Source organism: Acinetobacter nematophilus, assembly GCF_026344175.1.
GTDB classification, from domain to species: Bacteria; Pseudomonadota; Gammaproteobacteria; order Pseudomonadales; family Moraxellaceae; genus Acinetobacter; species Acinetobacter nematophilus.
Window position 1 is genome coordinate 57,092 of record NZ_JAPKMY010000005.1, and the last position, 230,686, is coordinate 287,777.

The 230,686-nt window shown below is 39.5% G+C and carries 216 protein-coding genes, 8 tRNA genes and 1 pseudogene (2 of these 225 cut by a window edge); 90 read left to right on the forward strand and 135 right to left on the reverse strand.

Annotation, left to right across the window (positions count from 1 at the left end):
* Positions 1–81, reverse strand: the 5' end (the start) of a protein-coding gene (locus tag OSH00_RS10930) for an O-acetyl-ADP-ribose deacetylase (protein WP_266130450.1). The gene continues 471 nt to the left of window position 1, outside the view; 81 of the gene's 552 nt are visible here — the first part of the coding sequence; it begins with the start codon at positions 79–81; the stop codon falls past the left edge of the window.
* Between the two features lie 115 nt (positions 82–196).
* On the opposite strand from OSH00_RS10930, the gene OSH00_RS10935 reads away from it, so the two are divergent.
* Complete coding sequence (locus OSH00_RS10935) at positions 197–1,132, forward strand: LpxL/LpxP family acyltransferase (protein ID WP_266130451.1); 936 nt, start codon at positions 197–199, stop codon at positions 1,130–1,132.
* 96 nt (positions 1,133–1,228) lie between these two features.
* Here OSH00_RS10935 and OSH00_RS10940 read toward each other — a convergent pair whose 3' ends face one another.
* The 3 genes from OSH00_RS10940 to OSH00_RS10950 form a co-directional block, all read right to left on the reverse strand.
* A complete protein-coding gene (locus OSH00_RS10940) occupies positions 1,229–1,651 on the reverse strand; it encodes a hypothetical protein (protein ID WP_266130452.1) in 423 nt (140 codons plus the stop codon).
* A gap of 103 nt (positions 1,652–1,754) precedes the next feature.
* Positions 1,755–2,072, reverse strand: a complete 318-nt coding sequence (locus OSH00_RS10945; RefSeq protein WP_266130453.1) for a hypothetical protein — start codon at positions 2,070–2,072, stop codon at positions 1,755–1,757.
* A 313-nt stretch (positions 2,073–2,385) separates the two neighbouring features.
* Positions 2,386–3,525 (reverse strand): endonuclease/exonuclease/phosphatase family protein, encoded by a 1,140-nt coding sequence (locus OSH00_RS10950; RefSeq protein ID WP_266130454.1) that lies wholly within the window; start codon positions 3,523–3,525, stop codon positions 2,386–2,388.
* A gap of 185 nt (positions 3,526–3,710) precedes the next feature.
* Between OSH00_RS10950 and asd the strand changes: the two genes are divergently transcribed.
* The 5 genes from asd (at position 3,711) to truA (ending at position 9,673) form a co-directional block, all read left to right on the forward strand.
* Entirely contained in the window at positions 3,711–4,829 is a 1,119-nt protein-coding gene (gene asd, locus OSH00_RS10955) for an aspartate-semialdehyde dehydrogenase (RefSeq protein ID WP_196076588.1), read from the forward strand.
* Between the two features lie 162 nt (positions 4,830–4,991).
* Positions 4,992–6,449 (forward strand): type IV pilus assembly protein FimV, encoded by a 1,458-nt coding sequence (locus tag OSH00_RS10960; RefSeq protein WP_266130455.1) that lies wholly within the window; start codon positions 4,992–4,994, stop codon positions 6,447–6,449.
* Between the two features lie 48 nt (positions 6,450–6,497).
* On the forward strand, positions 6,498–7,802 hold the full coding sequence (locus OSH00_RS10965; protein ID WP_266130456.1) for a hypothetical protein: 1,305 nt from the start codon (positions 6,498–6,500) through the stop codon (positions 7,800–7,802).
* 90 nt (positions 7,803–7,892) lie between these two features.
* Positions 7,893–8,867 carry an asparaginase domain-containing protein gene (locus tag OSH00_RS10970; protein ID WP_266130457.1) on the forward strand — a complete coding sequence of 325 codons (975 nt, stop codon included), beginning with the start codon at positions 7,893–7,895 and terminating at the stop codon, positions 8,865–8,867.
* A gap of 8 nt (positions 8,868–8,875) precedes the next feature.
* Positions 8,876–9,673 carry a tRNA pseudouridine(38-40) synthase TruA gene (truA, locus tag OSH00_RS10975; protein ID WP_266130458.1) on the forward strand — a complete coding sequence of 266 codons (798 nt, stop codon included), beginning with the start codon at positions 8,876–8,878 and terminating at the stop codon, positions 9,671–9,673.
* A 93-nt stretch (positions 9,674–9,766) separates the two neighbouring features.
* Here the strand turns inward: truA and OSH00_RS10980 are convergent, their stop codons facing one another.
* Positions 9,767–10,777: an AraC family transcriptional regulator gene (locus OSH00_RS10980; protein ID WP_266130459.1), complete on the reverse strand. Its 1,011-nt coding sequence runs from the start codon at positions 10,775–10,777 to the stop codon at positions 9,767–9,769.
* A 228-nt stretch (positions 10,778–11,005) separates the two neighbouring features.
* On the opposite strand from OSH00_RS10980, the gene infA reads away from it, so the two are divergent.
* On the forward strand, positions 11,006–11,227 hold the full coding sequence (gene infA, locus OSH00_RS10985) for a translation initiation factor IF-1 (RefSeq protein ID WP_004718087.1): 222 nt from the start codon (positions 11,006–11,008) through the stop codon (positions 11,225–11,227).
* A 378-nt stretch (positions 11,228–11,605) separates the two neighbouring features.
* On the forward strand, positions 11,606–12,013 hold the full coding sequence (locus OSH00_RS10990) for a hypothetical protein (RefSeq protein ID WP_266130460.1): 408 nt from the start codon (positions 11,606–11,608) through the stop codon (positions 12,011–12,013).
* A 72-nt stretch (positions 12,014–12,085) separates the two neighbouring features.
* On the opposite strand, the gene leuB is transcribed toward OSH00_RS10990, so the two are convergent.
* The 4 genes from leuB to leuC form a co-directional block, all read right to left on the reverse strand.
* A complete protein-coding gene (leuB, locus tag OSH00_RS10995) occupies positions 12,086–13,165 on the reverse strand; it encodes a 3-isopropylmalate dehydrogenase (protein ID WP_266130461.1) in 1,080 nt (359 codons plus the stop codon).
* Positions 13,166–13,206: 41 nt separating this feature from the next.
* A complete protein-coding gene (locus OSH00_RS11000) occupies positions 13,207–13,776 on the reverse strand; it encodes a hypothetical protein (protein WP_266130462.1) in 570 nt (189 codons plus the stop codon).
* A gap of 106 nt (positions 13,777–13,882) precedes the next feature.
* Positions 13,883–14,533 carry a 3-isopropylmalate dehydratase small subunit gene (leuD, locus tag OSH00_RS11005; RefSeq protein WP_196076597.1) on the reverse strand — a complete coding sequence of 217 codons (651 nt, stop codon included), beginning with the start codon at positions 14,531–14,533 and terminating at the stop codon, positions 13,883–13,885.
* A 20-nt stretch (positions 14,534–14,553) separates the two neighbouring features.
* On the reverse strand, positions 14,554–15,987 hold the full coding sequence (gene leuC, locus OSH00_RS11010) for a 3-isopropylmalate dehydratase large subunit (RefSeq protein WP_266130463.1): 1,434 nt from the start codon (positions 15,985–15,987) through the stop codon (positions 14,554–14,556).
* Between the two features lie 531 nt (positions 15,988–16,518).
* Between leuC and OSH00_RS11015 the strand changes: the two genes are divergently transcribed.
* Positions 16,519–16,761, forward strand: a complete 243-nt coding sequence (locus OSH00_RS11015) for a DUF2061 domain-containing protein (RefSeq protein ID WP_196076599.1) — start codon at positions 16,519–16,521, stop codon at positions 16,759–16,761.
* 24 nt (positions 16,762–16,785) lie between these two features.
* On the opposite strand, the gene OSH00_RS11020 is transcribed toward OSH00_RS11015, so the two are convergent.
* Entirely contained in the window at positions 16,786–17,658 is an 873-nt protein-coding gene (locus OSH00_RS11020; RefSeq protein ID WP_266130464.1) for a glycine-rich domain-containing protein, read from the reverse strand.
* A gap of 208 nt (positions 17,659–17,866) precedes the next feature.
* Between OSH00_RS11020 and OSH00_RS11025 the strand changes: the two genes are divergently transcribed.
* Positions 17,867–18,724 (forward strand): LysR family transcriptional regulator, encoded by an 858-nt coding sequence (locus tag OSH00_RS11025; RefSeq protein WP_266130465.1) that lies wholly within the window; start codon positions 17,867–17,869, stop codon positions 18,722–18,724.
* Between the two features lie 64 nt (positions 18,725–18,788).
* Here the strand turns inward: OSH00_RS11025 and OSH00_RS11030 are convergent, their stop codons facing one another.
* Together OSH00_RS11030 and OSH00_RS11035 are read right to left on the reverse strand one after the other, a co-directional pair.
* Positions 18,789–19,031, reverse strand: a complete 243-nt coding sequence (locus OSH00_RS11030) for a DUF2789 family protein (protein WP_196076602.1) — start codon at positions 19,029–19,031, stop codon at positions 18,789–18,791.
* A 367-nt stretch (positions 19,032–19,398) separates the two neighbouring features.
* The gene (locus tag OSH00_RS11035; RefSeq protein ID WP_266130466.1) at positions 19,399–20,049 is read right to left on the reverse strand and encodes an HAD family hydrolase; all 651 of its coding nucleotides are present in this window, start codon (positions 20,047–20,049) and stop codon (positions 19,399–19,401) included.
* Positions 20,050–20,233: 184 nt separating this feature from the next.
* On the opposite strand from OSH00_RS11035, the gene OSH00_RS11040 reads away from it, so the two are divergent.
* Both OSH00_RS11040 and ptsP read left to right on the forward strand, forming a co-directional pair.
* Positions 20,234–20,734, forward strand: a complete 501-nt coding sequence (locus OSH00_RS11040) for an RNA pyrophosphohydrolase (RefSeq protein ID WP_266130467.1) — start codon at positions 20,234–20,236, stop codon at positions 20,732–20,734.
* 81 nt (positions 20,735–20,815) lie between these two features.
* A complete protein-coding gene (gene ptsP / locus OSH00_RS11045; protein ID WP_196076605.1) occupies positions 20,816–23,110 on the forward strand; it encodes a phosphoenolpyruvate--protein phosphotransferase in 2,295 nt (764 codons plus the stop codon).
* A 22-nt stretch (positions 23,111–23,132) separates the two neighbouring features.
* On the opposite strand, the gene OSH00_RS11050 is transcribed toward ptsP, so the two are convergent.
* Entirely contained in the window at positions 23,133–23,321 is a 189-nt protein-coding gene (locus tag OSH00_RS11050) for a DUF7230 family protein (protein WP_266130468.1), read from the reverse strand.
* 327 nt (positions 23,322–23,648) lie between these two features.
* On the opposite strand from OSH00_RS11050, the gene OSH00_RS11055 reads away from it, so the two are divergent.
* Both OSH00_RS11055 and OSH00_RS11060 read left to right on the forward strand, forming a co-directional pair.
* The gene (locus OSH00_RS11055) at positions 23,649–24,683 is read left to right on the forward strand and encodes an OmpA family protein (protein ID WP_266130469.1); all 1,035 of its coding nucleotides are present in this window, start codon (positions 23,649–23,651) and stop codon (positions 24,681–24,683) included.
* A 378-nt stretch (positions 24,684–25,061) separates the two neighbouring features.
* Positions 25,062–25,256: a hypothetical protein gene (locus tag OSH00_RS11060; protein WP_004718119.1), complete on the forward strand. Its 195-nt coding sequence runs from the start codon at positions 25,062–25,064 to the stop codon at positions 25,254–25,256.
* 212 nt (positions 25,257–25,468) lie between these two features.
* On the opposite strand, the gene OSH00_RS11065 is transcribed toward OSH00_RS11060, so the two are convergent.
* Positions 25,469–27,127: an acyl-CoA dehydrogenase family protein gene (locus OSH00_RS11065; RefSeq protein WP_266130470.1), complete on the reverse strand. Its 1,659-nt coding sequence runs from the start codon at positions 27,125–27,127 to the stop codon at positions 25,469–25,471.
* Between the two features lie 81 nt (positions 27,128–27,208).
* Here OSH00_RS11065 and OSH00_RS11070 point away from each other — a divergent pair, with 81 nt between their 5' ends.
* The 4 genes from OSH00_RS11070 to OSH00_RS11085 all read left to right on the forward strand — a co-directional run bounded on the left by OSH00_RS11070 (position 27,209) and on the right by OSH00_RS11085 (position 30,711).
* Positions 27,209–27,838 (forward strand): TetR/AcrR family transcriptional regulator, encoded by a 630-nt coding sequence (locus OSH00_RS11070; protein ID WP_266130471.1) that lies wholly within the window; start codon positions 27,209–27,211, stop codon positions 27,836–27,838.
* A gap of 429 nt (positions 27,839–28,267) precedes the next feature.
* The gene (locus OSH00_RS11075; protein ID WP_266130472.1) at positions 28,268–29,788 is read left to right on the forward strand and encodes a catalase; all 1,521 of its coding nucleotides are present in this window, start codon (positions 28,268–28,270) and stop codon (positions 29,786–29,788) included.
* A 91-nt stretch (positions 29,789–29,879) separates the two neighbouring features.
* The gene (locus OSH00_RS11080; RefSeq protein WP_266130473.1) at positions 29,880–30,335 is read left to right on the forward strand and encodes a thiol-disulfide oxidoreductase DCC family protein; all 456 of its coding nucleotides are present in this window, start codon (positions 29,880–29,882) and stop codon (positions 30,333–30,335) included.
* On the forward strand, positions 30,313–30,711 hold the full coding sequence (locus OSH00_RS11085; protein WP_266130474.1) for a DoxX-like family protein: 399 nt from the start codon (positions 30,313–30,315) through the stop codon (positions 30,709–30,711). Before OSH00_RS11080 ends, OSH00_RS11085 begins: the two co-directional genes overlap by 23 nt.
* Positions 30,712–30,713: 2 nt before the next feature.
* Here the strand turns inward: OSH00_RS11085 and OSH00_RS11090 are convergent, their stop codons facing one another.
* The 4 genes from OSH00_RS11090 to OSH00_RS11105 are packed head-to-tail and all read right to left on the reverse strand — an operon-like array spanning position 30,714 to position 34,030.
* Complete coding sequence (locus OSH00_RS11090) at positions 30,714–31,367, reverse strand: hypothetical protein (RefSeq protein ID WP_266130475.1); 654 nt, start codon at positions 31,365–31,367, stop codon at positions 30,714–30,716.
* A 45-nt stretch (positions 31,368–31,412) separates the two neighbouring features.
* Positions 31,413–31,934, reverse strand: coding sequence for a hypothetical protein (locus OSH00_RS11095; RefSeq protein WP_266130476.1), 522 nt, complete (start codon positions 31,932–31,934; stop codon positions 31,413–31,415).
* A 24-nt stretch (positions 31,935–31,958) separates the two neighbouring features.
* A complete protein-coding gene (locus OSH00_RS11100) occupies positions 31,959–33,089 on the reverse strand; it encodes an MBL fold metallo-hydrolase (protein WP_266130477.1) in 1,131 nt (376 codons plus the stop codon).
* A gap of 2 nt (positions 33,090–33,091) precedes the next feature.
* A complete protein-coding gene (locus OSH00_RS11105) occupies positions 33,092–34,030 on the reverse strand; it encodes a cation diffusion facilitator family transporter (RefSeq protein ID WP_196076616.1) in 939 nt (312 codons plus the stop codon).
* Positions 34,031–34,158: 128 nt separating this feature from the next.
* On the opposite strand from OSH00_RS11105, the gene OSH00_RS11110 reads away from it, so the two are divergent.
* Positions 34,159–34,608, forward strand: coding sequence for a GNAT family N-acetyltransferase (locus tag OSH00_RS11110; protein ID WP_266130478.1), 450 nt, complete (start codon positions 34,159–34,161; stop codon positions 34,606–34,608).
* A 100-nt stretch (positions 34,609–34,708) separates the two neighbouring features.
* Here OSH00_RS11110 and hcaD read toward each other — a convergent pair whose 3' ends face one another.
* Genes hcaD through hcaE form a run of 6 tightly spaced genes read right to left on the reverse strand, consistent with a single transcriptional unit; the run spans position 34,709 to position 40,021 of the window.
* Entirely contained in the window at positions 34,709–35,956 is a 1,248-nt protein-coding gene (gene hcaD, locus OSH00_RS11115) for a 3-phenylpropionate/cinnamic acid dioxygenase ferredoxin--NAD(+) reductase subunit (protein WP_266130479.1), read from the reverse strand.
* A 13-nt stretch (positions 35,957–35,969) separates the two neighbouring features.
* Positions 35,970–36,935, reverse strand: a complete 966-nt coding sequence (locus tag OSH00_RS11120) for a 3-carboxyethylcatechol 2,3-dioxygenase (RefSeq protein ID WP_266130480.1) — start codon at positions 36,933–36,935, stop codon at positions 35,970–35,972.
* Positions 36,936–36,994: 59 nt separating this feature from the next.
* A complete protein-coding gene (gene hcaB, locus OSH00_RS11125) occupies positions 36,995–37,810 on the reverse strand; it encodes a 3-phenylpropionate-dihydrodiol/cinnamic acid-dihydrodiol dehydrogenase (protein WP_266130481.1) in 816 nt (271 codons plus the stop codon).
* Positions 37,811–37,812: 2 nt separating this feature from the next.
* Positions 37,813–38,139, reverse strand: coding sequence for a 3-phenylpropionate/cinnamic acid dioxygenase ferredoxin subunit (gene hcaC / locus OSH00_RS11130; protein WP_196076621.1), 327 nt, complete (start codon positions 38,137–38,139; stop codon positions 37,813–37,815).
* The gene (hcaF, locus tag OSH00_RS11135) at positions 38,139–38,657 is read right to left on the reverse strand and encodes a 3-phenylpropionate/cinnamic acid dioxygenase subunit beta (RefSeq protein WP_266130482.1); all 519 of its coding nucleotides are present in this window, start codon (positions 38,655–38,657) and stop codon (positions 38,139–38,141) included. The genes hcaC and hcaF overlap by 1 nt, the downstream gene beginning before the upstream one ends.
* Positions 38,654–40,021, reverse strand: a complete 1,368-nt coding sequence (hcaE, locus tag OSH00_RS11140) for a 3-phenylpropionate/cinnamic acid dioxygenase subunit alpha (protein ID WP_196076623.1) — start codon at positions 40,019–40,021, stop codon at positions 38,654–38,656. The genes hcaF and hcaE overlap by 4 nt, the downstream gene beginning before the upstream one ends.
* A gap of 282 nt (positions 40,022–40,303) precedes the next feature.
* On the opposite strand from hcaE, the gene hcaR reads away from it, so the two are divergent.
* A complete protein-coding gene (hcaR, locus tag OSH00_RS11145; RefSeq protein WP_196076624.1) occupies positions 40,304–41,209 on the forward strand; it encodes a DNA-binding transcriptional regulator HcaR in 906 nt (301 codons plus the stop codon).
* Positions 41,210–41,499: 290 nt separating this feature from the next.
* Positions 41,500–42,171, forward strand: a complete 672-nt coding sequence (locus tag OSH00_RS11150) for a DUF1345 domain-containing protein (RefSeq protein ID WP_196076625.1) — start codon at positions 41,500–41,502, stop codon at positions 42,169–42,171.
* A 133-nt stretch (positions 42,172–42,304) separates the two neighbouring features.
* Here OSH00_RS11150 and OSH00_RS11155 read toward each other — a convergent pair whose 3' ends face one another.
* The 10 genes from OSH00_RS11155 to OSH00_RS11200 all read right to left on the reverse strand — a co-directional run bounded on the left by OSH00_RS11155 (position 42,305) and on the right by OSH00_RS11200 (position 52,213).
* Complete coding sequence (locus OSH00_RS11155) at positions 42,305–43,165, reverse strand: alpha/beta fold hydrolase (RefSeq protein WP_196076626.1); 861 nt, start codon at positions 43,163–43,165, stop codon at positions 42,305–42,307.
* Positions 43,166–43,405: 240 nt separating this feature from the next.
* On the reverse strand, positions 43,406–44,698 hold the full coding sequence (locus OSH00_RS11160; protein WP_266130483.1) for an OprD family outer membrane porin: 1,293 nt from the start codon (positions 44,696–44,698) through the stop codon (positions 43,406–43,408).
* A 481-nt stretch (positions 44,699–45,179) separates the two neighbouring features.
* Positions 45,180–46,199, reverse strand: coding sequence for a 4-hydroxy-2-oxovalerate aldolase (gene dmpG / locus OSH00_RS11165; protein ID WP_266130484.1), 1,020 nt, complete (start codon positions 46,197–46,199; stop codon positions 45,180–45,182).
* Between the two features lie 11 nt (positions 46,200–46,210).
* Positions 46,211–47,119 (reverse strand): acetaldehyde dehydrogenase (acetylating), encoded by a 909-nt coding sequence (locus OSH00_RS11170; protein WP_266130485.1) that lies wholly within the window; start codon positions 47,117–47,119, stop codon positions 46,211–46,213.
* 33 nt (positions 47,120–47,152) lie between these two features.
* Positions 47,153–47,956 (reverse strand): 2-keto-4-pentenoate hydratase, encoded by an 804-nt coding sequence (locus OSH00_RS11175; protein ID WP_266130486.1) that lies wholly within the window; start codon positions 47,954–47,956, stop codon positions 47,153–47,155.
* Between the two features lie 360 nt (positions 47,957–48,316).
* Positions 48,317–48,922 carry a glutathione S-transferase family protein gene (locus tag OSH00_RS11180; RefSeq protein WP_266130487.1) on the reverse strand — a complete coding sequence of 202 codons (606 nt, stop codon included), beginning with the start codon at positions 48,920–48,922 and terminating at the stop codon, positions 48,317–48,319.
* Positions 48,923–48,981: 59 nt separating this feature from the next.
* Positions 48,982–49,683: a helix-turn-helix transcriptional regulator gene (locus OSH00_RS11185; protein ID WP_266130488.1), complete on the reverse strand. Its 702-nt coding sequence runs from the start codon at positions 49,681–49,683 to the stop codon at positions 48,982–48,984.
* Between the two features lie 74 nt (positions 49,684–49,757).
* Complete coding sequence (locus OSH00_RS11190; RefSeq protein ID WP_266130489.1) at positions 49,758–50,426, reverse strand: HAD-IA family hydrolase; 669 nt, start codon at positions 50,424–50,426, stop codon at positions 49,758–49,760.
* Between the two features lie 194 nt (positions 50,427–50,620).
* Positions 50,621–51,559, reverse strand: a complete 939-nt coding sequence (locus OSH00_RS11195; RefSeq protein ID WP_196076634.1) for an RluA family pseudouridine synthase — start codon at positions 51,557–51,559, stop codon at positions 50,621–50,623.
* Between the two features lie 522 nt (positions 51,560–52,081).
* The gene (locus OSH00_RS11200; protein WP_265092640.1) at positions 52,082–52,213 is read right to left on the reverse strand and encodes a hypothetical protein; all 132 of its coding nucleotides are present in this window, start codon (positions 52,211–52,213) and stop codon (positions 52,082–52,084) included.
* A 115-nt stretch (positions 52,214–52,328) separates the two neighbouring features.
* Here OSH00_RS11200 and OSH00_RS11205 point away from each other — a divergent pair, with 115 nt between their 5' ends.
* From OSH00_RS11205 to OSH00_RS11230, 6 genes are all read left to right on the forward strand, one after another.
* Positions 52,329–55,739, forward strand: coding sequence for an Rne/Rng family ribonuclease (locus OSH00_RS11205; protein ID WP_266130490.1), 3,411 nt, complete (start codon positions 52,329–52,331; stop codon positions 55,737–55,739).
* A 331-nt stretch (positions 55,740–56,070) separates the two neighbouring features.
* The gene (locus OSH00_RS11210) at positions 56,071–57,912 is read left to right on the forward strand and encodes a long-chain-acyl-CoA synthetase (protein WP_266130491.1); all 1,842 of its coding nucleotides are present in this window, start codon (positions 56,071–56,073) and stop codon (positions 57,910–57,912) included.
* A 130-nt stretch (positions 57,913–58,042) separates the two neighbouring features.
* Positions 58,043–58,118, forward strand: a tRNA-Lys gene (locus tag OSH00_RS11215).
* A gap of 88 nt (positions 58,119–58,206) precedes the next feature.
* Positions 58,207–58,282 (forward strand) — tRNA-Lys (locus OSH00_RS11220).
* A gap of 90 nt (positions 58,283–58,372) precedes the next feature.
* Positions 58,373–58,448, forward strand: a tRNA-Lys gene (locus OSH00_RS11225).
* A 168-nt stretch (positions 58,449–58,616) separates the two neighbouring features.
* A tRNA-Lys gene (locus OSH00_RS11230) sits at positions 58,617–58,692 on the forward strand.
* Positions 58,693–58,715: 23 nt separating this feature from the next.
* On the opposite strand, the gene OSH00_RS11235 is transcribed toward OSH00_RS11230, so the two are convergent.
* Positions 58,716–59,378: a hypothetical protein gene (locus OSH00_RS11235; RefSeq protein ID WP_338150162.1), complete on the reverse strand. Its 663-nt coding sequence runs from the start codon at positions 59,376–59,378 to the stop codon at positions 58,716–58,718.
* Positions 59,379–59,722: 344 nt separating this feature from the next.
* Here OSH00_RS11235 and OSH00_RS11240 point away from each other — a divergent pair, with 344 nt between their 5' ends.
* Positions 59,723–59,983: a PspC domain-containing protein gene (locus tag OSH00_RS11240; RefSeq protein WP_266130493.1), complete on the forward strand. Its 261-nt coding sequence runs from the start codon at positions 59,723–59,725 to the stop codon at positions 59,981–59,983.
* An 80-nt stretch (positions 59,984–60,063) separates the two neighbouring features.
* On the opposite strand, the gene OSH00_RS11245 is transcribed toward OSH00_RS11240, so the two are convergent.
* Both OSH00_RS11245 and OSH00_RS11250 read right to left on the reverse strand, forming a co-directional pair.
* Entirely contained in the window at positions 60,064–61,164 is a 1,101-nt protein-coding gene (locus OSH00_RS11245) for an HPP family protein (RefSeq protein ID WP_266130494.1), read from the reverse strand.
* A 121-nt stretch (positions 61,165–61,285) separates the two neighbouring features.
* Positions 61,286–61,699, reverse strand: coding sequence for a lysozyme inhibitor LprI family protein (locus OSH00_RS11250; protein WP_266130495.1), 414 nt, complete (start codon positions 61,697–61,699; stop codon positions 61,286–61,288).
* A 27-nt stretch (positions 61,700–61,726) separates the two neighbouring features.
* Between OSH00_RS11250 and OSH00_RS11255 the strand changes: the two genes are divergently transcribed.
* Positions 61,727–62,179, forward strand: coding sequence for a hypothetical protein (locus OSH00_RS11255; RefSeq protein ID WP_266130496.1), 453 nt, complete (start codon positions 61,727–61,729; stop codon positions 62,177–62,179).
* A gap of 93 nt (positions 62,180–62,272) precedes the next feature.
* Here OSH00_RS11255 and OSH00_RS11260 read toward each other — a convergent pair whose 3' ends face one another.
* On the reverse strand, positions 62,273–63,577 hold the full coding sequence (locus OSH00_RS11260) for a tetratricopeptide repeat protein (RefSeq protein ID WP_266130497.1): 1,305 nt from the start codon (positions 63,575–63,577) through the stop codon (positions 62,273–62,275).
* 412 nt (positions 63,578–63,989) lie between these two features.
* On the opposite strand from OSH00_RS11260, the gene OSH00_RS11265 reads away from it, so the two are divergent.
* The 5 genes from OSH00_RS11265 (at position 63,990) to OSH00_RS11285 (ending at position 68,440) form a co-directional block, all read left to right on the forward strand.
* Entirely contained in the window at positions 63,990–64,385 is a 396-nt protein-coding gene (locus tag OSH00_RS11265; protein WP_338150160.1) for a hypothetical protein, read from the forward strand.
* 106 nt (positions 64,386–64,491) lie between these two features.
* Positions 64,492–65,469 carry a glycine--tRNA ligase subunit alpha gene (gene glyQ, locus OSH00_RS11270; RefSeq protein ID WP_004826512.1) on the forward strand — a complete coding sequence of 326 codons (978 nt, stop codon included), beginning with the start codon at positions 64,492–64,494 and terminating at the stop codon, positions 65,467–65,469.
* Positions 65,469–67,538 carry a glycine--tRNA ligase subunit beta gene (glyS, locus tag OSH00_RS11275; RefSeq protein WP_266130499.1) on the forward strand — a complete coding sequence of 690 codons (2,070 nt, stop codon included), beginning with the start codon at positions 65,469–65,471 and terminating at the stop codon, positions 67,536–67,538. Before glyQ ends, glyS begins: the two co-directional genes overlap by 1 nt.
* A 26-nt stretch (positions 67,539–67,564) precedes the next feature.
* On the forward strand, positions 67,565–67,768 hold the full coding sequence (locus tag OSH00_RS11280; protein ID WP_266130500.1) for a hypothetical protein: 204 nt from the start codon (positions 67,565–67,567) through the stop codon (positions 67,766–67,768).
* Positions 67,769–68,056: 288 nt separating this feature from the next.
* On the forward strand, positions 68,057–68,440 hold the full coding sequence (locus tag OSH00_RS11285) for a hypothetical protein (protein WP_266130501.1): 384 nt from the start codon (positions 68,057–68,059) through the stop codon (positions 68,438–68,440).
* Positions 68,441–68,484: 44 nt separating this feature from the next.
* On the opposite strand, the gene OSH00_RS11290 is transcribed toward OSH00_RS11285, so the two are convergent.
* A complete protein-coding gene (locus OSH00_RS11290) occupies positions 68,485–68,877 on the reverse strand; it encodes a hypothetical protein (protein WP_266130502.1) in 393 nt (130 codons plus the stop codon).
* 311 nt (positions 68,878–69,188) lie between these two features.
* Here OSH00_RS11290 and OSH00_RS11295 point away from each other — a divergent pair, with 311 nt between their 5' ends.
* Positions 69,189–69,911 carry a hypothetical protein gene (locus OSH00_RS11295; protein WP_266130503.1) on the forward strand — a complete coding sequence of 241 codons (723 nt, stop codon included), beginning with the start codon at positions 69,189–69,191 and terminating at the stop codon, positions 69,909–69,911.
* A 210-nt stretch (positions 69,912–70,121) separates the two neighbouring features.
* Positions 70,122–70,787 (forward strand): hypothetical protein, encoded by a 666-nt coding sequence (locus tag OSH00_RS11300; RefSeq protein ID WP_266130504.1) that lies wholly within the window; start codon positions 70,122–70,124, stop codon positions 70,785–70,787.
* A 102-nt stretch (positions 70,788–70,889) separates the two neighbouring features.
* Here the strand turns inward: OSH00_RS11300 and OSH00_RS11305 are convergent, their stop codons facing one another.
* Both OSH00_RS11305 and OSH00_RS11310 read right to left on the reverse strand, forming a co-directional pair.
* Positions 70,890–71,846: a 2-hydroxyacid dehydrogenase gene (locus OSH00_RS11305; RefSeq protein WP_266130505.1), complete on the reverse strand. Its 957-nt coding sequence runs from the start codon at positions 71,844–71,846 to the stop codon at positions 70,890–70,892.
* Positions 71,847–71,998: 152 nt separating this feature from the next.
* On the reverse strand, positions 71,999–72,700 hold the full coding sequence (locus OSH00_RS11310; protein ID WP_266130506.1) for a TetR/AcrR family transcriptional regulator: 702 nt from the start codon (positions 72,698–72,700) through the stop codon (positions 71,999–72,001).
* 81 nt (positions 72,701–72,781) lie between these two features.
* Between OSH00_RS11310 and OSH00_RS11315 the strand changes: the two genes are divergently transcribed.
* Both OSH00_RS11315 and OSH00_RS11320 read left to right on the forward strand, forming a co-directional pair.
* Entirely contained in the window at positions 72,782–73,885 is a 1,104-nt protein-coding gene (locus OSH00_RS11315) for a fatty acid desaturase (protein WP_266130507.1), read from the forward strand.
* Positions 73,886–74,018: 133 nt separating this feature from the next.
* Positions 74,019–74,450, forward strand: a complete 432-nt coding sequence (locus OSH00_RS11320; protein ID WP_266130508.1) for a hypothetical protein — start codon at positions 74,019–74,021, stop codon at positions 74,448–74,450.
* A 181-nt stretch (positions 74,451–74,631) separates the two neighbouring features.
* On the opposite strand, the gene OSH00_RS11325 is transcribed toward OSH00_RS11320, so the two are convergent.
* On the reverse strand, positions 74,632–75,894 hold the full coding sequence (locus tag OSH00_RS11325; RefSeq protein ID WP_266130509.1) for a hypothetical protein: 1,263 nt from the start codon (positions 75,892–75,894) through the stop codon (positions 74,632–74,634).
* 116 nt (positions 75,895–76,010) lie between these two features.
* On the opposite strand from OSH00_RS11325, the gene OSH00_RS11330 reads away from it, so the two are divergent.
* The gene (locus tag OSH00_RS11330; protein ID WP_266130510.1) at positions 76,011–76,787 is read left to right on the forward strand and encodes a class I SAM-dependent methyltransferase; all 777 of its coding nucleotides are present in this window, start codon (positions 76,011–76,013) and stop codon (positions 76,785–76,787) included.
* 29 nt (positions 76,788–76,816) lie between these two features.
* On the forward strand, positions 76,817–77,371 hold the full coding sequence (locus OSH00_RS11335) for a hypothetical protein (RefSeq protein ID WP_196075702.1): 555 nt from the start codon (positions 76,817–76,819) through the stop codon (positions 77,369–77,371).
* A gap of 168 nt (positions 77,372–77,539) precedes the next feature.
* Here OSH00_RS11335 and OSH00_RS11340 read toward each other — a convergent pair whose 3' ends face one another.
* Both OSH00_RS11340 and OSH00_RS11345 read right to left on the reverse strand, forming a co-directional pair.
* Positions 77,540–77,944: a protease inhibitor I42 family protein gene (locus OSH00_RS11340; RefSeq protein WP_266130511.1), complete on the reverse strand. Its 405-nt coding sequence runs from the start codon at positions 77,942–77,944 to the stop codon at positions 77,540–77,542.
* Between the two features lie 80 nt (positions 77,945–78,024).
* Positions 78,025–78,615, reverse strand: a complete 591-nt coding sequence (locus tag OSH00_RS11345; RefSeq protein WP_266130512.1) for a hypothetical protein — start codon at positions 78,613–78,615, stop codon at positions 78,025–78,027.
* Positions 78,616–78,795: 180 nt separating this feature from the next.
* Here OSH00_RS11345 and OSH00_RS11350 point away from each other — a divergent pair, with 180 nt between their 5' ends.
* Positions 78,796–79,419, forward strand: a complete 624-nt coding sequence (locus OSH00_RS11350; protein ID WP_266130513.1) for a class I SAM-dependent methyltransferase — start codon at positions 78,796–78,798, stop codon at positions 79,417–79,419.
* Here the strand turns inward: OSH00_RS11350 and OSH00_RS11355 are convergent.
* Positions 79,416–79,883 carry a Holliday junction resolvase-like protein gene (locus OSH00_RS11355; protein WP_009586148.1) on the reverse strand — a complete coding sequence of 156 codons (468 nt, stop codon included), beginning with the start codon at positions 79,881–79,883 and terminating at the stop codon, positions 79,416–79,418. The genes OSH00_RS11350 and OSH00_RS11355 overlap by 4 nt on opposite strands.
* 128 nt (positions 79,884–80,011) lie before the next feature.
* On the opposite strand from OSH00_RS11355, the gene OSH00_RS11360 reads away from it, so the two are divergent.
* From OSH00_RS11360 to sodC, 3 genes are all read left to right on the forward strand, one after another.
* On the forward strand, positions 80,012–80,656 hold the full coding sequence (locus OSH00_RS11360) for a ParA family protein (RefSeq protein ID WP_196075707.1): 645 nt from the start codon (positions 80,012–80,014) through the stop codon (positions 80,654–80,656).
* A gap of 101 nt (positions 80,657–80,757) precedes the next feature.
* Entirely contained in the window at positions 80,758–81,879 is a 1,122-nt protein-coding gene (locus tag OSH00_RS11365) for an AI-2E family transporter (RefSeq protein ID WP_266130514.1), read from the forward strand.
* Positions 81,880–82,082: 203 nt separating this feature from the next.
* Entirely contained in the window at positions 82,083–82,637 is a 555-nt protein-coding gene (gene sodC / locus OSH00_RS11370) for a superoxide dismutase [Cu-Zn] SodC (protein ID WP_266130515.1), read from the forward strand.
* Positions 82,638–82,700: 63 nt separating this feature from the next.
* Here the strand turns inward: sodC and OSH00_RS11375 are convergent, their stop codons facing one another.
* Positions 82,701–83,924, reverse strand: coding sequence for a DUF2252 family protein (locus OSH00_RS11375; RefSeq protein WP_266130516.1), 1,224 nt, complete (start codon positions 83,922–83,924; stop codon positions 82,701–82,703).
* 184 nt (positions 83,925–84,108) lie between these two features.
* Here OSH00_RS11375 and yccS point away from each other — a divergent pair, with 184 nt between their 5' ends.
* The 3 genes from yccS (at position 84,109) to OSH00_RS11390 (ending at position 87,379) form a co-directional block, all read left to right on the forward strand.
* Complete coding sequence (gene yccS, locus OSH00_RS11380; RefSeq protein ID WP_266130517.1) at positions 84,109–86,259, forward strand: YccS family putative transporter; 2,151 nt, start codon at positions 84,109–84,111, stop codon at positions 86,257–86,259.
* Positions 86,260–86,288: 29 nt separating this feature from the next.
* Positions 86,289–86,843, forward strand: a complete 555-nt coding sequence (locus OSH00_RS11385; protein ID WP_266130518.1) for a hypothetical protein — start codon at positions 86,289–86,291, stop codon at positions 86,841–86,843.
* Between the two features lie 248 nt (positions 86,844–87,091).
* Entirely contained in the window at positions 87,092–87,379 is a 288-nt protein-coding gene (locus tag OSH00_RS11390; RefSeq protein ID WP_266130519.1) for a DUF3817 domain-containing protein, read from the forward strand.
* 60 nt (positions 87,380–87,439) lie between these two features.
* On the opposite strand, the gene craA is transcribed toward OSH00_RS11390, so the two are convergent.
* Positions 87,440–88,681 (reverse strand): chloramphenicol efflux MFS transporter CraA, encoded by a 1,242-nt coding sequence (gene craA / locus OSH00_RS11395; protein WP_266130520.1) that lies wholly within the window; start codon positions 88,679–88,681, stop codon positions 87,440–87,442.
* Positions 88,682–89,026: 345 nt separating this feature from the next.
* Between craA and OSH00_RS11400 the strand changes: the two genes are divergently transcribed.
* Positions 89,027–89,419 (forward strand): hypothetical protein, encoded by a 393-nt coding sequence (locus OSH00_RS11400; protein ID WP_196075714.1) that lies wholly within the window; start codon positions 89,027–89,029, stop codon positions 89,417–89,419.
* A 33-nt stretch (positions 89,420–89,452) separates the two neighbouring features.
* Here the strand turns inward: OSH00_RS11400 and OSH00_RS11405 are convergent, their stop codons facing one another.
* The 6 genes from OSH00_RS11405 to OSH00_RS11430 form a co-directional block, all read right to left on the reverse strand.
* Complete coding sequence (locus tag OSH00_RS11405; RefSeq protein ID WP_266130521.1) at positions 89,453–90,334, reverse strand: pirin family protein; 882 nt, start codon at positions 90,332–90,334, stop codon at positions 89,453–89,455.
* Between the two features lie 30 nt (positions 90,335–90,364).
* Positions 90,365–91,129, reverse strand: coding sequence for a nucleotidyltransferase domain-containing protein (locus tag OSH00_RS11410; RefSeq protein WP_266130522.1), 765 nt, complete (start codon positions 91,127–91,129; stop codon positions 90,365–90,367).
* Positions 91,130–91,397: 268 nt separating this feature from the next.
* Complete coding sequence (gene ddlA, locus OSH00_RS11415) at positions 91,398–92,495, reverse strand: D-alanine--D-alanine ligase (RefSeq protein ID WP_266130523.1); 1,098 nt, start codon at positions 92,493–92,495, stop codon at positions 91,398–91,400.
* A 55-nt stretch (positions 92,496–92,550) separates the two neighbouring features.
* Positions 92,551–92,922, reverse strand: coding sequence for a hypothetical protein (locus tag OSH00_RS11420; RefSeq protein WP_266130524.1), 372 nt, complete (start codon positions 92,920–92,922; stop codon positions 92,551–92,553).
* A 78-nt stretch (positions 92,923–93,000) separates the two neighbouring features.
* Entirely contained in the window at positions 93,001–93,819 is an 819-nt protein-coding gene (locus OSH00_RS11425) for a DMP19 family protein (RefSeq protein WP_266130525.1), read from the reverse strand.
* A 132-nt stretch (positions 93,820–93,951) separates the two neighbouring features.
* A complete protein-coding gene (locus tag OSH00_RS11430; protein WP_266130526.1) occupies positions 93,952–95,361 on the reverse strand; it encodes an FAD-binding oxidoreductase in 1,410 nt (469 codons plus the stop codon).
* 372 nt (positions 95,362–95,733) lie between these two features.
* On the opposite strand from OSH00_RS11430, the gene serA reads away from it, so the two are divergent.
* Entirely contained in the window at positions 95,734–96,966 is a 1,233-nt protein-coding gene (gene serA, locus OSH00_RS11435) for a phosphoglycerate dehydrogenase (RefSeq protein ID WP_266130527.1), read from the forward strand.
* A gap of 151 nt (positions 96,967–97,117) precedes the next feature.
* Entirely contained in the window at positions 97,118–97,987 is an 870-nt protein-coding gene (locus OSH00_RS11440; protein ID WP_266130528.1) for an EamA family transporter, read from the forward strand.
* Between the two features lie 42 nt (positions 97,988–98,029).
* Here the strand turns inward: OSH00_RS11440 and OSH00_RS11445 are convergent, their stop codons facing one another.
* The 3 genes from OSH00_RS11445 to OSH00_RS11455 form a co-directional block, all read right to left on the reverse strand.
* Entirely contained in the window at positions 98,030–100,030 is a 2,001-nt protein-coding gene (locus OSH00_RS11445; protein ID WP_266130529.1) for a PKD domain-containing protein, read from the reverse strand.
* A gap of 234 nt (positions 100,031–100,264) precedes the next feature.
* Positions 100,265–100,984, reverse strand: a complete 720-nt coding sequence (locus OSH00_RS11450; protein ID WP_266130530.1) for a metallophosphoesterase — start codon at positions 100,982–100,984, stop codon at positions 100,265–100,267.
* Between the two features lie 15 nt (positions 100,985–100,999).
* Positions 101,000–102,436 (reverse strand): tetratricopeptide repeat protein, encoded by a 1,437-nt coding sequence (locus OSH00_RS11455; RefSeq protein ID WP_266130531.1) that lies wholly within the window; start codon positions 102,434–102,436, stop codon positions 101,000–101,002.
* A gap of 420 nt (positions 102,437–102,856) precedes the next feature.
* On the opposite strand from OSH00_RS11455, the gene OSH00_RS11460 reads away from it, so the two are divergent.
* On the forward strand, positions 102,857–103,735 hold the full coding sequence (locus OSH00_RS11460; protein WP_266130532.1) for an EamA family transporter: 879 nt from the start codon (positions 102,857–102,859) through the stop codon (positions 103,733–103,735).
* 239 nt (positions 103,736–103,974) lie between these two features.
* Here the strand turns inward: OSH00_RS11460 and OSH00_RS11465 are convergent, their stop codons facing one another.
* The 3 genes from OSH00_RS11465 to truB form a co-directional block, all read right to left on the reverse strand.
* Entirely contained in the window at positions 103,975–104,436 is a 462-nt protein-coding gene (locus tag OSH00_RS11465; RefSeq protein ID WP_196075727.1) for a hemerythrin domain-containing protein, read from the reverse strand.
* 176 nt (positions 104,437–104,612) lie between these two features.
* The gene (locus OSH00_RS11470) at positions 104,613–105,380 is read right to left on the reverse strand and encodes a sulfite exporter TauE/SafE family protein (RefSeq protein ID WP_196075728.1); all 768 of its coding nucleotides are present in this window, start codon (positions 105,378–105,380) and stop codon (positions 104,613–104,615) included.
* Positions 105,381–105,461: 81 nt separating this feature from the next.
* A complete protein-coding gene (gene truB, locus OSH00_RS11475; RefSeq protein ID WP_266130533.1) occupies positions 105,462–106,367 on the reverse strand; it encodes a tRNA pseudouridine(55) synthase TruB in 906 nt (301 codons plus the stop codon).
* Between the two features lie 135 nt (positions 106,368–106,502).
* On the opposite strand from truB, the gene OSH00_RS11480 reads away from it, so the two are divergent.
* The 4 genes and pseudogenes from OSH00_RS11480 to OSH00_RS11495 all read left to right on the forward strand — a co-directional run bounded on the left by OSH00_RS11480 (position 106,503) and on the right by OSH00_RS11495 (position 110,800).
* Complete coding sequence (locus tag OSH00_RS11480; protein WP_266130534.1) at positions 106,503–107,537, forward strand: lipase secretion chaperone; 1,035 nt, start codon at positions 106,503–106,505, stop codon at positions 107,535–107,537.
* Between the two features lie 36 nt (positions 107,538–107,573).
* Complete coding sequence (locus OSH00_RS11485; RefSeq protein ID WP_266130535.1) at positions 107,574–108,557, forward strand: esterase/lipase family protein; 984 nt, start codon at positions 107,574–107,576, stop codon at positions 108,555–108,557.
* A 69-nt stretch (positions 108,558–108,626) separates the two neighbouring features.
* Positions 108,627–109,598 (forward strand): annotated as a pseudogene (locus OSH00_RS11490) (esterase/lipase family protein).
* A gap of 236 nt (positions 109,599–109,834) precedes the next feature.
* Positions 109,835–110,800 (forward strand): lipase family alpha/beta hydrolase, encoded by a 966-nt coding sequence (locus OSH00_RS11495; protein WP_266130536.1) that lies wholly within the window; start codon positions 109,835–109,837, stop codon positions 110,798–110,800.
* 138 nt (positions 110,801–110,938) lie between these two features.
* Here the strand turns inward: OSH00_RS11495 and rplS are convergent, their stop codons facing one another.
* The 19 genes from rplS to ispH all read right to left on the reverse strand — a co-directional run bounded on the left by rplS (position 110,939) and on the right by ispH (position 130,690).
* Complete coding sequence (gene rplS / locus OSH00_RS11500; protein WP_004826442.1) at positions 110,939–111,310, reverse strand: 50S ribosomal protein L19; 372 nt, start codon at positions 111,308–111,310, stop codon at positions 110,939–110,941.
* Between the two features lie 204 nt (positions 111,311–111,514).
* A complete protein-coding gene (gene trmD / locus OSH00_RS11505) occupies positions 111,515–112,264 on the reverse strand; it encodes a tRNA (guanosine(37)-N1)-methyltransferase TrmD (RefSeq protein WP_266130537.1) in 750 nt (249 codons plus the stop codon).
* Positions 112,265–112,304: 40 nt separating this feature from the next.
* Complete coding sequence (gene rimM / locus OSH00_RS11510) at positions 112,305–112,853, reverse strand: ribosome maturation factor RimM (protein ID WP_266130538.1); 549 nt, start codon at positions 112,851–112,853, stop codon at positions 112,305–112,307.
* 22 nt (positions 112,854–112,875) lie between these two features.
* On the reverse strand, positions 112,876–113,133 hold the full coding sequence (gene rpsP, locus OSH00_RS11515) for a 30S ribosomal protein S16 (RefSeq protein WP_005018185.1): 258 nt from the start codon (positions 113,131–113,133) through the stop codon (positions 112,876–112,878).
* 145 nt (positions 113,134–113,278) lie between these two features.
* A complete protein-coding gene (locus OSH00_RS11520; protein WP_266130539.1) occupies positions 113,279–113,725 on the reverse strand; it encodes a type IV pilin protein in 447 nt (148 codons plus the stop codon).
* Positions 113,719–114,192: a type IV pilin protein gene (locus tag OSH00_RS11525; protein WP_266130540.1), complete on the reverse strand. Its 474-nt coding sequence runs from the start codon at positions 114,190–114,192 to the stop codon at positions 113,719–113,721. The genes OSH00_RS11520 and OSH00_RS11525 overlap by 7 nt, the downstream gene beginning before the upstream one ends.
* A gap of 10 nt (positions 114,193–114,202) precedes the next feature.
* A complete protein-coding gene (locus tag OSH00_RS11530) occupies positions 114,203–118,015 on the reverse strand; it encodes a PilC/PilY family type IV pilus protein (protein WP_266130541.1) in 3,813 nt (1,270 codons plus the stop codon).
* Positions 118,016–118,032: 17 nt separating this feature from the next.
* Entirely contained in the window at positions 118,033–118,803 is a 771-nt protein-coding gene (locus OSH00_RS11535; protein WP_266130542.1) for a pilus assembly PilX family protein, read from the reverse strand.
* A complete protein-coding gene (locus tag OSH00_RS11540; RefSeq protein WP_266130543.1) occupies positions 118,804–119,775 on the reverse strand; it encodes a PilW family protein in 972 nt (323 codons plus the stop codon).
* Entirely contained in the window at positions 119,775–120,332 is a 558-nt protein-coding gene (gene pilV, locus OSH00_RS11545) for a type IV pilus modification protein PilV (protein ID WP_266130544.1), read from the reverse strand. The genes OSH00_RS11540 and pilV (OSH00_RS11545) overlap by 1 nt, the downstream gene beginning before the upstream one ends.
* Positions 120,329–120,835 (reverse strand): pilus assembly FimT family protein, encoded by a 507-nt coding sequence (locus OSH00_RS11550; RefSeq protein ID WP_266130545.1) that lies wholly within the window; start codon positions 120,833–120,835, stop codon positions 120,329–120,331. The genes pilV (OSH00_RS11545) and OSH00_RS11550 overlap by 4 nt, the downstream gene beginning before the upstream one ends.
* A 535-nt stretch (positions 120,836–121,370) precedes the next feature.
* The gene (locus tag OSH00_RS11555) at positions 121,371–121,799 is read right to left on the reverse strand and encodes a type IV pilin protein (protein ID WP_266130546.1); all 429 of its coding nucleotides are present in this window, start codon (positions 121,797–121,799) and stop codon (positions 121,371–121,373) included.
* A gap of 5 nt (positions 121,800–121,804) precedes the next feature.
* A complete protein-coding gene (locus tag OSH00_RS11560; RefSeq protein WP_277613822.1) occupies positions 121,805–122,338 on the reverse strand; it encodes a type IV pilin protein in 534 nt (177 codons plus the stop codon).
* Positions 122,316–126,257, reverse strand: a complete 3,942-nt coding sequence (locus tag OSH00_RS11570; protein ID WP_266130547.1) for a pilus assembly protein — start codon at positions 126,255–126,257, stop codon at positions 122,316–122,318. Before OSH00_RS11570 ends, OSH00_RS11560 begins: the two co-directional genes overlap by 23 nt.
* 17 nt (positions 126,258–126,274) lie before the next feature.
* Positions 126,275–127,048, reverse strand: coding sequence for a pilus assembly PilX family protein (locus OSH00_RS11575; protein WP_266130548.1), 774 nt, complete (start codon positions 127,046–127,048; stop codon positions 126,275–126,277).
* Positions 127,038–127,937 carry a PilW family protein gene (locus OSH00_RS11580; RefSeq protein ID WP_266130549.1) on the reverse strand — a complete coding sequence of 300 codons (900 nt, stop codon included), beginning with the start codon at positions 127,935–127,937 and terminating at the stop codon, positions 127,038–127,040. The genes OSH00_RS11575 and OSH00_RS11580 overlap by 11 nt, the downstream gene beginning before the upstream one ends.
* On the reverse strand, positions 127,938–128,474 hold the full coding sequence (pilV, locus tag OSH00_RS11585) for a type IV pilus modification protein PilV (RefSeq protein WP_266130550.1): 537 nt from the start codon (positions 128,472–128,474) through the stop codon (positions 127,938–127,940).
* Entirely contained in the window at positions 128,471–128,980 is a 510-nt protein-coding gene (locus OSH00_RS11590; RefSeq protein ID WP_266130551.1) for a pilus assembly FimT family protein, read from the reverse strand. Before OSH00_RS11590 ends, pilV (OSH00_RS11585) begins: the two co-directional genes overlap by 4 nt.
* Before the next feature lie 759 nt (positions 128,981–129,739).
* Complete coding sequence (gene ispH / locus OSH00_RS11595; RefSeq protein ID WP_196075743.1) at positions 129,740–130,690, reverse strand: 4-hydroxy-3-methylbut-2-enyl diphosphate reductase; 951 nt, start codon at positions 130,688–130,690, stop codon at positions 129,740–129,742.
* A 134-nt stretch (positions 130,691–130,824) separates the two neighbouring features.
* Here ispH and gmk point away from each other — a divergent pair, with 134 nt between their 5' ends.
* The 6 genes from gmk to bfr all read left to right on the forward strand — a co-directional run bounded on the left by gmk (position 130,825) and on the right by bfr (position 135,808).
* Complete coding sequence (gene gmk, locus OSH00_RS11600) at positions 130,825–131,445, forward strand: guanylate kinase (RefSeq protein WP_196075744.1); 621 nt, start codon at positions 130,825–130,827, stop codon at positions 131,443–131,445.
* Positions 131,446–131,557: 112 nt separating this feature from the next.
* On the forward strand, positions 131,558–131,839 hold the full coding sequence (gene rpoZ, locus OSH00_RS11605; protein WP_196075745.1) for a DNA-directed RNA polymerase subunit omega: 282 nt from the start codon (positions 131,558–131,560) through the stop codon (positions 131,837–131,839).
* A 210-nt stretch (positions 131,840–132,049) separates the two neighbouring features.
* Entirely contained in the window at positions 132,050–134,161 is a 2,112-nt protein-coding gene (locus OSH00_RS11610) for a RelA/SpoT family protein (RefSeq protein WP_196075746.1), read from the forward strand.
* A gap of 92 nt (positions 134,162–134,253) precedes the next feature.
* On the forward strand, positions 134,254–134,637 hold the full coding sequence (locus OSH00_RS11615; RefSeq protein ID WP_100886076.1) for a RidA family protein: 384 nt from the start codon (positions 134,254–134,256) through the stop codon (positions 134,635–134,637).
* Between the two features lie 197 nt (positions 134,638–134,834).
* On the forward strand, positions 134,835–135,029 hold the full coding sequence (locus tag OSH00_RS11620) for a bacterioferritin-associated ferredoxin (RefSeq protein WP_130072231.1): 195 nt from the start codon (positions 134,835–134,837) through the stop codon (positions 135,027–135,029).
* 314 nt (positions 135,030–135,343) lie between these two features.
* Complete coding sequence (bfr, locus tag OSH00_RS11625; protein ID WP_196075747.1) at positions 135,344–135,808, forward strand: heteropolymeric bacterioferritin subunit Bfr; 465 nt, start codon at positions 135,344–135,346, stop codon at positions 135,806–135,808.
* Between the two features lie 137 nt (positions 135,809–135,945).
* Here the strand turns inward: bfr and OSH00_RS11630 are convergent, their stop codons facing one another.
* The 17 genes from OSH00_RS11630 to tpiA form a co-directional block, all read right to left on the reverse strand.
* Positions 135,946–137,595: a PglL family O-oligosaccharyltransferase gene (locus OSH00_RS11630; protein WP_266130552.1), complete on the reverse strand. Its 1,650-nt coding sequence runs from the start codon at positions 137,593–137,595 to the stop codon at positions 135,946–135,948.
* Between the two features lie 54 nt (positions 137,596–137,649).
* On the reverse strand, positions 137,650–138,006 hold the full coding sequence (locus OSH00_RS20495) for a pilin (RefSeq protein ID WP_277613823.1): 357 nt from the start codon (positions 138,004–138,006) through the stop codon (positions 137,650–137,652).
* A gap of 113 nt (positions 138,007–138,119) precedes the next feature.
* On the reverse strand, positions 138,120–139,811 hold the full coding sequence (locus OSH00_RS11640; protein WP_266130553.1) for an O-antigen ligase family protein: 1,692 nt from the start codon (positions 139,809–139,811) through the stop codon (positions 138,120–138,122).
* Positions 139,812–139,876: 65 nt separating this feature from the next.
* Complete coding sequence (locus tag OSH00_RS20500; protein ID WP_277613824.1) at positions 139,877–140,230, reverse strand: prepilin-type N-terminal cleavage/methylation domain-containing protein; 354 nt, start codon at positions 140,228–140,230, stop codon at positions 139,877–139,879.
* Between the two features lie 222 nt (positions 140,231–140,452).
* On the reverse strand, positions 140,453–141,013 hold the full coding sequence (locus OSH00_RS11650; RefSeq protein WP_266130554.1) for a TPM domain-containing protein: 561 nt from the start codon (positions 141,011–141,013) through the stop codon (positions 140,453–140,455).
* On the reverse strand, positions 141,007–142,131 hold the full coding sequence (locus OSH00_RS11655) for a TPM domain-containing protein (protein ID WP_266130555.1): 1,125 nt from the start codon (positions 142,129–142,131) through the stop codon (positions 141,007–141,009). The genes OSH00_RS11650 and OSH00_RS11655 overlap by 7 nt, the downstream gene beginning before the upstream one ends.
* Before the next feature lie 78 nt (positions 142,132–142,209).
* Positions 142,210–142,800, reverse strand: a complete 591-nt coding sequence (locus OSH00_RS11660; protein WP_151780907.1) for a LemA family protein — start codon at positions 142,798–142,800, stop codon at positions 142,210–142,212.
* 251 nt (positions 142,801–143,051) lie between these two features.
* The gene (locus OSH00_RS11665; protein WP_004826375.1) at positions 143,052–143,447 is read right to left on the reverse strand and encodes a ribosome-binding factor A; all 396 of its coding nucleotides are present in this window, start codon (positions 143,445–143,447) and stop codon (positions 143,052–143,054) included.
* Complete coding sequence (gene infB, locus OSH00_RS11670; RefSeq protein WP_196077184.1) at positions 143,447–146,155, reverse strand: translation initiation factor IF-2; 2,709 nt, start codon at positions 146,153–146,155, stop codon at positions 143,447–143,449. The genes OSH00_RS11665 and infB overlap by 1 nt, the downstream gene beginning before the upstream one ends.
* Positions 146,156–146,165: 10 nt before the next feature.
* Positions 146,166–147,650, reverse strand: coding sequence for a transcription termination factor NusA (gene nusA / locus OSH00_RS11675; RefSeq protein ID WP_196077183.1), 1,485 nt, complete (start codon positions 147,648–147,650; stop codon positions 146,166–146,168).
* Between the two features lie 34 nt (positions 147,651–147,684).
* Positions 147,685–148,209 (reverse strand): ribosome maturation factor RimP, encoded by a 525-nt coding sequence (gene rimP / locus OSH00_RS11680; RefSeq protein ID WP_196077182.1) that lies wholly within the window; start codon positions 148,207–148,209, stop codon positions 147,685–147,687.
* 200 nt (positions 148,210–148,409) lie between these two features.
* A tRNA-Met gene (locus OSH00_RS11685) sits at positions 148,410–148,486 on the reverse strand.
* Positions 148,487–148,589: 103 nt separating this feature from the next.
* Positions 148,590–148,666: transfer RNA gene (locus OSH00_RS11690), tRNA-Met, on the reverse strand.
* A gap of 75 nt (positions 148,667–148,741) precedes the next feature.
* Positions 148,742–148,818: transfer RNA gene (locus tag OSH00_RS11695), tRNA-Met, on the reverse strand.
* Positions 148,819–148,862: 44 nt separating this feature from the next.
* A tRNA-Leu gene (locus OSH00_RS11700) sits at positions 148,863–148,947 on the reverse strand.
* 53 nt (positions 148,948–149,000) lie between these two features.
* Complete coding sequence (secG, locus tag OSH00_RS11705; protein WP_196077181.1) at positions 149,001–149,342, reverse strand: preprotein translocase subunit SecG; 342 nt, start codon at positions 149,340–149,342, stop codon at positions 149,001–149,003.
* Positions 149,343–149,351: 9 nt separating this feature from the next.
* Positions 149,352–150,146, reverse strand: coding sequence for a triose-phosphate isomerase (gene tpiA, locus OSH00_RS11710; protein WP_266130556.1), 795 nt, complete (start codon positions 150,144–150,146; stop codon positions 149,352–149,354).
* 278 nt (positions 150,147–150,424) lie between these two features.
* Here tpiA and pilB point away from each other — a divergent pair, with 278 nt between their 5' ends.
* From pilB to coaE, 4 genes are read left to right on the forward strand one after another with little or no spacing between them, the layout of a single operon-like run.
* Positions 150,425–152,137 carry a type IV-A pilus assembly ATPase PilB gene (pilB, locus tag OSH00_RS11715; RefSeq protein ID WP_266130557.1) on the forward strand — a complete coding sequence of 571 codons (1,713 nt, stop codon included), beginning with the start codon at positions 150,425–150,427 and terminating at the stop codon, positions 152,135–152,137.
* Positions 152,138–152,164: 27 nt separating this feature from the next.
* Entirely contained in the window at positions 152,165–153,397 is a 1,233-nt protein-coding gene (locus OSH00_RS11720; protein WP_266130558.1) for a type II secretion system F family protein, read from the forward strand.
* A gap of 2 nt (positions 153,398–153,399) precedes the next feature.
* Positions 153,400–154,281, forward strand: a complete 882-nt coding sequence (locus OSH00_RS11725) for a prepilin peptidase (RefSeq protein ID WP_266130559.1) — start codon at positions 153,400–153,402, stop codon at positions 154,279–154,281.
* 25 nt (positions 154,282–154,306) lie between these two features.
* Entirely contained in the window at positions 154,307–154,906 is a 600-nt protein-coding gene (gene coaE, locus OSH00_RS11730; RefSeq protein WP_266130560.1) for a dephospho-CoA kinase, read from the forward strand.
* 44 nt (positions 154,907–154,950) lie between these two features.
* On the opposite strand, the gene OSH00_RS11735 is transcribed toward coaE, so the two are convergent.
* The 3 genes from OSH00_RS11735 to ppnP form a co-directional block, all read right to left on the reverse strand.
* Positions 154,951–155,871 carry a DMT family transporter gene (locus OSH00_RS11735; RefSeq protein ID WP_266130561.1) on the reverse strand — a complete coding sequence of 307 codons (921 nt, stop codon included), beginning with the start codon at positions 155,869–155,871 and terminating at the stop codon, positions 154,951–154,953.
* A gap of 40 nt (positions 155,872–155,911) precedes the next feature.
* Positions 155,912–156,664: a 23S rRNA (guanosine(2251)-2'-O)-methyltransferase RlmB gene (rlmB, locus tag OSH00_RS11740; RefSeq protein ID WP_266130562.1), complete on the reverse strand. Its 753-nt coding sequence runs from the start codon at positions 156,662–156,664 to the stop codon at positions 155,912–155,914.
* Positions 156,665–156,807: 143 nt separating this feature from the next.
* Positions 156,808–157,131 (reverse strand): pyrimidine/purine nucleoside phosphorylase, encoded by a 324-nt coding sequence (ppnP, locus tag OSH00_RS11745; RefSeq protein WP_004718357.1) that lies wholly within the window; start codon positions 157,129–157,131, stop codon positions 156,808–156,810.
* A gap of 835 nt (positions 157,132–157,966) precedes the next feature.
* Here ppnP and recN point away from each other — a divergent pair.
* The 4 genes from recN to OSH00_RS11765 all read left to right on the forward strand — a co-directional run bounded on the left by recN (position 157,967) and on the right by OSH00_RS11765 (position 161,672).
* A complete protein-coding gene (recN, locus tag OSH00_RS11750) occupies positions 157,967–159,625 on the forward strand; it encodes a DNA repair protein RecN (protein WP_266130563.1) in 1,659 nt (552 codons plus the stop codon).
* A 328-nt stretch (positions 159,626–159,953) separates the two neighbouring features.
* Positions 159,954–160,508 carry a YqgE/AlgH family protein gene (locus OSH00_RS11755; protein WP_196077030.1) on the forward strand — a complete coding sequence of 185 codons (555 nt, stop codon included), beginning with the start codon at positions 159,954–159,956 and terminating at the stop codon, positions 160,506–160,508.
* Positions 160,501–160,944 (forward strand): Holliday junction resolvase RuvX, encoded by a 444-nt coding sequence (ruvX, locus tag OSH00_RS11760; RefSeq protein WP_196077029.1) that lies wholly within the window; start codon positions 160,501–160,503, stop codon positions 160,942–160,944. The genes OSH00_RS11755 and ruvX overlap by 8 nt, the downstream gene beginning before the upstream one ends.
* Before the next feature lie 14 nt (positions 160,945–160,958).
* Entirely contained in the window at positions 160,959–161,672 is a 714-nt protein-coding gene (locus OSH00_RS11765; RefSeq protein WP_266130564.1) for an SDR family NAD(P)-dependent oxidoreductase, read from the forward strand.
* A gap of 53 nt (positions 161,673–161,725) precedes the next feature.
* Here OSH00_RS11765 and OSH00_RS11770 read toward each other — a convergent pair whose 3' ends face one another.
* The 3 genes from OSH00_RS11770 to OSH00_RS11780 form a co-directional block, all read right to left on the reverse strand.
* A complete protein-coding gene (locus OSH00_RS11770; protein WP_266130565.1) occupies positions 161,726–162,736 on the reverse strand; it encodes an HlyD family secretion protein in 1,011 nt (336 codons plus the stop codon).
* Between the two features lie 66 nt (positions 162,737–162,802).
* A complete protein-coding gene (locus OSH00_RS11775; RefSeq protein WP_266130566.1) occupies positions 162,803–163,009 on the reverse strand; it encodes a DUF1656 domain-containing protein in 207 nt (68 codons plus the stop codon).
* Positions 163,010–163,011: 2 nt separating this feature from the next.
* On the reverse strand, positions 163,012–165,096 hold the full coding sequence (locus tag OSH00_RS11780; protein WP_266130567.1) for an FUSC family protein: 2,085 nt from the start codon (positions 165,094–165,096) through the stop codon (positions 163,012–163,014).
* A gap of 488 nt (positions 165,097–165,584) precedes the next feature.
* Between OSH00_RS11780 and OSH00_RS11785 the strand changes: the two genes are divergently transcribed.
* Positions 165,585–166,388: an IclR family transcriptional regulator gene (locus OSH00_RS11785; RefSeq protein WP_266130568.1), complete on the forward strand. Its 804-nt coding sequence runs from the start codon at positions 165,585–165,587 to the stop codon at positions 166,386–166,388.
* Between the two features lie 312 nt (positions 166,389–166,700).
* Positions 166,701–167,399, forward strand: a complete 699-nt coding sequence (locus tag OSH00_RS11790) for an NAD(P)H-dependent oxidoreductase (RefSeq protein WP_196077023.1) — start codon at positions 166,701–166,703, stop codon at positions 167,397–167,399.
* A 50-nt stretch (positions 167,400–167,449) separates the two neighbouring features.
* Here the strand turns inward: OSH00_RS11790 and OSH00_RS11795 are convergent, their stop codons facing one another.
* Entirely contained in the window at positions 167,450–168,076 is a 627-nt protein-coding gene (locus tag OSH00_RS11795; RefSeq protein ID WP_266130569.1) for an alpha-ketoglutarate-dependent dioxygenase AlkB family protein, read from the reverse strand.
* 127 nt (positions 168,077–168,203) lie between these two features.
* Here OSH00_RS11795 and OSH00_RS11800 point away from each other — a divergent pair, with 127 nt between their 5' ends.
* Positions 168,204–170,006: an ABC transporter ATP-binding protein gene (locus tag OSH00_RS11800; protein ID WP_266130570.1), complete on the forward strand. Its 1,803-nt coding sequence runs from the start codon at positions 168,204–168,206 to the stop codon at positions 170,004–170,006.
* 244 nt (positions 170,007–170,250) lie between these two features.
* Here OSH00_RS11800 and OSH00_RS11805 read toward each other — a convergent pair whose 3' ends face one another.
* Genes OSH00_RS11805 through OSH00_RS11815 form a run of 3 tightly spaced genes read right to left on the reverse strand, consistent with a single transcriptional unit; the run spans position 170,251 to position 172,674 of the window.
* Positions 170,251–170,502, reverse strand: a complete 252-nt coding sequence (locus OSH00_RS11805) for a DUF6587 family protein (RefSeq protein WP_266130571.1) — start codon at positions 170,500–170,502, stop codon at positions 170,251–170,253.
* A 43-nt stretch (positions 170,503–170,545) separates the two neighbouring features.
* Positions 170,546–172,408: a ferrous iron transport protein B gene (gene feoB, locus OSH00_RS11810; RefSeq protein ID WP_266130572.1), complete on the reverse strand. Its 1,863-nt coding sequence runs from the start codon at positions 172,406–172,408 to the stop codon at positions 170,546–170,548.
* On the reverse strand, positions 172,405–172,674 hold the full coding sequence (locus OSH00_RS11815) for a FeoA family protein (protein ID WP_196077035.1): 270 nt from the start codon (positions 172,672–172,674) through the stop codon (positions 172,405–172,407). Before OSH00_RS11815 ends, feoB begins: the two co-directional genes overlap by 4 nt.
* A gap of 166 nt (positions 172,675–172,840) precedes the next feature.
* Here OSH00_RS11815 and xerD point away from each other — a divergent pair, with 166 nt between their 5' ends.
* The 4 genes from xerD (at position 172,841) to thrC (ending at position 177,420) form a co-directional block, all read left to right on the forward strand.
* Complete coding sequence (xerD, locus tag OSH00_RS11820) at positions 172,841–173,758, forward strand: site-specific tyrosine recombinase XerD (RefSeq protein WP_266130573.1); 918 nt, start codon at positions 172,841–172,843, stop codon at positions 173,756–173,758.
* A gap of 125 nt (positions 173,759–173,883) precedes the next feature.
* On the forward strand, positions 173,884–174,696 hold the full coding sequence (locus OSH00_RS11825; RefSeq protein WP_196077017.1) for a DsbC family protein: 813 nt from the start codon (positions 173,884–173,886) through the stop codon (positions 174,694–174,696).
* Between the two features lie 125 nt (positions 174,697–174,821).
* Complete coding sequence (locus OSH00_RS11830; RefSeq protein ID WP_266130574.1) at positions 174,822–176,126, forward strand: homoserine dehydrogenase; 1,305 nt, start codon at positions 174,822–174,824, stop codon at positions 176,124–176,126.
* Between the two features lie 154 nt (positions 176,127–176,280).
* The gene (thrC, locus tag OSH00_RS11835) at positions 176,281–177,420 is read left to right on the forward strand and encodes a threonine synthase (RefSeq protein WP_266130575.1); all 1,140 of its coding nucleotides are present in this window, start codon (positions 176,281–176,283) and stop codon (positions 177,418–177,420) included.
* Between the two features lie 226 nt (positions 177,421–177,646).
* Here the strand turns inward: thrC and pbpG are convergent, their stop codons facing one another.
* Complete coding sequence (gene pbpG, locus OSH00_RS11840) at positions 177,647–178,699, reverse strand: D-alanyl-D-alanine endopeptidase PBP7/8 (RefSeq protein ID WP_266130576.1); 1,053 nt, start codon at positions 178,697–178,699, stop codon at positions 177,647–177,649.
* Between the two features lie 232 nt (positions 178,700–178,931).
* Here pbpG and gacA point away from each other — a divergent pair, with 232 nt between their 5' ends.
* From gacA to OSH00_RS11855, 3 genes are read left to right on the forward strand one after another with little or no spacing between them, the layout of a single operon-like run.
* Positions 178,932–179,567 carry a response regulator transcription factor GacA gene (gene gacA, locus OSH00_RS11845; RefSeq protein WP_004718392.1) on the forward strand — a complete coding sequence of 212 codons (636 nt, stop codon included), beginning with the start codon at positions 178,932–178,934 and terminating at the stop codon, positions 179,565–179,567.
* Between the two features lie 36 nt (positions 179,568–179,603).
* Positions 179,604–181,172: a sensor histidine kinase gene (locus OSH00_RS11850; RefSeq protein WP_266130577.1), complete on the forward strand. Its 1,569-nt coding sequence runs from the start codon at positions 179,604–179,606 to the stop codon at positions 181,170–181,172.
* A 17-nt stretch (positions 181,173–181,189) separates the two neighbouring features.
* Complete coding sequence (locus OSH00_RS11855; protein WP_196077012.1) at positions 181,190–182,605, forward strand: sigma-54-dependent transcriptional regulator; 1,416 nt, start codon at positions 181,190–181,192, stop codon at positions 182,603–182,605.
* A gap of 162 nt (positions 182,606–182,767) precedes the next feature.
* On the opposite strand, the gene OSH00_RS11860 is transcribed toward OSH00_RS11855, so the two are convergent.
* From OSH00_RS11860 to lptF, 4 genes are all read right to left on the reverse strand, one after another.
* Positions 182,768–183,940, reverse strand: coding sequence for a S41 family peptidase (locus OSH00_RS11860; RefSeq protein ID WP_266130578.1), 1,173 nt, complete (start codon positions 183,938–183,940; stop codon positions 182,768–182,770).
* Positions 183,941–183,968: 28 nt separating this feature from the next.
* Positions 183,969–185,516, reverse strand: coding sequence for a 2,3-bisphosphoglycerate-independent phosphoglycerate mutase (gene gpmI, locus OSH00_RS11865; protein WP_266130579.1), 1,548 nt, complete (start codon positions 185,514–185,516; stop codon positions 183,969–183,971).
* 155 nt (positions 185,517–185,671) lie between these two features.
* Positions 185,672–186,742: an LPS export ABC transporter permease LptG gene (gene lptG / locus OSH00_RS11870; protein ID WP_266130580.1), complete on the reverse strand. Its 1,071-nt coding sequence runs from the start codon at positions 186,740–186,742 to the stop codon at positions 185,672–185,674.
* Complete coding sequence (gene lptF / locus OSH00_RS11875) at positions 186,742–187,842, reverse strand: LPS export ABC transporter permease LptF (protein ID WP_266130609.1); 1,101 nt, start codon at positions 187,840–187,842, stop codon at positions 186,742–186,744. Before lptF ends, lptG begins: the two co-directional genes overlap by 1 nt.
* A 144-nt stretch (positions 187,843–187,986) precedes the next feature.
* Between lptF and OSH00_RS11880 the strand changes: the two genes are divergently transcribed.
* The 4 genes from OSH00_RS11880 to OSH00_RS11895 all read left to right on the forward strand — a co-directional run bounded on the left by OSH00_RS11880 (position 187,987) and on the right by OSH00_RS11895 (position 190,899).
* The gene (locus OSH00_RS11880) at positions 187,987–189,435 is read left to right on the forward strand and encodes a leucyl aminopeptidase (RefSeq protein ID WP_266130581.1); all 1,449 of its coding nucleotides are present in this window, start codon (positions 187,987–187,989) and stop codon (positions 189,433–189,435) included.
* On the forward strand, positions 189,428–189,835 hold the full coding sequence (locus OSH00_RS11885) for a DNA polymerase III subunit chi (protein WP_266130582.1): 408 nt from the start codon (positions 189,428–189,430) through the stop codon (positions 189,833–189,835). The genes OSH00_RS11880 and OSH00_RS11885 overlap by 8 nt, the downstream gene beginning before the upstream one ends.
* A 30-nt stretch (positions 189,836–189,865) precedes the next feature.
* Positions 189,866–190,489 carry a cell division protein BlhA gene (gene blhA, locus OSH00_RS11890; RefSeq protein ID WP_266130583.1) on the forward strand — a complete coding sequence of 208 codons (624 nt, stop codon included), beginning with the start codon at positions 189,866–189,868 and terminating at the stop codon, positions 190,487–190,489.
* A gap of 191 nt (positions 190,490–190,680) precedes the next feature.
* Entirely contained in the window at positions 190,681–190,899 is a 219-nt protein-coding gene (locus OSH00_RS11895) for a hypothetical protein (RefSeq protein WP_266130584.1), read from the forward strand.
* A 254-nt stretch (positions 190,900–191,153) separates the two neighbouring features.
* Here OSH00_RS11895 and OSH00_RS11900 read toward each other — a convergent pair whose 3' ends face one another.
* The 8 genes from OSH00_RS11900 to OSH00_RS11935 all read right to left on the reverse strand — a co-directional run bounded on the left by OSH00_RS11900 (position 191,154) and on the right by OSH00_RS11935 (position 199,497).
* Positions 191,154–192,317 (reverse strand): hypothetical protein, encoded by a 1,164-nt coding sequence (locus OSH00_RS11900; protein ID WP_266130585.1) that lies wholly within the window; start codon positions 192,315–192,317, stop codon positions 191,154–191,156.
* Between the two features lie 291 nt (positions 192,318–192,608).
* The gene (pgsA, locus tag OSH00_RS11905; protein ID WP_004826293.1) at positions 192,609–193,196 is read right to left on the reverse strand and encodes a CDP-diacylglycerol--glycerol-3-phosphate 3-phosphatidyltransferase; all 588 of its coding nucleotides are present in this window, start codon (positions 193,194–193,196) and stop codon (positions 192,609–192,611) included.
* A 106-nt stretch (positions 193,197–193,302) separates the two neighbouring features.
* On the reverse strand, positions 193,303–194,097 hold the full coding sequence (locus OSH00_RS11910) for a thioesterase family protein (protein WP_196077001.1): 795 nt from the start codon (positions 194,095–194,097) through the stop codon (positions 193,303–193,305).
* A 122-nt stretch (positions 194,098–194,219) separates the two neighbouring features.
* Positions 194,220–196,019 carry an excinuclease ABC subunit UvrC gene (gene uvrC, locus OSH00_RS11915; RefSeq protein ID WP_266130586.1) on the reverse strand — a complete coding sequence of 600 codons (1,800 nt, stop codon included), beginning with the start codon at positions 196,017–196,019 and terminating at the stop codon, positions 194,220–194,222.
* A 129-nt stretch (positions 196,020–196,148) separates the two neighbouring features.
* Positions 196,149–196,703, reverse strand: a complete 555-nt coding sequence (locus OSH00_RS11920) for a hypothetical protein (protein WP_266130587.1) — start codon at positions 196,701–196,703, stop codon at positions 196,149–196,151.
* Between the two features lie 331 nt (positions 196,704–197,034).
* The gene (locus OSH00_RS11925) at positions 197,035–197,454 is read right to left on the reverse strand and encodes a PH domain-containing protein (protein ID WP_266130610.1); all 420 of its coding nucleotides are present in this window, start codon (positions 197,452–197,454) and stop codon (positions 197,035–197,037) included.
* 105 nt (positions 197,455–197,559) lie between these two features.
* On the reverse strand, positions 197,560–198,504 hold the full coding sequence (gene lpxO, locus OSH00_RS11930) for a lipid A hydroxylase LpxO (RefSeq protein ID WP_266130588.1): 945 nt from the start codon (positions 198,502–198,504) through the stop codon (positions 197,560–197,562).
* Positions 198,505–198,885: 381 nt separating this feature from the next.
* Complete coding sequence (locus OSH00_RS11935; protein ID WP_266130589.1) at positions 198,886–199,497, reverse strand: hypothetical protein; 612 nt, start codon at positions 199,495–199,497, stop codon at positions 198,886–198,888.
* A 615-nt stretch (positions 199,498–200,112) separates the two neighbouring features.
* Between OSH00_RS11935 and fadB the strand changes: the two genes are divergently transcribed.
* Both fadB and fadA read left to right on the forward strand, forming a co-directional pair.
* Positions 200,113–202,266, forward strand: coding sequence for a fatty acid oxidation complex subunit alpha FadB (gene fadB, locus OSH00_RS11940; RefSeq protein ID WP_266130590.1), 2,154 nt, complete (start codon positions 200,113–200,115; stop codon positions 202,264–202,266).
* A 12-nt stretch (positions 202,267–202,278) separates the two neighbouring features.
* Positions 202,279–203,451: an acetyl-CoA C-acyltransferase FadA gene (gene fadA, locus OSH00_RS11945; protein WP_266130591.1), complete on the forward strand. Its 1,173-nt coding sequence runs from the start codon at positions 202,279–202,281 to the stop codon at positions 203,449–203,451.
* Positions 203,452–203,589: 138 nt separating this feature from the next.
* Here the strand turns inward: fadA and OSH00_RS11950 are convergent, their stop codons facing one another.
* Both OSH00_RS11950 and OSH00_RS11955 read right to left on the reverse strand, forming a co-directional pair.
* Complete coding sequence (locus OSH00_RS11950; RefSeq protein WP_266130592.1) at positions 203,590–204,099, reverse strand: hypothetical protein; 510 nt, start codon at positions 204,097–204,099, stop codon at positions 203,590–203,592.
* 560 nt (positions 204,100–204,659) lie between these two features.
* Positions 204,660–204,947, reverse strand: a complete 288-nt coding sequence (locus OSH00_RS11955; protein ID WP_266130593.1) for a nuclear transport factor 2 family protein — start codon at positions 204,945–204,947, stop codon at positions 204,660–204,662.
* A gap of 73 nt (positions 204,948–205,020) precedes the next feature.
* Here OSH00_RS11955 and OSH00_RS11960 point away from each other — a divergent pair, with 73 nt between their 5' ends.
* A complete protein-coding gene (locus tag OSH00_RS11960) occupies positions 205,021–205,374 on the forward strand; it encodes a MerR family transcriptional regulator (protein WP_266130611.1) in 354 nt (117 codons plus the stop codon).
* Positions 205,375–205,492: 118 nt separating this feature from the next.
* Here OSH00_RS11960 and OSH00_RS11965 read toward each other — a convergent pair whose 3' ends face one another.
* Positions 205,493–206,344, reverse strand: a complete 852-nt coding sequence (locus tag OSH00_RS11965) for a DKNYY domain-containing protein (RefSeq protein ID WP_266130594.1) — start codon at positions 206,342–206,344, stop codon at positions 205,493–205,495.
* A gap of 23 nt (positions 206,345–206,367) precedes the next feature.
* A complete protein-coding gene (locus OSH00_RS11970) occupies positions 206,368–207,117 on the reverse strand; it encodes a hypothetical protein (RefSeq protein ID WP_266130595.1) in 750 nt (249 codons plus the stop codon).
* Positions 207,118–207,308: 191 nt separating this feature from the next.
* Here OSH00_RS11970 and OSH00_RS11975 point away from each other — a divergent pair, with 191 nt between their 5' ends.
* A complete protein-coding gene (locus tag OSH00_RS11975; RefSeq protein ID WP_266130596.1) occupies positions 207,309–208,010 on the forward strand; it encodes a DsbA family oxidoreductase in 702 nt (233 codons plus the stop codon).
* Positions 208,011–208,658: 648 nt separating this feature from the next.
* Positions 208,659–209,810 (forward strand): hypothetical protein, encoded by a 1,152-nt coding sequence (locus OSH00_RS11980; RefSeq protein ID WP_266130597.1) that lies wholly within the window; start codon positions 208,659–208,661, stop codon positions 209,808–209,810.
* A gap of 79 nt (positions 209,811–209,889) precedes the next feature.
* On the opposite strand, the gene OSH00_RS11985 is transcribed toward OSH00_RS11980, so the two are convergent.
* The 6 genes from OSH00_RS11985 to OSH00_RS12010 form a co-directional block, all read right to left on the reverse strand.
* Entirely contained in the window at positions 209,890–210,294 is a 405-nt protein-coding gene (locus OSH00_RS11985) for a hypothetical protein (RefSeq protein WP_266130598.1), read from the reverse strand.
* Positions 210,295–210,355: 61 nt separating this feature from the next.
* A complete protein-coding gene (gene htpG / locus OSH00_RS11990; protein WP_266130599.1) occupies positions 210,356–212,287 on the reverse strand; it encodes a molecular chaperone HtpG in 1,932 nt (643 codons plus the stop codon).
* A 93-nt stretch (positions 212,288–212,380) separates the two neighbouring features.
* Entirely contained in the window at positions 212,381–212,722 is a 342-nt protein-coding gene (locus OSH00_RS11995) for a lysozyme inhibitor LprI family protein (RefSeq protein WP_266130600.1), read from the reverse strand.
* 171 nt (positions 212,723–212,893) lie between these two features.
* Positions 212,894–213,505: an OmpW/AlkL family protein gene (locus tag OSH00_RS12000; RefSeq protein WP_266130601.1), complete on the reverse strand. Its 612-nt coding sequence runs from the start codon at positions 213,503–213,505 to the stop codon at positions 212,894–212,896.
* Between the two features lie 380 nt (positions 213,506–213,885).
* Positions 213,886–215,301: a Na+/H+ antiporter family protein gene (locus OSH00_RS12005; RefSeq protein ID WP_266130602.1), complete on the reverse strand. Its 1,416-nt coding sequence runs from the start codon at positions 215,299–215,301 to the stop codon at positions 213,886–213,888.
* 130 nt (positions 215,302–215,431) lie between these two features.
* Positions 215,432–216,301 carry an alpha/beta fold hydrolase gene (locus OSH00_RS12010; RefSeq protein WP_266130603.1) on the reverse strand — a complete coding sequence of 290 codons (870 nt, stop codon included), beginning with the start codon at positions 216,299–216,301 and terminating at the stop codon, positions 215,432–215,434.
* 120 nt (positions 216,302–216,421) lie between these two features.
* On the opposite strand from OSH00_RS12010, the gene OSH00_RS12015 reads away from it, so the two are divergent.
* Positions 216,422–216,910: a PaaI family thioesterase gene (locus OSH00_RS12015; RefSeq protein WP_004826250.1), complete on the forward strand. Its 489-nt coding sequence runs from the start codon at positions 216,422–216,424 to the stop codon at positions 216,908–216,910.
* A 450-nt stretch (positions 216,911–217,360) separates the two neighbouring features.
* Here the strand turns inward: OSH00_RS12015 and OSH00_RS12020 are convergent, their stop codons facing one another.
* The gene (locus OSH00_RS12020; RefSeq protein ID WP_009584442.1) at positions 217,361–217,717 is read right to left on the reverse strand and encodes a hypothetical protein; all 357 of its coding nucleotides are present in this window, start codon (positions 217,715–217,717) and stop codon (positions 217,361–217,363) included.
* Positions 217,718–217,984: 267 nt separating this feature from the next.
* Here OSH00_RS12020 and OSH00_RS12025 point away from each other — a divergent pair, with 267 nt between their 5' ends.
* A complete protein-coding gene (locus tag OSH00_RS12025) occupies positions 217,985–219,349 on the forward strand; it encodes an amino acid permease (RefSeq protein ID WP_266130604.1) in 1,365 nt (454 codons plus the stop codon).
* A gap of 96 nt (positions 219,350–219,445) precedes the next feature.
* Here the strand turns inward: OSH00_RS12025 and OSH00_RS12030 are convergent, their stop codons facing one another.
* From OSH00_RS12030 to rplA, 6 genes are all read right to left on the reverse strand, one after another.
* Positions 219,446–219,994, reverse strand: a complete 549-nt coding sequence (locus OSH00_RS12030) for a hypothetical protein (RefSeq protein WP_266130605.1) — start codon at positions 219,992–219,994, stop codon at positions 219,446–219,448.
* An 84-nt stretch (positions 219,995–220,078) separates the two neighbouring features.
* Positions 220,079–224,272: a DNA-directed RNA polymerase subunit beta' gene (rpoC, locus tag OSH00_RS12035; RefSeq protein WP_196074552.1), complete on the reverse strand. Its 4,194-nt coding sequence runs from the start codon at positions 224,270–224,272 to the stop codon at positions 220,079–220,081.
* A gap of 145 nt (positions 224,273–224,417) precedes the next feature.
* A complete protein-coding gene (gene rpoB, locus OSH00_RS12040) occupies positions 224,418–228,506 on the reverse strand; it encodes a DNA-directed RNA polymerase subunit beta (RefSeq protein ID WP_266130606.1) in 4,089 nt (1,362 codons plus the stop codon).
* Between the two features lie 307 nt (positions 228,507–228,813).
* A complete protein-coding gene (rplL, locus tag OSH00_RS12045) occupies positions 228,814–229,185 on the reverse strand; it encodes a 50S ribosomal protein L7/L12 (protein WP_004826239.1) in 372 nt (123 codons plus the stop codon).
* A gap of 48 nt (positions 229,186–229,233) precedes the next feature.
* Positions 229,234–229,740, reverse strand: coding sequence for a 50S ribosomal protein L10 (gene rplJ / locus OSH00_RS12050; RefSeq protein ID WP_196074554.1), 507 nt, complete (start codon positions 229,738–229,740; stop codon positions 229,234–229,236).
* A gap of 365 nt (positions 229,741–230,105) precedes the next feature.
* A protein-coding gene (gene rplA / locus OSH00_RS12055; RefSeq protein ID WP_004826236.1) for a 50S ribosomal protein L1 crosses the window boundary here: on the reverse strand, positions 230,106–230,686 show its 3' portion. Its footprint extends 115 nt past the window's final position; the window shows 581 of its 696 coding nt (coding positions 116–696); its start codon lies off the right edge, out of view; its stop codon occupies positions 230,106–230,108.

A 230,686-nucleotide genomic window follows, 5' to 3' on the forward strand; every position in this document is an offset into this window, starting at 1 on the left:
TAAAGAGGTATTTGCAGCATTTACAATCGCATCAACCTTTTGCAGTGTAATGTCACCTTGAACTAATCGAATAATTTTCATTTTACATCCTTGCTCATCCTTGTTGATGATGATTCACATCTCGAGTTTTCTTCTTTAAACGGCTTCATGCTACACTTCTTTCAGTTTTAACCACCCCCAAATTTACAAAATTGCTATGAGTAAAAAGCTTCAATACGAACCTGGAAAATTTTATTGGGCATTTTTACATCCAAAATATTGGGGAATATGGATTGCAATAGTTTTCTTGATGTTGCTTGCGATTCTGCCTTGGGCAATTCAGCATCGACTCGCTACGATCTTAGGAAATATTGCCTTTAATCGGCTTAAATCACGCCGTGAAACAACTGTGCGTAATTTGGAAGTCTGTTTTCCAGAATGGTCTTCAGAGCAAGTGATTGAAAATTCAAAACAAGTTTTTGTAGACCAAATGATAGGTGTTTTTGAAACGCTAAATGCATGGTATTCCCCTCAGTGGTTTAAAAATCGTGTCAGCATTGAAGGCTTAGAACATATTACAACTGCAAAACAACAAGGTCAGGGCATATTGCTTTTAGGTACGCACAGTACGATGCTGGATGCAGGCGGCTATTTATGTGCGCAATTTTTTGAACCTGATGTGGTGTATCGCCCACAAAACAATCCCTTGCTGGACATGTTGATTTATCGTTGCCGTGCGACCATTTATAAGACTCAGATTGATCATGATGATATGCGCGGATTGATTCGCCATCTCAAAGAAGGTGATGCGATTTGGTACAGCCCTGATCAAGATTTTGGACTAAAACAAGGCGTGATGGCGCCATTTTTTGGTACACCTGCGGCAACAGTAACTGCACATCGACGCCTATTAAAAATATCGAAAGCTGTGGCGATTCCTTTGTATTTTTATCGTCATGGTGATATTAAAAATCCCAAATATCATGTCTTGATTGAACCTGCTGTCGACCCCTTACCGAGTGAAGATGAATTGGATGACGCCATTCGTGTCAATAAAATCATCGAGAACCAGCTTCGGATCGCACCAACACAATATATGTGGTTCCATCGTCGCTTTAAAACACGTCCAAAAGGTTATGAGAAAATTTACTAAGTTCTGACTTTTATTTGACTCGAATTTTAAAATCAAAGAGCAAAGTTAAATATTCAGCAATATCATTTCAAACATGGGTTAACCAATATAGCCGATTCAATCATCATCAAATTTCACAAATTGATATGTATTGATATGGCTATATTGGTCTTTCATTTTGAGCTGTTGCTGATCCAGTGATATTATTTCTAAATCTTCATTTTTTGACTTGCCTGAACCATCATCCCATAGAATGCTCATTTGTATGCCATCTTGAGTTGAGTTCAATGCTTCGATAAATCCTGTTTGATCTTGAGTGATGAGCAAATAATTAGACGAAGCTTGAGAAAAACTGATTTCAGTTAAATCTTTGCGTGAACAAGGTTGCTCACAACGATAAATACGATGTTTGAGAAGCTCCCAAATCTCGCTGGATTGTAAATCATTTAAATTCTGATTGTCCTTTTGGCGCTGTTCAATCTCTTGAGGCTGTTTAACCTCAACACTCTGCTTTTCACAGCCTGTTAAAATTAAATTCAAGTAAAAAACTACCATTATTTTTTTCATTTGATTCTGTTTCAACATTCAGGTCAGGTATTTAAAAATTTGAAAATCAATACATATACTTTCTAGATCGAACTCATCAACCTTTCCATATTCTAAAGCGAGCCATTGCCCAAATCACATAGGGCCAAAAAATCATATTGACGATGTTATGAATACTGCTCCAAATTCGCCAATACCCCTTACCAAAAATATCTGCTCGTACATTAAAAATCTCAATGCTAAAAGCCAGGACAACTGTAATGATCATGGCGATATTGGATTTCAGCTGGCGTTTATGAATTGCAGCAACAACAAAGTAGAAGATTAAACCTGCATAGACAAACAAAGCATCACTACTTAAACCTGTAAAATGTTTAAGGCTCAGTGCAAATTCTTGGATTTTTGATAGCAACATAAGGACTCAATTTTTATTTTCGATCTTGTCTATCGCAAATTATATACCATAAATAAAGCATAACCCGAGCTCTGCATCCTGCAAAACTCGGGCTTATGAGGTTGTGCTTTCAAATCTTATTGTTATTTTACTGTGGTTATCCATTCCAACATCAAATCCTTGATGATTGCTCCATCGACTTCGTCTTCCTTAGTGAGATTTTCCGTTCTCATTCCCTGTGTCGATAAGTAAAGATTAAAACGAATCGTATTCAGATACTACCCGCTTAGAGACTAAATCCACGTAAGAAATTGCTTACAAAAAATCGCCATTTTCAAGATTTCTTGTTAGACAATGACATGTCCATTTTGTAGTCTTGAGCCAATTCATCAGTCACTTTTTTCTCTTCTTTTTCTGCTTTTTCAATACCTTCCTGAATAGCTTCTTGTGCTTCCTGCTCATCAGAGTCCGTTTGTTCCAACTCCTCTTGGCTTTGTTCAAAAATATGACTTGACTGTAACACCACATAGATTGGGAAATGATCTGAACCAATATGCGGCAACCGCTCCATATGTACTAAAGCAAAATCAGTACTGTGAAATAAGTGATCCAATGACCACCTTAAAAACTTATAGTCGGCATGAAAGGTATTGATATATCTACGCCCCACACGAGGATCAAGCAAACCACTGATGCGTTGAAACAAACGTGTTGTTCGAGACCAAGCCACATCATTTAAATCCCCCATCACGATACAGCTTTCATCTAAATCCTTGATTTGATCACCAACAATCAATAGTTCAGCATCTCGTAAAGTTGAGTCTTTGGCTTCTGTTGGGCTGGGTGGCTTTGGATGCAGACAATATAATTGTACAGCTTGCCCAGAAGGTAAAATGACTGTGGTATGGATTGAAGGAATTTCATTGCTCAGAATAAATTTAACTTCACTATCGACCAGTTTTAACTTGCTATAGAGATGCATTCCATACAAATTATCTAATGGAACAGGAACACGATAAGGATAGTCTTTTTCAATCTTCGCCAACTCATTTTGCCATGTCCGATCAGTCTCGAGCGTAAGGACAAGATCAGGCTGATGTTTTTCGATTTGGTCAATCAGCAGATGGTATTGCTGATTGGGTGTAAGTACATTTGAAACAATAACTGAAATTTGCTGCTCTGGATTCAATTGGTCTTGCTGTACCTGTTCAACCTGTTTTTTCCAGATAAAGGTATAGGGCAAAACCATTTTTAGTTGAAAAGCCAAAGCAGCAATCAATAATACTAAAATAATCTCACGCGTCAGATCCCAAGGTGCATTCCAAAATAGCAACAACACCAAAGCAGTCAAACCCACACATAGAATCTGTAGTCGTGGAAAATCAGCGCCTCTAAACCACCATTCATCACGTGGAATCAGTGACCAGAAGCTAAGCCAAATCACGGTCACAGCAAGGATTTCTATCCAAATCATATTTTGTCACTCTTATATTCTTAATTTTTGAATGATTCATAAATTAATATCAATTTTGCATGTATCATAAACAAGATATATTGCACAATATAGTTGTGTTTTCATTGTGTATGCTATTGCAGTTACACGTCCTTTTGATACACTCAAACCCCTTTTAATTTTTTAACGCACCGAGGCAAAGTGACATGAAAGTAGGTCTGGTCGGTTGGCGCGGGATGGTTGGTTCTGTCCTTATGCAACGTATGGTTGAAGAGAATGATTTTGCTCATTTTGAGCCGTTCTATTTCTCTACCAGTAATGCAGGTGGTGAAGCCCCTGCTTTTGGTGGTAAAACTGCTCCAGCACTTATGGAAGCGACGGACATTACCAGTCTGAAGCAAATGGATGTCATTATTACCTGCCAAGGTGGCGATTATACTTCTGAAGTTTTCCCAAAGCTTAAAGCTGAAGGTTGGTCAGGCTACTGGATTGATGCCGCATCTACATTACGTATGGATGATGAAGCAATCATTGTCCTTGACCCAGTGAACTTAAATGTCATTAAAGATGGTTTGGTCAATGGCATCAAAACCTTTGTCGGTGGGAATTGTACGGTTTCATTGATGTTGATGGGCATGGGTTCATTGTTCCAACACAACTTGGTGGAATGGATGACCGCGATGACCTATCAAGCAGCCTCTGGAGCTGGCGCGCAGAATATGCGTGAATTGATTACAGGCATGGGTTACTTATATAACAATACTCAAGACTTGTTGGATGACCCTCGTTCTGCAATTTTAGATATCGACAGTAAAATTGCTGAATTACAACGGGGTGAAGGCTTTCCCAAAGCCAACTTTGGCGTACCTTTAGCAGGCTCTTTGATTCCTTATATTGACAAACAGCTTGAAAGTGGCCAGTCAAAAGAAGAGTGGAAAGGTCAAGTTGAAACCAACAAAATCTTAGGCAATGCTCAAATTGTTCCAATTGATGGTCACTGTGTACGTATTGGTGCAATGCGTTGTCACTCTCAAGCATTGACCTTGAAATTGAAGAAAGATGTTCCACTTGATGAAATTGAAGATATGATTCGTCAGTCTAACCCATGGGCAAAAGTCGTACCCAATACACGTGAAGCATCAATGAACGATCTTACTCCTGTAGCAGTCACAGGAACGCTTTCTGTTCCTGTTGGTCGTCTGCGCAAGTTAAATATGGGTAAAGAATATTTAGGTGCATTTACCGTTGGTGACCAATTACTTTGGGGTGCAGCTGAACCTTTACGTCGTATGTTACGTATCCTAATTGACTATAAAAATGCTTAAAGTCACAAAAAAGCCTTAAACATTGAAAAAGCCGATCTATCTTGATCGGCTTTTTTATGTAACTATATTTGTGTAACTCTAATGTTAATAATTTACATATAGACTACAGCGAAATATTGTATCATTGAGATGCCTTGAACTTTGTCAGAGCAATGGATAGAGATGACTGTATATAACAAATTAAAAATTGCCATTTTAGCCATCATGACGTCGCAAACAATCAGTGCGATTACGATAGATCCGATTCAAGTTCAATCGGGGTCTGGGGATCTTCTGTACGCAGAAATGAAATTCAGCAATGCCAATCCTAATGAAAAAATAGAAGTGGGTCTGGCAGATGCAGACGATATCCAACATATTGGAATAACCACACAGGCGCCAGGGCATTTAAACTTTTATACGCGTCGTTCTGGCGACGGGACTGGGGTTATCGTCATTACTTCTTCTCGTCCCATCATTGAATCTGAACTGAATATCTTACTTAAGGTTAAAGAAGGCAGTGCTACACATATCCAGCAAGTAAGAACACCTTTAACACGTGGACGCAATAACATTCCTACACCGATGGTAAATGCAAATACCCAAGAAAAGCCGCTTAACCCTCAAATTATTGTGAGTGAAAAAGACATTGCATTGAACTTACCAACCAGCACTCAATATCAGGTCTCAACACCACAGACAGTAACGCCGCCAACAAACAAAAAATCCAATATAGCACCGGATAACCAACAAGCATTGGCAATCAGTGTGATTGCACCTCCCACATTGAACATAGAACAAAAAACTGCGGTGACCCATAGTGAGATTTCACAAACACCATCTATAGTGATCAATAAAGATGAAACTCACGCTACTGTTGTTTCAACCCCACAAGTCGTAATTCCATCCAAGCCTGTCGCACAATCTGAAAAACCACCCCAACAGACTCAAACAACGCAGCCCCAAACACCAAAAGCGCAACCCCAAAAAACAGCTGCTGAACATAAATCTGAAAAAGCCAATGCGGTCAAGCCTAAAACTGACACTCAAAAAGTACTCAAACAAAATAAACCGACAGCCAATAAGAATTTAGACAAAGCGCCAAGACATGTTGTGCGAGCCAACGAATCACTTTGGAAGATTGCATCGCGTATCGCAGCAGAAACGCACCAAAGTGTTCCGGAAGTGATGCGTCAAATCAAAGAAAATAATGCAGATGCCTTTATTCAAGGTGACATCAATCGTATCCGTCGAGGTGTTGCACTGAATTTAGCTGCAAGTTATCAACAAGTTCCGCAAACTCAATCTAAAGTTCCACCTGTGGCGCCTCAGATTGCCAAAAAGCAATCAGGTTCTGCCAAATACCGTTTAGATCAGGCGGAGATGAGTTTAGTGGCAGATAATGAACAGTCTTCTGCGCAAGGTTCTACAAAACAAAATACACAGGTGAATCAGACTACTGCTGAATTATCCACAAAAGTTATGACATCTCGTGAAAAAACAGTTAAATTACAGAAGAATGTGACCCAACTTGCATCGGCTTTACAAGAAAAGAATCAGCGAATTCAATTATTAAATGCTCGGCTTGCTCAATTGCAACAGCAATTACAACAGCAAAATGTAAAGAAGCCAAATAGTTAGGATATATTAAGGAAATTGATTCATTGTGCTCAATGAAGGGGAAATAAAATGTTGTTGTATGTGATTCCATTTGTTTTACTGTTGGTGGTTGCCATCGTTTTAAAGAAACGAGAAGATGCCAACAAAGAAAATACCAATACGGCGAGCAAAAAGACCAATAATAAAAAATCGTCAAAAAAGAATGTAGCACGTACTGCACGTACCTCACAAAAGCAACGTACTGCTGTTGTTGAAAATGAAGTGGTGGTGCAGCAAGCAACAAAACCATTAAGTCCTGAACTAAAAAATAGTATCGAAAAACTGATTGCTGCAAAAAACTATTTTTCGGCCGAAGCTAAAATCAATCAAGCACTCAATCAAGATAATGCGCAGCATGAGCTATATCTCTATCTTCTGGATGTGCATTTAGCACAAAAAGACGAATTTGCAGTGAATCAATTGATTAACCATATTCGCTCATTGGGTCTTGACGATATTGTTGCTCAGGCTGAAGAAAAGAAAAAAGCAACTCAAACTGAAAGCCCGATTGAGTCGATTGCTTTTGTTCCACCCACACCAGATCCAGTTGTTCCAGAAGTCAAAAATACTGCTGCATTTGATGCCTTGATTGGCAATATAGAAACAACTCCAACATCAACTGCTGCAAATTCAGAAACGCCTATTCGCAATGATGTTGAGGCACTTGAATTCAATGCATCAGTCGCTCAAGAAAAATCAGAAGAAAAACCAACAGAACAACCACTGGAATTTAATTTAGATTCAACCCCACAGGCACAGCCTACGGTAGAGTTTTCTTTCGAAACAGTTGAACCAACAACTGAGACTGCAAAAGAAACAATAACACCTTTGGAATTTAGCTTTACAGCTAATGAGCCTATTGTTGCGCCTGTTGAAAAACCAGTCGAAGTTGAAATTGCACCTGAATTCAAACTGGATTTTGCTGAACCTGTTGCAACGCCTGAAAAGGAACAGACTGTAGCGCCTCAGGCATTTGAATTTAAATTGACACCAACAGAAGCTGAAACGCCTGTTGCGACACAGCCTACTTTCCACTTTGATCTAGAAGCAGAATCACAAACGTCTGAACCTGAATCATTTGCTTCCCAACTGAATTTAGAAGTCCCAGATCAAGTTGAAGCAGTTACACCTGTTGAAACAACTGATCCTCTGTTGGCTTCATTTCCAGAACTTGCCCAAGTCAATGAAATTCAACTCAATTTGGATCTTGCCCAGCAATATATCCAACTCGGTGCTTATGCTTCAGCACGTGCACTACTGTCACAGGATGAGTCTATATATACGGCTGAGCAACGCCAACAATCGCAGAATTTACTGAGTCAAATTGCTTCATGAAGTTATGATCTGTTCTAATTTGATAATATGAATTGTCAGACATCGCTCAGCGATTTAAGATAAAGCAGTCATTCATGGCTGCTTTTTATTATGAACAAAAAAATTGCTTTAATTTACATGGGGGGAACTTTTGGATGCATTGGCGAGCCGTTAGCTCCCATGCCTGAACATGAATTCATTCCACAGCTCAAACGAATTCTCCCGCCTCAACTGAAAATTGAATGCTTTAAAGCAGCCAGTATTAAAGACAGTAGTGCATGTACTGCTCTTGATTGGTTAATGCTGGTTCAACAAATTCAAAGCTTGCAACAACAAAGTTTCGAACATTTTGTTGTGATTCATGGGACCGATACCCTCAGCTATGCTGCGGCGACTTTATCTCGTTTTCTAGCTCAATCATGTCATGTGATTATTACAGGGAGCCAATATCCCTTACTCAACCTTCAAGGCAATGACACACGTGAGTTTACCGATGCAATTGATAATTTAAATACAGCACTTGATACCGTCACCAAATTACCTGTAGGTGTTTATCTTGCATTCTTCCATCAAGTGATTCATGCCCGGACTGCGCTAAAAACCCATAGTACTGCTTTGGATGCATTCAGAGGCTTAAAAGCAGAAGAACCTATTCATCAGGACTCATCTATTCTTCAAATCCAACCATCATATATTGAAAAAGCCAGATTATTGAATATTGTAAATTGGATGATGGTGCCGACTGAATTATTACAGTTTAAAAACAATCTCAACACCCTCGCTCAACATCCACCACACTTTTTAATTATCCAAGCTTATGGAGTTGGAAATTTGGCTGTTGATCCAGGCATTATTCAAAGTTTTAAAAACTTACAGGCCAAAGGTTGCCAAATTATTTTATCCACTCAAGTTCCTCTAGGCGGCATGGATCAACGCTATGCAATTAGCCAATGGATTCAGGACTCAAAAATTTTAGTCAGTGATGCGCTCAGTCAAGCAGATCTTTATGCCAAAATTCTGAAAATTTATTTACAATACCCGACTTCGCAACAATGGCATGACCATTGGTATGATCAACCTGAATAGAGGTATTTATGCAACGCTTTGCAATTGGTATTGAGTTTTGTGGCATTCGATATAAAGGTTGGCAAACTCAACAGCCTGGCGTACGTAGTATTCAGGAGACAATGGAAAAAGTACTGAGCACCATCGCTGACGAACCGATTATCTTACATGGCGCCGGACGTACTGACGCAGGTGTTCATGCCACCAATATGGTTGCTCATTTTGATACCAATGCAATTCGTCCCATGCGTGGCTGGTTAATGGGATCTAATAGCCAATTACCCAAGGATATTTCCATCCAATGGATTAAAGAGATGGATATGGATTTCCATGCGCGCTTTAAAGCTCAAGCACGCCGCTATCGCTATGTAGTGTATCAGTCGGCAAATCGCCCTGCCTTATTACATAAACAAGTGACCCATGCTTATTACCCTCTTGATGTGGATAAAATGATTGCAGCGGCTGAAAAATTTGAAGGAACGCATAATTTCGAAAGTTTCCGTGCTGCAGCATGTCAGTCCAATCAGCCTGTACGCCATGTTAAGCACTGCCGTTTAATTCGCCATGGCAATTATCTGGTTTTGGATATTCAGGCTGACGGCTTCTTGCATCACATGGTTCGCAATATTATGGGCTGCCTGCTTGAAATTGGTCAGGGCATGTATGAAATTGATCACATTGACCAGATTTTTGCAGCACAGGACCGTAAAGCAGCTGGAATTACAGCTCCCCCTGATGGTCTGTATTTCATTCATGCAGATTATCCTGAACAATTTGAATTGCCCCGCCCCCCTCTAGGGCCTCATTGGTTAAATATGCCTGAATAATCTTTTTGTTTAGGCATAAAAAATCCTTCTCTAGTGAAGGATTTTTTTGAATATTAAACAGTACCAAGCCTTTCAGTCATTGAAAGCCCTCTCTTAACGTTGTTTACGCTTTCTATATTCAACAGGTGTTTCATTGGTCCAACGTTTAAACGCTCGATAGAAAGTACTTGGCTCAGAAAAACCTGTGAGATATACAATACGCTCAACACTTTCATTGGTATTGGCCAAGAGTTTTTTAGCCAAACGACAGCGGTAATCTGAAAGAATTTGCTGAAAACTGGTATTGGCTTCCGATAGTTGGGTACGCAAACGACGAGGAGTGATACTCAATTGAGCGGCCACTGTTTCTAAAGTTGTTTCACCGCTCTCTAAGGTTGAACCAATTGCTCGGCGAACCTCACCAACTAAATCATAACGCGCCAGTTCTTGAAGCTTTTCAATCGCCAACTGCTCATGCAACTGTAAAAGTTCGGGTTCAGCTTGCCACAACGGATAGTCTAAAATAGCAGGGTCAAAATACAAACGCGTTTCTTTCTGCCCTAAACTCACAGGACAGCCATAAACACGATAGTACTCTCCATCAGAGGCACCTTGAGAAAAGTTGAAATCGATATAGATCGGTTCAAAACGCCCTTCAGTAATGAATTTAAAGAAACGTAAAATGCCCGAAATGGCGCACTCAGAAAAATGACGATTGACAATATTTTCGCCCCAAGGTTGCTCACCATTGGTTAAATAACAACGTCCATTATCATCAACCACCAGCTTCGCATGGAAAGCGTCACTGATCAGACGCTGATATGCGAGTGCCCGTTTGAGTCCTTCACCAAAGTTTTCACTTGAAATGAATAAATGTTCAATCACCTGTCCACGGTAAAGGGGTAAATGCTCTCCGAGATGTAAACCAATATCTGGATCACTACTGACTTCCTCTGCAGCCACCCAAAATGCAAATTGTGCATTTAATGGTGTTCGTGCATTTTGATCAACCTGACCCAATGCCACGCCTGCCTTTGATAATATTTCTTCTGTCGGCAATCCTGCACGACGGATCGCTTGATAACCTAATCGTAAAACAACCGAAGCATCAGTTAGCTGGCTCACGCAGTGCCCTTCCTTGTATGTTATTCATTTATACTTAAAACCTTTGATTTAGATTACCGTCGATTGACCGAACTGACAATATTTATCCGCTATTTTTTGTAGAAATTGTTTAACAAGATGTTCGCTTATTTTCAAGTCATCTGCCACCTTCCCATGCCGAATAATCTTGTTTTTCTATAAAAAATTGCCTATAATTTGCGCCTTTCCAATTTGATCATCAGGTAGGCTATGGCCAATAAAGAGGAACTTATCGAGTTCGAAGGCGTTGTCACCGAAACGCTTCCTAATACTATGTTCCGTGTACGTTTAGAAAACGGTCACGAAGTGATTGCTCACATTTCTGGTAAAATGCGTAAACACTATATTCGTATTTTAACTGGCGATAATGTAAAAGTAGAAATGACACCTTATGACTTAACTAAGGGTCGTATTACTTATCGTGCACGCTAAGTTTTAGTGTAAGCAAAAGCCACTATGAGGTGGCTTTTTCAATATCTATAAAATATATCATCTGGCTTACGATACATTGTTATTGTCTAGTTATTGCGTCCCTGACGCTAAAATCTGTTCCTAAATATGCATCGCGACCAGCATACCTCACATGTAATCTACTTATAATCCTGCACAAGGCACGTATTTTTGCGCTCGTGTAATTTTTAGTGCTCTGTTTTCAATATCTTTGGCTTTTTTACTGGATACAATTACAAATTTAAGTTTTGGGGATTAAATCCGATTTCGCAATCTGTCTACAGACACTGATCTATAGATTGACTAAACTCATTGTATAGAGTCTATTAAATCAAACTCTCACTTGATTGGGTGAAGCTGATGAAAAACTATTTACACATCTATGCATGTGTGTCGATTACTTTCAGCATTGCAGGCTGTCAGAGTGTTGACACCCGACCTGAAAATTTAGATCAATATTTACAGCAGTTTATTGGTAAATCAAGCAGTGAAATACAAGCCGAGCTAAACTTTAAAGCTTTAGGTTATCAAGTCAGTGATCACATCCAAACCACCACTGACACATTAACGTATACCATCCTTCGTCCTATCAATATCCCTATGACAGGAAGCAATGCAACTGTGGGCTCAAATGCGATGGGAATGCCTGTCATTCGCTATGACACAGCAGGTACACCCAGTTATGACATCAACTTTAATTGCAAAGTCACCTTTAAATTAAACAATAATATTGCTGAGTCTGTTCAATATATGGGGCGAGCATGTTAATTTTACTGGGCAATTTTACGCATAAAAAACACAGCCTAGGCTGTGTTTTGGAAGAACATCGAGAATAAACAATTAACCTATTGCAGTGACTACTGCTGAACCCATCTCAGTTGTTCCAACTTTGGTCATTCCTTCAGACATAATGTCGCCAGTACGCAAGCCTTGATCTAAAACTTGTCCTACAGCATCTTCAATTGCTTTTGCAGCTGTTTCTTCACGGAAGGTATAGCGAAGCATCATGGCGACAGAAAGGATTGTTGCCAACGGATTGGCTACATTTTGTCCTGCAATATCAGGTGCAGAACCATGGCACGGTTCATACATTCCCTTGCCGTTTTCATCCAGAGATGCAGATGGAAGCATACCAATTGAACCTGTGAGCATTGCAGCTTCATCTGAAAGAATATCACCAAACAAATTGCCTGTAACAATCACATCAAATTGCTTTGGTGCACGTACCAATTGCATAGCCGCATTGTCTACATACATGTGTGAAAGATTGATATTTGGATATTGCGCTTCTTTTAATGCTGTAACCGTTTGTTTCCAAAGCTCAGTGACTTCAAGAACATTGGCTTTATCCACCGAGCAGACTTTACCCCCCCGTAAATTCGCCATTTCAAAAGCAACTTTAGCAATACGCTTGATTTCAGACTCTGCATAAACGTCGGTGTTAAACCCCTGCTTCTCACCATTTTCAAGCTCACGAATCCCTCGTGGCTGACCAAAATAGATGCCCCCTGTGAGTTCACGAACAATTAAAATATCCAGGCCAGCTACAATTTCAGGCTTAAGGCTTGAAGCATCCGCCAACTGTGGATAGAGAATTGCAGGACGTAAGTTTGCAAATAGGTTTAATTCACTACGAATTTTCAATAAACCACGTTCAGGGCGGATTGAGCGTTCAATCGTGTCCCATTTTGGACCACCCACTGCACCGAGTAAAATTGCATCTGCTTTTTTTGCTTGGTCTGCTGTTACTGCTGGATAAGGTTCGCCGTGAGCATCAATTGCAGCACCGCCCAATAAACCATGTTCCCATGTTAAACCTAAATTAAATTTTTCATTGACACGCGTAAGTACTTTTTCAGCAGCAGCAACGATCTCTGGACCGATACCATCACCTGCCAAAATCAAAATTTGTTTAGACATTTGCAGTTCCATTTGTATTCAGTATCTCTACTGATTTGAGATTAAATTTTTTGTTCAACAAATTCGCTTACACCTGTCACTGCATTATGAGGACGACAGAAACGGCGAATTGTTCGAGTTTCTTGAAGCATGTCAACACAGAGCGGTGTGGGTGAGGAAACATTCAATAAGCTTCCTGTACCCTGTGATCTTTGGCGATACATTTTAAATGTATATTTTTGATTTGCTTTAAAATCATGAATCACATGAAAAACTTCAGCATGGTCTTTGGTAATTGGATAGAACCTAACCACCATTTCATATTGCTGCGGTGGAATCGTTAAATACACACCAATTTGATCCAAAGGCTTACCTGTTAACCTTAGATAACCTTGATCAATGGCTTTACGATTCACACGCTGTGTATTTTCCTGCATGATAATCAAATCATTTAATCGCGCAAATTCACAATGCTCTGCGCCTGAGCAATAAACTGAAACTGTATTTTGGCTCATCTGATTTTTTTCAGCTTGTTTAATACGGACCAAATCAACCATTTGTGCTGATTGGCATGCACTCAAGATTAAACCTGTCAAACTGATTAAAACACCACGACCTAAAAACTTAGTCATCGCTCAACCCCAACCCTTGCATTCCCGAGCCAACATTCATTTTGTTATGCACTGCATGTTAGCAAGAGTTGGGGATTCACGCTACGTGTAAAATGTTCGCCGAAAATCAAGCTTGAATTTCAGCAAATACCCAAGGGCGCGATTGTTTAGTTTTTTCTTCATAGGCACGAATTTCATCGGCTGCCTGTAAAGTCAAGCCGATATCATCCAAACCATTCAATAAGCAATGTTTGCGGAATGGGTCTACCTCAAATTTGAATGCTTCACCACTTGGTGTGCGTACTTCCTGTGCTTCCAAATCTATTGTGAGCTGATAACCATCAGTAGCAGCACATTCTTTAAATAATTGATCGACAATCTCTTCAGACAAAATGACTGGCAACATGCCATTTTTAAAACTGTTGTTGAAAAAGATATCTGCATAACTTGGTGCGATCACGGTACGAAAACCAAACTCTTCCAACGCCCAAGGCGCATGCTCGCGACTTGAACCACAACCAAAGTTTGCGCGAGAAATTAAGACGGATGCCCCTTGATAACGTGGCTGGTTTAAAACAAAATCTGGATTCTTAGGACGCTTAGAATTATCCTGCCCCGGATAACCCTCATCCAAATAACGCAATTCATCAAATAAATTATCACCAAAACCCGTACGTTTAATCGATTTTAAAAACTGTTTTGGGATAATTAAATCTGTATCTACATTGGCACGGTCTAATGGTGCAACAATACCTTGTTCAACGGTATAAGTTTTCATAGTTTGCTCCTTAACCCAGCTTAGAATGAACGAACATCGACAAAGTGCCCTGCAATCGCTGCTGCTGCTGCCATTGCCGGACTCACAAGATGAGTGCGCCCCCCATTCCCCTGGCGACCTTCAAAGTTACGGTTTGAAGTCGATGCACAGTGTTCACCAGGCTGTAATTTATCAGCATTCATTGCCAAACACATTGAACAACCTGGTTCACGCCATTCAAATCCAGCCTCGATCAAGATTTTATCTAAACCTTCAGCTTCTGCTTGTTGTTTGACCAAACCCGAACCTGGCACTACCATTGCTTGCTTGATACTTGGAGCCACTTTTTTACCTTTGGCTACAGCAGCAGCTGCACGGATATCTTCTATACGAGAGTTGGTGCATGAACCAATGAAGACACGATCCAATTGAATATCTGCCAATGCCTGACCTGCATTTAAACCCATATATTGATAAGCACGAGTCCAGTCATTGCGTTGCACGTCATCTTTGGCCTGTTCTAACGTTGGAACCGCTTGAGAAACAGGAATCACCATTTCAGGCGAGGTTCCCCAAGATACTTGTGGCTCAATTTCTGCACCATTTAAAACGACAACCGTATCAAAGTGTGCATCATCATCAGAATGCAAAGTATTCCAATACGCTACCGCTGCATCCCATTGCTCACCCTGTGGTGCATAAGGTCGATCTTTTACGTACGCAATGGTTTTTTCATCAACGGCAACCATACCGACACGCGCACCACCTTCGATTGCCATATTGCAAACAGTCATACGACCTTCAATCGACATATCGCGGAAGACTTGGCCACCAAATTCGATGGCATGACCTGTACCACCAGCAGTCCCAATCTTACCAATAATGGCCAACACCACATCTTTCGGTGTCACACCTTGCCCCAATGTACCATCGACACGGACCAGCATATTTTTCATTTTCTTTTGCACTAAGCACTGGGTTGCCAAAACATGCTCAACTTCTGAAGTTCCGATTCCATGTGCCAAGCAGCCAAATGCGCCATGCGTAGCCGTATGCGAGTCGCCGCACACCACTGTCATTCCCGGTAAAGTTAAACCTTGTTCAGGTCCAACCACATGCGCAATCCCTTGGCGAACATCATTGATGTCAAATTGCACCACATTAAAGGTTTTGCAATTATCATCCAAAGTCTGCACTTGGATACGTGACGTATCATCTTCAATTCCAGCAATTCCTTCCGAACGCTCTTTGGTTGAAGTCGGTACATTATGGTCAGGTGTCGCAACATTGGCGCTTAAACGCCAAGGTTTACGGCCAGTAAGCTGCAAACCTTCAAATGCTTGAGGAGAGGTTACTTCATGTAATAAATGACGATCGATATAAAGCAATGCAGAGCCATCATCTCGTTGTTTTACTAGATGGTCATCCCATAATTTATCATATAAGGTTTTTGCTTTTTGGTTTTCGCCTGCCATGTCGATGTGCTCCACTGGACTGGGTAATTCTTTCATTAATGTCGATTATAACCACGTTTTTACATAAATCTAATTTATCATTTTTATCAGTTTAAAAACTTTTTGGAATCTTTCACAGCTATTTCCATACCATTTTTTGCCAGATAAATGACTTGAAATCATGCTCTATTCATACAGTTCAAAAAATCATATCTTGAAATGAAGAGCCTGACCAAAATTCAAGATTCATTTTAAATAACCGCAATGAAGTTAAAATTTTAGTGCTCGTCAGCCCCTGAATCTCTCATAAAATCAATCTACTTGATTATCGATGCTACAGTAACTCAGCTTTCAATTTTTCCAGAACATTTAGAAGCAATGATAAAAGTAATCACCGCTCTGTTACATATTAATCTAGGTTGTTGGTAAATTCTTTTCAATTATTCTTTATGTTTATTTATAAATCCAATCATCTTGAGTCAAAAAAACCTTTTTACATTGCAATTGATAATGATTATTATTTAAATAATGAATCAATAAGTGGTGAATCTAATGGCAAATATCCAAAACTTCTTACAAAACAATCAACGCGTTTTCAAGAAAACATTAAGCTACTACATTATGCATATCACTGTTGCCATGTTGGTGGCTTACGTGGTGACAGGTAACTTTTGGATGGCTGTGACATTAAGTTTACTCGAACCTACGGTTCAAGCCTTTGCATTCTTTTTCCATGAAAAGGTCTGGAATAAAAGAGATCAAAAAGTTGCTCAAAGAGCAGAAGTTAAAGTCTAGATAAATTGACTGTGGCGAGAGGTCTTAGTCACCACCACCTCCTCCACAGCTACTACAACTACTACAAGAAGATGAAGAATCCGAACCGCTGCCATGTGAATGCCCTGAATCATGTGAAGAACTCGAACCAGCGCAGGAACTTGAAGAACATGATGAGGTTGAGGATGAGCAGGACGATGTGGTTGTCGTAGAAGAAGCATCTGATGTTGAGCTCATCATTTGGCTATACATTCCAATCATAAAAGGCAAACTAAAAATCAGCCCTTTTTCCCAACGAATATGTCCATCTATCTGAAATAATCTCGGTAAAATTTGCGTTTTTTCTGGGTTTAAACCATGTAAATGGCACGTACTTTGCCATGTATTGAGCAGTTGCTGCTTCTGTGCTGTTCTTTGTTTTTCAGTTGGTAAGGGATCATGGGGTTGATGAATCAATTCATACCCTAAAAAGTTCATACACATTGTTTGATAAAATGCATCAAACTCTTCAATCAATATATGCCATAAAGCATCTACAGAATGAGAAGGCATAGCATAGGCATCTTTACGCAAAAGATGAATTGCTAAATAATCTTTAAAACCCTCTTCAATATAAGGATAAGATGATGTCGAAATATTGGGATGTCGCTGTCCAAATACCCGCCAAACTTCGGCAGGAATTTTAAAGTTATTCCATGCCCGGACTTTTCGCAGTCTTCTCAAACGCGCTCTCGACCAGAATATACCGATCATTCCCACAAGAATGACCAGAAAATAAATCTGGAAGAAGTATAAAAATAATACACTGATTGCTCCGAGAATCAGCATAATGACAAGAAATCTTATCCAAGATATTGGCAATGTGTCACGAGTGCGTTGTTGAAAGTCATCGAGGGTGATTCGAGGAGATGGATTCAAATAATATTTCCTTGGTTATTTTTATTGCCACACTATAAATCAGTCGACTCAGCTGTGTACAGCTTAAACCTGTATGAAAGTTTTATCATGGTAAGCAAGTGAAGACACAAATCACCCAAATTGAAAAAAAGTGAAAATTACTTTGATTAATTCTTAAAATTTCTCAATAATGAATTAAACATAAAAATTCTTTATGGATGGAAATATTATGAATCTCGCTGCTTTTGAAGCTTTTGTCAAAGTTATGGAAACTGGTTCTATTTCGATGGCAGCAGAACATCTGTTTATTACCCAGCCTGCCGTGACCAAACGAATACATAGTTTAGAGGAATATTTCGGCGTCAAATTATTTGAATCTGCAGGACGTGGTGTCCAAGCAACTCATGCCGCACATTCGCTATTGCCCAAGGTAAAAAACTGGTTGAATGAATTGGGTGATATTCACCATACTCTCAGCCATGAACAAGGTGAAGTACGAGGAAAACTCAAAATTGGAACCAGTCACCACATTGGTTTACATCATTTACCACAACATTTAAAAAAATATGTACAGCACTTTCCAGAAGTTAAACTGGACGTACATTTTGTCGACTCTGAACAAGCGCATGAACAAGTGCTGGCAGGTGACTTGGAACTTGCTTTTTTAACCCTACCACCGCAGGGGGATGAACGTTTAAGTTATATCACCATCTGGAATGATCCTTTAGTTTTCGTTGTGGCTCCTTTTCATCCGTTGGCACAAAAAAGAAATCTTAAACTTGAAGATTTAATTGAATACCCAAGTTTACTGCCTGCCGCACAGACCTATACCAGCCAGATCACCCTAGCTGAGTTTGAAAAGAAAGGCTTAAAACCTAAAATCACCATGAGCAATAACCCTTTAGAGTCTATTCGGATGCTGGTTTCAATCGGTTTAGGCTGGTCTGTTTTACCAAAAACTCTGCTCAATCAAGACTTGCAACAGTTAGACCTTCATTTCGAGATGAACCGTCAGTTGGGAATGGTTTGGCATCCTGCTCGTACTCAATCCAGAGCCGTTCAGGAATTAATTGAAATGATGAAATAAGCAAAAAATAAAGCGCTCATTATATGAGTAATGAGCGCTTGAATAAGCTGGAATGTCCTTAGCCTTATTTGACTGAATCTTCATGTAAAGACTCATTTAACTGGTCAACAATAGTCGCCCACTCCCCATCAGAACTCAATTTTTCATCTAAAAACTGGCGTTGTGCCTCAGTCCAGAAGTCAGCTTTAGTCAAAAATGTGTCTGCATCCAACTGATGATTTTCAATAAAATCTTGAATTGCTTCTTCGCTAGAGTCTAAGCCAAGTTGTTCAAATAAATTGGTCATTCTTGGACGTGTCTGGCTCATTATATAATCTCCATCAGTTTTGAAAAATTCTCAGATCAACATAGCATTTTTACACTGAAAATGAAGCACAAAATATTCATTTATAAAAATATTTACAATTAATGAACAGATCAAATTTAACACTCAATTCAGCATTTTCAATGCTTTGAATTGAGCATAATTTAAGCTAAAACACGGATTGAATCACTCCAGCATACACATGTATCTCTATCTATAAATAAAGGTGTCTTTTTATCCTGAACCATACTGTATTTTTATTATTGTTGTGGTTTTGAAGGACAGATCATTCTGTGGGTTGGTTTATATCAAAGTTTTAGAGAGTTATAAAAAACAGCACCGAAGTGCTGTTATCGACCGACAAACCCGATTAGATCGACCAATCCTGAATGTCCCAGCCTTGTTGTTTGGCTAAGGCTTCCAGACGTTCATCCGGATTTACGGCAATCGCATGATCTGCGTACTCCAGCAAAAAGCGATCATTGATCGAGTCTGAATATGCCCAAGATTCAGTCACATCACGTCCCTCAAGCCATTGCTCCAGACGTACCAATTTGCCTTTTTGATAACATGGAACATTGGTTACTTTACCCGTATATTGTCCATCTTTGATTTCTGCATTGGTGGCAATAATTTCAGTAATTCCAAATTCACGAAAAATAGGTGCAGTGATAAAATCAGAAGTAGCGGTAATCCCCACTAAGGCATGTCCTAAATCTTTGTGCTTTTGAATCGCAGCAAAGCCTTTCGGGCGCATCTGGGCACGAATGACTTTTTTCATAAACAACTGATGTAATTCAGTTAAATAGTCATTGTCATGTTGAGTTAAAAACTCAAAAACAAATTCATTGTAGGCAATCGGATCAAGTTGTCCAGCTTTATAATCTTCATAAAACTGATCATTCATCGCACGATGGTGAACAGGATCAACCAAGCCTTCATTGACCAAAAACTCTCCCCAAGAATGGTCCGAATCTGTATTTAATAAGGTGTGATCTAAGTCAAACAGCGCCAATTTCATGAAAATACTCGTTTAAACTGAAATTTAAGAAAAAAATTGTAAATCTATCACCGCTAGTCGATAGAAATTCGTTAAGATCATAGCAATTTTACAACATTATTACTTTGACTTTATCGAGTTGGACAAAAGAGTGTCAGTCCCCATATATAAAGTCAGATGAAATTAACAAATTTTAGGTAGCCAAATGATCGACTCAGAAGGTTTCCGACCCAACGTCGGGATCATTTTGGCAAATGATATTGGACAAGTTTTATGGGCAAAGCGCATTGGGCACAATGCATGGCAATTTCCTCAAGGAGGTATCCAATTTGGAGAGACTCCTGAGCAAGCTCTTTTTAGAGAACTACGTGAAGAAGTTGGGCTCTTACCCGAGCACGTCCAAATAATTGCCCAGACAGACGACTGGTTGCATTATCGTTTGCCACTTCGATACATTCGTTCGGACTCCGATCCGATTTGTATTGGACAAAAGCAAAAATGGTTTTTACTCAAACTCACAGCTTCAACGAAACATATTCAGTTGAATCTCTCTGATCCGCCAGAATTTGATCAATGGCAATGGGTCAGTTATTGGTATCCGCTTGGTCAAGTGGTGAATTTTAAACGAGATGTTTATCGAAAGGCGATGATGGAGTTATGTATGCAAATGCCACACTACGCCCCTGAAATTTCTTCAAAAATGTGAATGATTTTTCAAAGTAGTGCTGTTATAAATAATACTGATGAAAACGCTTTAAACCATAGCTTAGATTAGGAGCATACATCTATGTCGAACATGCAACTGGACACTTTAAGACGCATTGTACAAGAGATCAATGCATCGGTCAGTTTGCATGAATCTTTAGAAATCATGGTCAATCAAGTTTCTGAAGCAATGCATGTAGATGTTTGTTCCATTTATCTGTTAGATGAACGAAATCAACGCTATGTACTTATGGCGACCAAAGGCTTAAACCAGGAGTCTGTCGGCAATGTTTCCCTGCAATTAGGGGAAGGTCTTGTTGGCTTAGTGGGTCAACGTGAAGAAATTGTCAATTTGGACAATGCATTCAAACATGAGCGTTTTGCCTACTTCCCTGAAACCGGGGAAGAAATTTATAATTCGTTCCTGGGTGTACCCGTCATGTATCGCCGTAAAGTGATGGGGGTCATGGTGGTTCAAAATACTGAACCTCAAGACTTTAGCGAGGCGGCGGAATCTTTTTTAGTGACTTTGTGTGCACAGCTGTCAGGCGTTATTGCCCACGCTCATGCTGTTGGGAATATTGATGTATTCCGTAAGCCGAGCAACTCCTCTAATTATAAAACTTTCCAAGGGTCATCGGGTGCAGGTGGAATTGCACTGGGTCGTGCCATTATTCTCTATCCTCCTGCGGACCTTGCCGCTGTTCCAGATCGTGATGCCGATGACATCAGTGAAGAACTCAAGCTTTTAGATCATGCAATTGCTTCTGTACGTGAAGAAATTCAATCTCTTGATGACAAAATGCAAGACTCATTGATGGCTGAAGAACGGGCATTGTTTAGTGTGTTTTTACGCATGCTGGATGAGAATGCTTTGCCTGCAGAAATCAAAGAGATTATTCGCGATGGAAGTTGGGCACAAGGAGCAGTAAAGCATGTGATTGACCGGCATGTCGCGCTATTCGCCCAAATGGAAGATGATTATTTACGTGAACGTGTTTCTGATCTTAAAGATCTTGGGCGTCGAATTTTAGCTGCCTTACAAGAAGGTGATACCAGTCATAAGGAAATCACCTCTGAAAGTATTCTGATTGGAGATGAGATCAGCACGGCAGCATTGGTTGAGCTTCCTGTCGATAAGATTGCAGCAATCGTTACCTCTGAAGGTGCAGCCAACTCACATATGGTGATTGTCGCACGTGCACTCGGCATACCAACAGTAGTGGGTGTAACTGAATTACCTGTAAATACGCTTGATGATGTTGAAATGATTGTGGATGCATATCAAGGACGTGTTTTTGTTAATCCGCCACGCCGTTTACGTACACGATACAAAGAGATTCAAAAAGAAGAAGAACAAATTGCCAAAGATTTAAAGCAATACGAAACCAAAGATGCCATAACACCTGATGGTGTAGCTGTGAAGCTTTATGTCAATACAGGTTTGATGATTGACGTGGTTCGTGGTGTTCAACGTGGTGCCAAAGGCGTCGGGCTCTATCGTTCTGAAATTCCGTTTATGTTACGCGAGCGCTTTCCTGGCGAAGAAGAACAACGTGCTATTTATCGTCAGCAGTTGAGTCACTTTGCCAATAAGCCTGTAGTGATGCGTACGCTGGATATTGGCGCTGACAAAGACTTACCCTACTTCCAAATTGAAGAAGAAAACTCAGCTTTGGGTTGGCGAGGCATTCGCTTTACCCTTGACCACCCTGAAATTTTTTCTTCACAAATTCGTGCCATGCTTAAAGCCAGCATTGGCTTGAATAATCTTCATATTTTACTGCCGATGGTCACCAGTGTCAGTGAGGTTGAAGAAGCTCTCTATTTACTTGAGCGTGACTGGATAGCAGTTCAAGAAGAAGAACAGGTTAAGATTACCAAGCCTAAAATTGGCATCATGGTTGAAGTGCCAAGTGTACTTCTACAAATTGGTGAATTTGCTGAATTGGTGGATTTCTTCTCGGTGGGTTCAAACGATTTGATCCAATACTTGCTTGCAGTTGACCGGAATAACCCACGTGTATCAAGTGTTTACTCTCATTTTCACCCTTCTATCCTGCGTGCTTTAACACGCTTGGTTCAAGAGTGCCATAAATACGAAAAACCGATCAGTATCTGTGGAGAAATGGCCGGAGATCCATTGTCTGCAATTCTGCTGATGGCAATGGGCTTCAATACGTTATCAATGAGTTCAAGCAATATCTTGCGTGTGCGTAAAGCGATTTGTCACGTTTCAATGAGTGATGCGCAAAAGCTACTCGAAGAAGTCGTGGCGATGAATAATCCCTTGATGGTGAAAAGTTGGATGGAGTATTACTTTAAACATCATGGCTTAGCTGACATGGTAAAATCTAATCGTTTAGTGAATATTTAGTTTTTATTCTATTTTCTTGAGTTTAAGCAAAAATCATAGTCCATAAAAAAAGTCGATAATCATCAGAATATCGACCCTTTTTGTGTTTTTCATAACCACGTTTTGCATTTTTTTTACGATCTACAAACACTTGGCTCTTATTGACTTCATGCATGTGTTTTGCCACAAAGTTGTGAATCACAACCTCTGGCATGAGTTTTTTCTTTGCCATTTTATTTACCTATTTTATGGTTCACCACATCATCAGTGGGAGTGTGATATTACGCTTTTTTATGCAGAATACAAGTATTTAACTTAATCAACTTTGTCACTATATTTATAGCTGTTGCTTTTATAAATCCTATCGAAGTCATGTTTTGGATTGACCTGAAACATGATTTTAATCTTCAACAGATAACTTGAGCTTAATTAAAGTTTTACAAATCAAATTAAAAATCACGTACAACTCTTGAGCTCTGTTCTCTATAGTATGCAAATAAATTTGAATATAAACATACTCAATACAATATCGGCTCATAAGTTAAAAATGGAGAATAATGTGCTCAAGCAGAAAAAAATATCAAGCTTTCTACTGTTGTTGGTGTTTCCAACATTCGGCTTGATCGGATGTAGTAAACCTGAGAAAGCTGAAGTCATAACAGCCGAATCAAGTGCAAGTTCTGTCACTCCTGAAACAGTAAAAACTGAATCGATTGAGAATACTTTTGAGCTTTCACAGATTCCAATTTCAAATATTACACTTGGGCAGTTTCCATATATTTCTTTGCCAAATGGCTATCAGTTTCATGATGCAACTACGGTAAATTTTGAAAGAGTACCGTTTTGGACAGGTCAGCACATTGAAAACATTGAAGGGAAATTGTATAGCGCGGCCATTCAACAAAATGAGGATTACAAAGAAGGTAGCTTTTTAGAATTACAACGTAATCTGGAAAATGTAATTCAACAATTGGGGGGCAAGCAAATTACAGTGAGTAAAATTCCTCAACAAGAATTGGACAAGCTTCCACAAAAATTCCAAGTGGATTATGTTGCTGGTTTAGGTGATATTTTTAACAATCCAACGCAGACTTTCGTCGTCCGCCAAGCGAATAAGAATATTTGGTTTCAACTTACTCAAACAGGAAATGGAAATGCTGGTTTATTGGTGGCTGAAACAAAACCTGTTGAAATTACAGCAAAAGTATTAAATTCAGATCAATTAAAGACAGCTTTAGATAAAGACAGTAAGGTCAATATCGAGGTCAACTTTGCCACGGATCAAGCCAATATTCTGCCTCAATCTCAGCCTCAGATAAAACAAGTGATTCAACTGTTAAAAAATAATCCTGAACTCAAATTAAGTATTCACGGTCATACCGATGGTTCAGGTGATGCCAAACACAATCAAACCCTGTCGGAACAACGCGCAAATGCTGTTGTTAAAGCACTCACCGATAATACAGGGATTCAACAAAATCGCTTAACTGCAAAAGGTTTTGGTGATACTCAACCGGTTGCAGAAAACTCCACAGAAAACGGTAAAGCTTTAAATCGCCGAGTTGAGCTGATTAAATCTCATTCACCTTCTTGATGAAATGTTGAATTCCCTCAATTCACTAAACCCATTTTAAATCAATGGGTTTAGTCTAAAATCTATTCCTTGCATATACCATGCACTCAGCAAAGTGCCGTCTAAACCCACCAAATCACGGGTTAAATAACCTGCTGGAACTTTATGTCCATCCATTTGTAATCCACTGTTGATTTGTTCTTTTACACATTATTTTGAATTTAAAGATATCAACTGCGATAACAGTGACTTATTTACTGAAATAAAATTTCAATTACAACAACTTTCAATAAAAAACAAAATATTAAATATTTTCAACAATATAAATTTGCTTTATTCCTTAAAAGCATATACTTTGTATATACATTTTTGATTATCGCCTTTGGGGATGAATACGTCATGGCTGAATTACCCAAAAAGACAAAGGTGAATAAAAAAGATGGTCAACTCTTAATTCGCATAAACAGTGCTGAACGCGATCAGTTTTTACAGCTCTGTGAAACAATGGATACCAGCGCAGCACGTGAGTTAAGAAAATTTATCCGTAGTTTTATCAAAAAACATCAGCCAACGGATACTCAAACAAAGGAGTAACATGATGTCTAAGCAAGTTAAATCTTTAAAGAAGAAAATCAAAGCGCGTTTGGAAAAAATTTCTAAACACGAAGGTAAATTGAAAAAGCTCAAGAAAAAGCTGAAAAAACAGAAGTAATTCCAATGATTTATTTCAAGCTTGAACTTTAATGAAAGTTGTTTAAAAGAGAGGGCACTATGTAGATAATGCCCTCTTTACATGTCCAAATAAATTAAGCCAAAGCCCTATCCAACAATCTTTCCACATCTACTGATTTGGCATCAATCATGCCCACGACTCTTCCATAAAACGGACGATAACGCGTTGCTATAAAAGCATCAGTGACAAAATCAGGTGCATATTGCTTCAGCAGAATAGCCTGTGCCAAAATCGTCAATCTACTCACTAAACTTCGTGCCATAAATTGCTGTTCGTCTGCTTGTAATGTACTGAATAATTGAAATAAATCCTGCAACTCTGCCTGTAAAATAGAATTCAGGGATGTTATCTTTGCAAAAGATTGGAATAATATCTCAATTGATTCGCGATCACGTTGAATGGCACGCAACACATCTAAACACATCACATTACCTGAACCTTCCCAAATTGTATTTACAGGTGCTTCTTTAAAAATACGCGCCATAATTCCTGTATCGACATAACCATTGCCACCAAAAACCTCCATCATCTCGCCAGTCAACTCAACTGTACGCTTGCATATCCAGAATTTCGAAGCGGGGGTCATAATGCGTTTCCAAGCGACTGATAATTCATCATCACTTTCATAACAATGTGCAAGATGGAAACTCAGTTGCATAGCGGCTTCAGTTTCCAGGGCTAAATCGACCAACACCGCTTGCATCAAAGGTTGTTCTGCCAGATGCTTACCAAAAGCTTTACGTTGCCGTGTATAGGCGATGCATTGTACCAATGCTTGTCTTAACATCGCACTTGACCCCACTGAGCAGGTTAAACGGGTATAATTTGCCATTTCAATAATGGTTGGAATACCGCGCCCTGCCTCTCCAATCATGATGCCCCAAGCATTTTTAAATTCGACCTCTGAACTTGAGTTACTGCGATTACCCACTTTGTCTTTTAAACGTTGCACATGGATGTTATTTTTTGTGCCATCTTCCAACCAACGAGGAACAAAAAAACAAGCCAAGCCATCTCGTTCAGTTTTCGCAACCACCAAATGTGCATCACACATGGGAGCTGAAAAGAACCACTTGTGACCCGTCAATAAATAAGCCTGTCCACGACCTGATTCAGCAACAGGCACAGCGACGGTTTGATTGGCCCGAACATCTGAACCGCCTTGCTTCTCAGTCATCCCCATACCCAACCAAATTGACTTTTTTTGGGCAATCGGCAAATCTCGTTCATCATATTCAGTAGATAGTAGTTTCTCACCGACTTTTGCCCACAATTCAGGCTCATTCTGGATCAGTGGAATACTGCCTAAAGTCATTGAATTTGGACATAGGTTGCCGCACTCGACTTGCCCACTGAGAAAGAAACGTGCTGCCCAATCTACCCATTTGCTATTGGATTGTGGATGATTAAATGGATGAGCATGAGTATTAAATTGACGATTGAGCTTCATCCATCGATGCCATGCAGGATGAAATTCCAAAAAATCTATACGGCGGCCGCGAGCGTCAAATGTATGTAGTTCAGGTGTATGACGATTGGCTAAATCGGCATATTGATAATACTCAATAGAACCCACAATTTGAGCGAGTTTGCTGAGATTTTGCTGATCAGTACTGCCATACCGTTGCAGTATTTCCTGCAAAACCAAATCCGTTTCAAATAGATTGTAAGCCTGCAACTCATCAAACTGGTTACTGATTTCATGGGTTTGCCAATTCTGTAGTGTGTTCATCCTGAAAATCCTGTCTTGTTGTTTTAACCAATTACATTCAGTATAGAAGAAAATATCTTCAAGGACGTTCGGATTATTTTTATGGCTTTACCTGCAATCAATGTACGTCGTAAACCTCGCCAATCAAGGGCCCGTATCACGCAAGAAGCGTTGATTGAAAGCTTTGTTCGGCTTTTGCATGAACGTCCTGCCCATAAAATTACCATTCGAGCAATCACAGATATTGCCGGTGTTGGTTTAGGTACCTTTTATGAGTATTTTTCTAAAAAACAAGATTTGATTGCATTAACCATTTATCAGCATGTTAAAAGCAATGCTGAGTCTATTAAAAGTTATGCACAAAGCCGATACGACTTATCCACAGATTTGAGTTTTACTGACTATTTAACGCAAATCATTCACTTTCAACTTGAGCAGATTCAATCCCAACAGTTTTTATGGGCACAGTCTTTTTTGTTAGAACGGCAGGTTTCAAGTATAGAAACCTACCAAAAAAGCTATGCCATGATGGTAGAGATGTGGCAAAACATATTGAAGCCTTTTATTCAGGATGATGAACAGCTTAGACAGATCAGTCTAAATGTACAACGAATTTGCTATGGTTTTGTCTCGCAAACACTGCTGATTGAACCTGAATTTAACGCTTGGGGAACTTTAGAACATGAAATCCTTCAGCATCTTGGTGTCATTTCAAATAAGGAAAATCGCTGAGTTATGATGGGATTTAAAAGGTAAAAATAAGATATCTATAAAAATACTATATTTACTCAGCATAACTAACATTGATTGAATATTAATAAAGTCATTTTTAGAGACTAAATACAAAACAATCGCAAAAACAAATCAAATAAAATATTTTTATCAATTTTACAAATAATAAAGTTCAACTTAAAGTATAGCTATCTCTTTTAAAAGCACGCAACGCTTCGTATAGAAGCTGTCTATTTAAAGCAGATACCCAACACTGTACTGTGCCTTAAATTAAAAGATTAATCATTTAATTTAAGGACAAATAGATTTAACAATTGTTCACTATATTGGTTTTTTAAATACAGTTAATGTCATGTAATAGCGAATATTCTTTATCTATTCCATCTATTCAAAATATGAATACATGATTAATTAAAATGGAGAAATAGAATGAGCCAAGACTCAAAAAAATGCCCAGTGACCCACCTGACAACTGCTTTTGGTGCGCCTGTTGTAGATAACCAGAATAGTTTAACAGCAGGCGCACGAGGTCCTCTGCTTGCACAAGATTTATGGTTAAATGAAAAGCTCGCTAACTTTGTCCGTGAGGTGATTCCTGAGCGTCGAATGCATGCCAAAGGTTCTGGTGCTTTTGGTACATTTACCGTCACTCATGACATCACGCAGTACACACGCGCTAAAATATTTTCACATATTGGTAAAAAAACAGAAATGTTTGCCCGTTTCACCACGGTTGCAGGTGAACGCGGTGCAGCAGATGCAGAACGAGATATTCGTGGTTTTGCATTAAAGTTCTACACTGAAGAAGGCAACTGGGATCTTGTTGGAAATAACACTCCTGTATTTTTCATGCGTGATCCGCGTAAATTCCCTGACTTAAATAAAGCGGTAAAACGTGATCCAAAAACCAACCTCCGCAGTGCAACCAACAACTGGGATTTTTGGACCTTACTGCCAGAAGCACTACACCAGGTTACGATTGTGATGTCTGACCGTGGGATTCCAAAAAGTTTCCGTCATATGCATGGTTTTGGCAGTCATACTTATAGCTTCATCAATGCTAACAATGAACGCTTTTGGGTGAAATTTCATTTCCGTACACAACAGGGTATTGAAAATCTAACTGATGCCGAAGCTGAAGCAGTCGTGGCAAAAGACCGTGAAAGTAATCAACGTGATCTATTCGATTCGATTGAAAATGGCAACTTTCCAAAATGGAAACTTCAAGTTCAAATCATGCCAGAAACAGATGCAGAGAAAGTTCCATATCATCCATTTGACCTGACTAAAGTGTGGCCTCACGCAGATTATCCATTGATTGATGTCGGTGAATTTGAGCTCAACAAAAATCCTGAAAACTTCTTTTTGGATGTTGAGCAATCAGCATTTGCACCAAGTAATTTAGTCCCAGGAATCAGCGTTTCACCTGACCGTATGTTACAGGCACGACTTTTTAACTATGCAGACGCGCAACGTTATCGTCTTGGTGTGAACTATCAACAAATCCCGGTCAATGCCGCACGTTGCCCTGTTCACTCCAATCATCGTGATGGTCAAGGTCGTGTAGATGCCAACTATGGCGGCTTACCGCACTATGAACCGAATAGTTTTGGTCAATGGCAAGAACAAGCCGAGTTTAAAGAGCCACCGTTGAAAATCAGTGGTGATGCCGATTATTGGGATTTCCGTCAGGATGATGCAGACTATTTTAGCCAACCTCGTGCCTTGTTCAATTTAATGAATGAAACACAAAAACAAGCATTGTTTGATAATACAGCGGGTGCGATGGGCGATGCCTTAGACTTCATCAAGTATCGTCATATCCGTAACTGTTATGCTTGTGACCCTGCATATGGCGAAGGTGTTGCAAAAGCATTGGGGCTCACCGTTGCTGATGCGCAAGCTGCTAGAGACAGTGACCCAGCCAAAGGACATCCTGGTTTCCTATAATTGACCGAAACATGAAAAACCACCTGTCGGGTGGTTTTTTATTGTCTATAAATCAACTATATTGAAAGAAACTCCAATCGAGAGTGAAAGCATGCAACTGAAAATTGAAGATATCATTCAACAATATGACATGGTCTTATTTGATGAAGTTTGTGTGCTGTGCAATGCTTGGGCAAAGTTTTTAATTCAGTACGATACTCAAGCAAGATTTAAATTGGCTTCCGTTCAATCTCCGCTGGGTCAAGCCATCTTAAAATATTATCAAATGCCGACTGAACACTTTGACACCATGTTGGTGATTAAAAATGGACAGGCAATCAGCGAGTCTACAGCATTTTTAAAAGTCATCGAAGAATTAGGGCTTCCATTTTCTGGTTTAAAAATTGGTTATCTAATTCCAAAGTTTATCCGAGACTTTATGTATCGCCAAATTGCTTTCAATCGCTATCGTCTATTCGGTACAACAGATCAATGTCAATTCATTTCTTCACATCATCAACATCATTTTTTGGAACATGTTGTTTATGAATCCACTTCAAATAATTAATCGCGCCTTATTGAGTATCCACATCACTTTAGCTGTATTGTGGATCTATCAAGGTCTGGTGCCTAAAGTCATTTTTAAGGGTATTGAAGAACAGCAGTTTTGGCAATTTACAGGGATTCAATTTCTATCGATTCCAAGATTGATCGAACTCTCTGGAATTGGCGAAATCATCTTTGGTGTACTCTTTCTAATTTTTAGGCAATCAAAGATACTCCATTATTTAAATATCGTGGCAATGCTGTTCTTTATCGTCGTGGTTGCAGTTGTCTATCCTCACTACTTTGTCCAAGGTTTTAATCCTTTCATAATGAATACAGCCATGACTGCGCTGTCCATCGTTGCATTACAGCTTTTGAATATCCCTAAAGATTTATAGATTTACATACGAGCATTATTGCGACCAAACTCTTGTTTCCACCCCTGCGTTTCACGTGCAATCTGTTTCGCTAATTGTGTTTTGACTTCCTTGATCAGCAATGTTCGCTCTTGCCCATGTACAAAACGCCCCCGATATTGGGTCTGCATGGTCTGGATATAATCATTCAAGGTACGTTGCTGTTGTCTGTTTTCGGGAGAGCGATGTAAAAATTGCAGATATTCTTCATCGGGATTTGTACTGAGTGGATCGCCGATAACATCCTCAACATAAAGCACAGCATCTATCAATTTAACATTCCCCTGTGCATCCACAACATAGGTCTGCTTACGTACACCATAGGGATAAGTCCATATCCCCTGTCGATCTGCGGCAGCCCAGTAACTATAAAAAATGAGCTGATTATCTTTAACTGCATAATCCCCCAGTTCAATTTGAGTAATACTACAGTCGCCAGATGCTGCATCCAAGGTATGTGTTAGAAGTTTTTTGCCTTTTCGATAGAGTTCAATATCATTGCGTATATAGCCATCATCATCTTGATTTGATACGCTTTTCAATTCAAATGCAGTTTGATTAATCTTGATATTTTGGTTCTCTGCAAAAGCAGTACCAGATAATGCCAGTGACAGCACGAAACCTTGAATTCTATTCATTATTCAACTCCCTCATTTTTAATCAGGAATAAATATTATTTTAATCTACAAACATAACTTTTCTAAAACTGGAAGTAATTCACCTGCCTGATCAAAAGACTGTATTTGACGGTAATGCACTACTCTCTTAGCCCGTTTATAATCCTGATCATCTCGACTTTTAAATTGTTCAAGTCGGGTGAATGTCCGATCCTTACATAATAGTTGATAATAATTAATTGTATATTGTTTTTTTGGATTCACACTTTTCACCCATGCTTGGATCAGTTGATTACCATCGGATATGGTGGTGATACTTTCAAAAAACTGAGTATCTGCATGCTGGTGAATCAATTTCCATTCATCCCCTGTATCCAAATCATATTTTTCATGAAGAGGCTTGATCCGTTCAGCGTCATTCGATGATGAACCGGCTTCAGATGTTGCCATCGTCAACGGCTCCGCAACAGCACACAGCTCATCTGAAACACAATCTGTTGCGTCAGTTGCTGCTAGTTTTACAGGTTTGGCCGCAACTGAAGTGAACATTAGGCTCAGCACGATTGTACTTAAAACTATTTTTATCATTTTTATCTCAATCATAGGTATAGACTAGACGACCAATTTCCGCCCTTCACGAATACAGTAGAAGGGATTAACCATTTTTGATGAATTCTTCATGGCTTTTTGTAAATCAAGTTCGGGCTGATCACGATGCTCATCAGTCAATTGAAAAGTACGGTAATGAATCGCCAAAGAACGTTTGGCTTGCAAATCCAAATGCGCCTGAAATGCATCTTGAGGGTTCATATGCATATATTTCATCAGCGCACGTGGCTCGTAAGCGCCAATTGGCAATAATGCAATACGTGGTGCACCTAAACGTTTCTGAATTTCTTTAAAATGTGGTCCATAGCCAGTATCCCCTGCAAAGAACAAATGCCCATGTTCAGACAGCACTGAGAATCCCCCCCACAAGGCAATGTTCTGATCGCGTAAACCACGACCAGAACCATGTTGTGCTGGTGTATAAACGATTTTTAAGTTTTTAAATAGTGCAGACTGCCACCAATCCATTTCAATCACATGGAATTCTTTAGGTAAATAACACGCATTGCCTAAACCCGTGTAAATCGGCATTGCAAATTTATTATGCAACCATCTTAATGTTGCTAAATCCATATGGTCATAGTGGTTATGACTTAACAAAACAGCATGGATTTCAGGTAGTTGTTCTAAAGCAATCCCAGCAGGAATAACGCGTTTTGGACCACGTCCATGTTTTGGACTGACATAATCTGCCCAGACAGGATCCGTCAGGAAATTATAAGGACCTATTTGTACCAGTACCGTGGCATGACTCACAAACCAGACTTGCCAATCGTGATCATCGACTTCTGGTCGATTCTGTGGAAGCAGGCGCTTAGTTGCATAAAATTCTGTGGCTTCTTTTTGAGTGTCTACATTCCAGGTATAGGATTTACGTGTCCCCAGCCATTTCATAAGATCCCAACGGCTACGTCCTTGTGGTTTACGTATTTCATTAAAGAACCGTTCACCATTGTGCTGCTTAGAACCAATTACACTAAACACGGGTTTATACCAGGTATGTGACAAACAATTTTCAGTATCAATTCGATAATGCAATTGCTCTATATGCTCAGATTGAATTGTCTTCTCTTGCATTGTATGGTCTTGTACCGTTTTATCGTCCAAACGGATAATTGGCTCTTGTTTCGACATGATTACTCTAAACGCCCTTTCATTCTTTCAAGCCAAACTTGTTGTGTTTGTGGCTTGATAAATAATGCCACGATTTCGGGATGAATACTTTTAATCTTTACTTCAATTCGGTTGACACAGGCTTCAATCTCATCTGAGGTTAAATCATCTTTAAACTCTAGGCTTAATGATGCAATCACCTGATGAGCCCCCATCTGTTCAGTCAATACACCATTTGCTGAATAGACTGCTGGGTCTTGCTGAGCAACTTCCAATATATTATGACGTAGTTTTGGATCAGCAGTTTCACCCATCAGTAGTCCTTTAGTCTCTCTGGCTAAAAGTAAAGCAGAGATTGCAAGAACCACACCGATCAATACTGAAGCAACACCATCCAATATGGGTAAATTGAACTGTTGCGCGCAGAATATGCCAATAAAGGCAATGATCAATCCAATCAATGCTGCGGAATCCTCAAAAAGCACCGTAAATGTAGTGGGATCTTTACTACGCCGAAAACTTTCAAAATAGCCCATTTTCCCTTTCATTTTCTTAAAACTTTTTAAGGCAATAAACCACGAAGTACCTTCACACAACATTGCAAATCCGAGTACAACATAATTCACCAACGGTGATTCTATAACTTCTGGATGACGAATATGTTGAATACCCTGATAAATTGAAACCATTGCACCTAACGCAAACACCAGCAAAGCAACAATAAATGCCCAAAAATATAACTCTCGACCATAGCCAAAAGGATGCTTGTAGTTGGCAGGTTGCTGAGATTTCTTTAAGCCATACAATAATAGAATTTCATTGAGTGTATCGACGACAGAATGAACAGCCTCACTCAACATGGCCGAACTATTGGTGATATAAGCAGCTATGAACTTTACCAAAGCAATTGCTAAATTGCCCAAAAGTGCTGCATATACAACAATTTTGTTGGAATCTGACATTTATTGTCCTGCTTTTTATCATCAAATACATCAATTTGATTTTTATATCTATCTTGCCTCATATTAACCAAACAACTTGTGATTTATTTTTATTTTTTGTTGCTTTTCACAATTGAGTGAATCTTTTTATGCAATCTGATTTAAACCCTATTCTAATGACGCATTCAAAGCACTATCCACAATTATTAGAAATTTGGGAGGCATCTGTACGTGCAACGCATGACTTTTTAAATGAACAACATATTCTACAAATCAAAGCATTAATCATTCAGCACCATTACTTTGATCATGTAAAATTGTTTCATGTGGAACGCGAACAGCAAATAGCAGGTTTTATGGGGCTTGCTTATCAAAAAATTGAAATGTTATTTGTGAACCCTATTTTTTTTGATCAAGGTATTGGCTCACTGTTGATTCAAAAAGCTTTTGAATTAGGTGCAGATGAAGTGGATGTCAATGAACAAAATACTCGAGCCTTAGACTTTTATCTTAAGCATAATTTTCAACAGGTGGCGCGCTCTGAACTCGATGCGGAAGGTAATCCCTTTCCAATTTTACATTTGAAACTGCGAAAGTAATCCATTCAACCGCGTAGCCAAACAATGAAGATGACGTTGAACAGAACCCACGTCATCTTCATTGTTTTTTCGAACATCACCATTTAGAAGCTTTGTTGAATTAAGCTACCAGCTTTTTCAAATCCTGCGTTAAATCGAGATGATTGGTCGTAGAAAACAGTGTTTTTTTCGCAATCATTTTTTTCAAATGGCGCATTTCTTTAGCTGCATTGACCGTAATACCTGCCACGATTTTGCCCTCGTTCACGCCAAACACTACAAAACAGTGATCTGCGGTTTTATGTTGATTCATTTCACCACGAATATGCCACTCAGTTGCGGTCATATCACCGGCAAATTGAAAATTAATGTTGAACTGATCGGTCCAAAACCATGCAGGACTCGGTACCGGATGTTCAATGCCCATGATATGGCGCGCAAAGATTCCCGCTTGTATATTGGCATTTTCCCAAGTCTCAATGCGCTGATATGTTCCATTGGCACGCAGTTGAGTCGCAACATCTCCGGCTGCATAAATATCAGGCTGCGAGCTTTGACAATGTTCATTGACTTGAATTGCAGAATCAACCTGTAAACCCGCATCAATTGCCAATTGGGCATTTGGTACAATTCCAATACCATAAATCACAGCATCAGCGCGCAGCTCTTGACCATTTTCAAGATTTACCACGACTTCTTCACCATCCACTGTGCGTTCAAGCCGACAGTCCATAATTTGAGTTTCAAGCTGTACATCTACACCATTTTGACGATGCTGGGACAATAAAAATTCGCTCAATATTTGAGGCGAACAGCGTCCCATAACCATCGGCCCCATTTCTATCACTGTCACTTGGCAGTCTTTAGAACGAGCTGATGACGCTAACTCCAATCCAATAACCCCCCCGCCAATCAGAATAATACGGCGTCCAGGTTGCAGTACAGGAACCAAAGCTTGAGAATCTTCGAGATTACGTAAGGTGTAGACATGTTGTCCCAATGCATCAAAATTAGGTAAACGACGTGCAGCCCCCCCTGTTGCAAGTAACAGTTTGTCATATGAGATCACATCACCATTTTTTAACGCTACGGTATGTGCTTCAGGGTGAATTTTAACGACGCCATTTCCTCGAATGATCTCGACGTTCAGTGCTGCCAATTTTTCTTCGGAAAGGATTTCAATCTTGGTTTGTTCAGGCTTCAGAATAACATCTTTAGATAAAGGAGGACGTTCATAAGGCAAATGGGGTTCATCTCCAATCAGAATAATTCTACCCTGATATTGGTGAGCTCGAAGTTCAAGGACAGCATTTGCACCTGCCTGGCCAGCTCCGACAATAACCACTGTCTGAACAGACTCATGATTCATAGGTTTTTCCTTATTACTTGATTAATTCTGCTGAAACAATACCGAATCCAGCAATCCACTCACTGATCGGTTCATAACAGTCAATACACATGTCATATCGTCCAAATTCAGAAAGTGCTGCAAATGCGGCAATCCATGATCGAATTTCCTGACCTCCACGTCCTCCCTGCTGACGAATATCTGCTTCAGTCATTTTTTCTATTGCTTCAAAATCAGCATTTTTAAATAACTCAAGCAAATGCATATCCCATTCAGGATTTAAAGGAACAGAGATTGATTGATCACCTGCTGCCAGCCGCTGTCCTACTGAAATGATTTTCGCCTGACGTGCATCGCGGGCTGCTTGAGTTGGATAACGCCCACAAATCAAAAACTCTTCAACCTCAGCGGATACAGATCCCATTTGTGGTGTCGGTGGATCATGTGAAAGCCCACCTGTACCTAAGATGAGTACACGTTCATTTTCAAGATTTAACGATTGAATAAATTTCCCTACTGCACGCCCTAATGCGAGCGTTCGTTGGGTTGTTGGCATAGGTGCTGCTGCACCATTGACAAAGATGGGGATCGTGGGGTAACGATCCAGTTGCCCTTGACAGAGAAAATGCAAAGGCTGTGTGACCCCATGGTCTGCCTGCATACGATAAGAATATGCAATGTCTACCCCCTCATCCAATACTTTTCGCACTAACTCAACTGCCGTATGTTCAGGTACATTCAGTTTGAGATTGCCTTTACCATAATCCCAATCACCCGCAGCAGTCGCACGAATTCCAACACAAAAAGAAGGCATCAGATCATAGAAAAAACCGTTAAAGTGATCAGGCCCAAAACTAATGATCAATGTGGGCTGATAGGCTTCTACATCCTGAGCCAACTTTTCAAAAGTTGATCGAACAGCATCCTCTTGGCGCTTGTCGGCAGGTGATGCAAACTCCATAAGTGGACTATGCGAAGCACAAATAAGTTTAACGCTCATGTTTAACTCCGAAACAGAAGGCTGTACTGAAATGCCAGTTGCCCTTTTCATCCTTTAAATCAGTGGTCAAAAAAACCTGCGCGAGGTTGACGTAACCCACGAATTCCCAGACCACATTCAGCATTGATTAACACCCCCGTCAATGGACGATTATTGGAGCGTGAGGCGAGCAGTACATAACTTCCCGTCATGTCTTCAGGTTCAGGCAAGAAATTTAAAGGCATGCCTCGTGCAATTTTTTCTGGATCACGTGCGTCCAAGAGTCCTAAATTTTCTTGTCCTAAGGATGCAGCACCTTTGATATTTACATTCATACCTGAAGGTGCAACTGCGTTGACTCGGATTTTGGGCGCAAGTTCATAAGCCAATTCTTTCATTACGCCCACCCCTGCATGTTTGGAAGCGGTATAAATCGGACCACCACCAGCCGAATAGAGGGCTGAATTTGATAAGGTAAAGATGATCGAACCCTCGGATTTGACCAGTTCATCTAAAGCAGCTTTAGCCCCTAAAATCAGCGATTTGGTGTTAATTCCCATAATTTCATCAAAAGCAGTTTCTAGCTGTTCACCACTCATATGCACGATATCTGCATAATGATCCCAGATGCCCGCATTCCCAATGAAACAATCCAATTTACCAAAACGCGCCACTGTGGCTTCAACTGCACGAACATTATCTGCAAACTGCGCAACATCGCCCACAATCGTTTCAACCTGATCACCGAAGCGCTGCTTTAAAATATCTACTTTTGCTTGGGAACGTTGGAGTACCGCAACTTTTGCACCTTCCGCCAAAAAGCGCTCAACCAATGCTAAGCCCAAACCAGAACCTCCACCCGTGATCAGGGCGACTTCACCTTCAAGCCATCCCATATCTAAGCTCCAGCCATCTCTACATATACTGCACCGTCTTCAATCACTACGGGAAAAACTTGAATCGCATCAGTTGCAGGCAAACACAAGGCTTGACCTGTTTTTAAACAGAATCGAGCTGAATGCAATGGACATTCCACGGTTCCATCATCTTCTAAATAGCCTTCTGACATTGAGGCATTGCCATGTGAACAACGGTCATTCATGGCAAAAAACTCCCCTCCATTATTGAAGACTGCCAGCGCCTCGATTCCATTGACATGGCAAGCGACTTTAAGCGCTTCACCCTCATCCAATTCATCAATTTGGCATACAAAAATCTTGTTCATTAGAAAAATACACTCAAGTTGTGAGAGTTATAAGTCACTTGGTCTAAGGTGATCTTGCGATTAAAAATTTGAAATCCCAAACCACTGGAAACCTTCCGAAGCTTGTCATGCCGCTTGCCACAATAGATCGTCACATCTTTTTCTTTCTGAGTACGATAGAGTAGATATGTCACGTATACGTCATATTCATCAACAACCTCTGTGGGCTCAACAATAATATTGGAAACCATATGGGTAGTTCTTGATGGAGGTTCCTCAGCCCAAGCCATACCGGTTTCAAGCCGTGCTATGCGACGCTCCAATAAATGTTTATTGTCATTGAAAACCCAAGTGGTTGGCGGTTCGACTGAACGGCGACGATCACGGGTTTGTGCGTTCGGTGTGGTTCTTAAGGTATAAGAAACATCTTCGGCAAAAATTGCCAACCAATCCCTAAATTTCCAATCATCAAGTAATTTGGCTTCACGATATAAAAATTGGCTGATTTGATGTTGAAGCTCCAAGCTCACTAGACTCATTTGATAAGCTCCTGTTCATAAGCATCTGCAGCAGCTTCAACGTCTTCCCATTTTTCATGAATCAGTAAATCTGCCCAACGTCGATACATTCCACGTGCTGCGGTTTCTGAAAAAATATAATTGGTGATGCCTGGAATACCATCTTCTCGGACTTTTTCATTGCCGAGTCCCATTTCCATGATCAAACGGTTGTTACGCGCTTTATAACCGCGCAATACTTTTTGAATCTCAATCCAGTTTTCAGAGTCATCCTGTTCCAGAAAACCTGCTGGACCAAACGCCCGTGTTGCAGAACGTTCAAATGCTTCTTTGACTTCTTGTGAAGCCTCCGCATCAGCAATACAAAATGCCCAAACTTCAGTTTTATTCGGTCCTCTTGGATGCCATACACGAAGTGTCGCGGTTCCGTTTAACCAAGACATGGTTGGAAACATGGTATTGTGACCCGCCAGACGTAAAGCTCGAACCTCGCCTAAACGTGCTTTAACTTCTTCAAAGGTTTCACGAAAATAGTTCGCTACTTCGCCATCGACCCATACGTTTGCATCGGGCTTTTCAGTAAAGAAGAATCCTGAACCATGTCCTCTTGAGCCATATTGAATCGCATCTTTTGCGGTTTCCCAGACTGGACGAGCCGTTTGCGCAGTCCCCAATTGCTTAGATGCATCATCATCTGGTTTTGCTCCAAGAACTTGGATTGCAGAAGCATGAGAAAACAATGCGTGGTATTGATCAGATGCAAACTGTTCTGCGGCAAATTTCCAGTTACATTCGATTTCCCATTTGTGTACGCCACCGATGATTTCTGTTCCCCCTGGACGACGATCAATCACGCCATCCAAATACCAGGCAATATCCCCCATGTAATCAATTAAATCGGGAGTAGATTCATCCCAGCAGCCAAAAATCAAGCCTTTGTAGGATTCAACACGATTTACTTCAATCAACCCCCAATGTTCCTTACAGGCGCCTTGAGGAAAAGCACGGTCTTCTAAAGGAATATCTTTAAGTGAACCGTCTACCCCGTAAGACCAACCATGATAAGGACAAGTAAATGCACGTGTGTTACCACAGTCAGCGAAGCTAACGCGCATTGAACGATGACGGCATTGATTCAAAAGAGCTTTGATTGAGCCATCTTTTTGACGGACGACAATAATCGGGTCTTCACCCATGTAAGTATTAAAAAAATCGCCTGCTTTAGGAATTTGGCTTTCATGGCAAAGGAATAACCAAGTACGACCGAATATTCGTTCAAGTTCGAGTTCGTATAGTTCTGGATCTGTATAGATCGATGGCGAGATACGTCCATTTTGTGCATCGACTAAAGCGTCGATTTCACGCACATCAATTTTTCCACTCATGAAAGCTCTCCTGCGACAAACGTGGGGTCATACATAAATTGACTCAACTTTGCGCAAATCATCGCTGTTGAAATGAGCTTTAGGGAAATATTTATTTTGTTTTAATTAATATGTTTTATGAATTATTCCTCAGATGATTTTCTATATTAAAATAGCAATGGGTTTGAATAGTTCATTTATTTTCTAAATACTACAATCATCTTCACCTCATCATTGTTTATAGATTATACTCTTGCGAAATCTTAGTAAGACATTTTTTGGATTATTCTTTGGACGAGTTATATGGAATTACGACACCTAAGATATTTCATTACTGTGGCTGAAGAACTCAACTTCAGTAAAGCAGCATTGAGACTTTATACCGCACAACCCTCACTCAGTCAGCAGATCAAAGATCTTGAAGAAGATGTGGGGGTAAAGCTTTTACATCGGACAAAAAGAAAAGTTGAATTGACTGAAGAAGGTGCTGTTTTTCTTGAGCAAGCGCGGCTGACTTTGGCACAAGCAGACAAAGCTGTTGCTATGGCAAGACAAGTATCCAAGGCGAAACAACAGTTATTGCGTATCGGCTTTGTTCCCGTTGCTGAGATGAAAGTTTTTCCTTATGTTTTACCCAATTTAAGGGTGCAAAATCCTGACTTAAAAATTGAGTTGTTGAGTTTAAATAATCTTGAACAGATGCGCGCTATTAAAAAGGGTGAGTTAGATATCAGTTTTACCCGTCATAACTTTCATAATGATGAAATTGAAAGCAAGTTCGTATTACGTGAACCTCTGATTTTTATTTTACCTAAAGACCACCCATTGGCAAAATATGAACGCATTCCAGTGAAAGCTTTAAATGGGATTGATTTTATTATCCCGGCAGAAGAACAGTCAGGTACTTTACATAATACGATTCTGGATTTTGCCAAACAGCATCATATTGAATTCAACATTGTTCAAAAAGCAGATAATATTCTATTTAATATCAACTCGATTGGAATGGGATTAGGCTGTACCATTCTGCCAGGCTATATCGCCCCCTTAACCATGAGTAACACCATCATTCGACCTTTAGATGTTGAACTCCCCTATTTGGACTTGTATGTCAGTTATAGAAAAAACGGCAGTGCTGTAGCAGTACAAAAATTTATCGCCTTACTCACCAAAGTGTTTTATCTCGACATTAACCGTTCGGATGCTTAAGCCTTAATTAAATCCGCTGTTTTTAAGCCGGCTGTAAATGATCTTTGCCACACCATTATTTCTTCCCCGAATAATGGTGGCGAATCTAAAATCCAGATCCTGACCCAGTTATCCGATACAGTCCTTTTACCCTCATTTTAAACGCTAAGAGAGTGCTTGGGAAAAGCCTCTTTGGCTGTTGATCATGCTACAGTCAGATAGCCAGACTACAACTTAAGTCTAATCATCTGATCAGGTTTCAGTTAAGATACTGCTGAATATCACAACAATACTCCTAGAGGCTGAATACTGTGGCTCTATCAACATTTCACCATATTCGTTCTGGTATTCGATCTCGCCCCTACTTCTTTATCGCTTTTCTCTTCACCATGATGTTGTATGTTGTATTTGGTTTTATTACAGATTGGTCTTGGTCAACACGACTGTTATCCAGTTGGAACATTGCCGTCATGATCTATCTGTTGCTTACCCTGAAAACACTGTGGTCGACCTCTCAAGCACATATTCTCAAACGAGCACAGCAACAAGATGCCAGTAAGTGGATCATTTTACTTTTAGTTATTTTTGCTTTGGTGATGTGTTTTATTGCCATCGTGATTGAACTTACCCATATGCCACATCATACTTTATCTAAATTTGGGCATTTGGTTTTGGCAATCTTAACCATTATTTCTGCGTGGTTGTTTATGCACACAGTTTTTGCAATTCATTATGCCCATGACTATTATTTAGCAGTAGCAAAACATCAACAAGGTGGGTTGGACTTTCCCCAAACTCCTGAACCAACTTATCCTGATTTTTTATATTTTAGCTATGTGATTGGTACTTCTGCACAAACTGCAGATGTGTCGATTACATCTCGCCCAATGCGTGTTTTAAATATTTTACACATCCTGCTGGCATATGGATTCAATACCACCATTTTAGCCATCTGTATCAATGTTGCTGCAAGTTTGATTTAATTGTTCATGGACGAGGATCCAGCATTTCCATATAAAACGCCCGATGTATGTCATCAGGCGTTTTAAGAAAATCACACTTTACATTTTTTAGGCGAATACAATAACTGTAGATTAAATACTACAATTGGTCAGATTACTTGATGCCGCGTGCAGCCAAATAATCTTTAATGACTGTATTGAACTCTTCTGCTTTTTCAACTTGTGACCAATGTCCACACTGACTAAAAATGTGCGCATCTGCATGGGGAACCGTGTTTAAAATATCCCAGGAACGTGATACTGGAATCACCACATCCTGTACCCCATGTATCAATAACACAGGCACAGTAATGTCTTTCATTTTTTCAAAGTCCAAAGGAAATTCAAAACGATCACGGTCACGTGCAGCCACCACATCCATTAAGCGAGCAGAAGCATAATCATTTTTTGCTGCTTCAAAACGAACCTTTACCAGCTCATCAGTGATTAATGATTTATCCACCACGAACATCGACAACGTATTTTTGATCCCTTCTTCACTCAGAACTGGATTGGCATGGGCCTTCAATGCGGCAGTCTGTTGAGCTCCACCTGTCCCCATTGAAACAATTCCAAGCACACGTTCTGGATAATCCAAGACCATTTGAAAAGCCAACCATCCCCCCAAAGAGTTTCCAACCAACCATGTTTTTTCAATGCCCAATGCATCTAGAGTACGTATCGCATGATCTACCCAAGCGCGAATACCATAGGCTGTATTGGGCGCAACAACGGTCTGTCCGTATCCAATGGAGTCAATGGCAATACAACGTGCCTGTTCACCAATCTGAGGAAGGTTCAACCACCAATTGGCTGCGGCTGAAACACCTGTACCTGAACCATGTAAAAAAAGTATCGGTGTTCCCTTACCCACTTCATGATAATGAGTTAATTCACCATCGGCTGTTTCAATCCATTTATCCTCTAAACCAAAAAATGTATCTGTTTGATAATTCGGGATTTGTACAGTGCTCATCACTACTTCCTCATACAACCTAATCTATGGGCTGAATCCATCTAAAAACGCATCTATACAGATTCAAAAGTTTGCTCTAAAACTTAATCTTACCTGTCTATGAAACTAAAATTGATACTTAATAACGATGACAATCAATAAAAAAACGATAATTTAAATATTTGTTTTTAAATAATTTATTTAAAATACATCAAGCTAAAGGAGTGCTACTTATGCAACCCTCCTTTACACTGGAGATCATTAAAAACGATAGCTATAACTGGTTGCTACACGATGCTCCTGCAAATCGACAAATCCAAGAACATTGGCATAATTCACATTGATGTACATCCATTGAAAACCCAAACCTTTCAGTTTTCCCTCAGGAATTACATAATTTACAATAAGATTATCTTCCTGCTCTTTGCCTCGGGTTCCATTGTTATTTTTAATGTTTGAACCATCATAGTGGCGAGCAGTCACAGTTAAACCTTGAGCAATGGTGTCTTTAAAATCATAGGTATACCCGAGACTCCAAGAACGTTCATCTTTGCGGATAAAACTGGCAACTGACCAATTGACCAAATAAGGTTGTGGCACCCAGCCGGAAAGGGTCGGAAACATTGCATTCACATTACCCGTCTCGCCAAAGATTTGTTGATAGCCGACATCAACACTGTGCTGATCAAATGTCCAAGCGCCTTTGAGTGAAAGTGCCTGATTATCGATTGCACCATAAATCGCATCCCCTGAGTCTTGGTGATCAAAATAGCGGACATGTGCTGCAAGTTTATGCTGTTCATTGATCTGTTTATTTACAGCAATGCCGAGATAATGCTGGCGATAAATATTCTCCACATCAGCATAGAAATAACTTGCAGTGAGATCAGGGCGAAATTGATAATCAATCCCTGCAATCCACATTCCGTCACTTGTACCTGAATGCACTTTGCCTTGATCGGTGTTCAACTCATTTGGCCATAAACCAAAGTCATGCACCTGATTTTCATAGCGTGCATTGACACCATTTAAATAGGCTAAAGTTAGTTTGCTGTTTTTAAGCTCTTTTGATTCCAACCAAGCCCCTTCAAATGTGGTGAGTAACTGACGGGATGGATCAAAATGTACAACAGGAGACACAGGCAGTATTTCACCTATCTTTAATTCAGTTTGGCTGATTTTGGCTTTCAGTGTTGCCCCAAACTTAGCATTGTCGCGTGCTTGATGCTTATCATTGTAATCAAATGGCATGACATAATCGTTATCACCTCGATCTCCACTCAAACGGAGTGCATATTGAGCTAAAACATCAACCCCAACTTTTAAAGGTCCTAGCTCTGAATAACCCGATTTAGCATCAAGTGTGACCGCTTGCGACCAACTGCCAAAGTCCTGTGGTTTGCTACTATTGGACTGATCTAATTGACGATCCAAAAAGAAATTTCGAAATTTAAGCTGAACTTGACGATCATCAATAAAGTCTGCATAAGCTACAGACGTCCCTAATACTGTTGTTACAGTACATATTGCTATCCATAATGATTGACGACGCATGATTGTTTTCCATTCAAACAAAATTCATTCCGCCATCTTGCGCAACTCCATGTATAGAAAAAATCAGACTACAGTATGATGAATTCGACATTTAACCATCAGTTGCGGGTTTAATTATTTTCAGGCACTTTTTTTAATACTTTTTAGCAATAAGCAAGCTGAAGATCATATTGCATTTAATGATTTTAAACTAAAAATAATCGTTAATTTGCCGTTAAAATCCAGACATATTCTTAAAATATAAAATTCATTAGTGTTTTTATGTTTAACACGAATTTTAAAATACTCGCTTTCATCTACTTATTTATAAGAAATAGCGTTTATATTAAATAAATAAACGATATTTAAAACAGCAAACCAATCACGTCAGACAAGCATTATTTTAATCTTATTATTCCTTTCACTACATCATCAAAAAGTTTTGCTGATGATTGACAATAAAAAACGCCCAGATCGGGCGTTTTTTATTGTCCAAAGAGGCTTATGCACTGGCATATTTTGCTTTTGACATGGTTAATGCCAAATCTTCGATCATATCTTCTTGACCACCGACTGTACCACGGCGACCGAGTTCCAATAAGATTTCTCGAGCCGACACGCCATATTTTGCTTCAGCACGTTTTGCAAATAACAAGAACGATGAATATACCCCTGCATATCCTAAAGTAGCTGCGTCACGATCTGCACGAATCGGCTGAAGCATCATCGGAATAACCAACTCTTCAGCAATATCCTGTACTTTAAATAAATCTACACCTGTCTCCAGCCCCATACGATTGGCAACAGCCACAAATAACTCCAATGGCGTATTTCCAGCACCAGCGCCTAAACCTGCTGCAGCCAAATCTACACGGATTGCGCCAGCATCCACTGCGGCGACTGTATTGGCAACCCCCATGCCTAAGTTATGATGACCATGAAAGCCCAGTTCGATTTCAGCAGCTAAGTTGGCACGCAAAAGCCCTACTCGATCTGTGACATCTTGAGGCAGCATATAACCAGCAGAGTCAGTCACATAAATACAATTTGCACCATAAGACACCATTTTTTGCGCTTCTTCGAGCAATTTCTCTGGAGATGCCATGTGTGCCATCATCAGAAAGCCAACCGTATCCAAGCCTAATTTACGTGCCGCGGTTATATGTTGCTCTGATACATCTGCTTCTGTGGAATGGGTTGCCACACGGATTGTAGAAACACCAACATCATGTGCCATTTTTAAATGATCAACAGTACCGATCCCAGGAAGTAAAAGTGCTGAAACTTTTGCTTGTTTTAACTGTGGAATCACAGCTTTTAAATAGGCTTCATCAGTTGCTGCTGCAAAGCCATAATTCACTGAATTGCCTCCCAAACCATCGCCATGGGTTACCTCAATTAAAGGGACACCTGCCTCATCCAATGCGGTTGATATGGCAATCATTTGTTCAATCGAGGTTTGATGGCGCATTGGATGCATACCATCACGTAGGGTCATATCGTGAATCATCAACTTAGACATGGTTGCACTCCTTATGCTTCGAGGGTAGGGATATTTTTTGCAAGAATTCTTTCTGCAAACATTTCTGCTGTACGTGCAGCAGCTGCCGTCATGATATCCAAGTTACCTGCATACTTAGGCAGGTAATCTCCCAAACCTTGAACCTCCAAGAATATAGATACACGCTGACCATCAAAAACAGGACCATTGACTAAAGTATAACCAGGCACATACTTTTGTACGTCCTTGATCATTGCATGCACAGATGCGGTAATTGCTGCCTGATCTGGCTCGCCCTCAACCAAACAGTGAATCGTATCTCGCATCATCAATGGAGGTTCAGCAGGATTGATGATTATGATCGCTTTGCCTGCTTGAGCACCGCCTACTTTTTCAATTGCGCCTGCTGTGGTTCGGGTAAACTCGTCAATATTTTTACGTGTTCCTGGTCCTACAGACTTGGTGGAGACTGTAGCAATGATTTCACCATACTGAACGGGCTGCACACGTGAAATGGCAGCCACCATCGGAATTGTTGCCTGACCACCACACGTCACCATATTGACATTGGGTACCGCGCCAGCATCTAACAACACATCAAGATTGACAGGTGGCACACAGAAAGGACCGATTGCCGCTGGAGTCAAGTCAATCATCAATACCCCAAGTTCGTTTAACTTACGGCTATTTTCCGCATGTACATAGGCGGAAGTCGCATCAAAAGCAATTTTAATCTCATCATCAATCACATGAGGCAGTAATCCATCCACTCCTTCTGCGGTGGTTTTTATGCCCATTTTTGCAGCACGTGCCAACCCCTCTGATGCAGGATCAATTCCCACCATCCATACAGGCTCCAGAAATTCACTACGCTGTAATTTATAAAGCAGATCCGTACCGATATTGCCCGGACCAATCAATGCACATTTAATCTTTTTCATACACTCATTCTCTTTAAAACGCGCTTAAGCACTTTATTCAGCAGCGAAAACGACAGTGACTGAACCGAAGCCTTCAATTTCAACATGAAACGCATCACCCGGGTGGGCAACCACCATCGGACCCAATGCACCCGTTAAAATAATGTCTCCGGCCAATAATGGACGACCACGTCGAACCATTTCATCCGCAAGCCAGACTGCTGCATTCAGTGGATTGGCTAAACAGGCTTTGCCTTGTCCTTGAGACACCACTTCATCCGCCCGTGTCATGGTCATTTTGCAGTTGACTAAATCTAAATTATCGAGTGGAACGGGGCGTGAACCTAGAACATAAGCGGCAGAAGAGGCATTGTCTGCGACAGTATCGATTAATGAGATTTTCCAATTTTCGATTCGGCTATCAACCACTTCAATCGCAGGTAAGGCATATCGTGTTGCACTGATAATATCTGCATAGGTATGTTTTTCTTGAGTCAGATCTCGATCAATAATCAAGGCGATTTCAGCTTCAACCTTGGGTTGGATCAAACGGCCAGCAGGAATAGCCTCACCATCACCATACGCCATATCCGCAAATAGCATTCCAAAATCAGGTTGATCTACACCTAATTGAGCCTGCACAACTTTTGAGGTCAGGCCTATCTTCCGTCCCACCAAACGGCGTCCTTCTTTGAGCGCCCGTTGTGTATTTACTTCCTGTACAGCGTATGCAATATCGACATCAGCACTTTGGTCGCCTAATTGAGGAAGCACGGGTGCAATTGCTACCTTGAGCAACTCCGCTTCTCTTAAAGCCAAAGCAACAGATTCAATGCACGTTTCAACAGCGTTCGACATCATGTTTCCTTAAACTGCAAAATTGGACTTCATACCGTTTTAGAGGACTAAATCTCACATCCAATCAATTGGAGATTGTGCTTTTAATGAGCCAGATCAATCGGTGCAGTTTTACTGCATCTGGTCACTACTCTTTTTAAAACGTGTACTTTTTTAAACAGTTTAAGCATCAGGGAAAATGGCATTGCGATGCCAATACTTATTTTATTTATGACAATAGCTACAACCTATAAATGTTTCTTCTTTTTTTAAATTTAAGATCATGACAATCAATGAACACTTCAGATTACTCTCCTGTAAATCAAAGATAAAAGCAGCAAACCCAGCATGATTCCACACTGAGTTTGGCTCTTGTAAGCATCAATCCACAAAAAGCGCTTGCGGGTTTCTCAAGTTTTTCCGATTTTTGACTGTATCAATATATTGTTCAATGACAGGGTGACTTTCAATCAACGCCATTTTCAATTGCCAAAACAACATGGAACCGACAAAGACATCTGCCACGGTAAATTGCTCACCACACAAATAAGGCTGAGCCTGTTCCAAGCCTTGAATTAAAGCCGTATACGTGTCCTGAAAATTTCCATAGCCAATATGCATTTTTTGTTCATCACCAATCTCAATGTTGAATACGCGATCGGTATTCGCAGCATCCCATGGGCCAGCAGCAAAAAACAACCAACGGAAATATAAACCACGCTTCGGATCATCCAATGCAGGCGCAAGTCCTTGATCAAAAAATTTATCTGCCAAATAAGCACAAATTGCAGCCATTTCATAAATCACGACATCCCCATCAACCAAAGTAGGTACTTTGCCAAATGGATTAATTTTCAGATAAGATTCTGATTTCATCTCAGTATGAAAAGCCAACTCAATTTTTTCAAATTCAGCACCGAGTTCTATCAATAGCCACTCAACAACAAGACCTCTAGACTGTGCGTTGCTATATAGTTTTAAGCTCATTTTTTTCCATTCCTTTATTGTGGTTCTTGTAATATAGGCGTGGGCATTGTCAGTTTTTGTCAGGAGCTTTTCATCATTGATTGCTTTTGTAATTCTTTTTGCCACCAAACGTGAAAAAGATGGCGCTTAAACTCAGGATAAATAGTGTCAGTCACTTTCATTTCCTGTATGCGGTCTAAACGAAAATTACGAAAATCTTCCCGTAACTCACACCATGCAGCCAACAACATTTTGTCGTTAAAATATCCCAACACAAATGGCCAAACTACTCGCGTAGAAATTTTGTGTTTTTCATCGAGATAGTTCACTTCAATTTTGACCTGATATCGGATTGCCAAGCGTACCTGTTCAACAATTTTCTCATCGACTTCAAGCCAATAGCTCACTGAACGCAGCATGGTTTCATTCATCAATTCTTGTTTATTTTTCGGCAGTACTGCATTGAGTTTAGTTAAAACCGAGTGTGAGGCATTTTTTAATGCGGGATCAGGAACGGATTTTAACCAATGCAAGGCCAAAAACACGGCTTCAACCTCTGTTTCATCCAGACTCATCGGAGGAAGCAAAAAGTTTTCTTTGAGCTGAAATCCTAATCCAGCACTGCCCTCGATATGGACCCCTTGATCTCGTAAACTTTCAATATCCCGATACACACTTCTCACGCTAATATCTAAATGTGCGGACAAGTGTTGTGCAGTAATCGGGTAACGCTGTTCACGTAAAAGCTGTAACAGTGTCAATAATCGAATAGAACGGCTCATAGGACATTTTCTTGTTATATACGTTTTAAATAAGCTGACGTTGTTTGCCAACAGCAAACAACGTATATCGCCAGCTAGGCAACTTCTGAAGTATTGATTTGTGTCTTTAAAAATTGATGTAAAACTGTCACATTGTTGGCAATCATCAATGGATTAAATGCCTTGAGCACATCAATGCGATGTACGCCATAACTCACGCCCACACGCGGCATTGCAATTCTTTGTGCCATTTCCAAATCATATGAGGTATCTCCCACCATAATCGCTTGCTCAGCATGAATTCCCGTGTAATTTAAAATTTCAGTCAACATCAAAGGATCTGGTTTAGATTTAGTCTCATTGGCTGCACGTGTGACTTCAAATAATTCAAGGCTTTGTGTTTGAGCCAAGACCCGATCCAGACCACGACGGCTTTTTCCTGTTGCCACAGCCAATTTGATATTCTGATTTTTTAAATCGTACAGCATCTCGGAAACACCAGCGAACCACTGATCATCTTTAGAGTGTTCAACATAATGATCGCCATAGCACTTCAAAATATCTTCATGTAAGGCTGGAACTTGAGGAAACAGCACTTGAGCCACTTCAGGCAAGCCTAAACCAATAATGCTTTTAGCCGCCTCAGGTGTTAAGGGCTGATCATAAACTTTCGCAGCAAACATTAAACTTTCAACAATTTGCCCAACTGAATCAAATAATGTTCCATCCCAGTCAAAGATAATCAGTTCTACAGGCTTTTGCATGAATTACTTCCAATATGTGTTGCGTTGATTCGGGGGTTTAAGTCTTCCCGATAGAGATTACCGTATCACAGACCATGAGAGGTGATATTGATTTATTTTCATCCTTGCTTGTTAACGTCATCACTCATGTCAAGCATGTGGAAATTTCGACCATCAGATCTCCACATGCTAAAAATTGAAAGAACAGGGTTCAATTAGTCTTTCTTTTGTGCTCTTAATTGAGCCACCAAACTTTGCATATCTTCCGGTAAAGGTGCTTCAATCACAGGATAGCCTGGAATTTCCAAACGCATGGCATGTAAACACAATCGACGCGGATTCGGTCCCCGATATTCTGTTTCATGACCATATTTTTCATCCCCAACCAAAGGGTGACCGATACTTAAACCATGCACACGAATCTGATGGGTACGTCCTGAAAGCGGCGAAGCATAGACCAAGGTGGCATGCATAAAACGTTCAGCAACATTCCATTGTGTCTTGGATTCTTTACCTTCTTTTGACACACGTACGCGGCGTTCGCCATTGGATAGCTCATAACGTAACAATGGTTGGTCAATAAGCTGACGATCAAGACTGACCTGCCCTTTCACGATTGCGGCATAAGTTTTTTGGATTTTATGTTCACGTAATAAATCTTGCAGCGTTTTCAAAGTACTGCGTTTTTTACTCACCATCACCAAGCCTGAAGTATCACGGTCAATACGGTGAATCAGCTCTAAATATTTTTTGCCTGTTGCTGCACGCAAGCCTTCGATCAAACCATATGCGACGCCACTCCCGCCATGTACAGCAATTCCAGAAGGCTTATTGACCACCATCAGCCCTTCATCTTCATAAATCACTCGGCTGAGTAAACTCTGGGCGACTTTATCAGACACAGGAGCATCGGTTTCGTCTTTCTGTTCAAATCGAATAGGCGCAACACGGATTTGATCACCAATAGCCAACTTGGTTTCAGCCTTGATGCGTTTTTTATTGACGCGTACCTGTCCTTCACGAATTAAGCGATAGATCCGACTTTTTGGCACACCTTTAAGACGCGTAAACAAGAAATTATCTATGCGTTGACCTTCTTGATGTTCGTCCACTTCAAACCAAGTGACACTTTGCCATTGTTGCGTAGAATTCATACAGTTACGTGATCCAATAAAAAACTAAAATTTGATTAAAAACTGATCATTTAGACTATACATTTCATACAAAATAAGTGTATAGCCCATAGGCAGATGATTCAAGGTTTGCTATAGTCAGCGCACGGATACCACCGTAAGTGAAGTTTATGATGTTCCTTTCACCCATTGAAAATGGAATATAAAAGGTAAACTTCACGACAGATACGGAAAGGTCCCAAAAGAATATGCCGACGCCGAAGGCTTTATTATATCGGCAAAAAGACAAACTGTTGCGTTTAATTGTACTTTAAGTACAGAAATCGGTTTGTTTAAAAATATATGTCGCCAACTCAGACGTTGGTTTTTAAACATAAACTGATACACATCAGACAAGTCGCTTTAGAGTGTTTTTCAGGACATAAGTGTTTGAGGCATTGGAACTGCACAATTTGTAAAGATACGATGATCATTCCGTATCAAGACGCTCTCACCAAAGTTGAGATGCTCTTCGAGCAATGTGACAGTGAAAGACGAAACAAATCAGTCATCCAATGCACCACTTTCAGTACCAGTGAAAGCCTCAAAAACTTTAATTGTGCAAAGATTAAAGAAGTATTGCAGCATCAATACAGGTATCAAAAGCCCAAGCTTGCTCAAAACAAGTGGGTTCATTACTGAAATCATATAGATGTACTGATGGTTTGAGTTTTGATCCAATATTCAGATGTTCGCTTCACTTAAACAGATAGCGAGTTGTTGGTGTGAATCACTATTAGGTGTTACACCCATGAAACGTATGTTGATTAATGCAACACATGCAGAAGAAGTTCGCGTTGCACTCATCACTGGTCACCGTCTTTATGATTTCGACTTAGAAAATCGTACCCGTGAGCAAAAGAAAGCCAATATTTATAAAGGGCATGTCACTCGCGTAGAACCCTCTTTAGAAGCTGTATTTGTAGAATATGGTGCAGGTCGTCAAGGTTTCTTGTCGATGCGCGAAATTGCAAATAGTTACTACAAGGCAGATCCTCGCCAAACTTCAAATATCCGTGAGTTGATTACAGAAGGCACTGAACTTTTAGTGCAAGTTGAAAAAGAAGAACGTGGCAATAAAGGTGCCGCACTTTCAACTTATATTTCTCTGGCGGGTCGTTATTTGGTGCTTATGCCAAACAATCCAAAAGGTGGCGGTATCAGTCGTCAAATTTCTGGATCAGTTCGTGAAGAATTGAAAGAGATGTTGGCTTCATTAAACACACCACGTGGCATGAGTGTCATTGTTCGTACCGCGGGGATTGGTCGTTCACAAGAAGAACTACAACTCGACTTACAGCATTTATTGGATCTTTGGGCTCAAATCCAAAACTCGGCCAACTCAGGTCCATCACCAATGCTTGTCCATCAAGAAGCAGGTGTGGTTACCCGCGCCATTCGTGATTACTTACGTGATGATGTAGCAGAAATTTTAATTGATTCAGAGCAAGCATATAACGAAGCCTACAACTTTGTTAAAGCGGTGATGCCAAATCAATTGGATAAACTCAAAACCTATACTTTAAATGAACCATTGTTTGCTCACTTTGGTATTGAAAGCCAAATTCAAACGGCTTATGAACGTGAAGTCAAGCTTCCTTCAGGTGGTTCGATTGTCATTGACCAAACTGAAGCTTTGGTTTCAATTGATATCAACTCAGCAAAATCAACGCGTGGTCACGACGTAGAAGAAACTGCGTTAAGCACCAACTTAGAAGCTGCAGAAGAAATTGCTCGCCAATTACGTTTACGTGATATCGGTGGTCTAGTTGTGATCGACTTCATCGATATGACCAAAGAACGTAACCAACGTATGGTCGAAGCCAAACTTCGTGAAGCAACACAAAGTGATCGTGCACGTATCCAGTTTGGTCAATTGTCACGTTTTGGTTTAATGGAAATGAGCCGCCAGCGTTTACGTCCATCACTGGAAGAAGCAACAGGTTATGTATGCCCGCGCTGTCATGGTACAGGTATGGTTCGTGACTTACGCTCACTTTCTCTTTCAATCATGCGTAAGGTTGAAGAAATCGCGCTTCGTGAACGTCATGGTGAAGTTCAAGTTGAAGTCCCTGTTGAAATCGCGGCATTCTTATTGAATGAGAAACGCCACAGCCTAGTTTACTTAGAGCAGACCTCAAATGTGCGCGTGACTGTACTGCCTCACCCGCATTTAGAAACACCGCATTACGAAATTTCATATAATCCGGAAGGTTTTGCGCCAACAAGCTATGAGCGTACAGAAGCAACACGTTCAAGTGAAAAAGAACTGGGTTATCAATCTTCTGAATGGCATTTGGAAGAAGAACAGACTCTGCAAAATACTGCACCTGCCCAAGCACAAAACAATAAACAAAATAGAAAGCAGCAACCTGCTCAAGCTCAAAAAGCGGTTCAGGCTCAAATTGCTCAAACATCATCAAGTCCATGCGCATGGTTAGAAAACTTGTTTGTACAAAAACAAGCCGCAACCATTGACCAATCACGTACTGCAAACAATGCAGCAGCAGCGATTGAACAAATGATTAATGGCGGTGCTGTCAGCCGTGGTCAGTTTGGTCAAATCAATCAGCATGCTTCAACAACAGCAATTGAAGCTCAGATTGTTCCTGAAACCAATGCTTATCTTTCACATACACCAGTTCAAAAATCAGAACCGCGTGAATATGAAAAGCATGTTGAGAAAGAAGAAAAATCTCAACGTAATAATAAAAACAAAAATCGCAACAAGCACAAAGAGTCTCGTGAACAGGCGAATGATCAACATCAAGTGATCGAAGAAGTGGTTCAGGTGACTCGTCAAGAGCAACGCCAAGAACAGCGTCAGGAGCAACGTGATCAACGTCGTCAACAAAAGCAGCAACGCCCACAGCATGATCAACATGCAGAGGCAAATAATGAACAAGCTGTTCCGCGCCGTGATCGCAATCATCAACAGCGTCCAAATCGTCCAAATCGTCACCGCGACAACAGCGTATTTAATGATGAGCAACAAGCTGCATCTCACAACGCGTCTGTAGAGTTAGCTCAACCGCAAGACAAACAACCCAAAGTTGAAGTTATTGATGCACCTCAACATGCATCGATGACCACTGCATTGGTGGTTAATCTGGATCAGGTCCAAAGTGAAATTGTTGCATTGACACCGCAACAAGCCACAGTACCTGCGAAAGCGAAGAAACATGATCGTCATGAAAAAGGCGAAACTGTAGCAAAAGCACCTCGCTCTGCTGAAACTCAACCTGTGGCTATACCTGCTGAAGAAAATCAGAGCGTACAGGCTGAGCCACAACTCAGCGTGGAGACAACTGAAGTACAGCAGCCTGTTCAACGTGCGAGCAATGATCCTCGTCAAAAACGCCGTCAACAGCGTGAAGCAGCACAAGCAAAAGCTGCCGCACCTAAGATCAGACCTTCTCAAGTACCGATGTTAAATCAGTACTCTGTGGGTTCTTTGATTCGCCATGTCTATGGTGATGATTGCGCGGTACTGATTGAACAATTTGGTTTAATTCCAACATTCAATCGTGCGTTGCTTAAATTCACAGAAGAGTATTCTGCAACCTTAACAGTTCAAGAAACTGTTGAACCAGCGAAACAACCTGTGACACGTGATGTTGCTGTTACAAAAGCAGCGCCAGAAGCACAACCCGCAGAAGTGTTAGATTTAACACCGCCAAAACCTGAAAATGACCGCCGTGTAGCAAATGATCCTCGTGAACGTCGTCGTTTAGCCAAACAGGCTGCGGTGCAGGCAAAGCAAGCACATCAGGCTGAACTTGAGCAAAATCAAGAACAAGCAAAACCTGCAGCGCCAGCGGAAGCTAAAGCAGAAGAGACAGTAACGGGAGATGTTTCTGCACCGGAAACTGTTGAAGAAAAAGCCCAGACAGAAAACACTGTGGAAACCACAGTGGCGTCTGTTGCTGCTAAATCAACTACAGCAACTGAAACCGTAGCGGCAAAACCGTCAAAAAGTGCAACAGCTGCAACGGAAAAAGCGCAAAAAGCACAGCAAGCTTTGGCTTTAGATACAGCAGCAGCTTCTGATGAGACAGCAACATCCAAGACAGACGCTGCTGCGACAGAAGATAAGCCTGCTCGCCCCCGTCGCCCTCGTGGACGTCCGCCAAAAAAAGCGACACCGCCAGCTGCTGAGTAATCAAGTAAATTTGCTTAAAATGTAGCGATTAAAGAAAACCTAGTCATTTCGATGGCTAGGTTTTTTTGCTATTTTGAATAGATTTTAAAGACATTTGTCAGATTAGGTTGATTGCACTAGTCTTAAACGATTAAAAAGACAAATGTCTAAACGATAAGGTGATTTTTATTTCCGCTCTAATGCTTACATCTGGAACTAAAAATAGTATCTACTGATCATTTATACATGTTTACTTCAACACAGACATGACATGAAATTTGATACGTACCTTATGCAGCTCAATGACACGCTAAGAAATTGTATTGGATTACGAAAAAAAAATAGGATTGATATGAGTCAAACAACACAGACCGATCTCATCGGATTTGCTGATGTAGCCGAGCGCTTACCACAGCTCATCAATAAGCTTCCAAATATCCTGACTGGACTTAAACAAGCTTATATCAGAACGCCCAATACCCCTGCCGGGCTAGGTCTGGCTTTTGAACGAGCGGTCAAGCGTAATCCATATGGAGATGCGTTATTATTTGAAAATCAACGCTACAGCTATAAAGAGCTGAATGCTTGGGCAAATCAAATTGCACATTTCTATCTTTCTCTTGGTATAAAAAAAGGCGATGTGATCACTGTAATGATCGAAAATCGTCCAGAGTTGATTGCAACAGTGATTGCTTTAGCAAAAATTGGTGTGACATCTGCACTGGTGAATACCTCACAAACAGGCAAAGTACTCACACACAGTGTCAACCTCGTTAATCCTGTTGCAATTGTGGTTGGAGAGGAATGTCGTGCTGCGGTGGATGAAGTTCGTCAAGATTTAAATATCGCTTCAGATCGCCTACACTGGTTTGCAGATCAAGATACCCTGAAAGAATCTGGTAGCGCACCGCAGGGCTATATCAATCTTGCACAAGAAATTGATGCATTTCCTAAATTCAATCCTGCAACAACACACAATGTTAAAGGCAAAGATGGATTATTTTACATCTATACCTCTGGAACAACGGGGTTGCCTAAAGCTGTTGTATTTACCAATAGTCGTTGGACGCTTGCCTATGGCACATATGGTCACATCTTAAACTTAGGTGAAGATGACGTAATGTACTGTACTTTACCGCTTTATCATGCAACAGGTATGGTGGTGTGTTGGTGCGGTGTCATTGCAGGTGGCTCGGCTTTGGCTATCCGCCGTAAATTTTCAACCTCTGCATTTTGGTCAGATGTTAAAAAGTTCAACGCATCTGCAATTGGATACGTGGGGGAACTCTGTCGCTATCTCATGGATGCAGCACCAACCGAACTTGATCATTCACACCGTGTCACCAAAATGATCGGTAATGGCATGCGTCCAAATATCTGGAACAAGTTTAAACAGCGCTTTGGTATTGAAGAAATACTTGAATTGTACGCCTCAAGTGAAGGCAATGTGGGTTTCAGCAATATCTTCAACTTTGATAATACTGTTGGTTTTTCCCCTACCCCTTATGCCATTGTACAGTTTGATAAAGAAAGTAATGAAGCAGTACGTGATGCAGATGGCTACTGCCAAAAAGTCAAAAAAGGCGAAGTGGGCTTATTGATTGGTAAAATTACCAAGCGTTCTCCTTTTGATGGCTATACAGACCCAGAAAAAAACAAATCAGTGATCATGAAGGATGTCTTTAAACAAGGCGATGCTTATTTTATCACTGGCGATTTGGTCCGTGATATCGGTTTCCGTCATGCTCAGTTTGTTGATCGTCTGGGAGATACTTTCCGTTGGAAAGGTGAAAATGTATCTACCACTGAAGTTGAGAATATCTGTAGCGACTATCCTAAGATTACAGAAGCAGTGGTTTACGGCGTTGAAATTCCCAATACCAATGGTCGTGCAGGTATGGCGGCCATTACCTTACATGAAGGTGAACAACTGACAGAACAAGATTTGAGCCAAATGGTTGCTGATTTTAAAAAGAACCTTCCCGCTTATGCTGTTCCAGTTTTTTTACGGGTTCAAGAGATTGTAGAAACGACTGGAACATTTAAATATCAGAAGAACAAACTGAAAGAACAGGCCTTTAATCCTGAAAAAACCTCTGATCGCTTGCTGGTACTTTTACCGAGTGCGACAGCATATTGTGATGTCACCCCAGAAGTTTACGCCAATATTGAAGCTTATAAATACCGTTTCTAGAAATAAAAGCCCTGTTTTCAGGGCTTTTTTAATTGATTTTGTGTTATTTATAACCGAACGTTGCAAACTTTCTTAATTTTTACTTGCGCTCTATCAATATCTTGCTAAAATACGCTCCATCAAAACAAAAGGGTCGTTAGCTCAGCTGGTAGAGCAGCGGACTTTTAATCCGTTGGTCCCGCGTTCGAATCGCGGACGACCCACCACTTATTGTTTTGACCTGTATGGATAACGAATGAAAATTACTGGTTTTCATATCGTTTTAAGTAAAGTTTCACTTTACATCCTAACTCAGGGTCGTTAGCTCAGCTGGTAGAGCAGCGGACTTTTAATCCGTTGGTCCCGCGTTCGAATCGCGGACGACCCACCATCTTTATGTTTCAATCTGAACATGGATACCGAATGAAAATTTAGATTTTCATTGATTCGGATAAAGTTATACTTTATACATCCTGACTCAGGGTCGTTAGCTCAGCTGGTAGAGCAGCGGACTTTTAATCCGTTGGTCCCGCGTTCGAATCGCGGACGACCCACCATTCTTTCTTAGGGCTTCTTTCTGTACTCCTTAGGGACTATACTAGAAACGAAACCTGCAAATATTCCGACCTAGACCAAACATCATCTTTTTTGATGCTTCGCCGTTCTCGAAAATTTTGCTTCATCTTTTGTTGTTGTGTCTAATATACTTGTTTTAGACAAATACAGGGTTGTTAGCTCAGTTGGCAGAGCAGTAGACTCTTAATCTATTGGTCGTGGGTTCGAACCCCACACAACCCACCAGATTTAAAAACGATTTATTCACTTTAATTATCAAATCTTTTTAATACATACGCTTTTGTTGGTGCTGTGGGATGTTGACTAAAATACAAACGATTCTCTTCGGTTCCATTGAGAATTCTGTCAATGTCCATAATCAAGTTGTTATGCACATCTACTTTATAAAAAAACTGAATCCCCTCTATTCTATTCACAATGATTTCATGCTGAGCTTCATCATAAATCCATGTATTCTTTTGATAGCTTCGATTGGATTTTACATCACTATTTTCATAGCTTATTTTACCCATATATACAAAAGTACGGTGCGCTGTTCCATCTGCCAGTAAGTTGATAATAAACTCTGCACTGCCCTGATCACACTTCGCAAATGGATCATCACAGCTGATTTGAACATGATAACGCCCAACAAAGGCTTCTGCTTTGGATGATAAACTTTGACGCTGTGGTGAAAAGCCTTTTACCTCACTCATTGCGGGTAAGGTTGCCTGACCTGCAACTTCACTCAGTTTTTTACCGTCATTTGCAGGTACGGCTTGTGTTGCTTCTTGCAGTGCAATCTCACTAGATGAATTCTGTGTATCAGAAGAACTCTGTTGTTTATTGTTCGATTTTGAAGAATCACAAGCACTCAATAAGCTACAGATACCTATACCTAAAATTCCAAGAAAGCTTGTTTTATGAACCATCAAATGCATAAATTCCAATAACCCAAATATACTGAGTAAAAACATGCCAAACATTCATCTGCATGCGCATATAGTATTGCGTTGTACCACTTCTCGAAATCGTCACGGTATTTTTTTTACAAAAGTATAAAAAACACTTTTTTTTCAACTCGTCAGCACGCGCATTACGTCCGCTTTTTTACAGTATTTTGAATAATTTAAGAAACATTGTTACACAGTATTAACAATTTTTATCGGCACTTTACTTGAAGAATTGTGCCGTAACTCCATTATTAAAAGTACAGTGATTGTTTTTACATTGCTAAATCAAGACCTGTGACTGATAACTTTCTAAGGAGATTTAAATGACCAATTCTGGTTTATATCGTTCAAGCCGACATAATATGATCGCCGGTGTTATGGGCGGTATTGCTGAACGTTTTGGTTGGAATGTGACTTTGCTGCGTATCATTTTCGTGATTGTTTCATGTATGAGTGCTGCATTTCCAGGTATTCTGGTCTATCTGATTCTTTGGTTACTGATGCCTAAACAGAATTTACGCTTGAATGATCATCAGGCCTATCAGCGTCCTGTACGTACCATTTATGAAGAAAAAACCCATTAACAAAATTCTTTCAAACATTTTCCCTTTTCTGCTACAACAGTTCCCCCAAACTGTTGTAGCTTTTTTTATTTAGCATGAATTTACTCTGAATTATTCAACTGTTGTTGTAATGCCGCAATCATGTCTGCTCGACTAATGATTCCCACCAACTTTTGATTTTCAATCACAGGGATATAGTTAAAAGAACGCTCCACAAAATAAGGAACTAAATCTTGAATGGGCTGTGTGGGTTGTACTGTCACGACCTGTCGATTCATAATTTGTTTGACGAAGTGTTCCCATGAAGCTCGTGGATCAGCTGCTCTTTTAAACCACTCTACAATTTCATACAACGCCAAGGTACCTACCAACTCATATCCGGCATTGACTACGGGTAAACTCATTAAATTTACTCGTTTGAATTTATCCAAGGCTTGGTGGATATCATCCTGCTCATCTAAGCTAATCACGTCTTTACTCATAATATCCTGACAAAGAAATTCATGAACTGCGCGTGCATTGGCTTTCTCTTGCGCTTCTAAAATTATTTTTTGCAAATCATATTCACTGATGTCTAAAAGCTGAGTTTGATGCTCCAAGACCTCTTGAATATCTTGCGGTTGGATGGTGACTTTTTGTGTTGGCGTTGGGTCTTTAGATCGAACATTGATTTGTGCAGCTTGAGGATATTGTTTACCTAACATCCGATTAAAAATAATCGCAATCACCAGCAAAAATACAGAGTTAATCAACACGGGATAGAAAATAAAATGATAACCCAGTTGATGTATCGAATCGCCGCCCAATACCGCAGTAATCGCCACTGCACCGCTCGGTGGATGTAGAGAGTCCGTACTCATCATCAAGAAAATCGACAAAGCAACGGCAATACTGAATGCTTCTGTCGGATTGGAAATCAATAGTGCACATGTCACGCCAATCAAACCTGCAATGGTATTTCCAACCACCATATTCCAAGGCTGTGCCAAAGGACTTGCAGGCACTGCGAATAGCAATACCGAGGATGCTCCCATCGGTGCGATATACCATGCGTTAAAGCCGCCTAATACATACCAACAGATCAGTGAGGATATTGCCAAACCCAAAAGTGCACCCAAGCCGCAAAGTAAACGATCTTTTAGGGGTAACACTTTAAAATTGGGTTTTAAGGTATTTAACCATTCAAGTTGCGTATGAAACACGGCAATCCTTCACTTTTGCGCTGTTGAAGTGCGAATTATACGTTGTTGTGATTATAAGGTGTATTTATTATCCATCTTAGATGTATAAATATTTCTACTATATTTCTCATAGAATGATTTTTCATCGTACATATTCAGTTAACTGCTCTAACCTTTTGCCATATTCTTGCATGGGGCAAAACTCGTACATGGGCGAACCTATATATCGCCCAGCGTTTTGACACTCCTGATCAACATAAGCTTTCCACAAACGTTGTGATTTCAGCACGTCTGTATAACGTTCTTGTTGATTGTCTTGCTGGCTTTGTTTTTTTATATCGTCTAATACTTTGACAATTTCTTTTTCATAGAATGCTTTGCCTTGGTGGCTACATACTTCTACAACAGCATTATTAATATTTCCCAATCCGAGCTCTTCAATTGTTTGATCAACACATTTGTTGTATATATCCATTTTGATCTCGTGATTTTCTGCGTAGACCCAAGTGGAAAAAATCACAGTAGAAGAAATAATCATTTTTAGGCATGCTTTCATTATTAAATCTCATTTGTTGTTTTGATCATGGCTCAATATAGCAATAAATCTATTTTAAAAGCTTTATTTTTAGCGCCGAGCATGAGTTTAGTCGTGTTGGGCACTTTTTTTCTTTTCATGAATCATCAATATGATGTGCAGTCCTTACTTACAGTGTTTGGTATCAGTTTAATGATTTATTTGATTTACTGTGTGATTGTCATTCCAATTGCATATGCACTTTCATTATGGCTTGCACACAAATATTGGCTAAATTTTTTCAGTATTTTCTTTGGCTCGATATTGATGTGGCTGATTGTTAGCATCATTGGCTATTTGATTTTTACTGGCTCACTGCCAACTCCCATCTGGACATTATTCAATGACTGGTTTTTCTATGCAATTTCAATTTTTTCAGGCTGCTGTTATTGGGGGTTTTTAAAGTTATTTTCTTCTCAACCTAAACTTGATCAGAATAACTTAGCAAAAACAGATACATAAAGACTGATCGTCAATGTAAAGATTTTCTCGATCAAAATTCGATATTCGCGCTTGCTCAGGTTAGTGAGCCACTAATCTGAGCAAGCGTCTGATTTAATACATTCGTTGCATTAATCTTAATTCTGAAGGTTTTGGAATTTTACCAGTTTGCCCTAACGCACGATATTTTTGAGTTAAGTCTTCGCGAACAATCTTGGCTTTCATCGGATTTTTAGTAATACCTTTAGCTCCATTCTCTAAACGATCCAAAAAATATATTCCGACCAAAATATTGTCTTGTTCATAATATTTTTGATATAACTCCATCGCCTTTTGGGGATCAGCTTTAATTAAATTTCCCTGTTCATAATAGAGTGGTAAGTTCAACTGCGCGCGCTCATGTCCGGCTTCAGCTGCTTTTTCCAACCACGTCATTGCCAGTTGAGGATTATAAATTTTTGACTGTTTCTGTGCATACAATTCTGACAAATTAAAATAAGCGGATTTTGGATCTTGATCATGTTTTGCATTTTCAGTTTCTTCAAATATCTCTATTTCATAGGTCAGATCTTCAAACTTTTTATCGGTTTTTAATAATCTTAGAATTGCCTGCTGTGCAGGAAGATTATGTTCATTTGCTCGGGTCGCAATTTTGTAATAATTCATAGCTTCACCCAAATGTGATTTTAAATAAGGTTTCTGCTCTGCCATTTGCCCCATCATGAAACCGATAAAACCATCGGCATCAAATTGTAAAGAATAGATGCGCCAAGCTTTTTTCCAATATTTGAGTGCCTTTTGCTCATCCAATTCAGCACCAATACCATAGGCATATGCATAACTTAAATATGCCCATATTGGCGTTGGATAATCATCTTGGTCACCCATGTGCTTTTCAATCGAATGAAATATAGAAACTGCAGATTCTTTCCTTGCAGGATCAGCACAATGTTGATTCAGTACAGGATAAAAAATATAGGCATCGGCACTTCCCTTTTTAACAGCATCTAGCAACACCTCAAAAGCCTGAGCTTGGTCAATTTCAACCTGATCACCATAATACAACTTTTGCGCGTTCACCATTAAGTTATAAATTTCCAACCCGTCGGGATCTACTTCGGATGCCTGTTTTGGTGTTGGCTGCATCTGTTGTTTTTGTTCCTCAGAAAGTCCCAGTTGACGAAATAAAATATTTAAAGCTTGATGCATTGCTTTGGTATTTGAGTCTTCATCAGTGGGTGATTGTACATAATGATCCCACAATAACTTTTGATTATATCCTTTATTTAATTCATAAAATTCTTTAAAAATAGGTGCTGTCTGTGGAGCAAAACAAGGAGCTTTCTCAATATTTTCTGCATAAGTTGCTGATACGACACCCAAAGTTGTAATATAGACTAAATAATTGAATTTTTTCATAAAAGCTTTCTCATTTTGATATCAATATTAAATTTAAAAAATTTTTAAATTATATATCAATAATTCAACTATTTAATTTTATTTAAAGTTTAATTTTTCAACAGTTCTCAAATACCGCCATAATAAAAGCCAATCTACGAAAATTTATGTATAAGGCAAACTAGTATCAGCATTTAATAATATGAACGAATTTTTCAAACTAGACTCCTGCTATTTTGCATCATTTGGCCCATGAAAATCTTAATCATGATTTCTAAATAATTCATTTATTTAACGTGAAATAAAGCCTCATAACATCATCCTGATCCGTGCTTAATATCTAACTTTCAAAATACAACTCACCACCAGAAAGTTCATGTATTCATTTTTTTTATGTTAATATCAAATATATAATTTAACTTCTTAATTATTAATGATGAACAAAACACCTCTTTTAATTACTTTAATTTCTTGCGCTTTGCTTACCGCCTGCTTCTCTTCAAACGAACCTGTGATCCTAGAAACCCAGCAGATTGAAATTGCAAATACGCCTTCCAGCGTACTTGAACTCACACTGATCAAAAAAGGTAAAATCTGCCTATTAAAGACGAAAACAAGTGCAAAAAATACCCCGCCTATTGAAAAAGAGTGGGCTTTTTTTAGAGATGATCTCATCTTAATCTCTGAGAATTCCACCTCTGAACCCGCCATCAACCCAGACTCCCCAGATGCAGAAACCGAAGCGCATATTCAAGAAATGAAAATAACAAAAGAGGCCCATCAAATGAAAAGTTTTATCTCGAAAGAAAATCTAAAAAAATGTACCTGAGCTGTTCTGCGATCGGTATCAATATTTATAGACTAACCTTTGCCACACCTCTGCAAAATCCTTATACTTAGAACCAATTTTTTCTAATACTTATAGTGGATGCTGCATGAGTCGCGCCATATCGCATATTGATACATTCCAAGGCTTAATTCTTGCCTTACAAAACTACTGGGCTGAACAAGGTTGTGTAGTGTTACAACCTTACGATATGGAAATGGGTGCAGGGACATTCCACACTGCAACATTCTTACGCGCACTTGGTCCTGAAACATGGAACGCAGCCTATGTTCAGCCATCACGTCGTCCGAAAGACGGTCGTTATGGCGAAAACCCAAACCGTTTACAGCACTATTATCAATTCCAAGTGGTGCTTAAACCAAACCCTGACAATATTCAACAGCTTTACTTAGATTCTTTAAAAGCAATTGGTATTGATACTTTGACCCATGACATTCGTTTTGTAGAGGATAATTGGGAATCTCCAACATTAGGTGCTTGGGGCTTAGGTTGGGAAGTTTGGTTAAATGGTATGGAAGTTACTCAATTTACCTACTTCCAACAAGTTGGCGGTGTTGAATGCTATCCAGTTACAGGTGAAATCACCTATGGACTAGAGCGTTTGGCAATGTATCTACAAGGCGTAGATTCTGTTTACGATTTGGTGTGGACCAAAGGTCAATTCGGTACTGTAACCTATGGTGATGTTTTCCACCAAAACGAAGTTGAGCAATCGACCTATAACTTTGAATATGCCAACGTTGAAAAAATGTTTGAGCTGTTTGACTTTTATGAGGCCGAAGCCACACGTTTAATGGAAGCCGAGCTTCCACTTCCTGCATATGAACAAGTCATCAAAGCATCACACAGTTTTAACCTGCTTGATGCCCGTGGTGCAATTTCTGTGACTGAGCGTCAGCGTTACATCTTACGTGTCCGTACTTTGGCACGCTCTATTGCACAAAGCTATGTGGCTGCCCGTGCGAAATTAGGATTCCCAATGGCTGAACCGCATTTACGTGATGAAGTATTGGCACAGTTGAAGGCGCAAGTTGAAGCAGAAGCAAAAGCTGAGGAGAATAAATAATGTCTAAACATACTGTTTTATTCGAACTTGGCTGTGAAGAATTACCTCCTAAAAGCTTAAAAACTTTACGTGATGCCTTAAAAGCTGAAACAGAAAAAGGGCTAAACGAAGCGGGTTTGGCATTTGAAGTTATTGAAGCTTATGCTGCACCACGTCGTTTGGCGCTCAAAATCATCAATGTGGATGGTGCTCAAGCTGACTCTCAAAAACGTTTCGATGGTCCTGCTGTTCAAGCAGCTTATGATGCAGAAGGAAAACCAACCAAAGCTTTAGAAGGCTTCATGCGTGGTCAAGGCATTACGGCAGATCAAGTATCAACATTCCAAGCGGGTAAAGTTGAAAAAGTTTGCTACTTAAAAGATGTCAAGGGTCAAAGCCTTGACGTTTTACTGCCACAGATTTTACAAACAGCATTGGATAACCTGCCAATTGCTAAACGCATGCGTTCTGCAGCAAGCCGTACTGAATTTGTTCGCCCTGTAAAATGGGTGGTATTGTTGAAAGATAACGCTGTAATTGACGCTACCATTCAAGATCACACAACAGGCAATGTGACTTATGGTCATCGTTTTCATGCACCTGAAGCCATTGTATTGGCAAATGCAGATGCATATTTAGATGCACTACGTAAAGCCTATGTTGTTGCTGACTTTGCAGAACGCCAAGCGATCATTGATCAACAAGTCAAAGCTTTAGCAGATGAAGTAAATGCGACTGCGATTGTACCTGCAGATCTTCGTGATGAAGTGACTGCATTGGTCGAGTGGCCAGTTGCGCTTCGTGCCAGTTTTGAAGAGCGTTTCCTTGCTGTCCCTCAAGAAGCTTTGATCACGACCATGCAAGACAACCAAAAGTATTTCTGTTTGGTCAATGCTGAAAACAAACTACAACCTTATTTCATTACGGTTTCAAATATTGAGTCTAAAGATCCAACTCAAATTATTGAAGGAAATGAAAAAGTTGTACGTCCGCGTTTGTCAGATGCTGAATTCTTTTTCTTGCAAGATCAAAAACAGCCACTCGCATCTCGTAAAGACAAATTGGCCAATATGGTATTCCAGGCACAGTTAGGGACTCTTTGGAATAAGTCTGAACGTATTGCTAAATTGGCTGTGGCATTATCTGCAATCACAGGTGCAAAACCTGCGGATGCTGAAAAAGCCGCACTACTTGCTAAATGCGACTTAACTTCTGAATTAGTCGGTGAGTTCCCTGAACTACAAGGGATTGCAGGCACTTATTATGCTCGCATTGAAGGCGAGAATGATGAAGTTGCTGAAGCTTTAGGTGAACAATACCTGCCTAAATTTGCGGGTGATGTGCTACCAAAAACCAAAACCGGTACAACACTTGCGCTTGCTGATCGTTTAGATACGCTGACTGGTATTTTCGGTATTGGTCAAGCCCCAACAGGTTCGAAAGATCCATTTGCTTTACGTCGTTCTGCAATTGGTATCTTACGCTTAGTGACTGAAAATAATCTTGATGTTTCGATTGAAGAATTAATCAAGCTGGCTTTAGCTGCATATGGCGATGTATTGAAAGACCACGAAAAAACTTTGGCGGATGCAGTGGCATTCCTTGAAGGTCGTTATCGTGCTAAATACGAAGACCAAGGTGTTGCCGTTGATGTGATTCAGGCTGTTCAAGCACTTTCACCAAAATCACCTTTAGATTTTGATAAGCGAGTTACCGCAGTGAATCATTTCCGTGATTTGCCAGAAGCTGCTGCACTTGCTGCTGCAAATAAACGTGTTGCAAATATCTTGGCGAAAGAAGCTGCACCTACAGGTGAGATTGTTGAAGCGAAATTGGTTGAAGATGCTGAAAAAGCACTTTATACAGAGATTCAAACTATTCTTCCTGTTGTTCAGCCGCTTCTGGATGCAAAAGACTATACCACTGCACTTTCCAAGTTGGCAGCACTACGTGCACCAATTGATGCTTTCTTTGAAGGCGTTATGGTTATGGCGGATGATGTCGAGTTAAAAGCAAACCGCTTACGTTTACTTGCACAGTTACGTGATTTATTTACAAGTGTTGCAGATATTTCAGTGTTACAGCACTAATTACGGCTATTTATAGTCATTCACCAATGACTATTGCTATCCTCAAGCTCTTTCAAGAGCTTGAGGATTACATAACAAAAAATAATCAGAATTTATCTCATGGTGCTGTTGCAACATTCAGTGATGTAAAACCAGTTGCTGAAGCTTTACTGTATTCAAAGTTTTTACCGTCTATAACAAGTAATCTAAGTGCAGTTGAAACATGCCATGATCATCAAGGGCATATGTAAATTTTTTCTGCTCTTTCCTCATTTAATCTTAGAAGAATACATTCTCTGGGAATCAGGAATTCAGTATTGGGAGCAATTTTTTACCTTTACAGTGGCCTGACTGGTTTACAAGTGTTGTGAATATTTCTGTTCTACAATATTAAGAAGTTGCATCATTGAAAAATAAAATATAGACAAAGAATGTAATTTTTTAAAATAGTCTTTAACAATCAATAACTAAATAAATCCTAATCTGCTCAATGATTTGTATAAACTGAATATGACTTTTTCTATCTGAGCTTAAAAGTAATGGCTAATAAAATCATATTTTGTGCAATATTCACCACACTCGCCCTCACCGCCTGCTCAACAACACCCACCAATCCAAACGCGCCAACTGTTCTAGAACAACACAAGAATATCTCGGCACAACCCAATACCAAACACAACCTCGCCCGTCTTATTCGACAAACAGATAACTGCGTGATTGAATTTACAGGGAACTTTGAAACAGGAAAAGCAACTGAGCATTGGATTTTTAAAGGTGAACAATTGATCTCAGCATTTTCAAATGTAGATGCGGATATTGAACAAAAACAGACTGTTTTTGATCCTACAGATGCTGAAACACTAAAAAACTTCAATTCACTCAAAAACAACTTTAGAGCATCAAATCTGGAAAAATGCAATTAATCTCGGTACTTCACTTTGCTATGTTGGTAGAGCTAAATACAAAATCATTTAGCTCTTTTAGCCACATACATCACGGGATAGAACCAAAAAATCACACCAATCAATCCAATCGCTGCAAAAATTAAGCTATTCGGGAGGTAAGTCGCAATCCAATCATAAATTGGATTTAAACCCAATTTAAAAGAATTCATCATCGCGTATAGTAGGGCAAACATTAACATATGAGGAAAAATGAGGGGTAGAATAGATAGCTGATATCTCTTAAAATATTTTGCAAAATAAAAACTTGGAACTAAATAGAGTAAAAATATGATCGCCGTTGTAATCCAACCCATCATTTGATGACTGAGAGGAATTTCTTCTCCACAAGCACAGGCAAAACTCGGTCTAAAAGTTAATAATATACTTAACAACACCAGGATTTTTATATTGTTCATTATAGGAATTAGATAGGGACTGATGCCAAAGCTTATGTGTTTTCTGTTTCAATGACAAGCTAGGAGTGCCAATAGAACATAGTTTTAGAATAGTGGTTTTTGGTTTATAAGTATCAGAATTTTAAATTTAAAAATTTATAAATTTCCCCCAAAAATAGAACTTAATATTTATTCACAATTTTTACATTAGTGTTAAAACTGTGTAGATATGCTGTTGCTGTTTTATCTCAAAGACGATTTCCATCCATATTTCACATTATGATAGGCAACACTCAAACTTGAAATCATTCAGGTATAGGATAAAACGAATTATGAAGAAAATGCTTAAAACAACAGTGATCGCTACAGCCCTTTTAGCTAGCTCTCCTCTTCTTTTTGCCAACACAAATGTTAGCGCGAATGCTTCTGCAGAAGTCAATGCGAATGGTGGAGGTTTACTCAGCAATATTGGTCAAGGTATCCATAATACAGCAGACAAAGTCGGGAATGGCATTGAAAAGGGTGTCGATAAAACCCGTGAAGTCTCTAAAGATGCTTGGGATGGTACAAAAAATACTGCTGTTAAAGTCGGTGATGGTATCGAAAAAGGTGTTGATAAAACCCGTGATGTGTCCAAAGATGCTTGGGATGGCACCAAGAATGTTGCGGGTAAAGTAGGTACGGGTGTTGAAAAAGGTGTCGACAAAACCCGTGAAGTATCTAAAGATGCGTGGGATGGCACAAAACACACTGCTGACAAAGTCGGTACAAGTGTTGAAACCGGTATTGATAAAGGTAAAGTTGCAAGCAAAGGTGCTTGGGAAAATACCAAAAAACTCAGTTCAGAAGCAGGTCACAATACTAAAGAAGCAGCGGTAAAAGCGAAAGACAAAACCAAATCTGCGACCAGTAAAACATGGCAAAAAACCAAAGACTTGGTTAAGCCAAAATCAAGCAATACGGGTGCGAAAGTAAATTCACATACGCAAGTGAAAACCCCAGTAGGTAGCGCAAAGGTTGGCGTATCAACCGAAGCAAATATCGCAGCTAAATAATTGAATCGGATTGGATTTAATACAATATCAAGATGAAAAGCCCACATCCGTGGGCTTTTCTTTCCAATGCCCAGTAATAATCTCCAACTTGTATTGTTATATTTTGCTGTTGTGGATTTATTACCATTTCAGCTTGTTATTGAATGAAACAGTATGATTACCCAATATGATTCGCAGCGTTAATAAAGTCATCATAAAGGAATGAAAAACATGGTGAAGATAAAAAGTTTATGTATGGTTACTGCAATTTGTGCAACATCATCACTGTATGCTCAAACAGGCACTCAAACCCAACCTTATGGTGATAATCCCAATATATTTAGAGTCCTCGCCCATAAGACAGGTGAAGCAGTACAAAATACGGCTGAAAAAGTAGGAGATGCAACCGAAAAAGGAATTCAAAAAATCAAACCGTCCTTTGATGAAACCATTGAGAATACGAAAAAATATACCAGTGAACAAGCCACGATTGCTCGAGACAATACGCGTCAAGGCATAGACACCGCAGTCAAAAAGGTTGAACAGACAAAAGATCGTGTGATGGGCAACAACAGCTATAACGTGCCAATAGAACAAGGCAGCTTGAGTCAATCATCAACTACTGCAAACTCAGCGAATCCCCATACCGTAGCCAATGTTCCAAACATTTCTAACCAAATTATTGCAAATCCATCAACGCAAGAATCAGTTGCGCCATCAGCACTCAAAACACAAGCTTCTCAAAATATTCAATCAGATCAACAAGAGCTTGAAATCAAAAAACAAAGCTTGCCTATAGAGAACCAGAGCAACATGCCGAGTCCATCATCAACAGACTCAACCCGAAATGATGATACCAATATACCCGCAGATGATGAGGCAGGTGTACCAAGATAGCCCCTCACTCAGATCGTTAAAGCTTAGATCCAGGGAAGACGTGATTGAAAGAGCAATAATGCAGTTATAATTTTATTTATAACATGATGTCTGTTTAAAATTTTAGTGATTCACCTGACGGATCACTTTCCCCTGTTGAAATGCCTCAAAATTTTCCACCATTTGATTGACGATACGTTGCCGAGCATCAACACTTCCCCAGGCACTGTGCGGGGTGATAATCAGGTTTGGAATATCCTCTGCAAGCAACACATTTCCTTGTTTCGGAGGTTCAACAGAAAGTACATCTGTCGCTGCGCCTGCAATCTTGCCTTGTCTTAATGCATCCGCCAAAGCCTGTTCGTCCACGATGCCTCCACGGGAACAATTGATTAAAAATGCAGATTTTTTCATTGCGTCCAGTGCTTGTGCATCTATCAAGTCCCGTGTTTCATCTGTTAAAGGACAATGTAAAGAAAGAAAATCGACTTGTGGAAGTAGATCAGCAAAAGGAATTCGTGCTTGATGCTGTGGGCGGCTTGGCAGTGCCCCGACCAGAACCTGCATACCAAAAGCTTCAGCTAATTTGGCAACCGCTTGTCCCAATGCTCCATAACCAATAATTCCTAAGGTTTTCCCTGACAGTTCTACCACAGGAAAATCCAATAAACAGAAAATTGGTGATTTATTCCATTCCCCCTCCTTAACGGCACGATCATATTTGAGCAAAGAAGTTGCTAAAGCCAGCATCAATGTCAGGGTATGCTGTGCAACCGCTGATGTACCATAACCCTGACAGTTGCATACCACGATGCCTTTAGATTTGGCTGCATCTAAATCGACATTGTTGGTACCCGTTGCCGAAATTAATATGAGCTTTAATTGCTTCGATTGAGCAATTGTTTCTGCATTGATCAATACTTTATTACTGATGATCACATCGGCATGCTCTACACGCGCCAATACCTGCTCAGTCGTGGTCGAGGGATAAAGGATAAGTTCGTCAAAAGCTGCGTTTAACTGACTAAAATCCAAATCATTTTTGTCTAAAGATTCATAATCTAAAAATACAGTCTTCATTGCTTCGCTTTTACCTTATTGTTCCAATCATTTGCACTAGCTTGTTTATAGGATGAAATTTTCACAGATTTTCATACAAGCCTTTATCATCTCTTAAACATATAACACCATTCATTCAACATTGAAAATCCATCCTGTCCAATCAAATGAATTTAGGATTGTGATGATGCTTGCGGAAAGCCAAAAGTATTATTTTTAAGCGCCAATAGATATGCATTGGTCATACGGTAAGCTTCTTGAATAATGGCTTCAGAAATATAACTTTCATTGTAATAGCCATGTTTCATACAGGTAAAAACCAATTCCATCAAAATCGTTAAAGTATCAGGTTGTTGAGGAACATAATTATCGACCTGAATCATTTCCAATGCTTTACGTACACCCTCACTGACTTTTTTCAACTCAATTTGGTACTCAAGATATGCTTGCCGCGTAAAAGGACCGCTGAGAATAAGCAGGCTGGCAATTTCAGATTCATTGAAAAATTTAGCCGTGGTCCGGATCATACTTTCTGAAAGGAGTTGCCCGTAGAGTTCGATGCTTGCTTTAGGGTTGTCTGTTAATACTCGGACAGCCGCTTTCCCCAATTGTTTGACCAAATCATTCAAGTGTGCGAGTGCTATATGACGCAGAATATCGTATTTCGTCGGAAAAAACTGATAAATGCTGGTACGTGGAACACCCGAAGCATTGGCAATTTCAGGAATGGAAATCTTTTCAATTCCAATGGATAACAATAACTCTTGTGTAGTTGCCAGCATTTTTTCCATTCTTTTTTGCGAGCGTTCTTGTTTTGGCTGACTCACTTTTTTGGTCATTTTCTTTAAAACTGACGTTGACGTTATTTTGATCATCAGATAACCTCTTAAAAAAATCCAACAAATGTTGGTTTTAAAACTTCCTTGTTTTCATAAAAAATATAGAGGAAAACGGAAATGAATTTACCCCTTTCCGATGTACATGTATCCAAGCTGAACAAAACCAAGAACTTTGCTGATGCTGAAGATGAGCAACGCAGTCATCGAATTCGTAAAGCGATTTTGGAAGCAGGGAATCAGTTACGAGAACGCCATCCTTGGCTGGTTCAATATCAGGATCAAATCGGTTTGGGTATTCTGGGTATTGCCGTTACGGGGGTTATTTTCAATATAACACAATACGCTCGTGGGAAAATGGCTTGGTATGTGGCAATTCCCCTTTCTGCATTTTGGATGTCAATTTTGCATGAACTAGAACACGATTTGATTCATCAAATGTATTATCGCAAGGATAAAAAAATAAATGATGCCATGCTGGCTGCGGTATATGCCTTCCGTCCAAGTACAGTCAATCCTTGGATACGTCGTGAAGTACATCTCCATCATCATAAATCCTCGGGAACAAAAACAGATTTGGAAGAACGCGGTATTAACAATGGAGATACATGGGGTTTAAAACGCTTGATCATGACAGGTGACAATATATTGGCTGTTTATCTCCGCCCCATCACCATGATGAAAACCACCAAGCGTTTTATCCATGCTCAGAAGAACTTATCAAAAGTTGAAAAACTTAAATTAAAGGCGAAACTTTCTGCAGCTTATGCACCATTTGGGCACCTTCATTATGCCCTCTGGCATAGTTTTCTATTGATCAGTGTTGCCAAATTGGCAATGAAAACTCTGGGTATTTCGCAATCTCAAAATCGCGTATGGAAATTTGCTGACAAAGCGACAGCATTCTATGCTGTGAGTGTTGCTGCACCTAATTTCCTACGCACCCTCAGTTTGCACTTTACCAGTTCGAATATGCATTATTACGGTGATATCGAAGATGGCAATGTTGTCCAACAATGCCAAGTATGGACGGACTGGCGTATGAAGCCTCTACAAGCTTTCTGTTTCAACTTTGCTGGTACTCATGCAATTCATCACTTTGTTGTTCGTGATCCATTTTATATTCGGCAAGCCATTGCACAAGATTGCTATCCAGTCATGAAAGAAAATGGTGTCCGTTTTAATGACTTTGGTACATTTAAACGTGCAAATCGCAGATTTTAGAGGGCTATATTTTTATAACTGAGAAAATAATTAATTCAGTTTAGGGAGATTTTTGGCATAGGATCTACTTTTTAATTTTAAAAAACACGATTGGGATTTATAGTGACTCCAACAAGCAATAAAAGATATCCAAATGAAAAAATCAATCTATAAATCACTCATATTATTCTTTATTTTCTGGATCTCCTCCTTAAACCAAATCATCGCAAAAGACCATGTTTTACAGTCGATTCAAAATTTAGATGAAGCTGGATTTAGAAGTTCTGAAGGAAACTATTTTAAGCTGATTAAATTGGATCAAGGCTGTCGTATAGAAGCCCGATATTATTTAGAAATGGAAAATCAATTGTTTAGCTATAAATTTATTGATCAAAGACTTCTGCATGCCTCGCGAAAAACCTTCCGCTATCATTATAAAGAAGGTCAGGAAGGCTCGCTCATGGCAGTCACTGGTGTATATCAATATTCTAGCGAAACTTATGGACTGCCTGATTTAAAAGTTCAAAATGAATTCAGAAAACATCAAGCATTGTTTCCAACACACGATTTAAAGCAATGTATTTAAACAAAGCATTTGTTAACGCACTTTCAGCAATCAACAAAGCTTCTGGTCGTCAACCATATTGCTATTGTTCCCGCTTTGTCCTTTTGGGACAAGGCGAGGACAAAAGACTATTTTATTCACTGATGTTGCTAAAAAGGTCTAAGCGAAAATCTATTTTAGTCGTACGACTAAAAAGTCTAAGTTATGCAATCTTAAAATGACAAAACTCATTTAAACTTTCGTCATCAAAACTGACCTGTCCCTGAATATCACAGCTCATATAGAAGTTTTTATAGCTCAACACATAAAAGTCTGGCGTTTTCTTGATTACAATTGGATTCATATCCAATGACAACGCTTCATCATGTTTAAATAGCTTGGTCACACGACGATCATTCATGCAAATCAAATAAGTCTGTTTTTTAATCTCGACTTGCGCTAGACCATTGCTTTCAACATTCAATGGGATGATATATTTGCCATTAACATCAATGACCTGTTGATCATAGCTTTCCAGTTTTTGGGTAATGACATTAAATACCAAGATATTGCCAAAGCTATCTTGTAGTTGGGTTTTATCCTCAAATGAAAAATTGACCTGAATCCCAAGTTTTTGCAAATCTTGCTCATCAACGCGTTTATTGGTCAATAAAATACGGGTAATGGTCTGCTTTAAACTGGCATCAAAGAAGGTACTGTCCAGTTGAATATCAGTTCCTTTGAGAATTTTACCTAACGCCTCATTGTGCGTTCCCAACAAGCGTGCAATCACACTGCGATAGTAAAACTTACTGTTCTTCTTGACCTCACGGATCTGCTTATAGAAATAAGTCTGGTCGTATGGGCGCTCTATAAAATCATGCAATAACGCAGAGTTCGCCAAAACAGCAATTGCATCATGTCCTGTATAGGGTAAATGAAGCGTATGTAGTTGAGGAATCAGCGGCTTAATTTTTAAATAATGTTCTTTATCGTTTTCAAAATAAGGATCATAGACAATAATGTATTCGCAATCGGTCACGATATCCTGTGCTTGAATACGCATATTTGCATTTAGATCAGGATCATAGAAATCAGTATAACGTTTATCTTCAACTTCAGTGGGGTCTATTGAATATTGTGGAACCATGGCAACTACACGATTCATATTTAAATCTTTGGCATATTTGATTGCTGCATAGCCCCCCATTGATCCACCATAACCTACAATATTCTTGAATTGACTTAGGATCGGCTGGAGATGTTGTAAAAGTGCCGTCATACTTGATGCAGGAAACCAAGACTTCTGCTTAGGCATAATACCGACAATGGCATAGTTATATTTCATCAAAGACTTTTCAGCATTAATTGAAAGCCCTTTGGCGCGAGTGATCAAATCTCCAAATGACAGAACTAAAGTGTCAGACTCACCTGCTAAATAGATTGCTCTGATATGATCATCTTCAAAAATTATTTGTTTATCCATTCGCACACCGAGCATCCGCTCTTTTCTTAGCTGAAATTAAATCAATCGGCACTTGCCTATTGATTGCTTCAAATGTCATATTTTATAGAGTCTAGTCAGATAAAAAAGCGCAAAATATGACACATTCTTTACATCCTGCTGCTCAAAAAGGCTTCAGCACCGCTGCTGAACTTTATCAACAGGCCAGACCCAATTATCCTCAGGATGTGGTTCAATGGCTCATCGAAGATTTGGCACTTACCCCAGATTCAAAAGTGGTTGACTTAGGCGCAGGTACAGGAAAATTTCTTCCCTATCTGAAACAGGCAACGCCCAACATCATTGCAGTTGAGCCTGTTTCTGAAATGTTGGAACAGTTGAAAATAGTACATCCTGATGTGCAAACGCTTCAAGCGAAGAGTGATCAAATTCCGTTAGAATCTGAAAGTATTGATGCTGTATTGTGCGCTCAGTCCTTTCATTGGTTTGCCAATATCGAAACATTGAACGAAATTCATCATGTTTTAAAACCTGAAGGTCATTTGGGTTTGATTTGGAATCAACGAGACGAGAATATAGATTGGGTAAAAGCATTGGCAGATTTGCTCGCAACCCTTGAAGGAGATACCCCACGCTTCCACAGTGCGCAATGGAAACAGGTATTTGAAAATCAGTTTTTATTCCAACTTGAAACAGCAAAAGTATTTTCACAACTCCACACAGGTACAGTAGAGAATGTGGTCAGTAAACGCTTACTTTCCACCAGTTTCATTGCCGCGATGCCAGAACAAGAACAACTCAAATTGAAACACAAATTCGAACAGATTGTATCGGAATATACGGGCAAACACGCTCAAGATGAAATAGACTTCCCCTATGTCACCTATGTTTATAACTTTAGGAAACTACGCTAATCAATACGCTTTAATGAGGAATGTTTATCATGCATTTAATACTTCGCCCTTTGCTTCTTTCAGGTTTACTGACATCAATCGTATTCATAGCAGCATGTTCTCCTAAAGACGGTCAACAAAACAATTCATCTGAGCCGAAAGATGCATCTCAAGAAGTTATGGATCAATTGAAAACCAAACCGATTAAGGCCTTTCCGAGTACGCCAAATGATGCTCACGATATTGCTTTGCTTGACGAATATGATCAGAAATTTACTGAAAATAATAATGCTTTGGAAGCTGATCTTAAAAAACGTGCGAGTGAAGGCAGCCTCACGGAAGAAATTGATCACCAACTTAAACGAGACAATATTGAGTCGGCGCTGAATATGTTGAAAGACTTGGACCTTAAAACAGAGCAAGGGCGCTATATTCAAGGTTTACGTTATCAATATTGGGAAAATCAAGCCAAAGTCTATGATGAGAAAAAGCAATCTGCTGATGGTGAGCTGAAAAATCCAAGTGATGCAGTCAAAGGCATGGGAGAAATGTTCACTGCCGATGAACAGCTTGATCATTGGAAGCAAACAACTGAAGGTAAATAATCTTCTGATCAACGGATTGTGCCATCAAAATGAACCACAGCGCACATAGGTGTTCGAATGTAAAGCGACATGGATGTTGCTACTCTGATATTTATGTGCGTATCAGCATGCTTCACTACACTTGATGCTTTGAAAAGACAAGGGGATGATAATTAGAATGCTTTGCTCTTAAGAAACCCGAATACGGCAACGCCATTGTTGATCCGGCTGTTTTGAAGATTCCCAGGCACGAATATGAACCAACTCAATATAATCTTGTCCTGGTTTCTCAGCTGTAAAACGGAAAGTTTTGGTCCCGCCCACGCCTACCGCACCTTCCTCACTGTCATTCTGTAAATAGGTTTCTTCAGTTTTAAATATTTTAAGCGGCTGTAATAACTTCCATTGATAACCTGTGCTTGGATTTTCAGGCGCATTGAACAGCAACACCTCTCCCACTTTCATATCCATGAGTGTCGGGCACTTTTGTTTGATGGTGTATTCATGTGTTTTACCCACGCTAGGATTCGGACTTTGACAAGCAACCAACCCCAAGCTGAAAATCAACAAGGTAAAACACGCTAAACCTTTCATTTATCAAACTCTTTATTTTTCAATTGACCTAAAATTATACATATCACCATAACATTTTGTCTCATTTTGCTCAATTGAATTTAGATATTTTGCTTTTCTAGCCATTGAATCGAATTGACTCGAATCAGTTTACAAGCACCATCTCCCACACCATTCCAATCTAAAGCCGATTTCCAGACCAAATCTTTATCATTCACCTGAACCAAATCTCCCGTTAAACGAACCAAGTCACCACGTTTAACTTGCTTGATTTGTTTGGCAATTTCAGGATTGGCAGGAATAATGTGCATATTACTAACCAATTGAGTTGCCAACTGAGCTGGAATCGGCGGTCGAGCCATTTTCCAATTAAGGAATCGATCATATTGATTGATTGAAATTTGGCGGGCAATTTCAGGTTCAGTAAATAAACCCCGTGTCACAGCATAGTCAATCGGTGAGAATTTTGCTTGTGCATCATCATAGTATTCTTTTGAACCTAAAATTCGAAACTCACCACGGAATGGCTCAAGAACAGAGATTTTCTGATTACGATCAATCGGAGCCAAACCATTGGCAATATTAAAGGCGGGATTTGATAGCTGCGCCTTTGACACAGCGGTAGAGTGAAAAGCATTGGCTTGAAAAGCACTCAGTGCCATCAACGCTGCACAGACTAACTTTTTATTCATAACATGCTCCTCAAACGCAGTACTCAACCAACAAAAATATCTAATCTCAGTATTAATAGATAAACTTAAAATAAAAATCGAGTTTCGGTAACAAAATACAGAAATTTCGTCCTATTTTTGTCTTATATTCAAAATTCACATTGGGTAGAATCATGATCATACACTTAAAATGATCACATCATGATTTATAAATATTATCAACAGCGTATTTTTCCTCACCTGCTCAATCAAGTGATGCAAACCCCCAGCATGATGGAAAGTCGTGCGGAACTGATTAAAAAAATCCGTGGTGAAGTATTAGAAATTGGCTTTGGTACAGGGCTTAATTTACCTTTTTATCAAGCAGTTGATCAGCTCTATGCGCTTGAGCCAAACCCTGATGTTTATCGTCTTGCACAAAAACGAATCTTTGACACCCCCTTTCATATTCAGCATATTCAAGCCAGTGCCGAAAAATTACCTTTTGCAGACCATTCCATTGAAAATATCGTAAGTACTTGGACCATGTGCAGTATTGCAGACTTAGCTCAAGCTCTCCACGAAATTCATCGAGTATTGAAGCCTGAAGGTAATTTACACTTGATTGAACATGTTCAGTATCATGACAATTCAACATTGAAAAAATTGCAGGACATTTTAACCCCGATCCAAAAAGTCCTTGCTGATGGCTGTCATCTGAACCGCAATATCGAGCTTGAGTTATTAAATACTGGTTTTAAATTTTCGGAAAAATATTATTTCGATGCGGAAGGCTTACCTAAAGTGGGAAGACGCATGTTTATGGCAAGAGCACAAAAAATTTAATCGGCAAAATCAATATGGATGGTTTCAAAGCGTACCCGTCCTTCACGGATGGCTTGTGCAATGGCTTGCTGTCCTTTGGTCAGACGCGCGCCACCACTCTTAATATCAATCAATACAACTTCGATATCCTCAGCCAAGCCTTCACCATCTCGAAAGTCGGTATAGCCATCAAAAATCACATAATCAATAGGATCACCCAAAAACTTGGCGTCACTTGGCAAATATTGGAATTCAGGCATGATCGGTGCAAGTTGTTCTGCCATCTTCCCTTTTAGGACAGCACGACTGGTATTCACACTGCGTTTTTGCGCATGTGCAAGTGCCTGTTGATGCTCCAGTTCAAGTTCAGTGATGTATTGTTCATACTCTGCTTTAATCTTGCCATTTCGTGTACTCGATAACACGATTGTGGTCAAAACGATGCCAATGCACGCACCTATCAACATCGCCATCCAAATCGACATGCTCTTTCCTTTCTGTAAATCCTTGGCACAATGTAAACAACTACTAAAGTTTTGTCATGTGTAACCTATATGCTTAAAATTAATGCTAAAGTAGACAAGGGCTAGCGGACAGATATTATTGATATACGATGAAAACAATACTTGTTGCAAATTTAAAAGGCGGTTGTGGAAAAACAATTACAGCAATTACTTTAGCTACAGCATTGGCACAAAAAGGTTATAAAGTGGCATTAGCGGATGCTGATGGGCAAAAGTCAGCACTACAATGGTTAAAACAGCGCCCAGAACATGCAGCGAAAATTCAGAGCCTCGATTGGCGTCATGAGAAATCAATAGGAGATGCACCTAAAAATCTCGATTATTTGGTTATCGATGCGCCTGGTGCTTTAACTGGTGAACACGCAGAACAGTTAATCAGTGAAAGCCATGCTGTGGTCACACCACTCCAGCCCTCATTTTTTGACATCGACAGTACCCGACGTTTTCTCAAACATATACAAGATATTAAAAAGATTCGTAAAGGAAAAGTCGCGGTACATTTGATTGCCAATCGCATGAAAACCAATAGTGCGAGTTCAAAAGATATTCAACAGTTTTTTGAAAAGATTGATCAACAACCGGTTGCATGGATTTCAGAACGTACTGCATATGGTCAATTGGCTATGCAGGGCTTAAATATTTTTGATAAGACCCAAAAGAATTTTTTAACCATTCAAGAACAATGGCAACCACTGCTTGATGCTTTAATAGATGATCCAAGTGATTGGTTCTAAAACCAATCTAAAGCAGGTCGGATAAAGCAAGCTTAAAATTTGCCACATTTGATTTTTCAGTTAATATTGAGTGAATCACTCAGCAATTTTTAGAGTAGTTAGTGCAAGACTTCACTTCAAACTTACAACGTATCTTATTGTTTGGGTTATTGTTTATCCTGATTTTCTTGGGCTACGATATTCTCAAGTATTTCATTGTCCCTGTATTATGGGCGTGCATCATCGCCTATATGACATGGCCAATGTACAAGCGCATATTAAGAATGTTTGGTCCGAATCGACCGACATTGAGTGCGTCAGTGATGATTACGCTGGTGATTTTAGTGGTTGGAATCCCGCTCACCTTTGCGATTTTTATTCTGCAACATGAAGGTCGAAATTTGTACTTTGACCTGCAACGTCAATTGTCATCGGGTCATTTGACTGTTCCTGATTTTATTCGCGAACTGCCTATTATCGGTAAGGAAGTCAGTCGGACTGTTCGGGAAATAAATGCGGATCCCACCAGTCTTTCACAGACCATTGGTCTTTGGATTCAAGGGCATATGAATTATGGTAAGTTCGTACTTAACGAGATCACCAAAAATCTAGTGAAACTGGGTTTTGCCGTCATGTCTCTGTTCTTTTTCTATCGAGATGGTCAAACCATTTTGGAGCAAGTCAGCAAGGCATTACAGATGCTGATTGGACCACGTATCCATCATTATCTAGATACCATTTCTGAAACCACTCGTGCAGTGGTGTATGGGGTAGGTTTAACAGCGGTTGCGCAATCTATTCTTGCAGGGATCAGTTATTTTGTTGCAGGCGTACCCAATCCAATGGTACTGACGATTGTCACTTTCCTGATGGCACTCATTCCATTTGGTCCTCCTGTGGCTTATGGTGCTGTATCATTATGGCTGTTTTCCCAAGGTCAAACGGTAGAAGCGATCGGCGTAATGGCTTGGGGGGTCTGTATTGTCAGCACGGCAGATAATGTCATTCGTCCATTGGTCATTTCAGGTGCGACAAAAATCCCATTCTTATTGATTATGTTTGGTGTGTTAGGCGGATTGGCGAGTTTTGGATTGGTTGGACTGTTTATTGGTCCTGTTATTTTGGCAATTTTATTGGCAATTTGGCGCGAATGGCTACATGAAACGACAGAGCATGGTATTTTAATGCCAGATGCCACAATGGCATACGAAATCGAAGAAAATGACCCGAAAAAGCCAGATTAACTCAGTCTGCTTCTACATGATTCGCCAAGTATTTTATTTGGCGGATTATTTTAATCCCTTCCTGCTAGACCCAGCATAATCAATGCCAATTTACTGTTTATTTAATAAATTTATACAATCAGATATTTAATTCACATTGTTTATCCATAGATGCTTTGTTTGAATGGTCTTTAAATCATGATCAAAGATATTGGATGCAAATAATGACATCTACTTTTTTTAAAACATCAATATTTTGTACCTGCATCGCGCTTTTTACAGCGGCATGTAGCACCACACCGCATACGTCCAAACCTAAAACACCTCAAAAAACGATTGATGTTCATGCTGTTTCAGCACAAGGCATTGGCGCAAAGATCGGTACGATTAGCTTTCAAGACTCGCCAAACGGTTTAAATATTTCAACTCAACTCAGCCAACTTCCTTCAGGTTTTCACGGTTTTCATATTCATGAAAAAGGCTCTTGTGCGCCTGCTGAAAAAGATGGAAAAATAGGGGCGGCCTTAGCTGCAGGAGGACATTACAATCCTCACCAGACTGGACATGGCACACCGAATGATGGGCATATGGGCGATTTACCTGTATTGAATGTTGATTCAAATGGTAATGCTAAAACCACTTTGATCGCACCACGATTAAAACTTGCTGATATACAAGGCTTAGCCATTATGATCCATGCAGGTGGCGATAATTATTCCGACCATCCAAAACCATTGGGTGGTGGTGGAGATCGCATTGCTTGTGGTGTGATCCAGTAATTTAATCATTATTCAATTAAGGCCTTGGATGTGGATAAACCTATAGTTATCCACAGATGTCTTTTATTTTTGATGTGCAAGTGCATAACGGCGGCAGTGATCCAGATAACCAGCCTCATGTACACTGATCAATTCCACAATACTGCGCCATAACCAGAATGGCGCATCTATGGTTTTAGATTGGTTTCTTTGCAGCTCTTTGAGCCAACTGTTTCGAGTTGAATCATCCATTTGTCGAACATGTGCTCGTCCCACTACAAAAGCCAAATAAAATGCCAAATTTCTCGCCCCCACGGGGTTCATGCCCTTGATTTCTAGTTTTAAATCCTGCGGTAATAACTCACGAATAAAGAGCGATCGCTCCAAAAATTTGGTTGCTCGCATTCGCTCACCCAGATAAGGAGATAAATGTCTTGCCCCTTCCACAATTCGCATTGCATTGTCTTTCGGCATAGATGCATTTGAATAACGAGGTGCTAAAGCTGTGATGGCTTCTTTTAAATCCATTAAACACAAGCCTTTACCATCTCTAACAATATGATTGGATGAATCCATTAACACGATATAACGCAATAAGCCTAAAGAACTGCAGCCTTTCACCCAGTATGCTGAATCAATCACTTTGAGCTGTGCTGATGCATCACGCTGCCCAATCATTTTGACTAAATCGTCTATATCCGGTTGCGCAAAAACATTGTGTATTTCCAACTGTTCTTTTTTTAATAACGGCCAAAACCGTTTACCCAAGGTAATTTGAGGCTTTAAATCTTCTAAACGTTCTTTTGCTAAACTTTTCCAAGATCGCTTCACCGCTTTTTCCATCACACTGTGTACTAATGCAGGACGCTGTAACTGATCACTTGTACGACCATTACGTTCTAGCGCATAGATATAGCCTGCATACAATGCTTCAATCATTTGTGCAGTCACCACACCCGGTAAGTCTGAACTACGCACTGCTGTTGCCAATGATAAACCTAAACGAATCAGGTCATTGGCTGGATTGCCAATCACAGTCTGATCCAAGTCTCTAATTTCAATGTCGATCTTACCTTCTGCATTGGCGATAGGACCCAAGTTTCCAGTATGACAATCGCCACAAATCCAAATTGCTGGACCTTGAGGAATAGAGCTAATTTCAGCTTGTTTCAGCCAATCATAATATTTAGCAGTATTGCCACGTACATAGGCATGGATTGAACGTGCCATTTTTAAATTACGGCGTTCGGTCAACTCGGCACTACGATAACGCGGGAGCTTAATTGCGGTATTTTGTTTTTTTGACATTGTCAGTATTTTTTAAGCATTCAGTGATTTATTGTGGATTTTTTTAATGCTCAGGGTAAGAGTGAATCTGTATATAAAATGTTGAATTTTACGCATTAATTTTTACATTTTCACAGCGAATAAGACATCTGATTGTGTCATAAAAGAGTAAAATATACCGATTCCCCATCTGCGAAACGATATTGTGAATAGCATTCATCAAATCTTTCAAAATATAAAGTCAAACTCAACCTTTATTTATTGCTTACAGATTCTGATTGTTTTGACGGGAACAACGCTTGGGCTTTATTTTCTAGGTTATGACCGGTTGATCGTTCCCTTAACGCTTGGAGCAATTGCAACAGCATTGACGGACTTTGATGACCGGCTCAGTATCCGTTTAAGAAATCTCGGACTGGTTTGTATTCTTTTTTTTAGTGTCAGCAGTATTCTCGATTTTTTACATCCCTATAAACTTTTATTCTTAATTTATTTATCGCTTTCAAGCGCTGTTTTCATATTAATGGGGGCACTGGGGCAACGCTATGCCACCATTTCTTTTGGTACAGTGCTACTCTCTATTTATACCATGTTCGGCCTAGGTGAATATTCTGAGTGGTATCAACAGCCGAGTTATTTTGTTATGGGGGCACTCTGGTATGGTTTAACCTCAATTATTTTTTATCTACTTAAACCAACACAAGCCGTTCAAGACAATTTATCAAACAGCTTCAATACGCTTTGCGATTTACTCATGGCAAAAGCCAAATTGTTTGATCCTGATAATCAAGACAATGTTGAACAACTTTTATATGATCTTTCATTAAAAAATAGTGTTGTGGTGCAAAACTTAAACACCACTAAAGCATCATTATTGACTCGTTTAAAAGCTTCACGTGCCAATAAAAATACAATTTACTGGCTGAATTTATATTTTCTCGCCCAAGACATCCATGAACAGGCTACATCCAATTATCTTCATTACGAAAAAATCCAGCAGAACTTTAGCCGCACCGATTTAATCTATCGAATTCAAAAAAATGTACGCATTCAGGCACAGCATTGTCATGTACTGGCTGAAGCTATTTTAAAAGGCGATAGTTTTATCGTCCGTGCAGACCATAACACCGCCTTAATCTATTTAGAAAGTTCAATGCATGAGTGGATTCAACATAATCCATATAATATAGAAGTTAAGAATCTGCTTTTGGTCTTAAGAAATTTAAAAAATGTCCAAGACCAGTTTACCAACCTCAGTATTGAACAAGCCAACTATCAACAAAGTTACAGCCAACATCGAGATAATTTAAATTTATTGGATGACGATATCCACGGCATACAAGACCTTTGGCTCAAGATCAAACAACATCTAAGCCCAAAATCTGCCCTGTTTCGTCATGCTGTCCGTATCGGCTTTGTGTTTGCTGTGGGCTATGCCATTTCTTTATTGCCTTTTGCCAAGAATGGCTATTGGATTTTACTGACCAGCTTGTTTGTCTGCCAGATCAGTTATTTCGCCACTAAAAGCCGTTTAAAAATGCGAACCTTAGGCACTGTTTTAGGTGTCATTCTAGGAATTCCAATCTTATATTTTGTCCCCAGTATTGAAGGTCAGTTAGTCCTTACCATTATTTTCGGAGTCTATTTTTTCTATTTGCGCTCGAAAAAATATGCCATGGCGACCTTAATGGCGACTCTGATGGTCTTGTTGATTTTTAATCTTAAAGGTGCAGGCTATACCATCATTTTGCCTCGTATTTTTGATACACTTTTAGGCTGTTTAATTGCATGGTTTGCTGTGAACTTTATTTGGCCGGATTGGAATTTCCGGAATATTTCCAACAATATTCTCAAGAGCAGTAAAGCAACCCTAGATTATTTCGATGCTGTGGTAGAACAATATCAACAGGGTCGAACAAACAGTATTGAGTATCGTAAAGCGCGTCGTGCGGCACACAACGCACAAATTGAATTATCAGCCATGATTTCGAGCCTCAGTGCAGAGCCCAATCCCCATCAGGATTTAATTCATCATGCATTTAGATACTTGGTCTATAGCCATAGTCAACTCAGTTATGTATCAGCACTTGGCAGCCATCGTGAACACGTACATGATCAGCAAATTCTAGATCTAATGTTATGGTGTAAACACACCTTGAATGATGTTCTACTCAATCAAGTTCCTTTAGATGAAGCTGTAATTGAACAAAAATTGACAGAAATACAAACTTTAAGCGATCAAGACAATTTATCAGATGGTTTACTATTAGCATTGAAACAAATCAGTTTATTATTGGAAACCTTACCTGAGTTGTTAAAATTAAAAACAACTTTACTTCGCTTAGAAATTAAATAGAAATGATGACAAGATCTGAGAGGGTTCAAGTGAAACTTAAACGCCATTTACAATTGTTTGCTGCTTTAATCACGCTAAGTGCCATGACATCTAGTTATGCAGACGCAAAATTTAATCAAAACTTAGAACAATTTTTAGAATGTAAGAAAACGCTCAGTGATTATTATGCTCTAGGTTTTGAGTTTGAAGATAACTTGAAAAAGAACGGTTGGCTGAAACAAGGGGAAGATTATTCTTATGTCAGTCAAACTCCAATCAAAGTTTTTGGTCAATCCAGTCATGAAATTAGTTTAGTTGCTGGTGGTATGCTGGCTGTATTCAAAAATGCCAATACCAAAGAACTTGCTGAAAAATTTAAAATTTCTCAAAACCCATTTTTTAAAAATATGCCCTATTTCTCTGGCGAAAAAATTGTAAAAACGGATCCAGCGACCAAAGACTCGGAAAAGTCCGTTCGAAAACTGACCCTCGCTGAGTCCAATCCTGTTATCAATGCAGGAGAAAATAAAACTTATCTGGGTTGTGTTTATCTCTCCGAGTTTGAACAACAGCAACAGGAAGCTGCACTTGAAGCCGCACAGTAATCAATAAACATCGAAATCGAGAATGATTAAAGATTGAATGCAATGCCAATTCCGCATACTTTTCAATAAATCATAAAAAACTGATGTGTAATGATGACTTTTGATTGTGATAATTTAACAACATGATCAAGGTCATTTTCTCACATAGAACAAGATCAATGGATGAACTACAAAGGGTGATAAATATATTCAACTTTTAAACACAATTCGGTTAGACTCAAGATTCATTCTCATTTGACTAAGTGACCATGAATATCAAAACTTTACGTCTTGTTGGTTTTCTTGAAGGGATTTCCTTTCTTCTCCTGCTGTTTATTGCAATGCCGCTCAAATATATTTGGGATAATCCGATCTATGTGAAATACCTTGGTATGGGACATGGCTTACTCTTTATCGCCTTTCTTGCTGTTCTGTTGATCGTTTGTCAAAAGCAAAAATGGTCGATTAAAATGTTTATTTTAGGCTTGATCGCTTCAATTTTACCTTTTGGCCCCTTTGTGTTCGATCATAAACTCAAGCAAGAACAATCTTATTAACTCTCCTTTGAATACAGCTGTAAAGCTCCCTTTCCTTTTGGAGAGAGAGCTTTTTTAATTTTAGAAGATACCCTCTGCCTGACGTTGTTTCATGATTGATTTTAATAAGCCACGTGGAACAGTGAACCACAAAGCAATTAAAACAAAACACGACAATGCATAAGCCCAGAGATGGAAATGCTCATATAAAACCCGAATCAGCTCAATGACAAAGAAGAAGGTAAACATCATGAGGACTGAAACAGCTGCTGCTACAGTACCCTTAGAAACTTCTGAAGACATCAATGCAAAACGATACAGTACAGAGAAACTAATCCCCTCACCAAAGCTCACCAATGTCATACCTGCAATGACGCAATATAAAAAATATTCGCGCCAAATGACACCTGCAAATACGATGACTGTACCTAAAAGCATTAACGGTAAGCCAATTAAGACTGTTTTCCCAAGCGTTAAACGATCAATCACTCGAATCAAAACGATATTTCCTAAAATCAGCCCTCCCAATACAGGAAATTGTGCTAACCCATACTGCAGACTACTCAGCCCCAGTTCTTCAACCAACATGACCGGCGATAAAGCAATCCAAAGCATTAAAGGCATCGCCACCATAGGAAGCCCTAAAGTCATCCCCATAAACGTTTTATTTTTAAAGACTTTTCTATAGTCATCCCAAATATAACTCAGAGGTTGTTTGGGAATACTGGTTTGACGTGATGGCATTTTTGCCTTTAAACCAAACCAACTGAGAAAGGCTAAAAAAGCAATCGCAATAAAGCCCCAGTGCCACGATACATGATCGATCAGGAAAGCACCTACGACAGGTCCGATTAACGGTGCCAGTAAAGAAATGTTTGCCATGAGCGCCATGACTTTTATTGCATCACGTTCTTCAAAAGTTTCCTGAATTGCAGCATAACCGACAGCTGCAATCACGGATAAACCAAAGCCTTGTAAAAATCTCAAAGCAAGAAAACTTTCAATATGATGTGTCAGTAAAATCAATAAGCAGGTGATCACAAAAAATGCCACACCCGCCAATAAGACTTTTTTACGTCCTAATCGGTCTGATAATGGTCCTAATAATCCTGCGACACATGCACCGCCAAGCAGATAAAAGGACATGGATGATGGTGCCCATGTGCTGCTCACACCAAATTCTTTGGTAATCGCGAGCATGGCAGGCTGCACCAAATCATTTCCGATATATACTGAAAACTCAAAAAGCACCAACGCCAATGGAAACATGAGCGTAGCACGACTCAAACTTGCAGTTTGTTCTTGTTGCACTGAATTTTGCATTGTTTTCTACATATCATTATAGGCTTGCTGGAGTGACACTATTTTTCTAAAGATAAGCGTCATCCCAATGACAAGCACTGAAATTTAAATATTAAGTTGTGGAATTTACGTTGAATAAGGAGTCAACACCGCATTCACAAGGTGTCTAATTCAATAGGTAAAAAAAGTCATGCTTGCAGCAAATTTGTGAGATTTATAACTGAACCCTTCTATAAAAAAGTTTATAGAAAGTACACACAGGGTTGAGTTTTTGTAGTGTAACACAGACATTTTTCGAGAGGAAGTTGAACATTTAATATTCTTAAGATACTCTAAATGTCACATGAATCGATATGAATAAATTAAATGAAAAATAAAAATCCGGTTTCCTTAATCATCATTGGCATTATTTTACTTCTGGTCGGTGGTGGGCTTTATTTAATGAGTTCAGGACCAAATATCAGTGCCTCTGATCAAGCCCGCTGTGAACAGTTGGTTGAAAAAAAATATGGTGAAAACTCTGGCTCAATAATCTCAAGTTGCAAAACGGATACGGGTTTTGTTGCCATGATGGACGCTCAAGCCAATTCTACAGGCTCAGCAGAAGATACAGCGAAAGCAATTAGCTCAGCCAATCAAAAAGAACTCGGCTTAGGTATATTCGGTAAATTCCTTATGGGGTTATGTGTGGGAATCGGAATTGCATTGCTGATTAAAGGTCTTATTGGACTAAAAAACAAACCGCAAACGGGTATTTAGTCCTTCACGGCAGCTTATACATTGAGCTTGCTGTCATTCAGCATCTAACACTTTAAATTTGATGAAAGTACCCTTTTTAATATCATCATATGCTTCAAGAATTTGATCATAGCTGTTCATCACAAATGGACCATGACCATTGATTGGTTCTTGAAGCGGTTTACCTGTCAGCAACAATAACTTGCAATGCTCTAAAGCGGTAATCTCAATATCCTGCCCTAAACTCGACATCACGGCTAAGCCCTGTACATCTAACATGTCATCTTCAGGCTGAAATTGAACTTTACCACGTCTTAAATAAATCATTGCCGTGTCTCCAGCATTCGCCGGTAGCACTACGCGATGTCCTGTCTGGATTTCTATGTCTAAAACTTGGAGAGGCGAATGCGTTTTGGCTGGTCCTTGGGCATTTCCATAATGCCCAGCAATGACCCTGACACTTCCTGCGGAATGCTTGAGTCCAATCACGGGAATATCCGCTTTGCGCAAACTTTGATAACGGGGTGGATTCATTTTATCTTTGGCAGGCAAATTCACCCACAACTGTACCATTTCAAAATAGCCCCCTGTTTTTGCGAAAGCCTCACTAAACACTTCTTTATGTTGGACACCTGAAGCAGCCGTCATCCATTGCACATCGCCTGCAGAAACGATCCCTCCACCACCGGATGAATCCCGATGTTCGAGTTCTCCTGCAAAAATCAGTGTGACCGTTTCAAAACCCCGATGTGGATGTTCACTCACGCCTTTGCGCAATTGGGTGGGTTTTAAAACACCAGGTCCCAAGTGATCAAGCAATAGAAATGGCGAAACGGTGTTGCCAAGTTCATAATGCGAGAACACGGACAGTACAGGATAAAAATCTCCAATCGCAAAGCGCGTATCATTACGATGGATAAAGGCAAGGGTTTTCATACTGTCGATCTACTCTGATTGGCAATAATATTATCCATAAAAATATTGTTTTAAATTAAAGCTATATGCTGTGAGATATTGCTTTAATTTTTCAAGATCATTGGTGGGTTCTATAGCTCTACGATTTAAAGCTTCAATCTTATCTTCCAATAATTTTAAGATCTGCGCTTGTTCACTCTCAGGTAATTGCGCTTTTTCTTTCTGCTGTTTTTTGATTTCCAAATAATCCTCTGCCCAATGGCGGAGTGGATCTTTGGCATCAATTTGATCAAATAACTGCGTGATCAAAAGTTCAGGCATAACTTGTTGTGTTGCCAACTCTGCGGACATCAATCCCCGAATGGAATAAAACACTTTCTTATAAGTAAAATTATCCGCAGTTTGCATGACTTGCATTCCCCCTTTTGCCAAGGATAAGTAATGGTAATACAAGGCTTTATAATCTATTCGTTGCAGCAAGCCTGCTCTAAAGTTTTCCCATTCAGGAAATTGATTAAAATAGACAATATGCGCACGTACCCACTCAATAACCGTAGGATTGCTTTTTGCCAAAAGTCCGAACATTTTATTCAAATCAAATGAAACAAAGTCAAAATCACCCTCCATGATTTCGATTAAGTCACGATGTTGACGATAATCATAATATTGTGCTTTAGAAGGTAAATGAAAACCACGCACATCATAGTCACTGTCTGGACTTGCCATGCCCCATAATCGACTACCACTTTCGATATAAAATAGCGGATGTTCATCCCTGTTTTGGAATAATTTTTGAATTTCTTGTTGGATGTCCATGGTATTCACATTTTTGGTAAATCTATAAGTTTTATATCATTAATTTCAATATTTTTTGAATTTTATTTAGTTTTTGAATACCTGTTTTTATCGAATTGATTAAGCACGCTGAAGCCTGATTTGACTGAAACGCTCACTCGGACAAGGGAGCAAAAATCCACTCTGGTTAATTGATTCTATTGATCTCCTAAAAACGCATCATATCTGATACGTTTTCAAGCAAATGTCTTATCCTTTCTTCAATAAAACATATGAATAGCGAAAACAGCTATCTTTTAGACACTAATTTTGGATTTCTTAATAAATTTTCATGACGCTCTAATGCCAATTCTATGAGTTGGGTAATTAATTCAGAATAAGTGATCCCACTTGCTTCCCAAAGCTTTGGATACATACTGTTATTGGTAAACCCCGGCAAAGTATTTACTTCATTCAGAAAAATATCGCCATTTTCAGTCAAGAAAAAATCGACACGTGCAAGTCCCAAACAACCCAAAACTTTAAAAGCTTTAATCGAAATTTCACGGATCTTATTACTTTGCTCATGTGAAATTGGAGCAGGAATTACGACTGAAGAAGATTGATTATCTATATATTTTGCTTCATAAGAATAAAAACTAGATTTTACAACAACTTCACCACAAACACTGGCTCTTGGATAATAATTTCCCAAAACCCCGCACTCGATTTCACGACCTTTGATAAATTTTTCGATCAATACTTTGCTGTCATATTGAAATGCATTTTCTAAAGCAGCAATAAATTCCTGTTCATTTTCAACTTTACTCACCCCAACGGAAGAACCCTGATTTGCAGGTTTTACGAATACTGGAAGACCTAAAGTAGTTTGAACCTCATCGAAACCCACTTCGTCTAGGTCATAAGCATGAATCGTTAAAAATGGTGCAACAGCAATACCAGAACCTTGTAATAAACGCTTGGTGACATCTTTATCCATACAAATTGCAGAACTTAAAACATCTGAACCCACAAATGGTAGATCTAAAATTTTAAGCATGCCCTGTAATGCACCATCTTCACCTAAGGTTCCATGAATAATTGGAAAAATAACATCAAGGGGCGCTAATCCTTGTGCATTTTCAATTTCAAAAATTTGAGATGATTTAGACTGCAAATGATCTTGCTGTTCACGTGGGGCAAGAGAAATTAATTTAGGATCGTGACCATCTTCTAAATAATGTGCAGCATCTAAAATACGCCAAGTACCCTCTTGATCTATCCCAATCAAACTCAGATCAAACTTTTGCCGATCTATTGCATCCACGATGTTTTGTGCTGACTGTAGTGACACGCGATGCTCTGATGATTTTCCACCAAAAATTATTCCAACTCTCGTTTTTGCCATTTTGTTGTTCTCTGTTTTTAATTTTTCAAAGCTTTAATTCCTAGTAAATCATTGATCAAGGGCATTTGGCTTTTTGGAATGTCTTGGTATTTTTACCACGTAAACACTGATATTCCTTTTGTACGTCTATGCGTTTCCACTGACCATCTACATTTTTAAAGGTGTAAACTGTACGAATTGAACGAACTGAATCATCCATCAAACCTGTTTCAGTCAATTTCACTTCAGCGACCGTTGGCGACTCAACACGGTTAAAATATTGACGTAATTCAACTGTCGCTAAATCTTTGCGTAAATCAGAACGCTCATTTAAAACCTGGCTCAGTGGCGTTTCAGCCCCCCCAACTTTATTCATTAAATTTTGTGTGGTTGCACAACCTGACAAAGTCACTAAACAAAATACTGAAATCAAACTCAAACGGTTCATTCTGGATATCCTTAAAACTCGAAGCACCACTACATGATGCTATGCACATTCAACTTACACTATTTAAAAACTGTGACTTTATGATTCATCTGCAATATGATCAATATCGAGCGCAATGATTTGTTGATCATGATCATCAAACATCAATGCTTGATCACCTAAGTCCAGCATATAGAAATGCCCTTGATCAGTGAGAAAATGCCAAGCAACGATCTCTTGTCCACTATATTCATGTGATGGATCGCCAATAGTAATACGATCCAGCTCTTGACCCACCTGTTGGCATAATTCTTCAATAATTTTAAAATAACGCGGTCGATCTTCTGCTGCCTGTTGCTTGCGTTGTTCCAAATTCGGAATCTTGGCTGCGACTTGCTCAATGATGGCTAATATTTCATCTTCATCCACTGCGTGTAACTTTGGATGCTGCCTTAACCATAGACTATTGATTTCAATCAGGTCTTCACTTTGTTTTAGCGCAAAGAACTGATCGTCAAAACTATTTAGAAGATCTCGTTGCTGATTGTCACCAAAATATTCACCCTCTAAAAACTGTTCGAACTGCTCCTCTGAAAATTGCGCTATCAAATTGGCACTTTGTTCAAATAATGCTGAATGTTGTATCGCATTCATGGCTTTTAAACCCTCACGAACATGTTTCACCATGAACGCATCCCACCCCGTGTTATACACAAATTGTGAGAATCCACCATTATTGACTTGGGCAAGATAATAATCTACAAAATAGCTATGCAATGCTTCAGCCGACACTTCATCGTATTCGACATAGTGTTCGAATAATTCATTTAATGTATCGATATTGGACATGATCACATCATAATGATCATCACTTTCTAAACTTTGTTTAGAAATTAAAATATTATCAATCAGCATCATTTTCAGTTTCTTATCAATATTTAAGCGCTACAAACATAACAAACTTTTAACGACAAATGACCACAAGACTGTAAATTTATTTTTGTGTGTCCATAAAAAACGCTCCCTGAGGAGCGTTTTTGGTTCAATCTTTTAAAGATCAAAGAGTTTACCTGGATTCATAATACCGTTTGGATCAAATACTTGCTTTAAAGCCTTCATGTATTCAATTTCTTCAGCAGTTCGGGTGTAATCAAGATAAGGCTTTTTGGTCATGCCCACACCATGCTCAGCAGAAATCGAACCATCATATTTCTTCACGGTTTCAAACACATGTTTATTGACAACCTGACACTTCGCAAAGAATTCATCCTTCGACAAATCTGCAGGCTTTAAAATATTCAAATGCAGATTGCCGTCACCAATATGCCCGAACCAGCAGATTTCAAAGTCGGGATAATTCTCCGCTACAATCGTATCAATTTCCTTAATAAACGCAGGAACATGCGTAATCAGTACAGAAATATCATTTTTATACGGTGTAAATGGCGCAATGGTTTCTGAAATATCCTCACGTAAACGCCATAAGCTTTGCACTTGTTCAAGGCTTTGACTCATTACGCCATCAAGTACCCAACCCTGCTCCATACAGTGTTCAAAAATTTCCATCGCCGCATCCATAATCGGCTCATATGGGGCTTCGAACTCCAGTAAAACATAGAACGGGCATTCAGTTTCAAATGGACGTTGTACATGACCACGATCCAATACTTTTTGCATTGCAAGTTCGCCAAAAAACTCAAATGCCGTCAGATCAATTTTATTTTGAAAAGCATGCAATACTGGCATGATCGCATCAAAATCAGGCACACCCAGTACCATCACTTGTAGATCATGTGGCTGACGCTCAAGTTTAATTTCAGCTTCAGTCACTAAACCTAAAGTACCTTCACCGCCAATGAATAAGTGCTGCATTGCATAACCTGTGGCATTTTTAATCATGCCTTTGTTTAAACGCAATACATCACCTTTTCCAGTTACAACAGTCAAACCAAGTACCCAATTACGTGTCATGCCGTACTTGATGACTTTAATGCCACCGGCATTGGTTCCGATATTGCCGCCCAACTGAGACGAGCCTGCCGAAGCAAAATCAACTGGATAATACATACCCTGTTCTTCAGCGTAATTCTGCAACTGCTCAGTCACGACACCTGCCTGGATACGCACCATCCGATCAGCAGGATAAAATTCTAAAATCTGGTTCATTTTGTCGAAACTCACGACAATTTCACCATTCGCTGCAACAGCCCCAGCTGATAAGCCCGTACGTCCACCAGATGGTGTGATCGCAACATTAAATTGATTGGCCAATTGAACAATGGCTTGCACTTGCGCTGTGCTAGATGGAAAAACGATGATCGAAGGTTTTGGATCAAAATGCTTAGTATGGTCTTTACCCCAGTTTTCTAAACTGTCCGCATCGGTTTTAATCCGATTTTCACCGACAATTTGCGTCAATTGGGTCAATAATTCTGGTGCTATCGTTACTGGAGCATTCATCGTTTTGCGGACCTAGCAAGAAGTAAAAAAAGGGCGTCGTATATAACATTCTAAATTTTAAATCAGTTAGTGAAAATTTTTCAGCATTTTTTGATACTTTAAATTTCCATTTTCACCAATTTCAACACTATTTTACCTAGATGGCTGCTGAGGATAAAGCACAGATTTGATTCACATTATCTACACTTTGTATATAACGCCATCAGTAAGCAGTATAAAAATCAATGTATTAGCTTGTCATTTGATTTTTGAATAATGCTTATCAGAAATCGTAGATAAAATATCCACTGTAGTGTCACAATCAAAATATCTATAGAACAAGGTCTATGGTATCATATTGCGACTAAATTTGGCCTTTGTAGCGGAGCCGTAATGAGCCAACATCTTTCACTACCTAAAGATAAAATTCGTTTCTTGTTGTTAGAAGGCGTTCACCAAAACGCGATCGACACATTAAATGCTGCTGGATATACCAATATCGATTACCGTAAAACTGCGCTTGAGGGTGAAGCGTTGAAAGAAGCGGTAAAAGATGCTCACTTCATCGGTATTCGTTCCCGTACACAATTAACTGAAGAAATCTTTGAAGCTGCGAATAAATTGATCGCAGTGGGTTGTTTCTGTATTGGAACAAACCAAGTGAATTTAAATGCAGCCATGATTCGTGGTATTCCTGTATTTAACGCACCATACTCAAATACTCGTTCAGTTGCAGAACTTGTTCTTGCAGAATCGATTCTTTTACTTCGCGGTGTACCTGCTAAATCAGCATCTACACACCGTGGCGGTTGGAACAAGTCAGCTGTAGGCTCGTTTGAAACACGTGGAAAAACTTTAGGTATCGTGGGTTACGGCTCAATTGGTTCACAACTTTCAGTATTGGCTGAAAGCATGGGTATGCATGTGATTTATTATGATGCCGTGACCAAACTTCCAATGGGTAACGCGCGTCAAGTTGGTTCTTTAGACGAATTACTTGCCAATGCTGATGTGGTTACTCTACATGTTCCAGATGTTCCTTCAACACGCAACTTCTTTGCAAAAGAACAATTTGCAAAAATGAAAGAAGGGGCAATCTTCCTCAATGCAGCACGTGGTACATGTGTTGTGATCGAAGATTTGGCTGATGCCATCAAATCTGGCCATATTGCCGGCGCAGCTGTTGACGTATTCCCGAAAGAGCCGAAAGCCAATGGTGAAGAATTTGTTTCTCCACTTCGTGGTTTAGACAATGTGATCCTGACTCCTCACGTGGGTGGTTCAACGATGGAAGCTCAAGCCAATATCGGTTTGGAGGTTGCAGAGAAATTTGTGGCTTATTCAGATAAAGGTATGACCTTATCTGCAGTAAACTTCCCTGAAATTGCACTTCCATTGACTGAAGGTAAACACCGTTTACTTCATATCCATAAAAACGTGCCAGGTGTTCTTTCTAAGATCAATAACCTATTTGCTGAACATGGGATCAATATCTCTGGTCAATCTTTAATGACCAAAGGCGATGTGGGTTACTTGGTCATGGATGTCGATGCAACTGCATCCCAAGAAGCACTGGATACGCTTCAGGAAGTTGAAGGTACAATTCGCGTACGTGTATTGTTCTAAGCTTACTGGAAGCAAAAAAACCACAGGAACATCCCTGTGGTTTTTTTATTGGTCATTACTTCAGATCAAAGGTACAATCATTTCTAAGACTGCAGTTCGCTAAAATTCAAATTCTTAATACAGATCATCCTTATTCCAAGTTTATCAAAGCATGTCAAATTTAAAAAATGCGCCACACCTACAGGCTTTAGTTTTATTACTTTTTGCAATGATCAGTATGCAAAGCAGTGGTGCTCTTGCCAAAACACTGTTTGATCATTTCCCGGTTTTAGCAATTTCTGCCATGCGTTTGCTCTTGGGGGGATTGATCTTGGCGGTCATTTTTAAAATCTGGCAAGCCAATTTAAAACAAATCAAGTGGTCATCAATTATCTGCTATGGCTCAGCACTTGCAGGAATGAATGCCTTATTCTATTTATCGATCCATCGTATCCCACTGGGCATTGCTGTCGCTTTTGAATTTATTGGTCCTTTGAGTGTCGCACTGTTTCATGCCCGACAAAAATTCGACTTTATATGGGTTGGACTGGCCATCATTGGACTGATTTTATTATTCCCCTTTGATCAAGCTCAACACAACCTTGATCCAGTAGGTATTGTGTTAGCCTTGGCTGCGGGTGCATGTTGGGCATTATATATTGTTGCAGGACAACGCCCTTCAGGGGTCTCAGGAAATCATACCGTATGTTTAGGCATGTTGGTCGGAACACTGTGTTTATTACCGATTGCCTTGTTCTCAGGAATGCCTAGTGAGATTTTTCAGCCTTCAAATCTGATTTATTTTATTGTATTAGCGATCTTAGCAAGTGCCTTGCCTTTTTCTTTGGAAATGATTGCTTTAAGAAATTTATCCGCTTTAAGTTTTGGAACACTGATGAGTCTTGAGCCCGCGATTGCTGCATTTTCTGGGTTTATATTCTTAGGCGAACAATTACTATGGACTCAGTGGTTAGCTTTAGCCACCATTATTAGTGCTTCAATTGGTTGTACGGTGACTGTCCAAAAAAGAAAGCAAATCTAAAAACCACCTCGGAAGGTGGTTTTAATGAGTTTCATGTAAAAACTACCAGTCAGGTTCACCCATCAATAGCTTGATCATCGTATTCTGATCTGGCTCTGATTCAAAACCAATTCGCTCCACCCATTCTTGTCCATTGTCTTGTATCAATGCATAAATGCTTAAATAATTGATAGGCCCTGTTCCACTTACATCAAAACCTGAATATTGATTGGGTAATTGAATGAGTAGCGGTTTTCCATAAATTGCTTTATAGCTCAATGTCTCCTCCGTACCTTGAATTGTATATACCGTAATGTCGATCAGACACGATTTTCCAATTAACTCAGGTATAACTTCCCAATTGCCATTCGGTTCAATGGGTCCATTTGAAGAATTGACCAAACTGGTACAAACGGCAGGAAAAGTTAAACCTTGGCTATTGCTATAAACGACTTCACGATCGGTCAAGACAATATTCACATTGCCAGTCAGACCTGTAACTTGTTTGCCTTTATAACGTACCCATTGATGAGTTTCAAAAATTAAAGTGCTTTGTGCTGACCAGTCCAACTGTCCATCTGGAGCTTTGATACCTGTGATCAAGCGACCACCATCTTGCGCTACTGAAAATCCAAACTTTTCATTTATTTTCCCTGAACATGACACTGCTGTACCATTGGGAAGCTCACATTTTATAAAATGATCCGTCGTTGGTTTTCCAAGATCAATGATCACATTACCAGAGGTTGCCGAAGTTTTTTCACCCAACATGGTACCTGTTAAATCTTTAGCAGACCAATAAATTGAACCACTCGAAGGCATATTTACCACGCTTAGACCTTCTTTAGGAACACTATTCGATTTGGTTAAAGCTGAGCCATCATTTAAGGTGATTCTTGCTGTTACATTACACGGAAGTGCTTGTCCACTAGATTGGCATTGAACAAAAACCGAACCTGAATTTTCAAATTTTAAATCCCAATTCCATGTTGAAAAATGATGCACTGTTGCATGTACTGCAAGACCTGTAGATGACTGATGTGACGCAACAACTTGGCCTTTGCCTTCTTCATTCCACAATCCATTGGTTTCGTCGAAATACCACATTGGGATTTCAGTTCCAACTTTCATCTCTTGATTATTGAGACTTTTTACAGGCAAATTCATTTGAATATCTGCTGTCTTACCTGTGGCCAGTTGTAGCTCTTGACCTTGAGAATCTTTAAATGTTGCTGTAATCATACCTGCACTAATTAAATTAACGATATTGCCTTGCGCATCTCTTGCAACACCATTGGCAGGCATCGCATTTAGATCAGCATTGGTAATATCCCAAGGCGTAAATTCGACATTTACCAGACCCGTTGCCAACTCACCATTGTTTTTTACAAAAGCGTTTGCAGGAATCGTAATGCTTGCACCCAAATTTTGAGATTGAATCACTTGAGCCATCGAGATATCAGAAACAGGAACAACCTGTTTAATCGCTAATAAATTTACAGAAAGTGCTTTTAGATTTGCCACCTCATATACAATGGACTGACGAATAAACCCTGATTTTTCGAATGTAGCAATAACTTGCGGCATATTTTGAGGAAGTGTAAGTTTTAAAATTGCACGGCCATTTTGATCTGTATTTACGCTTTGCCCTTGTATTGTAACTTTAGCATGAGAAAGTAAAGTACCATCTGATGTCTGTGCTAAAATTGCCACATCACGGTTTATTGTTGCAGCCCCTTGTTTTACTTTTATTTTTTGTGTTGTTGAGTTGGTTTGACCAGCGAGATCTGTAACATTCAAAGTGACTGTATATTGACCCACTTTTGTATAGGTATGTTCAACTGTAGCACCAGTTCCCTGGGTACCGTCACCAAAATTCCAAGCATAGGTGCGGATTGCATTACCTTCTTTTGCTTTATATACCGTACTTTTCGTTGCATCAAATTTGACAATTTCACCTGTATTGGGTGTAGTGGGACTATATTCAAATTTAGCAGTAGGCTTACATGCAACCAAAAATATGCCAATCATTGCAAAAAGAAACCATTTTATATATTTTTTCATTTTAATCGCCTTTTTTAATATTTTTGTGACACATTTAACAAAATTAAGTTTAATCTGTATTTATTTCCCGCTATAGACATTTTATTTCAAAAATTTGATGTTGTTTCTCTCAATAGACAACTAATCCACAAGGCAAAATAACAATAAATTTCAATCAATAGGGGAATCAAATGATGACTATTACAAAGGATTTGAAAATAAAGTTCATATAAAACAAGCTATAATTTTATTGGATTAAGATTTGATTACACATCGCTGTTTTTCTATAGGAAGCTGGCAATCTATTTCAACAAGTGTTAATTCACGCCCAAAACAAACACCTGTATCGAGAAAATAACAGTTATGTTTCTTGGTTACATAATCAACTACGGTATGTCCTAGAAAAACCTGCTCAACCCCCTTAACATTCGAATAACGCATAAAGCGTTTATTTTTAATTCTACCTCTCCCCCAAAGTGCCAACTCTCTGCTTTTCACCCGTGTCGATAATTTAAAGGCTTCCCAATCATTAAGATCAATATCTGCATGCACAAAACCATATTTTTTGTTTTGATATATGACTTCTAAAAGTACAGGTAATGTTTCCAGCTTCTCAATTACTCGTTTTTGTTGTTGGAAACTTAAAGCATAAAACCACTCACCCCCATGTTGGGCATGCAAATTTTTCATCATGGTATCGACATGGGATAAAATGCACATTTCCTCATGATTACCAAGAATGCTTTTAAACCACGGTTCATCAATCAAATTCAAACATTTCAAACTCTCAGGACCCCGATCGACAAGGTCACCTAGAGCAATTAATACATCAGTTTGAAAGTCAAAGTGCACATCTGCCAACTTTTGCATCAATGCATCATAATGACCATGAATATCCCCCACCACAAATAAGCGACCTGTATGGTGAATATAAGTCTCTACATGCGCAAAAGTGTGTTGTAATAAATCTTTCATCAACGGCTCTTTGATTTAAAACTCAATAGATGCTGCTTCAATATGCTGATTTTCTTTCGCTAAATCTAAATATTTACTGGCTGTTTTCTTATTTTTTCGCACACCGATTCCATCTTTATAAATTTTAAACAGTTCAAAATAAGAATCTATATCGCCATGATCTGCTGCCTGTTTAAATAAATCAGCACTTTGGCTCAAATCAACATCAACACATTTACCTTCTCTATACATTTGAGCCAGTAGAAAAAATGCACGTGGTACTTTAAGTTCTTTCGCCTTGTTTAACCAATCTAGTGCGCCTTGTGCATTATCTTGACGCTGTTCATAAATCGACATACACAGCATCGCCTGAGTATGTCCTTTATCTGCCGCAGTACTTAATAATGGCAGATGATGTTCGTGCTGCAATGGCAACAGCATTGACAGTTCAAATTGTGCATCCGGATGGTTTCGCATTGCTGCACGCTCAAGCCAAGAAACACCTTGATCAGGATTTTTTTCAGTACCTAAACCATAACGTAAACATTGTGCTAGTGAATATTGAGCTGACACATGCCCTGCAACAGCTGCATGTGATAATAATTCAACAGCAAGTGCGGCATAGTCTTGGTGTTTCTGTTCAGTCTTGGCATTTTCAGCATTTTTGAGCAAGTTCACTGCGGCCAAGTAAGCCGATTCAATATGTCCATGTTTGGCAGCTTTGAGTAAAAACTCCTGAGCAAGCGTTGCATCCCCTTGATCACGTTGTTGCTCAACTAAAGCACGAACATAGCAACCAAAAGGATCATTGTGTTGCTGAGCAATTTCAGCATATTTAAAAGCAGCATCTAGATTGTGCTGCGTGAAATAACTGAATGCCAACAAGGCACAGGCGAAATGATCTTTTTCAGCAATCTTGAGCAATTCATTTTGTACCTTGATTGGATCAAATCCTGAAAACTCGACACAAAATTTCAAACTATTTTGGTGCTGATTGTTTAAATAATTGTCTAAAAGTAATTGGTAAGCAGCTTGCGGATCTTGTACAAGTTGTTGCTGTGCATAGACAAAAATTGCCTCTGGATGGTTTAATTGAACAGCTTGTTGCAAATGCAGCAATGCTTGCGCTTGGGTCAACTGATCAGTTGCATGGTTTAATCCAAGATAGGCAAGTTCCAAATGAGCTAAACCATGATTAAGCTTTGCAGCATGTTGAAAAAAAAGAATCGCTGAAGGGATACTCTGATTTAAATAACGTCCCAAGACATGCCATTGACCTAACAAAGTACTCGCCGGCGCAAAGTCTTGATTGGATGCATTGACCAACAAATCCACACGTGTCTGAGCATCTTGTTCAGTTTGAGCAAAACCTTGTTGTTCCAACTTGAGGACTTCGATATACCAAGCTTCTGCTTGTGAATTGTCTGCCGTATTTAACGTCATATTTTCAATATTGTTGGTATGTCCTGACATCTTTTATTCCTAACATATGTGCCATTGCAATTATAATCTCTGTTATCTTACAGAGGACTATCCATAATCTCAAAGAAAAATATTAAAATGAGCGTCTGCTGATCGTTTACAGATGCTGGCGACAGAGGACATTTTTTAGACAGTGCAAGACTGCTCTTTTGAAGCTCGGTCATTCTAAATCAACAAGACCAATTCCCTATTCCTGTCCCGTGGGATTAGGGTAAAACCTCCATTAACGGCATTGTAAAACTTGTACAAGGGGATCGCCATGAGCTACATTTCATAGCGTATTGATGTCTTTTTGACCAATACCGCAATAGATAGCTGAAATGGCAACAGACTCTATTCATATATTACGAAATACTAAAATAAATCTGAGAAAGTGTTAAAATCTGTCCAATCCTTTTTTACACCATAGACATGCCAAATTCTCAACTCACTGCTGTGCTTTTCATGGTTTTATCTATGGTGGCTTATCAGATCAGTGCTTCGTTTGCAAAGCAGCTATTTGAAGTTTTAGATCCCATTACGGTCGTAACGTTAAGATTATGCTTTGCTTCCATTTTAATTATTTTAATGTTTCGTTCTTGGAAGATTATCAAACGCTTGCCGTACCTAAGATGGAAAGAATTACTGTACTATAGTGGTTCTGTGTGTTTGATGAATGTATTGTTCTATGCTTCTTTAGGCAAGCTCCCGCAAGGCATTGCGGTTGGCCTTGAGTTTTTAGGTCCACTGACATTAGCACTTGTCTCGATCAAACAAAAAAGTGATTATCTTTGGGTTTTTCTTGCCATCGTTGGTATCGCATTAATGGTGCCCTGGCAGGATGCCAATGCACATAACTTTTCTTATCTTGGTGCAGCTTTTGCACTTGGAGCGGGGATTTGCTGGGCAAGCTATATTTACTTTGGGCAAAAAGTGGTCCGCCAAAATATTGGTATGCACGCGCTCAGTATTGGGATTGTCCTCTCTGCACTGGTCATGTTGCCAATCAGTGTAGTACATGATTCACAGGCTTTATTACAAACTCAATATTGGGGTAAAGCCTTACTGATTGCGCTTTTGGCCACTGCAATTCCTTATGCTTTAGATTTACTTGCCTTAAAACGACTCAGTAAAATGAGCTATGGAACCTTGTCCAGCTTATCTCCTGCTCTGGCAGCAATTGCAGGAATGGTCTTACTCAATGAACATATCACGACATGGCAAATTATTGCCTTGATTTGTATTATGACCGCTTCCGTAGGAGTAACCCTCCGTTCTGCACGAAACCCATCAGCACTCAATAATGACTGATCTTTTTCAGTCACTTTTTCTAGCATGCCTATTCGATACATGGGGTGCTGGAGTCAAACTAAGCCGATTGATTTTATTAAACTATGATCCAATTAAACTATGATCAAATAGAGTCAATCTGTTCAAAAACTCATACCGTAAAACATAATTGTGCTTGATCAGTAAAATGTCTTATCTGCTCAAACTCAGCTTAATTTCAATCCCGTCTTCGTGTTTGCGTTCAGGTAAAATGAGTTGAATCACCCAACCAAACGCATTATTTCTTTTGCTTTGTACTTTTTATATTCTGACAAATATTTTTTCGCCAAGCTTATTTTCTGATTTTCATCTAAAATTTTCCCTGCTTTCATAAAAAAATTTTGCTCTTTCTGGTCAATGTGTCCTGCAACAGTATCAGATAATCTTTTTGCCAGTACCAACCAACGTGAATGACTAAAATCAGTTTGTTCTAAAGAATCTAAAATCGCCTCCATTTCTTGATATTCAGCAAGTGCCAAACGTGTAATATTTAAACCTGAATCCGTCATCATCAGTGGACTGTAAAAATAACGATCCTCGGCGACTGCATGTGCAAATAGTTCATTTTTCAGTAAATTGAAAATTTTCCGTCGCTCAGGCGTATCGCCTGATGTGTGGATGAGCTGTTCAGACAAATCCTTCTGAATCCTATGGCTTTCTCGTAAAGCCTCGAATATGTTCATCAAAATCCCTCTTTTTTTGATTCTATGTGAGCGGTGATGTTTGTTTTATTGAGTCGATAAATTTCGCTGAATAAGTCATCAATCATAAATAAACCCTCAAAAAAAAGCCCCACAAAATTTAAGAGTTTTTTGTATCAAAAAAACCTAAATTTTGCGGGGTACTTTGAATATGAATCTTAAGCCGTGAACATTTGATAGCCCAAACGGCAAATCAAGATACTGACCAAAATTAAAAATAAAATTCGAATAAAACCGCTTCCATATTTCAACGCCATTTTTACCCCCACCAGAGAGCCACAAATATTGGCGACCGCCATCATCAAGCCCAGTTGAAACAGCACATGCCCCGTAGGAATAAAGAAGCTCAATGCGGCAAAATTGGTCATAAAGTTGCCGATTTTCGAAAGTGCCGAAGCATGTAAAAAATCAACTTTCAGATAACGAATAAAATAGAAAATAAAAAAGCTGCCTGTGCCTGGTCCAAAAATTCCATCATAGAAACCAATCAATAAACCACCAATACCCGCGATCAACAGCATTTTATGGCTAATTTCCTGTTGAAAATGTACTTGTCCAAACTGTTTTTTAAAAAACGTATAGATTGCGATGACAATCAGCATAAACAAGACAAAGGGACGCAAAATTTCCTGGGGTATTAGTGCAACACAAGCGGCACCGCCAAATGAGCTGATGAATGCTGTGATCCCAATAACCGCAAGTAATTTCCATTCAATTTTGACTTGTTTCAAATACGAAAATGCTGCGGATGCCGTTCCACAAATAGACGCTAGTTTGTTGGTCCCAAAAACCGTTGCTGTCGGATAATGAGGTAATGCACCCATTAAAGCAGGAATTTGAATCAGCCCACCACCTCCTACAGCGGCATCAATGGCACCTGCGCAAAAGGCAAAAAACACTAAACTGAGAATAATATCAAATTCCATAACATTCACTTATCTTTAACGGAGCTATATTTGAAGAGCGCTCGTTCTTCAATCCACTGAATTTTTAGGCAATCTTTCCAATTAAAGATTTAAAACACGCTTCGGTACCAAACGCTTCTTATCCGTAATTTCAGCCAACCCTAAACATTTTTCAGCATCGAATACAAGCACTTCTGCGACTGCAGGATGATCAATATTACTTTCCATACCGCGGCAGAAATATTCTGCACGACCGTCAGGTACTTGAATTTTTGGAAAATGATCAATTGGTGCATACACAGGAAGCAACAACTTTTCTCGCGCTTGTTCGGTTAAGCTTTCCAAATATTCGATGGTATATTCTGGGATTAAATCAAAGTGACCAGTCTGAATCCGATGTAAATAGGTCAAATGTCCATACGTACCTAATGCTTTGGCAATGTCTTCACCCAACACTCGGATATAAGTCCCTTTAGAACATGTGATATCTAAAGTCAGGCTATGCGATGTAAAATCAATAAGTTCAACAGCGAAAATATGGATAGGACGTGCTTCACGCTCAATCTCAATGCCTTGCCGAGCCAACTCATACAAAGGACGACCTTGTTTCTTTAAAGCTGAATACATCGGGGGAATTTGCTGAATATCACCTGTAAATTGTGCAAGAACCTGCTCAATATGGGTTTGGTCTAATTCAGGAACATGCTTTTCCAGTAACACTTCACCTTCTACATCCCCTGTAGTGGTACTCTGTCCAAGCTGAATCGTTGTTCGATAACGTTTGGTCGAATCTAATAAATAATGCGAAAACTTGGTCGCTTCGCCTAAACAAATCGGCAATAAGCCTGAAGCCAAAGGATCAAGTGCACCTGTATGCCCGGCTTTCTGTGCTCGATACAACCAACGAACTTTTTGCAATGCTGCATTTGAACTAATGCCCAATGGTTTATTCAATAAAAATACACCACTGATGTGACGACGTGGAATCTTCTGGGCTTTTGAGGACATCTTGATCTTTATACATAAGTCGATGGGTTATTTTAACAAAAACCACTCATCTATTTTTACAAATTTTATATTTGAAACTGGCTGTTTTATGGCAAATTATTTTTGAATAAAAATACAAAAAATATAGGACATTAGATGGATTCATCGAGGAAAAAAACGCTTGGGATAGCACTGATTATTTTTTTAGTGGTGATTTTGACAGTCATTTTCTGGCTTAGGCCCAATCATCAAACAGTTGAAGCACAGCAGAGTTCTGGAAATACACTGCATTCCGAAGGACAAATGGCCTTCTCTAAACTTTCAACATCAGAAGCTTCAAGTTTTGCCAGCAAAAGCCAACGAGACACACAAATTAATTGCCAGATTCGAGTAGATGGTTCCAATCGTTTAATTGTCAATGAACAAACCAAAGACTGTTTTGAATATTTCATTACCCAGTACGGTGAAAAAACAATTGAACAAATCAAAACAGATTTTCAGCGTTATATTCAAGCAAGCTACCAAGACCCTGTTCTATCTCAGTTGAGTGATTTATGGACTCGCTACATGGATTACAGAAGTAAATTAGCAGATTTGCAAGCACCCAATGCGGACAAGGAAAGTGCAAAATACTATCAACAGATTGTGGATAATACCAAAAGTTTAAGAAAGAAATTCTTCTCAGATTATGAAATCCAAGGTTTATTTGGTACGCAAGATACCTATGACCAATATACAGTCGATCGCATGGCGGTGATGGATGACTCAGCATTATCTGCAACTGAAAAAGCCAAAAAACTCAAAGCCCTGTTCGATCAGCTTCCCGAAGATTGGAAAGAAAATCTAAAACAACTCAACCAACTTGAAGACCTTCGAAAACTTAGCGCAGAGATTAAAGCACGCGAGGGTTCAGCACAAGAACTGCACCAAATGCGCACGAACCTTGTTGGTCCAGAAGCAACTCAACGGCTAGAAACACTGGATGTTCAAAGAAGTGACTGGAAAAATAAAGTAAACCAATATTTATCTGAGCGAGACACAATTCTCAACAGCAATATGTCTGATTCCGCTAAAAAAAGTGCAATACAGCAACTCAAATCACAACAATTTTCCAATCAGCAAGAACAGCTTAGATTACAAACATTTGAAACAGTACATGACCAAGGAGGTAAATTACCGTTTGCAAATTAGTCAATAATCTTTTGACATTACAGGGAAAGAAAAGAAATGAAAAACAGGACAATAAAAAATCGTTTGGGACGCTGTATATGTTGCGTGTTGGGACTCTGTTTAGTCAGCTTGACACAGGCATCTTCAGGCATTTTGCAAGTCAAAGATATGATCAAGTCTGATTATGCAAAAACGAATTATCCAATTGTTATGACACATGGTTGGCTCGGATGGTCACGTATAGGAAACAGTAGTTTCAATATTGACTATTGGTATCAAATCTTACCCGACATGGCGCGCAACGGCGCCACTGTTTTTGCAGCACAGTTGTCCCCTGCAAACACCACTGAGATACGTGGCGAACAACTGATTACCCAGGTTGAAGAAGTGCTTGCCATTACTGGAAAAGAAAAAGTCAACTTGATTGGGCACAGTCATGGCGGTCCAACTGTACGCTATGTTGCGGCTGTCAAGCCTCAATATGTTGCGTCTATCACTGGCGTAGGTGGAACTTTTCGAGGAACTCGTGTTGCAGATAGTATCCAGAATAATCAAGTGACTAAAACTGTTCTTAATATTTTTGGTCAATATATTATTGGCCCTGTAATTGCTTGGGCTCAAGCAAACCCTAGTTTACCCATTAACTTTGATGCTTCAATGAAGTCGTTAACAGAAACAGGATCTTATACGTTTAATCGCAAATTTCCAACTGCTGCACTCGCCCCAGATTGTAATCAAACAGGGGCGAAAGTTGAAAATGGAATTCATTACTACTCTTGGGGAGGAACCGCACAAACCACAAATTTATTCGATATCGATACCCTATTAATGCAACTTGCCCCCTTAGTGTATGGCAACACTGATAATGATGGTATGGTGCCGCGTTGTAGTACGCATATTGGTCAAGTGATTAGAGATAATTACGATTTAAATCATACGGATTTAGCCAATATGATGTTTGGTTTAAGAGCTTGGTTTTCACAGGATCCTGTTGCCCTATATCGACAACATGCCAACCGTTTGAAGTTACAAGGACTGTAATCTACACCAACTTACAATTCTAGAAATTGTGGGTTATTTATTCAGTTAAAACAAAAAGAGTATTTAAAAATGAAATTAAAGATCAGTTCACTTGGGCTGGGTTTCATCCTCGGACTCAGTGCAATGACAGTCTCAGCATCAGGGCTACAAACTGTCACGCCGAACTATGTAAATTCTGACTATGCAAAAACCAAGTATCCAATCGTATTTAACCACGGCATGTTTGGTTTCACTCGGCTTGGTACATCATCATTTGGCTTAGATTATTTTTATCAGGTCCTCCCCGATCTTGCTCGAAATGGTGCAAGAGTCTATGCAACTCAAGTGTCTCCTTTAGAAACGACCTAAGTTCGAGGTGAACAACTCTTACAGCAAGTGGATGAGGTTTTGGCATTAACGGGATCCGCCAAAGTAAATCTGATTGGACATAGTCATGGTGGACCAACCATCCGTTATATTGAAATCGTTGCGCCCAATAAAGTTGCATCTTTAACAGCTGTTGCAGGAACAATAAAAGGGTCCAAAGTTGCTGATGATCTATTGAATAATCAGGGTTCTAATGCGTTGTTAACTGTTGTCAGCCAATATATTGTGGCACCTGTGATTACGCTTTTGGAAAATAATCCATCACTCCCAAATAGTTTAAATCACTCACTGCAAAGCATCAGTGAAAAGGGTTCTGCTGAATTTAATGCAAAATTTCCAAGTGCAGCGATTCCTCAGGATTGTGGCAATGGTCAGAAAGTGACTGCAAATGGTGTTTACCATTATTCCTGGACAGGCAAAGCACAATTGACCAATGTTCTTGATCTGACTGATGCTGCAATTTCTACTCTTGCACCATTGTCTTATAAAAACTTAGACAATGATGGTTTAGTGAGTCGTTGTAATACTCATTTCGGACAAGTCATTCGAGATAATTACGATCAAACCCACTTGGATGAGGTCAATCAAATTTTAGGATTGCGCGGATTATTTTCACCAAATCCAGTCGATCAATTTCGCCAACAAGCCAACCGTTTGAAACTAGAAGGCTTATAACGTGTCTAAAATATTTACTGTGAGATCAACAACAGTAAATTTTATTTATGTTTGATTAAAAAATCACGTTGCCATCCACTGTTATGGCAACGTGATTTTTATCGAAAAGTAAAATATTAAGTTACAGTTTAGGTTGTTTTTCATCCAAATCTCATCGATTACATCACTTCAGCTTTGCTACGTTAAAAAACGATACATACCAAAAAACCCAATAATAAAACCAATGGAGATTGATGATGAAATATGGACATCTGATCGCAGGTCTATTTCTCGCATGTACCTTATCCACTGTACATGCATCCACAGCACAACCAATCACTGCAACAAAAATAAGTTCTGATTATGCAAAAACCCAATACCCCATTGTATTTGCTCATGGTATGGCAGGATTTATTCGCGTTGGCGATGTTTTAGGTCTCGACTACTGGTATCAAATTTTACCTAATTTGGCGCGTAACGGTGCAAATACATGGGCGACACGTGTATCACCATTTAACTCAACTGAAGTACGCGGTGAACAGCTGGCTCAACAAGTAGAAGAGATTTTAGCCATTACAGGCAGCCAAAAAGTAAATTTAATTGGTCATTCTCATGGTGGTCCAACCAGTCGCTATGTTGCAGGAATCATGCCTAATCACGTTGCATCAGTTACCGCTATCGGTTCACCGCAGAGAGGAAGCCCCGTTGCAGATATCATTCTGAATGCAGAAGGTACAGTTCTTGAAGGACCGGTGGTCAGTCTTGTAAATTTATTCTCGAAGGCGATTGTTTGGGCACAAGGCTTAGATCCCAAAAGCTTTCCGCATGATGCACTTGCCGGAGGAAAAAGCGTAACGACCGAAGGATCTGTTTTATTTAACCGTAAATTTCCAATGGGTGTCGGTACTACAGCATGTAGTGAAGGTGCTTACCGAGAAAAAGGGATTCAATTTTTTTCATTTACAGGTAATACAGCGGTCACCAATCTTTTAGACTTAGATTCAGCACTGCTTGGTACAAGTTTATTGATCAATGCGGGTCATGATAATGATGGTTTAGTTTCACGTTGTAGTGCGAAATTTGGTAGAACTATTCGAGATAACTATCGTTGGAATCATTTGGACGAAATCAATCAAATTTTAGGTTTACGTGCACTCTTTGCACCAGATCCAGTGCAAGTCTATCGTGAACATGCCAACCGCCTGAAATTACAAGGCTTATGATTTTTATTAAAACTCTGAATTAATCTAAATAAGCTTTAAATCAAAAAAAATATATCCATAACATTGACTCTATTCATCAATCCTTTATAAAAAATGCGCCTGATAAGGCGCATTTTTAGCTGTAAAGCAAAGTTTAAATTAACCTTGTTTACGCGCAGGCAATTTCTCACGAATACGTGCAGCTTTACCAGACAATTCGCGTAGGTAATAAAGCTTAGCACGACGAACGTCACCACGACGTTTCACTTCGATTTTAGCAACGATTGGAGAGTGAGTTTGGAATACACGCTCAACACCAACACCGCTAGAAATTTTACGTACTGTGAACGCAGAGTTCAAGCCACGGTTTTTCTTCGCAATCACCACACCTTCGAACGCCTGTAGACGCTCACGGTCACCTTCTTTTACTTTTACTTGAACAACAACTGTGTCACCAGGAGCAAAAGCAGGGATGTCAGTTTTTAACTGTTGGTTTTCAATTGCTTGAACTAAAGGATGTTTACCACTCATTGTGGGAATCTCCGATTTTGCGGAACAGAAGAGGTCTGTACAACCGCTGGGGACAGAGGCTAAATCGCATATCAACCCGTTTATCTTTCCCCTTAATCTCACTCAAGTCAGAGAGAGTTTAAGGAGCCTATAAAAGACATTTAACCAAAGCTAAATATCAATTTGTAGAAGCATTGCTTCTCAATCTTGTGCTTGAACCAAGCATCATTTTGCTTGGTCTTGCTGATCTTTTAGCCATTTCTTTTGCTGCTTGGTCAACTCAACTTTTTCCACCAACTCAGGTCGACGTTCCAAAGTGCGTTGATAACGTTGCAAAAACCGCCATTTTTCAATATTTGCATGATGACCTGATTTTAAAACATCAGGAACATCCAAACCTTCAAAATGGTCTGGCTTGGTATATTGAGGACAGTCGAGTAAACCATCCACAAATGAGTCTTGCACTGCTGACTGTTCATCCGACATGGTATTCGGCAAACGTCGAATCACACTGTCTAATAAAACCATCGCAGGTAGTTCACCACCCGACAATACGTAATCCCCAATCGACCATTCCTGATCTACATATTTTTGGATCAAACGCTCATCGACACCTTCATAGCGTCCACACAGCACAATCAATCCATCATAGTGAATAAATTGCTGTACCGCAGGTTCGTTTAGGGTTTTACCTTGTGGAGACATATACACCACAGGGACATGAACCGCTCCTGCTTGCTTTGCAAGCTGTTTGGCATGGTGTATTGCTTTTGCCAAAGGCTCAGCCATCATTACCATGCCTGGGCCACCACCAAATGGACGTTCATCCACTCTTTTGTAGTTACCCTCGGCAAATTCTCGTGGATTGATACAATGAACTTGTACAATGTCACGTTTTACCGCGCGTCCGCTAATGCCGTACGCTGTAATCGCTTCAAACATTTCAGGAAAAAGCGTAATGACTGCAAAAAACACCGCAGACTCCTCTATTTTCCTGCTGTGCCAATCCTAGGGATTAATAATCTACGCCCCAATTCACGTAGATACGACCAGCTTCGAGATCAACGCGTTGTACCACATCTTTATGCCATGGAATCATTCGCTCTTCACCATCGATGCTCTCTGCTGTTGCACGAACAACCATGACATCATTGGCGCCTGTTTCAAACAGTTCATGGATTTGACCGAGATTTACTTCTTGCTCTTCATCATTTAGACCTAACACCGTTAGACCTTTTAAATCAGACCAATAGTACTCATCCACACCTGGTTGAGGCAGTTGCGACTTTGAAATCCAGATATTAGCGCCAACCAAATTGTCTGCTGCGGTACGATCAATCACACCTTTTAGCGCAACAACAAGGCCTTTGCCATGTGGTTTCCAACGTTTTACATCGACAATTTGCCAACCTGCTTTAGTTTCTATATACCAAGGCAGGTAGTCAAAAATGTTGCTCATAGGTTCAGTATTGGAATAGACCCAGAGCCACCCATTTAATCCATATGCTGAACGTAGCTGTCCAATCTGAATACGATCTTCGGGCACATTCTGTGTTGGTGTCATGGGCTACCTACTGCCGAATAAATTATGCAGCAGTTGCAGCTTTCTTCGCTTGAGCAGCTAAAGAAGCAACACGTTCAGAAGGTTGAGCACCTTGTGAAACCCAGTGAGCAAAACGGTCAGCATCTAAACGAAGTTTTTCTGCTTTACCTTGAGCTGTAGGGTTAAAGAAACCGATACGCTCGATGAAACGACCGTCACGTGCATTACGGCTATCAGTCACAATGATTTGATAGAACGGACGTTTTTTAGCACCACCGCGTGCTAGACGAATTACAACCATGATAGAACCTTATAGTTTTTACGGATTATCCTTGCACCGACCACCGGTACATTTCAAACCCCTTTCATAGAGGGCAGTATTTTACGTTATCTTGAGTGTGAAAGAAAGATCAATTTTTGTTTATCCACAATTTTGAATTTAAATTCTATCTACCGTCCCAGTTTGTGGATGCAGAAGGGGTGCATGTGCTGCCTTTGGTCCAACATTTTTGACCTTGGTTGTTTAGGACTATAGAACCATTTCCATCTTGAGTTGTATTTGTATTTGGAGTTGCTGTTAATGTCCATGTTCCTGCTGAGACATTAGATAAAGTAAGCTTATACAATGACTTACTTCCAGAAGGATATTGATCAGCAACCCCTAATGTGGTTAGATCAATTGGAGTCGCATCCTGTTTTTTTAGAAATGTAGCGTTCAATGTCCTATATTTTTGTAATAAGCCGCCAATCCTAACCATTTCAGACTGCATATCAACACGGTTTGCTTTGATTAAATAGTCTGTATAAATTGGATAAGCAATTCTTGCCAATATTCCCAAAATTGCGACCACAATAAGTAGTTCAATTAAGCTAAAACCCTGTTCTTTTACCATGGTTGGCTTCCTGTTTTTGTTCCATCGTTCCAAGGTTCACATTTAAAATTTACATCACTTGCTAAGCGTGATTTACATTGCAACCCGTTACTACTCATTAAAAAATAATTATTTTTAGGATTATAATTACGATTGTTTAAATCAGTAGGCGGGGCGACTGAAATATACCAGCCGATCCCCTGCACATCATCAGTCAGATTTTTTGAACTGTCTTCCAAATCTGAAATTTTCAATGTATAGCCACCGGGTAACTCTGTAGCCGTTTCAGAAAAATTTCTATAATTAAAATTTCTAGATTTATATCTTTCCAATTGTTCAGCAATTTTTAAAATTTCTTGCTGCACCTTTTTCTCTCTATTTGACTGAATTATATCCTTATAGGTAGGTATGGCTATAGCTGCCATTATTGCAATAATAATGACAACGATAACTAACTCAATAAGGGTAAATCCTTGTATTTTTTTCATGGATTCGTCCTTAACGTTCATACCAACGCTGGGAAATAAACTTAGTTTTACTGGTATAGTTCGTTAAAGATTCAGTTGTAGGAAAGTTTAGAACTAAACCACGGTTTTTGTCCTTACCACCGAAACTGATACCGATATTTCCTTTTCCTAATGAAATTTCATTTGGACGGTTCTTGACGACTACAGTATTTCCACTCAATACAGTACATTGACCGTAAGGTAAGCAGAATTGGTTAGCCTTACTTTCACCACGTACACCACCGTAACAATCAACATCATCAATATCGATATTTGCATTAAATATGCTGACATATAGATCACTGTCAATTGCAATATTATCATTGAGAACACGTTTCTTAGAGCCTAACGGATAGTACCATCCCCCATAACTGAAACTTGTAGCTGTATTACCATCAGTATTTTTAACCAGCTGTTTACTGCCTGTGGTCATTGAATTGATATCGACCGAATTTAATTCACTATCCTTTAGTACCGATAGATTTCGACGTGTTACATCTTTATCGTAGACAACATACAAAGCATCATTTTTATTGGTTTCTGACATAGGTGAACTCAGGTTACCAGAACCAATTGTCAATACCGCAAATAAACTTCCGCCATTATTATGAATGGTAAATGTAGGCGTAGAATAGAATCTAGGTACATCTGATGCATTCGACTGATTTAGAATTCGAGTGACGCGTTTAGCCAAATTGACTGTCTTGCCTGCTTGAGTTGAACTGTCTAAGTCTACACGCCACAATTGACCACCTAAATCACCAAAATATAGGTGATCTACGAGTCCATCACTATTACGGTCAATTGCTTTTATCTGACTCACCACGCTACGTTTCATGTTACTGACGCTAGTCTCTGTGACTTTATCAACTGATGCATTGGCACTTGCCCACCATAAAACTGAGCCAGTTTCAGCATCAAAAATATATACTCCCGCCCCCCTATCAATGCTACTGGATGTTGGTGTACCTATATTTTCATAAATTGGGTCATAACCACCACCAACAATCATCACCAACTTACGTGAACCTTGCCAGTTTATCCAGGCTAGAGTAGGTTTAGACCAACTTTGTCCCATATAGCTAATTGGTGAATATGCTGCGGCATCGTCAGGGCTAATTCTAAATTTTATTTTTGGTTTTCCACTGGTAGAGGTAACATCAGATAAATCTAGAGCATAATAACTGCGCCCTCCCATGCGTAAACCACCATATAACCATTGTTTACCACCGCTCACCGTTACAACAGGCTCTGTTGCATTTGTACCAGACTTGGTGACATATTCAGTATAGGCTGTCCAAGGACCGTCAACTCCATACTCCAGGTTTCTTCCCTGGTTTTCTTGATTTAAAAAACCTTTGCTTTGCTTTTCAATCATTTCGTTAGGAACAAATGTAAATACTTCTTTACCCGCATTACTATCGGTTGCACTATCACCTGCTCGGATGACATGTAATAGCCCTTGAGTTGTTCCAAATACAATTAAGTCATCACGATCCTTGTAACTTAAATCACCTGTTTTAGCATCAAATTGGGTTGTCCCTTTTTGTGTAATTAATAAGGGTCTAGAATGCATTACTGCGCCCATTTGCCGAAGTGTTGCATTGGATTGTGTGAGAAAATTTACAAAGGACGTATTGGCAGCATCACTATTGCTGGTCGTAAGGTTTGATGCCATGGCAGAAGTTACATTGTAACCAAACAAAGCTGCAAGATAACCACGCTTGGTATCTATACTAAAATTATTCGTAGGATTATTGGCTTTTAAATCAGCACTACTTACTTGTAATAAAGCCTTGTCGTTCCCAATACTCGATACAGTGCCATCATTACCAACTTTTCTGTCTGTATAAATAGTTCTTTCAATATTATTGACATTCCCTAACTTAAATTGACTTAAGGCCCCACCAACTCTTACTTCAAATTCTTTTTCAACATCTACGTTATTTTCTTGAACGATTTTAGTAATTGTCTTTTTAATAGAAGTATCTGCCCAATAATCATTTGGATCATCAACACTAATTCCCTTTGCAGCATCAAATACAATCTTGTTATCACGATCTTTAATTATATTATCAACCACTTGGTATTTTTTAAGATTACCAATCCATGTTGTGACTTGAGCATCTGGAGCTGGATCAAATTGTGGGAAGTATCCCCAAGGCTGAATATTTTGAGTATCTAAATTATCTACAGGAATTGTAATTGAGCCTGTCGTGACCGGTGGAATATATTTTTGAAGCTTTTTAAGGAAGGCATTAACACTTGCAACAACATCGGCATCATTATTGCCAGGGTAATATCCTCCTCCACCCAATATTCCCCATTTTTTAGCATCACTAATATCATTGGCTTTATTTGATGTTGGCGTACCGGTCATATCAGATCCAAATCCAACAACTGCTGTCTTGATTGATACACCAGCTGGATTATTTGAACCACCTTTTAATAACCGTTTAGTATATTCACCAATACAAGTCCAGTTGTTTGTATTATTACTACTATTATAATACGGCGTACTGCCACCTAAAGAATCACTTGTACACCTAAAACCAGAGTCATTTAAACTTTCACGCATAATATTCAGAGATGAATTATTTCGCCCATACTCAGGAACACCATCTGTTAGAAAATAAATACCTTGTGTATTGCATTGCTTAGTTGAGGTAATAGTTTCGGGGTTTAAATACTTAGTAGAACCACTAATATTGGTGACATTCGAGATAAATCCGCTGCCACTAGAATTTCGTGTAGATTGTCCCATCAAATACGCAGCAACCTCAGCATAAGCAAACGCTGTAGGAGTACCTCCGCCTGCTGTTAATGCATTCACAGCACGTATCATTTTATTACGGTGAGTATCTTTAGCATTACCCGTATAGGTAGTAACTACTTGTCCAGCAATAGTAGCTGTTTGACTTTTCTTTTGATTCTGACTTTCAGTATTTGTTCTTGTATTGGTTTGTTCGTAACAAGTCCCCCCCCACGAAGAGTCTGTACATGTTACAACATCGTTATATGTTTGATTACTTGAACCAATATTAACCCACCCACCTTGATCAGACCAATTAGGATATCCATATTGATTTTGACTAGTTGAATTTAAACCATTTAAATCAGCTAAGGTTTTTGTTGAATCTGCCCATGTTTTACAACTTGGATCATTGCTGTTATTTATATTATTCCAATCAATACACTCTTGAACAGTTATGGTATTCCCTAGTACTTTATTATCTACGGATTCGCCACTTGCACTCGGATTAGAACCACTCCAACCACTCCAACCACTCCAAGTACTCCAACCACTCCAATTCCCCCAATCACTCCAAGAATACCTTCTTGTTCTGGTTTGTGTACTATATCGCTCTCGACTATTAATTCTCGTTAAGTCTCTAGACAAATTGAATGTCGCCGAAGTAGAAACTCGATAGATTTCCTTAGTCCCAATATCAGTTTCTTGTCCTAAAGCTCGAGCCTCTAAGTCAATACGCCCAGTAGTTCCACTAAACTCAGACAAACCAACTACTAGTTTATCTGGTAATCGTTCTATTCCTTGAGAAGTATCACCCTGAAGCAGTTTTAACATCCCATTTTTTAGGCTTTGGATTCGATTTTCACCATAATCATTAGAGCCCGGGTTCATACTCCCTGAAACATCAAGCATAAACATAATAGTCGTAACTGAAGTTTGAGGTGCTTTATAGAGTTCCGTATCACTTGCATAGCTCGGTAAAGCAGAACAAACTAAGGATGTGATAAAAGCTGTTTGTATCGCAATAACTATTTTTTTATATTTAGTTTTCATAAGATATCCCCTTTACCTTAGCTCTTAGTCGCATAGCTAATCACAGCATAATCCATGACTTGTTGACTATATGGCACACCCAAATCAGCAAAACATTCTGCAACTGTCTTTTGAGCTGCATACTTTGCAGACTTATCATTCAAATGTGTTTTAAAACAATCATTAATTTGACTTGAAAAACTTGACCATCCAGAGCCACTACCACTAGCAGCACCTGGGATAATCGTAGTCACAATAATTTGCACAGGTTGAACCTGATCAAGTTGAACTGTGGATGTATCTGTACCAGTAGGGAAATATTTAAAAGGTACGTCAGTATTACTGCTACTTTTTTTCACAGCAATCTGCGAAATCATAATATCTCGTCCACTGCTATAATCATTTTTTGTATATTGACAATAACCAGCAACTCCCAACTCACTATTATTTACATCTGTATCACTTGTAGGATAAATAACACTGGCCTGTTGAATAGAAAATAATTTGGCTTGGGTTTTCGGTCGATAACAGAAAACAAGCTCTTTGTTTAAAAAACTATCTGACTTTACAATCCCAAATAAGCCTAATGAACTTAAATTTTTCTGTAAAGTTGCTGAATCCTTGTTATCTTTTTCAAGTGCGAAGAATACAGCATCAGCAGTCTGCTGATTCAAACTTTGAATCTGGCTATTCGTCGCAATACTTAATCCTGTTAGACTCTGTTTCACTGCCAAAGTACCAATTAAAACCATTAAAATAAGTACAAATAGCACAGCAATAATTGTGACACCTCGTTGATGGACCCGCATTTATAAATCCTCCATGAGGCCATAGCCATTTCGTAATGCAACAGTCTGACTGATGACATCACGAATATACTTAGGATCTGAATCTGATGTACTTAAGGTCACCGCTTGATCTAAAACAGTATAATCACTTGGTAATTTATCTTTTTCTGAAATAGAATCATAACCACGCACTAAAGCACCTAACTGAATCGACATTATTCGAGGTCTAGGCGCCCCTGCTTTGGTCAGTGCGTTGGTTGCTCCCATATATTGGTCAATCGTCATATAGCTAAATTCATCTGTATTATTTTGCTTAACTCCAAGCAAAACATGAAAATAATCAACACGACGCATAATGATTTGACTACGTTCACCTAAACCAGAAATATTTGTAGGTAAAGCAGCTGTTTCTACCAATGTTTTATAACGCCCAGCATCACAAACCAAAGCCAGATTCCCTGCTGAGCCATCCTGACGTAAAAAATATCGCTGTACAATGAATGTACCTTTATCTATATCATCTTGTGAAATTGAATTGCCTTCACAATCAAAACCATTTGGATCAAAGGCTTTATATTGAATAACCAGTTGATCACTTTTTACATTCACATTTGATAATCCGACTTTAGCTTGGGTAAAATTCGCTAAATCTGCTGAATTGCCAGAAATAAAATAAGGAATATTTGCTGTTGCAACTTTTTTTTCATCTTCAGTTAATCCAGCGTAACTTTTAATGGTTGTAAACACGACACCACTGTATTGATTACGATCATTAACAACCGCTAAATCTGCATCTAAATTTGCGAGTTTTATATCTTTTAAAATAAAATTTAAACCAAAATTCCCATTATCTTGTAATTCTGCTAAGTTCTTCTGAAGCCCATAATTGATACTACCTGTCAAAAACAACTGCATCGCTGCTGCCATAATTAATAGCCCAATAACTAATGCCAACATCAATTCTACAAGCGTCATACCTTTTGAGTAATTCATTAGTAAGCCTCCAAAATAATACACTTAGAGTCTTTGTTATAAGAACCATCTTTGGTACAGCTATTTGTAGAATTACCATTAGAAGGATCTGTTTCATCCCAAGCGACATATATACAATAACGGCTTCTGGTCATATTTCCAGGGCAATCACTTATTGCTGTTTTCATTCCATTCAAAAAAGCTTTATATAAAATTTGATTTACATCTTCTTCTGCAAATTTCTGACTAGAACATTTTGTTGTGTTGTTGCACTTTGCAGAATAAGTCGTCGCATATGTTCTTCCTGCAAAAGCATTTGCGTATGCATCAACGACTTGATCAACCTCATTGACTTTAATTGTTATATTTTTTGATAAACCTTGATTATTTGCACGCATTCGCTCAGAAAGATCACGAGCCAAACTCATTGCTTGAATACGTTTAGACGCATCAAGAGAAGCTTCCATGGCTCTCATTTGTAGCATCGCAAAACCTAACACCCCAATTGATAATAATATGAGTGCAACAAGGACTTCCATCATACCTATTCCCTTTTGGGGAGATAATGCTTTCATCATGAGGTACAATCCCCGTCAAAATTGGATTTATTCGTTGTTGTAACTTTGCCAAAATTTGTTAAATATACATATTTAGTATATGAATTACTTGAAATTTGTATTTCTAAATTTTGAGGAAAATTTTCTACATTTCCTTGCGGCAAAAAGACAATTTTAGAGAGTGTAGGAATTGTAGAACTATAGCCCCATGTTTTTTTTCCATTATCATTGGTAATACATTCACCTGTTTTAAAAATTAAAGTTTGTCCTGAAGGTATATTCCAATATTTACTTTGAGCAGAATCTTTTCCAGCTGTATTAAGATTAACTGTTACTTTTTTCCGAAATACAACGGCATCTGATCTTGCTTGGGTCAATATTTTCTCTAAATCAACTGAAGTTCTCTCAAGCTTCCTTTTTAACGTTAAATCTTGAACTTTTGGCGCAGCAATTATGGCAACAATCGAAATAATGATTAATGTGACTATTAATTCAATTAAGGTGAATCCCCGATTATTTTGCATCACAATTCCCACTACAACAAAACTTTACCTAACTTAAAATCATAACCAAAACACTTACAAAACCAATACAAGTTGGATGAAAGGCATAAAAAAGCAGACAATTGAAAACTTCAATTATCTGCTGAAATATCATGTGAATTTATCTTAAACATATTGTAAATACAACTTAAATATCGTCAAATCATTTGAATTCAATTATTCCTACCAATAAGATTTATTTTTTATACAAATTGTTAGAAGATTTGGTGATTCATTTATTTTGTATTTTTGAATCATCACTTATGTTTCAATCATGCGCGATATGAATGTCGACATTAAGTGGCGTATAAACAAAAATTAAACGCTGTTTGATTTTCAGCGCAAGAATGTGATTAAAAAAATGGTTGAGTGAAGTAAAACTTCAGCTGCACAAATTCAGTTAAATTTGAGAGTAAAGCAGGGTGATGAAGGTTTTATATTATTCAATAATGGATTCATCACATTAATTTTATTCAACACTTTAATAAGCACACGCTTAGGTACCACAAACCAAATTTTATCTAGCATCCCAATTTGTCGTTGCCGAAGGAGTACATGTAGAACCTTTGGTCCAACATTTTTGACCTTGGCTATTTAACCCAACCTCACCATTTCCATCTTGTTGCGAACCAATTATTGGCGTTGCTTTTAGGGACCATGTCAAATTGTCTGTAGAAACGGCTAATTTGACTTTATATTTTGCAGTTACACCAGTTGGGTAATATTCTTCAAATTGTCCATTTTCCAATGTAGCATCTTTAAAAGTTCCTTTCACCATTTTACGATTAGACAAATTTCGAGCAATTTGCAACATTTCACTTTGCATATCCACTCTATTGGCCTTAACTACATATTCCTGATAAGCTGGATAAGCAATTGCAGCTAAAATTCCTAAAATTGCTACTACAATCAAAAGCTCCATTAAGGTAAAACCTTCTGATTTCATACTTTTCACCATGATGTAATATCACTGCCTGTGCATGCTGTAAAAGTTACACTGTCTTTCGTCTTACAGCGAATACCCTCACTCGTCATAAGCAAATTATAGTTTTTAACATCTGTACTTTCAGCCTTTATTACCCAACCAAATCCTGACGCACTGGAACTTTTAAGTGACAAATTTGGATCAGATAAATCTTTGAGTATCATTTTATATTTGACTGTATCTCCAGACGAACCTACAGGTGTTGTAATGTCTTCCGAAGAATTTGTGTTATATAAATTTTTTAAGTCAAAGTTTTTATAAGTGAAGTTCTTAGATTTAAATATTTCCAACTGATTTGCAATTTTCTGCATTTCCTGTTGTGCTTGTGCTAGTGCTGCTCTTCTAACATGATCCTGATAGTTTGGATAAATAACCGCTGCTAAAATGGTAATAATCACAATGACAATCATTAGTTCAATTAATGTAAATCCATGGTGGCCCCTGTGACAAGCAGGGCTTGTCACAGCTCCATATCGCTTAGTTATACTTAGCTTCAACATATTTTTCATACCATCGAATAGGGTTTAGGATCTTGTTACACTCCCAACGGCCTTTCCCTTGTTGTAAACCAAGTAAGGTTAAAGCACCACATGTATTGCCTGAACTGTTTCCACCACTATTTGTGTCATCAGGACCAAAAGTGATGCCTTGTATACCAGGGCCTAAAACATTTTGATTCTTTCCATCTGAGATTTGGAAACCTGTACTTTTCTCAAGATTCCAGTCCACAACACCTTTGGCATCCAGACAAGCCCCATAAGGTAAACAAAACTGTTGGGAATTACTTTCACCAATGATTCGTGGTTGGCAAGGATTCTGTCTATCCACAATACCTGTACCTTCAGGATCATAAACTGGAATAATCAATCTACCCGTCATTGCAACAGGCTCTTCCTCAAACGCTTTCACCCCTCCTGCTGTACGTCCTGCGACTGGATTCCCATTCTGATCACTTGATAATGAACGATACCATCCTTGCATGCCTTCTTTAGTGTATGGGAAGAACATCTGAGAAATGACGCCCTCTATCTTTTGAGGGTTTGCTTTTAAATATTTTAAAGTAATATCAACTGATTTTAAGGTGATATCTTTGTAAGCACCTGTTATTGGGTCTTTTGTACCCGTAATTAATCCACCATCCGTAATATCACGATCAATCAATCCATAAACTTTATTGGTTGGACGACCCGTTAACTCATTTAAAGGCAACATGAGTTCACGACCTTTACTCGGTGAAACATCCAATGGCGTACTACGGTCACCTGAGGCAATACCCACCATAACAAAAGTTAAGGTTCCTTCATCGTGAACTGTTAATGTCGGTGGTTGATAAAAACGAGGTTGATCTCCATTTGTAATAGCTGTTCCATCTGCTTTTGTTGCAAGATTTGCCAAACGGACCACTCGCTTCCCAAAAGATGCTGAAGGCGTATTTTTCGCATTATTTAAATCGACTCGAAATACTTGCCCTCCTAAATCTCCAAAGAACAGATGATCAACCAAGCCATCCCCATCACGATCCAAAGTACTGATCCTGCTAACCACACTATGAGTCATATTGGTATTGTTGGTATTGGCATTTGCATTACTCGCCCACCAAATTCTTTCGCCAGTTTTGGCATTGATCATATAAATTGCATTACCATCAGCTTGAGTTTTATTGTCGCATGAGATAGATGGATAATCCGTATTAGAATTTAAAGCATTGAGCCTAAATCTTGGATTCTCATAACACATGTCATAGCCCCCACCCACAATCATCACTCGGGTGATTTGGTTGTTATAACGAATATTGGCTAGGACGGGTTTAGACCATGTTTGTCCCATACGAATGTAATCACCAGTTCCACCCAAAATGTGGAAAAGTAATTTTGGTGAACTTGGATTGAGAACATCTAAGCCATAATAGCTTTTCCCGCCCATTCGCATACCACCATACACATTCATCTTATTTGCAACGACTGATGTTTCTGGCTCACTTCGACTGCCAGCTTTCACTTGATAAGCTGTATCAGCGACCCAAGCCCCACTTATTCCATGTGCCACACCTTGTATATCTGACTCACCTTTTCTCAATGCCTTAGATGCTGTAGGATTTTGTAAAATATCAGCAGGAACAAAGACCATTTGTTCTTGACCTGTATTCGAATCAACAATCCTTAACGCCCCTTCCATACTGCCATAAAGTACAGATTGCTTTCTTGCATCTTTCAAATTGCCAAGTGCATCTAGTTTTCCTTCATAGGTTATTTGCACTGGAAAAGAATGAATACTCGCCCCCATGGATGTAAAAGCATCTTTAGGGGGATTTAGACTATTTGGAAGCTGAGTTAAACTCAGACTCAAGTCATAACCTAAATAATTCAATAATTTCAATTGAATATTTAATGCTAAGTTTTTAAGCCGAGTATCTGTTTTAAATTTATCCAGTAATGCACTTGCTGTTATTGCAGATTGAGTCACCAAAAATAAATCTGATTTTTTACCTGTTGGTGTAATCTCACCACTTGATGCTACACTTTGAATATCTGAATAAAGGGGTCTATGACCGTTAGGACTTACGATCGTAGGTAATTTGAGTTTTGAATAAACTCCACCTTCTATAACACCTACACCAGAAGTGCTCCCCCAAAAATCCCGGGAGTTTGGATTAAGTAATCCATTGTTTTTAAAAACAAATCCTGTGCCGTCTTTACCTTTTAGCGCCCCACCTTGAATATTGTATTTTTTTAAGTTCCCCGTCCAAGTGATATTTTGAGTACCAGGTTTTGGTTCTAATACTCTTAAATAACCATAAGACTGGAAGGATTGTGGACTTAATGCGTCTACTGGAACAGAAACCGCACCTGTAGACAACGGAGCAATTTGATGGTTGCTCAAGTTATCAATAAACTGAATTACACTATGGGTAATTTCACTAGATTCTTTTGCAATAAAAAAACCGCCATTTCCATAACCAGGTTTAGGCGTTCTATAACTTGGTGCTGTTGGCGAACACTGATCATCTGACTTTCGATCATCTTGTGTACGGGAGCTTAGTCTACAAGCATTTTCTACATAGCCTTTGCCTAAGTTATTCATGGTATCACCAAACCCAACAAAAGCAGTTTGAATCGAGACACCTGATGGGTTTTGCTCTGGATTAAATAATCTTTTCGCAAACTCGCCCATACAACGCCAACCGCCTGGATTAGTACCATCAAAACCCTCTGACAGCCCCCCATCACAACTAAAATTACCACCAAACGTAGCTAAAGCAGTAGACATTATATTACTTGATCTAGTGTCATCCGTAGAATTGGCCGCACCATCTGAAAGGATATAAATTCCTTGTCCATCACAGCTTTGACGATCAGTAACAGCGGGGAATGGAGATTGGTATGTTGTCTTATTTGCTACTTTTGTAGAATCAGAAGAGTGACTAAAACCACTATCGACATCAACTAAATGCTTACCTGTTTTTCTATAACATGTTCCTGAATATCCATCTAAACTACATCCCCAACTATTCATACCACTTACTGCAGAGCTAGACAATTGACGATTTATCCAGCCACTCCAAGCATTACATGATGTTTTAATATTGTTCCAGCTTGCGCACGCTTTATAATAGTTATTGTTAAATTTAAAATAAACTGGCGCATTGTTTAAATTCACCCATTGTAATGTACTTGTCCCCATCAAATATGCTGCTGCTTCAGCATACGCATGTGCTGTAGGTGTGCCATTGTATGCAACCAAACTACTAATCGCATTTTTTAATGCTATTCTTTGAGGTGAATTCAAACCACCAAGCTCTTTTGCTGGAACCAGAATTTGACCACTGTGGCCATCTCCATTGGCAGAATAGTTCCCTAAACCAACACGAACTTGCCTCAAGGAAGCATCTTCACTATTTAAAAAAGCAAACATCCCATCTTTTAAACGAGTCAATCGATCTAAACATTGGTAGCCTGTAATCGTTCCACTTGAATTTTTAATTGGATCACAACCTGAAACTTCATCTTTAACAGTAGTTGTTGCCGAACCAGAAGACACATAACAGAAATTACGTTCATAACTCGGAACAGTTCCTGAACTGATCCGATATGCGGTATTACTATAAAGATTTGACAGGCTTGTAATTAATGTCGCTAAAGATGTTGATGTATAAGCTATTCCACAGTTTAAACCATAGTCATCCCGATAACTAAACCCATTACCACTCGCTGGTCCCATACTGCCCGATGTATCCAACATCATCACCAGGGTCTTTTTGCCTACCGTCGGTGCAGCATAAATCTGTAGATCATTGGCTCGAGTGACAGAAGAAATAATCAAGAATGTACCAATAAATGTTATAAACCCCGCCGCATTTAAATTTATTCTTTTGGCTTTACGGGCATAACTTAATGAGGCAGTAAGCTTTTTAGATTTCATTTTACATTCCTCTAGATCTATACTGGTTCTTTAACTATTTTTATAAATGTTTGTAAATTAAATTCCTGAACTTGACTATTGACTGGTACACCAATATTCACAAGACATTGCGCTGTGGTCTGTTTATTACTGGTTTCCACATCTGAATTATCATTCACATTATCTTTTAAACATGCTTGAGCAGCAGACAAATTTTTAGCGTAAATCGGCATCATTGCTACTGTGGTCATTCGAATACGTTTTTGTTCAGTGATGCCTTGTGGAATTGTTTGCCCTCCACTGACATTGATATTTCTTGCGAGCAATGCCAAAGGTGGTAGATCAGCTGTATCTGTTGGAATTTTAATAGCAACTTGTGTAACCACCCCTCTTCTTGCACTACCAAAGTCAGTGGTTAAATTACAAAAGTTGTCAGTACTTCCTTCAACCAACTCAACACCAGAACTTGTAGTTCTAAGCACAGCCATAGAAGCCACTGAACCAAATCGGGTACTTACTTTTGGTCTATAGCAGAATACATATTCCTTACCCAGTTCAGTATCCGCATCCTTCAAAGCTTTACCAAGAACACTTGAAAGATCAACGTGCCTATTTAAATCTTCTAAAAAAACTTGATTGATTGGTGTATCAGCAGTTTGGCTTGAGAGCTGATAGGATTGTGCATTTGTCGCAATATTCAATGTGATCATAGAAGTTCGAATTGCCATTACACCAATGATCGTCAAGAATAAAAGCATCATCATAACGACAATGAGCGTTGAACCCTTTTGCTTGTTTAGCTTAGTTTTCATAAATCTTTTCTCCTAAGCCATTTCTTAAAGCAATCGTGGTGGTATATAACCGTCGTAAGTACGGACTTTTATCATTTACCCACGCTGGGCCGCCATATTCATAAAAATTAAAGCTTTCATTAGGGTTGATATGTTTATATTTAATCGGGTCTTTGGTCCGCACCAACATCATCATACGAATCGATATGACTCTACTGTTATTACCACTATGACTACCGCTCTCTATAAAGTCCTGAATGCGGTAATAGCGCAATTTATCTCCTCTAAACTTTATGCCCAAATAGAACTTGACCAAATCCACTCGAGGTATAATCACAGTACCCTCTGTTTCCTTAGCCCCCACAATGTTGTCTTTATTGGTTGCATGACAGGCCAATGCTAAATTTCCATCAGAATCTTTTTTCAAAAAATAACGTTGAATTACATTGCTACCTTTTGCTACACCTACACCTTCGCAGTTCATCATGTTGTGAGGTGCTTGAAACATAATGGTCAGTTGGTCACTCTTGATATTTGTCGTTGACTCACCATCAGATCGGGTTAAAAGTTTTGAATCAACAGCTAGTCCTGGTAAATTGACTTGATCTGTTGCATTTGGACTGGCAGTAAATAGAATTCCCGTGTTAGGGGTGTAGGTATTTATCCCTAAATTATTAACATTGCCATAATTCGCCAAGCGAATATCTTTTGCGACATAATCGACACCAAACACACCACTTTCTTGTAGTTCTGCACTGGCTTCCTGTAATTTTGCTGTAATTATCCCCCCAGTAAATAATTGGAGAGCTGCTGCGCTAATGATCAAACCAAGTGCAAGCGCAACGATTAACTCAAGTAATGTAAAGCCCTGCTGATATGTCCCCCTTTTAGGCGCTGACAACACATTCATTTAATATGCCTCCATCATTAGGCATTGCGCAGTAAATTTATATATCCCATCACTCCCCATACAGGCACTATAATCATTCGCTTTTAACTTTGATGCCGTGTCGCCCCAAGCCGCAAATAAGCACTGCCTTTTAATCGTAGCGCCGATACCAGGGCAGTCCGTCATGGTCATACGTATACCATTCCTTGCGGCTTCCTTGACTGCTACATAGGCATCCGCATGGGCCATTTCAGTAGATGTACATTCAAGAAAACTGCTATTCCCAAAATCAAAACACTCTCCTTTGATTCCATTTGGTCTCGAATCTAGATTCATATATTTTTGTACGGCAGCAGGATAATCAGATTGCCCATCTGGATTGACACGCATACTTTCTGTTAACCCTCGCAAAATAAGCATTGCTTGGGATCTTGTAAGCGCCTCACCCGTTGCATCAACAGCTCTTAGCTGCAAAGCAGTAAATCCCAAAACGCCAATCGCCAAGAGCACCAAAGCCACTAAGACTTCGACTAAACCTACTCCCCACTGATTTTTCATGAGCATGCTCCACTTTTCTGAGAGGAGGTGATCCCAATAACAGAGACCGTTATTTCAGTTAACTTATTATTGCCACATATTGTTATTTTTCTGGCTTTTAGATTGTTATTTGACACATTTTCAAGTGATGATCCAATTGGGCTAAAAACAACATTGGCATCTCCGCCCATACTTAAATGTTTATCAATATTGGCTAAAATGACACGTTTTGCATCAATATAATTTGAGACATTCGCACTACTCACACCAGCTTTAATTAAACAAAGAGTCTTTGTTATCTCCTGATGTGAACTGTCTTTATTTGGACAAACGATCACAGACATTTTTATCGATGATGCCCGACTTTTACCTTCTTTTAGTGCCGTCATGAGTTCTTTATTACTTTTATTCGCTTGATAAGTTGCTAATAGATTTGAAAATGAAGGAACCGCAATTGTCGCAATAATCGCTAAAACAGCGATCGCCACCATCAACTCAATCAAGGTAAATCCCCAATTATTTCGCATCAGTCCCCCAGCATAAGTAAAACCAGACTTGATTAAAAAATCATAGCCAAAACACTTTCAAAACCAATAAAAGTTAGATGAAAGGTATAAAACCCCAGACAATCGGTTTTATATATCTTATTGAAAATTAACACTTATTTTTAAATTTTATTGATAATTTTTGCATTTTTCACTCAATGTGTTTTTATTTAGGCAGCATGATTAAAAGTCAATAAAACTGACACAATATTTTTAAAATCTACGATGATATAGACTTCTTTTTTGTATTTTTAAGCAGCGAGGTCGTGAGGTATCGTCTATTTCCACGGGTAAAATCTGTAATAGCACCCAGCAGCAGATAAAACTTAATCTAATGACACAGTCAGGTAAAATTGGCTAATCGAAAAAAGCAGAAAACACTCTATTTACTATCTGAGTTCAATGGAAATTCTTGTTGAAATATGAAACTCAAAAACGTTATCGGTAACTTTTTGTGGCAGAGTCCCATTTATAAAGTGTTTTTCTGCGACTTATTTTTTCTGTGTCTTATCAAATGGGGGATTGGTAATCGGCAAGTTTTATGCCGATAGATAAATAAAATCGGCAAAGTCCTATCATAGTTTACAAGCCTTCCACAGCATATTTAACTCATCAGTCATACATTAGGTATGATCAGTTAAATCGAAAATATGCTTCTCGATTTAACTTTAAGTTATTTCATGATGTAGCTAAATTGATCTTTATGCCATTTCGAGAGAATCTCAAAAATAACGATCGTGCTTATGCTTGTGTTACATGAATGCGTAGCTCTTTGGGCAGACTAAATGTGATGTTTTCCTCACGGCCATTGAGTTCCTGTGGCGCTGTTGCGCCCCAGTCCTGTAAACGTTGAATCACCTGCTTAATGAGGATCTCAGGTGCAGAAGCCCCAGCTGTCACGCCAATTTTATGATCAGGACTAAACCACGCTTGTTGCAGCTCATCTGCATTATCCACCAAATAGGCATGTTTCCCCATTCTCTCTGCCAACTCACGTAAACGATTGGAATTGGATGAGTTTGGAGAGCCTACGACCAATACCACATCACATTGTGTTGCCAGATCACGGACAGCGTCTTGACGGTTTTGAGTGGCATAACAGATGTCATCTTTACGAGGACCTTGGATTTGCGGAAATTTATGACGTAAAGCATCAATGACTTTAGCGGTATCATCAATGGATAAAGTAGTTTGAGTCACAAATGCCACTTTTTCAGGATGTTTAACTGTCAATAATGCAACATCTTCTTCATCTTCAACCAGATAAATTTCACCCCCATTTTTTTTGTCATACTGCCCCATCGTTCCTTCAACCTCAGGATGACCCTCATGACCGATGAGAATTGCTTCAGTCCCTTCACGGGCGTATTTGGTGACTTCGATATGTACTTTAGTCACCAAAGGACAAGTGGCATCAAACACTTTTAATCCACGGCGTTCAGCTTCCTGTTGTACGGCTTTGGACACCCCATGTGCACTAAAAATAACAATATTATCATCAGGAACTTCATCTAATTCATCAACAAAAATCGCACCACGTTGACGAAGATCATCCACCACAAATTTGTTATGGACCACTTCATGCCGGACATAGATCGGTGGACTAAAACATTCAAGTGCACGATTGACAATGGCAATTGCACGATCTACACCTGCACAGAATCCACGTGGATTCGCCAATACAATTTCCATAAAATCCTCAATGTTCACTTCAATGGTTGAATATATTTTAGCGATTAAACACAAACAATGTGTAAAAACTGTTTTGTTTGTCTGCGCTCTACTCTAAAATAGAGAAGATATTTTATCATATCAGGAAAAATATCATGTCGGGTCTATTGTTTGTCGTTTCTGCGGCTTCAGGAACAGGCAAAACATCTCTCGTGAAGGCACTACTTGAGCGTGTAAGCAACTTACATGTTTCTGTTTCTCATACGACTCGTGGTCAACGACCTGGCGAACTCGACGGTGTTCATTATCATTTCACTTCTAAAGAAAATTTTCTTGAACAGGTGAATCAAGGCGGTTTTATCGAATATGCCGAAGTTTTTGGCAATTACTATGGTACTGCACAAGCAACGGTAAAAGAACAGTTGGCAAAAGGTCATGATGTTCTTTTAGAAATTGACTGGCAAGGCGCTGAACAAGTTCGTAAACTTTTTCCTGAATCTAAACAAATCTTTATCCTTCCTCCAACACAGTTTGATCTTCGTCAGCGTCTTTCCAATCGAGGAACTGACTCTGTTGAAGTGATTGAGCATCGTCTCAGCTGTGCTGTTGAAGACATGCAGCAGTATGTTAATTTTGAATACATCATTATCAATGATGATTTCAATAAAGCATTGCATGATCTCGAGTCTGTGATCAATGCCAATCGTTTAAAGATTGAACAACAAGCAAACCGTCATCAAGCCTTAATCAGCAAACTCATTACACCGCAAAGTTAATTTTTTGAGCTGAAGTTTATTCAATAAGCATCGATTAAAACTTGAGTCTGTGATGAAAGCATTTTATACTGCACAGTCTATTTAAAAATTTTGTATTCAAACGAGAATTCTTATGGCACGCGTAACCGTTGAAGATTGTTTAGACCATGTAGACAACCGCTTTGAGCTTGTACTAGTGGCAAGCAAACGCGCGCGTCAATTGGCACGTCAAGGTATTGAACCTACTGTTGAGTGGGACAATGACAAACCCACTGTTGTTGCATTACGTGAAATTGCGGTCGGTCATGTGACTAAAGATATTTTGAAACAGCGTGATCAAGATTATCAAACATCAAGTCTTGACCTTGCGCTATCTGCAAACAACCTAAATCTTGAAGGCTTTTCTTTCCAATAAGTTCAGCTTTTTATCAAAGCCTAGTTTTTCAACTAGGCTTTTTTATTGCAGCCATTTTTCAAAAAAATTGCCAACTGATCGACAAATTTAGAAATATTTGTTAAAAAAAATAAATATTTTTTCGGTCTAGAAATTGACAAGTCGCTCAATATGCTTTTCATTAAGCATTAGGAAAAGATTTCAAATTTGTAATTTAAGATAGGTGTTTATATGCCAGGCCAAGAGGTCAGCCAAGCCAAGCAACAGCTTAACGTAATTATCGACGCTTATTTAAAACCAAGCGATGTCGAGCGGGTTCTTACGGCTTGTGATTATGCTGACATTGCGCATGATGGTATTACACGTAAAAGTGGTGAACCCTATATCCTGCATCCAATCGCAGTGAGCTGTATTTTGGCGCACATGCGTATGGATGCTGAAACATTGATGGCAGCTTTGCTGCATGATGTGATTGAAGATACTGATTTTACCAAAGAAGACATTACTGAAAAATTTGGCAAGACCGTTGCAGAATTGGTTGACGGTGTTACCAAACTCAGCCACTCCAGCGACAAAGAATATAATAAAGCAGCATCTTTCCGCAAAATTCTTCAAGCAACCTTACAAGATCCTCGCGTCATTATCATCAAGCTTGCAGATCGTTATCATAACATGACCACGCTAGGTGCATTACGCCCAGATAAACGTGCGCGTATTGCCCAAGAAACCTTTGATATTTTTGTACCTATGGCACGTCTTGTCGGTATGAATGAAATGGCTGATAACCTAGAGCATTTGTGCTATCAAAATCTTGATCTGGATATGTACAATGACGTGCAGGAGAATTTACTCAAAACCAAACCAGAGCGATGTAAATACCAATCTGTTTGGGAACAAAATTTAGCTGAATTGCTCAATAACTATAATATTCAAGGTCGTATTAAAAAGAAAAATAACAATATTGAATTATTGCGCCACTTTGTTAAAAATGAAATTGATTTGCAGGAGCTCACACATAGTCATGCTTTTGAAATTATTCTTCAAAGCATTGCCGACTGTGACCGTCTGGTCGATGCCTTACGGGAAAACTTCCAGGTTTTAGACTATGAAGATCATATTCGCCGCCCCTTACCTGGCGGTAATCAATCTTTAATGATCAAGCTTAAAGGTGAGCGCACTACACTTTCGCTGACCATTCAGACAGAATTGATGCGTAAAGCAGCTCGATTTGGTGTGGTTTTAGGTGAGAATGCACCACAAGCTTGTCGCTCAGCAATTCAGGCCTCTATGAAGAATCTAGATCTTTTGGTTGGTAATGAATGTGCTAAAACTACATTTAGTGATTTGCTCGATTATCTACACCAAGAAAAAATTTGGGTTTATACCCCACATGGTCAGTTGCATGAGTTACCACAAGGTGCAACTGCTGTTGATTTTGCCTATTCAGCAAGTTTATTTTTGGGTAACCATGCTGTGGGTGCCAAAATCAATGGAGAAATTAAACCACTTTCAACCCCTCTGGTCAGTGGACAAGTGGTTGAGGTCATCACTGATGTATTGGCAACACCAAATCCGGATTGGTTAAGTTTTATCAACACCCAGAAAGCACGGCGTGCAATTCAAAATATTTTACGTGACCAAGATCTTGAAGAACAACGTTTGGTTGGGCAACAAGCACTAAACCGTGCTTTAAAATTATTTAATCGCTCTATCAAAGATCTATCGGAAGCAGATTGGGCCGACCTGTTGGAATGGCGCCATATTCAAGATCAAGACACTTTATTTGAACAAATCGCTGTAGGTGATTTACTGCCTCAGTTGGTTGCCAATCATTTATATGCGCAATCTCAAAATACTGAAGAACATGCCTCAAATCGCTTAATCCAAGGTACGGATGGTGTAGACGTTAAATATGCACATTGCTGCAATCCCGTATTAGGCGATCCAATACAAGGACATTTATCCCGTCGTGGTTTGATTGTTCACCGTGAGCGCTGCCATAACCTTTTGCACGAGCAACATTTACATCCTGAAAATATCATGTTGCTGCATTGGACCTCTGAACAGGAAGATGATGTCAACTTCAATGCGTACTTAAGTATTGATTTGGTTTTAACTGATGAACAAATTTCAGAATTGATTTATCTCTGTCGTAAAGCTAAAACAGGCGTAGAATCAGTACACACCCATGAAGATAAAACCTATGTAAATATTGTGGTGAATAACCGAAAACAGATTGCGCAGATTATTCGTGAACTCCGTATGCAGTTTGGTTTCCCTCGGATCAGTCGATTGGCAATGCCAATTGCAATCAATGAAACACTGAAAGCAAAAGCATGCTAAATTAAGCAGTACGCTATTTATCGTTATTCGTCGATCAATGGTATAGCGCATATGTATCATGATGAAATGATTAAAAAATCAAGGAGAAATCAATGTCCCGCCAAGTGATTCATACTGAAAATGCCCCTGCTGCGATTGGTACTTATTCACAAGCAATCCTCGTAGACAATACTTTATATCTTTCAGGGCAGATTGGCTTAGACCCATACAGCATGGAATTGGTTGAAGGCATTGAAGCGCAAATCCGACGCGTTTTTGACAATTTAAAAGCAGTCTGTGAAGCGGCAGGTGGTTCTTTAGCGGATATCGCAAAACTCAATATTTTCCTGACAGATTTATCAAATTTTCAGTTGGTTAATCAAATTATGGGAGAATACTTTGCTCAACCCTACCCGGCACGTGCTGCGCTAGGCGTTGCAGCCCTGCCCAAAGGTGCATTGGTTGAGATGGATGGTGTGGTGATTATTCCTCAATAATTGCAGTTAAAAGAATTTTTACTAAGCAATTGATTTAAAATGTATTAAAAATATACAAAAAATACTGCCGATCAGGTGGTATTTTTTTATTCAAAAAGCCAATCATAATAAGTGAGATTTTAAATAAATTTCATTGACAAATGATAACAATTATCAATAATATTAGATATCGCATTTAACCGCTGGGTTGAGTTTTCATGTACGTATGCTTATGTCGTGGTATTACAGATCAAGATATTAAAGACGCTATGGCAAATGGTGCGGAAAGCTATCGTGAAGTGCGTGAACTATTGGATTTGGGTACCTGCTGTGGTCGCTGTGCGCCTGAAGCAAAAAGCATCATCAATGAAGAGCTTGCACTGATTGCCGCACGTATTTCCGTTGCTGCTTAATGATTCCATGCCTCATCAAGAATTTTCCTATAACGATAATAAATAAGTTTTCTAATGATCCCCGGATCATTCTCCTCCCCCGCTTCGACTCAAAGCGGGTTCATTTTTTGGATAACCTGCCTCAATAAACCAACACTCTATTGTTTTTGATTGCGATTTTCATTTGCCGTTCTATAAATAACTCGTCAGCATCTAAAAAGTTGATTAATATAGACTGATACCAGATTGCCTTAATCACTATATTTCAATGACATCCTTTTCAGTGAAAAGTTTGGAAAAGATTTAAGGCAGAAATTTAAAGTGGAGCTTTGACCATGAAAGGCAATCGAGACGTTATCAACCAACTTAACCAAGTACTTTTTCATCATCTGACGGCAATCAACCAATATTTCTTACATTCACGTATGTTTAATGACTGGGGAATTGAACAACTTGGTTCTGCTGAATATAAAGAATCAATTCGTCAGATGAAACATGCTGATAAAATTATTGAACGTATTCTTTTTTTAGAAGGTTTACCTAATCTTCAACATTTAGGCAAACTGTATATCGGTCAACATACGCTTGAAGTTTTGAATTGTGATGTTCGCAAAGTAAAAGAAAATATTGAAGCATTAAAAACTGCCGTTGCGTTGGCAGAAACACATTTAGACTATGTCACACGCGATCTGGTGCAAGAAATTCTAGAAAAAGAAGAAGAATACTGGGATTGGACCACTACACAACTTGATCTTACCGAGAGTGTAGGCATCGAGAATTATATCCAAAGCCAAATGTAAGTTTGACTCTGTAAAAAAATCCCCAATTGGGGATTTTTTTACGTTGTCGTTGGGATAATTTTGAGCTTTGTTTTGAGCGTGAAATACCATTCAACTCAAGTTTTAAAATTAAGAATTCATTTTTATAAAAAAGAATTCTACTGAGTTGAAACGGAAGCTGGCAATAATTCCTGATAGCTTTTATCTTGTCCATGCAAGGTCTTTAAAATCCACAACTGATGCTCAGCTTCAGATTTTTTACCGTTAAAGGCCAAGACTTGTGCATATTTATGAATATCGTATGCAGATGCTAAATTTGCCACCATACGCCCCATATACTGCAGTTGTTGATCTGTCATTTTTGTATAGGGGTTTAAACCAATCCACCATACACGCTCTTTAAACTGTGTCAGCAACCAAATATCTTGATTCATCACGGCTTGCTGTGAAGCACTTAAAGGCGTCTTTTTGGTCACAAAAACACTTTGCTGACGGTATAAAATATAATCTCGATAAATCGCACCGACCAATACCAGACCGATCACAATAATAGTCACAGTGATCGATGATTTTAGCTTCATAGTCGGTAGTCGAGGATATTGCGCTTGAATCAGCCCCAACAAAAAACCCAGAGGCAGTAAAAAGTAAGCATAGTGAATCGGATATTCTAACAAAGCATGAATCAGAATCGCACAGACCATCAAACTGGCTGCGATTGAAACAGGTTCTTTTATCCCTTTATTCAACCAATACAACCAAAAAACAACATACAGAATGATCAATCCGCCAATCGGAATACCATTCCAGAGCAATAAATCCAAAACCACGTTATGTGCTGTTTTATACCATTCGTGCGATGGATATAAATCAAAAGCTGCAATTTGCGCCATTCCTGTTTGATTCCAACCATAACCCAGCCAAGGCTTTTCTGAAATCGCAATCAAAGCCTGGTTCCACATATCCAATCGCAGATAGCCCGAACTTGCCCGCTCTACCACTGAGGAAGCTTGTGCAATGTCTTGTGTTGATACCGAAGCAATCCATTGATTAATCAAAGGTAAACTACTGATGAGAACAACAAATACACCGCTCCATAGCAGCAGTTTTGCAAAACCAAAACGTTTGGTTTGACCGAATTGTTTTATCGTTAAATAAATCACTGTGAATAAACAGACCACCCATGCAGTACGCGACTGGGTTAATGCAATGGTCAATAGAAAGACACTTGCAGATGGTACAAGAACATAATTGGATAATATTTTCTTTTCATAAAAATATAAGCATGCAAACACCCCCATACAGATAAATGTCGCTAAATTGTTGGGTTGGGCAAAGTTTGCATAAGGACGATTACCATTCAGAAGATTAACCAATGGTCTAAAATATTCATTCACATCTAACCATTGCGTGATTGCAATAAAGCTTGAAAGTATTCCACCCGTAAACACCACCAAACAGAAAATTTTAAAGATCTGTTCTCTTTGACCCTTTTCGCCAATTGCCAAGTTATAGCCAACAATCACCATCAACCAAAACATGGCAATGTAAGCTGTACAGAGTAACGCATTACTTAGATATAGAATCTCACCAAAACCCCATTGAATGAGAGGAATTGCAAGCACAGGCAATACAAGTAACTGTGGTCTAGGTATTTTTAAATCTTGATGGTAAAAAACACTTAATAACGCCAATGCTGAGAGAAAAGTCAATGCTTCACTACCAAAGGTCGTCCATGGCATTTTATGGATGGGTAAAAGCCAAGCAAGTAAAAGCAATAAGGCTGAAAGAATATAAGGAATGGCTTTCATATGAAAAGTGAACAGAAAAACTGAGGTTATTATAGCGTTTCTAACACTTTTTGTTTAAGGAATGATTGTACAGTTTGCGCCTTTGCTTAGATCACAACGAATATCTGCTATGGATGAATGTTTACTTTTCGCCTCAATCACCAAGTTTGTTGTCGACTCATTCCATGAAGAAGCATCGGTGATAAAACTACAGGATGAGATAACCGGAACTGTAGGATTGGTTGCATCATTTTGATCATTCAATGCGTAAAAAATATAGTTGGCATAATTTTTTGTTTCAGATAAGCATGCTTTTACTCCAGCACTTTTAGAGTAGCTTTGATATGCGGGTAGTGCAATTGAGACAAGGATTGCAACAATCGCGATCACAATCATTAGCTCTATCAAAGTAAAGCCTCTTTGCTGTTCCATTTTGAAGTATTCAATAGCTGTTTGAATACAATTTATAGATTATTTTCATTATTTCAAATGCTAATTTCTAGAAGCGCAGCAATGATTAAAAAACATCAATAATTGTCACATTATTACAAGTCATGCTCTTTTAGATCAGTAGAGACATGATGATCCTTATAAAAATTATACTTGAGCAAATCATCAGGATTAATATCACTTTTATATATTCTTTTAATTAAGAAAAGACAATATTCAGTATCCTCTTGCTTACCATTATTATATGCGGCCAATTGTGCATATTTATATAAATAATACTTTGATGGTGTCAGAAGAGTAAGATTCCTATATATCTCGATTTGATCTTCTTCAAGTTTAGTAAAAGGATTGAGTGCTATCCATTCTGCATCATATTTTAATTGGTCTAAGAGAAAAATTTTGCTTTGAGCCTGATATGGCGTCACTTTATCAAACTGTGGTTTCTCTTTAAACAATCTCATCATTTCATAAAGCTTTGCTTCAAAACTTTCAGTAATGCTTGCATTATAGTCTCTCCAAATCAGTAAAATTAAAGACAACCAAATCAGTGCAATTGAATTATTAATCGCTTTTGATAATTTAAAATATTGACCATGTTCCTCTTCAGACTGAATGATGCCACATAGTACCGCTACTGGTAACAAGAAAAAAGCATAGTAAAGAGGGAATTCTAGCATCGCATGAATCAATACAACAGTTATCATCATTAACGCAATTATTGATTCTATTGATTTTGCTAACTGATAAAAACGGGCATACCAATAAATAGCATATCCAACAATTAAGCCTCCCCAAATAACGCCATTCCAAACCAACATATCCAGTATAATGTTGTGTGAACTTAAATATCTTTCAGGAGTATCATGTTTAGGTAATGCATCTAAATATGAAAAACTACTTTGATTCCAACCGTAGCCCACCCAAGGATGGTCGAGAATGGAAATAAGAGTATGTGTCCACATAGGTAGTCTTAAATACCCTGTTGTTGCTCTTTCCATTACTGTTGATGCTGATGTCCCAACAATTTGGCTGAGTAATGGCAAACTTAATACAAATACAACAAATATAACCGTGAAACCTATCGCATAAAAATGATTAAACCTGAATGATGTTTTATGATTACGAATTAACCAGTAAACTACACAAAAAATAATTCCTAACCAGACTGTCCGAGATTGACTCAATACCATTGCAAAAAGAATAATCAAAGCAATCATCATCACAATCAATGAGGGTAGTTTTTGTTTTTCAAATAAATATAGACAGCCCAATAGTGCTAAAAATAAAGCAGTTGCCATATTATTGGGTTGTGCAAAATTTGCAAAAGGACGCCCAGCTGTTAACTCTAAAACAAAAGGAAAAAATGATTCAAAATCCAGCCATTGAATGATCGCCATACAAGCGGTCATTAATCCAGCCACAACAAATGCACTTGATGTAAACAGCATGACTTTCTGTCTATCGAATTCAGTTATACACAAATTAAAAGAATAAATTACTGTTAAAACAAATGAAATTAAGTAGAGAAAACTTAATAGAGCTGTACTAAAAAAGAAGATTTGTCCAAAACTATACTGTAGCAATGGAATTAAGCCAACGATAAACAATGGAATAAGTTGATAAGGGACTTTCAGATTTCGATTAAACTGCAAACACAGTAAAAAAAAGATTGAAAAAAAGGCTGCTATTTCACTACCGAATGTCAACCAGGGTGTAAAATGATCTGTTAACATCCAAGAAAAAAAGAAAATTATTATTACTAGAGATATAAGAGTTAAATTTTTCATAATATTATTTTTGCATATTAAAAGAAAAAAGGAGTCAAATCAGACTCCTTTTTAAAAACTTACATTTAGTTAGCTGATGCTACACATTTTGCGCCATTAGCTAAGTCACATTTAACAACTTTACCATCATCACTACCATTCTTCACATTAAATGAAATTACTGAATAAGTAGTTGGTGGAGTCGTAGGACCTGATTGACATGCACTCGCTGTATAACTTGGAGTAGATGCAGCACCATTAGGATCAGAAATAGCTACTAAAGCTACATTTGCATATGCTTTAGCTTCAGCCAAACATGCATTTGTAGAAGATTTCTTTGTATAATTCTGATACGCAGGAATCGCAATCGCAGCAAGAATACCGATAATTGCCACAACGATCATTAATTCAATTAAGGTAAAACCTTTTTGAGCATTCATAACATTTCTCCAATGTTTTTAAAAATTTATTAGCCTTTTTTCGAGCAATTTATGTGGCTGTTTTTGTGGAAAAAATCAACAACCAACTTACACACTTCGATTTTAGAGAGTATGTAACAGTTTACAAGCTTTTTTTAACATCTCTTTTTTTTAAGTAATTAAACGTAAAAAAGTGACATTTCCTGTCACTCTTGTTTAAAAAAATTTCATTCTTCTTTGACATTAATTCAGAATAATCGGCTGATTTGCCAATTCATTCATATTATCAGGTTTTTGTTGTTTGTAAAACAAATTCAATACTTTGCCTATTTCACTCACACCACTCTCAACTGCCAAACGATATTGTTTATTTTTTAATTGCACAATCATCTCATCACAAATCTGTTGCCACGTTTGCTGTGTAGTCGCCTGATGGATACCACGATCTACGACAATTTCTACCGCTTTTTCACACAAATTCAAATAAAGTAAAACACCGCTGTTATATTCGGTATCCCATACACCCAACTCGGCAAAGAGTTGTTGCGCTCTTAGACGCGTATTTTGATGATAGGCTTGATGGCTTGGGATATGCCCCTCGATCACCACCTGTATTTCACCCACATGCCCTTCTTCGGCTTGTTGAACTGCTTGAGCAATTGCATGTTGATCCTGCTTGGAAAAGTAGCGCTTAGATGCTGGCATATAAAGACAATGCTTGAGCCAGCGCTTAAAACTCGGCTGTACTTTTTCCTGTAATTTTGGTTCAGTCAAAATTTCTGTTGTATCAGTTTTTGTTACCATGAGCCTGATGCGCCTCCCCCACCAAAACCACCACCGCCGCCGCTATAGCCACCGCCTCCACCAAAACCACCACCGCTGCCTCCACCACGCCCACCGCCAGAGAGAAACATTTGTAAGATCAGTTGAGCTAGAGAAGTGATCAATAAGAAAAATACACCAAAGCCTAAAATCAGGCTCATCACAATACCTGAACCGTATATAAGCCCAGCAGCCGTTGCTGTCACTCCCGCAACAGCAGCACTTAGTCGATTACCGATAATGAATGATGCAAATATACCCACCACCAAAATAATCATGGTAGTGATTAAGGTGCGATCTTTGGCTTCTTGCGCTTGTATTGCTTGGTTTTGTCGCTCTTTAAGTTCATCGGCAGCTTGTTGCGCAATTTCAGGATCTAAATTTAGAATACGTTCAATTTCTCCCACAGCGGCTTGTAAACCTTGTGCATATTGCCCTTGTTTAAATGCTGGAGAAATTTGATTACGTATAATCCGACTGACAATAATATCAGGCAATACGCCTTCTAAACCATAACCTGTGGCGATATGAATTTTATGGTCATTCACAGCAACAGCAATTAATAGACCATTGTCTTGTTTTGCTGAACCAAGTTTCCATTGCTCTGCAACTCGCATTGCAAAATCAAAAATACCTTCTTGCCCCGTGGTTGGAACAATAATAATCCCGATTTGTGCTTTGCCTTGACGATGAATTTCACGAATTTGTTGCTCTAAATTTTGCTTTTCAGCCGCAGACAAAACATTGGCTTGATCAACCACGGGTTGATTCAAGGTGGGGATATTTCTCTCTGTTTCGTCTTCTGCAATATCATTGGCGACTTTGGCTTGGTTTGATGTAGAGCTCTGTGACGACTGTTGAGATGTGGTTGTCGACTGTCTTTGGCTTTGAGTATTGGTAGGTGATGGACCGAGTACATTCGGTAAATTTGTATTTGGAACAACTTTTCCCAGCACAATGGCTTCTTGTGCTTGTTGCTCATCTGTAGCCGTTCCTGTTTCAGCCCAAACCTGAGATTGGACAGAAAGAATCAGCGCCAACAGTACACAGAGTAATATACTCATTGTTTGAAATGCTGATTTTTCTTGCCGCTCAAGCATAACTCACCTTTACTTAATTCATTGAGAGGACTTTCATCTCTTTTGAGTAAATGACCAAATAAGATGAAAGCCCAGTGATTAATTAAAATTCACTGTGGGTGCTTTTGATGCGCCTGCTTCAGCACTAAAGTTTGGTTTGGCTTTCATGCCAATCACTTTTGCAGTCATTGCTTGCGGGAACTGACGTACATAAGTATTGTAGTCTTGTACAGTCTGAACATAGCGTGTTCTTGCTGTACTGATTCGGTTTTCAGTTCCCTCCAATTGCACTTGTAAATCACGGAATTGCTCATTGGCTTTTAAGTCTGGGTAGTTTTCAGTGACTGCCAAAAGTCGAGATAATGCCCCTGTCATTTGTGACTGTGCTTCCTGATACTTTTTAAACAATTCTGGATCGTTCAATACTTCTTTATCTACTTTCAAGCCTGCGACATTGGCACGTGCCTCAGTCACTTCAGTTAAAACTTTTTCTTCATGGGTTGCATAACCTTTGACGACATTGACAAGATTCGGGACTAAATCTGCACGACGTTGATATTGGTTTTCAACTTCAGACCAAGCTGCATTAACCGACTCATCTTTGGCTTGCAAAGTATTATAACCACAACCCGAAAAAGCCAAGGTACTCGCTAAAGTCAGTGCTAGCAGACCTTTTTTCATTGAATTCATTGCTCATTCCTCAGAGATATTTATTTGTATTTGTTGATATATCTGCATTCTATACAGTTTCAGACAAAGTTTTGTTTAATTTCTGCTATCTATTCGCAATTAATCTTCTGGGAATGACATACATATTTTAGGGAAAGTACTTTAAGGTGAAACTACTCAATATCTTTAAAATACAATTTAAAAAGATGGGGTTTGATACTCATATTTTCCAAGCTATAAAAAAGCCACCCTGGGGTGGCTTTCTAAAATACTTATTCTTCGTCTTTTTGCTCTGGCAAATCTTTCACTGCTTCGGCGATTAAACCAAACATATAGTTACCATAGGCATTGGTTTTGTCGTAGTGAAAACGCAAACGAGGCGTTATACGGGTTTTGATCCGACGACCCAACTCGTGACGCAAGAAACCGGAGGCTTTATTTAATACATCCAAAGTTTCTTTATTTGCTGCTTCACTTTGCTCATCGCCCAGTTCACGCCCCATCACGGTCACATAAACTTCAGCATAACCTAAGTCAGCACTGACTTTCACCGCTGAGATGGTCACCAGACCACCTAAGCGTGGATCTTTAAGTTCTTGACGAATCAGTTCTGACAACTCACGTTGTACTGTATCCGCCATGCGCTTAAGACGTTGACTACCCGCCATTAAAGACTCCGTTTAATCAACTGAACATCATATACTTCGATTTTGTCGAGCGCCTTGATGTCATTATAGCCTTTAACAGCAAGACCACATTCCATACCAGCACGAACTTCTTCAACAACATCTTTATAACGACGTAACGATTCAAGCTCACCCTGGAACACCACCACATCATCACGAAGTACACGAATTGGTTTATTACGATGTAAAACACCTTCAAGTACCATACAGCCTGCAGCCGCACCAAACTTACTTGAATGGAATACTTCACGCACTTGAGCAACACCCAGAATCGTTTCACGGTGTTCTGGTGCAAGTTTACCGCTCATTGCAGCTTTAACATCATCAATTAATTGATAGATCACGCTGTAATAACGGATATCCAAGCCATCTTCGTCTGCTTTTTGACGTGCTGTGCTGTCTGCACGAACGTTAAAACCAAGCAGAACAGCTTCAGAAGACTCTGCAAGCCCCACATCGGACTCAGTGATTGCACCCACACCCGAGCTGATCACACGGACTTTAACTTCGTCTGTCGACAATTCAGAAAGTGCAACAATCAATGCCTCTAAAGTACCGCGTACATCCGTCTTAAGCACAACATTGACATAAGGCACATCTTTTTTGCCCATAGATGCCATGATGTTTTCAAGACGCATTGCACTTTGACGCTCAAGACGTTTCTGACGTTCACGGTCTAAACGGGCATCAGCAACTTCACGCGCTTTCTTCTCATCATCAACAACGAGAACTTCATCACCAGCCATTGGTGCTTCTGGAAGACCCAAAATCTCTACTGGAATTGAAGGACCCGCAGACTTAATACGATTGCCGTTTTCATCTGTCATCGCACGTACGCGACCGTATGATGCACCTGCAAGTACCAAGTCACCAACATTCAATGTACCATTTTGTACAAGGATAGAAGTTACAGCACCGCGACCTTTATCAACACGTGCTTCGATGACCACACCTTGTGCAGCACCTTCTTCAGACGCTTTCAACTCTAGCATTTCTGCTTGGATTGAGATCAAGTCTAAAAGCTCATCAATACCTTGACCTGAATGCGCAGAAACCATTGCCACAGGAACATCACCACCCCATTGTTCAGGTACGATTTCCTTGGTCGTCAATTCATTCAATACGCGGTCTGGATCTGCAGATTCTTTATCCATTTTGTTGATTGCAACAATAATTGGCGTACCTGCAGCACGAGCATGATCAATTGCTTCTGCGGTTTGCGGCATTACACCATCATCAGCCGCAACAACCAATACCACGATATCTGTCGCTTTTGCACCACGTGAACGCATGGCCGTAAATGCTGCGTGTCCCGGAGTATCCAAGAAAGTGATAATGCCTTTATCGGTCGTGACATGGTAAGCACCAATATGTTGGGTAATACCACCCGCTTCGCCTTGTGCCACTTTAGCACGACGGATACGGTCAAGAAGCGATGTTTTACCATGGTCAACGTGACCCATGATCGTGACTACTGGAGGACGTGTTGTCTGTACACCACGTGCTTCTTCAGCCGCTTCAAGAAGGTTGTCTTCCGCCTGCGTATCAGAAACAAGCACTGGGTTGTGTCCCATTTCTTCAACAATCAGCGCTGCAATTTCTTGATCAATCGCTTGGTTTTGTGTTACCAACTCACCCATTTTCATGAGTGACTTAATCACTTCACGGACTTTAACTGCCATTTTTGCAGCCAAGTCAGCAACCACGATGGTTGAACCAATTTCAACATCATAGACTTGTTTCTTAACCGGTTTTTCAAAACCATGTTTGTTTGCCTGACTTGATTTTAAGCCACGCTTATGTGGGTTATGACTGAAAGATTGCTCTTCCTGACCACGACGTCCACCCTTTTTCTGACCACGTGTGTCTTTGGTGTTACCACCACGTTTGATTTCGCGGTCTTCTTTTGCAAATGAATCCTCATATGCTTGACCAACCAAACCTGCCGCCAAAGGTGAGTCATCAACCACACGAATGGTTGGTGTCGTTTCATCTGAAGAATACTTTGACGCCATTTGACGCATTTGCTCAAGTGTACGTTGCTGTGCTTCTTCTGCCGACTTACGACGAGCCGCTTCCTCGGCAGCTTTCAATTGGGCTGCCTGGGCTTCACGCGCACGCTTCTGTTCAGGCGTTTCAATTGTTTTTACGGTTGCTTTGGTGATCGGCTTGTTGGTCGATTTACGTTTAACAACCACTGCTGCTTTTGGTGTTTCTTTTGCAGCAGTTTGCTGTTTTGCCGCAGCACGCATTTTCTCTAAATTGGCTTTTGCAGAGCTTTCTGTTTTTTCAGCTTCATTCACGACAGGAGTTTCCTGTGCTTTTGGTGCTGAGTTCGCCTGCGCAGTGGCTTGAGCTTTTGCCAATGCTTCTGCTTTGATTTGTTCAGGATCTGGCTTAGTAAACGTATGTTTTTTACGAACTTCTACGTTGATGGTTTTAGCTTTACCTGAAGTACTCGCCACTTTCGCGGTACTTGTCGTTTTACGTTTCAACGTGATTTGTCCTGCTTGTCCCGCGTCTTGACCATGTGCTTTTTTCAAATGGTTCACGAGCACACTTTGCTGTTCAGTAGAAATTTTATCTTCAGCCTGTTTTTGAGGTAATCCAGCTTCACGCACCTGATCAAGGAGCTTTGTAACTGGGAGTCCTACACTGACTGCTAACTCTTGAATTGACTTATCCGTCATGTATTACCTCCTAGTTAAACCATGATTCACGTGCTTTCATAATCAATTGACCTGCTTTCTCAGCATCCAAGCCTTCGATATCAGAAATATCATCCGTTGCTTGATCTGCCAAGTCATCGACTGTGATTACACCACGCGCTGCTAAAGCCTGTGCAATTTCAGAAGTCATACCTTCCATCGCAACAAGTTCCGGACTTGGGTCCTGAATATTTTCTTGTTGTTTCAATGCATCAGCCAATGCTGCTTCTTTTGCACGACTTTGTAGTAATTCAACAGTATCTGCATCCAATTCGATTTCATCGAAAGTTTCCGCAGGTACATAAGCAATTTCCTCAAGTGAGGTAAAGCCCATTTCTACCAAAGCCATTGCAAGATCTTCTTCAATATCCAGACGTGTCACAAACATATCCAGATATTGTTGAGCTTCGTTTTGTTGACGGGCACGATACTCATCTTCAAGCATCATGTCCAGTTTATAACCTGTCAATTCTGACGCTAAACGAACATTTTGACCTTGTGAACCGATTGCACGAGCAAGTTGATCACTGGTCGCAAAAATAATGTCAGCAGTATGCGCATCTTCATCGATCACAATACCGGATACATCTGCTGGCTCTAAAGCGCTTGCGATATATTGGGCAGGATCGTCAGACCATACAACAACATCAATACGTTCACCGTTTAACTCAGACTGTACGGCTTGAATACGCGTACCACGCATACCAATACATGCACCCACTGGATCAATACGATGGTCATTGGTTTTCACTGCGATTTTTGCACGTACACCCGGTTGGCGCGCTGCTGCTTTAATTTCAATAATTTCTTCAGAAATCTCTGGGATTTCTTTTTTCATTAAAGCGATCAGCATCTCAGGTTTTGCACGAGACAATAATAACTGCGCACCACGACCTTCACGATTGACACTATACAGAATTGCATTCATACGCTGTTTTGGGCGAAGAATTTCTTTTGGAATCATTTCTTCACGTGCCAAATACGCTTCTGCATTGTCACCTAAGTCAATAATAAAACCGTCTTTGGTTTGTTTTTTCACTTCACCGTAAATTAACTCACCGACTTTAGACTCATAGGCATCCGCAACCAATGCACGCTCAGCCTCACGAATTTTTTGCACAATGACCTGTTTGGCAATTTGTGCGGCAATACGACCAAAATCAATCGATGGTACTTCGAGTTCACGAATATCCCCAATTGACCATTTTGCAGGATCTACATCAGAAATCGCATCCTGGCATGCCGGCATTTCATGGTCTTCGTCCGCAACCACTTCCCACTGACGGAAAGTACTGTAATCACCTGTTTTGCGGTCAATTTCTACACGCAACTGTGCTTCTTCCGAATTCGTTCCTTCGTAGAATTTCTTTTTAGTCGCAGCAACCAAAGCCTGTTCAAGTGCTTCAAAAATTGCTTCACGACTCACACCTTTCTCATTACTAACCGTTTCTACAACGGTAAGAATTTCACGTGCCATAAGTCACCTATTTATTCAGATTTCTATTTCTGGATTAATCCTGAAAGATCAAATTCGCTTTGTCTATGTTGTTACTGTCTATCTCAAGTACCTGCTGTTTTTCAACTTCGACTTGAATCATTTCATTTTCTAAATCTACAGCAACCAACTTGGCTTGGAATTTACGACGATTTTCAACGGCTGCAATCAAACGCAATGCAACTTGTTGTCCGATATATTTTTCTAACTGAGCCAACTGAAAGAATGGACGATCCCAACCTGGAGAAGACACTTCCAAAGCATATTCACCTGAAATTGGATCATGCACATCTAAGATTGCACCTACTTGTTGAGTCACACGCACACAGTCCTGTACGCCAATACCTCGACCCAACTCAAGCTCACCATCTTCATTGAGGGTTGGCTCAGCATTTTCATCCACGTCTTTATCAATATAAATACGCAATAAAGAACGCTTACCCTGAGGAATGAACTCAATTCCCCAAAGTTCTACATCACAAGCTTGCACTGCAGGAGTTATTAAATCTTGAAGTGCTTGAGTTTTATTTGATAGCTTCATTTACTCTCGTCATATTTGTGCGATTCAATCGCTCACTGGACTTATTCAACTTACTATAGTGAAGCATGTCTTTTTGACCAATTGATGTCCACACCACACGATAGCCAATAAAAAAGGGCGTAATCGCCCCTATTATCGCACAGTAAATCGTAATTCACTATGCAAAAAGACCCACCTATCTGTGAGCCCTTTTAGAAACTTGGTAGCGGGAGCTGGATTTGAACCAACGACCTTCGGGTTATGAGCCCGACGAGCTACCAGACTGCTCCATCCCGCATCAGCGTTGCAAAATTATATACAAGAACTTTGAATTTTTCAATCAATATTAAAGGATTGACCATTCTATTTTCCTGCTTGATCAAGTTGCACCTTAATCAAAATGGTAGCGGGAGCTGGATTTGAACCAACGACCTTCGGGTTATGAGCCCGACGAGCTACCAGACTGCTCCATCCCGCAACAATACTGCAAATTTACAAATAAAATAGACTTTTGATCTACATCATCTTTAATTAAGTTGCATCTTAATTAAATTGGTAGCGGGAGCTGGATTTGAACCAACGACCTTCGGGTTATGAGCCCGACGAGCTACCAGACTGCTCCATCCCGCAACAATGTTTTTTAGCCGCTAACACCAACAATACTGGTTTATTGTTGGTGCGGAAGGGGGGACTTGAACCCCCACGCCCGAAAGCACTACCACCTCAAGGTAGCGTGTCTACCAATTCCACCACCACCGCAGCTGTGACGCATTCTAGTCGCATCCCTTAGAAAAAGAAAGGACTAATTGACATTATTCGCCAGTTTTTGGTGCAGTTGGCGAAGTTTCACCCGTATTTATTGGTGCTGGTGCAGTTGTTTGGGTTGTTGTCTGTACTGTTTTCAAGCCATAGGCATCTGTGGTTTGCTTTTTCGCAAAGACCGCCAGGCTTAAACTGGTAATAAAAAACAGAGCCGTTAAAATTGCAGTTAAGCGGGTTAAAAAACTTGCTGAACCTGAAGCACCAAATACCGTAGCTGCGCCACCACCGCCAAATGAAGCGCCTGCATCTGCACCTTTACCGTGCTGAACGAGGATCAGCCCGATCATTAATACGGCCAAGATGATATGTACAACCAGCACAAATGTATGCATGCTGAACTCCTATTCTTTTGTTTTAGCAAATGCTTGAGCAATTTTATAAAAAGACTCTGCATTAAGTGATGCACCACCAACCAGTGCACCGTTGATATCTGGACACGCAGCTAACTCTACTGCATTTTCAGGTTTCACACTACCGCCATATAAAATAGCGGTTTGTTGTGCTTCAACTGCTATTTGGGTTAAACCTTCACGAATTTTTGCATGCATCGCCTGAGCATCTTGTGGCGACGCGGTCTTGCCTGTTCCGATCGCCCAAATTGGTTCATAAGCTATCACAATATTGTGCCACTGCCCCGCTTTTACAACCGCAGCAAGATCACATATTTGCTGTAAAACCACCTGTTCAGCCTGACCTGCCTCACGTTGTGCGAGGCTTTCACCCACGCAATAAATTACGTTCAGCCCTGCATTCAATGCATTGACCAGTTTCGCTTTTACTTTCGCAACGTCATCATCAAAAATTTCACGGCGCTCAGAATGCCCAATCAAAACATAATCGATTTGACTATCTTTGAGCAATTCGGCACTCACTTCACCGGTGTATGCGCCTGTACCTGCCATTTGAGACAGATCTTGAGCAACCACTTTAACTGGTGAGTGAGCGTCTTGAAGTTGTTGTTGTACCGACAATAACGCAATAGAAATCGGCGCAACCCCCAAATGACATTGTTGTTGTGGAATTGGGTTTTGTTGTAGATAGTGTTTTAAATCTTGTATGAGTTGTTGCGAATTCGCTTGCATTGGGTTCATTTTCCAATTGCCGACAACCCAAGGAATAATAGTCGAACTCGACATACACCTAACCTTTTATCGAAAATGTGCACATTCTACACGGAATTTAGATTTTTAAAGTATTTTTTCTTTATCAATTGGCACTTCTGTTCTAAAGTCTAGCGGTGAATATGTGCGCTACAAATATAAAACGTTTCAAAGATCGTCAACAAAAGTCAAATTGGCGCAAATTATGGTTAAAATATGTTTTTAGAAGAATACGTTTAATTCTAGATATTTTTAAGGATCATCGTATAATTTTATTATTCCAATTATAAAATTAAATTTAAAGTGTTTTGGGGATGTCTATGCAAAATGGTTCACCTAAGTTTTCGGGTTATATCCGTCGCTTAGTCGATGAAGGTTTTTTATCTGCTCAGCAAATGAAAGATGCCTTAACAAGTGCTCAAAAAAGTAAGACCCATCTGGTGCCTTATTTGATTGAAAAATTAGCAATCTCACCGTTGGTGATTGCTGAAATGATCTCCTCCGAGTTCGGCGAGCCGATTTTTGATCTAGACAGTTTTAATCCTGAAATGTTGCCTAAGGACCTTGTCGACGCTGGTTTAATCACCAAGCATGGAGTTATCCCCTTGGTGCAACGCGGTAATATTTTATATGTGGCAACCAGTGATCCCACCCATATCGAGGCACTTGATGCAATTCGTTTTAGCTGTGGTCTAAACATTGAACCGATCATCGTTGAACAGCATAAATTAGACAAAGTTTTAGCCAAACATTTTACTGTAGAAGAAAGTTTTAATTTTGGTGATGAAGACTTTGATGTCGATATTATTGCCACGGATGAAAATGAACCCGCAGAACTTGATGAGGAAACCGCGGAAGAAGAAGCGCCGATTGTTAAATATGTCAATAAACTGTTGATTGATGCCATTCGAATGGGCGCCTCAGACTTACATTTTGAACCTTATGAAAAAAGCTATCGTGTTCGTTATCGTGTAGATGGCGTGCTCAGAACCATTACCAATCCCCCTCTACAATTGGCAAATCGTTTGGCATCCCGTTTGAAAGTCATGTCGCAAATGGATATTTCAGAAAAACGTATTCCTCAAGATGGGCGAATCAAGCTAAAACTGTCTAAGACCAAAGCCATTGATTTCCGTGTCAACTCACTGCCAACGTTATTTGGTGAAAAACTGGTTCTGCGTATTCTTGATCCTTCCAGTGCCATGTTGGGGATTGATGCCTTGGGCTATGAAGAAGATCAAAAAGCTTTATTTATGGAAGCTTTAGAAAAACCGCAAGGCATGTTACTGATTACCGGTCCAACAGGTTCCGGTAAAACAGTCTCTTTATATACAGGCCTGAATATTCTCAATACCGAAAGTTCCAATATTTCAACCGCAGAAGACCCTGTCGAGATTAACTTGGAGGGAATTAACCAAGTTAACGTCAATCTTAAAGCAGGATTGACCTTTTCAGTGGCGCTAAAATCATTTCTTCGTCAGGATCCGGACATAATCATGGTCGGGGAGATTCGAGACCTGGAAACGGCTGAAATTGCAATCAAAGCTGCCCAAACAGGTCATATGGTGATGTCCACACTCCACACCAACAGTGCGCCTGAAACCTTAACCCGTTTGCGAAATATGGGTGTACCGTCTTTTAATATTGCAACATCGGTCAATCTGGTGATTGCCCAACGTCTTGCTCGGCGCTTATGCAATCACTGCAAAGCACCTATTGAAATTCCCAAGCAAAGTTTGCTAGAACTGGGCTTTACTGAGCAAGACTTGAACAACCCTGATTTACAGATTTTTCAGCCTGTGGGCTGTTCTGAATGTAGAGAAGGTTATAAGGGACGTGTCGGTATTTATGAGGTGATGAAAGTAACACCTGAAATTTCAAAAATTATCATGGAAGATGGCAACGCACTGCAAATTGCAGCAGCATCTGAAAAATTGGGGTTTGATAATTTGCGACGTTCAGGTTTAAAAAAGGTTATGAATGGTTTAACGTCTTTACAAGAAATTAACCGCGTAACCAGCGAATAAATATAATCAATATTCAAGGAAATTGTTATGGCAGCTAAAAAAGCGCAAATGATGCCTACCTTTGCTTATGACGGGGTTGATCGAAAAGGAATCAAGGTCAAAGGAGAATTGCCTGCACGAAATATGGCACTTGCCAAAGTCATGTTAAGAAAACAAGGCATTACCATTAAGACTATTCGAGAAAAGAAAAAAAATATCTTTGAAGGCTTAATGAAAAAAGGAATATCGACTTTAGATATTACGATTTTTACCCGTCAACTTGCCACCATGATGAAAGCCGGTGTGCCTTTGGTACAGAGCTTTGAAATTGTGGCTGAAGGTTTGGAAAATCCTTCCATGCGCGAAGTGGTATTAGGAATTAAGAGTGAAGTTGAAGGCGGAAATACCTTTGCCGGGGCACTGAGAAAATATCCACGCTATTTTGACAACTTGTTTTGCTCTTTGGTGGAGTCGGGTGAACAATCAGGTGCTCTGGAAACCATGCTGGATCGAGTGGCGATCTATAAAGAGAAAAGCGAGCTGTTAAAACAGAAAATTAAAAAAGCCATGAAATATCCGATCTCAGTGATTGTGGTTGCGATCATTGTCACGATTATTCTCATGGTGAAAGTTGTCCCCGTGTTTCAAGAGTTATTTAGTTCTTTTGGTGCAGACCTGCCCGCTTTTACTCAATTAGTAGTCAATATGTCCAACTGGATGCAAAAGTATTGGTTTATCTTTTTACTGATTGTTGGCATCATTATTGCCACATTCCTAGAAACAAAAAAGCGCAGCAAAAAATTTCGTGATTTTTTAGATCGTACTGCACTTAAACTGCCCATTTTTGGCGACTTGGTCTATAAAGCCATTATTGCCCGTTATAGCCGTACCTTAGCCACCACTTTTGCTGCTGGGGTTCCCCTCATTGAAGCACTGGAATCCACTGCTGGCGCCACCAACAATGTGGTCTATGAACAGGCTGTGATGAAAATCCGTGAAGATGTTGCTACAGGGCAACAGTTGAATTTTGCCATGCGTGTCAGTAATAAATTTCCTGCTATGGCCGTGCAGATGGTGGCGATTGGTGAAGAATCAGGTGCGTTGGATGCCATGCTGGATAAAGTGGCTTCACATTTTGAAAATGAAGTGGACAATGCAGTTGATGGTTTAACCTCAATGATGGAACCTTTAATCATGGCAATCTTAGGTGTACTGGTCGGCGGACTGGTAATCGCCATGTATCTTCCAATCTTCCAAATGGGTTCAGTGGTTGGCGGATAATGATGAATATTTTTCACGATTTTTTAAATCTTCTGATTCAATCACCGACTGCACTTTATATTATTGTCGGTCTGGTGAGTCTATGTGTCGGTAGTTTTCTCAATGTGGTGATTTATCGCACACCGAAGATGATGGAAAAGGAATGGCGACAAGAGTGGCAGGCAGAATGCCAATTGCTTGCGGGTTCTCAACAAATCATCCTTGATGAAGAAAAGCTGAGTCTGAGTCAACCTGCATCCACCTGTCCACAATGTAAAACACCGATTCGCTGGTATCAGAACATCCCCGTGATCAGTTGGCTGGCGTTACGCGGCAAATGCGCTTCATGTCAGAATCCCATCAGTATTCGTTATCCTTTTGTTGAGCTACTGACAGCAATCTGCTCCTTAACCGTTGTTGCCGTGTATGGACCGACACTACAAATGGTGTTTGGTGTATTGCTGACTTGGGTGTTAATAACTCTAACCTTTATTGATTTTGACACACAGTTACTGCCTGATCGTTTTACCTTAACGCTCGCAGCTGTGGGTTTAGGAATTAACTCATTTGAAATATATACCACGGCAAACGCTGCAATTTGGGGTTATATTATTGGTTTTCTTTGCCTATGGATTGTCTATTACCTGTTTAAAATCGTGACAGGTAAGGAAGGCATGGGTTATGGTGACTTTAAGCTTCTTGCTGCACTGGGTGCTTGGATGGGACCTTTGATGCTGCCCCTGATTATCCTGCTTTCTTCTGTGGTCGGTGCGATCATTGGCATCATCCTGCTAAAAATTCGTAAGGAAAATATTCCTTTTGCTTTTGGACCTTATATCGCCATTGCAGGTTGGATTGCATTCTTATGGGGCGAACAAATCATGAAGATTTATTTAGGTCAATAATTTAAACATCGATGAGGATGAGAACATGACTTTTATCTTGGGCTTAACAGGCGGCATTGGAAGTGGTAAATCCGCAGCAAGTCAATGGTTTGAAGCCCAAGGAATTATTGTTGTTGATGCCGATATCGTGGCACGAGAAATTGTTGAAAAAGGCCAACCTGCGCTTAAAAAAATCCAAGAGGTATTTGGCGATTGGACTTTAACTGCCAATGGTGAACTGGATCGTCGTGCATTAAGAGAACACATTTTTAAAGATGCTTCAGCACGCCAACAGCTTGAATCGATTACTCACCCTGCGATTCGGGCTTCAATCATTCAACAATTACAAGCAGCCACGAGCCCTTATGCTATTTTGGTTTCCCCACTGCTGTTTGAAACCAATCAGCATGAACTGACACAACGTACCTTACTGATAGATGCCAGTGAAGACTTACAAATCTTACGTGCATCACAACGTGACGGGCAGTCAATTGAGCAAATTGAAAAAATCATTGCCGCGCAAATGCCACGGCAGGAAAAGCAAAACCATGCAGATGATATTATTTTAAATGATGGTCATATTGATCATTTATATGCAAAATTAGAACCCTTGCATCAATATTACCTAAAACTTGCAACAGCTTAATTTTTAATTATTTATTTAAAAATCAATAAAATGAAATTAAAAACTTATTGATTCAGTTTATTTTCATCTAAACGTTGTTGCAAACTGTCTTTATGACCAAACCAACGCCACGGCTGTAGCGCCCCGATCCCCATGCCAAGCAAGCCGCAGATCATGGCCAAACTTAATGGCTCATCTAGTAAAGGTACAGCGATCATTGCCGCAATAAAGGGTGCCAGAGTCACGATACTGCCCGTCTTAAATGCACCAAGACGCTTAATTGCCTCTACATAAGTCAGGGTTGCAACAATCACCACAAATACACCATGAAAAAGTGTCTGCATCAACAAATGCGGGGTGGATGCCTGATCCAGATGCTTAGGTAAAAACAACAGATAAATTGGTACATACATGATAGCAGACCAGATCGCGACACCTGCCATAGAATGCCATGCAGAAAGCTTCCACTGACGCAACAATACTGTAAACATGCCCCACCAGATTGCACTGAGAAAAAATAAAAAATCACCGAAACCAAATGCTACCCCAGTTTGCATATACATCAAGCCGCTCATCACGGAAATTGCCGATAGCATAATGATCAAACTGATCCATGTATGTTTGTCAAAAGGTTGGCGATAGAGCAAATAACCCGCTAAGGCAGTACATAATGGAATGCATCCATTTAAAAAAATTGCGGCGTGGGCAGCTGGTACAAAATGAAAAGCACTATAGGAAGTTAAGCAATAAACAACACCACCAACCATAGCTAAAATAAAAGGTTGTTTTTTAAATAAGAAAGCCGTGTCTTTTTTATAAATTAAAATCGGCATTAATATACAAAATGCCAAAGAAAAACGTAATGCAGTAATGTCCCAAGGACTGATATGCCAAATCGCATTCAGCCTTGAGGTAATTGTAAATCCGCCCCAGATACACATGGTGATGGCCACATAAATGTAGCCTTGGGTGCGTGCGGTCATCATGGTTTTTTCTCAAATACAATCAATCATCGCTGTGATCGAATTAACTTGCCTGGCGTTGACGGCAAGCTTCATAGAGTGCCATACCTGTCGCTACACTCACATTCAAACTTTGCAAATTCCCAGACATTGGAATAAATACGGTTTGATCGCATTGTGTTTGAGTAATTGGACGCAGCCCCGTATCTTCTGCTCCCATTACTACACACACAGGGGTTCCTGTAAAATCAAACTTGTGAATCGGCAGTGCTTTTTCATCCAGCATGGTGCCCACCACACGAACATGATAATGCTCTTTCATATGTCCGAGTGTTCGTGCCAGATTGGTCACTTGAATAAATTTCACTTTTTCAGCACCACCTGCAGCAACTTTACGCGCAGTCGGTGTCAGTGTCGCAGAACGATCACGTGGAACAATCACGGCTTCAACCCCCATGGCTGCAGCTGTACGAATGCATGCACCAAGGTTGTGAGGGTCTGTGATGTGATCCAGTGCCAACAACAATGGCGAATCGCTGGCTGCTAAAAGTTGATCAAGATCCTTTTCATTCAATACAGGATGAGGGCGTACTGCTGCCACCACCCCTTGATGAAAAGGCTGCCCTGCGAGTTTTTCCAAACTGTCTCGACTGGCTTTCTGCACACTGATGCCAAATGGTTCTGCAAGCTGTAAGATCCGTTGTAAACGCTGATCATCACGCCCTTTTAGCGTAAATAAGGTTAAAACACGTTCTGGTTCCAACTCTAATAATGACTCCACTGAATGAACGCCATAATAATATTCGGACTTCGCCATGAACAACCTCATTAACAACAGGATGATAGAAATGAAAAATCCTGCAAAGCCGACTTTACAGGATTCTATTGGATGACTCAGTTTAACCGATTTAGCGGAGAAATTCTTTGCTTAATTTCAAAACACTGGCACTGTTCCGGCGTTTAACCTTCCAAATGACAAACGTAATCTAACACATCGTCAGTTTCAATTTTAAAACGGCTATTCCCTGGGACATAAAAAGATTGTCCTGCACGAAACAACTCACTTTCTTCACTGTCCGCAATTTTGACACGGCATTCACCAGAAATAATTTCCATGCGTTCAGGGACATGCGTCTCAAAGGTCAAAGCTTCTTCAGTAGGAAGAATAACGCCTAAAGTCTTTTTTGTTCCGTCTTCAAATTGCACAGTGTGACTAATACATAAACCACCAAAATATACATTGGATTTTTTAACTACGGATACGTGATCGTACTGAGCTGACATGCGTATTCTCCAGATAATGCGCATTTATAAAAATTATGTTTGATGTAGTTTAATGTCGCGATAGAAACTAATCAATCGAAGTTTTCAATGTAGTGATTTGCGAACTTTGCAAATTTGTAATGAAAGTTCTACTCAGCTCATATTTAAAATAAAGCAGACTCTTTAAAACGCTCTAACACTCTTTTATACAAGCAAAGGATATGCCTATTTTTATATTCTTCCATAGGATTCACTTAATATAAAATAAAATGGTCTTTGTGTTTTTATCAGCCAGTTTTAACTGATGTCGTTAACGTATTTGGCGGCATGGATGCATTCATCCATCAAGGGTGATATCTTTTGATTGTTGAAAAGCACATTAACGCTTAAGCAAAGCGATTTAAACCTGATGTTTAAAAACATGGCATTGAAAGCCTTGCATCAGTAAACAATATATTGAGCATATTAATTTTATTGATCGAGAGAATATATTTTACGAGATCCATTTTTCAATAGATTGTTGAAGAATCTTGCCTATCGGCGACAGTGTAAGTTTGAATCCCTAAAGTTTATCGATATGAGTTAGGCAAATTTCTCGAAACTTTCTCCCAATATAAGACTGTGAAAGCAGCATATCCACATGATGCAGATTTTCAAGAATGGTATTATCGAGGAATATCAACTCAACATTGGCTTTGTACACAGTCTATTGATTGTTTGAACCAAAGACATTTTATTTTCAGCTTAAATGTATTTAAAATACTTAAAAATATGCGCATTAGAATATTTTCTGACTTGTGACTAAAACAAAACTTCACTATCTTAGAACTTCAACGTTCGCAGCTTGGATGCGTTTATGCTGACACACTTAAATCTGATCAACTTTGCTTTAGCGGATAATCTTGCCATTGATATTGAAAAAGGCTTCAATGTCCTCACAGGCGAAACAGGTGCAGGTAAGTCATTATTGTTAGATGCCCTATCAGCTTGTCTCGGCGAACGTACTGATACCAATTATGTGCGATATGGTTCAGAAAAAGCGGATATTACTGCTGTATTCAGTTATCAACCTGAAAGCCCTGAAGCCATTTGGTTAAAGACACATGAGTTAGACGATGAATCTGGTGAAATTCATTTAAGACGTGTGATCTTTGCGACAGGTCGCAGTAAAGCATGGATTAATGGTCGTCCAAGCAGCCTGGCAGAATTAAAGGAACTGGGGCGCTTATTGGTACAACTATATAGTCAACATAGCCAGCAACAGCTTTTAGAACCGCCCTACCCTAAGCACTGGCTAGATCGCTATAGTAATTTTTATCAAGCTGCTCAAGATGTTCGTGATGCCTATAGTACATGGCAAAAAACCATCCGCATTCATCAAGCAGCGCTTGATGCACAAGCTAATCGCCTGCAACGTATTGATACCTTGAAGCTGCAACTTGAAGAGCTTGAGGATGTGATTCAGGTTGATTACAAAGAAATAGAGCAGGAGTTTGACCGCTTAAGCCATCATGAACACATCATGCAAGATTGTGGATACAGCTTAAATGTGTTGGATGAATCAGAACAGAATATCACGCAAGAAATCTCATCCATTATTCGTCGCCTTGAATCGCATGCAGGTCGTAGTGAGCAGTTATCAGAAATTTATAATTCATTGATCAATGCACAAAGTGAAATCGATGATGCAACAGCCAATTTACGTCAGTTTATTGATCGCCAAAGCTTTGATCCTGAGCGCATGGATGAACTCAACAAACAACTTGAAGTTTTCCATCGTCTGGCACGCAAATATCGTGTTCAGCCTGACGAACTGAAACAGCAATATGAAACTTGGCAGCATGAACTGGAACAATTACATCAACTTGAAGATCCTGAGACCTTGGCAGAGCAAGTTGAACACGCTCATCAAAGCTTTATTGAAAAAGCGCAGTACCTAGATCAAATCCGTCGCCAAGCTGCCGAACCTTTGGCGAAACAATTGACTGAACAAGTCAAACAACTGGCGCTGCCTGAAGCACATTTTGAGTTTAAATTTGAACCTTTAGAACCCGTTACTGCGGAAGGATTAAGTTTTATCCAGCTCCTGTTCACAGCCAATAAAGGCATTCCTCCTCAGCCACTCGCGCGTGTTGCTTCTGGAGGTGAATTGTCGCGTATTGCACTTGTCATGCAAGTGATGAATGCTGAGAAAACCGAAGCTGAGGTCTTGGTTTTTGATGAAATTGATGTCGGTATCAGTGGTGGAACTGCTGAAATTGTCGGACGTTTGCTGGCTGGTTTAGGTCAACATGTACAGATTCTCTGTATTACCCATCAGGCGCAAGTTGCAGCACAATCAGACCAGCATCTATTGGTAAAAAAGCTACAGACCGACCCTGCAAGCAGCACCATTGTGGCGCTTGAAGAAGAGCAACGAATTTTAGAGTTGGCACGCATGACCGGTGGTATTGAAATTGGTGAAACCACATTACAACACGCCAAACAACTCCGACAATTAAAGTTTCAGCATTGATAACATTTCAAATGAGCTGCCTACATTTCGATCAAAACAAATCAATTGATGTTTGTGTTGGTTGCACTCTTGAATAATACATACCTAACTTCATTTGCGCCTATGGCGCTTAATCTGACTATTATTTAATCAAACTGATTGCAAATATCACCTGTTTTTGTAGGCTTTTGAAATATTCACAACCTATTGATATTAATTGTGCTATTTATATAGTATCTGTTGACATTTTATCAATGGCTTGCCTGTTAGACGATGTGTCAAAAGGTCTTGGTATAGATTTTTCTAAAAACTAAAATATTAAACTCAAGTCCAAAGGAGCTGCATATTGGTGACCAAACAATATCTTTCTCATCGTTGCCTGATCGCGCCTCCTGATCTTGCGGATGATTTCTTTGCGAATACCGTAATTTACATTGCCCGTCATGATGGAGATGGTGCGCAAGGCATTATTATCAATCGCCCTTCCGGCATACAAGTCAAAGAACTGCTTAATGATTTAGACATTGCAGCAGATAATGTTCACCCACATGAAGTTTTACAAGGGGGGCCTTTACGTCCTGAAGCAGGTTTTGTGCTTCATACAGGACAACCGACTTGGCATTCATCAATTGCAGTGGGTGAGAATCTTTGTATTACCACCAGCAAAGATATTTTAGATGCGATTGCTCATAATGAAGGAGTGGGGCGCTATCAGATCGCTTTAGGCTATGCAAGTTGGACTAAAAATCAATTGGAAGAAGAAATTGCCCGTGGTGACTGGCTGATTTGTGACTCAGATATGGATCTGGTATTTAATTTACCTTATACCGACCGTTGGGATGCCGCTTATCGTAAAATCGGTATTGATCGTACTTGGTTATCTTCTGAGATTGGACATGCCTGATTTAAATTCACCGCAACTCATTATTGCATTTGATTTTGGTACACAAAAAATGGGAATGGCGGTGGGGTCATCTCTCATTGAAAGTGCAACACCGCTTGCACTTTTTCCAATGAAAGATGGCATCCCCAATTGGGATGAGCTGTTAAAAATTGTTAAACAACACCAACCAAATTTATTCTTGGTCGGTTTACCACTCAATATGGATGATTCAGAATCTGAATTATCGACCCGAGCACGTAAATTTGCACGGCGCTTACGCCATCAAACCAATATTGAAACGCTTATGGTCGATGAACGTTTAACTACCCGTGAAGCACGAGATGAACTTGAACATTATCAGGCTCAGGGGCGAGCAAAGAAATTAGCCGCTGACAGTATCGCAGCGGCATTATTTATCGAAAGTTGGTACCGAAATCCTGAAGGGATTACACCTTAATCTGAGTAGTCAAAATGTCAAAAACCTTTGTAATGTATGGTGTCAGTAAAGGCTTGGGACAAGCCCTTTTACACACAATTCCACAAATGCATGATCAGGTTTTTGGAATTTCTCGTTCAAAACCTGAATCAGCGCTGCCAAATTTCCATTGGATTTGTGCTGATCTTGCTCAACCTGAACAAGCAAGAGACATAGTAAAAAATCAAATCCAACATCAAACGGTCGATTATCTGATTTACAATGTCGGTATATGGGAAGAAAAAGCATTTGATACCGATTATGCGTTTGAACAGTGTTCAGATTTAGAAATTTCGAATTTAATTCAGATCAATATTCAGTCCTGTATTTTGGCGATTCAATCCTTACTAGAAAACTTACGCCTTTCTGCAAATGCCAAAATCATCCTGATTGGTTCCACGTGGGGGCTAGACAACCACAATGGAAATGAAGTGGTGTTTTCTGCCACCAAATTCGCTCTAAGAGGGATTGTGCAGGCATTACGCCAAACCTTACGCAAAGATCAAATTGGGATTAGCATCTTAAACTTGGGTTATTTGGCTACTGAGTTTGATATCGGTACCCCGGTAGATGAAGTGATTCTACAGAGTGGTGCTCAACTTATTCCTTTGCAAGATGTCGTTCTTGCTATCCAATTTATATTATCCACCAGTAAAGCAAGTTGTGTAAAAGAAATCGACATGCCTGCTATGGCAGACTTAAACGTATAAAAAAAACCATCATCGGATGGGTCTAAAATTTAAGGCTGAATGACTGGAATGGATTATTTTTTGTGTTTTTCCAAAATATGTACAGTCACTGTACGCCCTGCGACAAACGCCAATGAATCATGCGGCACATCATCTAAAAAAATTTTAACAGGAACACGCTGCGCCAAACGTACCCAACTGAAGGTTGGATTCACATTGGCCAATAAACCTGAAGACGTGGTGCGCTCACGGTCTTCAATTCCTGATGCAATGCCTTGTACATGACCTTTATATTTCACTGAGTCTCCCATCAGTTGTACAGTGACAGGATCATTCAAATGAATTTTATTGAGTTTGGTTTCTTCAAAATAACCCACTACATACAACTGTTTGCGATCTAACAAAGCTGCAACAGCTTGCCCGACCTTCACATAGTTTCCAACGCGTAAATCAAAGTTGGATAATGTTCCATCCGCAGGTGCCAATACCTCTGAACGTTGTAAATTCAGCTGTGCCAGATGGACACTGCTATTGGCAGCTTCAATCAAGGCTTTCTGCTGCTTAATATTGGCTTCCGCCTGTTGTACAGCAGCTTCTCGTTGCTGGTGTTCAGCATGGGTTTGATCTCGTGTTGCAAACATTTGATCTTGTTCTTGTTTAGAAATTGCCCCATCCATTAAATCTGAATATCGGCGTGCATTTTTATCTGCAAGATTAATGTTGGCTTTTGACTTCACAATATTGGCTTTTGCTTCTGCAAGTGCAGCTTCAGCTTCAGCCAGCCCAGATTGTGCTTTGGCGAGATCGGACTTGGCTTGCTCAACATCTAAAGCCTGACGGGCCACATCGATTTTAAAAAGTACCTGCCCTTTTTTTACCGTTTGGTTATCTTGCACCATGACCTCTGTCACCAATCCAGCAATATCGGACGATACTTGAATGACATCTCCACGAATACGACCATCTCGCGTCCATGGTTCAGCATTGTAATAATTCCAAATATGCCGTACGCAAAGTAGCGCAACAATGACCACAATCGCTAAGGATATTGGGCGTATTGCTTTGCGTATATCAAAGGTCTTCATTTCACACATCCAATCATTAAACTTAAATTTTTTTAACCTTAAACTTTTAAAATACTCAACCCACCACTAAGTGGTGATTTGAATAAAAATCCAATGTATCAACCACAATAAAATCATATAGATACAAATATTAAAAATACCTGGTAATGCAATCCATTCTTTTTCAACCAAGCGATCTGTACCAATACAGACAATTTTCCAAATCAAAAAAGCCACCACAGCTTGGATTAAAAATATTGGGACATAAACACCATAGATATTTAGCTCACCCATATTTATGCTCCAAGTAAAACGCGGGGAGGCTGTCGCTCAGCCTGTTGAATATGACACATACTGCTTCGAATATTATTCACTGAAATTTCAATACGATGTCGAATGTCTTCATCACCAACGGCTTGAACATCCTCAATCACTTGATTAAATTGTTCGATCAATTGCTGTTTTAAATGATCGATGGGTTGACTATGCTTCTTTTCAGTCCACCACTGTTCAAGCAAATCCTGTAATTTGGCAATCGATTTTGTGCTTGCTGATTCGGGAGAAAGTTTTTGAAGCAGCTCTTGTAAACGTGTTAAATCAATTGCCGCACTTGATTCAATCAATGCATTATTGATTTCTACTTTGAGTTGTTCTGACTGGATCTGCTTGGTATTTAAAACACCAATACGGTCAAGAATACTTCTCAAATGGATTCTGAACCCTGTGCCATAAGGCATAGTGATACTTTCACGCATTGCTTTATAGTGTAAGGTCAACATACGTTTTACGGTCATTTCAGGTGACATCGAACGGACCATCTGCATGACACAGACCGAAATAATCGGTCCAATCACTGTCGCAATTGAAGCATCGAAAAAAGTCACTTGGTCCATCATATAGCGGTTTTGTAAATTCAGTCCCATGACGGTACTCATAATCAGCGGCAAACCCAGTGCGTGTAAAGGCGGATGCAAATACAACATCACGCAAAACATAATGAAAGGCGCCAATACGATTGCCAATTCCCAAAAAGCGGTAACATGTGGAAAAATGCCATAGGCATAAATAAACACCAGAAATGCAGCATAAACACTGGCACGAATAAAAATTTTTAATGCAGGCACTGGATCATCTAAAAATGTCAGAATACAGGCTGTAATTGCCGCCATCTCGGCCAACATGAAGCCCATTTTCCAACCGCTTAAAATCCAGAATGTACAGGCAAGTAAAGTGCTGAGAAATGCGGAAATTCCCCCTCGAACAGCAACACCATAATCACGATGCAGACTTGGATAGGTTGTGGTTAATGGTGTAATGGATTCCGGTAAGGTATTGTCTCCTCTCTGCATGCATTGCCAAATCAGTTTCACCGCACGGACATTTTGAATAAAATGGCGAATATCCATTTTCAAACTGCCCAGAATAATGTGTTGTTCTGGAGATGCATGGTCAACAATGGCTTGAAAATCAGATTCAAAATGTTCAGGTAAATGTTTGAGCTCATGTTCAAGAATGACGCGGTCATTGTCCAAAAAGACATCTACATTATGATGGAACTTTTGCAAATATGGACGGTAGTTCAGATCAATCTGATCAAGCTGTTTCATTCTTTCAGACATTGCGACCAAATTTGCTACCAGCATCGTCACCTGATGTAATAACTCCTGTAATGGCTTGGTCATGCCCTTAAACTTTGACGTTTCATAACTTAAATGCACGGCCATGGTGTGAATATCAGTGGTATCACGTGTGATATTTGCCAGGAGCTGAGTATAATTTTCAGAATGTTGAGCATCTGACAGGATGGAGTCAAATGCCTGTTTGGTGTCTTGCATGGTTTTAGACACGCGCATTTGAATAACCGGTCCAATATGCATGGGAAAAATTGTTGCCGAGACAACCGCGCTACACACGACACCCAAAGAAATTTCTAAGAATCGTCCCACCGCCATATCAAAAATTGAAACTGTATCAATATAAAAAATTGAGTTAAAACAAATGATAACTGCGGTATAACCTGCCAACATCACCACATAACTGCGCGGTGAGCGATCAATCAAAGATAAATAAAGACATACCCCTACCCAACTTGCCAATACAAAAGTAAATAACCATGGCGTATTGACTAAATGCGGCATCACTGCGATTGCAAAAATCGCTCCAAACAAGGTTCCTAGAATCCGATAAATACTTTTAGATGCCAACATGCCCGAATACGGATTGGCAATCACAAACACCGTACCAATCGCCCAGATGGGATAACTGAGGTTTAATTCAAACGCAATATAGAGCGCCAGCATGCCTGCGATAAATGTTTTAGCCGCAAAAATCCAATCCAGTTTATTGGGTCTAAAAGCCAATAGTGGTTTGATTAGTAACATGCCTGCGACTCACGGTAATTGAATGATGTTGGTTTCTCAGCTGTACGATTTATCTTTTATTCACGACCAAAAAAACGCACTGCTTAACCATTTAAACAGTGTGATGAATAAAAACTGAATAGAGGAACAAATTTAGGATTTTGCTCAGTACAACCATTGAGTAGAGAAAGACTCAATTGACAATGTAAATTTATGCACAAAATTTAAACTATTTTTAATAGGTAAATTTCGTCATTAGATATTTACAGAACAATTTTTTCAAAAAACCAACAACAAGTCAATAAAAATATCTTATTTTGATAATCAATTACAATATATTGAAAATCATCACCCAAATGAAGTACTTTTTCTCAAAATTAGCATTAAAGTAAAAAATCTAGAATCATTTGCGATTACATTGCAAATTCGGCTGTTTTTTCTTGAACAATTTGTTATAAAGTAACATTAATTTTTTATTTTTTGATTCTCACTTATTGAGTAGGTCATCAATGGCACTTTCAAGTTTTGGCAAAATTCTCACCGTCTTAGATTTATTTTCGGTGTCTCGCCCAGTAATTAATGTCGATGTGATTTGTGAAGAGCTTGGTCTATCGAAACCGACCAGCTATCGTTATTTGAAAGAATTAGTGTCGGCTGATATTTTGCAACGTTTAAATGGGACTTCAGGTGACTATACGCTGGGTCCTAAAATTGCAGTCATGGATTATATTTCTAGAACCACAGATCCATTGGTACGTATCAGTAAGCCATTTATGCAGGAAATCTCAGAGCGTACTGAATTGTGTTGCCTATTGACGCATCTGAACGATGACTACTGTATCGATGTTCATCATGAGGTCTACCGTGATGAAACGTTATTATCTTATGGACGTGGATGTCCTCGCCCAGTATTTATGGGTTCATCCCCTAAAGTCATCATTGCCCATTTACCCAAGCAAAAAATTTATGATTACTACAATCGTTTTGCAACTCAACTGGCAGAGGTCAACTTTGCTGAAAATGCTGAAACCTTTATCAATAAGATGAAAAAAATCAAAAAACAAGGCTTCTATTTTTCACAAGGCGAGCTTGATCCAAATGTTTCAGGTCTGTCTATTCCCGTTAAATTCTCAAGCAAAGAAGCACCTTTAGCGCTGACTGTACTTGCTTCTAAAAATCGTTTTGAATACGTCAATACTCAAAAACTGATTGAAACCTTACAAGATTCAGCAGCACAAATCGAAAAACGTTACCAAGCACTGTCTGCCAATGATCAACTTTCTGCCTTTCATCCACAAGAAGGGATAAATTGATAATTTAACATTTTGTAATGTTTTTCTCTCTTGATAATGTTTTTACATTCTCATAATATGATTATGTTCTTCAGTAATCCATGATATTTTGGTATTGTTTTTTAGAAAACAATTCCTCCTCAGAGTAAGAAAGCCTATGCCCTTAAACATAGGCTTTTTTTATGCTGAGTATTGTCTCAGCGAACTTATGTACGAAATGTTTTGATTTACCTAGATGACCTAAAAAAAATAATTCAGGTAATTGGCGAACCCTATTTATTTAGAAATAATCAAAGTATCCAACAATAAAATCATCATTTTTCAAGGACTGTCATGAATATTCTTATCGTTCACGCCCACCCTGAACCACTTTCATTTACTACAGCACTCAAAAATCAGGCTGTTGATGTCCTGCACAACTTGGGACATCATGTAGAAGTCTCTGATTTATATGCAATGAACTTTAATCCTGTTGCCTCTCAAGCAGACTTTAATAGCCGAAGCAATCAAGAATATTTGAATTATGCCTTGGAGCAACGTCATGCATCGAAAACCCATGCTCTCGCACAAGATATTCAAGTTGAAATTGAAAAAGTTCAAAAAGCAGATTTATTAATTTTCAGTTTCCCCATGTATTGGACCTCTGTACCCGCTATTTTAAAGGGATGGATTGATCGAGTCTTTGTTTCGGGTATTTTTTACGGTGGTAAACGTTTTTATAATCATGGTGGCATGTTAGGTAAGAAAGCCATGCTCAGTTTTACTCTCGGCGGTCGTGACCATATGTTCGGGCAAGGCGCAATTCATGGCTCTATTGAAGATTTGCTGCTTCCTATTCAACGTGGCACACTGGCTTATGTGGGATTTGAAGTGTTACCTCCATTTATTGCCTATCATGTCCCCTATATCACCGATGAAGCTCGCCAACAGTTATTGGACGCATATCAACAACATTTACAAAATCTGGAACAGTTAGCAGCATTGGAGTTTCCAAAACTAGAACAATTTGATGACAAACTTTATCCACTTTGATCGTAGTCTGTTGAAAAAAAAATAAAGCAATCAGCCAGAAAATACCGCTACTACAATTGGGTTGGATAGAAATAGCGGAAAGTCAAATTTACACGTGGCTCAATCACACGTGTAGATTTGGCCAACATATGTTTCCAATAACGTTGTGTTCTACCCTGCATCACAATCAACTGTCCACTTTGTAAGCGTAAATCGACCTTCTCAGCTTTCCATTTGTGTTTGAAACTGAACTTTCTCGTTGCCCCTAAGCTCAGCGAGGCAATCACAACATTTCTCTCTGGCGATTCCAAAGAAGGTTCATCATCACTGTGCCAGCCTACGCCTTGTGTACCATTTTCATATAAATTGGCAAGGCACGAATTATATGTATATCCAGTCAGCTGTTCGATATGTTGTTTGAGTCGGAATAAAGCAGGATTCCAAACATGAGCCTGTTTCGCCATACCTGAATAGTGATATTGATAATGATCATCGCCATACCACACCACTTGACGCTCAGTTTGATAATATTGCCCATGCAAATACACTTCGTCATGCTGCCAAGCCAGATGCTTCAAGAAATAAGCTAAATATTTTTGACTCTGCGCATGGTCTAAGATCAAGCCAAAATCCTTCACTTCCCCATCGCAAGGCAGTAAATTATCTTTCGCTTCAGGTTCAAACAGTTCCAGATTCATCGATAATCAATATTACTCATGTTCACTTAAAGTTTACTTTAGCGCTTCACAATTCAAAACACATGAAGGACTTGTGACAAAATTTATTCAGTTCTAGACTAAAACCAAACCTAAAAAGCAAAAACTTATGAATTTATGGCAATTATTTCTAAAACTACGCCCCTTTGTACGTCCCTATCGCTGGCTCGTCATCGTGACCTTATTGTTAACACTGGTTGGCTCACTGACAGCACAGGTCAATGCACTTACTCTTAAATATGCCGTAGACAGTATCAATCAGCTGATTCAAGCAGGTCAGGGGCTGGCGGACGGATGGCATATCATTATCACCATTAGCCTTGTTTTATTGGGTAAGGAGATCATCAATGCCATTGTACAATTCGGGCAAAAGTCATTTGGTGAAAAACTGAGGATTTTAATTTCTCAAGACCTTTCGCAAGGAATTATTGAGAAATTCATTACCTATCGACTGGCTTTTTTCGATCAGCAGAATAATCAAGCCGGGAAATTGCAAACACGTATTGATCGTGGCGTAAGCTCACTGACACGTCTTGTACAAATCTTTTTTATTGATATTTTACCTCTATTTAGCAGTGCAATCATTGCCTTGGCTTTAATGTATTATGCTAATTTTTGGGTGGGTTTAGTTGCCACCATTATTGTTCCTATTTACTTTTGGTTGACCTTTAAACAGTCTCAGAAACTGTCGGGTAAACGGCGTGCATTGCGCGATAATTTTGAAAAAAAGAATCAAGGCATTCTCAGTATTATCAATTCAATTACAGTGATTAAATCCTTTAATAAAGAAAGTGTTGAGTCAACAAAGCAACTGAATCTACAAAAGTCACTGACCGAAAATCAAATGCAAACCCGCCAAACCAGCTATCTTTTTGATGGTTTGAAAACTTTTATTGAACAAGTGGGTGTGGTTTTTATTATTATTTTAACAGCTTATTTTGTCTTAGATGGTCAAATGAGTATCGGTATGATCATGTACCATGTATTGCTATTTAATAATGTCTCTGCACCTATTCGTTCATTACATCGTATTTATGATGAAATTAACTCGGCAATGATTTACTCCGAAAGCTTCTTTAATATTTTAGAAGCAGACAATGAAATCGAAGCCAGTGGCACACTACGACCTAAAATTCATGGCAAATTTGAGCTTGAACATGTCGATTTTACCTATCCCAATGGTCATCAGGCTTTGCATCATATCAATATGACCATCCAGCCCAATAAAATCACCGCATTGGTGGGCTTATCCGGTGCAGGAAAATCGACATTGATCAGTTTGTTGGATAAATTTTATCTTCCCAATGCAGGCTGTATCAAACTGGATGGGATGGATTTAGAAGAAATTGATACCCACTACCTACGTGAACATATTGGTTTGGTACTGCAGAAGAATCATATTTTTCAGGGTTCTATTTTAGAAAATATTCGTTATGGTAAGCCTCAAGCCAGTAATGAAGATGTCATTGAAGCTGCAAAAAAAGCATCAATTCATGAACAGATTTTAAAATTGCCGCATGCTTATGAAGCCGATGCTCTATTGTTGTCGGGTGGTCAGCAGCAACGCATTGCACTGGCGCGTATGTTTCTTAAAAATCCACCGATTATCTTCTTAGATGAACCTACAGCAAGTTTAGATGCTATCGCGGCTGAACAGATTAAACAGAGTCTGGACGAAATCAAACAAGGTCGAACAGTGATCATGATTTCACATAGTCTTTCGCAAATTATTGATGCTGACTACACCTATGTCATGAAGGATGGACAAATTGTAGAGCATGGCGAACATCATGAGCTTTACCATCAAGATGGTACTTATAAGGAAATTTTTGATGCCATGGCAAAAAGTTTGAATATTGAAAAAATTGCTCAAACTTTTGAAGATGATACTGAGGAAGAAACCCATAGCTAGTGGTGGTGATGAACTCTTGTCCAGATCAGTTATTTAAACATTCAGTATTCAAGAGTGCCGCGATGACACAAGTTTAATTCTGTCATTATCTTATACAGTTGTGAGCAATGACTTGATGGAATAGGTCAACCCTAGGCAGAACAAGATAACAGCAATAAAAAAGCCATTTTCAATTGAGAATGGCTTTTTTTCAACACAATGCCGTGTGTACTTTGCAGTGGTTCAAGAGAAAGTGCAGATCAAGTTATTTCCATTTTACTGCTTGAACTTCTGTTTTTTTAGCTGTGTCGGTTTCATTGGTGCTACAACCGCAACCACCGCCACAACCACTCACCATTGCTGGCTGAGTCCATTGGGCTAAACGCGACCAACCTCTTGCTCGAAAGAATTGAGCCAATTTAGAAAATACCGAATAGGCCGACTTAGGGAATACCTTCTTAAACACAAAGAGTGCACTCCAGATTACCAATACCGCAACAATCAATGATTCAATCATCTCGAACTCCTTTAACTCAAAGGTTTAAGGTTTTTCATTCACCTTATAGACCAAAATAGCGTGATGCAATTTGATAAGTCAGGAATGCCATCAGATAGGCCAGACCAAATAAATAAACAGTCATGCCTGCCACAGTTTTCCACGAACCTGTTTCACGTCTTACCGTTGCCAAGGTTGCCAAACAATGAGGTGCATAGATAAACCACACCAGTAATGATAAACCTGTGGCTACCGTCCAACTTAAATCACCTTGGCTGATCAAATGGGACAAACCTTGAGCAACTGCATCATCATTTGCTGCTGATAACGCATATACCGTACCCAATGCCGCAACCACAACTTCACGTGCAGCCATTGCTGGAATTAAGGCAATACAAATCTGCCAGTTAAAACCTAATGGCGCAAAGATCGGTTGCATGACATGTCCCAACATCCCTGCAAAAGAATAGTCAATTGCGGGTAAAGTTGCGCCTTCAGGTGGCTGAGGGAAAGTACATAAAAACCATAGCAAGATTGATAAAGCAAAGATAATTCCACCCACACGCTTTAAGAAAATCTTGGCACGGTCTAACAACCCAATCCAAACACTTTTAATATCCGGAATGCGATAACTTGGTAATTCCATCAATAACGCATGTTGGGATTTGTCTTTCTGGAAAAATTTCAGCACAGTTGCAACAATCAGTGCGCTGACAATACCTGCCATATACAGACCAAACAGCACCAAGCCTTGAAGGTTCAGGAATCCCCAAACCATCTTTTCCGGAATAAATGCTGCAATCAACAAGGCATATACAGGTAACCGTGCAGAACATGTCATCAGAGGTGCAACCAATATGGTCACCAAACGATCGCGCGGATCACTGATACTCCGTGTCGCCATAATACCGGGTACAGCACATGCAAAACTTGAGAGTAACGGAATAAAGGCTCGACCACTTAATCCCGCTTTAAACATCAGTTTATCCAACAGGAACGCAGCACGAGGTAGATAACCAGACTCTTCCAAGACCAAAATAAAGAAGAATAAAATCAGAATCTGTGGCAAAAACACCACCACACTTCCTGCGCCCGCAATCACACCGTCAACCACCAAACTATTCAGCAATGGCTGTGAAATAAATTGCCCCACCCATTCACCAAACCAGGCAAAGAATTCTTCAATTCCGTCCATGAATGGTGCAGCCCAAGCAAACACGGCTTGGAACACGACAAACATCATGAGTGCAAGGCTGAGAAGCCCTAAAACAGGATGCAGGAAAATTTTATCAAGAAAGTCTGTTCGCTTATCTTCATGATCTACAAAAACCACCACATCCTTTAAGATTTGATCGATTTTTTCATGATTAGAACCTGAAAGCTTTACATCACTAAGTTCTGTACTTGGGGTACGGAATTTTTCATCTTCCAAAGCCGCCATCAGGTTTTCAATCCCTGCATTTCGCACAGCAACTGTTTCAACGACAGGAATCCCTAAACGTTGTGATAGTTTCTGGGTATTGATTTGCATACCACGGCGACGAGCCTCATCTATCATGTTGAGTACAAGTAGGATCGGCTTGCCTTGCTCAATGACTTCAAGAACCAGACCCAAATGTAGTTTTAAATTGGTGGCATCAACCACACATAAAAACGCTTGTTGATCCTGCTCATCTGCAATTTTCCCCAAGACAACATCACGGGTAATGGCTTCATCGGGACTGGTAGCATCTAAGCTATACGTTCCAGGCAAATCCAGAACACGAACCGTGCGACCGGAAGGTAAATTAAAAGCGCCGACTTTACGCTCGACGGTCACCCCTGCATAGTTGGCAACTTTCTGGCGTGTTCCAGTGAGGTGATTGAAAAGAGAAGTTTTACCGCAGTTAGGATTTCCCACTAAAGCAATACGTAAAGTTTCGCTCATGCGGAAGCTCCTTCTAATGCCTGTTGAATTTCAATTTTCTGCGCTTCCACTTTACGTAAAGCAAATCGAGTAAAACCAATTTGAATTAAAATAGGATCACCGCCAAAAATTCCTTTTGTGATCACTTGTACACGTGTGCCAGGCACAAAACCTAGTGTTTCCAAACGGCTTGCCACTAAATCTGGCTGATTGACATTATCTTCTGAGGTGCGACTGACCTTTGAGATAATGGCAGTTTGCTTTACTTTCAAGTCTGACAAACGCACTGCAATTAACCCTAAAATGAATACGATATATAGTTTATTATACATACAAATGAGAATAATTACCAAGTAAGGTTCATTACAATTCTCATTCACCTTAGATATTCGACTTCTTTATTTTTTTAGTCTACATTCTTCTCATAAAGACGCTTTAAACTTTGCTAAGACCATGTTAAATAAGAAACCACGTATTCCAACTGCTGTTGTCATTCCTGAAAATTTAAGCTTTTTACAAGGTTTTCGTGATTATTTAATTGCTCAAACGGTCAGTCCGCATACAAGAAATGCCTATTTATCCGACTTAATTCAATGTAGTGAATGTGTAAATGCTTATTTACCCGATTGGACACATGACGATATTTCCGATGTGCTGATTGAGCTGACCAAACAGGGTAAAAGTCCGCGCTCGATTGCGCGCTCACTTTCAGCACTTCGTTCATTTTTTAAATTTTTACGTGAGCAAAAGATTCGTCTTGATAATCCGGTCGCCATTCATAAAACTCCAAAACTTGGACGAGCACTACCGAAAGATTTATCTGAGCAGGATGTAGAATTATTGATCCAAGCACCTGATGTGAGTACAGCATTGGGCTTACGTGACCGAGCAATGTTTGAAGTACTCTATGCCTGCGGACTACGTGTATCTGAGCTTTTAAATCTAAGACTCGATTTGATCAATTTAAAACAGGGTTATCTCCGAATTACAGGTAAAGGCAACAAAGAGCGTTTGGTTCCTTTAGGAGAGGTCGCTTGTGAATGGGTTGAACAATACTTAAATACTTCTCGACCTCAGCTCTATAAGTCAGCAACCGATTACTTATTTTTAACCCAACACGGCGGTATCATGAGTCGACAAAACTTTTGGTATGCAATTAAACGTTATGCTTTGCAAGCGGGTATTCAAGCAGAATTATCCCCACATACTTTACGGCACGCCTTTGCAACACACCTCCTCAATCACGGTGCTGATTTACGTGTGGTGCAGATGCTCTTGGGGCATAGTGATCTCTCCACCACCCAAATCTATACCCATGTGGCTCAGGTGCGTATGCAGCAATTGCATGAAAAATATCACCCCCGTGCTTGAGTTTTTCAAATTAAAGCCATACTGATAATTTACATCCCTTAATCAAGTTTTAAAGTATGGCTTTCATTTTTTTGCTATGCTAATTCCCCACACAATAATGCTGAAGAAACATAAAAGAGTTATTTATGCAATTGAATCGTTCAAAATTGATGTTGGCTTGTCTGATTGCAAGCACGATGGCAGTGAGTGCTTGTTCAAAAACGCCAGACTCAAAAAAAGATGACACTTTGACTGCAACAGCACCCGCAACTGGTGAGGCATCAAATTTAACTGAACGTGACGCTAAACAACGCCTCATCCAAACACTCCAAGCCAATTTCAAGAAAGCCGGTGTAAATGCCAAAATCTTGGATGCCAAACCGACTGAAATGCCAAATCTGTATTGGATCAGCATGGAAGGAATGAGCTCTGTTTATGCAACTGCTGACGGTAAATTCCTGATCCAAGGCGATGTCATTCGTTTAGGGGGTGAAAAACTCAGTAGTATTGGTGACAAACTTCAAGCGGCTGAAAATAAAAAACACTTTGCAGATTTAAATGTTAAAGACCTCTTGGTTTATCCGGCACAAGGTAAAGTTAAACATGTGATTTATGTGTTTACCGATGCAAGTTGCCCATATTGCCATAAACTTCATGAACATATTGGTGAAATCACGGCAAAAGGCATTGAAATTCGCTATATCCCTTGGCCACGTGGTGAACAGTTTATTCCAACCATGGAAAGTATTTGGTGTAGTGCGGATCGCCATAGTGCCTTCAATCAAGCTATTGCAGGTACAGCCCTTCCACCTGCAACATGTAAAAATCCAGTTCGTGATCTCTACGCTTTAGGCTTAAGAATGGGCGTAAACGGTACCCCTGCAATCTACAATGCAGAGGGTGAATATCTGGGCGGTTATATGACAGCTGATGAAATTGAAAGCCGTTTAAATAAATAATTTTTATCAGTAAATTTACTATTATTTATAGCTCAATATAAAGATGCGCCAGACTCTAGAGTCTGGCGCATTTTTTAGCTATGATCTAAGCTTAATATAATTTATATGCATAATTGGAGTGTGACGTGAAACCAGTTCGTCTGGCAATACTCGGTCTAGGAACCGTAGGCGGTGGAGCCCTTAAACTACTACAAGAAAACGCTGCTGAAATTAGACGTCGCACCGGTCGAGAAATTGAAATTACCCACGTAGGCACCCGTCGTCCACGTCCAGATCTAAATTTACCTGCAAGTGTGAAGCAAAGTGCAGATCTGCTAGAGATCGTGCGCCAACCTGATGTAGACGTTGTGGTTGAAGTTATGGGCGGGATTCATCCTGCTTATGAAGTAATTATGGAAGCCATCAAACATGGCAAACAAGTGGTTACCGCGAATAAAGCCTTACTGGCTGAACATGGCAACGAACTTTTTAAAGCTGCTGATGATCATCATGTACAGATCGCCTATGAAGCAGCAGTTGCGGGTGGTATCCCGATTATCAAAGTCATTCGTGAAGGCTTGGCTGCCAATAAAATTGAATGGCTAGCAGGAATCATCAATGGTACAGGTAACTTCATCCTCACTGAAATGAGTGAAAAAGGTCGCGCCTTTGCCGATGTTCTTAAAGAAGCACAAGAACTTGGTTATGCAGAAGCTGATCCAACATTTGATGTGGAAGGCATTGATGCAGCACATAAGCTTACGATTCTTGCATCATGCGCATTTGGTATCCCTTTACAGTTTGACAAGGTCTATACTGAAGGAATTACCAAAGTAACGGCACAAGATGTTAAATATGCAGAAGAACTTGGTTATAAAATCAAGCATCTGGGAATAGCACGTCGTTCAGCAAAAGGCATTGAATTGCGTGTTCATCCAACGCTGATCCCTGAAGAAGAACTGATTGCCAATGTCAATGGTGTAAAAAATGCAGTATTGGTACACGCCAATGCCGTAGGTCCAACACTTTATTATGGTGCCGGTGCAGGTGCTGGCCCAACTGCCTCTGCTGTTGTTGCAGATGTTGTGGATATTGTCCGTGACATCATCTATACAGAAGATGGTTCAGGGACAATTCCACAATTGGCTTTTGAAGCACTTTCAGATTTGCCTATTTTATCCAGCGATGAAATGACCACAGGTTACTATTTGCGTTTAAATGCTGAAGACCAAACGGGCGTACTTGCAGATGTCACTACTATCTTGAGCCGTGCAGGAATCAGTATTGATGCAATCATGCAGCAGCCGCGCTTAAAAGATTTGATCCCGATTGTGATTTTGACTGATCCAATTATTGAATCAAAAATGAATGAAGCAATTGCACAAATTCAAGCCTTACCTGCTATTCATGGCGAAATCGTACGAATTCGTTTAGAATTGCTCGATAACTAATCGGATTTAATCCTCTCCTCATCTGCATCGATAATAAAGATGCAGATATATTCGTCATTTCAAACCGATCAAATGGCGAATTCAGCTTCTCTGATCAGAGGCTAGAGGCGAAAAGAATACCTTTATTTGCTCTACATACAACTGGAACACCATCATGTCTAATGCCAATCGCTATACAGGACTTGTTGATCGCTATCGTGACCGCCTCCCCGTATCCAAAACTACACGTGCTATTTCTTTAAATGAAGGCAATACGCCCCTGATTAAATTAGACAACATTCCACGTCTTATTGGCAAAAATGTTGAAATTTATGTGAAATACGAAGGTTTAAACCCAACGGGTTCATTTAAAGACCGTGGTATGACCATGGCTGTGACCAAAGCAGTTGAAGAAGGTTCTAAAGCGATTATCTGTGCGTCTACAGGGAATACCTCTGCAGCCGCTGCTGCTTATGCTGCTCGTGCAGGAATCAAAGCATTTGTCTTGATCCCAGAAGGCAAAATTGCCATGGGTAAAATGGCTCAAGCAATGATGTACGGTGCGATTACCATGCAAATCCGTGGTAATTTTGATGACGGTATGCGCCTGGTAAAAGAAGTGGCAGATAAAGCGCCTGTGACTATTGTAAATTCGATCAATCCTTACCGTTTACAAGGTCAGAAAACCATTGCTTATGAGATTGTAGAAGCATTAGGTCGTGCACCTGATTACCACTGCCTGCCGGTAGGTAATGCAGGAAATATCACTGCACACTGGATGGGCTACACTGAAGCAGTTGCAAACCAAACCATTGAAGAGTTTGAACAAGTGGTTTATGACCCTGAAACTGATCAGTTTACAGGTCCAAATCCTGAAGGTCGTCCTGTAATGGTGGGCTATCAAGCTTCAGGGGCTGCACCATTCCTTCGTGGTGGACCAGTTGAAAATCCAGAGACTGTTGCAACAGCAATCCGTATTGGTAATCCACAAAGCTTTAATCATGCAAAAGCCGTTGTGCGTGATTCAAAGGGTTGGTTTGATGAGTTAACTGATGCTGAAATCTTAGAAGCACAACGTTTGCTGTCTATGTATGAAGGTGTATTTGTTGAGCCAGCGTCGGCTGCATCGATCGGCGGTGCAATCCGTGATATTAAAGCAGGTAAAATCGCTGAAGGTTCTGTAATTGTATGTACTGTGACAGGTAATGGCTTAAAAGATCCAGATACAGCCATCAAACAATGTGAAGATGCCGTGATGTTATCGATTGATGCAACCCTCAATCAAGTCCGTGACTCGATTCTTTCTAATATGTAAGAAATCTTTCTTATGATAAAAAACCAGTTGCTTGCAACTGGTTTTTTATTGTCTCAACTCAACAGTTATTGCTGACCGCTTTATCATCTTCACTTGTCTGCCTGTTTATCATTGACTCATTTTTAAAATAGAAACATATCACTTCACGCATCAAATCCCGGATATTGGCTTTGTTGAAATACAAAAAAAGCTCTTCATATTGAAGAGCTTTTTAAAATCCAAATACTTAAATACGTTTAGGCAAATTACTCACCCAATTCAACAAGTTGGTTGCATCATTGGTACGCGCCTGCGATGAGCTTGCCCCCAATAAGACCACAACAGCCGGACGACTATTCACAGTGGTATGCATCACTACGCAACGTCCTGCTTCATTGATATATCCTGTTTTGGAAATATTGATATTCCATCCACCATTACGAACCAGCGCATTGGTATTATTTGATTTAAGGATGCGATAGCCTAAATTAAAGTCATAATGTGCTGTGGTAGAGAATTGACGAATCAGACCATACTGAGCTGCCGCACTTACCAAAATGCCTAAATCACGTGCAGAGGATACATTGTGTGGATCTAAACCTGTAGACTCGACATAACGTGTAGAGGTCATGCCCAGTTGACGTGCTTTTGCATTCATCGCCGCAATAAATGCTTGACGCCCACCTGGATAGGTCCGCGCCAAGGCTGCTGCTGCCGGATTTTCAGACTTCATCAATGCTACAAGTAACATTTCAGCACGATTCATGCTATCGCCAACTTTTAAAGTTGAGCTTGAGTTCTTACCACCTGCCCCTGCAAAATCAATCTGTTGAAGTGTAATCTCTTCGGACATATTCAAACGTGCATCTGCCGTAATTACTGCAGTCATCAATTTGGTAATGGAAGCAATTGGCATCGAAGTATTGGTATTTTTACTGTAAAGCACTTCACCCGTTGTTGCATCCATTACGAGCGCAGCACGAGCATTGACTAAAGGTTGACTGTTATAACTATTGGTATCATAAATCTGCACGGACCTATTGGTCAGCGTCGTTGGTGCAGCATTCGATGGACGAATTGTTGTGGTTAAAGTAGTTGAGCCTTTAGGTGAAATGTCTTCACCATCATCGTCAACAGAATCACCATTTAATAGTTGGCTTGCATCGGAAGATGACCAACTTACACTCGCTTGTCCGCTTCCCCCTGAATTCATGATGATTTCAGCAAAACTTGTTGAACTCAAACTGAGTAGTACTGACAGACTCAGCACATGCATTAACGTTTTTTTTGGTTTTTCCACGATAACTTACTCACCTCAGGGAGGTATTCACAAACTTGCTAATTACCTCAAATATGACTTACATTTACACTCAAACGTGACTATATTAAAACGAATATTTCAATCACAATGTATTGTGCGCAAATATTGAATAGATATTAGGAATAGGATTGCCAATTTTGTTATGTCATTGCAAGTCTTTTTTGCTTTATGTAACAAAAATGTTGATATTGGAAAATTTAAGGAGGTGTAAGTGATTACTGTTTTAGTGGTAGATGACCATGAATTAGTAAGAACAGGCATCTGCAGAATGTTAGAAGATCAGACTGATATTCAAGTCATCGGACAAGCAGAATCTGGTGAAGAAGCCATTACCATTGTAAGGCAGCAACACCCTAATGTCGTTCTTTTAGATGTCAATATGCCCGGTATTGGTGGTGTAGAAACGACACGTCGTTTATTACAGACCGCACCTGATACCAAAGTTTTAGCAGTCAGTGGTTTAGCTGAGGAACCCTATCCGTCTCTGTTACTCAAAGCAGGTGCCCGGGGATATATCACCAAAGGTGCGCCCATTACAGAAATGGTTCGCGCAATCAAAAAAGTCATGCAAGGTGGAAAATACTTTAGTGCGGATATTGCAGAGCAACTTGCCAGCTCATATTTATCAGATACCCAAACTTCCCCTTTCGACGCACTTTCAGAACGAGAAATGCAGGTTGCGATGATGGTGGTAAATTGTGTCAGCGCCCAAGAAATTTCAGACAAGCTTTTTGTGAGTGTAAAAACGGTCAATACCTATCGCTACCGTATCTTTGAAAAACTGGGACTTGATAGTGATGTCAAACTCACCCATCTTGCCATACGTTATGGTCTGATTAAACCATAAATCTTATCAAACAATGATCTACCTTTGAGTGTTAGTATGTCGTCTACGGTATCTGTTCCTATTTATCAAACAATTTACCGTCTAGGCACACTCTACTCAGGTTATCGACTGATTATTGCCTTTTGTTTAATCATTATTTTTCTGATTACCTTAGAAAATCAACCTGTTCACTACGAATATCCAAGCTTATATTTTTATTCGATCGCGACCTTTACCATCATTGCAGCACTGCAAATGATGCTGCTGAAATTTTATCCTCATGGCGTTGCACAGCAGTTCATTGGTTTTTTTATTGTTGATATTCCATTCCTCAGCATTTTGGTATTTGCGCTGAATGGTCCGAACTTAGCCATCAGTATTTTATTTGTGATCGCTGTTTTTACTGCAAATTTTTTACTGAGCAAAAACAAAGCATTATTCATTACTTTAGTGTCTGTCATTGCCATTATCTATCAGCAATTTCTAGGCAGCTATTTTGATTTTTCTAATTTAAATAATATCAGTAACAGTGCCTTATTGGCTTTCCTGTTTTTTATGGTGTACGGAATCGGACAAATTGCAATCAACCGATTTCAGGTTCTTGAATCCTTAAATACTTACCAGTCTTTAGAGCTGTTTAAGTTACAAAATATCAACCGCTACATTTTAGAACAAATCGAAGTCGGTTATTTGGTACTCGATGAAAAGTGCAAAATTATTGTCAGCAATCCTGCTGCATGTTCGCTTTTAGGGATATCGCCACTGTATGCACATGAGCAATACCACCTGTCCAATTTCCAACCTGATCTGTATGAAATTTTAAAAGATGCCATGTTACGAGATGGTGAACGTTTTCAGTTTGAATCACAGCAATCCTCTTTTACCGTTGATATTCGGGTACAAAAGCTGATCGTTCCACATCAGGCACTCACACTTCTTGTCCTTGAAGATGCACAAAAAATTAATCAAAAAGTACAGCAGCTTAAGCTTGCAGCATTGGGGCAATTATCAGCAAGTATTGCCCATGAAATTCGCAACCCACTCGCTGCGATTGCACAGGCAAACGATCTTTTTCTGATGAGTGATGAACAGCAGCAAGCCTTACTCCATCAAATGATTACCAAACAAACGGTTCGTATTAACAGTATTATCAAAGATACCTTAGACATGGCAAAAAACAAAAAAATCCATGCCAGTCAAATCGACTTGCCAGTATTTTTAGATGATTTATTGCGACATGATTTGAGTGATGCCCAAGCTAAAATCAAAACTGAAATTGAAGCTGATCTTTTGATTTATTTTGATGATTCTCAACTGAGGCAAGTCCTTGTCAATCTATTGCGTAATGCATTACGCCATAATGATCAAAATGCGGAATACGTTTTGGTCAAGGCATTTAAAAATGAGACGCATATTTGTATAGATGTAATTGATTATGGGAAAGGTGTCACAAAACAAGACCTTTCACAATTATTTCAGCCATTTTTTAGTACCGAAATCAATGGAACTGGTTTAGGATTGTACCTATCGCAAACTATATGCGAAGCAAATCAAGCGAAATTAATTTACGTTGAGCAAAAACAACAAGGGGCATGCTTTCGTATCGAATGCCCACGCATGGATTAGATTAGGTTTTTGGGGATATGACTACACGACAACCATTGGTGTTACTTGTAGATGATGAACAAGATTTATGTATGCTGATGCAAATGAGCTTATCGCGAATGGGCATCAAAACACATATGGCGCATCATTTACAGCAAGCCAAATATTTTTTTAGCGAATATAAATATGATGCCTGTATTACGGATTTAAACCTGCCTGACGGGAGTGGTTTAGATTTGGTCAAACATGTATCTCAACATTATCCGAAAACGCCTATCGCTGTACTCACAGCATATGGCAATATGGAAATCGCAATTGCATCACTTAAAGCTGGGGCTTTTGATTTTGTTAGTAAACCGATCAATCAATTACATTTACAACAACTTTTACAAAAAGCCCTGCATGTTCCACAGTTGAATGAAGCAGTCACCAAAGCACCCATTGAAGAATCCATGCTCATTGGTGACTCACAAATCATTCGTAAATTAAGAGAATCGATCAAAAAAATTGCCCGTTCACAAGCGCCTGTATTTATTACTGGCGAGTCTGGCACTGGAAAAGAAGTGGTCGCAAATCTTATTCATTTACTCAGTAACCGCAGTGATAGTCCATTTATTGCAATCAACTGTGGCGCAATCTCTGAAGAATTGATGGAGAGTGAGCTCTTTGGACATAAGAAAGGCTGTTTTTCTGGCGCAACTCAAGACAAACAAGGACTTGTTCAGGCTGCCAATGGTGGCACCCTGTTCTTGGATGAAGTTGCCGAACTGTCTTTAGCCATGCAGGCTAAACTTTTGCGTGCCGTTCAAGAAAAGAAAATTCGCCCTTTGGGCAGCGATACAGAAATTGAAGTTGATTTTCGCATTATCAGTGCAACCCATCAAAATATCGAAGCACTGGTTGAACAAGGCAAGTTCCGCCATGACTTGTTTTTTAGAATCCATGTCATGGATATCTCGCTCCCACCATTACGTGATCGTGAACATGACATCTTGATTCTAGCCAATCATTTTATTCAACAAATTTGTACTGAATGGCGAATTCCGAGTAAATCATTTACGGAAGCAGCCAAAGCATTTCTTTTACAACAACATTATTCGGGTAATGTTCGTGAACTGCGCAATATTATTGAAAAAGCCATCACGATGTGTGATGAGGATTCTATCGATATTCAGCAACTTCAGCCTGCACCGCAACGAAGTAGTATCAACAAAATCGAATCCCTTGAATCTTCCCCGACCAATCATACGGCGATTGAACTTCCGAACAGAGCATCCAACATTCCAAAAGAAGGTTTGGAACAATATCTGGAAAATGTTGAAAAAGAAGTTCTATTATCGGCATTAAACCAGACGCATTGGAATCGTACCTTGGCTGCGAAAAAACTGGGTATGACCTTCCGTTCTCTACGTTACCGTTTGAAAAAATTTGGCTTAGATACAGATGATGAATAGTCAAAGCAAAAGCAACACATTGCACTGATAGCACTATGGCTTGGCATTTTTACGGCTGTCGAGTCAATAATTCGCTAGATCAGTATTGTCGCATTACAGAGAAAATAGCATAAAAAAGCTGCGCATTGAAATGCGCAGCTTTTTTATGCCATCCATATCCGATCAGCGATGTTTTAGTAATTGGTCTGCAACATTGTTTAAATAAGTTTCTTCTTTTTGATCCAATGCCCAAGGATATTCCCAGTTCGGACGAATCCCCTGTCCATCAATCATACTGCCATTCGGGGTATAATAATGCGAAACAGTCATCTGTAAAGCTGCACCATTTGGCAATGGAAATAGCTTCTGTACCACGCCTTTGCCATAGCTTTTTTCACCTGCCACCCATGCACGTTGATGCTCTTTCATGGCAGCAGTAAATACTTCAGCAGCTGAAGCAGAACGACCATTGATCAAAATGCCTAATTTAATATTAGAAAACTCATCACCAGGTAGAGCTTGAAACTGTTGGTTTCCTTCGGAACGACTTTTGGTGGAAACAATAACACCTTGGCTTAAAAACAGATCTGCTGTTTCAACAGCTGCGGAAAGCAAGCCGCCTGGATTATTACGCAGGTCAAATAAAACTGCTTTGATTTTTTGAGTGCTATATTCTTCGATTAATCGCTTGATTTCATTTGCAGTATCTTGTTGAAAAACTTTAACTTTAAGCACTAAGACCTGATTATGCAACATTACAGGTTCAATATCAGCAACATCAAGCTTACGATTTCTGACCACAGTGATTGCAGGGCTTTTCTCATTCAGCTGTAACTGAAAGGTAGATCCAATCGAACCATGCAGCAAGTCTTCAACTTGTTCAGCATTTAAATTTTTCAGTTCTTGATTTTCAATTTTAAAAATGGTGAATCCATTTTTTAAACCTAATTTAAATGAATCGGCGTTTTCTCGTAAATTCTGAATTTTCCACTGATGAATATGACTATCAAAACCCAATTCAAAGTCAGCTGTTGCAAGATCACTTTCCGTATATTGCATCAATTGTTTATATTCTTCAGGGCTTAAATAGCGCGAATAACGGTCTAAGCCACTGACTAGCCCCTTAATGGCTTGTAAGAACAGTACATCATCTGGTTTTTCTTGAACATAATTGTCTTTGACAATGCCGTAAATCTGAACAAATTGTTCAATTGATTCAATTGGAACTTCTGCAATGCTTTCTTCAACATCACCATCAAAATCAAGTGCGGCAGCATTTTCTGCTGCCCAAACGGAATGGCTCCCACAAGTTAATAATCCTGTTAATACAAAAACATACTTCCAAGCTTGAACCATTCCCGCACCTAAATTTGAATAATGATATTTAGACTTTCAATGTAATTAAATTGCGACCTTGCATGTCTTGTGGTACAGGAAGCTGCATTAAAGTTAAGATTGTTGGAGCAACATCTGCAAGCACGCCACCTTCTGCAATTGTTGCTGAGGTTGGACCAACATAAATAAACGGTACAAGTTCTGTAGTATGTTGAGTATGCACCTGACCACTCACATAGTCCTGCATTTGCTCAACATTGCCATGATCAGCAGTAATCAGCATATGTCCATGTTTTGCCATAACAGCTTCATACAAACGTCCCAAACTTACATCGACTGCTTCAACAGCTTTAACTGCTGCATCAAATACACCTGTATGCCCGACCATATCACCATTTGCATAGTTCACGACCAAAAGATCAAACTCACCGGAATTAATTGCCTCGACAAGTTTGTCGGTCACTTCAGGTGCACTCATTTCTGGTTGTAAATCATAAGTTGCAACTTTAGGTGATGGAATCAAAATACGCTTTTCTCCAGGATACTCATCTTCACGCCCACCGCTGAAGAAGAATGTCACATGCGCATATTTTTCAGTTTCCGCGATACGCAATTGGGTTTTACCTAAAGATGAAAGGTACTCACCAATTGAATTTTTTAATTCTTCTGGCATATAAGCCACAGGCGCATCAATAGTTGCCTGATAGCGTGTCAACATGACAAACTTTGAAAGTTGAGGAACCACTTTACGCTCAAAGCCAGCAAAATCTTTTTCCACAAAAGCTTTGGTAATTTCACGGGCACGATCCGCACGGAAGTTCATAAAAACAATGCTATCGCCATCTTGAACTTTTGCGATGCCGCCGATACGCGTTGCTTTTACAAACTCATCATTTTCATTCGCCGCGTAGGCTTGTTCTAAACCTTCAGTTGCTGAATCAACAACACGCAAAGCTTCACCTTCCGTAATTAAGCGATAAGCTTGCTCTACACGATCCCAACGGTTATCACGATCCATTGCAAAGTAACGACCTATGATTGTCGCAATACGACCTTGTTGAGGGTATTGCGCAAAGATCGCGTCCAATTTTTCTAAAGAAGGTTTTGCACTGCGTGGAGGGGTATCACGACCATCTAAAAATGCATGCAAATAAACTTTTGCACCACGTTTTAAAGCCAACTCACACATTGCAATAATATGATCTTGATGTGAATGTACACCACCTTCAGACAACAAGCCCATAATGTGGACAGCGCCATTTGCCGCTTTGGCTTTTTCTACGGCATCGACCAATACTTCATGTTCAAAAAAAGCACCCGTACGAATGTCTTTGGTAATGCGAGTGAAGTCTTGGTACAACACACGACCAGCACCCAAATTCATGTGCCCGACTTCTGAGTTACCCATTTGACCGTCTGGCAAACCCACATCTTCACCAGAACCTGAAATTAAACTATGCGGATGCTTTTCTTGCATCATGGTTAGATTTGGCGTTTTTGCTGCTAAAAACGCATTATCTTCGACCGCTTCACGATGACCCACACCATCCATAATCACCAGAACGTGAGGGATTTTGCCAGCAGTTGCATCCGTCATGATTTACACTCTTTTTACTGTTTACAAATTAATCGTCATATCTTACCGTTTTTTTACGGCAGACTCTATCCTCAGACAATGGCAATAACTGCTTGCCACGATCTAAAATTCTTATCTTATTCGCTGTAGTTTACCTTGCTCTCAGTATCGATTTATTATCGAGCGCGATACAATAAATAGCTCCCTATACCAAACATAAATACGATCGGTAAAAAGACAAACCATGCTGGTGATGGCGCATAAATCAGACTGGCATAACCTAAAAAGTCCTGTACATAATAGAATGCCAAGCCCACAAATAAGGCGATCACCAAACGGAACCCCATAGATTGCTGACGTAAGGGGCCAAAAATAAATGAACAGGCAATCAAAACCAGTGCCAGCAAGGCAAAAGGCAAACCTACATTTTTCCAGAAAGCCAATAGATAGGTTTTCGGTACTTGGCTGTATTCATGCATATAATCCATAAAACTTAACAACTGACTTGGTGCTAAATCTTCTGGATCAATTGTCACCATATGGACATACTTAGGCTGTAGTGCAAGTGCTAAATTCTGCTGATTTTGATCAATCACTTGTGCTTGACCATTGGCAAGTAAATTGACTTGAGCCGTCTGTTTTAAATTCCATTGCCCTTCTTTTAAAAACTGACCTTCTTCAGAATTGAGCAAAGATTTCATTCGATAGTTTTCATCGAAATCCACCACCTGAACTTGTTTCAACGTCCCTTGTGAATTGGCATAATCAATATAGATAAATCGTTGCCCTTCGCGAGTCCAATAGCCTTTTACTTCACCCAGTGCAGCGACGCTACGATGACTTTTAATACTTTTGGCTTGCTCATTGGTATAAGGAATAACAAATTCACTTAAAGCAAAAGAAAGCACCACCAAAAGCATCGCTGAACGCATTACCCATCCAACAATACGCCATAAGCTAATGCCTGCGGCGCGCATGACAATCAACTCACTATTTGATGCCATAGAGCCTAAACCTAAAACAGCACCGATCAAAGCAGCAATGGGAAGAATTTCATAGAGATAACGAGGTGCGCCCCACAAAACATACTGCAATGCATTCCACGCTGTATAATTGTCTTTTAAGCTACTGAGCTCACCTAAATACGTGAATAAAATCTGCAGAATGGACAGCACAGCTGTTGCGCCTACCATAGCGAGTACGGTGGTTTTGGTCACATGTTTTGCGACAATTCTACGTGCTAACATTATGATTTCACTCGCTGTATTTGCTTCTTAATCTTAGGTGCCAACTTCTGCTTTCTTGAAAATAAAGCAGCGGCAATCGCATAGAACAAGAGTATTGCAGGATATGCCCAGATTCCGACTTCATCTTTGCTGATCCTTGTTCTAATCGCCATTAAAGCCACAATCAAACTGGCAAAAATCAATAAGGCGGGGAAGAGTTTAAGGTAGCGACCCTGACGTGGGCTGACTTCGCATAAAGCTGTTGCCAGCATGAGTGCTACAATCATTGAGAATGGTACAAACAAACGCCATCCCAACTCACTTTGTATGACAGGATCATCTTTGTTCTCAAGCAACTTTCCAATACTTAGTGCTTCGACTTCATCACTTTCAAACTTAGCTTCTTTGTTATTTTCTAAACGTAAACGGTAGGTTTGGAATTCCGTTTGACTATATTTCGGTGTTCCTGGATAAATTTCATAGCGTCGACCTTGAACCAAGTCTACAACACTTGCGGTTTCATTGGCCATTTCCACACGTGTCGCTTCTTTCGCTAAAATCATGACATCAGGTTTACCCTCTTTCTCTGCACGCTGATAAAAGAAAATATCTTTGAGGTTTTTTCGATCTTCAGACAGAGAGCCGGCATAAATCGTATATGCGCCCGATGAAATAAATTCTCTGGGTCGAACTAAATCAAATCCGGTTCGCACAGCTTGGGTAGAAACCAATTGCTCATACTGACGAATTCCCCAAGGTGAAATCCAGATCATTAATGCACTTTGTACAAACAAATAAACAATGGTCAAGGGAATTAATAATCGAGCAACCTGAATGCGACTGATCCCACTGCCATTGAGCACTGCCATTTCATGATCAACATATAAACGGCCAAAAACCAACATCAGCCCAATAAAGAAACCCAATGGAAGAATTAAGGTCAGGAACTCAGGTAAACGAAACCCAATAATACTCAAGAGAATACTTGGATCTACACGCCCCATTGCAGCACGACCAAATTGCTTAATCAGTTGCCCACCCATCATGATGAGTGTCAATAATGCAACCACCACTAAGGAGGTCGAAACGACTTGTTTGACAAGGTAGCGTCGAATAATCAAATTAATCTTCCAAATAAGGGTAGTATCATGACGTAGCGCTAGTTTACCCGAAGTTAAAATTATAAAACTAGATTGAAATTCTACCATTTGAAGTGGTTCAATGGTTTAATGATTTGAAATGTACAACAGGCACAAAGACAACATATGAAACTTACGATCAACACGTCATTTTCAGCGTCTACATCTCGCCAGGCGTTATTCATTCTGGTGGATTCTGAAAACTTAAAACAGGTCCAAGAAACATATAAAATCAATGATTTAAATACATTGATTGATAGCATTCAATATAAAGCAAGCTTGAATGAAACTTTACCACTTATCGGAAAGCTGACTCAAGTTGCACAATGCACCTTAATTGGTTTAGACAAAGCATCTGAAATCAAAGTTGCAAAATTAGCAAAAATCGCACAAACCATTATCAAAGCCTCACAAAAAAAATTCCAGCAAATCAGTATTGATATCTCTGCTCTCCCTTCAGAATTGCACTATTTATTTGCATTAAGTTTAACTCAAGCCGCTTATGGTTATGATGAGTATAAATCTAAAAAAAATGAATTTAGTCTAGAAAGCATTGAATTTATTGCAACACAATCAGATTTAAATACTGAAAAACTGCATTTGATCTCTGCTGTGCAAAAAGGTCAAGACTATACGCGTGACCTGGGTAATTGCCCGCCAAATATTTGCTTCCCAGAATATTTAGCAGAACAAGCCCGTGCTTTAGCTGCTGAATTTCCAGATTTACTAAAAGTCACTGTACTCGAAGAACAGCAGTTGGCTGATTTAGGCATGAATGCTTTTCTTGCCGTGAGCAAAGGTTCTGACCGACCTGGACGTGTGATCACACTTGAATATAAGGCGGATATAGAGCAAGCACCAATTGTATTGGTTGGTAAGGGCGTTACTTTTGATACCGGGGGCATATCACTGAAACCAGGCTTAGGCATGGATGAAATGAAATTTGATATGTGTGGCTCAGCATCGGTATTGGGTACCATCCGAGCCTTATGTGAAGCTCAATTACCGATTCATGTAGTTGGTGCCATTGCTGCTGCTGAAAACATGCCATCAGGTCATGCAACACGCCCAGGTGATATTGTCACCACCATGAGTGGACAAACCGTTGAAATCTTAAACACAGATGCAGAAGGTCGTTTGGTACTTTGCGATACTTTAACCTATATCAAGCGTTTCAACCCTGCTTTAGTGATCGATATTGCAACATTAACGGGTGCCTGTGTAGTCGCATTGGGTTCGGTGGTTTCAGGCTTATTTACACCTGATGACGAACTTGCAGAAGAAATCACTGCGGCAGGACATGCATCATTTGACCGTGTATGGCGCATGCCAGTGTATGATGACTATCAAGAGCAACTTGACTCACCATTTGCTGATATCGCCAATATCGGTGGTCCTAAAGCAGGTGCAGTCACCGCAGCGTGTTTCTTGGAACGCTTTACTCGTGACTACCGTTGGGCACACCTGGATATTGCGGGTACAGCTTGGAACTCTGGCGCAAACAAAGGCGCTACTGGTCGTCCAGTACCGTTACTCATGCAATTCATTGCCAATCGTGTAACGACGAATGGCTAAAATTAGCTTTTATTTGTTCGAAAAAAGCCCTGAACGACAAGTGGAGAGTGCTTGTCGTTTATGTCGTAAAATTCTACGAAATGCAGCTAAAATCTGGCTGCATTGTCCTGACGTAGACATGCAACAACAACTGGATGAATATTTGTGGTGTTTTGATCCCGGCAGTTTTCTGGCCCATGGTATTGATCAAGTCGACGCACCGATCTGTATTTCATCCAAACTTCCCGAATCATCTGAATGGATTGTGTTTAATTTTAACAGTCAAGCACTTGAACAAGTGACACAATTTAGTCACATTATAGAAATCATCGAAAATGATGAGTCTGCAAAGCAAGTTGGTCGAGAGAAATACAAGGCCTATAGACACATGGGTACTCTGCCTCAAACCTATAAGTTATAAATTTTAAATATTTTCCCAAGGAGATATGCGGTGACATTAAATGTCGGTCAAGATTTTAAAAAGCGTTGGTTAGATACGCCTGAGGCTGTACGCCAAACTTTTGTAGATGACCTTAATCGCATCTGTGATCTTCTCAGTCCAAAAACGGATGTACAAAATTGGTTAAGCAACGACCAACGTGAAATGCAAGTTGCTCAACTCAAAGTAGAACAAGCTTATGCAGATTTAAAGGCGCAATTGATTGAAGAAGCGCGTATCCGTAAACAATTGGCGTTAGAAAAATCTTTGGCTGAAAAGCGCGCACGACAGGACGCCTATAACCTGGCATTACAAAAAGATGAGATTCAACAGTTTCAACATCAAACACTAAGTTTACAAAATTTACGTCAACACATTGATCGTGAAATTTCAATTTATAGTGAAAAATACAGTAAAAATCCAGATACACCTGCGATTGACTATGCCAATCGGCAATTTGGTATTGCTGATACACAGATCATTTCTGAATTAGAAAGTGTCCGGTTACGCCTTGAACTAGAAGCCGAAACATTGATAGAACAAGCAGTAAGCTCGTTCCGCAGCAAGCTTCAAACTGCTGCAAAAGATGAAATTGAATATATTTTGGCAAATTCGAATTTTTCAGCAGAAAAATAGAAAAGCCCATTTATTTCTAAATGCTTGCTTGATTGTCACTAAACTGCAATATCCATGTCACAAAATGGTCATGTCCGATCAGCTTGATCGGCAACTTCCCAACCATTAGGACAAAATACTTAATGTGATCAATACGATTGTTTAATGATATAGCAAAGAAAGTATGTATCACATTCATCAGGATGAATAAAATGGATCTGCTCAAGCAAATTTCGAACCGAATTGCTCAACTGCGTTCAGGAGAAAAATGGACACTGTCTATACGGGATTTATTCGTCAGTCGCGCAGATTTTCAATCAATATCGGTATTTCTTTGTCGAGAATCAGAAAAAGGGCAATTTTCACTTAAACACACAGGTCAGCATACATCAGGATTTGATGGCACATCGCTCACCATTGTCAAAAAGTGATGTGTTTTGGATGAGTCATCAATAAGTATTTAACCATTGCATGACTTTTTCAGTGAAGCCTCAATACTCCTTGTATGATGCAGCATCCCATGATAAAACCCTTTAAAGACAAAAGTGTGACTGTTTGCAATGGCAGAAGTACAAGTTAATCAAGCTGAATCACATTGAAAAATCATGGCTAAGCTCACTTTCGCAACAACGCTCAATACGGAAAAGGTAAAGCCAAACACTTTCGTCCCTTCAAAATCATTAATTCATCCACAGATAATCTTTGAAATCAGATTAGCTTCTATCCTTAAATGCTCATTTTGATTTGCATCAATTTCAATGAGATATTTTCCATTAGAATAAAAAATACTGTTGTCTTTTAAAGTGAAGCTCATCACTCCTCGCTTTAAGGTGCACATTTCCCCACCAGGGGACATTTTAACCAGCTCCCAAGAGTTTGGAATCATGCCTGGATATCTTTCTCCAGACTTCTGATTACGCTCCAAATTTTGTTGCGCTTTGATGAGATTGCCTTCAACAAATAATTCTTCTTCTGATTTTTGTTGAGACTTTGCAGGATTGTTACCCGATGTTGTTTTTAAAGATTCGCCAGTATATCGTTGAGTAAAAAAGTCTAACCAGCCAACAATTGCTCGAATAATTTTGAACGGCGCAAAAATAATATCTTTCATGGTGGTCACTGGCGAGTGATGACTGCCATCACGTGAATAAGGTCGTTTAATAAAATATAGATTTCCCAAACCGTCCATTTTGGGTTTAAAAAAATCAAATTTAGGATCCGATACCACCGTTTGTAACTCACCTGTTCCCATATCTAAATGGTAGATTTCTTTTGGGCTATAGGCAATGCGATGCTCACCATAAGCCAGACCACAAGAGTCATAATAAAGTTGCATCGGGTCTCTAGGATCAAAACATGGATTCGAGTCCTGACAGTCGCCTTCTGTTAAATACTGTGTCCGATTGGCATCTAAGGGTAAAATACAAATGTGGCGTTCATAGCCATTTGAATGGACAGACAGTGCTAAACGCTGGTTAGCTTCATCATATGCCATGTCCTGAACCACAAAATCATTTTTTCTGAGGATCAAGCCTTCTGTTTCTTGCAAATCTTTGAGAGATTTAATATTAATTGATGTACCTTCTTGTAAACATGCGGTATAAATCAGTTTATTAGCCGATGTTAAAACTACATCTGTTGGAAAAATATGATTTAAATCAACTTGCTCATCTTGTGAAAAATTTCCCATAAACTGAGCACCGGTACCTTTGGTTTTCCACTCTTTACGCTGCTGAATCTCAACTAGATTTTTCTTATATTGATCAATCGCTTGGCAGGGTACATTTAGACTTTTATTTCCGTCTAATAAATATAAGTTTTGATTTGATAAATAAAGCAATGATGACATAAATATTCCTGATTTCGACTGAGAACGGCGTACTTATCAATCTTCCCGTTACAGTATTATTTTAATCTTATGATGCAACAATATAGCATAAGATAGCCATCAATCTCTTATCTGGGCATTGGGCAGTTAAAAAAACAGGTCATTCAACCAGATAAAATTCAGACGAAGATGTTAATTTAAATAAGTGAGTCTGACAGGAACCGGAAATGATTTGCGTTTTGATTCATGGCCTAGTGGTAAAATTCTCAAATTTCCCACTCTGCCAAATTTTCAAATAAAAAGAGAGGCATATCAAGGCTGCTTTAAATAAGGCCAAGCCGCTTTGAGATAAATGAACATAGACCATAATGTCAGAATAACGGCTGTATATAGTAATGCATAAGCCAACATTTCAAGAGGTTGCCAATTCAACAGAAACACCGTGATCGCAATCATTTGAAATGCCGTTTTATACTTACCTACAGTAGATACTGCAACATTGGTACGCGCACCTAATTCAGCCATCCACTCACGTAATGCTGAAACCGTAATCTCACGCGAAATAATGACAATTGCAGCAAACGCCATTGCAATGGTAGGTTGCCATTGCACCAATACAATTAAAGCTGCTGCAACCATCAATTTATCTGCAACAGGATCTAGAAAGCGACCAAATGCTGATGTCTGGTTCAAGGTTCGAGCCAGATAACCATCAAACCAGTCCGTGACTGCAGCAATCACAAAAATTGCAGTCAAAATAATATGTCGTGTCATGCCACCAGTATGTCCACCTACTCCAATTGCAGGTGGCCAATAGGCGATGATTAAAAAAACTGGAATTAACGCAATCCGAGCAAGCGTCAAGATATTTGGAATATTCAGGATACGACCTGTAGTCATAGACACCGCCAGTGAGTCCCCTATTTACCCAATTTAATGGTAAATAATCATGTAGAGTAAAGCTCTATTTGATTCATACTTTATACGATTCATATAAAACTGTCGACTAGGCAAATACAGTAACTGTCTGTCTTGCAATCGCAATGAGGCGATTTTGCTCGTCCCATAAATAGGCATGCTCCGTTGCGTAGCCATGTTCAGCAAAATCTGTGATCACTTGATATTTAAACCAATCATTCAATTGATTGTTCAGTGGATGAATCAAAGTGACATGCCAAGTCAATGAACTGGCAGGCGCAGGCATTTTAAACATGGGCAATACCCCCGGTGGCCAAACATCCATCAGCGTCATCAGATCTGCAACTTGCATTTCACGATTACGATGAAGCTCGGGATCAAAACGACAGCGCCCTGCAAAATCAGGCTGTTTACTGCCTGTCATGGGATAATGACCTTCCGTCCATCCCAGTTGAAAATTCTTTACACATTCAGGAAAAGGTAAGTACTTCGGGACAATATTCATTTGCTCAATTGAAGGAAAGTCAGGAATTTGAGGCTCTTTTGCGACCTGGATTTTTGAATCACGTTGACTTCCGAAACTGGCAATCAGAATACTCTGCACAGCTTCATTTTGCCACAGTCGAACTTCAATTGTCGTCACCGACTTGCCTTGACGAAGAATTTCGGCAGTTAATTTAACTGGTGCTTCTTCAACAGGACCTACAAAAGTAATGCTACAGCTGAGTAGCTTTTTCTCAGTATCAGCGATCGTGGTGATGGCTTTATGAATCAACATACCCGCGACAAGACCGCCAAAAATTGTACGTCCCTGTAACCATCCTTGAGGAATATCAATCCATTGCTTTTGCTCAATCTGCTGAAACAGCGATTCTAATGACATGATCTGTCCAATTTTTTGACCTTTGCGGTACTGTTCCACATTTGAAGCAAGATGAAAATGATCAATGACTCATGCGTCAATGGTCGTTTTGGCAAATGCATCTGATAATTGAAAACAACAGCTTACTCATGCAGCACTTTATAAATCATACGCGCCATGACCTCACCAAGCCCCGGAACATTTTTTAAATCATGTTCTGATGCTTTGAGAACTCCTTGAATACCACCAAAATGCGTAAGTAAATCACGGCGACGCTTTGGTCCTAAACCGGGAATTGCTTCAAGCACCGAACCACCACGACGTTTATCACGCTTAGCGCGATGTTTGGTGATGGCAAAACGATGTGCTTCATCGCGAACTTGTTGAATCAAATGCAGGGCTTTGTGGTCTTCTGGAAGTTGTATTTTAGTACCGTCGGTAAAATGTAAGGTTTCTAAACCCGGTTTTCGCCCTTCACCTTTAGACACCCCCACCATAAATGCCTCCAAGCCCAAGTCTTGCATCACTTCCATCGCCATATGTAACTGGCCTTTGCCCCCATCGATCAGCAATAAATCAGGCAACATGGCTTTTTTATAACGTCGAGTCAGTGCTTGGCGCATTGCAGCATAATCATCGCCACCCGTAATGTCTTCAATGGAGAATTGACGGTAATCGCGCTTACGAGCCCCACCTGCATCGAATACCACACATGAAGCAATGGTTGCCTCACCCATCGTGTGCGAGATGTCAAAACATTCAATGCTGTCAATTGGGCGACCGCAGACTTGTTCAAGCTGATGAAAACGTTCATTTAATTCCAAATGATTGGCGAGTTTACCTTTGATGGCATGCTGTACATTCATTTCAGCCAGCTCCAGCCATTCAGCACGTGTTTCCCGAACCTTGTGTTTGATCTGGATTTTCTTTTCAAATTGCTGGTGTAGTGCCGCTTCTAATTCTTTGCGATCCGAAACATCAACATTAACAATCAATTCAGCAGGGATTTCATCGGCCACCTGGAAATAGAAATTGGCAATAAAATCTGCCAGCATTTGCCCCAGATCATCACCGAGCATATCGGGAAAATAGCTTTTCCCACCCAGCATTTTACCATGGCGAACATGCATGATCTGTACACATGTCACACCTGCCTGATAGGCAATTGCCAAGATATCAGCCTCACCTTTGACTTTATATATGGCCTGTTGCGCCTGCACATCTCTGAGTAAAGCCATACGATCACGATAAAATACTGCTTTTTCAAATTCTAGATTCTCGGCAGCCTGTTCCATTTTTTGAATCAATTCCTGATTCAGCTCTTTGGTATCACCATTGAGAAAGCGAATCGAATTCTGAACGTCTTCATGATAGGCTTCTGGGCTAATCAGTCCGACACAAGGTGCTGTACAGCGTTTGATTTGATACTGTAGACAAGGGCGTTTACGCTGTGAAAAATAGCTGTTTTCACATTGACGCACATTAAATAGTTTCTGTAAAACGAGCAGCGTATCCCGAGCATTATACGCGCTGGGATAAGGTCCAAAAAATTTACCCACCTGATGCTTCCCTTTGCCTCGACCTGAAGCAATACGCGGGTAAGGTTTATCTGCGGATACAAAGATATAAACATATGACTTGTCATCACGCAGCATAATATTATATGGCGGACGATGTAGCTTGATTAGATTTTGCTCAAGCAATAGTGCTTCGGTTTCGGAACGAACCACCAAGGTTTCAATATTATAGATTCGTGCAACCAATGCTTGAGTTTTGGGATGTTCAATGGTTTTGACAAAATAACTTGATACACGATTTTTTAGATTTTTGGCTTTCCCCACATATAACAATTCACCATCTTTTCCCAGCATTTTATAGACACCAGGTAAGGTGGTCATGTTGGCTAAAATCTTTTCAATATTTGCTCGTGCGCTTTCGTTCACATTAAACCTGTTGTTCCGCTCTACACCTCATAATGTGATGCTTTTAAGTCTATTTTCAAGCATTTTTATTGTATTTAATTCTGAAACTGTTTTTAAAAAATAAGTCTTTAATGCCTTAAATAGCCAATTTTAAATTATTGCAGCATTCGTTACCTCGCTCATTCGTTCTTCATCATATAATTTTGTTTGTGGATAAGGGCGATCGACATAGATTGGCGGAGCGGAAAAACAGCCTCTAAACAGCCATTGTTTTGGATCAAAACGCTCCTTTTCAAGTGTATACCAGTCTTCACTGGTGTAATCTTTATCAGGATAGTAACCAGAATTCACTGTATATTGTGCGATTTGATCTTTTTTACAATGTCTTGAAGCATGGGCAGAATCTACTTTAAATTCACCTTGACCATCCGGAATATAAACAGGTGAAATATCTTGATCTTGTGAAAGTTCAATTAAAAACTCATAATCTGAGTCAACTTTAATCGCATTAGCCCAGACACCTGCAATATATACAGGCTGTTGAAAACGTGCTTGCTCAAGCCCCGAAAGAGTTAAATAACGATAACGACTACCATCGTCGTGCGCATTATATGCATTGATTAACGTTCCCTGGGGAAATACAAAACCATCATAAACATAATCCACTGGCAATATAAAACGTTTACGTTTTTCTTTGTTTTCCATCGAAAAACTGACCTCATCACTGACTCGCTCTGACAGGATAAACAGATAGATATTCCAAATATTTAAAGCTGCAAAGCACACTAAAAAACATTTTACTTTCAGGGATAGGAAACGCTGATGGGAAACCTTATTGATAAATTTTTGAATGAAATAATTTAGTCCCAAGACAACCAAGATGATGCATGAAATTACCCCTAATATTGGGCAGATAAATAACAAAAAGAATTGTAAAAAGCTGAAAGTACCAATAGGGATCATTATTGTTCTCGATGGAGCATGTTTAACACTAAAGCCAAGTTGTATGACGACTATACTGGCGGTAATTCAATCGTTATTTAATAAGTTGTTGTTTCTCTACCGCCTCAAGAAAGGCTTGCTGATTTCTTGGAGATATTAAAACCTGCTTAATTTGACCCTCTTTCATATATTCAATTTTCAACCGATCTAAAGATAAAGCTGGCGATGCAATCGAATGATGAGTGGGGGTGATCTTTTGAATGGTTGCCAATGGAATACACCATTTTAAAAATAAGCAAGAAATACTCAAAGTTCCATCTTGAATCATATAACGGGTATTGAATGCCGGCCACCAAATCACAGCAATTGTTAGAATATAAACGGTGGTATGCTCTGGATATTCGACCATTGTTCCTTTGGCGTACATGGTAAACAGCAATTGAACCAGTAAACCTGTCATGGCAATTAAAAAACCTAACACCCACCAATCAATTTTAGTATGAAATTTTTGCATCATGTTCTTTATCATTTGTTTTTACAAAATAATATTCTAGCTGAAATAGGGTTGTTAAATCATTTATTTATACAATAAAAAAACGCCCGAAACGGGCGCTTTAAATCAGATTAACTTTTGAATAAAAGCAATGATTTGTGGCATATAAGGACGAATAAAAATCAGGAAGAAAATACCTAACATCAAGAACCATTTTAAAAAATAGTACAATGCGCGATTGGATTTTTTCAATGCTTTCGCCTTGATACGAATTTGATAAACATAGCCAAAAACTTTGTTTAAACCACCTGTTTGGTCACCTGCTTCATTTGGTGAGCTGGCAGCCGTCATGACTTTTTTACCAAACCAATGGTTAAAACGCTGCATTAACTTGGTTTTTAAAGGTCGTTCAACATCGGCAAAGAAAATAATCCGATTTTGATTGGTGGTATTTTCAGCATAATGAATATAAGTTTCATCAAAAACCACACTTTCACCATCACGCCACGAATAACGTTGCCCGTCCACGTCAATAAAGCAACGATCGTCATTCGGGGTAATCAGTCCCAAATGATAACGCAAAGAACCTGCATAAGGATCACGATGACGCACTAAACGGCTATCAGGGGCAAGTTCAGTAAACATTGCAGCTTTGATGGTCGGTAAGGTTTTTAATAGTGCTGTAGTTTTTGGACAAAGTTCTGCTGCCGATGGATGTGCAGAATCATACCATTTCAAATAAAAACGCTTCCAACCTGTTTTAAAAAATGAGTTAAAACCTAAGTCATCATAAGTACTTGAAGCTTTAATTCCGCCTTTAGCATATAAAGCTTGCGCTTCATCGCGAATCATTTCCCAGTTTTCGTCCAATACTTTTAAATCTTTAAAATATTGTGTGTCGATATATGGTTGGTTCGGCACTTTTGAAAACATATACATGAGAAAGTTAATCGGTGCGAGTATCGTTGAATGGTCAAAAAATTGACGATAAAACGAATGACGTACTTTCCCGCGATTTTGGATATACAAAGCAGAAATCACAAAAATCGCCAATATGATCCATTTAATCATATAGCACTCTTTTAAAAAATTGGGATGTTCAATGGGATTGTGAACATTACAAGTTAAATTGCATGACTTTTATTATATCAAATCTACAAATCAAAAAAACTCCAAGAAACCAACTCATTGTTTTTATATTTATTTTTATTAAAAAAATAACTCGATATAGCTTATATCGAGTTAATAAGTTTATAAATTTTAATTATTCCAATCAATAACTTTTAACGAACTCAACGCGGATGCAGCTATCGCATTATAAACGTTACAACCATTTTTTAATCTTTCAATATTTACTTTTGCTGTTCTTATTTGTTTGTCTGTTGTGGCTACGGCTAGCAGTTTTTCCCACTGCTTAATTTCTTTGGCATTGGTCCATTCGATACGGCTATTCTACTCGGCTAAATATGTTTTATTTTGATATTTCACTGCAACAGCGTCTTCATCTCCAGTGCCCAGTTCAATTTCATAAATCGTTGTCCAAGGAGTCCCTTGCCAATTACCACTTTCGTAGCGATAACTCAAACCCAAAGGTTTGTAAAATTCATTTAAATAATCAACATAGCCAAGATTATCATTATTAAAATCTTCAAATGGCTGATTAAATTCATTATCTGTCTTAAAGCTAAAATAGTCTTGATTATTTTTTGTGGAAACAAAACGATAGCAATGACTGCCTTGCGGAAAGCGATCTTTACCATATGAAGCTAATAATTTTCGTGCTTCTCCATAATCGTTTTCATTGTCAAATCCTAACGTACGGTAACCAGGTAAAAGCGTATCAAAAATATTTTTCCCAGAAATATCAACTTTTTCTAATTTAAGATCAGTTTTAACATTACCAATGAATGTTGATGTCCATGAAGTCATAGAATTCAATACAACTGTATTCACAGCAATTTCACGTGGAGTATACAATTTGTTGGCCGTTAATATATATACACCTAGAAACTTGTTAGCTTCAGCACTCTTAAATTGTTTATTGAATATTTCAAAATATTCCATAGTCAAATTATCAGAGTCGTCATCTAATTCATAATCAACAAAATAGTAACGTGTTCCATTATCTAAGCTATCTTGTGCTGTTTAAGTATTCGAACTGTTTGAAGAAGAATCTCCACCACCTCCACATCCAATAAGCACAAAGGGTAAAAAAGCGTCACCAATGCAATTTTTTTGTTTGTATATTCATAATTGTTTCTTTTTGTGATTAATGTCGAATAAATACTACATTTAGGATAAAAAATATTCAAATTATTTTTAAGATTTTCTAAATATAAATTTAAACTTGATGCCGATTGACTTAAATGACAAAAAAAATCGAATCAACTCTGACTCTTATGTCCGTAGCTTAACAATGAATAGATCATAAACATGAAATTAAAATAATAAAATTTAAATACTTACCCGCAGTAAGCAAACTATCTTTAAAATTCAAAAATTTAAAACAATTGGATGATCAAAAAAAATTGATGACCCTTGCGTCACGGCTTGATACAACTTGTTAGGTTATTTTTAGATATAGTTATCGTAAGATTAGTGAAGTCGAAATGTGTGCGGGAAAAGCATACACACTTCAGAACATCAACTTAGAAGTCCTCCAAAAAAGGAGATCAGGGCATGATCCACGCTGGCAATGCCATTACCGTCCAATTGCTTTCGGACGGAATTGCAGAATTCCGCTTTGACTTACAAGGTGAGTCGGTTAACAAATTCAACCGTGCAACGATTGAAGACTTTAAAGCTGCTATTGAAGCTGTAAAAAATAACAGTGAAGTGAAAGGCTTAATCGTTACTTCTGGTAAATCTACATTCATCGTTGGTGCCGACATCACTGAATTCGGTGATAACTTTAAGCAAGGCGAAAGTGCAATTGTAGAATGGGCAATGCCTGTTCACGATATCTTCAATGCTTTTGAAGACTTAGAAATTCCTAAAGTTGCTGCGATCAACGGTATTGCTTTAGGTGGCGGTTTTGAAATGTGTTTGGTATGTGACTATCGTGTCATGTCAACTGCTGCAACTGTAGGCTTACCTGAAGTTAAGTTGGGAATCATTCCTGGTTTTGGTGGTACAGTTCGTTTAAGCCGTTTGATCGGTATTGATAATGCGGTAGAGTGGATTGCAACGTCTGCTAGCAAACGTCCGGAAGCTGCGCTTAAAGATGGTGCAGTAGATGCTGTTGTCGCTGCTGACAAATTACAAGAAGCTGCGATTGACCTTGTTAAGCAAGCAATCTCTGGTCGTCTGGACTGGAAAGCCAAACGTCAAGAAAAATTAGAGCCTGTTAAACTAGACATGCTTGAACAGATGATGGCATTTAACTCATCTAAAGGTGTGGTACTTGCTAAAGCGAATCCAGCTCAATACCCTGCGCCAAAACTTCTACTTGATTCACTTCAAGCAGGCGTTAGCCAGAAACGTAATGCTGCTTTAAAAATTGAAGCTGAAGCATTTGCTAAAGCGGCAATTACACCACAAGCAGGTGCGTTGATTGGCTTATTCATCAACGATCAAGTGGTGAAAAAAGCATCTAAAAAGCATGAAAAAGGTGCTCATCCAGTTAACCAAGCAGCTGTTTTAGGTGCGGGTATCATGGGTGGTGGTATTGCTTACCAAGCGGCAAGCAAAGGTACACCGATCATCATGAAAGACATTGGTAATCCTCAACTTGCATTGGGTATGTCTGAAGCGAACAAATTGTTGACCAAACAAGTTGAACGCAAAAAGATGACCCCTGCAAAAATGGGTGAAACACTTGCGCGTATCCGTCCAACTTTAAGCTATGACGAGTTTAAAGAAGTCGATATCGTCATTGAAGCGGTCACTGAAAATCCAAAAATCAAAGAAGCAGTATTGAAAGATACTGAAGCGAAAGTGCGTGAAAATACCATCATTGCATCTAACACTTCAACGATTTCAATTACACGTCTTGCCAATGCATTGACACGTCCTGAAAATTTTGTCGGTATGCACTTCTTTAACCCTGTTCACATGATGCCTTTGGTTGAAGTGATTCGTGGTGAGAAAACTTCTGAAGAAGCGATTGCAACAACTGTGGTACTTGCTCAGAAAATGGGTAAAACCCCGATTGTTGTAAATGACTGCCCAGGCTTCCTTGTTAACCGTGTATTGTTCCCTTACTTTGGTGCGTTTGACCTTCTTCTTAAAGATGGTGCTGACTTCCAGCAAGTGGATAAAGTCATGGAAAAATTCGGCTGGCCAATGGGTCCTGCATACCTCATCGATGTTGTCGGAATCGACACTGGTGTGCATGGTGCTGAAGTGATGGCGGAAGGTTTCCCAGACCGTATGAAGCCTGACTACAAAGGTGCTATCGAAATCATGTATGAAAACAAACGTCTTGGTCAAAAGAACGACGTTGGTTTCTATAAATATGAGCTTGATCGTAAAGGCAAGAAAGCCAAAACTGTTGATCCAACTGCGTATGATCTTGTTGCAACAATGGCAACAACTGAAAAACATGAATTTGATCCACAAGAAATCATTGACCGTATGATGCTTGCGTTCTGTAACGAAACTGTTCGCTGCTTAGAAGACAACATCGTTGCAACTGCGTCTGAAGCAGATATGGCGATGATCATGGGTGTTGGTTTCCCTCCATTCCGTGGTGGTCCTGCGCGTTACATCGACCAGACAGGTGTAGCTGAATATGTAGCACTTTGCGACAAATATGCACACTTAGGTAAAGCTTATGAAGCGCCACAATTGTTGCGTGACATGGCTGCTAACAACAAAAAATTCTACGGTTAAGGAGCAACGTGAATGGCTACTTTAAATCCACGTGACGTTGTCATCGTTGATGGCGTACGTTCTGCAATGGGTAAAACCAAAAACGGTATGTTCCGTAATGTGCGTGCAGACAGCTTGTCAGCTGAACTAGTACGTGCTTTAGTTGCTCGTAACCAGTTTGATGTCAATGAAGTTGAAGATGTAATTTGGGGATGTGTGAACCAAACTTTAGAGCAAGGTATGAACATTGCTCGTAACATCGTACTTTTGGCTGATTTACCAAAAACTGTTGGCGGTCAAACGGTTAACCGTCTTTGTGGTTCTTCTATGCAGTCTATTCATACCGCTGCGGCTCAAATTGCAACCAATCAGGGTGATATCTTTATCATTGGTGGTGTGGAGCATATGGGTCACGTTGGCATGATGCATGGCATCGACCTCAACCCTGAAGCATCTAAACATTATGCAAAAGCATCAAACATGATGGGTTTGACTGCTGAAATGCTGGGTCGTATGAACGGTATTAGCCGTGAAGAACAAGATGCATTTGGTGTTGAATCTCACCGTCGTGCTTGGGCTGCAACACAGGAAGGTCGTTTTAAAAACGAAATCGTCGGTGTTGAAGGTCATGATGCGAATGGCTTTAAAATTCTATGTGACATCGACGAAGTGATTCGTCCAGATGCAAACCTTGAAGCATTTAAAGCATTGCGCCCTGTATTTGACCCTAAAGGCGGTACTGTAACTGCTGCAACATCTTCTGCATTGTCTGACGGCGCGTCTGCAATGTTGTTAATGTCTGCGGAACGTGCTCAAGCTTTAGGACTTAAACCACGTGCTGTGATTCGCTCTATGGCGATTGCAGGCTGTGATGCTGCGATCATGGGTTATGGTCCAGTTCCTGCAACTCAGAAAGCGCTTAAACGTGCTGGCTTAAGCATGGATGATATCCAAACCATCGAGTTAAATGAAGCATTTGCTGCTCAAGGTCTTTCTGTAATGAAAGGTCTGAACATCTATGATAAGCAAGACAAGATCAACTTAAACGGTGGTGCGATTGCGTTAGGTCACCCATTGGGTTGTTCTGGTGCGCGTATCACAACAACATTGTTGAACGTCATGGAACAACAAGATACACAAATCGGTCTTGCAACCATGTGTATCGGTCTTGGTCAAGGTATTGCGACAATTATCGAACGTGTTTAATTTTTAATTAAAACATCAAGATAAAAAATCCCTGCTATATGCGGGGATTTTTTATCATTAAGCGTTATTGATTATGAAAAATGATTTATAGCAAAACTCATCAAGATTAAACATATAAAAAGATAATTTAAAAACTTATTATTTTGGTAAGCCACTTTGCCACTTATCACCTAACATCAAGTTTAAGCGATCCGTATCAATATTCAGCTTAAAGGTTCCATTGCGAACCGCTTCTAAGGCTTTATCACGATTCATACCCATCGAAAGTGGTTCCATCATGGTAAACAAACCTGTAGTCGGGTCAGAAGACTGTAAACCACTTGCAACAGCCAATACATATTCTCTGAGTAACGCTGAGGGAATTTGATTAAAATTAGGTTCTGTTGCTTTGGGTTGGATATCCACTACAGCAATATTGTCGCCGATGGCGTAGTTTTGAAGTTCGTTTTCTTTTTTAATCACTTGATGTTGCAAAGCTTTGCGCACAGCTTTATCTTCTTGATAAGGCGTAACACCTACCGCTTCTTGACGCAGCTCCGAATCTGCCATCACTTTAATCGTAGGCAATGACGCAACTTCTTCTGCCTGTGCGACGGGTAACCACACAGACAATACTGTTGCGATTATAGAAACTTTGATAAAGTTCATATATTTCACCTGAAAAAATAAATCAAATTATCTGTACAATAAAATGATTTTTAATCTATTGAATACTGCCTATTAAATAGGCTATAACAAATTAAATATAGATTCAGCAAAGCTCAGATAAACGGTAACGACGTTTAATTTTCTTATTAAAAATCATATATATTTTATTACTGAACTTTCTAAATAAAAATAGCCATTATTTATATTCTACTGAAAGATGTTTCATTTTTTTGAGATCTTTAAAATTCCAAAATTTTCATTTTCAAGTGATCAATCAACCAAAAATATTCAATAGCCGTATGTTTATAATCTTCACTAATCGGCTTTTATACACTTCTTAGCTTAATCTACCTTTATAAATCATCTCAAAAGCTTGCTTTAGCAAACTCTCTTGATGGCTTTGCTTTAAAGAGATTGGTTAAACGGATGCTATTGCCAAAGCTTTAATCCTTGCATCATCGTGATTTGGAAAATCAGGATCAACATAAATTCGAACAGAACAAATCAATTCATCTCTGAATTCAAATATGTTACAAAAAAGTCCGTGTGATATTTTTCCATCAGGAAATTGTGTTCCATCCGACATTTCGCCCCCATTCCCTCCCTTCAACAACCACGGTTTCTCCAGCATCTAGAAATCTTAAATGATCAATATCATGTTTTAGATAATTCAACATTTTGGATAATCGTTCAGCAAATATTTGAATGGCTGCTTTTCCATGATGTCGTCCAAATTTAGGAAAAAGTAATTCAACATCTTCTGTATAAAGCTCCAGCACTCTTAAATCTCGATCATCAATATACTGAAAACATTTTCTGATCAGTTCTTTCTTTTGTTCAAAGTCCATTATACCCTCTGCTTGTTTAGTACGTGCTTTGACTATAAACTCAAACAGCACTGCTACAGTCAAGAGGTATATGATGAACCTTGCTAAAGTTGCTGCACTGACTCAAATCAGTCCTCGTATGCTCCGTTATTATGAAGAATTAGGATTAATTCATCCTCTACGAACAGCAAATCATTATCGCTTTTATAGCCAAAAAGATATTGAAGATATTCATAAAATTAAAGTGCTCAACGATGCTGGAATGCACTTAAAAGACATTAAAATTTTACTGCCCTGTTTTGACTTGGGTGAGGAAAAATTTACTTTATGCCCAATTGCCAAACACGCATTAAACATGGAGTTAAAGAATATTTCAGAGAAAATTTCCAAGCTAAAACAATCAGAAGACTTATTAAAATCTTTTCTAATCATGGGAAAAGTTGAGTAAGAATATAATTTTCTAAAACTCACTTTCACTCATTTTATTGCGCTCAGATCATACGTTATTTGATTGAAATAAACTGATCAATACATCAATGACTGTATTGATCGCATTGCTTACACTTTCAATGTTCAAGCACGCTGACCCGTTCTCTTTCTTCAGAATCCAAATCATCCCAAGATTTTCGCTCATCCCAAAACCAATAACCATTTTTATCCTTTGCGATACATCCAACATCAGCGCCACTTTTAAAAGTGGCATAATCAGCATCTTCAAGTTTGCCAAAACGCTCTTCATAAATATGACGCTTATCTTTGGCATAGCAATCGCCTAATAACTTAAAGGTTTTTGGATCTGCATCTTCCAAAATAGAAAAATTACCACCATCAAGCATGTTGAAATAACGATAAACATGACGTTTATCTTGATAAAAGTTGGAAGGGTTTAATCTCTTAAATGTCGAGCTATCAATTGTTCCTGTCAATGAAAGCTCGCTATCCCCACCGAATCCGAAATGTGTATAAAAACGATCGCTAAAGATAGACAGACTCTTGCTGGGCTGAACATGTTCAGAGAATAAATGGCTGCAACGATTTGCATAGGGAAACTTTAATGCCAATTGATGATGAGCATTGACATATAAATTATCCCGTACATAGACCCATTGTTTATTTTCCTGCTCGGCATTCAAGGCTACTTGCTTCTCTTCGCTAGCACATTTGTCGTACTCAATTTGTTCAGCACATAAAATAGGATCTAAGCCTAGAAAATGCTTCCATCCATAAACCTTTTTATAACGATCAAACCCAAGAATTGGATCACGATCAATTTGATAAATACCAAAATGATAACGATACAATGCAACACTTTTGCAGTCTTTTTTAACCAAAAATGGCGTCTGATAGACATAACTTATGCCACCAACCAATAGCAGTATAAATATTGCAAAAGACATCCATCGTTTTATATTTTTCATTCATCTCATTCTGTTCATTAAATTTACAGCGCCTCTTGTAACACTTCAGCATTCTGTTCTTTTTTCTGATTAATCTGGCTATTTAATTTAAGTACGCCTTGATACAACTGATTAAACTGTTTGACTTGGGCATCATCTTTAAACAGGATTTGATTGCCTTGTTTCTGCCATTGATATTTTTTAAGCATGTCAAACATGGTTTCAGCTTTTCCTAAGATTTGTAATTCATTTAAAATTAACGCATTTTCAGGATCAAGCTGTGCACTTTGTTCGAGTTTATCTTGTAAAGGTTTCTTCAGGTCTTTGCGTAAGGTCGATCTTTTTAATTCCGCCAGCGCTTCGTTTTTATTTTTCATATTGTTCTGTTGGTATTTTTGCATTGCTTGACGCACGGTCCCCAGCATCTGAGTAGTTTCAACATAATTCTGTTTACGGTCAGCATCTAAACGGTTCACATCTAGAAAATGATCCCACTTAGCGGCAGCAAGCTGATTTAAATAAGCATTTCGTGTATCAATATTCTTGATCCAATATTTAAGTAAAAACTCTGACAAAATTTTATAATCACCTTTTAATCGAGCATCATGAATCTCAATATTGACAGGTTTAGAACGGTCTTGTGCCTGTTCCGAAAGTTGTCGCATTTTTTCAGTCATGACTAAATCAAATGCTTGGCGATTTGCTTCTTCATTTTTAATTGATGTATGGTCGTAGTAGAAAAAACCAATAACTGACAGAAAAATGATACTGAGTACGATCAATATTCGACGCATATCAGTCTCCAAACAATGTCATAGATCACTTAGAATATCCTAAGCAACTCTTTTTTGTATATTATTTATGCAGAATAACGACAAATCTCTTGATTAAAATTTAGCTTTGTCTAGGTCATGCTCAAAATTCGACTTTAAATTTACCTCAATCAACCCCATCATAATCAACATTTAGATTGTAGAGATTTCCCATGCGCGTAGATATTTGGTCAGATATAGTTTGCCCATTCTGTTATATCGGTAAAAAACGTTTAGAAGCAGCGGCAGAACAAGCAGGTATCGAACTTGAAGTCCATTGGCATAGTTTTGAACTTGATCCTGATGCACCACCACGCCAGGAAGTTTCAAACTCAGAACGACTTGCGCAAAAATATGGTCGTACAATTGCAGAAGTAGAAGACATGCAACGTAATATTGCAACCATGGCTCTTGAAGAAGGCATTCAATTTAATTGGGAAAATGCCAACTCAGGCAATACGTTTAATGCCCATCGCATCATTCATCTTGCACAAAGTAAAGGACTTGGTTCAGAAGCTGAAGAGGCTTTTTTCTATAGCTATATGACGCAGGGCTTACCGATTGGTGAACGCGAAACCATTGAAGATGTGGCTTCTCGAATTGGTTTGAATCCTGTAGAAGTCGATGATGTATTAGACTCGGAAGAATATGCCGACTTTGTAAAATTTGATGAACAAGTTGCCCATGAGCAATTGAAAGTCACGGGTGTACCATTCTTTGTATTTGATCAACGTGTTGCACTAGCAGGTGCTCAACCTCGAGAAGTATTTGTTCAGGTCTTGCAAAAAGCATTGGAAACAGCAAGCGATGGAGACGTTGAGCAACAAGATGCACCTGTTTGCAATGATGATGCTTGTGATGTACCGAATAAATAAAGCGTCATATTAAAAATTGAAGGACTCGTCGGATGGAGTTCTTCAATATATTCAAATTAAAGTTGAATGTTTATGATTTGAAAAGTAGAATAAATTCTCTTCAATAAAAACAATATTATCAAATATTTCGATTATTTATTTTGAATTGACTTTTTAGCTATATTTACGTGTCATTTTTGCAATACAGCGTTGCAAAAAAGCAACTATTCAGACTTTTTTTCCTAGATTATGATCTACACATATTTTTCGTTTCCACGAAATTCTTGCGCTGTAAGTTTCTTTTTTTCTTATTTTATAAGACAGAAGAGCCTCCCTTTGGGAGGCTTTTTTGTATTTCACTTGATAAAACATGCGTTGAGGATAAAAACAAAGTTATCCACAATTCTGCATGATTTTTATGCAATACTATCGTTTTTGCTGATGTGAAATATATTCAAAATAAATCCTTAATTTTTAATTAATAATCAATTTTTGTGATGAAATGCGCATTTAACACAGCTATTCACTTTGCTTTATACATTTCATTGCTCAATACTTTATGTTTTTTGTACCTATTCTCTGTATTGAATTGAAATTTACTGTTTTTTTCAGGCATAGTTATATTGAAAATTAAAAACTGAATGACTCAACGTTTAAGAAAGTATGCATATGAAGAAAATTTCAACGTTAATTTTCTCAAAATTACCTTATGCCTTATTGTTAGGTGGTCTTTTGGGGAACTCTGCTTTTGCAGAGCCAAATAGTAGTCTCGATACCAATGTCGAAGCAAAAAAAGCTGAGTCAAGCAAATCATTATCTTCGATTGAGACCGAAGAAAAAGGCTTACTCAACTATATTCCAAAAATCGTGGACTCAACGCCAACGATTTTTCCTGAACAGTCTGATCAAGTGATTGTGCCTCCAACACAAACCACAGAAGATCAGACATGGGCGGATAAAAAACAAAAGAAACTGAGTGATTGGGTCGATCGCACAGCCAATAAAATGGATGGATGGTTTGGAGAAACTGATCCAGCACGACCGGCAACAGCAACACTGCGTATCCTTGTCGACAACCAGTGGAATAAACATGATGGCTATGATGTAAATCCACGTATCCGAGGTAAGATTAAACTACCTACCTTAGAAAACCGTTTGAGTGTCGTTTTTGGTGATGATTCATTAGATGATGAAATTGCCAATAATATTGCAATTTCAAATAATCATTCAGATGGTGATCCAAACAAAAGAATCGATGGTAAACAAATCAGAGATGATAATAGTTCGATTGCACTGCGTTGGTCTCAACTTTCCAAACGTTTGCCCTTTGATTTAGATGCCGATCTAGGTATTCGTTCAGGCGATGATGTTTATGCTCGTTTAAAAGCCCAAAGAGACTGGTCTTTGGGGAATGATTTCACGTTCCACGCTGAACAGATTTATCGTTATGGAATCGACAGTGAGAATTATCTGAGAACCAACTTGGAGTTGACCCATGCACGTCCGAATCAACCCTTCATTTCCAATCAATTTTATCTGACCTATGCAGATGAACAGGATGATGATCTGACTTGGGATAACCGTACATATCGTCAGCATCAATTCTTTAAAAATAACCGCTTTAACTACGGTATCTATACAGGCGGTTATTATAATAATAATGACCTTAAACTAAACAGTTGGGGACCTTTTATTTCTTGGCGACAACCTGTTTGGCGTGAATGGTTTTATGTACAAGGTGATTTAAATTACTTTAATGATCGTCGTGAAGACCGTAGCCACTTTCCGAGTGCGTTGGTCCGCTTAGAAGCATTATTTTAATTTTAGCTGAATAATCAAACGCAACTGTGGATAAGTTCCTACTTATCCACTGAGTTTTATATTTACTTTTTTATATGCCTTAACGTACGAGATGTATGGAATAAAGTTCTAATTTAAAATGATATAAAGTTCCCCCTGAATGGGGCATCGACATTGTTTCATAAGCCATACGTCCAACAGCCCTAACCTCTTGGTCGATTAAATCATCTTCTATTTTTAGGCTAGGGTGAACGTCTAAAGAAAATGCAGCACCTCTCTGACCATCTGTGCCTATCAATTCATAATTTTTGCCATTTCTTTTCAATACTCCCAAGATAGAAACCTTGGTACCTTGTCTTAGAAAAGTTGCGTTGTGTACGGATAAATCTGTGGTATCTGCCCGACGGTCTTCCACAGCAGGAAGCTCATACGCGTATACAGGCGTTGCCAGTACACAGCACAGCAGCAAACAACTTATAGCTTGAATTCTTTGAAGCTTGGTCATTTTATAGTTTTCAGCAAAAAAGCCTATCTTAAAGATAGGCTTTTTGAAAAACAACAAATGATTATTTTAACAATAAATTATTTATACGTTTTACATATTCAGCAGGATCATCCGGTAACCCACCTTCTGCAATCACCGCTTGATCGAAAATCACATTGGCTAAATCATCAAACTGAGCAGAACCATCCAATTTTTTCACCAAAGGATGCTCTGGATTGATTTCCAAAATTGGTTTAGATTCTGGGACAGCTTGACCCGCCTGTTTTAACATACGAATCAATTGTGGCGAAAGTTCACCATCACCCGTCACTAAACATGCAGGAGAATCGACTAAACGTGTGGTCACACGTACTTCTTTGGTTTTAGCTTTCAATGAATCAGATAATTTTTCAACGACTGGCTTAAATTGCTCAGCTGCTGCTTCCAGTGCTTTTTTCTCTTCAGCGTCTTGTAAATCGCCTAAATCAACCGCACCTTTGGCAACGTTTTGCATTGGTGTACCATCAAACTCATGTACGAATTCCATTGCCCATTCATCAACACGGTCTGCCATGAGCAGAACTTCGATGTCTTTTTTACGGAACAACTCTAATTGTGGAGAGTTTTTGGCAGCAGCAAGACTATCTGCAGTCACATAATAAATTGCCTTTTGCCCCTCTTTCATACGTGCTTTATAAGCTTCCAATGAAGTAGAAACATCATCATTGTTCGATGTAGAGAAGCGTAAAAGTTTAAGAATTCGTTCGCGATTGGCAAAGTCTTCACCTAAACCTTCTTTGATCACTGAGCCAAATTCAGCATAGAACGTTTTGAATTTTTCTTGATCTGCTTGATCTTCAGATTTTGCCAAAGCGTCCAAGGTGGTCAATACACGTCGTGTATTGCCTTCACGAATGGTTTTCACATCGCGACTTTCCTGTAAAAGCTCACGGCTCACATTTAATGGAAGGTCTGCGCTGTCCACCACCCCTTGTACAAAACGGAGATAGTTTGGAATCAGGTTGTCCGCATCATCCATAATAAACACGCGTTTCACATACAATTTGATGCCGGCTTTTGCTTCACGGGTAAAAATATTGCTTGGTGCTTTACTTGGAATGTAAAGCAGTTGGGTATATTCCGTACTCCCTTCAACACGATTATGTGCCCATGCAAGCGGAGCTTCGAAATCGTGTGTTAGATTCTTATAAAACTCAACATACTGTTCTTCAGTGATATCGCCTTTACTGCGTGTCCACAAAGCACTTGCAGAGTTAATTGCTTCCCACTCATCAGTTTTAACATATTGACCAGGCTTTTTCTCTTCACCTTCAACTGCTTCTTCTTCCTGCCAAACTTCTTTCTGCATTTCAATTGGCAAGCTGATATGATCAGAATATTTATTGATAATCTGTTTTACTTTATAAGCTTCTAAATAGTCCAGAGCATCATCACGTAAATGCAAGATAATATCTGTTCCACGTGAAGCCTTATCGATTTGCGTGACTTCAAAATCACCTGTCCCACCACTGATCCAACGCACACCCTCGGATGCATCTAAACCTGCACGGCGAGATTCAACCGTGATTTTGTCTGCAACAATAAAGCCTGAATAAAAACCAACACCGAATTGACCAATCAACTGTGCATCGGCTTTTTGATCACCGGACAGCTTAGACATAAAGTCTTTGGTTCCAGACTTGGCAATCGTACCCAAGTTATCAATTGCTTCTTGTTGGCTTAAACCAATTCCATTGTCTGAAATCGTAATGGTTTTCGCATCTTTGTCTAGACTGACTCGAACGTGTAGATTAGGATCATTTTCATAAAATTCTGGATGATTAATCCCTTCAAAACGCAATTTATCACATGCATCTGAAGCATTAGAAATCAATTCGCGTAGGAAAATTTCAGGATTTGAATACAGTGAATGCGTCACTAAATGTAAAAGCTGAGCCACTTCTGCTTGGAAGCTGTGCTTTTTTGAATTTTGTTGTGCGTTCTGTTCGCTCATAAAATCACTCCGTAAATTCATAACGCTTTTTTATCGAATGTTGTATGAAATGGAGTGGTTTAAGTATTTTTCAATAGTAAAATTCAATTTTTTTTAAAATGGACCCTGCTCATAGACCCGATTCATATAAGTCTCAAGTTTTTGTTGCCGCATTTGATATGCATCGGTTAAACAACGTACATTATCCTGACATTGATTGCGCAGTTGTAACCATTTCACTTGTTGGTCTTGAATGACTCCCCGTGTTCCCATAGGGACTAATTTTCGAATAATATTGTAGGTTGTCGCCATTTTAACATCTGCATCATTTAAACTGCGTTGTTCACAGATACGATGCTCTGTTTTGGTTTGTGCATGGTCACAGTTAAAACTGGCTGCCTGACTGATTGAAGTGCCACAGCTGAGTAAAAATACAATTGGAATTCGTAATTTCATATTCATTCAAAAAATAAAAATAAAGTCATGAGTTTTAGATTAAATTGATTTTGTGCATTGTTATATAGTCAAAAATGACTATTTTTTATGGTTTCTTGTTTCAACAAAAAATTGATCAGTTTAAAAATAAAAAGCTCGGTATACGTACCGAGCTTTTTTATATCAGTCTACTTAGAATCTATAGCTATAACCTAAAGTATAAATAACCGGATCGATATCTAAGTCAAATTTTGCAGCAGTTGCGCCACCAGCAGTTACTTTCACTTCTGGACTAAGTTGTGCATAGCGTGCATCAAAGAAAACACCCCAGTTTTTTGCATCGGCTGGCTGGAAATTAAAACCGATTTGACCCGCAAAACCAACATCGTCTTTCACTTTTACTTTGGTACCTGATAATGCACCTGTTGACTCTTCATCCCACGCAACAAATGCTGTACCACCTACACCGATATATGGTGTAAAACGAGTTGAGTTTTTAAAGTTATATTTAAAAGTAACAGTAGGCGGCAAATGTTTAAGTTTAACTGCTTTTTGACCATCCAAATTTACATCATGGCTGATCGGTGCAGCTAACAAAAGCTCAGCTGAAAATGGTGTTTCACCAAAAAAATATTCTACTGATGGTGTAAAAGCATATTCATGATCAGCTTTCACAGTACCCACACCTGCAACATTGGTGTCTTGAGTAGGTGAAATCACCGAACCACCCACTTTGACTTGCCAATCTGCAAATGAAGCAGAAGAAATTCCCATTAATGTAATAAGAGCAAGTTGCTTCAACATTATAAAATACCCCGCGTTGTTATTAATTAACATTAAACATAGGTATTAATTATTTTGCAACATTTATTTAAATACAAAAAACTTATTTATTTTTAAGTAACTGTTATATATATAAATTTATTTTAATCTTATCAAAATAGTTGGTTTTAAAAACCAACCAAATTAATCAAGATTATTGAGGGTTTTTATAATAAAATAAGATTTTATTATAAATTAATAATGCAAATAAAATACATTTTATATTTATTAAAACATAAGCATGATTAAATTTCTTTGCACTGGTTGAAAATTAATCTATGAATAATCAAATACTTTTATAATCATAAAAAAAAGCTGTTTAGATATCATCATAAACAGCCTTCAATATGACCAATGTGAATCTACAAGACCATTGCCGCAATCCAGCCAAAGACCAATAAAGGAATATTAAAATGGATAAATGTAGGAACGACCGTATCCCAAATATGATCATGCTGCCCATCCACTCCTAAACCTGCTGTAGGTCCGAGTGTAGAGTCTGAAGCAGGAGAACCCGCGTCACCAAGTGCTGCTGCTGTCCCAATCAATGCAACTGTTGCCAATGGAGAAAAGCCAAACTGCACACACAAAGGGACGTAAATAACCGCAAGTACAGGTACACTTGAGAAAGATGAGCCAATCCCAATCGTCACAAACAAACCAATGAACAGCATTAAAAATGCCGCCAAAGCTTTATTGTCACCAATCAAATGCACCACACCATTGACCAGATGATTGATATCCCCTGTATGTGTCATTACAGAGGCAAATCCAGCAGCAGAAATCATGATGAAACCCACCAATGCCATCATGCGCATACCTTGCACAAACACATCATCTGCTTCTTGCCATTTAAAAATTCCTGCCGCAGAGAGTACGGCAAAACCGACCAAGCCACCCAAGATCATTGAACCTGAATACAGCTGCGAGACCAGCGTTAAAGCAATTGCCAGCAAAGCCATCAAAATCGTTTTCTTGGCAATCACAGGTGCTTGTTTGGCTTCTTGTTCCAAAGCCAGACCATCTGCTTTTAGCTCTTCAACATTGACCGCCCTGAGTGGCTTATCTAGATCAATGGCCGTAATGGGTGCAACGTTACGATCGACGTAGATACGAGGCTTACGATAACTGACGAATACAGCGACTAGAGTTCCTATCACCATACCAAGCACGGGAATCGCCATTCCCATCGGCATCATGCTCCGTTCAACATGCAGATGATACGCTGCTCCAATTTTGTTGATATTTCCCATTAAAATTTGCTCTAGGAAAATTGCACCAAAACCGACAGGAAGAAAAATATAGGTTCCGACCAATCCCAATGTCAGTACGCATGCTGCTGCACGACGGTCAAGCTTTAGATGGTTCATTACCTTTAATAACGGTGGGACAAGCACTGGAATAAAAGCAATATGCACTGGAATTAAGTTCTGAGAACAAATTGCGGCAATGAGGAATATTCCCAACAATAAGAATTTTACTTTTGTCGCTTGCTTTTGAGTCGCTTCCATCCCCAATAAACCAATCAACTTATAAGCCAATAAATCAGGTAAACCTGATTTAGACAGTGCCAAGGCAAAAGCACCCAATACGGCATAGGCCAGTGCAACTTCAGCACCATCCCCCAACCCGGCATTAAATGCTTCAACAGTATCTGCCAAACTTAAACCAGCGACCAAACCACCTATAATTGCTGAAATAACCAATGTTAAAACAACAGAAACTCGTGCCAGTGACAGAATAAACATCACGGCAATCGCAATAACGACAGCATTCATAGAGAAATTTACGAAAATTTGAAAGGCGATACTTTAGCAGATTCACGGCAATGAAGCTGCAATTTCATCCAACTGATCATTCAATAGCGAGATGATAAATACACATCACCTCGCTATAACAAACAAAATTTTAATTATTTTTCAATGCAAACTCTTGAATATATTGTGCAATTTCTTGAGGTCGACTGAGTACAGCCCAATGATTTGCATCAACCTCGACGCGCTCAAATTGAGTTGCCCACTTTGGAACTTCATCAATTAATTCTGGACTCACAAACTTATCTCTTAAAAGTACAACCGCCTGTACTGGACAAACAGCAAAGCGCTGACGCGGACGAGTTAAACGTGGCAGGAAATTAGCACGATATAACCCAATACCATGCTCACCATCTTTGGCAATATTTGAGTTTAAAGGCAGATCTTTTGTTTTTTCTAATTGAGTTAAAATTGCCCCCCAACGCTGCGGACTAAAAAAATGCCAGACGGTAGGTGCAAGAATCGGCAGTTGAAAAGCAACGATGTACCAAGATTTCAATAATTGCTTAAAAAATTTTGGTTTTTCATGTAAAAACTGCTCACGCATCCAAAATGCGGCATGATCTAAACATGGTCCTGACATAGTGGTATAAGACAAAATTCGATTTTTAAATTTTGTTTCAGTCACAGATTCCCATGATTGGATGGAACCCCAATCATGTGCAGCCAGATGAAAATTGCGATTTGCCAGCAACTCATTGACAACACATTCCAAATCTAATGACAAACGCGGCAAAGCATAATCGCGGATACGTTTGGGTACAGAAGATTGTCCTGCTCCACGCACATCATAGGTCACAATATAAAATTGCGAAATCAATTGTTCGATAATTGGTTCCCAAACTTCCTGATTATCAGGATAACCATGCACCAAGACCAACGCGGGGTTTTCAGCATTGCCCCATGTTTTTGCATAGAGTTTCTGCTGGTCCTGTGTCGAGATCCAATAAGTTTGCGCTTGCATTGAGTCACCTTTTATTGTTTTCACCATTGGCTATGATTTCGCTCTAGAGGGCATTTCGATCAATGCCACTTTGCATTCAGTTCTTTATTATGGTTGAAAAATAGATAACTAGAATTGACCATGAATGTGCTAATCAAGAAACTACAGACAATTCCATTTGTATCCAGATTTATGTTGAATCATTTTTCTCCATACAAAGGTGCAGGAATTGAAATCGAAAAAATTGATCTGAAAAACTATCATATCCGGGTCAAAATGCCTTTAACACGCAACAACCAGAACATTGTTGGGGTGCACTTTGGTGGAAGTTTATATTCGATGGTCGACCCATTTTATATGCTGCTTTTGATGCATCACCTTGGTCCTAAATACATGGTGTGGGACAAAGCGGCGAGCATTAATTTTCTATCACCCGGACGCAGTACGGTTTATGCCGATATTCGATTGGATGCTGCTGAAATCGAACATGTTAAAGATCTGGCACAGAACTATAAGCCTGTATATCGTAACTACACTTTAAATATTTTTGATGATTCGGGCTTACGAATTGCTGAAGTACAAAAAACCGTTTATATCCGTCGTAAGAATCCACATCCGTTGAAACGTTAATGACTTTAGTAGACGACATTCAATATCGTTTAAACATACTTAATGGTCTACTAAATAACGTGAGTTCGATGCAACCACATATTTAACTTATTGAAAAACATTAAGTCTCGGCGGAGTCTTGCTGAGTTTTCACCCAATTTCAGGATCAGCCTGCGGCTCGCCATACTTTTGTTTTGGCATGAGGAGCGAAGCTCCGCAAGAGCAACCATCTTGCGCAGCGGTATCGCTGCTCACCGCAAAACTCGTCAACCACTAGCAACATATTTAATCAGTCGCAGAAACAATACCTTGTAGAAGTAGTCCTGCCTCAAACAGTAGCGGATGACGTTTCCGAGTATCATATTTCATCAAGAGTTTTTATCGAACTCAGGTTAAATATAAACGATAGAAATAAAAAAAACGCTATGCTGAATCAATACAACATAGCGTTTTTATCGTTCATTGAATAAGTTATTTGTTCTGCTCAATGGCTGCACCAGCGCCACCACCGATTGCACCACCAATCGCAGCACCTGCATCACCACCTAGAATACCTTTACCAATCACGGAACCAATACCTGCACCAACACCACTGTAAGTTGCGTTACGATTTGACCCATTACTTGCCTTGCTTCCTACAGCCGCACCACCACCTGCACCAACAGCGGCACCTATACCATTCCCTGCATGATTACCCAAGCCACCACCAACAGCACCACCAAGCGCTGCGGAACCGATACGCTTATCATTTGCTGACATGTTTTCACAACCTGTAAGCATCACGATAGGTAAAGCCACACACATTATGGTCATTATTTGCTTTTTCATGCCCTTATTCCTTCTGTTATTACAACAAGTCAATCAAACATTTTTTCCACTTGAAATTATCTCATGGAAAGTAAAGATAAATTCGTGAGGAAATGATTGCTTTATTGCATCCATTTGTAACTTTGTTTAACACAGGGCTTTGAATTGATGTTCTGATTCACCGCCTGCAAATGATGTATTCGTGCATGGTAAATCGCTTATTTTATGGATAAAAGCATGAACTCGCTAGCAAGCTCCTATAAACTATAGATAAGACTGGAGCTTATCATGTCACAAACTTCCACTTTAAAACGGGGACTCAATACCCGTCACATCCGTTTCCTGGCTTTAGGTTCTGCTATTGGTACAGGTTTATTCTACGGTTCAGCCTCAGCAATACAGCAAGCAGGTCCATCGGTACTACTGGCTTATATGATCGCCGGGATTGCGATTTACATCGTGATGCGTGCTTTAGGAGAGATGGCTGTTCATCATCCTGTTTCAGATTCATTTAGTCATTATGCGTCTGAGTACATTAGTCCATTTGCAGGTTTTACCACGGGTTGGACCTATGTTTTTGAGATGGTGATTGTTGCGATCGCAGACGTCACCGCTTTTGGAATATACATGGGTTTCTGGTTTCCTGATGTGGCACGTTGGGTCTGGATTTTGTCACTGATTTTCTTTTTGGGCGCAATTAACCTGATCCATGTCAAAGTCTATGGTGAGCTGGAATTCTGGCTATCCATCATCAAAGTTACAGCCATCATCGCCATGATTCTCGGTGGTTTCGGCATCATGCTCTATGGTCTGCACATTCCACATACAGAGTTCAGTTCAGGGGTATCGAATCTTTGGACACACGGTGGATTCTTTCCCAACGGTATTGCCGGTTTTATTGCCTGTTTTTCTGTGGTTGTTTTTGCATTTGGTGGAATTGAAATCATTGGTGTGACCGCTGGAGAGACCAAAGACCCTAAAGTCGCAATTCCTCAAGCCATCAATGCAGTTCCTTTTAGAATTATCCTGTTCTATGTATTGACGATTTTTGTACTGATGTCGATTTTCCCTTGGAATCAAATTGGTTCCCATGGCAGTCCATTTGTCCAAATATTTGAAAGTTTAGGAATCAAATCCGCTGCTGCAATCCTGAACATTGTGGTGATTACGGCTGCTGTTTCTGCGATTAACAGTGATGTTTTTGGTGCTGGGCGGATGATGTATGGCATGGCAGTTAAAGGCAAAGCACCAGCAAGTTTTGCTAAAACATCAAGAAATGGTGTGCCATTTATGACCGTCATTGTGATGGCAAGTGTGCTTTTGGTGGGAGTCCTTTTAAATTACCTGATTCCTGAAAATGTTTTTGAAATCATTGCTTCGATTGCAACTTTTGCAACTGTTTATGTGTGGTTAATGATTTTATTGGCACAGTTTGGTATGCGAAAAAAACTCAGTGCGAAAGAAATTAAAGCGCTCGATTTTCCTGTAATCGGATGGCCGATTGCACCAATTTTAGCCACAGCATTTATGATCTTTGTGATTGCCATGATCGGTTATTTCCCTGCATCACGTCCCGCCCTTTATGTGGGTGCGGTTTGGCTTGCCTTATTGGCTGTTGCCTATCAACTCTGGGTAAAACCTCGACACGCTTAAACTTAATGATCGATTCACATCGACTATAAAGCCGCTGAACTTCAGCGGCTTTTTTATATTTGAATCCGTCTCCTTCTTTCTAAAGTCCGGAACGCATCATTTTTGTCTTTTTAAAAATTGCTGATGAATATTGATGATCACCGCAGTAATAAAGCCCAATAACGCAATAAGTAAAATAGCAAAGTAAAACAACTCAGCCAATATAATCCCTAATTTATATTCATACAGTATTCTAAATAAAAAACTATTTTTAACCCGTATAGACACCAATGAAGGGTTTAAGTGCCATAGGCTTAACGTTATTGCAAAGCCGATACAAAAGCAAAAAAAGCTTAAAACAATCACGGCATCAAGAGGCTTAAACTGATTGGGCTTAGGTATTTCATCCGCTTCATCTTTAATAATTAAATAAATGATCAACACAGCCCAAAATGGACAAAGCAAGGTTAAATAGCTTTTAACAAAAAGACTAAAATACTCAAGTTCACCTGTGTTGGTACTTTGGATTTTTAATGACTGATTGATCCATTGCGCCATATCAACTTGCCAGCTCTGCGCGATTGCAGGTGCAGGCAACAGGATCAACAGCAATAATGGGCAAATCGTCAGCAACGCTAAAGCCATCACAACAGGATTTATTTTCATTGTGGATCAATTTTAATTTCTATTTTTTGATTATATAAAAAAAGACGCCCTTGGGCGTCTTCTTCATTTCAAAAGCTGTTTAACTTAGAAAGAATCTTCGTTTAAAGCTTGAGAGAATGCTTGATCAACTTCAGAGAAGTCATTTACAAGTTCATGCTCTGCAGCTTCTGCTTCTTGACGACGACGCTCTAGGTGGTATGCAAGACCAGTACCTGCTGGAATCAAGCGACCCACAACAACGTTTTCTTTCAAGCCACGTAAATCATCTTCTTTACCTGTTACAGCCGCTTCAGTTAACACACGTGTGGTTTCCTGGAACGATGCAGCAGAGATGAACGAGTCTGTAGAAAGCGATGCTTTGGTAATACCCATCAATTGACGTTCATACTTCGCAGGGAACTTGTTCTGAGCCAATACCGCTTGGTTTTCGCCCACAACGCGGATGTAATCCACTTGTTCGCCTTTGATGAAGCTTGTATCGCCGCCATCAGTAATGTCAACTTTACGCAACATTTGACGCACGATCACTTCGATATGCTTATCGTTGATTTTTACACCCTGTAAGCGGTAAACGTCTTGAACTTCGTTCACGATGTAGTTGGTTAATGCAACTTCACCTTTCAAACGCAAGATGTCATGCGGGTTCTGTGGACCATCAGAAATGGTTTCACCACGGTTCACATGCTCACCTTCAAACACGTTAATGGTACGCCATTTTGGAATCAACTCTTCATAAATTTCTGAGCCATCATCTGGTGTAATCACTAAACGGTTCTTACCTTTGGTCTCTTTACCAAAGCTTACAACACCTGAAATTTCAGCAAGGATTGCATGCTCTTTCGGCTTACGCGCTTCGAACAAGTCAGCTACACGCGGCAGACCACCGGTAATATCACGGGTACGTGAAGTTTCTTGTGGTACACGACCGATAACATCACCGACACCAATCGTTTCGCCATCACGAACAGTCACGATTGTGTTTTGTGGCAAGAAGTAGAACTGTTCGCCGCCATCGGTTGTATCCAACACAATTGCAGGACGTAAATCTTTACCAGACGCAGGACGTGCTGTTACCGGCAAGATTTCAACAGTCGTCATACCTGTTGCATCATCAGTTTTCGATGTCGCAGTTACACCATCAGCAATTTGGCTGAAGCGTGCTTTACCCGCAACTTCAGTTACCAATGGATGTGTATGTGGATCCCAAGTTGCAACAATACCGCCGCCTTCTACAGGTTGACCATCTTTGATCAAGATAGACGCACCGTATGGAAGTTTATAGCGTTCACGTTCACGACCTAAGTCATCCGCAATACCGATTTCACCTGAACGTGAAACAGATACCAAGTGACCTTTGGCATGTTGAACAGTTTTAACGTTATGGAAACGAACTGTACCCTTGTTACGTACTTGAACGCTGTTAGCAGCAGAAGTTCGGCTTGCAGCACCACCCACGTGGAATGTACGCATGGTTAACTGTGTACCAGGTTCACCAATTGATTGTGCAGCCATTACCCCGACAGATTCACCTGGGTTCACCAAGTGACCACGAGCCAAGTCACGACCGTAACATTTCGCACATACACCGAATGTTGAAGCACAGTTTACTACTGAACGTACTTTAACTTCATCAACACCATTATCTTCAAGGAACGTTGCAAGTTTCTCGTCGATCAATGTGTTACGTGGAAGAAGGACATCATCTGTACCCGGTTTCTTCACATCTTCAGCAAGTACACGACCCAATACTCGAGCACCTAAGTTCTCGATGACATCGCCACCTTGAATGAACGGAGTCATTACAAGACCATCATAGGTACCACAATCTGGCTCAGTAATCACCAAATCTTGTGCTACGTCGACAAGACGACGTGTTAAGTAACCAGAGTTCGCCGTTTTAAGTGCGGTATCTGCCAAACCTTTACGTGCACCGTGTGTTGAAATGAAGTACTGAAGTACTGTCAAACCTTCACGGAAGTTTGCTTTAATTGGGGTTTCAATGATCGAACCATCTGGTTTCGCCATCAAGCCACGCATACCTGCAAGCTGACGAATCTGAGCTGCCGAACCACGGGCACCAGAGTCAGACATCATGTAGATACTGTTGAATGATTTTTGCTTCTCATCTTCACCCTGTTTGTTTTTAACAGTGGTGAATGACAAGTTATCCATCATTGCTTTTGCAACTTGGTCGTTGGTACGCGCCCAAATATCGACAACTTTGTTATAACGTTCACCAGCAGTTACGAAACCTTGCTCGAATTGTTGTTCAATTTCACGAACTTCAACTTCAGCTTTTTCAATAATTGCTTGCTTTTGTGGTGGAATCAACATGTCTTCCATACCCACAGAAACACCTGAACGTGTTGCTTGACGGAAGCCCAGGTACATCAATTGGTCAGCAAAGATAACCGTATCTTTCAAACCTAATTTACGGTAGCAAGAGTTAATCAATTTAGAGATGTTTTTCTTAGTCATCTCAACGTTAATTTGTTGGAAATCCATACCTTCAGGAACAACTTCCCAAAGTAAGCAACGACCTGGTGTCGTATCTACAACAATGGTTTGATGTTCACGGTTACCGTTGTCATCAATGACTGTTTGGTGTACACGTGCTTTTACACGTGCATGCAGATCAACCTGGCCTGTTGCAAGCGCACGGTTAACTTCATGCGTGTCCGCAAACACCATGCCTTCACCTTTGGCATTGATTGCATCACGTGTGATGTAATACAAGCCCAATACAACGTCCTGAGAAGGTACGATAATTGGTTCACCGTTTGCAGGTGACAAGATGTTGTTGGTCGACATCATTAACGCACGAGCTTCTAGTTGAGCTTCAAGTGTTAATGGTACGTGAACCGCCATTTGGTCACCATCAAAGTCGGCGTTAAACGCAGCACAAACGAGTGGATGCAAACGAATCGCTTTACCTTCGATCAGGATAGGTTCAAATGCTTGAAGACCTAAACGGTGAAGGGTTGGCGCACGGTTCAACATAACAGGATGTTGACGAATTACAGATGCAAGAACGTCCCATACTTCTGGTGTTTCACGCTCAACCATTTTCTTCGCAGCTTTAATGGTTGTTGCTTGACCTGAAGCTTGTAGTTTCGCAAAGATGAATGGTTTGAATAATTCAAGTGCCATTTTCTTTGGAAGACCACATTGGTGTAAACGTAATGATGGACCTACGGTAATTACCGAACGACCCGAATAATCAACACGCTTACCAAGTAAGTTTTGACGGAAACGACCTTGCTTACCTTTGATCATATCAGCCAAAGATTTAAGCGGACGTTTGTTCGAACCTGTAATCGCACGACCACGACGACCGTTGTCCAACAATGCATCTACAGACTCTTGTAACATACGTTTTTCGTTACGTACGATAATGTCTGGTGCAGCAAGATCAAGAAGACGCTTTAAACGGTTGTTACGGTTAATTACACGACGGTAAAGATCGTTCAGGTCAGAAGTCGCAAAACGACCGCCTTCAAGCGGAACCAATGGACGAAGATCTGGCGGAAGTACTGGAAGTACATTCATCACCATCCATTCTGGTTTGTTGTTTGACTCTTTGAACGCTTCCATCAACTTCAAACGTTTAGACGCTTTTTTCAGCTTAGTTTCTGAAGTTGTATTTGGAATTTCTTCACGTAAACGAGAAATTTCAGCTTCAAGATCAATGTCTTTCAACAAATCCTGAACTGCTTCGGCACCCATTTTAGCGCTGAATTCATCACCGTGTTCTTCTAACGCAGTAAAGTATTCTTCATCGTTAAGAAGTTGGTACTTTTCCATTGGCGTCATGCCGGGATCAGTCACCACATAAGATTCGAAATACAATACACGTTCGATATCACGCAACGTCATATCAAGCAGTAAACCGATACGGCTTGGTAATGATTTCAAAAACCAAATATGAGCAACAGGAGAAGCCAATTCGATGTGACCCATACGCTCACGACGAACTTTCGCAGTTGTTACTTCAACGCCACATTTTTCACAAATGACGCCTTTGTATTTCATACGCTTGTATTTACCACACAAGCATTCATAATCTTTTACTGGACCAAAGATTTTGGCACAGAACAAACCATCACGTTCTGGTTTAAAGGTACGGTAGTTAATGGTTTCTGGCTTTTTAACTTCACCGTGAGACCATGACTTAATCATTTCTGGTGACGCAAGACCAATACGGATGCGATCAAACTCTACTGGAGCATGACCGTCTGAGTCCGTCTTTTTGCGCATGATATCGAGCAAGTCTTTCAATTTTTTTCTCCGTGTGCCGAAGAGGCTTTCTCTCTACGGCTGGGTCACAAATATTGTTTTTTCACTGAGATTGGGAATCTCCCCTAACCCCTCTTTGTTAAAGAGGGGAACGCCCCCCCTTTAACAAAGGGGGGACGAGGGGGATTTAGTCACCATTTTTCAGTTCAATGTTGATACCTAAAGAACGGATCTCTTTGGTCAATACGTTGAACGATTCAGGCATACCCGGATCCATATAATGGTTACCATCTACAATATTCTTATAGATGCGAGTACGACCTTCAACGTCATCCGATTTCACAGTTAACATTTCTTGAAGTGTATAAGCAGCACCATAAGCCTCAAGTGCCCAAACTTCCATCTCACCGAAACGCTGACCACCGAATTGTGCTTTACCACCAAGCGGTTGTTGCGTCACAAGTGAGTAAGAACCTGTAGAACGTGCATGCATCTTGTCGTCAACCAAGTGGTTCAACTTGAGCATGTACATATAACCGACAGTTACTGGGCGATCAAAACGCTCACCTGTACGTCCATCATACAATACTGTTTGACCTGTACGTGAAATACCACCAAGTTCAAGCAACTCTTTGATTTGTCCTTCTTCCGCACCATCAAATACTGGTGTAGCTAAAGGAACACCTTTACGCAAGTTACCTGACAACACCAAGATTTCTTCATCAGTCAAGCTATCAAGATCTTCTTGCTCGCCACCAACTTTGTTATAAATCTTGTCTAAGAATTCACGAAGTTCAAGAACAGTACGTTGTTCTTTCATCATCTTGTCGATCTTGTCGCCAAGACCTTTCGCTGCCATACCCAAGTGAGTTTCAAGAATCTGACCCACGTTCATACGTGATGGTACACCGAGCGGGTTAAGTACCACATCTACTGGAACACCATGGATGTCATGCGGCATGTCTTCCACAGGCAAGATGTTTGATACAACACCCTTGTTACCGTGACGACCCGCCATCTTATCACCAGGCTGGATACGACGTTTAACAGCAAGATAAACTTTAACAACTTTCAATACACCAGTGGTCAGTTCATCACCTGTTGAAAGTTTACGTTTTTTCTCAGCAAACTTCTCATCGATCTCGTGGCTCTTCTCTTTCAAGAACACTTGAATCTGAGTTAAACGTTCAGCAATGCCTTCGTCTGCCGGTTGAACTTCTAACAGATCAACAAGCTCTAAGTTAGACAATACGTCTTCTGTTAGCTTGTCACCACGTTTAGTTGTACCACCACCATTTGACTCTTGACCTTTCAATAAACGCACAATACGTTCACGAGCAGCTTCTTCAAAGATTTTGAACTCTTCTTTCAAGTCTTTACGATAAGCATCAAGTTGCGCTTTTTCAATTGCTTGAGCACGCTCGTCTTTCTCGATACCGTCACGTGTAAACACTTGAACGTCAATTACCGTACCTTTTACGCTTGAAGAAACACGTAAAGAAGAGTCTTTTACATCCGCAGCTTTTTCACCGAAAATTGCACGAAGTAATTTTTCTTCAGGTGTTAACTGTGTTTCACCTTTAGGTGTTACCTTACCAACAAGGATGTCACCTGCTGAAACTTCAGCACCGATATAAACGATACCTGATTCATCAAGTTTAGAGAGCGCGGCTTCACCCACGTTAGGGATATCGGCAGTAATTTCTTCTGCACCTAACTTGGTATCACGTGCTACACATGACAACTCTTGGATGTGAATTGAAGTCAAACGGTCTTCTTGAAGCACACGCTCAGATAACAAGATCGAGTCTTCATAGTTATAACCATTCCAAGTCATAAACGCGACACGCATGTTTTGACCAAGTGCTAATTCACCACCATCAGTCGATGGACCATCAGCAAGAACATCACCACGACCGACTTTATCGCCCAAGCTCACCAGAACTTTTTGGTTGATACAAGTATTTTGGTTTGAACGTGTGTATTTGATCAAGTTGTAGATATCTACACCTGCTTCACCCGCGATCATTTCATCTTCATTGACACGAATAACAACACGAGAAGCATCAACAAACTCAATACGTCCGCCACGTTTTGCGATGACACACACACCAGAGTCATGCGCTACGTTTGCTTCCATACCTGTACCAACAAGCGGCTTGTCAGCAAGCAATGTAGGAACAGCCTGACGTTGCATGTTTGAACCCATCAATGCACGGTTCGCATCATCGTGTTCAAGGAATGGAATAAGTGATGCAGCAACAGAAACAACCTGTTGAGCAGATACATCCATATGCGTCACTTTTTCAGGAGGCATACGAACGAATTCACCCTGATGACGTACAGAAACGAATTCTTCCGTCAGGTTACCGTCTTTATCTACGCCAGAATCGGCTTGTGCAATTACAGTGCCTACTTCTTCAATCGCAGATAAATACTCAACATCATCCGTTACACGACCATCGACTACTTTACGGTATGGTGTTTCCAAGAAACCAAAGTTGTTGGCTTTTGCGTATACAGAAAGCGAGTTGATCAAACCAATGTTTGGACCTTCAGGTGTCTCAATTGGACATACACGACCATAGTGAGTTTGATGTACGTCACGTACTTCAAAGCCTGCACGTTCACGTGTCAAACCACCTGGACCAAGTGCTGAAACACGACGTTTGTGTGTAATTTCAGACAACGGGTTGTTTTGATCCATAAACTGAGACAATTGGCTTGAACCAAAGAATTCTTTGATTGCAGCAGCAACTGGTTTCGCATTGATCAAATCTTGTGGAGACAGATTATCTGTTTCAGCCTGGTTTAAACGCTCTTTAACAGCACGCTCAACACGAACCAAACCAACACGGAATTGGTTTTCTGTCATTTCACCAACAGAACGTACACGACGGTTACCCAAGTGATCGATATCGTCGACTTCGCCTTTACCGTTACGGATTTCTACCAAAGTTTTCAATACATCAATGATGTCATCGTTAGAAAGAATACCTTCTACTTCACGAGACTTCTGATCCGTACCAACTTCATAAGGACGACCCAAACGACGGTTAAACTTCATACGACCTACAGGAGACAAGTCATAACGCTCTGTAGAGAAGAATAAGTTATTGAATAGGTTTTCAGCCGCTTCTTTTGTTGGTGGCTCACCCGGACGCATCACTTTATAGATTTCTACAAGCGCTTCTTCACGACCTGTTGTTGTATCCGCACGCAAAGTATCTGCAACGAAAGAACCACGGTCGATGTCATTGGTGAACAAGATGTTAAACTGTTTAACACCACCTTCAGCAATTTTAACCAAGACTTCATGGCTTAAAATGGTATTTGCAGCGATCACTTCGCCATCACGCAAAGTAATATCTTCAGCTGTAATACGCTCATACAGGTATTCATCTGGAACTGAAAGTTTAGTTAAACCCGCAGCTTCCATTTGACGAACATGACGTGCGTTAATACGCTTACCTTGTTCAACAATCGCTTTGCCATCATTGTCTACGATATCAAATTGCGCCATTTCACCGCGAAGACGTTCTGGCACAAGATCAATTTGATAGCTACCCATATCAAGATATACAGGTACTTTCTCATAGAACATGTCAAGAATTTGTTCATTGCTGTAGTTCAATGCACGTAGAATTACAGTTGCCAATAATTTACGACGACGGTCAATACGAACAAATACTAAGTCTTTAGCATCAAATTCAAAATCCAACCATGAACCACGGTAAGGAATGATACGTGCCGAATAAAGCACTTTACCACTTGAATGCGTTTTACCTTTATCGTGATCAAAGAAAACGCCTGGAGAACGGTGTAATTGAGACACGATTACACGCTCGGTACCATTGATCACAAAAGTACCATTCTCAGTCATGAGCGGCATTTCACCCATGTACACTTCTTGTTCACGTACGTCTTTGATAGATTTCGTTTCACGATCTTTGATGATCAAACGAATTTTAACGCGCATTGGTGCCGCAAAGGTTGAACCGCGAAGGATACATTCGCGAACATCAAACTCTGGTTTACCAAGACTATACTCAACGAATTCTAAAGCAGCATTGCCAGAATAACTTTCAATAGGAAAAACTGAACGAAATGCAGCTTGGAGACCGATATCTTCGCGATTTTTTGGAGTTTTGCCATCTTGCAAGAATGTTCTGTACGAGTCGACTTGAATCGCGAGCAAGTACGGAGCATGCATGACTTGGGGCAATTTACCAAAATTCTTACGGATCCGTTTCTTTTCGGTATATGAGTATGCCATCTGGAGTCCTCGGAAAGTAAACTAAGCCCGCCTGCAGAACGAACTTAGAAGGAATTACGCAGGTCGATATGACCACCACTTTTATACAAATGCTGCAAATTTCAGTGGTACAAAACGCTTAACAATATTTTTAAAGCTGAAAAATATTGGTAAGCGTTTGATTTTGTTTATTTGTTTTAAAAATTGATGATTTTTATATCAATCAATCTAAAATCGAGCCGATTATTGTAACGCAAAAAGGCTGATGACCCAAGAGCCATCAGCCAATTTGTGGAGCCGATTATAAAAAAATCGACTCCCCTTAAGATTACTTAAGTGTAACTGTAGCACCAGCTTCTTCAAGTTTCTTCTTAAGTTCTTCGCCTTCTTCTTTAGAAACCGCTTCTTTAACAACTGAAGGAGCGCCTTCAACAAGATCTTTAGCTTCTTTAAGACCAAGACCAGTTGCTTCACGAACTGCTTTAATTACAGCAACTTTGTTAGCACCGAAAGAAGTCAACTCAACGTTGAATTCAGATTGCTCTTCAGCAGCAGCAGCGCCAGCACCTGGAGCAGCAGCTACAGCTACAGCAGCTGCAGATACGTTGAATTTTTCTTCGAAAGCAGAAATAAGTTCAACAAGTTCAAGAACAGTTTTTTCAGCAACTGCGTTTAAGATTTCTTCGTTAGTTAAAGCCATGAGAATAACTCCAAATGGATATTGAATGGTGTGTGAAAATTTTTAAGCTTAAGCTGCTTCCGACTCGTTTTTCTCTTTGAGCGCTGTAATAAGGCGACCCAATTTCGAAATAGGAGCTTGAAGAACATTGGCAAGCATCGTAAGTGCTTTTTCTTGGTTTGGAAGATTTGCAATAACGCTAACATCAGCACCTTGATAAACTTTGCCATCAAATGCAGCAGCTTTAAGTTCAAATGCTTTGTTAGTTTTAGCAAAATCTTCAAACAAGCGAGCAGCTGCGCCCATGTCGTCTTCAGAAGTTGAAAAAGCTAGAATAGTTGGACCAACAAGGTTCTCATCCAAGATAGAGAATTGAGTACCTTCAAGTGCACGCTTAGCTAAAGTGTTACGCACGATACGTGTTTTAACACCTAACTTACGAGCTTCTACGCGAAGAGTAGTCAATTGTTCTACTGTTAAACCTTGGTAGTCAGCAACAACAGCAGCAAACGCTGAAGAAGCAACTTCATTTACTTCAGCAACGATCTGTTTTTTGTCTTCGATAAGAAGAGCCATTGTAAAACCTCCTAACGGTGATTTATGCAATCCACAAATGGACTGCACTCCCAATTCGCAAGTCAATTTCTCAACTTACACGCGGAGGAGGAATCAATCACACCACCGCGTCTACTCAGACTGGTATTTTAAGAAGCAAATCCTAAGACCTGCCTCGCCTGAGGTCTTTGACGCTGATAAACTTACATCTATCAATTCAAAGTCCGCCTGAGAACCCATCAGCAAGTCAACCTTGCCAACTCACAAGATGAGAGAAAACTTCTGCTGAAGCCTCCCCCACTTTGCGCAAAATTTAAAAACCTTGTTTTAAATTTCACTCAGGACTTTAAAATTCTTTCATTGCAAATAATTATTTATAAAAATAATTACTTAGTAACGTTCTGTACGTCTACAACAAGACCAGGACCCATTGTTGAGCTCAAAGTGATCTTTTGAATGTAGATACCTTTAGAAGTCGCAGGTTTTGCTTTCTTAAGGTCAGCAATAAGTGCTTCAACGTTTGAACGAACAGCTTCGGCTGTGAAACCTACTTGACCGATCGCAGCGTGGATGATACCCGCTTTGTCTACACGGTAACGTGCTTGACCTGCTTTTGCATTTTTAACTGCAGTTGCAACGTCAGGAGTTACAGTACCCACTTTAGGGTTTGGCATTAAACCACGTGGACCAAGAATCGTACCCAACTTACCTACAACGCGCATTGCATCTGGAGCAGCAATCACAACATCAAAGTCTAAGTTACCCGCTTGAATGCTTTCAGCTAGATCATCAAAACCAACAACGTCCGCGCCTTCAGCTTTAGCAGCTTCAGCAGCAGCGCCTTGAGCAAACACAGCTACACGTACAGTTTTACCAGTACCTGCAGGAAGCGTAGTCGCGCCACGAACAACTTGGTCAGATTTACGAGGATCAACACCTAGGTTTACCGCAACATCCAAAGATTCTT

What these genes read in the sequence shown, in the direction of transcription:
- OSH00_RS10935 (WP_266130451.1), top strand. Translation starts at nt 197, where the DNA reads ATGAGTAAAAAGCTTCAATACGAACCTGGAAAATTTTATTGGGCATTT.
- OSH00_RS10945 (WP_266130453.1), bottom strand. Translation starts at nt 2,072, where the DNA reads ATGTTGCTATCAAAAATCCAAGAATTTGCACTGAGCCTTAAACATTTT.
- OSH00_RS10950 (WP_266130454.1), bottom strand. Translation starts at nt 3,525, where the DNA reads ATGATTTGGATAGAAATCCTTGCTGTGACCGTGATTTGGCTTAGCTTC.
- asd (WP_196076588.1), top strand. Translation starts at nt 3,711, where the DNA reads ATGAAAGTAGGTCTGGTCGGTTGGCGCGGGATGGTTGGTTCTGTCCTT.
- OSH00_RS10960 (WP_266130455.1), top strand. Translation starts at nt 4,992, where the DNA reads ATGACTGTATATAACAAATTAAAAATTGCCATTTTAGCCATCATGACG.
- OSH00_RS10965 (WP_266130456.1), top strand. Translation starts at nt 6,498, where the DNA reads ATGTTGTTGTATGTGATTCCATTTGTTTTACTGTTGGTGGTTGCCATC.
- OSH00_RS10970 (WP_266130457.1), top strand. Translation starts at nt 7,893, where the DNA reads ATGAACAAAAAAATTGCTTTAATTTACATGGGGGGAACTTTTGGATGC.
- truA (WP_266130458.1), top strand. Translation starts at nt 8,876, where the DNA reads ATGCAACGCTTTGCAATTGGTATTGAGTTTTGTGGCATTCGATATAAA.
- infA (WP_004718087.1), top strand. Translation starts at nt 11,006, where the DNA reads ATGGCCAATAAAGAGGAACTTATCGAGTTCGAAGGCGTTGTCACCGAA.
- OSH00_RS10990 (WP_266130460.1), top strand. Translation starts at nt 11,606, where the DNA reads ATGAAAAACTATTTACACATCTATGCATGTGTGTCGATTACTTTCAGC.
- leuB (WP_266130461.1), bottom strand. Translation starts at nt 13,165, where the DNA reads ATGTCTAAACAAATTTTGATTTTGGCAGGTGATGGTATCGGTCCAGAG.
- OSH00_RS11000 (WP_266130462.1), bottom strand. Translation starts at nt 13,776, where the DNA reads ATGACTAAGTTTTTAGGTCGTGGTGTTTTAATCAGTTTGACAGGTTTA.
- leuD (WP_196076597.1), bottom strand. Translation starts at nt 14,533, where the DNA reads ATGAAAACTTATACCGTTGAACAAGGTATTGTTGCACCATTAGACCGT.
- leuC (WP_266130463.1), bottom strand. Translation starts at nt 15,987, where the DNA reads ATGGCAGGCGAAAACCAAAAAGCAAAAACCTTATATGATAAATTATGG.
- OSH00_RS11015 (WP_196076599.1), top strand. Translation starts at nt 16,519, where the DNA reads ATGGCAAATATCCAAAACTTCTTACAAAACAATCAACGCGTTTTCAAG.
- OSH00_RS11025 (WP_266130465.1), top strand. Translation starts at nt 17,867, where the DNA reads ATGAATCTCGCTGCTTTTGAAGCTTTTGTCAAAGTTATGGAAACTGGT.
- OSH00_RS11030 (WP_196076602.1), bottom strand. Translation starts at nt 19,031, where the DNA reads ATGAGCCAGACACGTCCAAGAATGACCAATTTATTTGAACAACTTGGC.
- OSH00_RS11035 (WP_266130466.1), bottom strand. Translation starts at nt 20,049, where the DNA reads ATGAAATTGGCGCTGTTTGACTTAGATCACACCTTATTAAATACAGAT.
- OSH00_RS11040 (WP_266130467.1), top strand. Translation starts at nt 20,234, where the DNA reads ATGATCGACTCAGAAGGTTTCCGACCCAACGTCGGGATCATTTTGGCA.
- ptsP (WP_196076605.1), top strand. Translation starts at nt 20,816, where the DNA reads ATGTCGAACATGCAACTGGACACTTTAAGACGCATTGTACAAGAGATC.
- OSH00_RS11050 (WP_266130468.1), bottom strand. Translation starts at nt 23,321, where the DNA reads ATGGCAAAGAAAAAACTCATGCCAGAGGTTGTGATTCACAACTTTGTG.
- OSH00_RS11060 (WP_004718119.1), top strand. Translation starts at nt 25,062, where the DNA reads ATGGCTGAATTACCCAAAAAGACAAAGGTGAATAAAAAAGATGGTCAA.
- OSH00_RS11065 (WP_266130470.1), bottom strand. Translation starts at nt 27,127, where the DNA reads ATGAACACACTACAGAATTGGCAAACCCATGAAATCAGTAACCAGTTT.
- OSH00_RS11070 (WP_266130471.1), top strand. Translation starts at nt 27,209, where the DNA reads ATGGCTTTACCTGCAATCAATGTACGTCGTAAACCTCGCCAATCAAGG.
- OSH00_RS11075 (WP_266130472.1), top strand. Translation starts at nt 28,268, where the DNA reads ATGAGCCAAGACTCAAAAAAATGCCCAGTGACCCACCTGACAACTGCT.
- OSH00_RS11080 (WP_266130473.1), top strand. Translation starts at nt 29,880, where the DNA reads ATGCAACTGAAAATTGAAGATATCATTCAACAATATGACATGGTCTTA.
- OSH00_RS11085 (WP_266130474.1), top strand. Translation starts at nt 30,313, where the DNA reads ATGAATCCACTTCAAATAATTAATCGCGCCTTATTGAGTATCCACATC.
- OSH00_RS11090 (WP_266130475.1), bottom strand. Translation starts at nt 31,367, where the DNA reads ATGAATAGAATTCAAGGTTTCGTGCTGTCACTGGCATTATCTGGTACT.
- OSH00_RS11095 (WP_266130476.1), bottom strand. Translation starts at nt 31,934, where the DNA reads ATGATAAAAATAGTTTTAAGTACAATCGTGCTGAGCCTAATGTTCACT.
- OSH00_RS11100 (WP_266130477.1), bottom strand. Translation starts at nt 33,089, where the DNA reads ATGTCGAAACAAGAGCCAATTATCCGTTTGGACGATAAAACGGTACAA.
- OSH00_RS11105 (WP_196076616.1), bottom strand. Translation starts at nt 34,030, where the DNA reads ATGTCAGATTCCAACAAAATTGTTGTATATGCAGCACTTTTGGGCAAT.
- OSH00_RS11110 (WP_266130478.1), top strand. Translation starts at nt 34,159, where the DNA reads ATGCAATCTGATTTAAACCCTATTCTAATGACGCATTCAAAGCACTAT.
- hcaD (WP_266130479.1), bottom strand. Translation starts at nt 35,956, where the DNA reads ATGAATCATGAGTCTGTTCAGACAGTGGTTATTGTCGGAGCTGGCCAG.
- OSH00_RS11120 (WP_266130480.1), bottom strand. Translation starts at nt 36,935, where the DNA reads ATGAGCGTTAAACTTATTTGTGCTTCGCATAGTCCACTTATGGAGTTT.
- hcaB (WP_266130481.1), bottom strand. Translation starts at nt 37,810, where the DNA reads ATGGGATGGCTTGAAGGTGAAGTCGCCCTGATCACGGGTGGAGGTTCT.
- hcaC (WP_196076621.1), bottom strand. Translation starts at nt 38,139, where the DNA reads ATGAACAAGATTTTTGTATGCCAAATTGATGAATTGGATGAGGGTGAA.
- hcaF (WP_266130482.1), bottom strand. Translation starts at nt 38,657, where the DNA reads ATGAGTCTAGTGAGCTTGGAGCTTCAACATCAAATCAGCCAATTTTTA.
- hcaE (WP_196076623.1), bottom strand. Translation starts at nt 40,021, where the DNA reads ATGAGTGGAAAAATTGATGTGCGTGAAATCGACGCTTTAGTCGATGCA.
- hcaR (WP_196076624.1), top strand. Translation starts at nt 40,304, where the DNA reads ATGGAATTACGACACCTAAGATATTTCATTACTGTGGCTGAAGAACTC.
- OSH00_RS11155 (WP_196076626.1), bottom strand. Translation starts at nt 43,165, where the DNA reads ATGAGCACTGTACAAATCCCGAATTATCAAACAGATACATTTTTTGGT.
- OSH00_RS11160 (WP_266130483.1), bottom strand. Translation starts at nt 44,698, where the DNA reads ATGCGTCGTCAATCATTATGGATAGCAATATGTACTGTAACAACAGTA.
- dmpG (WP_266130484.1), bottom strand. Translation starts at nt 46,199, where the DNA reads ATGTCTAAGTTGATGATTCACGATATGACCCTACGTGATGGTATGCAT.
- OSH00_RS11170 (WP_266130485.1), bottom strand. Translation starts at nt 47,119, where the DNA reads ATGAAAAAGATTAAATGTGCATTGATTGGTCCGGGCAATATCGGTACG.
- OSH00_RS11175 (WP_266130486.1), bottom strand. Translation starts at nt 47,956, where the DNA reads ATGTCGAACGCTGTTGAAACGTGCATTGAATCTGTTGCTTTGGCTTTA.
- OSH00_RS11180 (WP_266130487.1), bottom strand. Translation starts at nt 48,922, where the DNA reads ATGAGCTTAAAACTATATAGCAACGCACAGTCTAGAGGTCTTGTTGTT.
- OSH00_RS11185 (WP_266130488.1), bottom strand. Translation starts at nt 49,683, where the DNA reads ATGAGCCGTTCTATTCGATTATTGACACTGTTACAGCTTTTACGTGAA.
- OSH00_RS11190 (WP_266130489.1), bottom strand. Translation starts at nt 50,426, where the DNA reads ATGCAAAAGCCTGTAGAACTGATTATCTTTGACTGGGATGGAACATTA.
- OSH00_RS11195 (WP_196076634.1), bottom strand. Translation starts at nt 51,559, where the DNA reads ATGAATTCTACGCAACAATGGCAAAGTGTCACTTGGTTTGAAGTGGAC.
- OSH00_RS11200 (WP_265092640.1), bottom strand. Translation starts at nt 52,213, where the DNA reads ATGAACCCACTTGTTTTGAGCAAGCTTGGGCTTTTGATACCTGTATTG.
- OSH00_RS11205 (WP_266130490.1), top strand. Translation starts at nt 52,329, where the DNA reads ATGAAACGTATGTTGATTAATGCAACACATGCAGAAGAAGTTCGCGTT.
- OSH00_RS11210 (WP_266130491.1), top strand. Translation starts at nt 56,071, where the DNA reads ATGAGTCAAACAACACAGACCGATCTCATCGGATTTGCTGATGTAGCC.
- OSH00_RS11235 (WP_338150162.1), bottom strand. Translation starts at nt 59,378, where the DNA reads ATGGTTCATAAAACAAGCTTTCTTGGAATTTTAGGTATAGGTATCTGT.
- OSH00_RS11240 (WP_266130493.1), top strand. Translation starts at nt 59,723, where the DNA reads ATGACCAATTCTGGTTTATATCGTTCAAGCCGACATAATATGATCGCC.
- OSH00_RS11250 (WP_266130495.1), bottom strand. Translation starts at nt 61,699, where the DNA reads ATGAAAGCATGCCTAAAAATGATTATTTCTTCTACTGTGATTTTTTCC.
- OSH00_RS11255 (WP_266130496.1), top strand. Translation starts at nt 61,727, where the DNA reads ATGGCTCAATATAGCAATAAATCTATTTTAAAAGCTTTATTTTTAGCG.
- OSH00_RS11260 (WP_266130497.1), bottom strand. Translation starts at nt 63,577, where the DNA reads ATGAAAAAATTCAATTATTTAGTCTATATTACAACTTTGGGTGTCGTA.
- OSH00_RS11265 (WP_338150160.1), top strand. Translation starts at nt 63,990, where the DNA reads ATGATGAACAAAACACCTCTTTTAATTACTTTAATTTCTTGCGCTTTG.
- glyQ (WP_004826512.1), top strand. Translation starts at nt 64,492, where the DNA reads ATGAGTCGCGCCATATCGCATATTGATACATTCCAAGGCTTAATTCTT.
- glyS (WP_266130499.1), top strand. Translation starts at nt 65,469, where the DNA reads ATGTCTAAACATACTGTTTTATTCGAACTTGGCTGTGAAGAATTACCT.
- OSH00_RS11280 (WP_266130500.1), top strand. Translation starts at nt 67,565, where the DNA reads ATGACTATTGCTATCCTCAAGCTCTTTCAAGAGCTTGAGGATTACATA.
- OSH00_RS11285 (WP_266130501.1), top strand. Translation starts at nt 68,057, where the DNA reads ATGGCTAATAAAATCATATTTTGTGCAATATTCACCACACTCGCCCTC.
- OSH00_RS11290 (WP_266130502.1), bottom strand. Translation starts at nt 68,877, where the DNA reads ATGAACAATATAAAAATCCTGGTGTTGTTAAGTATATTATTAACTTTT.
- OSH00_RS11295 (WP_266130503.1), top strand. Translation starts at nt 69,189, where the DNA reads ATGAAGAAAATGCTTAAAACAACAGTGATCGCTACAGCCCTTTTAGCT.
- OSH00_RS11300 (WP_266130504.1), top strand. Translation starts at nt 70,122, where the DNA reads ATGGTGAAGATAAAAAGTTTATGTATGGTTACTGCAATTTGTGCAACA.
- OSH00_RS11305 (WP_266130505.1), bottom strand. Translation starts at nt 71,846, where the DNA reads ATGAAGACTGTATTTTTAGATTATGAATCTTTAGACAAAAATGATTTG.
- OSH00_RS11310 (WP_266130506.1), bottom strand. Translation starts at nt 72,700, where the DNA reads ATGATCAAAATAACGTCAACGTCAGTTTTAAAGAAAATGACCAAAAAA.
- OSH00_RS11315 (WP_266130507.1), top strand. Translation starts at nt 72,782, where the DNA reads ATGAATTTACCCCTTTCCGATGTACATGTATCCAAGCTGAACAAAACC.
- OSH00_RS11320 (WP_266130508.1), top strand. Translation starts at nt 74,019, where the DNA reads ATGAAAAAATCAATCTATAAATCACTCATATTATTCTTTATTTTCTGG.
- OSH00_RS11325 (WP_266130509.1), bottom strand. Translation starts at nt 75,894, where the DNA reads ATGGATAAACAAATAATTTTTGAAGATGATCATATCAGAGCAATCTAT.
- OSH00_RS11330 (WP_266130510.1), top strand. Translation starts at nt 76,011, where the DNA reads ATGACACATTCTTTACATCCTGCTGCTCAAAAAGGCTTCAGCACCGCT.
- OSH00_RS11335 (WP_196075702.1), top strand. Translation starts at nt 76,817, where the DNA reads ATGCATTTAATACTTCGCCCTTTGCTTCTTTCAGGTTTACTGACATCA.
- OSH00_RS11340 (WP_266130511.1), bottom strand. Translation starts at nt 77,944, where the DNA reads ATGAAAGGTTTAGCGTGTTTTACCTTGTTGATTTTCAGCTTGGGGTTG.
- OSH00_RS11345 (WP_266130512.1), bottom strand. Translation starts at nt 78,615, where the DNA reads ATGAATAAAAAGTTAGTCTGTGCAGCGTTGATGGCACTGAGTGCTTTT.
- OSH00_RS11350 (WP_266130513.1), top strand. Translation starts at nt 78,796, where the DNA reads ATGATTTATAAATATTATCAACAGCGTATTTTTCCTCACCTGCTCAAT.
- OSH00_RS11355 (WP_009586148.1), bottom strand. Translation starts at nt 79,883, where the DNA reads ATGTCGATTTGGATGGCGATGTTGATAGGTGCGTGCATTGGCATCGTT.
- OSH00_RS11360 (WP_196075707.1), top strand. Translation starts at nt 80,012, where the DNA reads ATGAAAACAATACTTGTTGCAAATTTAAAAGGCGGTTGTGGAAAAACA.
- sodC (WP_266130515.1), top strand. Translation starts at nt 82,083, where the DNA reads ATGACATCTACTTTTTTTAAAACATCAATATTTTGTACCTGCATCGCG.
- OSH00_RS11375 (WP_266130516.1), bottom strand. Translation starts at nt 83,924, where the DNA reads ATGTCAAAAAAACAAAATACCGCAATTAAGCTCCCGCGTTATCGTAGT.
- OSH00_RS11390 (WP_266130519.1), top strand. Translation starts at nt 87,092, where the DNA reads ATGAATATCAAAACTTTACGTCTTGTTGGTTTTCTTGAAGGGATTTCC.
- craA (WP_266130520.1), bottom strand. Translation starts at nt 88,681, where the DNA reads ATGCAAAATTCAGTGCAACAAGAACAAACTGCAAGTTTGAGTCGTGCT.
- OSH00_RS11400 (WP_196075714.1), top strand. Translation starts at nt 89,027, where the DNA reads ATGAAAAATAAAAATCCGGTTTCCTTAATCATCATTGGCATTATTTTA.
- OSH00_RS11405 (WP_266130521.1), bottom strand. Translation starts at nt 90,334, where the DNA reads ATGAAAACCCTTGCCTTTATCCATCGTAATGATACGCGCTTTGCGATT.
- OSH00_RS11410 (WP_266130522.1), bottom strand. Translation starts at nt 91,129, where the DNA reads ATGGACATCCAACAAGAAATTCAAAAATTATTCCAAAACAGGGATGAA.
- ddlA (WP_266130523.1), bottom strand. Translation starts at nt 92,495, where the DNA reads ATGGCAAAAACGAGAGTTGGAATAATTTTTGGTGGAAAATCATCAGAG.
- OSH00_RS11420 (WP_266130524.1), bottom strand. Translation starts at nt 92,922, where the DNA reads ATGAACCGTTTGAGTTTGATTTCAGTATTTTGTTTAGTGACTTTGTCA.
- OSH00_RS11425 (WP_266130525.1), bottom strand. Translation starts at nt 93,819, where the DNA reads ATGATGCTGATTGATAATATTTTAATTTCTAAACAAAGTTTAGAAAGT.
- OSH00_RS11430 (WP_266130526.1), bottom strand. Translation starts at nt 95,361, where the DNA reads ATGAATGCTCCAGTAACGATAGCACCAGAATTATTGACCCAATTGACG.
- serA (WP_266130527.1), top strand. Translation starts at nt 95,734, where the DNA reads ATGAGCCAACATCTTTCACTACCTAAAGATAAAATTCGTTTCTTGTTG.
- OSH00_RS11440 (WP_266130528.1), top strand. Translation starts at nt 97,118, where the DNA reads ATGTCAAATTTAAAAAATGCGCCACACCTACAGGCTTTAGTTTTATTA.
- OSH00_RS11445 (WP_266130529.1), bottom strand. Translation starts at nt 100,030, where the DNA reads ATGAAAAAATATATAAAATGGTTTCTTTTTGCAATGATTGGCATATTT.
- OSH00_RS11450 (WP_266130530.1), bottom strand. Translation starts at nt 100,984, where the DNA reads ATGAAAGATTTATTACAACACACTTTTGCGCATGTAGAGACTTATATT.
- OSH00_RS11455 (WP_266130531.1), bottom strand. Translation starts at nt 102,436, where the DNA reads ATGTCAGGACATACCAACAATATTGAAAATATGACGTTAAATACGGCA.
- OSH00_RS11460 (WP_266130532.1), top strand. Translation starts at nt 102,857, where the DNA reads ATGCCAAATTCTCAACTCACTGCTGTGCTTTTCATGGTTTTATCTATG.
- OSH00_RS11465 (WP_196075727.1), bottom strand. Translation starts at nt 104,436, where the DNA reads ATGAACATATTCGAGGCTTTACGAGAAAGCCATAGGATTCAGAAGGAT.
- OSH00_RS11470 (WP_196075728.1), bottom strand. Translation starts at nt 105,380, where the DNA reads ATGGAATTTGATATTATTCTCAGTTTAGTGTTTTTTGCCTTTTGCGCA.
- truB (WP_266130533.1), bottom strand. Translation starts at nt 106,367, where the DNA reads ATGTCCTCAAAAGCCCAGAAGATTCCACGTCGTCACATCAGTGGTGTA.
- OSH00_RS11480 (WP_266130534.1), top strand. Translation starts at nt 106,503, where the DNA reads ATGGATTCATCGAGGAAAAAAACGCTTGGGATAGCACTGATTATTTTT.
- OSH00_RS11485 (WP_266130535.1), top strand. Translation starts at nt 107,574, where the DNA reads ATGAAAAACAGGACAATAAAAAATCGTTTGGGACGCTGTATATGTTGC.
- OSH00_RS11495 (WP_266130536.1), top strand. Translation starts at nt 109,835, where the DNA reads ATGAAATATGGACATCTGATCGCAGGTCTATTTCTCGCATGTACCTTA.
- rplS (WP_004826442.1), bottom strand. Translation starts at nt 111,310, where the DNA reads ATGAGTGGTAAACATCCTTTAGTTCAAGCAATTGAAAACCAACAGTTA.
- rimM (WP_266130538.1), bottom strand. Translation starts at nt 112,853, where the DNA reads ATGACACCAACACAGAATGTGCCCGAAGATCGTATTCAGATTGGACAG.
- rpsP (WP_005018185.1), bottom strand. Translation starts at nt 113,133, where the DNA reads ATGGTTGTAATTCGTCTAGCACGCGGTGGTGCTAAAAAACGTCCGTTC.
- OSH00_RS11520 (WP_266130539.1), bottom strand. Translation starts at nt 113,725, where the DNA reads ATGGTAAAAGAACAGGGTTTTAGCTTAATTGAACTACTTATTGTGGTC.
- OSH00_RS11525 (WP_266130540.1), bottom strand. Translation starts at nt 114,192, where the DNA reads ATGAAAAAAATACAAGGATTTACCCTTATTGAGTTAGTTATCGTTGTC.
- OSH00_RS11530 (WP_266130541.1), bottom strand. Translation starts at nt 118,015, where the DNA reads ATGAAAACTAAATATAAAAAAATAGTTATTGCGATACAAACAGCTTTT.
- OSH00_RS11535 (WP_266130542.1), bottom strand. Translation starts at nt 118,803, where the DNA reads ATGCGGGTCCATCAACGAGGTGTCACAATTATTGCTGTGCTATTTGTA.
- OSH00_RS11540 (WP_266130543.1), bottom strand. Translation starts at nt 119,775, where the DNA reads ATGAATTACTCAAAAGGTATGACGCTTGTAGAATTGATGTTGGCATTA.
- pilV (WP_266130544.1), bottom strand. Translation starts at nt 120,332, where the DNA reads ATGATGAAAGCATTATCTCCCCAAAAGGGAATAGGTATGATGGAAGTC.
- OSH00_RS11550 (WP_266130545.1), bottom strand. Translation starts at nt 120,835, where the DNA reads ATGCAAAATAATCGGGGATTCACCTTAATTGAATTAATAGTCACATTA.
- OSH00_RS11555 (WP_266130546.1), bottom strand. Translation starts at nt 121,799, where the DNA reads ATGAAATCAGAAGGTTTTACCTTAATGGAGCTTTTGATTGTAGTAGCA.
- OSH00_RS11560 (WP_277613822.1), bottom strand. Translation starts at nt 122,338, where the DNA reads ATGTTGAAGCTAAGTATAACTAAGCGATATGGAGCTGTGACAAGCCCT.
- OSH00_RS11570 (WP_266130547.1), bottom strand. Translation starts at nt 126,257, where the DNA reads ATGAAATCTAAAAAGCTTACTGCCTCATTAAGTTATGCCCGTAAAGCC.
- OSH00_RS11575 (WP_266130548.1), bottom strand. Translation starts at nt 127,048, where the DNA reads ATGAAAACTAAGCTAAACAAGCAAAAGGGTTCAACGCTCATTGTCGTT.
- OSH00_RS11580 (WP_266130549.1), bottom strand. Translation starts at nt 127,937, where the DNA reads ATGAATGTGTTGTCAGCGCCTAAAAGGGGGACATATCAGCAGGGCTTT.
- pilV (WP_266130550.1), bottom strand. Translation starts at nt 128,474, where the DNA reads ATGAAAAATCAGTGGGGAGTAGGTTTAGTCGAAGTCTTAGTGGCTTTG.
- OSH00_RS11590 (WP_266130551.1), bottom strand. Translation starts at nt 128,980, where the DNA reads ATGCGAAATAATTGGGGATTTACCTTGATTGAGTTGATGGTGGCGATC.
- ispH (WP_196075743.1), bottom strand. Translation starts at nt 130,690, where the DNA reads ATGGAAATTGTATTGGCGAATCCACGTGGATTCTGTGCAGGTGTAGAT.
- gmk (WP_196075744.1), top strand. Translation starts at nt 130,825, where the DNA reads ATGTCGGGTCTATTGTTTGTCGTTTCTGCGGCTTCAGGAACAGGCAAA.
- rpoZ (WP_196075745.1), top strand. Translation starts at nt 131,558, where the DNA reads ATGGCACGCGTAACCGTTGAAGATTGTTTAGACCATGTAGACAACCGC.
- OSH00_RS11610 (WP_196075746.1), top strand. Translation starts at nt 132,050, where the DNA reads ATGCCAGGCCAAGAGGTCAGCCAAGCCAAGCAACAGCTTAACGTAATT.
- OSH00_RS11615 (WP_100886076.1), top strand. Translation starts at nt 134,254, where the DNA reads ATGTCCCGCCAAGTGATTCATACTGAAAATGCCCCTGCTGCGATTGGT.
- OSH00_RS11620 (WP_130072231.1), top strand. Translation starts at nt 134,835, where the DNA reads ATGTACGTATGCTTATGTCGTGGTATTACAGATCAAGATATTAAAGAC.
- bfr (WP_196075747.1), top strand. Translation starts at nt 135,344, where the DNA reads ATGAAAGGCAATCGAGACGTTATCAACCAACTTAACCAAGTACTTTTT.
- OSH00_RS11630 (WP_266130552.1), bottom strand. Translation starts at nt 137,595, where the DNA reads ATGAAAGCCATTCCTTATATTCTTTCAGCCTTATTGCTTTTACTTGCT.
- OSH00_RS20495 (WP_277613823.1), bottom strand. Translation starts at nt 138,006, where the DNA reads ATGGAACAGCAAAGAGGCTTTACTTTGATAGAGCTAATGATTGTGATC.
- OSH00_RS11640 (WP_266130553.1), bottom strand. Translation starts at nt 139,811, where the DNA reads ATGAAAAATTTAACTCTTATATCTCTAGTAATAATAATTTTCTTTTTT.
- OSH00_RS20500 (WP_277613824.1), bottom strand. Translation starts at nt 140,230, where the DNA reads ATGAATGCTCAAAAAGGTTTTACCTTAATTGAATTAATGATCGTTGTG.
- OSH00_RS11650 (WP_266130554.1), bottom strand. Translation starts at nt 141,013, where the DNA reads ATGGTAACAAAAACTGATACAACAGAAATTTTGACTGAACCAAAATTA.
- OSH00_RS11655 (WP_266130555.1), bottom strand. Translation starts at nt 142,131, where the DNA reads ATGCTTGAGCGGCAAGAAAAATCAGCATTTCAAACAATGAGTATATTA.
- OSH00_RS11660 (WP_151780907.1), bottom strand. Translation starts at nt 142,800, where the DNA reads ATGAATTCAATGAAAAAAGGTCTGCTAGCACTGACTTTAGCGAGTACC.
- OSH00_RS11665 (WP_004826375.1), bottom strand. Translation starts at nt 143,447, where the DNA reads ATGGCGGGTAGTCAACGTCTTAAGCGCATGGCGGATACAGTACAACGT.
- infB (WP_196077184.1), bottom strand. Translation starts at nt 146,155, where the DNA reads ATGACGGATAAGTCAATTCAAGAGTTAGCAGTCAGTGTAGGACTCCCA.
- nusA (WP_196077183.1), bottom strand. Translation starts at nt 147,650, where the DNA reads ATGGCACGTGAAATTCTTACCGTTGTAGAAACGGTTAGTAATGAGAAA.
- rimP (WP_196077182.1), bottom strand. Translation starts at nt 148,209, where the DNA reads ATGAAGCTATCAAATAAAACTCAAGCACTTCAAGATTTAATAACTCCT.
- secG (WP_196077181.1), bottom strand. Translation starts at nt 149,342, where the DNA reads ATGCATACATTTGTGCTGGTTGTACATATCATCTTGGCCGTATTAATG.
- tpiA (WP_266130556.1), bottom strand. Translation starts at nt 150,146, where the DNA reads ATGTCGAGTTCGACTATTATTCCTTGGGTTGTCGGCAATTGGAAAATG.
- pilB (WP_266130557.1), top strand. Translation starts at nt 150,425, where the DNA reads ATGTCTATGCAAAATGGTTCACCTAAGTTTTCGGGTTATATCCGTCGC.
- OSH00_RS11720 (WP_266130558.1), top strand. Translation starts at nt 152,165, where the DNA reads ATGGCAGCTAAAAAAGCGCAAATGATGCCTACCTTTGCTTATGACGGG.
- OSH00_RS11725 (WP_266130559.1), top strand. Translation starts at nt 153,400, where the DNA reads ATGAATATTTTTCACGATTTTTTAAATCTTCTGATTCAATCACCGACT.
- coaE (WP_266130560.1), top strand. Translation starts at nt 154,307, where the DNA reads ATGACTTTTATCTTGGGCTTAACAGGCGGCATTGGAAGTGGTAAATCC.
- OSH00_RS11735 (WP_266130561.1), bottom strand. Translation starts at nt 155,871, where the DNA reads ATGATGACCGCACGCACCCAAGGCTACATTTATGTGGCCATCACCATG.
- rlmB (WP_266130562.1), bottom strand. Translation starts at nt 156,664, where the DNA reads ATGGCGAAGTCCGAATATTATTATGGCGTTCATTCAGTGGAGTCATTA.
- ppnP (WP_004718357.1), bottom strand. Translation starts at nt 157,131, where the DNA reads ATGTCAGCTCAGTACGATCACGTATCCGTAGTTAAAAAATCCAATGTA.
- recN (WP_266130563.1), top strand. Translation starts at nt 157,967, where the DNA reads ATGCTGACACACTTAAATCTGATCAACTTTGCTTTAGCGGATAATCTT.
- ruvX (WP_196077029.1), top strand. Translation starts at nt 160,501, where the DNA reads ATGCCTGATTTAAATTCACCGCAACTCATTATTGCATTTGATTTTGGT.
- OSH00_RS11765 (WP_266130564.1), top strand. Translation starts at nt 160,959, where the DNA reads ATGTCAAAAACCTTTGTAATGTATGGTGTCAGTAAAGGCTTGGGACAA.
- OSH00_RS11770 (WP_266130565.1), bottom strand. Translation starts at nt 162,736, where the DNA reads ATGAAGACCTTTGATATACGCAAAGCAATACGCCCAATATCCTTAGCG.
- OSH00_RS11775 (WP_266130566.1), bottom strand. Translation starts at nt 163,009, where the DNA reads ATGGGTGAGCTAAATATCTATGGTGTTTATGTCCCAATATTTTTAATC.
- OSH00_RS11780 (WP_266130567.1), bottom strand. Translation starts at nt 165,096, where the DNA reads ATGTTACTAATCAAACCACTATTGGCTTTTAGACCCAATAAACTGGAT.
- OSH00_RS11785 (WP_266130568.1), top strand. Translation starts at nt 165,585, where the DNA reads ATGGCACTTTCAAGTTTTGGCAAAATTCTCACCGTCTTAGATTTATTT.
- OSH00_RS11790 (WP_196077023.1), top strand. Translation starts at nt 166,701, where the DNA reads ATGAATATTCTTATCGTTCACGCCCACCCTGAACCACTTTCATTTACT.
- OSH00_RS11795 (WP_266130569.1), bottom strand. Translation starts at nt 168,076, where the DNA reads ATGAATCTGGAACTGTTTGAACCTGAAGCGAAAGATAATTTACTGCCT.
- OSH00_RS11800 (WP_266130570.1), top strand. Translation starts at nt 168,204, where the DNA reads ATGAATTTATGGCAATTATTTCTAAAACTACGCCCCTTTGTACGTCCC.
- OSH00_RS11805 (WP_266130571.1), bottom strand. Translation starts at nt 170,502, where the DNA reads ATGATTGAATCATTGATTGTTGCGGTATTGGTAATCTGGAGTGCACTC.
- feoB (WP_266130572.1), bottom strand. Translation starts at nt 172,408, where the DNA reads ATGAGCGAAACTTTACGTATTGCTTTAGTGGGAAATCCTAACTGCGGT.
- xerD (WP_266130573.1), top strand. Translation starts at nt 172,841, where the DNA reads ATGTTAAATAAGAAACCACGTATTCCAACTGCTGTTGTCATTCCTGAA.
- OSH00_RS11825 (WP_196077017.1), top strand. Translation starts at nt 173,884, where the DNA reads ATGCAATTGAATCGTTCAAAATTGATGTTGGCTTGTCTGATTGCAAGC.
- thrC (WP_266130575.1), top strand. Translation starts at nt 176,281, where the DNA reads ATGTCTAATGCCAATCGCTATACAGGACTTGTTGATCGCTATCGTGAC.
- OSH00_RS11850 (WP_266130577.1), top strand. Translation starts at nt 179,604, where the DNA reads ATGTCGTCTACGGTATCTGTTCCTATTTATCAAACAATTTACCGTCTA.
- OSH00_RS11855 (WP_196077012.1), top strand. Translation starts at nt 181,190, where the DNA reads ATGACTACACGACAACCATTGGTGTTACTTGTAGATGATGAACAAGAT.
- OSH00_RS11860 (WP_266130578.1), bottom strand. Translation starts at nt 183,940, where the DNA reads ATGGTTCAAGCTTGGAAGTATGTTTTTGTATTAACAGGATTATTAACT.
- gpmI (WP_266130579.1), bottom strand. Translation starts at nt 185,516, where the DNA reads ATGACGGATGCAACTGCTGGCAAAATCCCTCACGTTCTGGTGATTATG.
- lptG (WP_266130580.1), bottom strand. Translation starts at nt 186,742, where the DNA reads ATGTTAGCACGTAGAATTGTCGCAAAACATGTGACCAAAACCACCGTA.
- OSH00_RS11880 (WP_266130581.1), top strand. Translation starts at nt 187,987, where the DNA reads ATGAAACTTACGATCAACACGTCATTTTCAGCGTCTACATCTCGCCAG.
- OSH00_RS11885 (WP_266130582.1), top strand. Translation starts at nt 189,428, where the DNA reads ATGGCTAAAATTAGCTTTTATTTGTTCGAAAAAAGCCCTGAACGACAA.
- OSH00_RS11895 (WP_266130584.1), top strand. Translation starts at nt 190,681, where the DNA reads ATGGATCTGCTCAAGCAAATTTCGAACCGAATTGCTCAACTGCGTTCA.
- OSH00_RS11900 (WP_266130585.1), bottom strand. Translation starts at nt 192,317, where the DNA reads ATGTCATCATTGCTTTATTTATCAAATCAAAACTTATATTTATTAGAC.
- pgsA (WP_004826293.1), bottom strand. Translation starts at nt 193,196, where the DNA reads ATGACTACAGGTCGTATCCTGAATATTCCAAATATCTTGACGCTTGCT.
- OSH00_RS11910 (WP_196077001.1), bottom strand. Translation starts at nt 194,097, where the DNA reads ATGTCATTAGAATCGCTGTTTCAGCAGATTGAGCAAAAGCAATGGATT.
- OSH00_RS11920 (WP_266130587.1), bottom strand. Translation starts at nt 196,703, where the DNA reads ATGGAAAACAAAGAAAAACGTAAACGTTTTATATTGCCAGTGGATTAT.
- OSH00_RS11925 (WP_266130610.1), bottom strand. Translation starts at nt 197,454, where the DNA reads ATGCAAAAATTTCATACTAAAATTGATTGGTGGGTGTTAGGTTTTTTA.
- lpxO (WP_266130588.1), bottom strand. Translation starts at nt 198,504, where the DNA reads ATGATTAAATGGATCATATTGGCGATTTTTGTGATTTCTGCTTTGTAT.
- OSH00_RS11935 (WP_266130589.1), bottom strand. Translation starts at nt 199,497, where the DNA reads ATGGAATATTTTGAAATATTCAATAAACAATTTAAGAGTGCTGAAGCT.
- fadB (WP_266130590.1), top strand. Translation starts at nt 200,113, where the DNA reads ATGATCCACGCTGGCAATGCCATTACCGTCCAATTGCTTTCGGACGGA.
- fadA (WP_266130591.1), top strand. Translation starts at nt 202,279, where the DNA reads ATGGCTACTTTAAATCCACGTGACGTTGTCATCGTTGATGGCGTACGT.
- OSH00_RS11950 (WP_266130592.1), bottom strand. Translation starts at nt 204,099, where the DNA reads ATGAACTTTATCAAAGTTTCTATAATCGCAACAGTATTGTCTGTGTGG.
- OSH00_RS11955 (WP_266130593.1), bottom strand. Translation starts at nt 204,947, where the DNA reads ATGGACTTTGAACAAAAGAAAGAACTGATCAGAAAATGTTTTCAGTAT.
- OSH00_RS11960 (WP_266130611.1), top strand. Translation starts at nt 205,021, where the DNA reads ATGAACCTTGCTAAAGTTGCTGCACTGACTCAAATCAGTCCTCGTATG.
- OSH00_RS11965 (WP_266130594.1), bottom strand. Translation starts at nt 206,344, where the DNA reads ATGAAAAATATAAAACGATGGATGTCTTTTGCAATATTTATACTGCTA.
- OSH00_RS11970 (WP_266130595.1), bottom strand. Translation starts at nt 207,117, where the DNA reads ATGCGTCGAATATTGATCGTACTCAGTATCATTTTTCTGTCAGTTATT.
- OSH00_RS11975 (WP_266130596.1), top strand. Translation starts at nt 207,309, where the DNA reads ATGCGCGTAGATATTTGGTCAGATATAGTTTGCCCATTCTGTTATATC.
- OSH00_RS11980 (WP_266130597.1), top strand. Translation starts at nt 208,659, where the DNA reads ATGAAGAAAATTTCAACGTTAATTTTCTCAAAATTACCTTATGCCTTA.
- OSH00_RS11985 (WP_266130598.1), bottom strand. Translation starts at nt 210,294, where the DNA reads ATGACCAAGCTTCAAAGAATTCAAGCTATAAGTTGTTTGCTGCTGTGC.
- htpG (WP_266130599.1), bottom strand. Translation starts at nt 212,287, where the DNA reads ATGAGCGAACAGAACGCACAACAAAATTCAAAAAAGCACAGCTTCCAA.
- OSH00_RS11995 (WP_266130600.1), bottom strand. Translation starts at nt 212,722, where the DNA reads ATGAAATTACGAATTCCAATTGTATTTTTACTCAGCTGTGGCACTTCA.
- OSH00_RS12000 (WP_266130601.1), bottom strand. Translation starts at nt 213,505, where the DNA reads ATGTTGAAGCAACTTGCTCTTATTACATTAATGGGAATTTCTTCTGCT.
- OSH00_RS12005 (WP_266130602.1), bottom strand. Translation starts at nt 215,301, where the DNA reads ATGAATGCTGTCGTTATTGCGATTGCCGTGATGTTTATTCTGTCACTG.
- OSH00_RS12010 (WP_266130603.1), bottom strand. Translation starts at nt 216,301, where the DNA reads ATGCAAGCGCAAACTTATTGGATCTCGACACAGGACCAGCAGAAACTC.
- OSH00_RS12015 (WP_004826250.1), top strand. Translation starts at nt 216,422, where the DNA reads ATGAATGTGCTAATCAAGAAACTACAGACAATTCCATTTGTATCCAGA.
- OSH00_RS12020 (WP_009584442.1), bottom strand. Translation starts at nt 217,717, where the DNA reads ATGAAAAAGCAAATAATGACCATAATGTGTGTGGCTTTACCTATCGTG.
- OSH00_RS12025 (WP_266130604.1), top strand. Translation starts at nt 217,985, where the DNA reads ATGTCACAAACTTCCACTTTAAAACGGGGACTCAATACCCGTCACATC.
- OSH00_RS12030 (WP_266130605.1), bottom strand. Translation starts at nt 219,994, where the DNA reads ATGAAAATAAATCCTGTTGTGATGGCTTTAGCGTTGCTGACGATTTGC.
- rpoB (WP_266130606.1), bottom strand. Translation starts at nt 228,506, where the DNA reads ATGGCATACTCATATACCGAAAAGAAACGGATCCGTAAGAATTTTGGT.
- rplL (WP_004826239.1), bottom strand. Translation starts at nt 229,185, where the DNA reads ATGGCTTTAACTAACGAAGAAATCTTAAACGCAGTTGCTGAAAAAACT.
- rplJ (WP_196074554.1), bottom strand. Translation starts at nt 229,740, where the DNA reads ATGGCTCTTCTTATCGAAGACAAAAAACAGATCGTTGCTGAAGTAAAT.